This is a genomic window from Petrotoga sp. Shatin.DS.tank11.9.2.9.3, from assembly GCF_003665005.1.
Classification (GTDB): domain Bacteria; phylum Thermotogota; class Thermotogae; order Petrotogales; family Petrotogaceae; genus Petrotoga; species Petrotoga mobilis.
In genome coordinates, this window is sequence record NZ_JGVT01000003.1 from 187,981 (window position 1) to 413,118 (window position 225,138).

Consider the following 225,138-nt stretch of genomic DNA (forward strand, 5'->3'; position numbering starts at 1 on the left):
GTCAATGGATAGGGCACCCTCAAGATGATATAGATGTCGCCATTATGCCTTTTGCACCAGTCTTAAACGAATTATACAATAAAGGTGTTCAAATATTTTTTAAATCTATAACTTCAGATTTAATACCTTCCGATAAACTATTGAGAGAAGACATTGATGCTGTCGAAGATATTGTGTTCGTCGGTTATCCTAATGATATTTATGATAGAAGAAATTTATTGCCTGTTGTTAGGAGAGGGATAACTGCCACGCCTGTTTCTATAGATTTTGAAGGAAAACCCGCATTCCTAATTGATGCATCAATCTTTCCAGGGTCAAGCGGAAGCCCGGTTTTTCTTTGTAATATAGGGAGTTATTCTCCCAAAGGTAAAGGCTTGATAGCGGGTAGTCGTATTTTCTTTTTGGGGATTGTAGCGTCTGTTTTCACAAGAAAAGACTTGAATAATATTGAACTTATTGACATCCCCACAGGGAAAATACCGGTGGTAGCCACTACTCAAATGTTAGATTTAGGGATAGTTTATAAATCAATTGTGATTAAAGAGTTAATAGAAGAATTCCTAAAGACACGAGGTGAAATATGATTGCCAGCTTATCGTATAACAGAGCGTAACTATCTTTGGTACTCCGCCTGAATCCATCAGTTAGCAGACTTCAGCTACACTCGGAGCATTATACGCCGTTATGCCATTAGTATTAAAAAGAGCGTTGTCAATTTGAATTATAAACTTTAGAAACAGAAAAATTTTGAAAATGGTAGTAGGTTTTTATGTTAGTTAAAGAATACGTTAATATAACTCGCTTTTCAGAAAATTAATAAAAAAGAGTTTCAAATACTGAATAAGGTGCAGGAGTAGAAGGGTTATTTGAAAAATATCTTTTTTTAAAGCCATGATGTAATGGGTGTTTTAGAGCTTCTAAAGAAAGTAAAATTATAAAAGATAGGGGGGTACGGTATGAGGGCAATGTATGTAGCTGATGTTGGAGATGGTTTGTGCATGGCTTTTCGCACATCTTTTGGAGAAACAGTTCAAATTGATTGTGGTAGTCAACAAGGAAGTGATGTAGCACTAAATGGTCTTATGAAATTTTACAATCATTTTTCTAGCCCTGACATCTTTATGCTTTCTCACTTTCATTTGGACCATTACAATGGGCTTATGCTGGCTTCCTCCATGGGTTATTTTCCCATACCTTGGGAAATAAAGGAAGTGTATTATCCCAAAATCCCTAAGTTTCGGGAAAGAGATGAATTTATGCTTTGTCTATTAACAATGAATCTTAGAGTTTTTGGCAGTGAAACAGGTATTATGCAATATGATTTTTTGAAAACAATATTTAGAATAAACCGAAAGTCTTTTAGTTACAAATCTGTCTCTAAAGGTGATCTAATAAATATTGGTGGAACATCCTTTGAGGTTTTATGGCCACCAGCAGTAATTGATGAAGAAGGAACTTTGCGTGTAGTACGGCAAGCGATAATCGATTTTAATATAGCAATGGAAGCGGATGAAAAAATAAAAGAACTGTATCAACGTGTAGAAAAAGAAGGCTTATTTAGGGCATATTTTGAACAGGAGCAACGAAGTTACTCGGGAGAAAGAGAAAATCCTGGTAAGTTGGTGAACAGCGAATATAAAGAGAAAAAGCTTCCCGATGTTGTCAAGAAGGCAAATGATTCTCTTAGAAAAGCAGCAAATCATTTAAGCCTCGCTCTATTTGGGGACAATGGACTATTGTTTTTAGGGGATCTGGAGAAATCCGAAATAAAAAAAGTAGTAAGTTATTTGGAATCTGTCGGTAAAAAGAGGTTTTATGTGTTTGTAACACCACATCATGGCACACATTGGGACAACTGCTTAAAAAAGATTGATTGCATTTATTCCATCACTTCCAATGGCAGTAAATTACATTCTCACATAAAGCGAGGGTTTAAGGATATATCTAGAATGTCATTTGCAACTTATGTTAATGGCGATATAGTAGTTCCTCCATTCCTACCTACGAGATCCCACCGATTTTATCCGTGGTGGTTTTATGATGATAAATATTGATGTTGCGTTACCAAAAAATGAATCAAAAGCTCATTTCGTTCCCCCTCATATATACAACGCTGTACTTAAAAAAGAAAAGACTTAGCGTACGGAAAAGCTGGCCACAAAGTAAAGGAGGTTGGAAAACGCTACCTTAAGCAAGTACAACGCTTAGTCTGAATGTAATTTAATCTCCTTTTTGCTAAAACATGGAAAGTTATTCTAGGTACTCGTTTTGTAGTTCTTGCATTAGCATATTGAGATTGTCTTTGTCAATTTGATCCTCATGCCCTTGGATTATAGATGAAAAAAACTCATACACATCAGGATCTTTAATTATCCAGTAGATTTGATTGTTTGAAATAGCAGCTTCCACGATTTCATTAAGTTGTTCCGAAGTAAAATCGTTAAAGTTTGATAGCTTCTTGACCAACGCATGAGTTTGTGCAAATGACCAACTCGCAGCTCATTCCCTTATAAGTGATTCCTTTTCAAGCTCACTCGCAAGCTTGATATTTGGAAAGTGCTCTTGGAAGAATAAGGAGAGTTTCTCGTAGTACACTATCTGTGATCTCTTTTTTTCAGTCCATTCTTGACTAAGAAATTCCATAAAATTGTTTCGGTCTACGATTGAACGGTAATCCTTATCGTCGGTTATGAAATGAAGGTTTTCGCCAACCGGGACATTCTTTAGTAGCGCTTCCCAGTTAATCGCATCTCCTAGAGAGCCACCCTTCCCAGGGGGATTGCCTACCTGCATACGCACACGCGCCTTATCCACCAGATTATCATCGATAGAAATCCGTTTTGCTTTTTCAAATAAGTTCTTTATAGTCACATCTGCCTTCAGCGTCTGTTTCGCAACATCTTTCATGATCTTATCCACTAAGGTGGAACGTTGCTTCTCACATTCTTCCAGGAGTTGTTTCAGGGTTGGATATTGCTCATAGTCTTTACAAAGTTGTGGAAACTTGGGCTTTAGTTTAGGTTCCTGTAACTGCTCCAATGCGTCCATTATTCTGTTTTCTCTGTTGCGCCAAAACTCATCTACAACTTATTCTGGTAAGTATAGTATCACCTTCTTCTGTTCAAGCAGAACACTGAGTTTTTTTAGTTCCTCTAAGTCTTCGCTGGTGAAATGATAAAAAGACAGAAAAATATTTGTGTCTATAAAAAGATACATACAGCTCACTCTCCTAATTTGTTTTTCTTTGAATCTACCGTAGCATATCATATCATAAAACTTATGTAGCTCTCTTGGTGAGAATCTTAAATATTTTCCTGAGTTTGACAGTTACAAAAACGCAAGAATCCTAAAACAGGCATGAATAATTGAAAAAAAGCGTTTTTTGCTTTCTCTGTTTTTCAAAAGTGTCACTACATGCCTTTCTTTTCCTTTGTTTATCAGTGTTTTAGACTTACGCTTTCGCTTTGCCACTTTCTAATCCTCAAATTTCCTCGTTTTGGTCCTGTAGTTTTAGTTTCTCTATGAATTTCTCATACGGGTGTGCTTACTAAAACGAAAAAAGTTTACCACCCTATCGCACAAATCCTGTATAATGAATTTGGATAAAAAAAATGTACAGGAGGAAAAGAAAGGTGATAGAGATGGTACAATACAATTATATAAGATTTTTGTATTTTAACAAACACAAAAGTCAAAGAACGATAGCAAAAGAAATGGGGATACACAGAGCGACGGTTAAAAGAGCTATCATGCAAGGAGGATAGAAGAGAAACTTGGTATCAATAGCCATAGCAAATGCTGAAGAGAAAGTATTTATTAAGTAAGAAAATGATAAAATGCTAAAGGGGCAGACTGAAATTTCAAGCAGGTTCGGCAACTGTTAGAATTTCCTAAAGGGGGTCGGGAGAGATGGAGAAAATGGTTTTGAAAATATTTCAAATGGAAATTGAGCGACAATGTAAATTCGCCATTATTGCTATAGAGCAAATAAAAACAGGATTATCAAATAAAGATTCAGATCTAGTATGGTATGCAATACAAAATTTTTTGGTAGCTGTAGGTAATATCTCCAAAATTTTTTGGCCAATAAATCAAAAATATGGGATGAGAGGCGAAAAGTTACGAAAAAGCTTAGGTATTGAAGATAATTCCCCTATACAACCAAGGAACTTTAGAAATCATTTTGAACATTTTGATGAAAGATTAGAGAAGTGGGCAGAATCTTCTGAAAGGCATAATTTTGTTGATTCAAGTATATTACCCCCGAATATGATAGCTGGAATAGACCAAAAAGATTTCCTTCGTATTTTTAATCCTACAACATGGACACTTACTTTTAGAGGAGATAAATATGAGCTAAAGCCGATAATAAAGACTATTTACGAGCTTTATCCAAAAGTTTCAACCGAAGCGAGTAAACCCTGGTGGGAGTAATATTTTGCCATTGTCTAACAGCGGATAAAAGAAAAATTCGAGTTTTCCCAGATCCAATGGTTGTTGAACTTCTTTCATCTGCAGGACGTTATATGCAATATTGTTTAAAGAAGAAAAGGTTAATCTTGTGGAAAGGCTGACCATAAAGTAAAGGAGGTCGGGAAGAAAAAATGACTGATGAAGAATGGTTCAAAAAAGGTGTTGAACTTAGCGAGCTTGGGAGGTATGAAGAGGCGTTAAGGGCTTTTGAAAAAGCCATTGAGATAAATCCGCAAGATGACAAAGCCCGGTTTGGCAAAGGTGTTGCACTTGGCGAGCTTGGTAGATATGAAGAGGCACTAAAGGCATACGAGAAAGCCATCGAGATAAATCCACAGTTTGCCGATGGCTGGTTCTTCAAAGGTGTTGCTCTTGGTGAGCTTGGGAGACATGAAGATGCGCTAAAAGCATACGACGAAGCTATCGAGATAAATCCACAGTTTGCCGAAGCCTGGTACGCCAAAGGTTTTGAACTTAGCAAGCTTGGGAGGCATGAAGAGGCGATAGAGGCTTGCGAGAAAGCTATCGAAATAAATCCACAAGATGCAAAAGCCTGGTACGCCAAAGGTTTTGAACTTAGCAAGCTTGAGAGACATAAAGATGCGCTAGAGGCTTTCGAGAAAGTCATCGAGGTAAATCCACAGGATGCAAAAGCTTGGTTCGCCAAAGGTGTTGAACTTAGCGAGCTTGGGAGACATAAAGATGCGCTAGAGGCTTTCGAGAAAGCCCTCGAGATAAATCCACAGTATGCCGAAGCCTGGTTCAACAAAGGTTTTACACTTGGTAGGCTTGGGAGACATGAAGATGCGCTAGAGGCTTATGAGAAAGCCATCGAGATAAATTCACAGTATGCCGAATCCTGGTTCGCCAAAGGTTTTACACTTGGTAGGCTTGGGAGACATGAAGAGGCGATAGAGGCTTATGAGAAAGTCATCGAGATAAATCCGCAGTTTGCCGAATCCTGGTTCGCCAAAGGTGTTGAACTTATCAAGCTTGGCAGATATGAAGAGGCGCTGAAGGCTTACGAGAAAACCACCGAGATAAATCCGCAGTTTGCCGATGCTTGGTTTGCCAAAGGTTTTGCACTTGGTGAGCTCGAAAGGTATGAAGATGCGATAGAGGCTCACAAGAAAGCCATCGAGATAGATTCAAAAAATGCCTTGGCATGCACCAACTTAGGGGAGCTATTTTTTAAACTTGGAAATCTTAAAGGGGCTTCTGACAATGTTGAAAACGCGCTCAATATAGATGAGGAACTTGTTCCTGCATGGAGTTTACAAGGCAGAATCAAAATTGAAGAAAAAGACTATGATGTTGCAAGTGAATCCTTTAAACAGGCAATGTATTTGGAAATAGGTAATCCAATACATTTCCTCTGGGATATATACGCTTACTATCTTAAGGCAGAATTCACTTTGGATTCAAAAGATAAAAAATATCAAGAAGAAGTCTCCAGAATCATAAGAAACCTGGAAAAGATGAATGAAACGTTGTCGAAAAAACAAAAACAGGGAAAAGAGATAAGGGCGTATGTCCTGTATTTTTTAGGGCACTTCTACCTTAAAAGCAATGACATCTTTACAGCAAAAGAAAAACTTGAAGAATGTATCAAATTAAAATCAAAATCCTCAATAAATTCACCAGCTCGTAAATTGCTTGGTAATATCTGGAACTATCGAATTAGGCCCCCCTGGTGGGGCTGGTGGTTAAATTCTCCTTTACATCGCTGGCCTAAGAGGATCGGATTTTTCTTTCTTTTACTGCTTATTTCAGCTTTATTGCTGCTTCACCCATTTATTCCTGGCTGGTTTCCTTCTATTCAAATAAACTGGTCTCTTTATATATTTCTTATTGTATTTTTAATCATTATCCTTGCTTCACCAAGCATAGAACACATTCGGACAAGAGATATTGAAGTAGAACTTCGGTCCCCTCCTCCCATTCCTGTTCTATCTCCTGTGATAATGGAAGAAATAATGGAGGAAATAGAAGCAAAATACATGGAATCAGAAAAACTGAGCTAAAAAACAATTTTAACCATGTTTCCAACGTTTTTATAACTGGCTAACTCAGGAATAACATCTGTTGGACCAATTGTCGCGATACTTTCTAAAACGCTTAAAAGTATGGGAATTGCTATTACAAAGTGGGGTGATAAAAATGAGCGATAAGAAAAAGGAACTTAAGTCATTAAAACATTTTATCCTTCATTATCATAAAATTTTTCATGAGTATCTTTTTCCAAAAAATTATCAATTAGAATGTAGCGAATCTCCCGATTTCATAGTTAAATTTGATAATCAAAAAATTGGGATAGAGATAACAGAAACTATTCATGAAAGTAGGAAGGCAAGCGAAAAATTAGAATATAAGATTTATAAAAGCATAAAAAAATACTTAGAGGAAGAAGATATTAAAATAGATATTTGGCTTTTTTTCTCTGATAGCTTAGCTTCTGATATAAGCAAAAGAAATCAAAAAAACAGTAAAAACAAAATAAAAGATGGCCAATTTATTAAAGACTTTACTGAAGAATACATAAAATATATAATAACAAGAAGAAATAAGGAATATTCTTCGTTTGAAGAATTCTGTGAATCAAATAAAAATTCTTTAATATGTAAATATTTAGTAGGTGAACCAATAGAAGAACTTTATAGTGAGGAACTTAAAATACGTGAAGGAGGAGGGAATTATGTCTCGATTAATTATTATAAAGAGAAATTACCAGAAATAATAAATAAAAAGATTAACAAGTTGTCCCATTATAGGAAAAAAGTTGATAAAATATATTTATTAATAATCACATCAGTTGAGCTACCTAAAGATCTGCATTTTCTAGATTTTCACATCGATAATATTGAGAAAATACTTAATTCATATACTAAGGGAGAAAATAATTTCGATAAAATATTTTTATATAATGAGAACTACTATGAGCCACAAATAATAAAATCTGATTAATAATTAAGGCAGTTTTACTTGCCAAACGAAAAGTGTACCAAGTTTTTTCAATATTAGAACCGTAATTACATTCGGAGTTGATAAATAGTGAAGGTACTGTTCATAACGAATTTGTTGCCATTTTCTCATAATCCTGCACGTGGAATTTTCATAACAAATAGGCTTAAAACTATGCAAAGTTTTGATATAAACTTCGATGTTTATGGTATTATTTCTAAAGATTCTTTTGGAATAAAACTTTTGAAAAAGATTCTTTCTATACCAAGCGTAAATTCTACTGATTCATTTTATGAAGTCGATGGTGTAAAATACAAATATGCGTTTTTTAGTAGAAGTTTAGGTGATGTCTTTAATTCGAGAGTATTGAAGAAAAATAATCAAATTAAAGATTCAAAAGAAGTTGCAGAGGATCTGTTTGATAAAATTAGGGGTAATGAGTTTGATATAATCCACGCACATGGGATGTATGACGCACCTGCTGGATTAGTTGCGAAACTGTTATCGCAAAAGTTAAGTGTTCCGTATGTAGTTACTTGCCATGGTAGCGATATAAACTTAGCGATGCCTAAGGCAAAAGAATTGTACGTTGATGTTTTAGAAAATGCTGCAAGGGTCATCTTTGTAAGTAATGCCTTATTGAACAAAGCTAAATCATTTGGATATGCTGGTGAGAATTCTGTTGTTATTCCCAACGGAATCGAACCAGATATCTTTAAACCCTTGGATAAAGAAAAAACAAAAGAAGAACTGGGGCTGTCTAAAAAGGTTGTTGGGTTTGTAGGTGGTTTAAAGGAAGTAAAAAGGGCAGATAAATTGCCCGAAATTTTTTCTTACATTTCTTCAATCTACGATGCTGAGTTTTTAGTTGTTGGAGATGGTGAGTTAAGAAAAGATATTGAAAAAGAATGTAAGAAAAGAAAATTGAAGGTTAAATTTGTTGGTGGTGTTCCCCATGAAGATGTGCCTTATTATATGAATGCTATGGATGTTATGATTCTTCCAAGTAGGAATGAAGGATGGCCGTGTGTTGTATTGGAAGCACAGGGATGTGGGGTAGCTGTTGTTGGTAGCAGTAACGGAGGTATACCTGAGGCAATTGGAGATGGAGGAATAGTTGTAGAAGAAGGAGAAGATTTTGAAAAAAGGTTTGCTGAATCGGTTGTAAAGTTGTTAGAAAATCCAATTGATGAAGGTTATTTAAGAAATAGGGCTTTGGGGTTTTCGTGGGAGAGTATTGTAGAAAAGGAAATAGAGGTGTATAATGAAGTCTTAAATAGATTTGGAGGAAGCAATGCCTAAAGAGAGAGAATTTATTAAATCTTTTTTTCAGTTTTCAATGGGTCAATGGATAGCTGCTTTGATTTCTTTCATCACTACTCCTATTACCACTTGGCTTATAATCCCAGAGGAATTTGGTAGGGCGTCGATGTTCACCTTAGCTTTTAATTTACTTCTCAACGTTGCACTTCTTGGAGCGGATCAGAGCTTTGTTAGGATGTTTTATGAAAGGTCTGAGGATAAGAGAAGAGATTTACTTTGGGATTCTTTGTTGCCTAGTTTGAGTATAGGCGTTGTGGTTTTTGTGGTAATTGGTATTTTTTGGAAAGAGCTGTCTTTCGTTCTTTTTGGAGATTATACTCATTTTCTTCCGATTTTTTTGTTGGGAGTTACTATATTAATTGGTATTTTAGAGAGATTTTCCACATTGGCTGTTCGGATGAAAAAAAGAGGTATTGCTTTTTCTACGTTGAGGGTAGTAAACGGAGTAACAAATGCTGTTTTTACGATTTTATACGCCCTCTTTGTTTCAAGAAGCTTTTATGCTGTTATCGTTGGTTTGTTTTTTTCTCATATAGTTACCGCTTTATTAGCGATCTTTTTTGAAAGGGAATTGTGGTTTGGTAAGTTCAAAGTTGATTTTAAATCTATAAAAGCGATTGTTAGGTACGGTCTCCCTTTTGTTCCTACTTTTTTAATTACTTGGCTTTTTCAATCGATAGATAGGTTGGCTTTAAGAAATTATTCTGATTTTACGGAGATAGGTTTGTATTCTGCTGCTTTCAAAGTGGTTGCGGTGATGAATTTAATTCAAACGGGGTTTACTACGTTTTGGACTCCCGTTTCTTATGAGAGTTATGAAAAAGAGCCTGAGAGTAAGGGGATCTTTGAGAAGACTTCTGTGTTTATTGCTGCAGCTATGTTTGTATTTGGATTGCTGATCGTTGTGTTTAAAGATGTGATATTTTTGCTTTTAGAAAGTTCTTATAGGCAGGCTGCTGGGATTAGCTCTTTTTTGATTTTGATGCCTATTATGTATACTGTTTCTGAAACGACGGTTGTTGGTATCAATTTTAAGAAAAAAACATATTGGCATATGTTGATAGCAACTGTAGCAGCAGGGGTTAACGTGTTTGGGAATTTGATGCTTGTTCCTGTATATGGTGCAAAGGGTGCAGCATTTTCTACAGGGCTGTCATATATAGTTTTCTTTTGTATGAGAACGTTTATATCTAAGAAATTGTTCCCTGTGAATTATCATTTAGTTAAATTTTTTATTAGTACCTTTGTTTTTGTGGTCGTTGCTTTTATAAACACTTTTGTTCCTAATATGATTTTTCAAGTTGTGTCTGCTGTTTTGGGTTTGATCGTTGTAATGTTTGTTTATAGAGATCAGGTAAAATATGTGTTTGATTTGGGGATTGAATTAATGAGGGATATGAGGAGAAAGGTTGCAAGTAGAGGAAATTAGCACCCTTCCCCCGCACCCATAGAAGAAGGGGGAACTTGGCTTCGGAGTCGCAGCTATAAGCGAATACTAATTTTATAACGAATTCGAAATATAGGCTACCTATTTCTATTTGTAAAAAAAGTACTAAAAGATTCTATTTTTAGTAACAAATTTTATCTAAAGTCGTTCATATATGCTATTTCTGTAACTTCTATTTTCAATTCTGTATATTATAGTTCCTTATTAGGATAACATTAATTTAAATTTTAATTATTATTGCACATACTAAATGAAAAGTGTACCACCCTATCGCACAAATCCTGTATAATGAAATTTGGTAAAAAAAGCATTCTACAGGAGGAAAAGAAAGGTGATAGAGATGGTACAATACAATTATATAAGATTTTGTATTTTAACAAAGACAAAAGTCAAAGAGCGATATCAAAAGAAATGGGGATACACAGAGCGACAGTTAAAAGAGCCATCAAGAATCCAGAACAGAAGTATCGTATGAATGTTGACAGAGATAAACCGGTAAATGGTGATTTTAAAAAACGTATCAAACACTTGTTAGAATACAATTCAAAGCAACCCAAGAACCAAAAGTTAACCAAAAGGCGCATATACGAACTCATCTGTGAAGAAGGATACAAAGGAAGTTATTCTTCCTTTACCTATCAAAGAAAGAAATACTGGAACTCAGTCAATGTAAGTTCATCGAAGAAAAGACAAATCTTTTGTTCTTAGGATCACCAGGAGCAGGGAAAACACACATAAGTATAGCGATAGGGATACAAGCATGTAAGAAAGGGAAAACAGTAAGTTTTTTCACATCAGCCAATCTTGGGAACCTCTTAGTTGAAATGCAGGAAGAGAGACAACTAACAAAATTCCAAAAAAAGTTGAGCAAAGTAGACTTACTAATAATTGATGAACTAGGATACGTGGAGTTATCCAACCAAGTAACACAACTCATGTTTCAAATATTCTCCGAAAGGTATGAAAAAGGATCTATCTTGATAAACAGCAATCTTGAATTTGCAGAATGGGGTAAAGTATTTCACGATGAAAGAATGACAGCAGCGATTATAGACAGGTTAATCCACAACAGTAAGATAATACTATTCAACGGAGAAAGTTATCGTTACAGAAACCGAAGACAAGGAATTAAAGGAAACTAGTAAAGATTTGATTTTTCTCTTTTTGTATAAAAAGAGATAGGAAAGAACTTCTTCTTTCTATATGGTACATAATTAGGTTAGCAGGGTGGTACAGTATTCGATTAGCAATAGCAATTATTAATTATAATAAAATTAGGAGATGGTTAAATGTTAAAAAAAATAATTAATAGAATTCTAAATTTATATTATAATAAAACTATACCGCTTAAATATTACAATAAAAAATATAAAATAATGAAAAGGACTAGTATAGATAATTATTCAGATATAGGTTTTAATACATATATAGGATATAATTGTTTTATTACTAAATCTAAAATAGGTAATTATTGTTCTATTGGTAATAATGTACATATTGGACCTGGTGAGCATGATTTAAATAAAATTTCTACCAGTGCTATAATGTATAAAAACTCTTATGAAGAATTAACGAAAGAAGATTGTACATTAGGAAATGATGTGTGGGTAGGAGCAGATGCAATAGTATTAAGAGGAGTAAAAATAGGAGATGGTGCTGTTATTGGGGCTAATTCAGTAGTAACTCATGATATACCGGATTTTGCGGTTGCCGTTGGTTCTCCTGCAAAAGTAATAAAATATAGATTTTCACAAAAAGATATTAATAAGATTAAAAAGTCAAATTGGTGGCTATATGATAAAGAAAAAGCAAAAAATATAATAAATCAATTAGAAAATAAAGCATCCGAATAATTGACATAACATCTCTTAAGTAGGCACGTAATTAATAAAAATTACAAAACTTACTTTGGAGATATCATATTATTTAGGGTGGTTTTGTTATGGAATAAAACAGGTGATTTTATGAAAAGAAAAAGATATATAATAATAGCATTTGCTTTTTTAGTATTTTGGGTGGGAGTTATTTTGTTTTTTGGAACAAGGAATCCAGGGGAATCTTCAAATCAATCTTATTTTGTATATAATGCAATTAAATCAATAGATAATGTATTTGATTTTTCAGATACAAAATGGTTTAGAGAGATAGAAGTATTTTTAAAGAAGTTGTGGCTTAGAGATCAATATGCTGATTCTATAGCTCTTATTAGAAAAAGTGCCCATTTTGGAATATATTTTATACTTGGGGTGTTTTCTTGGCTGTTTGGTTATTTGTATTCAAAGAGATTTTTAATAGGGACTCTACTTGGAGTGTCTTTACCGGCACTTATAGCTTCAATAGATGAATATTCTCAAGAGTTTGTTGGAAGAGGGTCTGCGTTGAATGATGTTATTATAGATATTTCAGGGGCTGTTTTTGCCAATATAATAATTTTAATTGTTTATATTTTTTATAAAATTGGTAAGAAGGTTTATCTAAGGCATAAATAAAACGCTATTTAATAGCGCCCTTCCCCCGCACCCCACCCATTAAGGTTTATTGTAGCTTTTTTGTTTAATATTTTTTCTATTATATTTAATGCCAAAAGCTATTTTAGCGCCCTACCCCCGCACCCCACCCATTAAGGTTTGTTGTAGCTTTTTTGTTTAATAGTTTTTCTATTATATTTATTGATAAAAGTTCTTTTTAGCGCCCTTCCCCCGCTGCCCACCCTTCTAAGGAATGTCGGTTTCAGTTTGTCTTTTTTTTATTTTTTTGTAAAGTTACAGTGTTATACTGAGATTGTTAATAAATGAACAAATGAATAATTGAATATTTTTCCTGAGATGAAGGATTTGTTCTAACATCAAAGGAAGACGAAAATGAATGGGATCATCTGATTTTTTTAACACTGCGGATGAGATATAATTTCCTCTTCCTTTGAGAATTTTATCACAAGGAGGAGGATTTTTTTTATGGATATTAAAACGGCTATGATTTCTATTGCTATTACCGACAGAGAAGCGGCGTATAGCAAAGTCAATGAAATTCTTCATATGAATGCAGAGAATATTTATTTGAGAGTAGGTTATCCAATGAGAGAAGAGAATGTTGCTATTATTTTTCTTGTTTTTAAAGGGACAACAGATCAAATTGGATCACTTAACGGAAAACTTGGACAGATAAATGGTGTAAAGGTTCAATCACACACTTTAAAATATTAGAGAGGAGTGTTTATATGGTTTATATAAGGGATGATAACAGAAAGGCTTTTATCGATGAGGAGAAAATAAATACTCTGTTGCAAGAAACAAAGAATCCTGAAAAAGAAAGAGTAGAAGACATTATCGCTAAATCACTGAGTAAACAAAGATTAGAATTAGAGGAAATGGCTGTTTTATTGAACTGTGAAGATGAAAGCTTAGTGAATAGAATTTTTGAAGGAGCAAAAGCTTTAAAAAGAAATGTGTATGGAAATAGAATCGTTCTTTTTGCCCCTATGTATATTGGGAATGAATGTGTTAATAATTGTCAGTATTGTGGTTTTAGAGTGTCGAATAAGGAGATTGTTAGAAATTCTTTGAGTTTAGAACAAGTGAGAGAGGAAACAACTTATTTGGTGAATAAGGGTCATAAGAGGTTGATCCTTGTATATGGAGAACATCCTAAGTATGATGCTGATTTCATTGCAGAAACCGTTAGACAAGTATACTCTGTTAAAAGCGGTAAAGGTAACATTAGAAGGGTTAATATCAACGCTGCACCGCAAACGATTGATGATTACAAGAAGATAAAGGCAGCGGGTATAGGAACGTTCCAAATCTTTCAAGAGACTTATCATTATGAAACGTATAAGAAACTACATCCAACTGGGCCAAAATCAAGTTACATATGGAGGCTGTATGGATTAGACAGGGCCTTTCAAGGTGGGATAGATGATGTTGGAATAGGTGCATTGTTTGGTTTATATGACTGGAAATTTGAAATGATGGGATTGTTATCTCACGCAATTCATTTGGAAGAGAGATTTAATGTTGGCCCTCACACAATATCTTTTCCAAGAATAGAACCGGCTGTAAACACTCCAATTTCAGAGAGGCCGCCTCATTTGGTGGATGATTACACTTTCAAAAAACTGGTTGCTATTTTAAGATTGTCCGTTCCTTATACAGGATTAATTTTAACCGCAAGAGAGCCTGTTGAGATCAGGAATGAGTTGATGCAATTTGGAGTTTCTCAAATTGATGCGGGCTCAAATATAGGGGTGGGGGCTTATTCAACTAACGATGAAGAGGCTTACAAAAAATCACAGTTCTTACTTGGAGATCAGAGGTCTCTTGATGAAGTAATAAAACAATTGACCGATGAAGGGTTTCTTCCTTCTTTCTGTACCGCTTGTTATAGGCTTGGTAGAACGGGAGAGCATTTTATGGAGTTTGCTATTCCCGGTTTTGTAAAGAGATTTTGTACTCCAAACGCTATCAGCACTTTGATGGAGTATGTATTTGATTATGCCTCTGAAGAGACTAAAGAGTCTTGCTTAAGGGTTATTGATAAAGAGATTAATAACATAAAGAGTGAGAAAATAAGAAATACTCTACTTGAAAGAATAGAAAGAATCAAAGCTGGTGAGAGAGATTTATATTTTTAAAGGCGTTTAATGTTTGAAATGCTCGAGGTAAAAAACTTTATAATTTTAGAGAAAATTGCAGTGTTTATGATAATAAAACTGAAATTGATTTTTTTGAAAGAATAAATGAATTGGAAAATAGAAGTTTGAGAATTAGCCATCTAACTACTAAAGCTTTAGGAAGGTGAAGAAGTGTCAATAGGTGGGTATAGACTAAATATAATTATAACTGGGAAAAGAAATGTTGGAAAATCATCCTTGATAAACGCCCTTTTGAAACAGGATATAGCTCTTGTTTCCGATACTCCTGGGACAACTACCGATCCTGTTTATAAGAGTATGGAATTACAACCGATTGGCCCTGTAACTCTTATTGATACTCCTGGAATAGATGATGAGGGAGAAATAGGGGAAAAAAGAGTAAAAAGAGCAGAAAGAGCTTTTATGAGGGGAGACATTGGGCTTTTAGTTGTAGATAAAGATTTGGATGACTATGATTATAGGATTATTGATGAGTTTAATAAACATAATATACCATATTTGATAGTTTTGAATAAAATGGATTTGGATAGGGCAAAGAGTGTAAAGATAGATGGAGAGAATTTAGTTAGAGTTTCAACTAAGAGTGGAGAGGGAATAGAAGAGTTAAAACAGAAAATCACAGAGATTGCACCAAGTGAAAAAGAGGTTCCCTTGATTCCTGAATTTATTGAAGAAAATGATATTGTGGTTCTTGTTATTCCTGTGGATACAGGCGCTCCAAAGGGAAGATTGATAATGCCTCAAGTTACAGCTATTAGAGAAGTATTGGATAGAAAGGCTTTTCCAATTCAAACTTCTGTGGAAGGCATTCCGGAAGTTTTATCAAAGTTGAATGAGAAACCTAAACTTGTTATTACCGATTCTCAAGCGATAAAAGAAGTTGCTAAAAAAGTGCCGGATGATGTAAACCTTACTACTTTTTCTATTTTAGAAGCAAGGCATAAAGGGGATTTGAATCTTTTATCAAAAGATGTAGATATTATTGAAGAACTCGAAGATGGAGATAAAATTTTGATTATGGAAGGCTGTTCTCACAGGCCTTTGTCAGAAGATATTGGTAGGGTGAAGATACCTAACTGGCTAAGGAAATATACAAACAAAGATTTAAAGTTTGATTATATCGCAGGTAAAGAATTTCCGGATGAAAAAGACATGCAAGACACCAAGATAATAATACATTGTGGAGGTTGCACTCTGACTAGAACAATGATGATGCGTAGATTGGAGTACATAAAGGAGCAGGGTATTCCTGTTTTCAACTATGGGGTTGTGATATCTTATCTTCACGGAGTTTTAGATAGAGTTATTTTAGAAGAGTTTTAGTTTTTACTTTTTCAATGACTTTTGATAAACATGAAAAACAAACGAATTACAAATATACCAGGTACTCCTCTAAGACGTTTAGAGGAAATTAAAATAACTATTATTTTTTATAGAATATTAATCAAAGTAGTGTATAATTAATCCAGGAGGGATTAGTATGCCAGCAAAAACAGATAGATCATTTTTGAATAAAATTGAATATGTTAAAAATACTATGGAAATAGAAGGGTATAAAATAGATGAAGATGATATAAGGTTTTTACAAGAGATAGAAGATAACAAATATACCAAAAAGCAGATAATCCAAAAAGTCTTGAAGGCTTATAAAATGTAAATGAAAGATTATAGTCTAAAAGATAATTACTATTGTTATAAAGATTCTTTTGTTTTAAAAAATAAACTTGATATTAAAGATAAAAAAATATTAGATTTAGTGGAAAAAATTATCACTGAATCTAATATTTTATTATTACAGTCTAAAAATTTTGATAAAAAAGAACTAAATTATGATTTTTTTATGTGGTTACACAAATATATTTTTGGAGATATTTATAGCTGGGCTGGTAAATTAAGGGTTGTTGACCTTACAAAAGGTGAGTTTAAATTTGCTCATTATTCTTATTTAGATAATTTAATGAGTGATTATTTTGAAAGTTTAAAAGAAGAAAACTATTTGATTGATTATGAAAATGATGAATTAATAGAAAAATTAACGTATTATATTACAGAATTGAATATTATACATCCTTTTAGGGAAGGAAATGGTCGAGTTATTAGAGAATATTTTAGAATTCTTTTAAAGAGAAAAAATTTGTATATAGATTATAGTAATAAAGAAAAATACTTAGAAGGTATGATAGAATCTCCCTATAAAACAGATAAATTGAAAGAATTTTTGAATGACAATTTAAAAAATATTGAACAGTAGAAATCGAAGATTTCTGATAAATGTGCCTATGGAGCGAAGAATGTAACAGGGTTGTGAATTGGGAGCTTAGTAGTTTTGCAATTAGAAAAACCAAAAAACTAAACTATCAAAATGCCAATACGCTATTTTTTCTTTTTGAAAAAATAGTAAAAAATTATGTATAATTATACGAACATATGTATATATAATGATTTAATAAAAATTTGGTATAATAGAGGTGAGAGATGGGGGAAGATAACTTTTATAAAGTTAATAAAACACTTTCTAAATTAATTGAAGAAATTCAAAAAAATAATATATTTGATGAAAATTTTCCCTCTTTAAGAAAAACTATTGAAAATTTTGACATAAATGAAGTTTTTGATAATATGTTGAGTTTTTATGAGATAATTGAGGAATATGATATAAATGGGATAATTGATCATTTTGATAGCAGCGAAATGAATGTCAGCTATAGGTTAAAATCTTTAGAGTCACTTAAAATTAAATGGAATAAAAATATAGGAAAATCAAAACAATTGAGAGAAGTTTGCAATGACTCTTTAGCTTTTAGAATTATTGTAAATATTGAAAAAGAAAGAGTTTTAGAAATAATTGAGAAAGTTTATAAATATGATAAAGGTTTTGAAGTAGTTGATTTTTATAAAGATCATAAATCAAAAGATGATGGTTATAGAGGTATTCATTTATATTTTAGATTCAATCCAAAGTCATTTCCTGTTGAAATTCAAATTTGGAATAGAAAAGATGCTATTTTAAATTATTATACCCATGAAATTATATATAAAAGCGATAATAAAGAAAACTATGAGGAATATTCCTATAAACTGAGAAAATGGTTAGATAATTTGCCTGAAGCACCAAAAAATATTGATAAAGAATTTATTGATTTTTGGTATGAAATGTTTTTAGAAGTAGATAACAGAGGTGATTAGTATGAGTTATTTGTATGCAAGAAGAGTTGGGAAAAAAGGAACTTGGTTAATAAAAATGGATATGAAAAAAGCGTTGAAAATAATAAAAGAAAATGACGAAATGAGAGATTATTTAGGAGTTATTGGAGGGAAAAATATAAATAGTCTTAAAAGAACTTATGGGGAATATGCTCCGTTTAAAGAAGTGGATACTTTAGAGGAAATTAAAAAGGAAATGCATATATAGTAAAGATTTTTAATTTTTAACAGATTCAGAATGACAGGTGATTTCTGTTGGAAGATATTGAGAATTTGTTAAACAAATTCCCTGTTGTTGGTTGTTGGTAAGAACGAAGGTAAAATCTCTAATCTCTCATTTCAGAGGGGATTCAAACCTCTAAATAACAAAAAAGATATCAACTTAGGTTGGTATCTTTTTTGTTATTAATTTGTATTTTTGATATTTACTTCTTGGTGCACATACTAAATGAAAAGTGTACCAAAAATAAGAGTTCGCTAAACGAAAAGTGTACCACCCTATCACACAAATCCTGTATAATGAAATTTGGTAAAAAAGCATTCTACAGGAGGAAAAGAAAGGTGATAGAGATGGTACAATACAATTATATAAGAGTTTCGTATTTTAACAAACACAAAAGTCAAAGAGCGATAGCAAAAGAAATGGGGATATACAAAGAAAGTTACTTCTACAGTAAGATAATACTATTCAACGGAGAAAGCTACCGTTACAGAAACCAAAGGTAAGAAATTATGGTTCATAATTGGGTTAGCAGGGTGGTACAGTTTTCGGTTAGCAATAGCAAGAGGAGGTATTTTTATGATTAATAATATAGACGATTTTATTAAATATTTAGATACGTTATCCAACGAAGAGTTAAGAAAAGAAATGGAAAGTTTTGGAATTGAATTTAAAGAAAATGATGAATTATATGATAATTAATGGAATACAAATTATGAAATGTATAATTTGGAAGTATCATTTGATGAAAATGTAGAAAAATATTCTAAAAGTGAAGATTTGGGTAAGACAGCTTAGAATGAATAATACATCAATATTTCAATTTAAAAAATACTTACACTTATCTCATCCTTTTTTAATTTTGCCATGATATTCTTCAAAATTAAAGAAAATAATTCCATTATTAAAAATTTTTAGTATCAAAAATCATATATTCAAAGCTATTTCTTTTTCACTTCATTTGTTTAAAATAAAAAAAGCTTGGCGTTTTTTTATATGCAGTGGAAGAGGTGGAGGTTTTGGAAAAGGTTTTTAGAACATTAGAAGTACAAGTTGATTTGTTAAAAAGTAGAGGGTTAAGGGTAGAAGAAGTGGCTTGCAATAATTGAATATAGAACTAGGACATCATTCTATGGTGTGGTAACTAAAATAACGTACTCGGTTAGGACTTATGCTAGCCAACATGGGCTTTTACAAACCCCTTGCTTTAGCTGGGGGTTGTTGACAATGATTCTTCTTTTATAATATTCTTGTATAGTTGTCTATTTTGTATATGGCGTAAGGTGGTTTTGGGTTTAGAAATTTATTTATATGAAGTTTTTGTCTATTTCCGATTAATAAAATGGGGATTTTTAGTTCGGTTTTAATTTCGTATGGATAATAATTCTCTCCTTTTTGTTCTCCTAGCCTCTTTATAAGTCTTCTAGAATCAATAACTATGAATCTATGGATTATTTTTATGTTTGAAAATAATTCAAAATTAAAATTACTATTATTGCTTTTTTTTGCTAGATCATTTACCATTATGTCTGAAATCCATCTCAATGTTTTTCCAGAATTAATAAATTTATAAAGGTAACCTTCTGTATTGTATTTATTTGACTTTAGCTCCACGTGAAGGATGAATAAATTACTTTCATCATCAGGTTCCGGTATTATTATGTAATCTGGAAAAGATTTATCTTTTGAAAAAATGGGGAACATCTCTAGATCTTTTTTTTGTTTTTTGAAATTTGCTGGGTCAAATGCCAATATTATTTTTCCTTTATCTTTGAAATCAAGTTCAACTTCCTTATTTTTAGCTCCTTTATCCGGTTCTATTAGCATTTCATATCTTTCGTTTTTTTGAAATTGAAATTCCTGATTAATGTTATCCAAGATATGTTTGTAAAGGTCATATGATGTATATTCTTTGCTCTTCAAATATCTTCATCTTCGCTTTCCGTGATAGAAAAATATATGTCATCTGATATATCTTGTATTTTGTTTATTGAATCTTTGAAATTCTTTAGGTTTAATCCATTTAATTTGTCAAATGCTAATTTTTCTATTTTACCATTATTTATAAAATATGAAGTGACTTTTTTATAGTCTAGAATCATATCTTCCGAGTAATTATGTTCTTTTATTATTTCTCCTTTTCCTTTAAAATCTTGAGATAATAACATTAGATTGTTTATTTCTCTTACTATGAAATCACTATGCGTGCTTATTATTACTTTTAATCCTGAGTTGATCATTTTTGCAAAGAATTGAGCCAATCTTCTTTGATTATCTGGGTGTAAGTTCATTCCTGGTTCGTCTATTAATACAATGTCTCCTTTTTTTGCGTAATAAAGAAGATAATAATATAATCCAAATAATGATTTTACCATTGAAGATGAATTACTTAACGATAATTTTATATTTGCATTTTTTGGAATATAATAAAAACCGGTGTTATCTTTGGAAAAATTTCCTTCTAAAATATTGAGGAGTTCTTCTGCTAAATCTTTGAATAGGTCGTTAGGTTTTTGGTTATTAGTTAAACTTAGTAAAAAATTATAATAATCTTCTATCGGTTTTGGATAATTATACCTTAATGAAGGATCATATAATTTTGTATCTATATTTTGGTTTTTGTTTTCTCTATATAAGTCCCTAAATATATTAGAATTTATTGTTCTTAAGTAATTTAATTCGTTATAATATATGCTGATTCCTTCTCTTATTGAGGGAATTAAAAAGGCTGAAGAGTAAATATTTTCGTATATGTAATCGAATATAAAATTTTTCATAACAACTTTAAAAAGCTTATCCGGTATGCGGTCTAAATCTAAAGGGTTCATGGTAAGATGTGATTTGTATTTAGAAATTTGTTCTATTTTTATATCTAGGTCATTTATAAGTCCTAGTCTTCTATCTTCAGTATTTTTATTTTCAAATTTTTCTAAAAGTTCTTTTTTTGTGAGATCAACGTCTATGATAGCATCTGATAATAATTCTTTTTCCATGTTTAAAAAATTAGGTAACTCATCCTTTGCTTCTTGAATTAATTTTGGTAAAATATTTTCTTTATATTCATCTGCTATTGTTTTGATATCTAATTTTATTTCTGTTAGAGACTTATATGCGTCTTTATTTTTAATATCTAATATTGAAAGATTATGGCCTCTATGAATTCTTTGAGAATTAAACGAATAATTTTTTGATATTTTGGAGAAAATAGCATAAAATAAATAAGTTAGGTATGTTTTTCCTGAGTTGTTTGGACCACATATTATGGTAAGATCATTATTTTCAATTTTCCCTTCTTTTATAGGTCCAAAATTTTTTATGGTTATTTTCATTGTAAAAACTCCTTAATTTGTTTTTATTTTCATTATTTACATTAATTTTATCATAAAAAATATGATTATCATCGTTTCATTGAAATATGAGAAAGATAAGCTTTAGGCTTTGGCAAAAAAATCTAAAAGAATTTTAGATTATGAATAGTCTAATGTTGGAAACTGGATATTTGTTAGAGAGATGGAAGGATATTCAGATGATAAAGGCAATCTTCATCTTGTAGACCTTGAGAATGTTTTTATTAAGAAAAATAAGAGCGTTGGAATTGTTGGTGTGTATTATGTAGTTATTTATAGAAACGGAAAGTGAGATTTTGGTGGTAAAAGAAGATAGGGTTGATGGTATTAGAGACATTTAAAGAAAAATAGTTGCTGGTAAAAGAACATTGGGCTCTTTGGTCATGCTTAATGTGCCTTTATAGTGAATAGTTTATCTTAAATTAGCTTTGAAATACTTCTTTTGTAACTTTAGAGTTTTATAATTTTACTAGTAGTTAGTGCCAAGGTGTTCTTCGAGAGCCTTGGCCTTTTTTATATGCAGGGGAAAAGGTGGAGGTTTTGGAAAAGATTTTTAAAACATTAGAAGAACAAACTGGTAAAAAATTTCAGAGATTGAAAAGTACTATTAAGTAATAAATGAGTATAAAGATCTTTTTCTAAAGCATAAAAAGCCTGATTTTTATTATCTTTTTTTCAGTATTGGTTAATGTTATTTTTATATCTTGGGCTTGTTCTTGGGCCCCTTCTTGGGCTTCTTCTTTAAAAAGATCATTAATTTGAATTTCTGCAATGAAATAGGATCTTTCTTCGTCAGTTTGAAAGTTTGGGTTTGTTGAATTGTTATCTTTTAACGATTTTTTTATTTTTGGAATACCTGTTGAACGACCTTCAGTTAGTTTTAATTCTTTAAGAAATTCACCAATTCTTCTATTTCTATATCTTCTTGCTATTATTTTACTTCTCTTGTTTTCCATAATGCCATTGGGTGATTTCTAATTCGTTCTAGAATCTTCTTATCCTCAAATAAGAGCTCTGGAATGTATTCACCACATTATACTATTTTTATCTCTCGCTGATATGGCAGCATAGAATACAACACACTTCTTGAGCATCTTCTCTTGCGATTTATCAAAAAGACCATAGTGAATCAGATTTCTTACATCATATAAATATGTCGTAATTAGACAAGTATATGGCCTCCTTGATCCGTTATTTTAAATAAATCTTCCGGCACCATCAGTTTCCATTCACTATTATAGAAGCTATTGCCCTTTGTTTCACTCACAAGGTACCGTGTGCTTTTTCCTATTTTACTTTTACAATATTCTATGAACTCTTTTGATAACTGTATCTCTTTTCGATAATGATCAAGGAGATATCCTACCCGTTGATATAGTCCCTGGGTATTATATATATCAAGATATCGCTTTAGTTTATTCTCATCCAAATATTGGATTCCTTCCAGGCAGTTTAACAATTCTTCAAAACCACCTATTTTATTGAAATCCCTTATGCTGTCAACAACTGTCCGTTCCATATCTGTTATTCTAACCCCGGTTGTGTTCTTTGCTTCTAAAATACCCTCACTCATCCGAGATGCAACATATTTATAAGTTACATGATCATATTCAAAGTGATTGAATTTTGTTTCAGATGAAACATACACCTCATAAAACACTTGATTCGCCAGCCCATAATATTCAAAAGCACTGTGATGAGAGATATATGCAGTGTCGGTTATGGCGCAAGCGATTTGATAACGAGTTGCTACAATCTGCCCTGTTGTTGGATTTACAACAGAATAGATATTCTTTCTGATCTTCCTAACCCAGTCTCTTTTCATCAAACGATTTAGCTGAGTATACGCTGTCTTCTCATTACCTTTAAGCTTTTTCACATCATCGATTGTAAAAACCGGATACTTCGCCAGCTTAGTTAACACATCCACTTGACTCACCCTTTTTTAATTCTGCCATGATATTCTTCATATTCGAAGAATAACGTTCCGTTATTAAAAATATTATACCCTTTTTATATAAGCTTTTTTATCTTTTTTTAATTTTACCACGTTATTCTTCAGAAGTAAAGAAAATAATTCCATTATTAAAAATTTTTAGTATCAAAAATCATATATTCAAAGCTATTTCGCTTTCACTCCATTTGTTTAAAATAAAAACAGCTTGGAGTTTTTTTATATACTGTGGAAGAGGTGAATGTTGTGGAAAAGGTTTTTAAAACATTAGAAGAACAGGTAAATTTGTTAAAAAGTATAGGGGTAAGGGTAGAACAAACGGATGAAAAAATTTTAAAGATTGAGCATAATATAGCTTGATAAGTGAGTATAAAGATCTTTTTCTAAAAGAGAAAAATTTTTTTTCATAACCATACTCCTAGGTATTTGTCTATTTTATCTTGTATATTTAATTTTTTTGAATATAATTCTAAATTTTTTAGATTTTTGTTTTGGTCATTTATATATGATTTTATGGATTTTCTGAATATTTCAACATCTAATTTATTTCTATATCTTATTACATCACATATGGTTTTGTCTCTATCGAAGATTTTTATTTTTATTCCCATTTTTTCATAATAGTCAACACCTATTTGTAATATTTTTGGTTCTATATAGAAGACTTTTATCAGTGGATAATCTATTTTATATTTTGATTTTTCATTGTTTTTATTGACAGCAATTTGCGTTTTAGAAGGAACTCTGTCTATGTATTTATAATGAAATAATGCACTTTCTAAATATATTATTGCTTCTGGGAATAGTCTTGCAATTATAACATCTTCGGGATATGTGTTGTTATTTATTTCATAATATCCTCTTTTTATTTTATTTATTTTTCCTTGTATTAGTAATTTTTTTATTTCTCTATCTGAAAAGCCTGCTTTTTTTAATTGATTCGTTTTTAGAATCCCTTTGTTTTTATTGAATAGTTCATTTAATTTTTTATTTGAGATATCTTTGATTTTAATCACCCTCTTTTCTAATAGAAAAGCGTGTATTTTGATACAATTATGCCACATTTTTTTACTTTTTTTGTGTATAAAGTTATTGGAGTAGCATAGAAAGGGATTTTGGTGGAAAATAGGATAGTGTTATTGGTATTAGAGGAGTTTATAGGAATTTCTATGGAGATAAAAGATGAAAATTTTGGTTAGTTGGAGTCGGAGGAAACATTGGGCTCTTTGGTCCTGCTTAGAGTAGTGTTTGTTGTGGATAAAAATACAGTATCTTCAAGTTGACACAGTCGCTTAGGATGACATACGCTTAACTTTTAAAATAAGCTGCTTTTTCAGCAACTTATAATTTTGATGCCCCAAGGTTTATCCACTTTTTTTCATTATTTTCTTGAATAACTATGATTTTATAGTTATATTTGTTTTTTATTTTTTTAAAGAGTTCAGGAGATATTTTTATTGCTAGTAGCAAAGAGTTTTCATTATGATTTTGTCTTCTTGAAGTGATATACCTTATTTTTACGTTTTTGTTGTAGTAGGTTTCTTTATTTTTCAATAATTCTTGTATGTCTAAAAAATCTTTTAGTTCTTTTAATAGTTTTTGGTTTTCTACTGCTATCATTAAATCCATTGCTTCATCTAAACATATCCCAACGCCGTAATTAAAAGCATCGTTAATTTTTGCTGTATAACAAAATATTTCTTTTTGTATTTTTTCTTCCATAGCGCTTTTTGAATTGTTTAAGACGTTTATGTATTTCTTTGGTATAAGCCATTTACCCTGTTGCTTTTTTGCTATTAACCTTCCCATTCTTATGTCTTTTGATATTGTGTCTTGTTTTTTATTCAATATTTTTGCCAATTCTTCGGTTGTATAGTAATCTTGTTCTTCCATACATATATAGTTATCGAACGCTTCTATTAAATCTCTTTTTATGAGTTGTTCTAAGTATTCGAAGTTCCCTTTGTTTATAATTTTGTCTATTTCTTGTGGAGATTTGTTTGGAGTTGTTTTGAATACTTGATTTACTCCAATATCACCTTTTTCGAGAGCCTTATAATATTCTTTTCTATCGCTTTCTTTCAATCCTTTTATTACAATGTTTGGATATCCTTTCATCAACAATATATAGTTCATAACTATTCTGCCGGTTCTACCGTTACCATCGTTGAAAGGGTGAATACCTTCAAAATAATTATGTATTCTTGCCATCGCTTGATATATATTATATTTTTCTAATGAATAAGTTACGTAGTTTATCCAGTTTTCAACCCAGAATTCTATGTCATTTTCCGGAGGATTTATGTTTGGTGCATTGTAAATATCTACCTTATTATTTCTGAATCCTCCGCTTATTTTTTCATTTGATGATTCACTTAATAGTTGTTTATGTATTTGCCTTATTGTGGCTTTGCGTAGGTCAAATTCGTTGTCTTTGTATAATTCTATAGCATAACTGTACCAATGCTTAGCTGTGGAGAAATAGTTTATTATTTCGTCATCTTGGTCATAATTGCCTTTGATTATAGATTTTAAATCTTTTTCTGAAGCGACTATCCCTTCTATTTTTAGAGAGTGTCTAGTATCGTTTTTTATCAGGTAAAGCCATTCTTTGTTTGTGATATCTACTTTTTCGAGTTTTAATATGTTTTTTCTTGGTAGTATCAAGTCCATATTATCACCTCAGTTGTCCAGATAATCATTTACTTTTTATTTACATTAGCTATTTAGTCCTTATTTATTGATTATTACATAGATTGTAGGTTTAAATTATGATTTAATAGTTCGGACAATACTTAAATCCTTTATTTTATTATAAAACTGTTATTAAATATAACTTTAGATAGTTTTTGTATTTTTTTATTATAACACATTGCGTTTTAATTTTTACTTTCTATATTCCTTTAAAATAAGGCTTTTTATTTTATGTTTATATTATAGAAATTTTATAGAAATATATTGTGGAAATTATTAGGTTCTTAGACGATTTCAGAGTGCCTTTATTGTGAAAGGTTTATCTTAAATTAGCTTTTAAATACTTATTTTGTAACTTTAGAGTTTTATAATTTTATTAGTAGTTAGTGCCAAGGTGTTCTTCGAGAGCCTTGGCCTTTTTTATAGTTCTAAATATTTTTAGAAAGTTAATTTTAACATTAACTTATTGAAGTAATAAGGAACTTGGTATATAATAGTTCTAAAATAGTAGAGTAAGTTAATTAAATTATTAATTTATTCTTTAAAAAAGGAACTGATAAAATCATGAAGTATTATGAAGAATTTTCAGATTTGGAAGTTTTTAATTTAGAAGAAGCATCTGAAATAGTTGGAAATAAAAATAATGCAAAAGTTTTGTTGAATTCTTATTTGAAAAAAGGTTTTGTAAAGAGAATTAGAAGGAACCTTTATTGTTTCGTTGGGTTTAATAATAATTATAGTTGTAATCGATATTTGATTGGAAGTAAAATAAATAGTACTTCTTATTTAGGCTATCACAGCGCTATTGAGTTGCATGGGTTATCTCACCAAGTAAGCAATGTTGTTTATGTTTTGTCTGATGTATATTTTAAAGATTTTGAATTTGAAGGATTTTATTATAAATATTCTGGAAAAGGTATTAAAAATGGAGTTTCCACGTATAAGATGAATAAAGATATTAAATACACTGATTTGGAAAGATCTATTGTTGATTGTATTGATAGGCCTATTTTTTGTGGAGGAGAAAATGAGATAGATGAGATATTAAAGATTTCTCCTGTTTTGAATGAAGAATCTTTAATGAAATATTTAGAAGAGTACAATAAAAAGATTCTTTATCAGAAAGTGGGTTTTTTTATGGAAAAGTATCAAGAAAATCTAAATATTTCAAATTTGTTTTTAGAAAAGATAGAAGCAAGAATTGGTAAAACAAATAAATACTTAAATGAACAAGCGAAGAATGGGAAGGGCTTTTTAGTTAAGAGATGGAACTTAATTGTACCTTATTATCTTGATAAGAAGGGTGAGCTTTTTGTTTAATAATTATGATTATAAGTATTATTCCAAGTTGTCTAGCCAATCAGGGTTCCATAAAGACGTTATTGAAAAAGTTCATAGACTAATTAATATTTTGGCTTTTATTAATAATAATGCTTTTTTAAAAGAACGGCTGGTATTATCTCACTTTGGGCGGAAGTTATTTGGTATATAATGCAATTAAATCAATGGATAATGTGTTTGATTTTCTGGTACAAAATGGCTAAGAGAGATAGAAGTATTTTTAAAGAAGTTGTTCGCTTAGAGGTCAATTAACTGTTACTAAAAAACAAAACCAGTTTTTTTACTGTATTTTTTCCTTATTAGCCAATTTAAACTTCCTCTTTAATCTTATTCCAATTCATTATTTAATCTTTAATTACTATAACACTTTTATTTATGTGTTGACATTACACTCTAATTGGAGTATAATAATTCTGATTAGAGTGTTTTTAAGAAGGGGGAATAAAAATTGGATTCTATATGGTTTTTTATTGGTATCGGTTTTTTAGCTCAAATGATTGATGGGGCTTTGGGAATGGCATATGGAGTTACTTCTAATACTTTGCTATTGTCTGTAGGTATTCCGCCAGTTATTTCAAGCGCTTCTGTTCATTTTGCTGAGGTTTTCACTACATTGATTTCGGGATTTTCACACTTTAGATTAGGGAATGTAGATAAAAATTTGCTTAAAAAATTAGTAATTCCTGGGATAGTTGGTGGGGTTTTAGGTGCTTATATTTTAGTTAACATTAAAGGTAGTTTAATTAAACCATTTATTGGTATTTATTTGCTAATTATGGGTATTAGAATAATTTATAAAGTTTTTACTTTGTCTAGAAAGCGAAAAGAATTAATAGTTCGGAGAAGACACTTTTCCATTTTGGCTTTAGTTGGTGGTTTTTTTGATGCTATTGGTGGAGGCGGTTGGGGACCAATTGTTACTTCTACTTTAGTATCTGATGGAAAAAACCCTAGAAAAACAATAGGTTCTGTTAATGCAGCGGAGTTTTTTGTGACAGTATCAGAGGTTGTTGCATTTTTAGCAATGGCTTCACAATTTAATTGGACAGTGATCGCAGGATTAATAATTGGAGGTTGTATAGCCGCTCCTATGGCTGCACTTATGACTAAAAAAATACCACTTAAAGCACTAATGGGGACTTTGGGAGTAGTTATTTGCCTTTTGAGTATTAGAAATATTTATTCTATTTTTTGATGTAAAACTTTGAGTTGGCTTGTGTTTTTTAGGAATATTTTCTTTATGCTGTAATATTTTTGAAGTTAATTACTAAAGAGGATGTCTTATTATATTAGTTAATGGATCTGAAGAAAGATTTTGATCACTAAGTACTTTAGAAAAATCAAAACAGTTTTTAATGTTATAAATAAAAGAAGCAAGTCTTAAAAAGACTTGCTTCTTTTGATAAATGTTCATTATCTTGTTGAAGATTTCTTAAGAATACATTCACATCAACTATTTTCATATTTATCTTTCACGACTTTTTCCCAAATCCTGCTTTCTTCATTGAGCAATTCTTCATTTTTATACTTTTTTAATGCTCCACGGAGAGATTTATGTTTATTTTTTAGATCATCTGGTAAATCTGTTATCTTAGATAATTTATCATTGTTAGTAATCTTTCTAATATAGCTCATGTGTAGCACCTCTTCAGTGTTCTTTTATTAAATTATACTATAATTCTTTAACAGTTTTTCTGTTGGAAGATGGAAAAGTATTTGCTTCGTAAATGGGTAATAGAAATACGAATTCTTAGGTGATGCTGATAGTGAGAGAATGATTTCTATAATTGGTAAAAGGAAAAAGCTCAAGTCCCTTCCCAGCTATGCTAGGATTCTTCAAAAAAATTTAGCGGAGTTTAAAATAAGTATTATTTTTATAATATATTAATCAAAGTGTTGTAAAATGTTAGTTACGGTATATCCGGGCGAAAGGAGAAGATATGAATGAAAGTAAGATATGACAGAGAAGGAGACACATTGGCTATGCTCTTAGAAGACAAACAGATACATCATGCTGAAGAATATGGGCAAATAATAGTGAATTATGATGAGAATGGGAAAGCAGTTGAAATAGAGATACTAAACGCCAGTAAATTACTTGGGGAATTTGTAACTGAAATTCTTAAATCACCAAAAAGAGAAATAGTTGAAATTGAATGAATCCAAATTTCATTATACAGGATTTGTGTAATAGGGTGGTACACTTTTCGTTTAGTATGTGCAAGGGTAACGTATATTAGTGATATCAAGTTGGGAGGATGTATTTTTGATATTTACTTGCTTGCCAAGAAGTAATACAATTATGTATAATTTATGTAGAGGTGATTTATATGAAAAATTTTAAACCAATAGAAGTTCATAAAAAAGAAGATGCTGAGATGATTGAGAATATTTTTTCAAAAGCTTTTTCTGAGCAAGAAAAGAAAGAAGCAAAAAAGAATAAAAGGATTCGATCAAAAATATTAAAGAAAGTTATGAATTAATATATGATTGATTTGGAAAAATATGTTAAGTTATATAACATAAAAGTTGTTAATTTTGTTGATTTTACAAAAAAATACTTTGATTCAAATAAGAATGAGTTGAATATATCAGATAGTGGGACAATAACTATGTACTTAGATGTTGAAAAAATTGTTTAGTAGATAATGTTGTTGCTTTAGGGTTTTACAATTAATGCGGGGGGGTAGTATGCCAACAAAAAAAGATAGATCTTTTTTGAATAAAATTGAATATGTTAAAAATACTATGGAGATAGAAGGGTATAAAATAAATGAAGATGATTTGAGATTTTTAAAAGAGATAGTGGATAACAAATATACTAAAAAACAGATAATCCAAAAAGTCTTGAAGGCTCATAAAATTCAGATGAAAGATTACAGTCTAAAAGATAATATATAGTTTTTTATTAATTACGTGTCTACTCTGGAGGTATCATATCATTTAGGTTGGCCTTCATTTCATCCATCAATTGTCTATGGGAGATTTTGGTTTTGCTTGTTTCACTTTCAGCTTCAGCTTCACATAATTTTTGGTATATTTCTAGTAAGGCTTGTTGCTTTTCATATAAAGACTGGCGCATAACTACAATATCTCCTTTACCATTGCTTTATTTGATAAACATTCATTATCTTGTAGAGTATATCTTAAGACTACATTCGCATCAATTATTTTTATATTTATCTTTCACGACTTTTTCCCAAATGGTGTTTTCTTGATTTATCAATTCTTCATTTTTATACTTTTTTAATGCTCCTTGGAGGGATTTATTTTTATTTTTTAGATTATTTGGTAAACCTGTTTTTTTAGATAATTCATCACTGTTAGTAATCTTTCTAATATAGCTCATTAGTAGCACCTCTTCATTGTTTCTTTTTAAATTATACTATAATTCTTTAACAGTTTTTTTGTTGGAAGAGAAAATCAACTGACTAAGGACTATACGTGCAATATTTTGAGTTTTAGTCTAGTGGTATAATAAAGATATCATCTTATTGTTATTGTTGGTGCCTTTTTTATTTATTTTGGCAGAAAGTTATAAAAATATGTATAATTATGCCAAAGTATTTATAAGTACTTCAAAATACAACAAAAATGTTGTATAATATAAGAAGGAAAGAAATTATGAAGTTAGTTTACGCTAAAAAACTAAAAAAATATATAGATAAATTATCCAATAGTACTAAAAAAGAGGATAAAAGTACAGTTGCTGAAATATTTAGAATAAAACATTAATAGACGAAATGGAGGAATAAAAATGGAAAAATTATATGATTATGAAAAAGAAAAAGAAAAAATACTGAAAAAGAAACCAGAAATAAAAAAAATGTATGATGATTTACAATTAAAATATAAATTGATAGAAACTGTTATAGAATATAGAGCAAGAAATAATCTCACACAGAAAGATTTAGCTGCAAAAATAGGAGTACAACAACAAGTAATATCAAGATTTGAAAGAGGTTTAGTAAACCCAAGAATTGATTTTGTTCAAAAACTATTAAATGCTACAGGAAAAGATATTGAAGTTGTAGACAAAAGATAGAAACCAGAGAGTATTTGGTTGTACAGAGAATAAAAAGATGGAAATAATTATTATTTATTAACCAAAGTAATGTACGATTAATGTAGGAGAGGTTAGCATGCCAACAAAAAAAGATAGATCTTTTTTGAATAAAATTGAATACGTTAAAAATACTATGGAAATTGAAGGGTATAGAATAGATGAAGATGATTTGAGATTTTTAAAAGAAATAGAAGATAATAAATATACTAAAGAACAGATAGTCCAAAAGGTGTTGAAGGCTCATGAAATTTAGATGAAAGGTAGAGAAATAATCGCTTTTTATAGTCCTTGAACTATTTTTTCGTATATTGAATTGATATCTTTAAGGTTTTTCCAGTCAATTTGTTTAATTTTGTCTGTTATTTTATCTAAGGACCAGTCTGGTGAATATATAGATAAATAACATCCTAATTTAGCTTTTTTAGCACTTTCAAGATAAAAACCTATTAAATGACTGTCTGTTCTTCCTTCACAGAGTATAAATGTTTTCATTATCTTAACTCCATATTGTATTTTTCTATGTTTATTAAAGCCTCTTCCCCAGTTAATTTTAGTATCTTCAGTTCGTTATCTAATTCTTTTAATGTAAATATTGAAATATTTTTTTCTAGAAACTCTTTATTTTTGAAAGCTTTTAAAAATATGTGCAAAAATTCTTGATTATGAGAAGTCATAAAGATTTGATTCTCATAATTATTTGAATAATTAAATAATGTTTCTGCAAAATCGGGAATAGAGTTTGGATGGAATGTTGCGTCTACTTCTTCTATTAAGTGTATTGATTTTGGGTATAAAACCATGCTCCCTATAATATAGTACCATCTTCTGAAACCATCCCCAAGATCTGAAAAAGAAACCTTTTTATTTTTTAAAGTGATATATATTTTCATCGCTCCGTTTGGAAGCGGTATTCCTTCTATATCTTCTATTTCAGGATATATTTTTTGAATTTCCTCGATAAATTCATTCATTTTATTTTTTCTTTTAAGAGCACCATATATGTTTATAGTTCTTCCTGGTATTCTATGGTCAAGAATATCATGATAAACACAACTTCTTAAAGGCTCTTGTGATGGGATATTTAAGGGAAAATTGATTTTAAATTCTTTTTCTTTACCATTTATTTTTACTTTCAAGTTTCCTAAATACACAATCTGATTCTCTGTATTATTTTCTAATTTATTATTTATATTATAATCAATTTTATTAGCGTTGATATTTGTGTAATCATCGTTCAATGGTTCTAAAAAGTATGATGGTGTAAATTTATAATCTGTGATGGTTTTTTGACCATTTTGACTAGTTGTACTGATAGAAAATTCCATATTGTAGAAGCTGGTATTTTCTTTGTTGAATAAATTTATCAAGTTCTCCCCAAAATCATATATACCATTAAAATATCCCATTTGTCTTTTCGATAATAAATTATTCACGAGAGCATTAATATTGTACCCACAGCTGTGAGCAAAAACAGCTTCAATTATTGAAGTTTTCCCCATATTATTGTCACCAAAAAACAAATTTATATCAGTTAAGCCTTCTATTTCTAAGGTCTTAAATCTTTTAAAGTTTTTAATAGTTAAGTTTTTATAAATGTTTTTCATTTTTTACACATCCTTATTTTCTAAAAGAAAAATTGTAGTTAGATTTTGACCACAATTAGTACTTATTTTTTACTTATTATAACATATCTGGTAATATATTTTCTTTATTTGTCGCAATTAATATAAAATAGGACAGTACACATTGGTTTGCTTAACGGAGAAATAGCTGAAGTTGTATGACGTTAAACCTTGGTAAAAAATTGTAAAAAAAATAAGCCCTGAGAAGGACTTATAATAAAAAATCGTATTTACTTTTTTCTCGAATAATTCTTCGGATCTGAACTTCTAAAGTGTTTTCTTTTACTAAATAGAAGAATAGATAGTTTTTAATTTCTAGAATGTGATAGCCTATAGATTGGAGATGAGTTTCTTGAGGTGTAACCTCCAGATACGGAAAATCTTCTAACTTATAGACAGTATCTTCAATTTGGTCTAGGAATTTCACCGCCACATAAGGATTATCTTCCTGAATATACCCCATAATATCGATCAAATCTTTTCGAGCAATTGGAAAATAGTTAATATTATATTTTTTTCTCATTTATCTTGGCCTTCATTTCATCCATCAATTGTCTATGGGAGATTTTGGTTTTGCTTGATTCACTTTCAGCTTCAGCTTCAGATAATTTTTGGTATATTTCTAGTAAAGCTTGTTGCTTTTCATATAAAGTTTTCTTTTTTTCGTATAAAGTTAGACTCATTAATACCATATCGTTTTTACCGTTTTTGGTTATGAATACCGGTTCGTCTTCATCATGGCATAATTTTGATATTTGTTTATATTTATTTCTTAAATCAGAAACTGTTCTAATATAAGGCATAAAGATTCTCCTTTATCATTATCGATACTTATACTATATCATAATTAAAATAAGATATAACTAATAATGTGTGAATAAAGCTAAGAGATTGCTTGAAGTGATATTGTCAAAATCCACTTATTCAGAAAGAATTTTATTATTTTGTTTTTTGTCTAATAAGTAAACTTTTTCTAAAACATGTACTATTTCTGCTATAACTTCACTTGGAATAAAAAGGTTATTTTCCTCAAATGCTGTTTTCTTCATTGATTAATGCTTCATTTTTATACTTTTTTAACGCTTCTTGCAGGGATTTATGTTTATTTTTTAGATCATATGGTAAATCTGTTTTCTTAGATAATTCATCACTGTTAGTAATCTTTCTAATATAGCTCATTAGTAGCACCTCTTCAGTGTTCTTTTATTAAATTAAACTATAATTCTTTAACAGTTTTTCTGTTGGAAGAGAAAATCAACTGACTAAGGACTATACGTGCAATATTTTGAGTTTTAGTCTAGTGGTATACATAAGAGATATTGAAGTTGTAGACAAAAGATAGAGGTTAAAGGTTATTCGGTTATACTGAGAGCGGTAAAAATCAATATCACAATGTTTAAAATTTACTGTTTATATTGAAAATTTCACAAACATATTGCAAGGGCAGCAACTCTCCAAAGGCATTTCAGCGGAAAATTAATTTTTTAAGAAATTTGGCTGAAGCTCCTTTTCCTTGCACTTTGTTTAGTCGAGGCAATATATAAAAATCATAAAAAATGATGTCATAATTATAATTAAAAGTATCTCTAGTTCATTATTGTAAAAATATGTTTAATTTAAATTTTTTTAGTATAACTTAGGTATAATTTGTAGGTGGAGGTGGAGTTATGAAGAAAAACAAAACAAAATTATTTAATCTAATTCTGCTATATATTTCAAATTTTCAAAATTTTGATGGTATAAAAAAATAAATAAACTTTTATACTTTACTGATTTTAAATATTATGAGAAATTTTCAAAACCAATAACTGGTTATAATTATGTAAAATATCCAAGAGGTCCTGTTATAGAAGATTATCAAAAAATAATAGAAGAAATGGTTAATAATAAACTTTTAAAAAAAGAAAAAATACAAGTTCTAGGAGAAAATAAGATCTATACTATTCACAAATTAGAAAAAATTGTTGAACCTAATTTAGACCTTTTTGAAATAAATGAATTAAAAATTATTAGAGAGGTATGGCATGAAAATGAAATGAAAAACGGTAAGGAATTAGAAGAAGAAAGCCATCGTGATGCTCCTTGGATTTTATCTGAATTTAATCAGATTATTCCTTATTTTTTTGTTAAGTATAGAAATGAAAATTTAGATGATTATAAAATATCAGAAATTAAAGCAGAATATGCCTATAATAGGGCTAAATTATTAGCTAAAGAAGCTAATAAAGAATGTTATAAAAGTAATGACTATGATGATATAAGAATAAATGAGGATTTCAACAGTTTGACAGAAATATATTTTTAAAGTAGTGATTCAAAAAATAATCAATTGAAGTATTTTCATAATTATAAATTAGAAAAATCTAAATATAAAAATCTAAATAAAGATTCTATTGTTGACTGCGCACAAATATTTACTGTTGATAAAACATTTTTGAATAAAAAATGTTTTAGCTTAAATGAGGAAGATAAAATAGAGATAAAAAAAGATTAGCTTATGTTTTGGATATGTAATATTTATTTATAAATTCAAGGTGAAAGGAAACCATTGAGTCTTTAGCTCAATGGGAATTTACTCATATTTCACTTTTAAATATTGAATTGTATCTTCTCTTATAAGATTATCTAGTTGATGGTTTTTAAAAGCTTTATATCCTTGATAAACTATTATGGTAACAACAACAACTCCCACGGAAATTCCGGCAATTAAAGCTGTACCTGCAGCAATCCCGCCGCCACCTGCTGATAATGCTCCTCCACCAAGCCAAGCTAATGCAGCTTTTTTAGCAGCGGCACCAGATAATGATGAAATAGCTACACCAGTTGATGCTTCTCCAAAATTCGTGGCTATAAACATTAAAACACTTTTTACAACAGGTTCAACCATTAAAGTTGCTGCCAGTGTACCACCAAAAGAAATAGTGGTATTTAAAATTGTTTCTTTGGTTAGATCTCCAGAAATCCAGCTTAAAAGTAAATCAACTGCTGTAATCCCTGCTAGCATATATAAATTTGAGACTAAAGGACTTGGATTTTTTACAAATCTTGAATATAGTACTATGGGTGTTTCAACTGAACCTATAAGTGCGGACCTTAGAAAAGTTCTATTCCAATTTATTTTTTGACCCGTTATATTACTTAGAATAAATTCTTCCAGTAATGATATACCAATTGATGTAAATCCTATTTTTAAAGCATCTGTTAATAATGGATTTACCTTATAAATTTGTGAAGTGCTATATTTATGTAATTCATTATTTTTTAGCCTGGTTTCAAATTGTTTAGTAGCTTTATTATAGGCAGCTTTTTTATTATACCCTTGTTTAATTAATTCTGTCATGTCATTTTTAATTATTCCATTTTTAATTGCATTCCTATGCGATGGAGGAAGATTTTTAAAATTTTCAGTTTTTAAGAGAGTTACTTTCTGACTGTCCATATCAATTATTTTAATTGAGACATTATTATTGTTTTCAAAGTTGAAATTAAAAAGCCTTCTCCTATAATTTAGGTTGCCGTTTTCTATTCCTTCAAGATATTTTACGTGATTGTTTATAGATTTTTTAACTAATTCTATATTTTTAGTATCTTTTATGTAGAGCCTATTATTTATTCTATAAACCTTCACACTTTTATTTCCGGAGATAGGAAGGTCAAAACTATCACTAGCTTTTTTTATATCTATGTTTGGATCAAATTTTATTTCTAAAAAATCTTTTTTTAGATTGCTTATATTATTCTTTATCCAGGTTGGACTCATTTGTTTCCCATGAGATGTGTTCCCTAACTTTGAAGTACCATACTTTGATTCTGAAACTATCATGTCTACTGGACTATCATTTTTGTATTTTAAATATAATCCATCTATTCCATTGTTATTTAAAGATGGAATTACTCTATGCCAACCATCTTTTAGAAAAAATTGATCCATTATATTTTCGGATATATTACCTTTGTACTTGTTAAAGTTATTTATGTAAGGTTGAGTTATTAAATAATTTGGATATTGAGAAGTGTTGTAAATATATTCATTTTTAATGATTCTAGCTGAGTTTGATAGAATTCTCAGAGTGTTTTCTGTTGTTTCTATCTCCCCAAACATTACAGAAAAAGAGTAACTTGGTATTAATATTACTATTATTATTATCATTTTTAAATTTCGCATTTTTATACCCCTTAAAAGTCTTCTAATGCCTTTTTCTTAGAATCTAATAAGTATAAACTTGCGGATATTTTTTCTTCTGCGTTTAACTTACTATATATTTTTGAATAGATTTCATTATATATCATCATTACATCTTGATTCAGTAGAGTTGTATCTAAATCACCTAAGCATAATTCTAACAACTTTCTAGATTCTTCACTATTCAATGTTAAACTCTTAGAATAATTGAAATAATCTTCAAAATTTTGTAAGGCATATCTTTGGTAAGCATTGTAAAGAGTTTTTTGTAAACTTTGAATTTCATAGGTTATTTCTTTATTTAATTCTTCAAATTTTACTTTATATGTTTCAGAGTCCAGACTCGCATATTTATTATTTAAATCAATCTTTAAATTGTTTAGGTTATTTATTTTTGCATAGTATTTATCCTTACTTGCAATTATTTCATCATTTCTCGCTTTTAGAGCGTTATAAATTTGTTCTTCTTTTTTCAGTAGGAAATTATCATAGAAATTAATAAAATCATTTATTATTTTATTTGATTCTGATTCTCCAGCTTTCAAAAGCGGTAAATAAGATATTAATGTCATTTTTATTTCGTTTGCTTTTGCTAAATATATTTCATTATTGTCTTTTTTATTATCACAGGCATCTAAATACTTTTTACCTTGTTCTGTTAAATCTAAAATCAAAAAATAATTATCCCATTTTTCTTCCCAGGTGTTAACTTTGTCTAAAACTTCTTGATCGGAAAAGTCTTCGTATAAATAATTATAGATACTATTCTTATTTTCTTGATATTCTTGAAAATTATTAACCGGTTTTTTTAGAATATTCGTGATATAAGCGGTTATTTCATTATTAGAAATAGTTTCATTATCTTGAAACATGTCTTCTTCAACTTCATTGTAATATCCAATTAATGTATTTTCCAGTTCAGATATTAAATCTGTTAAATTATCTATATTTTCTGATTTTATTGTTAGATATTGATTATATAAAAAAGATATATAATCATTTAGATATGTTGTTTTTAACGAAACATCAGGTATATCTTTTAACGTTTGAACATATTCTTTGGAGTAACTATCCAAATATTGAAATTTGTTTTTTTCTTTATTAATGAAATTTATAAAATAATTATTTGCATTTAAAATGTCTCCATCTTTTAATAATTGTATAGACTTTTCAAATGTTTTAGAATCATTTTCACTTTCCTCATGAAATATAGTTGTATTGTTAGAAATCAGTTCATACATTTTGTAATTAAAAAATATACTTATCCCCAATAATATTATTACAACTAAAAAAAGCGAAATCTCTGTTCCCTTTTTCATAAAAACACCCCCACAATAATAGTTTAATATTATTTTATATTATCGGCTTATATTTTTCAAGATTTTTTTTACTCAACGCAGCAAAAGAAATATTAGCAATGCGCAAATTGTGAATAGAAAGACTTAGCAAATATTTGGAAGAAACAAATTCATTCCGGTTAAATAAACCCAGTCATTTTAAAAAATGATTGTTAGGAGAATAGGAACCGAGATTGAAAGAATTACTCCCTGACCAAAGGCGATTAAAGTAGTTTCTTTATCGGTGCTTTTTGAAATTACTCCAAGCATTGAATCCATAGAAGTTGCTCCCCCAATTGATACTGCTCCTAAAGGAGACCATTTTGCAACTATAGGAATTAAAATTATCGCCAAAACTTCTCTAATTACATTTGCAGTAAAAGAGATTGCTCCTAAAACAGGAGAATAGAGATTGGTTATCATAACCCCTGAAAGAGAATACCAACCGAATCCTGCGGAAGCTCCTAGGGATTCTTTTAAATTCAAGCCCGTAAAAAATATTGCCAGAGATCCAAAGGTAAGACTGCCTAATATAGTTAAAATTGATTGAAAGAGTATATTTTTCATGCTTGCTTTTAATTTTGAGAGGATCTTTTCTTCACTTCCTATATCAACCCCAACACTAAAAACTAAAAACATTAATAAGATAGTTGTTAAATTGCTCGGTATATGGAAGTTAAAGTAAATACCAGATACTATTCCGGCAGTAACTGCAGATAAAAGCAGTATCATTTAGATTTCTCCTTTTTAAAGAACTTTTCGTAAATAGAGGTAAAGATAATGCTCCCAATAATTGAAAAAACTGCAATGTATAAGGCGGTTAATCCTATTTCTGTTATTTGAGAAATCAAAGAATCATCATTGCCAATTTCATAACCCATAAAAAAAAGCAATAAAACTGTGGACCATAAAACGGGGTTAATTTTTTTCAGCCATTTTAGCCGACCTTTAAATCCGATAAGAAGGCCAATTAAAAAAGCTATAAGTATTCCAACCATCATGAAGAATCACCTTTTAATTAATCCTAAAGTTTTTTGGAAATCTTTACAGTGTTCTCTTCTTTTTCTCGTTACTTGATAGTTTTAAAAAACACCTCATTTGGCTTTATGCAACTACCAAATTAGGCGTTTTTTATTTTACATAATATTTTTTCTCACAACAGGAATCTTAAGATGCCTGTTGTTTTATTCTTCTAATTCTGTGAAGCCTATTCCTATTGCCCCTGGTCCAGAATGAGCTCCAATTACCGCTCCTAAAGTACCAGAATATATTTCATCTTCATAGTTTAACTTTTCTCTTAGCTTTCCTAACATGTATTCTTCGTCTTCTTCACACATAGCATTTCTTGTACAGAGGACTACCTTTTTGGGATCTTTTATCCTATCTGCGATTATATTGACCATTTCATCTAAAGATTTTCTTCTTGATCGAGCTGATTTTATTGGTTTTACCACTCCATCCACAAATTCCATTATCGGTTTTATATTTAATAGAGTGCCAACAAACTGTGTAGCACCGCCTATTCTTCCTCCAGCTCTCATGTATTTCAAGGTTTTAACTGTGAATACTGTAGTAGTTTTTTTGATAGATTCTTTTGCTATTTTGGAGATTTCTTCAAAAAGCTTTTTCCCACTGTTAATCAATTGTGCTATTTTTATTTCCAAAGCAGCCTGACCAGCTGTACAAATTCTTGTGTCGATTAAGGTGATCTTTGAGTCTTGGTATTGTTGGGTAAAATCATTTTTTGCTATAGAAGCATTTTGATAACATGCAGATAAATCACTTGATATTGTTGTAGCTATGATCTCTTTGAAACCTTTGTCATATCTTTCTTTAAAGGCGTTGAACCAATCTTCTGGACTTGGTGCTGCTGTTTTTGGGGCGTTGTTTGGATTTTCAGCCATTCTCTTATAAAATTCTTCGTCTGATATGTCTTTACCTTGAACAAGGTAATCTTTCCCATTAAACGTAATGTAAAAGGGAATTTTAAGGATATTATATTTCTCAACAATTTCTTTTGGTAAATTACTTGCTGCATCAACTATCTGTGCTATTTTAGACATAAAAAATCCTCCCTGTAAGTTTTTTTCTAATATAATTATATCAATTTATAAATAAAAATAAAATAATCAGTTCAATCGATTGACTTTTTATTTCAAATAATATGTTATAAAATTGACTGGTGATTTGTAGATAGGTAGCATTTTTATAATCTATCCAAAAAATCCATTTTCAAGGAGACACCTTATGAGAATACTGATCATAGGTTACATGCATCCAAAGTTTGATAAAAGAGTATACAGAACGGTGAGATCTCTTTCTAAATTTCATGAGATTATTTACCAGTATTGGACTGACAAAGATGAAAAAGAATATATAGATGGAAATATAAAATATATGCCTATAAAATACACCAAAGGAACAAAAGGCAATCCATTAAAGAAACTTATAAATAGAAGGCCACTAGACAAGAAAATATGTGATTTGGTGACTAACGAAAATTATGACATTTTATATATGCATCATTTTCTAGCAAGCAGGCCTTTGGAACCTTTTAAAATAGCTAAAAAAAGAAATAAAAAAATAGTTTATGATATTCACGAATATCATCCAGAAAATTTTTTAGAGGAGTTAGAAGGAATTATCGGAAATTTAAAAATAAGAACTGTTTGGAGGTTCTTTAAAAAACAGTTAGAACTCTCTGATATGGCAATATTCGTTTCCCAAGAAATGAGAGATGATGTTGTTAACAAAGCAAACATAGATAAAGGCAAAACCTATATCATTCCCAATTATGCAAATTTTATCATAAAACCAGATATCCAAAAAAAATCAAAAGAAATCGTCTTAGTTGGCAAAGTGACAAGAAAGATAGAAGATGAGAAAAAAATACTGAAGTCTTTAATCGAAAAAGATTTTAAATTCAAGATTATAGGAATGGATTCAAAAAATTTTAAAGATATAGACCATGAATCGACAGATTTTTTACCTTATGAAGAGATGATGAAAGAACTATCAAATGTAGCTTTTTCCTTAATTTCTTACAACGAAGGGAGAAAACAATACAATAATAACTTTAAATTTGCATTACCAAATAAGTTTTACGACTCTTTAGCTGCAGGCACCCCTGTTATTGTAAAAGCTTCTTTTGTTTCAATGGCTAAACAGGTAGAAGATTTAGGCTTAGGGGTAGTCATAGACCCAACTGAATTAAAAGAAAGTGTTGAAAAGATCACAAATGCATACAAAAATTACGAAGGTATCCTAGATAATATTGAAAAACACCAAAAAAGGTTTATATGGGATGAAAAAAAAGAAAGGAAATTTGTTGGCCTAATATCTAACTTACCAAAGTAACCCATACTTTTTGAAAAGATGGTCTTTTCTTGGTCAACATCTCATAACTTAGCATTTGATAAAAAGTAAAATAGTTGTTATAATCCTTTTGTGTTGTTCAAAAATGGAGTTGATATAATTGTGAAAGTACTGTACATATGTGATTTGTTCCCTTATCCTTATAATCCCTCACGTGGAGGGTTCATAACAAATAGGCTTAAGATTCTTCAAAGCCTTGATATTGATTTTGATGTTTATGGTATCAATCCAAAGGATTCTTTCGGAATAATATTTTTAAAAAGGTTTCTATCTAAAACTAGCCTTATTGATTCTTTTTTTGAAGTCAATGGTATAAAATACAAATATAAATATTATAGCAGAAATATAATAGACATCTTATATTCGGAAGTATTGAGGAAGAATTATCAAATTCAAAAGTCTAATGAAGTAACAAGCGAATTGCTCGATGGTGTTAAATACGGAGAATTCGACATCATTCACGCGCATGGAATGTATAATCCACCTGCCGGATTAGTTGCCAAACTTTTATCACAAAAACTAAATATTCCATATGTAATTACTTGCCATGGTAGTGATATAAACTTAGAAATGCCTAAGGCAAAAGAATTGTATATTGATGTTTTGGAAAATGCTGCAAAGGTTATTTTTGTAAGTAATGCCTTGTTGAATAAAGCTAAATCATTTGGATATGCTGGTGAGAATTCTGTTGTTATTCCCAACGGGATTGAACCAGATATCTTTAAACCTTTGGATAAAGAAAAAATAAAAAAAGAATTGGGGTTATCTAAAAAGGTTGTTGGGTTTGTGGGTGGATTGAAGAAAGTAAAAAGGGCAGATAAATTGCCCGATATTTTTTCTTATATAACTTCAATCTACGATATTGAGTTTTTAGTTGTTGGAGATGGTGAGTTGAGAGAAGATATTGTAAAAGAATGTAAGAAAAGAAATTTGCAGGTTAAATTTGTTGGAAATGTTTCTCATGAAGATGTACCTTATTATATGAATGCTTTGGATGTAATGATACTTCCAAGTAGGAATGAGGGATTTGGAGCTGTTGTTATAGAAGCACAGGGATGTGGGGTGGCTGTTGTTGGTAGCAGTAACGGAGGTATACCTGAGGCAATTGGGGATGGAGGAGTAGTCGTTGAGGAAGGAGAAGACTTTGAGAAAAGGTTCGCTCAATCGGTTATGAAGTTGTTAGAAAATCCAATTGATGGAAGTTATTTAAGAAAAAGGGCGTTGGGATTTTCGTGGAAGAATACTGTAGAAAAGGAAATAGAAGTTTATAATGAAGTCTTAAATAAATTTGGAGGAAGTAATGCCTAAAGAAAGAGAATTTATCAAATCTTTTTTTCAATTTTCAATGGGTCAGTGGATAGCTGCATTGATTTCTTTCATCACTACCCCTATCACCACTTGGCTTATTATCCCAGAAGAGTTTGGTAAGGCATCGATGTTCACTTTAGCTTTCAATTTACTTCTCAACATTGCACTTCTTGGAGCGGATCAGAGCTTTGTTAGAATGTTTTATGAAAGACCTGAGGATAAGAGAAGGGATTTGCTTTGGGATTCTTTGTTGCCGAGTTTGAGTATAGGCGTTGCGGTTTTTGTTGTCATTGGCATTTTTTGGGAAGAGCTGTCTTTCATTCTTTTTGGAGATTATAACCATTTTCTTCCGATTTTTCTGCTGGGGGTTACCATATTAATAGGAATTTTAGAGAGATTTTCCACATTGGCTGTTCGGATGAAAAAAAGAGGTATCGCTTTTTCTACGTTGAGGGTAGTGAACGGAGTAACAAATGCAGTTTTTACGATTTTATACGCCTTATTTGTTTCAAGAAGCTTTTATGCTGTTATCGTTGGTCTGTTTTTTTCTCATATAGTTACAGCTTTATTAGCAATCTTTTTTGAAAGAGAATTGTGGTTTGGTAAGTTCAAGGTTGATTTTAAATCGATAAAAGCGATTGTTAGATATGGGCTCCCTTTTGTTCCTACTTTTTTAATTACTTGGCTTTTTCAGTCGATAGATAGGTTGGCTTTAAGAAATTATTCTGATTTTACGGAGATAGGTTTGTATTCTGCTGCTTTCAAAGTGGTTGCGGTGATGAATTTAATTCAAACGGGGTTTACTATGTTTTGGACTCCCGTTTCTTATGAAAGTTATGAAAAAGAGCCTGAGAGCAAGGGGATTTTTGAGAAGGCTTCTTTGTTTATTGCTGCTGCGATGTTTGTATTTGGATTGCTGATCGTTGTGTTTAAAGACGTGATATTTTTGCTTTTAGAAAGTTCTTATAGGCAGGCTGCTGGGATTAGCTCTTTTTTGATTTTGATGCCTATTATGTACACTGTTTCTGAAACGACGGTTGTTGGTATCAATTTTAAGAAAAAAACATATTGGCATATGTTGATAGCAAGTGTGGCAGCAGGGGTTAACGTGTTTGGGAATTTGATGCTTGTTCCTGTATATGGTGCCAAAGGGGCAGCATTTTCTACAGGGGTGTCATATATAGTTTTCTTTTGTATGAGGACGTTTATATCTAGGAGTTTGTTCCCTGTGAATTACCATTTGGGTAAATTTTTTATTAGTACGTTTGTTTTTGTGATCGTTGCTTTTATAAACACTTTTGCTTCTAATATGGTTTTTCAAGTTGTGTCTGCTGTTTTGGGTTTGATCGTTGTGATGTTTGTGTATAGAGATCAGGTGAAATATGTGTTCGGTTTGGGGATTGATTTGATGAGGGAAGTGAAGGAGAGGGTAGTTAGTAGGTGAAATTAGCGCCCCTTCACCCCGCAGCCTGCCCTACATCTTTTTGTTTTATTCTTCTAATTCTGTGAAGCCTATTCCTATTGCCCCAGGCCCAGAATGAGCTCCAATTACTGCTCCCAACGTACCTGAGTATATTTTGCCTTCATAGTTTAGTTTTTCTTTGAGTTTTTCTATCATGTATTCTTCGTCTTCTTTACACATGGCGTTTCTTGTACAGATAATTGCTTTTTTAGGATCTTTTATTCTATCTGAAATTATATTAACCATTTCTTCCAATGATTTTCTTCTTGATCTAACTGCTTTTATCGGTTTTACTACTCCATTCACAAATTCCATTATCGGTTTTATATTTAATAGAGTACCGACGAACTGTGTGGCGCCACCTATTCTTCCACCGGCTTTCATGTATTTTAAGGTTTTTACAGTGAATATTGTACTAGTTTTTTTGATCGATTCTTTGGCTATTTTAGAGATTTCTTCAAAATATTTTTTCCCACTTTTAATTATTTGTGCGATTTTTATTTCCAAAGCAGCCTGACCACATGTACAGGTTCTTGTGTCTATTAAGGTTATTTTTGAGTCTTGGTATTTCTCGGTAAAATCATTTTTTGCTATATTGGCATTTTGATAGCTTGCAGATAAATCGCTTGATATTGTTGTGACTATTATCTCTTTGAAACCTTTATCATATGTTTCTTTAAAAGCGTTGAACCAATCTTCTGGATTTGGTGCTGCAGTTTTTGGAGCTTTGTCTGGATTTTCAGCCATTTTCTTATAAAATTCTTCCTCGGATATATCTTTGCCTTGAACAAGATACTCTTTCTCATCAAAGGTTATGTAAAAAGGGATTTTTACGATATTATATTTTTCAAGAATTTCTGATGGTAAATTGCTTGCAGCATCAACTATCTGTGCTATTTTATGCATGAAAAATCCTCCCTTAAATAGTTTTTTCAATTATAATTATATATCAATTTGCAAATAAAAATATACCACTTTATCACATAACTTTTGCAAACGAGCTTTATAGCGCCCCTTCGCCCCGCTCCCCACCCGTGTGGAAAGGTTCTTTGTTAGTGCCCTTCCCCCGCTCCCCACCCATAAGGAAGAGGGACCTGCGGTCCCTTAAACCCTGTTTTTCATCCATAAGGAAAAGGATTTTTATTTGCACCCTTTCCCAGCTTTTAAACCATAAGGAAAAGGATTTGTTCCTTTTTACCCCGCTCCCCGCCCATAAGGAAAAGGGCTCCATCTGATCAGTTATTTTCGATGAATTTTTCTATACTTTTAATGAATTGTCTAATGTCATCCAAATTTTCTGTTATTATGTCGTACAGCTCTTCTTCAGAGATCATGTGATACATATGGACCAATCTATTCCGATAACCCGCCATTTGAATTAATTTCTGGCTTAAATTCTTGTTTATAATATCTTTTTCTCCAAGCCCCAAAGCAATAGCCTTATATTCCGTGGACATATCTATGCTCCCTGTCTTAGCTAATATATGCCTTCCAATGTCAAAGATTGCTTCTAAAGACCTTCGGAGAAAGCTTTCAGCGGCTGCAGGGTTTCTTCTATCTCGTAGAAATTCTTCTTTTGATAAGTGAGATAGTATTTCTAATTGAATTAGATAGTCATTGATAAGAATCAATCTATCTCTAATAAGCTCTTTATTTATCATCTTTTATTTCTCCTCGTACTTTTCTAATACTTCCTTGGTGTATAAATCGAGTACATATTTAAAATCCGCAGCCCGCCTTAATATCATCATTTCGTATTCATCTTTGAAACTTTCTGATTCGCTATATACACATATGCCTTTTAAAGCTTCAGTCTGGAATACAGAATGAGTTTCTTGCAAAAATACCAGATCTAATTTGTAAGGTTTGAATAATTCTTCTAATTCATTGTATATACTGGCATAAAGCTTGTATCTTTGCTTTAGACTATCCAAATCAAACAAAAAAACTATTCCCACATCTATGTCTGTGAGAGGATCATCTATTTTTATATTGTTATCATCATTGTCTTTTAGTAACTGATAAGCCTTTTCTTTCTGCGAGCCAAACAAATAAACTAACCCTATTTTATATTTTTTACACAAATCTTTTATGAATTCTAATTTGTTCTGAACCATGTTGTTCACCTGCTTAATTCTTTTGTATTTAAATCGCCCTGTGACCCTTTTAAAATTAATTGTCTTTCCCCGCCCAGAGGGGTAGATTGTTTTCTTCGTTGATTTAATTATATCATATTTTGAAGGTGCGTTATCTTATCATATACTTCTGTATAATAAGTTTTATAGCGCCCTTTGCCCCGCTGCCCACCCATCTAAGGAAGGGACCTGTGGCCCCCTTAAACTCTGTTTTTTCCGATAAGAGTAAAGTTTTTTACCCTTTTACTCCTCAATTTACCCGTTTGAGGTAAGTGGAAAAAGTTTTGCTTCCCTGCCCACCATTCCAAGGAAGAGTAAGCCGAACAAAATTGACTTCTAAAAGGTTTGAAATTGAAGAAATTCTGATATAATATGATTAAGGAGGAGAAAAAACATGAAAACGATAGATAATAAAACAAAGTTGTTTAATTTGATCCTTTTGTATATTTCATATTTTAAGGATTTTGACGGAATAAAAAAATTAAATAAGTTGTTATACTTCACCGATTTTGAATATTATGAGAAATTTTCAAAATCAATTACGGGATATAACTATATAAAATATCAGAGAGGTCCTGTTATCGAAAACTATTCTGAAATTATCAAAGAAATGGAAAATAATAAATTGGTAAGAAGGGGAAAAAAGGAAGTTTTAGGATTAAATAAAATTTATACTGTTTCTAGGATAAAAAATATGGTGGAACCAGATTTAGATCTTTTTGAAAAAGAAGAGCTAGAAGTTATCAGATATGTATTGTCTAACAACTTAGTCAACTACCCACCTCTAAAGACGGTGGCTTGTAAAAGCCATAGTTGATTAGCCTCAGCCACTAGCTAACGCTAACGGGGCTACGTTATATCGGAATATATAGGCACTCTGGAATGCTCCACAAGTTCCAGACCCTGCGGTCAGTGATTAAACATCTCTGAGGGGTAGGAGAAGTGTTGCTGACAACAAACCCGATATAACATTGGCGATGTGGACCTACCGCTATATAGCGGATTTATTTCCGAAAGGAGATCTAAGAATGGTATATGTACTTTCTAAAGACGAAACACCTTTAATGCCTACTAAAAGGCACGGTAAAGTTAAACATTTACTTAGAGAAGGTAAAGCAAAAGTTGTTAGAAACAAACCGTTTACTATACAACTGACCTATGACACAACACATTACACTCAACCTATAACGCTTGGTATAGATAGCGGTCACAAGTACATAGGTTTTTCTGCTGTAACAGGAAAAGAAGAATTATTATCAGGCGAAGTTGAGCTTAGGGATGATATAAGTGAGCTTATCAAAGAAAAGGTTATGTATCGCAGAATCAGACGAAGTAGATTAAGGTATAGAGAACCAAAGTTTGACAACAGAGTATCTTCTAGAAAAGAAACGCCCCGAAAGGGGTTCAAGGAAGGATGGTTAGCGCCATCCATTAAACATAAGTTAGATACTCATATTAGATTTATAGAATTCATTAAGAAGATACTTCCTATAACAGATATAATAATCGAAGTAGCTAAATTCGATACTCAGAAGATTAAAAATCCAGAGATTAAAGGCAAAGAATATCAGCAAGGAGAACAACGAGATTTCTATAATCTTCGAGAATATATATTATACAGAGACAATTACACTTGTCAATTATGTGGTAAGAGTAACGTTCCACTTGAAGTACATCACATAGGCTTTTGGAAAGGCGATAGAACCAATAGACCAAGCAATTTAATCACACTTTGTACTAAATGCCATGATCCTAAAAACCACTTAAAAGGTGGTAAACTCTACGGTATGGAACCTGTACAAAAACCATTAAAAGAAGCGACCTTTATGACAACCGTTAGATGGAAACTAGTAGATATGCTTGGTTGTGGGTACACATACGGTTATATAACTAAAGTTAGAAGAATAGCCCTTAACCTTGACAAGACTCATTATAACGATGCATTTTGTATTGCAGGTGGAACTAATCAAAGAAGAATAGAACCTATATACTTTGAACAAATCAGAAGAAACAATCGTTCACTTGAATATTTCTACGATGCAAAGTATATAGATACAAGAGATGGTTCGACTAAGAAAGGGCAAGAGTTGTTTAATGGCAGAACTACGCGTAATAAGAACTACAATACAGAGAACCTTAAAAAGTATCGAGGCAAGAAAGTATCTAAAGGTAGAAGAAGCATTCGTAAAAAACGATATTTCTATCAGCCTAAAGATTTAGTTATATACGAAGGAAGAAAGTACACTGTCAAGGGTGTACATTGTCGTGGAGAGCGTATCATTCTTGCCGAACTTTCTAAATCAGTTAAAATCGAAACTGTTGAACCATACATGTTTCGAAAAGGGTTGTGTGTAGTATGAATGATGAAAACACCTTACATCTCTCCAATGAATTGGAGAGAATTTCCGTTGTATTTCTTAAAGCAGAAAATTCATATAAAAGAGCCAAAAAATACTCTCAAGAAGCTGAAAGAGAATTCTATGCTCCTGAAAATTATGATGATTTAGAAGTTTATGAAGTTTTCTATGATTTAAACAAAGATTTTTTTGATAGCAGTGAATTTTGATGTTTGGTGAAATTTATTCTCTAGACTTAACAAAGCATACTGAACCATCAAAATTTACAATAAAAGATATACATATGGTTTTGGTTATAACTAGAGATATGGGCCCAAAGTTTCCTATCGTGAATATTGTTCCAATTACTTCTTTTAAATTTCAAAAAAATTGGGATGAAAAAAAAATAGACTAAAGTATTTTCATCATTATAAGTTAGAGAAATCAAAATATAAAAAGTTAAAAAAAGATTCTATAATTGATTGTGCACAAGTATTCACTATTGACAAAATTTTTTTGGATAAATTCGATTTTGTTTTGAATCATGATGATAGTATACAAGTTAAAAAAAGATTAGCTTATATCCTGGATATGTGACGGGGAAAGGGCTTCGTCCAATCTACACAGATATCTAGAAATTTTTCAAGAATCTACAACTGATAAAATTTTAAGTTTACTAAATGAGCAAATACTTGTAGAAAGCGCAAATACTTTTCGAATCGGTAATTTCACCTTTTTTTATCATCTCTTTCATTTCTTCTGTAGTTACCTTTAAGACTTCAACAAACTCGCCATCATCTGGATTTACTCCTACTTCAGTTAATTCTTTTGCTAGATATAAATATACTTTTCCCGCTAAAAAACCCGGGGTTGTATATATGTATCCTAATTCAATCCATTTGTTTGCTTGCTTTCCTATTTCTTCCGCTAACTCCCTTTTACCACATTCCAAAGGATCTTCATTAGGTGAATCAAACTTTCCGGCAGGGATTTCCACTAATACTTTTCTTATTGGGAATCTGTATTGTTTAACAAGGTAGATATTTCCTTCATTATCTATTGGCAATATTGCAACTCCCCCAGTATGGTTGACAACCTCCCTGGTTGATATGTCTTTGTTTGGTAATTCAACATTGTATTTTTCTAAGCTTAAGATTTTCCCTCTAAAGATCACTTCTTTTGATAGTTCTTTTTCTATTAAATCCATAATAGTTAAGCTCCTATATTTTGATTTTGGTGTTTTTTAAAACGCTAAAACTTCATGTCTCGCGCCCTTTAGCCCCGTAGCCCGCCCTTTTTAGGAAGTAACCTGTGACCACTTTGATCCCTATTTCCCAACCATTAAGGAAAGAGGGATGGTTTCGCCCTTCTACCATTATTTCAATATTTCTTTCAGTTCGTCTAATGTAATACTTAGAATGTTTTTCTTTATTTGGTTTATAATTTCTTCGTTTGCTTTTCTGATCTTTTCTTCTAATTTTTTATCAAAAGCTTCTCCAAATCTTTGACTTAGAATTTTTATGATTAATTCTCTTTCTCCTTCAAGTTTTCCTTCCACTTTAGCTTTTTCTCTGTCTCTTTTTGCTATCTCTTCTAATGTGTTAAACATTTTTGGCACCTCAATTTTTGAGATATTCAGGGAAACTAGTTCTCGTATTTTAAAATTTCGTTTTCTAATTCCATAAAGCTCTTTTAGAATGATCAGCATATCAATGTTGTCTAAAACAATTAGACAACTTGTGTCAGATATGTAATTAGGCATTTTTTACATCATTTCGTAATTCTTCAGCGTTGTAATTAAATAGTGAGATATCAAAACGACCTAATATTTCAATAAAAGCTTTTTTAGAAAGTTCTGCTAGTTGTGCAGCTTCTCCTAAAGATAACTTACCTTCTTCATATAATTTTGAGGCTATCAACAATTTGATTTCTTTTTCATTTAAATCGATAAAATCTGGAAGATTTATAGATATGGTTTTCATAAAAACACTCCTCTTGCCTTTGGTTTGTTCGATTTAATTATACCATATGTTTTTGAAGGTGTGTTATCTTATCATATAGCTCACGTATAACAAGTTTTATAGCGCCCTTCCCCCGCTCCCCACCCGTGAGGAAAAGGATCTTTATTAGCGCCCTTTCACCCCGCTGCCCACCCGTAAGGAAAAGGTTCTTTATTAGCGCTCTTTCACCCCGCTCCCCACCCGTGAGGAAAGAGGAAAAAGTTTTGTCCGCAGCTCACCCTACACGCTTTAGATCATAATTCGATTCTTTGAGGGGGTACCCCCCTCAAACTCCCCAAATCAAAAATCTCTTTTTTTAAAGATCTTTGTTTGCACAATGCTGCAAACAAATGTTATCATATCTTTGATTCTTTTGGCTGAGCACTTCTTTTATTTCTATGAACATATATATGATATAATCTAATAGTAGAATGAGCGAAAATGAGGTGAAATTATGAAAATTCTAAGTTATAGAATTTTACTCAAAAAAGAAGCTGAAGGAGGTTATACCGTTATAGTCCCTCTTCTTCCAGGATGTGTTACATACGGAGATACAATAGAAGAAGCAATAAAAATGGCAAAAGAGGCTATTCAATTATATATAGAAAGCTTGCAAGAACACGGTGAAGAGATACCTACTGAAGAAGAAACTATGGAGTATACATTAACGGTGGAAATTTAGATGTCGAAACTACCAAACCTTTCCCCTCAACAAGTTATCAAAGTTTTTGAAAAGCAAGGTTTTGTGTTAAATAGGGTTAAATGCACTTACTAAACGACAAGTAGTTAGCAATAGCAAATGTTCATTAAAACTAGCAACAATTTTTAATTGAAAAACGCCCACGAAGGGCGCCTTTTCAAAAATTATTTCAATATTTCTTTTAGTTCTTCTAAAGTAATATTAAGAATGTTCTTCTTTATTTGGTTGATAGTTTCTTCGTTTGCTTTTCTGATATTTTCTTCTAATCTTTTATCAAAAGCTTCTCCAAACCTTTGGTTTAGAATTTCTATGATTACTTCTCTTTCACCTTTCCTTTCACCTTTTTCCACGCCTTCTTCAAATAGTGAGGCTCCTATCTTTGCCATTCGTATCACCTTATTTCTGGTACACTTTTCGTTTAGTAAGTGCATAGATTCTTAAAACTATTTGTGGATTAAGGTTTTTTTCTTTTGATAAATTTCTTATTAAGCTTTTTAATTGCATTAGATTTTTCATAAGATCATCTCCAAGTATTTTCTCAACACTTTTTCAATTTTTAGTTTTTTTGAGTATTCTATTAATTTGTTTAGGTTTTTATCTTTGTTAGATATATAAGCTTTTAATGAATTTTTGAATAAATCTTTATCCATATTGTTTCTGTTTTTGACAATATCACATATTGTTCTCTCTTTATCATATACTTTTATTTCTCTTCCAAAATTGGTTTTTGATTTTGTTAGTCCGAGATCATAGTTTTCTTTTTTTGTCCAATGTATGTTTACATTATATTTTTCTAGATTTTTAAGGTTATAACCCTGAGGGAGAGTTACTGAGTAATTTATTGGGTCTCTATCTGTTAAATTATGTAAATATAGTGCTGTTTCATGGGAAAAGACTATTTTTTGAAATTTTTTTTGTAATATATACATTTCATCTTCAAATGTTCCTGGAGTAATGTATGTACCCCTTTCTAATCTTTCGAGAATATTTTTTTCTATAAAAATATTTAGATATTGTCTTGGGATTCCTAATTCAACAACCTCTTTTGTAGTTATTATCCCATCTTTTTTATTTATTAATTTTTGTAATTTTTCAATATAATTCATATGATCACCTCTTTACAAGTACACTATAATTATACACTATTAATGTGTAAAAGTCGAGTTTTGGTGATCTATAAGATAATAATCAAAAATCATAATTATTTTAAAAGATAATTGTTATAAGAATAGGGACGGAAAGAGAAAGTATTACTCCTTGTCCAAAGGCTATTAGAGTAGTTTCTTTATCAGTGCTTTTTGATATTACTCCAAGCATGGTGTCCATTGAAGTGGCTCCTCCAATTGATGCTGCTCCTAAAGGTGACCATTTAGCAACTAAAGGAATTAAAACTATCGCTAAAATTTCTCTAATTACATTTGCAGTGAAAGAAATTGCTCCTAGAACAGGAGAGTAGAGATTGCTGATCATTACGCCTGAAAGTGAATACCAACCGAATCCTGCAGATGCGCCTAGTGATTCTTTTAAATTTAAATTCGTGAAAAATATTGCTAATGATCCAAAGATAAGACTTCCTAATATGGTTAAAATTGATTGAAAGAGTATATTTTTCATGTTGACTTTTAATTTTGAGAGAATCTTTTCTTCACTGCCAATATCAACCCCAACACTAAAAACTAAAAACATTAATAAAATAGTTGTTAAATTGCTAGGGATATTAAAGTTAAAATAGATACCAGATATTATTCCAGCAACGACTGCAGATAATAGCAATATCATTTAGTTTTCTCCTTTTTAAAGAACTTTTCGTAAATGGAAGTGAAAAGAACGCTTCCAATAATGGAAAAAACAGCTATGTATAAAGCTGTGATTCCAATTTCTTTAATTTGAAAAATCAAGACGTCATCGTTGCCAATTTCATAACCCATGAAAAAGAGTAACAAAACCGTTGACCATAGAACAGGTTTGATTTTTTTCAACCATTTAAGTTGGCCTTTTAATCCTAAGAAAAGGCCAATTGAAAAAGCTATAAGTATTCCCACCATCATAATGGATCCACCTCACACCCTGCCTTTATAATTTTTAAAATTTCCCCATTTTTTTCAGCTTTTCAGATATTTTTCTTACGTCTTGTGAGTTTTCTTCTTTTGTGATTAAGATACCGTTTTCTCCTTCAACCACTATAATATTTGATAATCCAACTATTCCTACAAATTTATCGGATTTAACGAACACATTTTTCCCATTTATGACTTCAACATTTTCGTCGTTGTCTGAGTATCCTTGCAGTTCCCTTACAGATACCCAGTGCCCTACATCAGACCATGTAAAATCGGCTTTTACTACATAGACTTTATCAGATCGCTCTAATAGGGCGTAATCGATGCTTATTTTTTCGATAGTGGGCATGATTTTTCTTAAGCTCTCTGTGTCCCATGGAGAGATGTTTATGAGTTTGTTATAAATGTCAGAAGAATGTTTTTTCATTTGTTCTAAGAATGTGCTTTTTTTCCATACAAAGATCCCGCTGTTCCAATAGAAGTTGCCTTTTGATAGAAAGGTTTTAGCTGTTTCAGGGTCTGGTTTTTCTTTGAATGAATTGACTTTGTAAGTAGAGTTGCTTATTGGTTTTCCTGCTTCTATATAACCGTAACCAGTTTCTGGCCTGGTTGGTGTTATTCCGAAAGTGAATAGTCCGTTGAATTCTTGGGCGCCTTGTATTGCCTTTGATAGAGTGTCCCAAAATTTTGATTTGTCAGGTATGTAATGGTCGGCAGGGAGTATTGTTACTATTTCGTCATCTTGGGCTGTTAGAGTTCCTATCATGCAGGCTGGTGCGGTGTTTCTTGGAATTGGTTCTAAGATGATGTTTTCTTTGGGTATTTCTGGGATTTCTTTCATCGTTAATTGTTGATATTTTTCTGATGTGATGATAAAGATGTCTTTGGGTTCCATTTTGTAGCTCATTCTTTCATAGGCTTCTCTTATGAGGGTTTTGTCTGAGAAAAGTTTTAGGAATTGTTTTGGTGTTTTTGAGTTTGATAGAGGCCAGAATCTTTCTCCTGAGCCTCCTGCAAGGATTATTGCCTTCATAACTAACCTCCCTTTGTGATAGCGCCCTTCCCCCGCTCCCCACCCTTTTTCGGAAAGGGACCTGCGGTCCCTTAAACCCGGGGGGGGGTGGAGGGCTTCGCCCTGTAACCCTTTTAAAGGTAGAGCGTTTTTTGTGAGCTGCGCTTAGTGGTTATTTGCGCCCCTTCGCCCCGCAGCCCACCCATGTGGAAGAGGGGCCTACGGCCCCTTAGACCCGGGGGGTGGAGGGCTTCGCCCTGTAACCTTTTTAAAAGTGGAGCGTTTTTTGTGAGCTGCGCTTAGTGGTTATTTGCGCCCCTTCGCCCCGCAGCCCACCCATAAGGAAAAGGTTCTTTTTTAGCCCCTATCCCGGCTCCCCGCCCGTTTTAGCAAGGAGGAAAGGAATATGAACCATTCCGTTCATAAGGAAGGGGCCTTTATTTTATTAGGAATTTGAAATATAGACCACCTAGAGGTGGTAGTGTGAGTATTATGGATTGTTCTCTTCCATGCATGGGTATGTCTTGAGAGTATACTTCTTTTGGATTGTCGACTCCACTTCCGTAGTATTGTGTCCAGTCTGTGTTGAGTATTTCTTGGTATACGCCTTTTTTTGGTACGCCTATTCTATAGTTATCCCTTGGCACTGGTGTGAAATTGAAGACGCAGACGATAATTTCATCTTCATTTTCTGATTTTCTTATAAAAGATATTACACTGTTGTCCGCATCGTTGAAGTCTATCCATTCGAAGCCTTCATAACGGTGATCAATTTCAAATAATGCGGGATGATTTTTGTACAGTATATTTAAGTCTTTTAAAAATAGTTGTGTTTTTTTGTGAGGTTCGTATTGTAATAGGTGCCAGTCTAAACTGTTAGAGCAGTCCCATTCTTTTCTTTGGGCTATTTCACTTCCCATAAAGAGTAAATTTTTGCCAGGATGGGCATACATGTAGGAGTAAAAGAGCCTTAAGTTGGCGAATTTTTGCCAATCATCACCTGGCATTTTTTCCAAAAGGGACCTTTTGCCATGTACGACTTCGTCATGAGAAATGGATAAGATAAAGTTTTCGGAAAAAGCGTATACTAGGGAAAATGTGAGGTCGTTTTGATGGTATCTTCTAAATATTGGGTCTTTGCTAAAGTATCTTAATGTGTCGTTCATCCAGCCCATGTTCCACTTGAATGCAAAGCCTAAACCTCCAGCATGAACCGGGGTGGTTACTCCGGGAAATGCTGTAGATTCTTCAGCAATGGTTACAATTCCTGGAAAGTATTGATAGGTAACCGTGTTAAGGTGCTTGATGAAATCAACGGCTTCAAGATTTTCTCTTCCGCCGTATTTGTTGGGAATCCATTCTCCATCTTGTCTGCTGTAGTCTAAGTATAACATTGAAGCTACGGCGTCTACCCTTAATCCGTCGATGTGGTATTTGTCCAACCAAAATAAAGCGTTTGCCAATAGGAAGTTTTTGACTTCGTTTCTTCCGTAATTGAATATGTAAGTTCCCCAGTCTTTATGTTCGCCTAATCTGCTGTCAAGGTGTTCATAAAGGGCTGTGCCATCGAACCTTCCTAGCGCATGTCCATCTTTTGGAAAGTGGCCAGGTACCCAATCAACGATAACGCCTATATCTTCTTGATGCATTTTATCAACAAAGTACATAAAATCTTCCGGTTTTCCAAACCTGCTTGTTGGAGCATAGTAACCTGTTACCTGGTAACCCCATGAGATGTCTAAGGGGTGTTCGCTTACAGGTAATAGTTCTATGTGGGTAAAATGGTTTTCTTTAAGGTATTCTGAAAGTTTTTCCGCTAGTTCCCTATAATTTAGAAATTGATTTTCTTCTTTTTTTGCCCAAGATCCCAAGTGGACTTCATAGATTGACATTGGTTCTTTTATCAAATTTTTAGTTTTTCTTTCTTCCATCCATTTGGAATCGTTCCATGTGTGCTTGTTATGTATATCGTATACAATGGCGGCTGTTTTGGGTCTTACTTCAAAGTAAGTTCCATAAGGGTCTGTTTTTAGCAAGATGTCTCCATTTTGAGTTTTGATTTCAAATTTGTATAAGTCTCCTTCAACAACATCGGGAATGAAGATTTCCCATATTCCAGATTGACCTAAAACTCTCATTTGATGAATTCTTCCATCCCAATTGTTAAAATTTCCAACCACACTGACTCTTTTGGCGTTTGGTGCCCACGTTGAGAATAAAACGCCTTCGATTCCGTTTATTTTCATGGGGTGTGCGCCTAATTTTTCGTATATCTTGTAATGGTTTCCTTCGTTGAAGAGATATCTGTCGTATTCAGAAATGACTGGCAAAAAAGAGTATGGATCTTTGTAAGTCCAAGTATGGCTGTTGTAATCTGTGCACTTTATTTCGTATTCAAATATTTGAGAGCCTGGAATCTTTTTTTCAAAGAGACCAGCTTCGTGGATTTTATCGAGTTTTACAGTGGTGTTTTTGGAAATTAAATATGCTTCTTTTGCAAAAGGTTGAAGCACCCTTATGACTAAGTTTTCTTTGTCTAGTTCTCTTAGGCCTAAATAGATGAATGGATCGTGACACTCGGCGTTAACAAGCATATTTATTTCCTTTTCTGTTAGTATAGGCATGTGTTGCCACCTCCTTTTTTATTAGCGCCCTTTCACCCCGCTCCCCACCCATAAGGAAAAGGTTCTTTGATAGCTCCTTTCTCCAGCAGTCCACCCATAGGGAAGGTTTTTATTAATTTATCGTAAAGTAGGTGCCGTTTTCTTGGGAGAGTTTCCCATCTATTTCTAGTTGCATTATAGTGGATAATATTGTAGAGACGTCTTCTTTTAAGGTTTCACATATTGAGTCTAAGTTATTTTTCCCTTCGTTTATTAGTTTTAGTATTTTTTCTTTTAACTCCATTTCTTCAGGATTTTCATTGTAGTTTTCTACTTCTAGGTTGGTTATTCCAAATAACTCTTTGAGATGTTGTATAGATATTATGGGGGTGGCGCCAGAGTAGATTAGATAATTAGTACCGTATGAATTTAACCTTGTTATATCCCCTGGTACGGCTAATACTTCTCTTCCATAATCGAGTGCGTATCTTGCGGTTATCAATGATCCACTTTTTTTAGCAGCTTCAACGACTATGGTTTTTTCTGATAGAGCTGCAATTATGCGGTTCCTGTACGGGAATGTGTACTTTGTTGCCCTGGTACCTGGAAAATATTCTGATATTATTAGCCCTTCTTCTTTTATTTTGTTGTAGAGTGATTCGTTAGATTTTGGATATATTATGTCTATCCCGTTCCCGAGAACGGCGATCGTTTTTTTAGCGTTTCTTTGGGCTATCGAGTCGATTCCATATGCCATTCCGCTTACTACTGTGTAGCTGCTCAGGGCTTTGGCGATTTCAATGCATATAGATTTTCCGTAGTCTGTGACTTTTCTTGTACCAACAATGGAGACGGTTTTGCTTTTTAAAAGCGATGGATCACCGAAATAGTAAAGAATTACTGGAGGGTCGTTGATGTTTTTTAATAGATCTGGATATTCTTCATCCCAGTAAGTGATTATGCCTAAATCTTTTATCTTATCCAAGCTTTGGACTATTTTTCTTTTGTTTTCTTCGAATTCTTCTTTGAATAGTGTGGGTGATGTGTCTGTTTCTGTGTATTCTAAGAGCTCTTTGTTGGATTTTTTATATACTTCTTTGAGGGTTATGATGTCTAGTATGTTCAATGATTGTGAAAGCCTCCTTCCTCCCTGGTTCCCTCTAGAATCAATTTCTTGTTTTTGTGGAATGATTTTTATTGTTTTTTTGTAAGCCGCACTTAGTCTTTATTTGCGCCCCTTCGCCCCGCAGCCCACCCATAAGGAAAAGAGGTCTTTTTCTCTTAGCCCCGCTCCGCGCCCCATTCTGAGAGGAAGATTGGAGGGTGAATGAGCAGATTTCTACCTCCGTTTTTTCTGAATGTCAACGAGATTAGTTGGGCATCTTTTTCTTTGTTCCCGTAGGCGATATATATGTGTTGAGGTTCTAAATTATTTTTTTCTAAGATTATTAATACGTCTGAAAGAACGTAAGGATGAATTATAAAACAGCCTAGTCCTTTGTTTTTTAAAAGATATTTTGAAGCATAGATGAAATCTTCTAATACTTTTAGGTCTTCCGCTGATCTGGCGATTTTTCTATCGCTGATTTGACTTTTTAATCCATCAAAGTAGTGTGGAGGATTTGAAATTATATAGTCTACAGATTCTGCGTCAAAATGGTTTTTGACGTTTTTTACTTCTGTATTGAGGAATTCTACGTTGTTTATTTCGTTTATTTCTTTGTTTTGTAAGGAGTATTCATATAGATCTTTTTGTATTTCTATCCCAATGATTTTGCTGTTTGTTAGCATTTTCCCAATTACGAGACTGACGTGCCCTATGCCACTTCCGAGTTCAACGATGGTCGAATTGTCTTTTGCTGGATGAGTGGCTAATAATAGTACGCTTGCATGTGTTGGGAGATGATGTTTGTTGGGTGTTTTTAGTTTTAGTGATCTGTAAATTTGGTCTATTTGATGAATTTTGTTGGTTGTGTCCATGTGTTAGCGCCCTTTCACAGTACGTTAAGGGGGTTCCCCTTAAAAACCCCAAATCAAGGTCAAAATCATTTAAAAACATCGTTTGCACCATGCAGCAAACTTAAAAGCTTTTTGCATAAAACGGCAAAAGGGCTTCGCCCTGTGACCCTCTCTTATTTTTGGGAGACGATCTTTTTTTGTAAGCTGCGCTTAGTCTTTATTTGCGCCCCTTCGCCCCGCAGCCCACCCATCTAAGGAAGGACCTCCGGTCCTTTACATCCATCTTCTCCATCATTAAGGAAAGGACCTGTGGTCTCTAGCCCTGCTGAGTCCGCCTTTTAATTTCGTTGTAGAAATATTGAATATTCTCCTATATTTAGTCTTTCTATTTTTGAATCAATGCTGTTCATGAATGAGAATGTTTCAATGTTCATTAATTTTATAGTAGAAGTTTCCATTATTGTTCTGCTGTTTATAGATGAGTTGAAAAGGTCTATTGTCGAGCTTTTGAATAATGATTCTGCCACGTTATTTAACGATATTTCTTTTAAATAGGTATTATCGATATAAACACCCGATGAGTTTGTTATTTTAACGTAGTCGGATATGGATGAGTCGTAAATGCAAATTCTTCTTATACTTTGTGTGTCAATTGAGCTGTAATTATCAAGGGTTGAGTTTTTAAGAAATAATAATTTTCCTTTACCTGTAAATTTTATGTTTTCAAAGTCTGTGTCATAAGCGACTATGGTTCCACCGTTGAGCGCTATTTCCCCTTCTCCAAATATATGAGTTTTATCAAATCCTGGCATTAAAAACATTAGCCCTTCAACAACCACGGTCGCTCCGTTATATAATCTGATTTGGTTTCCAGATTCTACCAAGAATGTTCTCCCTTCTGGTATTAGTATATCAGAAGCTATAACAAAGGGCGTGTTAATTTGTGGTAAGAAGAGGTTTTTTTCTACTTTGTTTATCGTACCTGAGGCATATGGAACAAGAGCCTCTGAGAGAGTGATTACCGGATCTGAAGGTAACCCGTATGTTCCATTGTTGGTAACTTTTCTTACAAAAATAATATCATAATTTGGGTTTTCAATGAACGTGTTTTTTAATTCAAAAGCTTTTTGCCATCCCAATATTTCATCATATCTTTCAACAACGTAATTTTGATAGTTGGGATCATATCGCCAGGATATGTAATCCATGTCTTCAGAGATTAGTCTTGCCGTAATTTCAGGTGGGGTAGGGATTTGATCGTCAACATTAAAATTCACAAATTTTTCGGTTTTATTTTTGTTTGAGTCAAAAACAATCATGGTTGCATTGGTTGTTGGGTGTAGTAACAAGTCTGATGGGTATTTAACCTCGTTTCCGTCGTCTATGAGAACCAAAAAATTATCATCCCAGTCGTCAGAAATCTCCATATCAAGTTCTGAAAAAAGGTCAACCTTTATAATATCTGAATTTATAACTGGGGGTTTGTCAATATCCGTATCTATTTCGATCTTGTGATCGTAAGTGTTTTCGACATCATCTTTGAACCGTAGAACGTAATTTGTAATTCCGGAATCTTTGGTAATTTTTATTGAGAAACTGTCTTGTGACGAAGTTGAAGAGGCTAATTCTGTTTCGTTGTAGTATAAGGAGACTGTAGAAAAGTCTTCTTCATCTACTTTGTATTCTAAATTTAAATTACCTGCCGATAGTTCTTGGTTGAGATATGATGGTTTTGGTGGAGTGGAATCAAAAGTTATGTTTGTGGCATATTCGGTGATAATTCTGTTTTTGTCATCTAAAAATTTGATGTTGATTTTGTGAGGGCCGTCGCTGATGTCGTATAGCGCCCCTTCGCCCCGCTCCCCACCCGTGAGGAAAAGGTTCTCTGTTAGCGCCCCTTCGCCCCGCTCCCCACCCATAAGGAAGGAAGAGGAAGGGGTTTCCCCTTCACCGATAAGGATAGAGGAAGGGTTTTCCCCTTCACCGATAAGGATAGAGGAGGGAGTGTCTTCTTCATCCGTAAGGATAGAGGAAGAAGTTTCCTCCTCACTTATAACATAGGAAGGAAGAATCTCCTCACCGTCTATAATTATTTCTACATCTTCATAGTTAAAATTTGTTTTTATTTTTAATGGGATATTGGGGGAAATTTTAGTTGGAATTTCGATTTCAAATTTAATGTTTGACTTACCATCATATTGGCAACCAAAGAGTAATATTATTAACATCGAGAATAACAACATCTTAGAAACTAGCTTCAAGACTATTCCACCTCATAGAAAAGTTCAAGTAAAGGTGAATCGTTCGGGATTACTAATACGCTGTTGTTGAAAGAGTCTTTGTAAATGTCTGTTATTTTTTGGAGTTCAAAGAAATCTTGATCCAAGGAATAGGCTTCTGAGTAAATGTTTATTGCACTTGCCTCACCTGTTCCTCTTATGATATCAGCTTCTCTTTGGGCATCTGACCTAATTCTACTTGCTTCTCTATCTGCTTCCGCTTTCATTCTTTGGGCTTCTTTTTCTCCTTCAGCTCTTAATTGAGCAGCCATAGCGTATCTTTCACTTTTCATTCTTTCGTATACAGCTTCGGTGTTCTCTTGAGGAAGATCGGTTCTTTTGAGCCTTACGTCTACTACATTTATTCCAAAATCTTCGAGCGATGCCTCACTGCGATTTTTAATTTCCTCCAAGATTGCCAGCCTTTCTATTGAAAGAACCTCAGGGAATGTGTAATTTCCTATAACATCTCTTGCATGTGAATAAACTATGTCGTCGATTCTTGTCTTCGCAACTTCTACGGTCCTCAGTGTTTCAATGAACTTTTGAGGATCTTCTATCCTCCAAATTGCATATGTATCGGCTAAAATAGTTCTTCTGTCGGAAGTTATTACTCTTTCCACAGGTATGTCATAGATCATGATTCTTTTCTCCAATTTTACTACGTTGTCTATAAAAGGAGTTTTTACATAAATCCCTGGTTCTGTTTTTATGCTTATAATATTCCCAAATCTAAGTACTATTGCCTGTTGAGTTTGATCAACGATGTAGAAAGCCGTAAAACTAAATAGAATTACAAAAAAAGCTACGATTATAACTACTGCCCATAGCGTTGTATTTTTCAAAGTGTATCACCACCAATAATTTCGCTTAAATCCAAGAAGTTCAAGGTGTTTCCTTCTTCAGATACTACTTGTATCTTTGAATTTTTAATCATTTGTTGTACAGAGTCTAATATTAACCTTTTTCTAGTAATGTCTTCTGAGTTTTGGTATTCTTCCAGTAAAGCTTTGAACCTTTCCGCTTCTCCTGTTGCCTTTGCAACTTGTTCATATGCGTAAGCTTGTGCATCGTTTAAGATTCTTTGGGCTTCTCCTTCGGCTCTTGGAATGATGTCATTGCCGTACCTTTGAGCTTCGTTTATTGCTGTTTGTTGGTCTTGACGTGCGTTGTTCACATCATCGAAAGCAGGAACCACAGGTTCTGGTGGGGTTACTGCTTGGAGATAAACGTTTTGTATGAGAATACCGGAGTTGTAACTGTCCAGTATGGACTGAACTCTTTCAGCTGTTTCCATGGCTATTTGATCTCTCTCTGTAGTCAAGACATTTTCTAAATCTGACAGAGCAACACGTTCTCTAAGTACGCTTTCAGAGGTAGATTTAACTAAGTCGTACCCCTGAATTACATTGAAGGCATATGCTACAGGATCGTTTACCCTATACTGAACCACCGCTTCTATGCTAATTATATTTTGATCTCCAGTGATCATCTCTGCTTCATCAGTGTATGTGCTGTATGTGGGGGTTCTTCCGGTGCTGGTAGTTCTAAAGCCTAGTTCAACTTTATTTATTGTTCTTACATCCACTATAACATGCGATTGAATAGGGTAGGGTAGATGAATGTGTAAGCCTGGTCCTGCGGTGGATTTGTATTCACCGAACGTTTTGACTAATGCTACTTCAGAAGGTCCTACCTGATAAACACCGGTTAAAAGGTAAATACCAATCGCTATGATAACGGCAATAATGATTATATTGCGCCATCTGTGACCTTCATGATTGTTACCTTCGTCGTTAAATTCTTCGTTGGGATTGAAGATTTCATATTCAGCCAAAATTACTCACCTCTTTTAAAAATTTAGGAAGGCTCAAAAGGCCTAAAATTAATTATAACATAAAAGTCGCATATGTTTGCAGATTTTTTACTATAATCTATTTAAATTTCAAAAATACATTTGAGGTTATAGAGTGTTATAATAAATATAACACAAGGTCACAGGGCAAAGCCACCAACTTCTTTCCTTATGGGCGGGCTGCGGGGCGGAGGGGCGCTAAATAAGACTTTGAGAGGGTTACAGGGCAAAGCCCTGTTTGCGTCACTGTGCAAACAATGTTTTTTGCAGCCTTGTGCAAAAAAATTTATTAAAACAAAATTAGGTTTTGGGGTTCTTAAGGGGCTTGCCCTTTTGCAGCCTTGTGCAAAAAAATTTATTAAAAAAAAAAATTAGGTTTTGGGGTTCTTAAGGGGCTTGCCCTTTTGCAGCCTTGTGCAAAAAATTTATTAAAACAAAATTAGGTTTTGGGGTTCTTAAGGGGTTTGCCCTTTTGCAGCCTTGTGCAAAAAAATTTATTAAAACAAAATTAGGTTTTGGGGTTCTTAAGGGGCTTGCCCCTTAATGTTAGGAGGTAAAAAATATGGTTGATAAAAACAAATATCGAATCCTCGTTACTGGAGGTGCAGGTTTCATAGGTTCAAACTTAGTTGATAGATTGATGAAAGAAGGCCATTCCGTAGTTGTTATCGATAATCTTTCCACAGGAAACGTAGAATTCTTGTCACCTTTGGCTCTTTTTTATCAACAAGATATTAGAGATTATAATGTTTTGGAGAAAATATTTGAAACCCACAATTTCGATTATGTTTTTCATTTGGCGGCGCAGATCTCTGTTCCCGATTCTGTTAAAGACCCAAACTGGGACGCAGAAATCAATGTGATGGGTACTTTGAATTTGTTAAAATTATCCGTTAAGTACGGCATAAAAAAGTTCATATTTTCTTCTACAGGCGGGGCTATTTACGGTGATAACGCTCCTATTCCCACTTCAGAAGATTATTGTCCACATCCTATTAGTCCGTATGCCATTTCAAAACTTGCTTGCGAAAAATACATCGAATTTTATTCACTCCAATATGATCTGAATTACACTATATTGAGATATGCGAACGTATATGGTCCCAAACAAACTCCAAAAGGAGAAGCCGGGGTAGTTGCAATCTTTACACAAAATATGGTTGAGAAAAAAGAAATAGTTATTTACGGTGATGGAGAACAGGTACGAGATTTTGTACATGTTTTTGATGTCGTTGAAGCCGACTTTTTATCAATAAATAAAGCTGATAAAGAGACGATAAATATCTCAACCAATAAGAAGACAACTGTAAACGAGCTTTTTGAAGTGATGAAAAGGAAAACAGGGTATGAGAATGCCCCAGTTTATAAGCCAGAAAGAGATGGGGATGTGAAGATAAGCTTACTTTCGAATGCGAAGGCAAAAAGTATTTTAGGATGGGAGCCTAATTACGATTTAGAAAAAGGGGTGGAAAACACTATTGAGTGGTACACAACCTCTTTATGAGATAATTAGACCAAAAAAGGTTGACGAGGTATTGGGTAACGAAAAGTTGAAAGAAATTCTTAAAACCTGGATAAAGAATAAAAGGGTTAGGTCATTCATTATATATGGGGAACCTGGAAGTGGTAAGTCTACGATTGTAAGGGCTTTAATAAACGAGATTAAAGATTATTACGATGTTTTTTCTATTTCAGGTGCAATAGAAGGAAAGAAAAAAATAAAGGATATAATAGAGCAAAAAAATAATCTTTTTACAAAACCTAAATTATTATTTGTCGACGAAATACATCGATTGAATAAAGCCGAGCAAGATACCTTACTTTTAAGTGTTGAAACGGGAGAATTAACTCTTATAGGGGCGACAACAGAAAATCCGGCTATTAGTGTCAACCCCGCTTTGTTATCGAGGGTATTAGTTTTTAAAACTAAAGAACTGATTACTGACGATTATGAAAAATTATTCCAACAAATAGAGGATTATTACAAAGATTTAAAAATTACAAAAGACGCACGTAAAGTACTCATAGAATATGCTGGAAATGATATCCGAAGGATAATGAATCTAATAGAGACTGCAAATGAAGCTGGGATAAATTCAATTGATTTAGAATTTCTGAAAGATTTTACCGGATATCGGCTAACTTACGATAAAAACGCAAAATACAGCTTCATTTCTGCATATATAAAAAGTATGAGGGGTAGCGATGTGGATGCGGCTTTGTTATACCTTGCTTATATGCTTGAAAGCGGTGAGGACCCGATGTATATAGCAAGAAGGATGGTTATTTTATCTGCCGAGGATGTTGGTTTGGCTGATCCTAACGCCTTAAATATAGCCGTATCAGCTATGATAGCTACTGAACATGTTGGTTACCCCGAATGTTACCTTCCGTTATCTGAAGCTACAATTTATCTGTGTTCATCGCCAAAATCCAATTCAGCATACCTAGCCTACGCTAAAGCCAAAGAGTTTATAAGCCAAAATAATTTCGAGATTCCCCCTAAATTGATAAATCCTTTGAATAAAAGAATGGAAAAACAAGGCTTTGGAGAAGGGTACAAGTATCCTCACGATTACGGAGGTTTCGTTAGAGAAAGTTACATGCCAGAAGGTTTTGAAAGTACCCAATTTTTCACGCCAAAGGAAATCGGTATTGAAAAACGCATAAAAGAACGATTAAAAGATCTCTGGAAAGATAAGAAGAATTATTGAACAACGAGTCATGAAACTTTTTGCACAAAAATTTAGATAAGTTAGCATTATTGAAATTTTTTTCATTATTCGGGAATAATCTGCAATAAATTCTGTAGACTATTGTTAATTAGTTTTTTTCTACTTGACAATCAAGGTTAATATTTATTATAATATGAAATAGAATTAAAGATTAATTATGCTATGAGGTGAATATATTGAATGATATCATCTTAGACGTTAGAAACATGAGTACCCACTTTCCCGTAGCTGAAGGAACGGTTAAAGCTGTTAATCAACTTTCTTTCACTTTGAGTAAAAATGAAACTTTAGGAATCGTTGGTGAAACAGGATCGGGAAAAAGTGTAGCCATGAAGTCTGTAATGGGGATGATTAAAAGCCCTGGTTACATTACCAAAGAGAGTCAGATATTATTTAAAACAAACGAATTCAGTAAAGACGGTAAGGAAGAGTTCGTTGATCTGGCAAAATTAAAACAGAAAGATTTTACAAGGATAAGAGGAAAACATATAGGAATGGTCTTTCAGGATCCAATGTCTTCTTTGAACCCAATGTTTACAATAGCTGATCAAATGATTGAAACTATTGTTTTTCACCAAAATGTGTCCATAGAAGAAGCAAGGGAAAGGGCTATAAAACTTTTAGATGATGTAGGGATTGCCAACCCAGCTGAAAGGATCGATGACTATCCCTTTCAGTTTTCAGGTGGTCAAAGGCAAAGGGTAGTAATAGCAATAGGGCTTTCTTGCAATCCAGAAATTTTAATCGCCGATGAACCTACCACCGCTTTGGATGTTACTATTCAAGCCCAAATTTTAGAGTTGATGAAAGATTTGCAAAAAGAGTATGATATGGGAATGATATACATAACTCATGACCTCTCTGTAATTGCTGAGGTTGCCGATAAGGTTATCGTAATGTATGGTGGAACACAGATGGAAATGACAGATATTTATACACTTTTTGAAAAACCTAGGCATCCATATACCCATGCTCTGCTTTCCTGTATACCAAGGCACGATATAAAGGTGGATCTATTGAACCCGATAAAAGGTCAACCTCCTGTTATGCTGGATCCTCCACCATTGTGTCCTTTTTTGCCAAGATGTCCATATGCCACTGATAAGTGTAGGAAAGAATGGCCCGAGTTAACAGAAGTTGAAGAAAATCATTACATAAGATGTTTTAATCCTATATCTGATACTACTCCTGTTCATTATGACGATGTGATTGATAAGAAGGAGGCTCTTTGATGCTTTTAAAAATCCGTAATCTGAAAAAGTATTTTCCAATTAAACAGGGGTTTTTGATAGATAGAACGGTCGGATACATTAAAGCAGTGGATGGGGTCAATTTGGACTTAGATATAAATGAAACTTATGGATTGGTTGGAGAGTCAGGTTGTGGAAAGACCACGATTGGTAAAACGATTTTGAGATTGGAAGATCCTACTTCGGGGAAGATTTTTTTAAACGGAGAAGAAACTTCTCATTATTTTATGAATAAAAGAGCTGGAGCAAAGTATTTGGAAAGGGAATACATCGAATACGCTCATGAACTAGAAAAAGAGTTAGGGAGCAAAGAGAAGGTTCTTGAAAATCTTGAAGAAGAAGAGAGAAAGTATATACAATATTACTACGATAATGGAAAAGAAAAATTTTTTGATTATATGTTTAAAGATATTGATAGAAAAAGAGCGGATTTTAGAAGAAATGTTCAAATAGTGTTTCAGGATCCTACATCTTCTTTGAATCCAAGAATGACTGTAGGACAGACGTTGATTGAACCACTGTTGTTTCACAAGATGGCAAAAAATAAAATAGAGGCAAAAAATATCGCCCTTGATATGTTGAAAAAAGTCGGTTTGAAACCTTACCATGCTGACAGATATCCTCATCAATTTTCTGGTGGGCAAAGACAGAGGATTGCCGTAGCACGTGCGATTATTTTAGACCCAAAGTTGATTATCTTGGATGAACCTACTTCTGCGTTAGATGTTTCAGTACAGGCACAGATAATCAATCTTTTAAAGACTTTACAGAGTGAGTTCAACGTTGGATATCTCTTTATTTCTCATGATTTAGGGGTTGTTAGGTTTATTTCAAACCATGTTGGTGTTATGTACCTTGGAAGATTAGTTGAGTTTGGAGACGGTTCAGAAATATTCGATAGAACGTTACATCCATATTCACAAGCTTTGCTAAATGCCGCTCCTCTTCCAGATCCAAGAAAACGAAGAGATAGAAAAAAGTTTTTGGTTAAAGGTCAAGTACCAAGTCCAGTTAATAGGCCTAAGGGATGCTTTTTCAACCCAAGATGTCCCTACGCTATGGATATATGTAAAAAAGATTACCCTGAATACTATAAAATAAACGAAAACCATTATGTTGCTTGTTTCTTATACAAAGAGGATAGAGATAGAGGTTTATCACAAGAAAAAGAGGGTAAGTTGGTAAAATAACTTAAAGGAGGGATTCACATGAGAAAGTTGTTGGTACTTTTAGTAGTGGCTTTAAGCGCTTTGACGATTTTTGCGCAAGAAGCTTACAACCCCGAGTGGCTTATCGCCGATGTAGAAGGTGGTCAAAAGGGTGGAACCTTATACCTTGCTACAACTTCTGGCCCAAAAACTCTAAATACTTACTGGGCTCAAGAGACATCATCTTCTATCATCATCAATCAAGGTGGTGTATCGTTACTCAGCAGCGATTTTTATGGCCAACCAACACAACCATCGCTTGCAAAGGATTGGGGTGTTGAGCGTACAGCAGATGGAGGCACACTTTACTGGTTTGAGATGAGAGAAGGGGTTAAATGGTCCGATGGTCACCCACTAACCGTCGACGATGTAGTTTTCACATGGGAGAAGATAATAGTCCCAGATTTAACCGCAGATGGTAACGATGTTTATATGGACGCTGAAGGTAATCTTCCAGAATTGACTGTCGAAGGTAATAGAATAATGTTCAAATATCCTACAGTATTCAGATTTGGACTTGAAACAGTCGGTGGATTCGCCATAATGCCTAAACACGCTTTAGAGGATAAAGTAACGGATGCAGAAACCTTCCAGTCCACTTGGACGGTAGAACAAGTTGATCAAATAGTAGTTGGCGGACCTTTTAAAGTTACAGAGTACACTGAAGGCGTCAGGGTAGTTTTGGAAAGAAACCCATACTACTTTGAAAAGTCAAAAGACGGGGTCCAACTTCCTTACTTAGATAGAATTGTCTTCGAAATAGTGACAGATACTAATGTTGAAAGATTAAGATTCGAGGCAGGAGAAATAGATATGCACGGTCCTCAAGCTAAGGATTTCCCAGCTTTGAGAGCTCAAGCCGAGGAAAAAGGTTGGAATGTAATAGTAGGTCCAGCTACTGCCGGGTCAAACTTTATAGCTTTCAATTTCAACGCAGCCGATCCTGTTCATAGGGCATGGTTCAGAAACGATAATTTCAGAAAAGCTGTAGCATATGCCTTTGATAAACAAACTCTTATAGAAACACTTTACAACGGTTTAGGGGTACCTTGCTATGGTCCAAGAACTAATTCTTCAGCTTTCTACAATCCTGAAATTGAGGAGTTAGGATTCAGATATTCACTTGTTACAGCCCAGAGACTTTTAAGAGAAGCAGGTTTTAGTTGGAATGAGAAAGGCGAGTTAGTCGATTGGGATGGAAACGTTGTTGAGTTTGAATTGAACACCAATGGTGAAAACGTGATGAGAAACGAAATTGCTGTTATTTTAGTTGATTCCTTAGGGAAACTTGGAATCAAAGTTAATTACAGGCCAATGCAATTCAACGCAGTGGTTCAAAAAATGTACTCAGCTAACTGGGATGCAATTATCATTGGATTAGTTGGAGGAGACGATCCTGGATGGGGTACAAACGTTTGGTTGTTAGATGGTGGGTTACACTTCTGGAACTGGTCTCCTGAAGTTATGGAATGGGTTGATCCAGATGAATATTGGGCACACCCTGCTGAGCAAAGAATTGATGAGATTATGAGAGTTCAGCGTTCGATTTTGGATAAAGATGAGCTCCAAGAGCTTTGGGACGAATGGCAAATGTTGGTTGCGGAAAATCAGATCTTAGTTTACACAATTTCACAGAATTACTTGAACATACATAAAAATACGTTGCATTTGTATCCTGTAGAAAAATATGGAACGATCAACCCTTACGGTTATTCCTACTCACCAGGTCTGTGGAAAATTGAGTACGCCTGGAAAGAACAGTAATTTTTAGGTTTATTAAAAAAGGGCGGAAGGGAAACCTTCTGCCTTTTTAAAATCATAGTAGGGAGGCTTCGTGATCTTGCTCAAATATATAATTAGAAGGCTTATTCTTGCTATACCTGTGTTGTTAGGAGTATCGGTTATCTCGTTTTTTGTAATGCAGTTGGCACCTGGTGATTTTTTGGATACATATAGAGTAAATCCCAATATCAGTCGCGAACAGATTCAAGAATTAGAGAGATTGTATGGATTGGATAAAAATCCTGTAACCCAGTATTTCTTGTGGTTAGGAAACATTATGAAGGGAGATTGGGGTTACTCTTTTGTTTATAAAATAGATGTTTGGCAAGTGATGTTGAGAAGACTTGAAGCCACACTTTTATTGGGAGTGACAACTTTTATATTTACCTGGGGGATTGGTATACCTTTAGGAATAACAGCAGCGCTTCACCAATACAAATTTACTGACCAAGCTCTTTCAACTCTTGGGTTGATAGGTCTTTCTATTCCAAACTTCTTTTTCGCGTTATTATGGTTAATGTGGGCTGCAAATACTGGAATATTTCCAATCGGGGGGATGTTATCACGAGAATTTGCTAATTTCCCCTGGTACAAACAGATAGGTGATTTCTTCTGGCATGTTGCTGGCCCTGTAGTTACATTGGGAACGGCATCTCTTGCTGGAACTATGCGCGTTATGAGAGGGCAGATCTTAGATGAGATGAACCAAGATTATGCAGAGTTTGCAAGAGCAAAGGGGATGCCTTCAGACGTTGTCATATACAAGCATACGTTGAGAAACGCTATCAATCCTGTAATTACCTCATTGGGATTCAGTTTATCTTCGATATTGGGTGGTGCGTTGATAACGGAATATGTGTTTTCATGGCCAGGTTTAGGAACTTTGATGAGAGATGCGATCTTCCAGCAAGATATTTACCTGGTAATGGCAAATTTGTTTTTGCAAGGTATTCTACTAATTACTGGTAATTTGATCGCTGATATCTTACTTGCTGCATCTGATCCTCGTGTCAGATTAAGAATGAGTGCTTAAATTGGAGGGATTTTTAAGTGAGAAAAAAGCAGAAGGATAATTTGAAGAACACACCCCAAAACACACAAAACGATGAAGAACTTTTTGAGCGAGAATTCATGTCAACGCCTGCACTTATTTGGAGGGCATTAAGAAGGCACAAATTGGGAATGATATCACTTGTTGTGTTGATCATTTTATATTTACTTGCTATATTTGCAGATTTTGTCTCTCCAATGAATCCATTTAATAACCATATTCAGTATAGATTTGCCCCTCCTTCTACGATTTATAGAAAGGATTTATTCACAGGTGAAAGAGTCGGACCTCACACTTACCTGTATATGAGTGAGAGAGATCCAATAACATACCAAAGTAATTACGTGGAAGCAACCCATTTGGATGTAATTAAGGCGAGGGATCCCGAAACGGGTGAGTTAATTACCTTTGAATTGGGTGAATACAATCCAACCTACAATGCAACAGTTTCAGATATTACTTATACATTTAAGAATACTATCATGGCGAAAACTGCAGATGGAGAATATATTGAATTATCAACCAATCGTAAATATGATCAGACTTTGATTCCTTTATCTTATTTTACAAAAGAAGAGAACTTAAATGGTCCAGTTTCATTTGAAGATGGCCTTTATGACGTTAATTTTTCAAAACTTCTGAGTGGAGAGACGATTGTTGTTAACGAAGATAACAGAAGTATGGCAATTAATACTTACAAAAGTGATTATAGATACGCTCCTAAAATAAGAAATCAAGAAATTATTAGCATAGATACTTTTGCGACTTTGGAAGAGATATATGTCTATTTTGATTTTTTACCTGTTGTATTGACCCCTTCAGATTTGCAAGCGGTTAATTTAAAAAATTATCCTATTGAATTTTTTATTCATTCTTGGGATTACAAGCTTTTAGGGCTTTTCCCAACCAATTTACATTTATTTGGAGTTGAAAAACCAAAATTACCTTCGTTATCAGATTATTTTTCAAACGATGGGATACTGTATGTATGGGGATCAGACCAATATGGAAGGGATATTTTCAGTAGGATATTCTTTGCTTCCCGTATCTCTCTTTCTATAGGGTTGATTGGAATATTATTAACATTTACAATAGGTATCTTTTTAGGCGGTTTGGCAGGATACTTTGGAGGATGGGTGGACGAAGTGACTATGAGGTTTACGGAAATATTGATGTCAATCCCTAGCCTTTATTTGATATTAACTTTAAGTGCTGTGTTGCCTACAGGTATCTCACCAGAGATTCGGTATCTTCTGATAGTTGTAATCTTGTCTTTTATTGGCTGGCCTGGTATGACAAGGGTTATAAGAGGAATGACTATGGGTTTGAAACAAACAGAGTTTGTTCAAGCGGCTATAGCTTTAGGATATCCTCCAAGAAAAGTGATATGGAACCATTTGTTACCAAATACCTATACCTACGTAATCGTTTCTGCGACGTTATCTATACCGGGATATATTTTAGGTGAGGCTAGTCTCAGTTTCTTAGGTGTGGGAGTAACCGAACCTGGAGCCTCGTGGGGCTTGATGCTTTCCCAGGCTCAGGATATCCAAGTTTTAACCAGTTACCCTTGGGTACTTTTACCAGGATTGTTTATCATTATAACGGTTCTAGCCTTCAATTTGTTTGGAGACGCCATAAGAGATGCGTTGGATCCACGAGCCTTAGGCTTGTAATTCTATAATTAATATAAACCCCACGTATTTTGTGGGGCTTTTTATTATGGTATTTGGTTTGTATTTTTCTGTAAAAGGTAAGAAATTTAGTGAAAATTTGAAAAAGTTAGCATTATTGAAATTTTTTTCATTATTCGGGAATAATTGGCAATAAATACCTTAGATTATTGTTAATTAGTTTTTTCTAACTTGACAAACTCTGTAAACTTGACTATAATTATATATGGTAAAGAAAATATTGTTAAGTAGTAATAATATAATTTTAAGTTTTGGTTTTGTTGTTGGTAAGTTGGTTTCAATTAGGATTTTATAAATCTTAAAGGAGGGGTAATATGAGAAAAGTAGCAACTTTTTTGTTGGTTACGTTTGTTTTGATTTCTGCTTTTGCATTAGCAGAACAGGGACCTATGCCGGATAAGGTGTATTTCGATGTGAGAATGCAACAAGACGTCGCAATACAAGATGTCGCAGCTGGAAACGTAGATGTCTTTTTATACGGTGTGGGGGCTCCAGTGATTAATTCTCTGCCCCAATCAGTGCTTGAAAACTTAGATATTTATAACATTCCATCGGGTTCATGGTCTTTATTGCTCAATCCTATACCAAACGAACCTCCGTATACGGTGAATGTCGATGGTGTTGAGTATTTTAACCCGTTGGCGATTCAAGAAGTAAGGTTTGCTTTGAATTTCCTAATTAATCGACAGTATTTAGTCGACGAGATTCTTCAAGGTGCAGGTGGAGTAATGTATACGATGGCAACCCCCGGACAACCTGGGACCCAACCTTACATTGATATAACTGCAAATATGGGTTTTACTCCAGAAGGTAACCAAGAGCTAGCCCTTGAAATGATAGAAAACGCTATGAATGAAGCTGCCAATTTGCCTGAAAATAAGGGAAGGTTGGTAAAAGACGGTCAATGGTGGACTTTTGATGGACAACCAGTGACATTGAAGTTCTTAATTCGTGTAGATGATCCTACAGGAAGGTTGCCCGCAGGTAGATACATAGCCGATCAAATTGAAAAAGCTGGTATAAAGGTTGAAAGGTTAGAAATAGACAGATATGCAGCAGTGGATATCGCTTATTACTCAAACCCTGCAGACTTACAATGGCATATGTACACAGAAGGCTGGGGTGCAGGTGCTACGAGAAAGTACTGGCACCACATTGTTGCCCAAATGTATGCACCTTGGTATGCTAATATGCCAGGAGGTCAAGAGCCAACATTTTGGAATTATGAACAAGATGAGATCGATGAGCTAACTCAAAAGGTTTATTCAGGGAATTTTGCAACAGAAGAAGAGTATTGGGATATGATTCTGAGGGCAACTGAACTAGGTATAAGAGATTCCGTTAGAATATATCTGACTTATCAAGAAGACTTCTATGTTGCCAACGAAGATCGATTCAACAGACGAATGGTATATGGGCTTGGAGATGGACTCAATCAGTGGTCGATTTTAACAGCGGATACGGTTGATAGAATTTTAAGAGTCACTCAATTCTCTGCCCAAGGATCTTTGTTCATGGGTGCCTGGGATCCAATAGGAACAGATGGATTCAACGATATGTATTCCATAAACGTTGCATCGAACATGTACGACTACGGGATGTTTGAAAGTCCAGCCTCAGCTGATCTTACACCTGCAAAAGTTGTTCCAAGGATGGATACGTTGGATACCAAATTTGAAATTGATTCAAACGGTGAGATGGTTGGTTTAATAGAGGTTCCCGAGGATGCTCTTAGAGTTGATCCTGACAGTAAAAAATGGGTACCTGTAGGACCAGGTGTTACATCTATCAGTGTTTGTACTTACGATATAATATACGGCGTTTGGAATCACGAAATATCTGAAAGCTTGGTAGATTATATGTATCAACCTTTATATATTTGGGACCTTTCAGTTGATTCTGGACAAGGTGATTCAAGGTACGATGCGACTTATTCAGCTTCGGCAATGCCCGGATTAGAAGTTGAGGTTGCAAGAAAAGTAAATGAAGATGGTTCAATAACGGTATGGTTTAATTACAACTTCCCAGTTGATGATATGTACTTAGCTTCTTGGGGAGCACCTGGCTGGTCAGTCTCAATGTCAGGACAACCAATAGGTGTTTCTTGGGAAATAGTTGAAGCTTTGACAAGATTGGTTGAACATGGAGGAGTATCAGGAAGAGAATACACATTCTCATCAACTGCAGCAGGTGGAAACATCTACGAAGTTGATGTACTTGAGCCTGTAACCGTTAACGATATTAAAGCAGAACTTCAAAAGATGATCGATGAAAGGTACGTACCAGTTTACATTGAAGATATGATTACACCTTACGAAGCTGTTGAAAGATATCAAACTGCACTTGATTTTGTTAATGAATACAACCATGCTTATATAGGGAACGGTCCTTTCAAGATGACCCAATATGATCCAAGTGCACGTTTTGTTGAATTAACTGCTGTTAGAGATGAGAGATACCCGTTCGAACGTGGATACTGGAACGAATACTTTGAAACCGTCAGACTTAACGTTGATAGTATAGAGCTTGCTTTTGCTGCTATAAGAGGGTTAGACCTACCGGTTACCATCTATGTATCTGAAGTTCTTTATCCATACGATACATATTCCCCAGCTCCTCAAGGGGACGTGGAAGTTTCATTGATCACACCGGAGGGTCCAAAAACTTTCAAGGCTGACGTAGAAACAGCTGGAACATTTGTTGCAACTATACCTGGAGACGTGCTCAATACATTAGAACCTGGTACTTATGCGGTTGTAGTAACTGCAAGGTCGGAAGGAGCAATTCCATCTACTTATTCAACAACTATCGTTGTGTATTAATCTTCCAAAAAGTCATTTTAGAGTTTAAGGGCTCCCTTATGGGAGCCTATTTTTAGAAAAGTTGAACTATATACAGAGGTGATTAACCGTATGTATTGGAGATATGCTGTTCGAAGAATATTGATGGGTGTTGTTATCTACGTTGTGGTCATTTTCATATATTCAGCCTTATTTAACACGGTCATGGATCAGACGTTAAATAGTCAAATAGTTGAGCAAGTAAACGGTGAAATGATGAAAATGTCACAGGTAGGAACAGATCCTGAATATTTGGTAGAATACAGGCAGAGAAGGATCAGCGAGCTTCGTCAATTGTACCACTTAGATGACCCTATACTTTCCAGAATTTTTTGGAGGGCTATAGATACGTTGACTTTCAATTATGGGAACTCAACTGTGATGAGGTCTTTTGAAGGTGAAACAGACGTTCTTAAAATAGTTTTAGAAAGAATTCCTAATACCTTGATGTTGTTTACTACCGCGATAATTATTGATATACTAATAGGGGTATGGTTAGGCATAAGAAAGGCTCAGAAAGCTGGAAAGATGATGGATAAGACTACTTCTATAATCACTATGGGGGTATATGGTCTACCATCTTGGTGGTTTGGAATGGTTATGATTATGTTATTCGCTTTTGCAATACCTATTTTCCCATCAGGAGGTATGAACAGTGTCCCTCCTCCAACGACCTTTTTTGGAAGATTACTTGATACTTTATACCATATGGCTTTACCTATAATTACCCTAGTTTTCATAGGTTTCTGGGGAAGGGCTTATTTAACAAGGAATATAGTTCTAGGAAATCTTCAAGAGGATTTTATTATGTCCGCAAGGGCAAGAGGGATTCCTGAAAGGTCTGTTTTATATGGTCATGCTCTAAGAACCTCTGCTCCTCCCATTTTAACTATGTCACTTTTATCGCTGTTAGCTTCTTTTTCTGGCGCTCTTGTGTTTGAAGGTATATTTAGTTGGCCTGGAATGGGTAACCTTTATTGGGCAGCGGTTCAAATGAACGATATCCCTGTTCTTTTGGGTAACCTTTCCATAACAACGCTTATATACATTTCTGGTATCGTGGTTTTGGATTTGATATACGGTTTCTTAGACCCTAGAATAAAAGTTGGTGGGAAAGCGTGAATAAAACAAAGAATAAAACAAATCGTGTTGCTAAGCAATTAAAAGATTTTTGGGATGAGTTTAAGCAAGTTAAATTTGGTATAGCTGGAATTATTCTTTTACTCCTTTTTGTATTTTTAGTCGTTTTTGAACAATTTTTAATCCCGTTTCCCGAAGCTTCTACAAGGTGGAGGGATATTACATATTGGGAAGATAACCCACGAAGCGTTCCTCCCGTTTGGATAAATTGGTTTTCTCAAAAAGATTATACACCGACTGAATATATTGAGGATTTAGAATATACAGAACAAAATATTTCTGGTCCAATAACTATGCAAAGTTCAGTTATAGAATATGAGTATGGTTATGATGTTCCCCCTGTTGATTTAATTTATAGAGGGACCTTTAAAGGCAACTTTAGTATGAATATTGTGTTGGAACGTCCAGATGGTAATAAAATCAATTTGGTAAACAAAAGTTTCAGTTCGAATACTGAAAAAGACTTTAGAATATCGATTATTAATGAAGCAAATAACAACGTTCAAAGTTTTGCTAGAAGATATGTACAAAATTTACCGCCAAGGGTTGACGTAAATACTGTACTTTTTTCACAAGCCAACGGTGAGCTTTTTTCAAATCCAACTCCATTAAATGGGACTTATAAGTTAAATATTAATTTAATAAAGATGACTGAGGATACTACTATACAAGATACAAGGTTAGTTGTTTCTGGAAGTGTTTCTGGTTTACTAGGTACAGATAACTCTAAAAGAGATGTTTGGAGTGGATTGGTAGCAGGCATTAAGTGGGCTTTGTTCATAGGGCTTATGACATCTGCTATTTCAGTGTCAGTAGGCGTAGTTTATGGAGTTGTTTCTGCATATTATGGTGGTATAGTTGATTCTATAATGCAAAGAATCTGGGAAATATTCATCAACATACCGCTTCTTCCTGTTTTAATTGTTTTATCGGCAATATTTAAGCCCTCTATTTGGAGCCTTATTCTTATGATGAGTTTGTTTTTTTGGGTAGGCCCTGTTAAAACAGTAAGAAGTATGGCTTTGCAAATAAAGGAAGAAACATATGTTGAAGCTGCAAAAGCTCTAGGCGCTTCACATAGAAGAATAATTTTCAGACATATGGTTCCGATCTTGATTCCATACGCCTTTGCAAGTATGGCACTCAATGTTCCAAGCGCTATTCTTTACGAGGCAACCGTTAGTTTGCTTGGTTTGGGAGATGCCACCATAGTTACTTGGGGGCAGATTCTCCACGATGCCATGAACGGTGGAGCCGTAACAAACGGTCTTTGGTGGTGGGTTGTACCTCCTGGAATTGCTATCGCTTTAGTAGGTATGACTTTTGCCTTTTTAGGTTTTGCAATGGACACCATCTTAAATCCAAAATTGAGAACGAGGTAGATATGAATGAATGAAATTCTAAATGTTAAAAATTTAAAAGTGTATTATTATACAAGAAAAGGTGTGGTAAAAGGATTGGACGATGTAAGTTTCTCTCTCAGAGAGGGGGAAACCTTAGGTCTTGTTGGAGAGTCTGGATGTGGTAAAACAACTTTGGGCATGGGTCTTTTGAGAATGCCCAGCCCTCCAGGCAAAATCGTAAGTGGAGAGATTAATATAGATGGTGAAAATATAGTCCCTTTAAAAGAATCTGTTTTACGTAAGAGAGTTAGATGGGAAAAGATTTCTATGGTTTTTCAAGGGGCTATGAATAGTTTGACACCGGTTTACACCATTAAAAAACAGATGATGGAAACCCTTCAAACTCACAGGGAAATGGAAGAAGAAAAGGCTCTGGCTATAATTAAAAAATATTTAAACCAGGTGGGTTTATCAGAGGATATTTTGAAGAGATATCCTCATGAATTATCTGGAGGTATGAAACAACGTGTTGTAATCGCAACGGCGTTGTTTTTAGAGCCTAAAGTAGTTATTGCCGATGAGCCTACTACGGCGTTAGATGTTATCGTTCAAGCTCAAATAATAAATCTTCTGAAAAGGCTAAAAAAGGATCTTAATTTGTCTTTTATCTTTATAACCCATGATTTAGCTACTGAAGCGGAAGTAGCGGACAGGATAATGGTGATGTATGCAGGTAAGATAGCTGAAATAGGAGAAAATCATCATATTTATGGTCCCCAGGGACCAGCACATCCGTATACAAAAGGTTTGCTGGGAGCTACACCTCGTTTACATAAAAAAGTTGAAGAATTAGCCTTTATACCTGGTGTACCACCTGATTTGCTCAATCCACCCAGTGGATGTCGATTCCATGAGCGTTGTCCGGTTGCTTTCGATAGATGTACAGTAGAAGAACCACCTTTAAAAGAAATTGAACCCGGACATTTTGCAGCTTGTTGGAGGTGTTTTGATGAACGATGAAATCATAATGACTGTAAAAAATTTAAAAAAGTGGTTTCCCTTGCGAAGAACCGTTTCAGAAGTGTTTCAAGGGAAACGAAGATGGGTTAGAGCGGTGGATAATGTAAGTTTTGATATAAGAAAGGGAGAAATATTTGGTTTAATTGGAGAATCTGGTTGCGGAAAATCAACTACGGGTAGATTATTAATGAAATTAGAAGAACCAACAGAGGGTCAAATAATATTTAAGGGTGGAGATGTTACTTCTTTGTCTTCCACTGACGAAATTAAGAAGTATAAAGAAGATGTGCAAATGATTTTTCAAGACCCTTACTCTTCGATGAATCCAAGGTTTAGAGTGAGAGATGTTTTGGCGGAACCTTTGATCATTCATAACAAAACCAAAGATCCTAATGAAATTGAAGAGATAGCAAAAAATGTTCTAAATGAAGTAAAATTAACTCCCCCTGAAGAGTTCATGGATAGATATCCTCACATGCTCAGTGGAGGGCAAAGGCAAAGAGTTGCAACGGCAAGAACCTTAGTTCTTTCTCCAGATTTCATAATAGCTGATGAACCAGTTTCTATGATCGATTTATCAACTAGGGCAGAAATTCTCCACATGATGAAAGATGTTCAGCAAGATTTAGGACTAACTTATCTATACATAACTCATGACTTATCAACCGCTAGATACTTTTGCGATAGAATTGCAGTTATGTACCTTGGAAGAATAGTTGAGTTAGGTGATGCTGACGAAATAATTGAAAGACCTTTACATCCATACACCAAAGCTTTGATAGAAGCAGTACCAGAACCTTTACCTGGAAAAGAAAACGTAATAAAAGAATTACCGATAAAAGGAGAGATCCCATCTGCTGCAAATATACCAAAGGGATGTAGATTCCATCCAAGGTGTATTTATGCACAGCCTAAATGTTTTGAGAACGTGGATGATCCAGAGTTGGTAGAAGATTCAAACGGTCACTACGTTGCCTGTTACAGGTACAAAGAGATAGATCAGGAAGTAGAAAAGGTTTGAAAAATCCCCACAAATGTGGGGTTTTTTAATTTTACTGAAAAGATATAAAGGTGGTTACATTTATGTATTGGAGATACGCTTTTAAAAGAATGCTAATGGGGGTTATGATTTATTTTGTTATTATTTTTGTGTATTCTGTACTTTTCAACGTCATGTTTAAACTCCACTATAGCTATTTTTTGGAAGGGCCAATATTACCTGAGATTTTTTCTGATTGGTTCGATACGATCACTTTTAATTACGGTCAATCTATGTCTATAAGATCTTTTAAAGGAGAAACTGACGTCATTAAAATTATCTTAGAAAGAGTACCTAATACCATGCTCCTTTTTACTATGGCTATTATCATAGATATTTTCTTGGGTGTATACTTGGGCATAAAAAAGGCTCAAAAAGCAGGAGGATTTATGGACAAAACAACGTCCATTCTTACAATGATTTTTTATGGTCTTCCCACATGGTGGGTTGGATTGGTAATGATTATGTTTTTTTCTTTCAAATTACCTATATTTCCTTCTGGCGGCATTTTCAGCATCCCACCTCCTGAGGGATTAATAAGAAGATTTGCAGATATTGTGTATCATTTAATTCTACCTTTAACTACGCTTGTTTTTTTTCGTTTTTGGGGTAGAGCATATTTATCAAGAAATATAGTTTTAGCAAATTTGCAGAATGATTTCATAATTTCCGCAAGGGCTAGGGGTATTCCTGAAAGAAAAGTTTTGTTTGGGCACGCTTTAAGAGCTTCTGCTCCACCCATCTTAACAATGTCGGTTTTATCTGTGCTTGATTCTTTTTCTGGGGCATTGATCCTCGAAGGTATATTTAATTGGCCTGGAATGGGGAACCTTTTTTGGGCTGCTATTCAGCAGGATGATATTCCTGTTCTTTTGGGGAATTTGTCTTTTACAACTCTTTTATACATCGGCGGTATAGTGATTTTAGATTTAATATACGGATTTCTTGACCCTAGAATAAAAGTTGGCGGGAAAGAGTGAATAAAATCCCGCCCAGAGTTTAGTTTTGTCTTCCCCTATCCCCATTAGTATACGAGATGAATATCTTTTCAAAATTCACCATTTGCTTTTCTATGCTCACTATTTCTACATTATGTGATTTGAAAAAATCAATAACATCATATAATTCCGAAGTGGAAATTATTGGCAATTTTTAATTGAAAAAACGCCCATTTAGGGCGTATTTTCGGAAATTATTTTATTACTTTCATCCATTCCACACCCCAACTTAGTTGGGGTGGAGAGGGTTTAGCTTTTGACAGAAGCTATATTTTTTTGTGATGTTTTTGGTTCTTTAATTGGTTTTTTTAAATCGATTCCCAAAAATTGACTCATATAGAGATTGTAGTAAAAGCCTTTATTTTTCATGAGTTCTTCGTGATTTCCAGTTTCGACAATGGAACCATGATCCATTACTAAGATCGTGTCGGCATTCCTGATTGTAGATAATCTATGAGCAATTACAAAGCTTGTTCGCCCTTCCATCAATTTTTCCATAGCTTGTTGTATTAATGTTTCTGTACGCGTGTCCACAGAGCTTGTTGCCTCATCCAAGATCAAAATTTTGGGGTCTGCAAGGAAAGCCCTTGCGATGGTTATCAATTGTCTTTGACCTTGTGATAGGTTCGAAGCTTCTTCATCTATTATTGTGTCGTAACCATGGGGTAATGTTCTCACGAAATGATCTACATACGCCGCTTTAGCAGCTTGTATGATCTCTTCATCAGAGGCATCTTCTTTACCGTATGCGATGTTTTCTTTTATCGTGCCTCCAAAAAGCCAGGTATCTTGAAGGACCATACCAAAGTTTTTTCTGAGATCTGATCTTCTCATTTGCCTAATGTCAACACCGTCTAAGGTGATTCTTCCATCTGTAACATCGTAGAATCTCATTAGAAGGTTTACAAGTGTTGTTTTTCCTGCACCTGTTGGTCCAACTATCGCTACATTTTCCCCAGGATGAACAACTAAGTTTAAGCCTTCTATCAAAGGTTTGTTAGGGTCATAACTGAAAGATACATTTTCAAACGCTATTCTTCCTTCTACTTCAGGTAATTCTACAGGATCGACTGGATCAGGAACTTCGTCCTCTTCATCTAAGAATTCAAATACTCTTTCGGCAGAAGCGATAGTTGATTGTAAAATATTTATAATATTAGCAGTTTGAACTATCGGTTGGGTAAACATTCTTGAATACTGGATGAACGCCTGTACATCTCCAAGTGTCATCAGACCGTTTGCTACTCTGAGTCCTCCGATAACACTGACAGCAACGTAGTTAAGATTGTTTAGAAAGGCTATTGCTGGTCTTATTATGCCTGATATGAATTGAGATTTGAAACTTGCTTGGTATAACCTGGTGTTTTCTTTGTCGAATGTTTCTTTAGCTTCTTTTTGTTTGTTGAAAACTTTTACAATGTTATGACCTGAATATGTTTCTTCTACATGACCGTTGAGTTTTCCCGTGCTGTCCCACTGCGTTTCAAATTGTTTCTGAGATTTTTTTACGATGAACATTGTTACAATTAGAGATAAAGGAATCAGCGTCAAGGCTATTAAGGTGAGCAAAGGACTTATCGTTAGCATCATAACGATGACACCGATTATAGTCACAGTAGCTGTTATGATCTGTATTAACGTTTGTTGAAGCGTTCTTCCTATGTTATCAATATCGTTGGTCACTCTACTGAGAATATCACCGTGGGAATGACTGTCAAAATATTTAAGTGGAAGTTTTGCTAGTTTGTTGTCAACTTCTTTTCTGAGCCGATAGATGGATTTTTGAGAGACACCAGCCATCATATATCGCTGTAGCCAATTAAAAAGGGCTGATAATCCATAAATTACCAAGAGGGTTAATAAGATTTGTACGAGTTTGTTATAATCCACTCCCTGGCCTGGAATTATGTTCATTGGCCCAATCATTTCAGCAATTTGATCATTGCCTGAGAGTTTAAGCATTTGTATAGCTTCTTCTTTTGTCATATTTTCAGGCATATTTTTACTTATTATACCTTCGAATAACACATTGGTGGCGTTCCCTATTATCTTAGGGGCTGTTATCATAAAGATTGTAGCAAGAACGGCAAAAGAAACAACGAACAAAATAGGTACTAATTGAGGTTTTAAATATCCAAGTAATCTTTTTAAGGAACCCCAAAAATTTTTTGGTTTTTCCCCAGGAGTTGCTCCTCCTGGCCTTCCCATTCCCATCCCCATAGGTCGATTGGTTGAACTTTTAGAAGTTTTTGTGTTATTGGGACTCATGCGGTTTCCTCCTCTGGTAACTGGGATTTTACAAGCTCTCTATAGACTTCACATGATTGCATAAGTTCTGAATGTTTTCCTTGTCCTTCTATCGTTCCATCGTCGTTTAGAACGATTATTAAGTCTGCATTAAGTATGGTACTTACCCTTTGAGCTACTATTATAACTGTGGAGTTTTTAGTCTCTTCCTTTAGGGCTTCTCGAAGGTTGGCATCGGTTCGATTATCCAAAGCTGAGAAACTATCGTCGAATATATAGATCTTTGGTTTTTTGACAATTGCCCGTGCAATCGATAAACGTTGCCTTTGACCACCGGAGAAGTTCGTTCCTCCTTGATCAACTGGAGCTTGTAGTTTGTCAGGTAATTCTTCTACAAAATCTTTCGCTTGGGCTATTTCTAAAGCATGCCACATTTCTTCTTCCGTTGCATCTTTCTTACCATATGCTAGATTGGAAGCTATCGTTCCACTGAATAGATAAGCTTTTTGAGGTACAAAACCTAGGGAGTCTCTAAGATTTTCCATCGACAGTTCTCTAATATCTACACCGTCGATTTCTATCTTCCCATCGGTAACTTCGTAAAAGCGTGGGATCAAGTTTATAAGAGTGCTTTTACCGCTTCCGGTACTACCTACAATTGCCGTAGTTTTGCCTGGTTTAGCCTCAAAAGAAATGTTTCTTAATACGGGTTTCTCAGCACCTTCGTATTTGAATGTCACATTTTTAAAAGATACAGTACCTTCTTTACTTTTTAAAAGAACAGGATTGTCTGGTTCATTAATTGTAGGTTCAGTTTCTAATACCTCTTTGATACGATCGGCAGATGCTTCTGCACGAGGCCACATGACAAACATCATCATCGCCATCATTATTGATATGAGTATTTCCATTATATAGGTTAAGAAGGCTGTCAAGTTGCCTATTGGCATTGCCCCACTGTCTATTCGCATTGAACCGAACCAGAGAATGCTAACGGTTGAAAGGTTCATGATGAGCATTAGAAGAGGCATACCTAATGCTAATAATCTATTTACTTTTATGGAGGTTTGCGTTAAGTCGTCATTAACTTTATCGAATCTTTTTTCTTCACTTTTTTCTTTCACGAAAGCTCTGATGACGCGTACGCCCATTAATTTTTCTCGCAGAACACGGTTGACGTTATCGAGCTTTACTTGCATGCTTCTAAAAAGTGGGATTGCCTTACGCATTAAGAAGAATACAACCATTCCCATCACTGGAATTATCACTAAAAGGGAAGTAGAAAGGACAACGTCTTGGCGAATAGCCATAATAGCGCCACCTATTGAAATTATAGGTGCAAGGATCATCACATTCAACATTATTAATACCAACATCTGAATTTGGTATACATCATTCGTGTTTCTTGTTATCAACGAGGCGGTTCCAAATTTGTCTATATCGTTTTGAGAGAAACTAAGCACCTTATAGTAAAGATCTCTGCGTAAGTCCTGCGCAAATTTTGCAGAGATTCTTGAGGCAAAAAATGTGGCCCCTACAGCTGCACCAACGAGTAATAGGGAAAATAACAACATCTTTCCTCCGGCTTGTATGATATAATTGAGGTCTCCTTTGGCAACACCGTTGTTGATAATGTCTGCATTTAAGTTTGGTAGGTATAAGTTTGAGACGGCTTGAACGGTGAGTAAAACCAATGTCAAAATTACTTCTTTATAATACTGTTTTAAATATTTGCTTAGTATGGTTCTCATCCTTGATCTTCTCCTTTTTGTAAATGTTTTGATAGGTTGTTGGATATTTTTTTTAGTAACTCGTTAAATGTGTTGAGTTCTTCATCTGATAACCCTTCAAAGCTGTATCTCACCATCTTTGAAAAGGATGTTTTTAAATTTTTTATTTCTTCTTCTCCGGCTTCAGTTAAGTAGATTTGAAGAGTACGCATGTCATTTGGATCGGATTGGCGGAGTATGAGCCCCATTTTTTCCAACCTTTTGAGAATCAACGAAACGGTTGGAGGAGCAACATTCATGAGCTTTGCAAGATGTATTTGACTTATTCCAGGATTTTTCGAAATATGCCATAAGCAAACTCCTTGCCCTGGATAGACATCTTTTTCTGCCATGATCTTAAAATTTAACTGTCTTTGCAGGTTCATTACTTGAAAGAATTGTTGGACAACGTTGATCGTTGATGGATTGAGTTCATCAAAAGGGAAATCTTCTGTGCAAAGTGTTTTGTCTTTCATTTCTTTTCTCCTCTTCTTTTCTCTTATAGTTAGATTGCAGCTTTTAGAAATTCTAAAACTTGGTGTTAGCGCCGGACGTTAAGGGGTAAACCCCTTAAGATCCCCAAATTCGCGTAACATCATTTGCATACGTCATTTGCGAAGCAAATGAGGGTATGGAAATTATTCTAAAACAATTACAAAAAGACGTTTTGCACGAAGCAGCAAAAAACTTTTTGCATAAGGCTGCAAAAATACATCGTTTGCACAATCCAGCAAACGCTCCCCACCCGTGAGGAAAAGAGTCTTTATTAGCGCCCTTTCACCCCGCTCCCCACCCATTTAAGGAAAAGATCTGTAGTTTCAAAGACTGCGTCAATCTTCTATTAGTATGCTAATAATTAACATACTAACTATTAGCGTACTAATAATTAGTATACTATCTTGTTTTGAAATATCAAGTTTTTATTTGAAATTTTGATTAATAGTTTATATCTTTTGAATACATCTCTTAATCTTTTGAGTGAGTTACCTGGCGAAAGGGCGCTAAAAATATTATGAGAAGTGTTGACGAGAAGATAAATTTATAATACTAAACAAATGTATCGTAAGATCAATTAATCCTTAAATAACTCAGATACCATTTTATCAGGAGTTACAAGAAACAAATCGTCAGTTTGAAATTTGATTAGTTCTTGTGTAAAACCAGATTTGGAAAAGAGGATGTATTTTGTTTGCTTGTTTCCAAAATTTACATAGTTACTTCTCAGTTTCAGTGTCTCCAAATCTTTTATTCCCATTTTTTTATTAGTCCACTTGCATTCACCGAAGAGGATGTTGTCGTCGTTATATGCTACTATGTCTATATCATACGATAAGTTTTTTGAATAAGGGACCTTTCCCCAGCTTTTTCCTATATTATTAATGAGAAAACCGGGATAATTGGGTTTTTCTTTTAAAAATTGTATGCAGATATTTTCAAACTGATGGCCAATATGAGTGGGCAGTTGTTGGTATATTTTTTCTAATGCGCTTTTAGGATTGAATTCTATTTCTGAAAGGTATCTACTTAAGAGGTTAAAGTAAAAGTCAAAAAATTCATCGTTTATAGAATATCTTGCGTTTCTACTTTTTCTATCTAATATACTGTTTTCTTTTTTTAAAATCTCATAATTATTGACTAGCTCGTTTAAATATTTTGAGAGAGAAGTAGAAGGGATTTTTGAAATGTCTTCTATCTCCTTGAGAGTTTTGTTGCCTCCCCCGATTGCTTCCAATATTGAAAAATAGGATCTATGTTCAGAACCAAATTCTAAAATTAAAATGTTTTTAGACTCTTCTTTGAAAGGTGAGAAATCGGCGATGAATAACTCGTATATCTTGTTTTTTAAATTATCTTTGTCTTTAAAGCCCCACAAATATTTGGGAACACCACCTACAAGGCTATAGATTTCTAAAGCTTCTTCAGTATCGTAACCAAAGTCGAATAACATCTCTAGTCCGCTTTTTAAATTGAACTTTTTTAGATTAATAAAGTTATTCACTCTTCCAAATAATGGCATTTTTTCTTCCATAAATATTTTTTTAATGAGTCCTGTGTATGAACCCAAAACCGTAAGCTTTGTGTTGTATTTTGTTTCATCCCAAGCATGTTGCAAAGAATAAAGTATATCGCTATTTACCAAAAAGAAATTTTGAAATTCATCAAAAATTATATGATCAAATCTTTCGAAAAGATCTGTAAAAAGGTCGTACCAATTTGTATAAATTGCCTTTGAAACAAGGAGACTCAGCTCTTTTAACAGTGCCTCTTCTCTTTTTACTTCAACAAAAAAATATAAAAAATTGTCACGATTTTCATAGGCTTTTTTAATGAGAAAAGTCTTGCCTATTCTTCTTCTTCCGTATAAAACGGTGAATCTTTTTTCTTCAGAGTTTAGGAATTTGGTAAGAGCTTCTAATTCATTTTTTCTGTCATAAAAGTTCATTTATAGCGCTCCTTTGCCCCGCTCCCCACCCGTGAGGAAAAGGGTCTTTGTTAGTGGCCTTTGGCCAGCTTTCAATTCATCTGATTTTTTTATCATAAAAGTTCATGACATACCACCTTTATATACTGATCCGTAATATACCGGTGAGTATATTACTGATCAGTATATTACTCGTCAGTATATTATATCACAATATAATGATCTATATTCAAATCTATTATATCGAATGCTTTTTTTATTTTGTTGGACCAGTTTAGGTTTATGGGGTGTTCTATTCTTGTGGAGATGACTGTCTCCAAGTTGAGGGTATTGGCTAAGTCATAGTGTTTTTTTAAGTTGGTTAATCCACCAACTTTGGTGATGTCTAAGACGACCCCTGAAGCAATATTTGATACTCTGATTATATCCTCAGGTTGTTCGATGGATTCATCCCAAAATATTGGGTAATTTATGTGGATGTTGCTTAAAGTATTTTCTTTATACTTCGGGGTTGGTTGTTCTAAAGCCATAATTTCAGAGGTTTTTAGAAGTTTTAGAATGAGTCTGATTTCGTGTTGGGAAAATAATCCTCTCAAGTCGATCCACAGTTTTTTATTTTTGATGAGTTTCAACATTTTTTCAAGCTCTGAGAGCAAAGGTTTTTCTAAGAACTCTATCTTTATAATTTCTTCATCTTTCTGCATTTCAGGAAGTAGATCAAAGATATTGGTGTCTTTTTTCCAAAAAATTCTAAAGAGTGATTCTTGTGAGATACTTTTTTTAGTGGGGAAGAGCAATTTTGCAGGATCGTAATTGTATTTGTTTGTTAGGTAGTCAAAAATCGCTAAAAAAACAGCAGCTTTTGAAGAGTTGTCTCTTTTTATTTTTTCATTGAATTTTTCTTCGATGTTAGGTATGTTTTCAATATCATCTTCCATTTCAAATAGATCTCTAATTAATTCCAATATCGCCATGGTAGTTTTAAATGTCTCACCAAAATAGTAATTGGGGGTGGCTGCTCCAACCCCCTGAATACCTTGTTTGTCTATGAATTTAAATATCGCATGCTCTTGCCATTCCGTATTTAGATTTTTTAAGATTGTTCTTTCTTGCCAGTAGTATACGTCTCTTTTTCTTTCTTTCATGAATTTTCAGCCTTCTTAGTATATATTTTGCATGAGTAAAAACCAAAGTAAAGAAACTAATATTGCATAGGTTGGTGATAAGATTAGCTCTTTTATATTCTTTTCTTTTACAAAGATAAGTTTGTATGCCAACCCAGCACCTAGTGCTATAATAGACCAAAGATAGTTTTGAGCCATTATAAAAATGAATATCGCTAACCTTTCCGATGCACCGATTGTGTCTTTTCTTTCTTTTTCGAATAAGTTGAAAGTTCTGAATAAGAAGCTTCCAAAACTTGTTGCTACGATCATTCCTACAATATAGAATTGAAAAATATTGGATAAGAAGGAATCTTGAAAAAAGTTTCTGAATAGGTATGACCAAAGAAAAAAAGCCCCTAAAAATATGATTTCGAAGTAAATGTTGGTGTTTTTGTTTTGTATTCTTAATAAGTCTATACCTATGTGAAGAAGGACAGAAAGTGAAACTATTAAAAGCATCCATCCTGTTAACATATCAAAATTGAAAGCCAAAAAGACCAATAAGACCCAGATTAGATGTTTATAATAACTGGATTTGTCCAAGAATTTATCAGAATAAACGTTGGTAAAGGCAAAATCAGATACAAAATGACTTAGAAAGAGTGTCATTGAAAACATAGTATACCTCCATTAGTATTCCCAATAATTTTTTTCGACGACTTTTAATCGTGAGAAGTCTCCTTTTTTTCTTCCTACTTTCGCACAAGGCCTACCATCGACTTCTACTATATCGGCTGTGAAGTCAACTTTTTGTTTCAGTAACGATGATCCAACACCGTAGAGATCTACGGGAACTTCAAGGGTTTCAAATAAATCAATTTTTTCTTGGTTGAATCCCCCTGAGACCATTATTTTTAAATTGTTCATTCCTAGTTCATCGAATTTTCTCCTCGCCCGCCAGACCATCTCCGGGTTAACTCCTAAAGATGATTTGTCTTTTGGAATAACGGATTTGTCCCTTAAGGATCCGGATGTGTCGAATCTAACTGCCCAAATTTTGTCTTTTCCTTCACCAATTATCTTAGACAAGTCTCCCCTGTCAATATTGGGTTTTTCACCGTATATGTGTTCGTAAAAGTCTTTTGCTACTTTGATGGTGGTTCCGATAACGTCGTTGTCCCAGTCTACTAACACCATTCTATTTACGTGACCATCTATGTATTTGTTGAAAGCTATAGCTGCGTCTGAGGTGTTACCATTGTAAGCGGCAATTAAGGCATGAGGTATTGTTCCTAGAGATTCAACCCCCCAATAATCAGCGTTTGCATCGGTAGATACCCCAAAGGCTCCAGCTTTCAAAGCTGCATAACCGTCGGTTGTTTGAACCCAAAAATGGTCGAATCTTGCACTGAAAAATAAAATCGGTTTTCCTTTGGCAGCATTGACAACTTTCTTTACAGCGGTAGCCGTACTAGAAGCCCTTGCCATTACCCCTAAAAGAAGCGTTTCCAAATACCCAAAATAAACAGGATTACCCTCGATTACGAAAACAGGTTCCATACTCTTCGCTTCGTCTCCATCGTTTAAAGCTAATACTTCTATTTCGTCCCATTTATCTACCCATAAACTGTTTAATAACATTCTTAGGTCCCATTTTTTATTTGTGCAATTTAGAAGTTCTTCTTTGTCCATTCGTGTAGAGGCGTCTTGTATTGCTCTTTCTATGGTTAAAATTTCATCAAAGATCTCTTTTGCCTTTTCTTCATCTTTGTAGTAACCTGTTCCGTAAGTTAAAAGAGCTAGCGCTTCGTCTAGTCCAACTACTACACAGTCTGCCCTTGGGAAGAATTGATAGGTTACATTTACTTTTCTTTTGTCTTTTTTTAGGACTTCTACATACCTTGTGAAATATTTGTCGGTGTAATAGCCCATTCTTATTTTGTCGATGGGTACTTTAAAGAGTTTTGGATGTAATCTTTTATTAGTATCGTTTAAATCCATTTTTTCCACCTTCTGATAAATTTTTTAGCCGTTTTTATATATTCTAAAACTTTGTGTTAGCGCCCCTTCGCCCCGCAGCCCGCCCATAAGGAAAAGGAGCTTTACCCTTCACCCATTTCTCATCTTTCTAAATCAAGTAGATATTTTTTCCACTTGATAGTTGGACTGAATTTTCCTATACTGCCATCACTTTTTATTACCCTGTGGCACGGGATAATTATGGGTAAAGGGTTTTTCTTCATCAAATTTCCTACAGTTCTGTACGCTTTTGGATTTCCTGCCTTTGATGCCAATTCTTTGTAGGTAATTACACTTCCCTTTTTTGTGTTATACAGAGTTTCATAAACCCTTTTTGCAAAAGCTGTTTCACCGGGGAAGTCGAATATTTCTTTTGGGATTTTTTGGAGATCTCCATATAGATATGCATATATTATATCAAAATGTTTCTTTGTTTTCGAGTTGTAATAATTCTCATTTTTATTAGCGCCCCTTCGCCCCGCAGCCCACCCGTCTAAGGAAGGAAAATCTTTATTCTTTTGTCTTGCAGCCGACCCGTTTAAGGAAGGAAAATCTTTATTCTTTTGTCTGGCGGACCACCCGTCTAAGGAAGGAAAATCTTTATTCTTTTGTCTTGCAGCCCACCCTTCTTTTTGAAAGGTTAGCCTTATCTTAGTTATTTTGTCATTTTTGACATAGATTATCACACTACCGATAGGAGTTCCTATTACGGCTTTCATCTTTCCAACTCCTTGAAATCAACGGGAACTATGTACGTAGTTCCTTCCCTCATGGTTATTCCGTAAAAAAGCTCGGCAATTTCCATCACTATTTTATTGTGGGTTATTATCAAAAATTGAGACTTTTTAGAGTTCTCTAATATTAAGTCTGATATTTTGGCAGCGTTTAGGTCATCCAAAGGGGCATCGATTTCATCTAGTATATAAAAAGGACTCGGGTTTAGATTCATGAGTGAGAAGAGAAAAGCTATAGCTATGAGAGCTTTTTCTCCTCCTGAAAAGAGAGAGAGCTTTTGAAAGTTCATCCCAGATTTTTTTACAGATATTTGGATCCCTTTTTCAAACTCTTTGCCCTCACCAATTAACCTGAGTTCACCGTATCCATTTGGAAAAAGTTTTGAGATGAAGAATGAGAATTCTTTGTTCAGATTGTTAAAAAATGTGTTGAATTGTCGTTGAGCTTCTTCGTCTAGATTTTTTATACTTTGTTTAAGAGAATTTATGGATTTCATTATGTCTTCTTTGTTTTTTAGATTTTCTTGGTATTCTTTTTCTACTTCTTCGTATTCGTCTAAAACAGTTAAATCAACCGAACCTAGCTTTTTTAATGAACTTTCCAATTCTTTTTGTTTGTTCCCAAGTGCCTGGATGTCTTTTTCGGGTAATTCTTTTAGCTCGAACTCTTCTTCGTTAATTTCTAAGTTTTGGGCTTTTTCGTTTAGGAATTGTATGTTGTGGTTGGCTTCTTTTATTTCAAATTCAATCTCTTGATTTTTTTGTTTTATTGTATTTATTTCAGTTTTTAACTTGTCTATACGATTTTCATAATTTTCCAAGTCTTTGGCCTTGTCGTATTTGCCTGTCCTACTTTGTTTCATCAGTTCAAATAATTTTGAAATTTCGTTGTTGAGAGAGTCTTTTTCTTTATTGAGTTCGTTTATGGCTTGGTTTATTTTATCGTTCTTTTCTTTTAAGCTATCAAAGGATTCTTTTGTTTTTTGCTGTTTAATTTTTATTTCTTTTAATTCATTTTCAATTGCTGACTTTTGATTTTTGTAGTATTCGTACTTTTCTTTTATGCTCTTTAACTCCATTTCTTGACCTATAAGCTCTTTTTCTACTTGATTGAGTAAGGTTCTTTTTTCTTTGATGGTTTCTTCGATTTGTTGCATTTTCTTAGTCGTTTGAGTAGTATTTTGATGGTTATTTTCGATTTCCATTTTTAATGATTGTATCTCTTGATCAAGGGTTTTGGTTTTTTCTTCATAGTTTGCTAATCTTTCGTTGTAGAAAGTTATACTTTCTTGCAGATTTTTAATTTCTTCCTTTATTTTTTTGTAGTCAAGGTCATGTGCGTTTTTTGTTACTGTTGCTTGCCTTAACTCGTCTTTTGTTGATTCTAATTCTTCTTTTTGAAGATTAAGTTTTTCTTTTACTTTGTTGTATAGGGTTTGTTTGTTTGCAAGGTCTTTTCTGATTTTGTTAAGATCTTCTTCTATTTCAGAGATCTCTCTTTTTCTTTTAAGAACCGTAGAAGAATGATCGTATTTAGATTTTCCTCCGGTTATGGCACCAGAAGAGTAGACTAACTCGCCGCTGAGAGTGACAATATTTCCAGGATACTTCATTTTCGATATTTTTATAGCTGTTTCGATATTATCGACTAACAGTGAGTTAGAGAAAACGTACTCCATAACCTTTCGATATTCTTGAGTGTAGTTTACTAAATTGATTACAAAATCTATGGTGCCGGGTTCTTTTAAGAAGTTTTTTGGTAATCGAACTTCAGTCCTTAATAGATCAAGTGGAAGAAGGGTAATTTTTCCATTATTGCCTTTTTTCACAAGATCCAAATACTCTTTTGCCTTTGACGAATTTTTTATTACTATGTTTTGTATTCTTGAACTGGCTATTGTCGAAACCGCTTCTTCATATTTTTCTTCTGTGTTAATTAAATTGGCAACGACATCCACGACATTATCGTCATCTTTGAAGACTTTGAAAAATTCTTTTATCGTTATTGAGAATCCTTCGTATTCGTTGATCTGCCTGGTTAAAGATTGATATGTGTAAAATAGATTCTTTTCATTTTGTTGAAGAGAGTCAATTTCTGATAAAAGGGTATTGTAAGAGTTTTCCGTGTGTTTTAACTCGTCGAATTTCTTTTTTAATCTTTGTTCTAATTGAATTTCAGTGCCTTTTGTATGAGAGAGTAGTTCTTCTATTTCTTTCATTTTTTGTAAATTGTTTTCTAATTTTGTTTTCAAGGTATTTATTTGATCTTTTAGTAAGTTAATTCTTTCTTGGTTACTGCTGTATGTTGTTTGGAGGTTTTTTAGTTCTGTTTCTTTCCTTTCTTTTTCTTGAGATGCCTTTGATAATACGGATTCTAAGGTTTTGAGCGATTCTTCTTGTTTTTCTATTTCCTGTATAATACTATTCTTTTTTTCGTTTATAAGGTTTGTTTTGTTTTGGGTTTTTTCTTCTATTTCTCTAAAATCTCTTTCGTTTTTAGAGAGTTCTTTTAACTGTTGTTCAAGCTTGTTCATTTTTTCTTCTAAAGAGTTTAATTCCCACTCTTTGCTTATTATTGAAGAGTTGTTCTCATTCAGTTCTTCTGTTAAATGGTTTTTTTCATTTTCTATCGTTTGAACCCTTTGCCTGTAGTTTTCTACCATGTCTCCGTTGATGGATAGTTGTTTGTCAGTATCTTCTATTTCGCTTTTTAAATTTCTATAGCTTCTTTCTACTTCAAAAAGCTCTGATAGCAGAGATTTCATTCTTTGAGAATTTTCTTGTATCTCCTTTTGATATGTTTCTATCTTTTTTAGGAAAGATATTTTAGAAGCACCAAAGTACATCTTTCCTATTCTTTTGATTTCATTACGATATTCAAGGTATTTTTTTGCCCTACCAGCCCTAATGGATAAAGATTTTAATCTTTTATCTACAACGAATAGTAAATCGTTGATTCTGTCTAAATTTTCAGTTGTCTTATTCAATAGATTGATCGATATTTCTTTTTTTTCTAAGTACGTGGCTATGTTTGAAGCATCCAACACGATATCTCTAATATTTTCAGGCGAGGAGTTAACTATTTCACCAATTTGGCCTTGTCCAATAATCGAGTAAAAGCTTTTCCCGGTTCCTTTGTTGAATACATTTTGCACTTCTTTAAGTGTGGCGACTTTGTTGTTTACATAGTACTTGTTGGATTCGTCTTTCTCCAATATTTTTGAGATTTTAATTTTTTCATTGTTGTCGTTTTGTACTACTAGCGAAACTTTTGCATAGTTGGAAGAGTCACTTCCATTGCTTCCTATGTGCAATACATCGTTTTTTTCTGATATTCTCATCTGTTTTTGAGATTGCTCTCCTAATAACCATCTAATCGCGTCTACAATGTTTGATTTCCCCGATCCGTTTGGACCGATTATCGCGATAATATTTTTATCCAAATTAAAATATGTTCTTCTGCCAAAACTTTTAAAACCCTCTATCTCTAGGGATAAGAGTTTCAAGTTTGACTCCCTCCAGCATTTTCAAGGCTTTTAATCTTTTCTTCAACTGTTTTAGTAACCTCTTCAACATCCTTACCTTGTTTTAATGCTCTGTACATGATCCCGATTATCCTCATATCCAGGTACGCGTACCATTTTGGAGATCCTTTAGTAGAACTTTGGTTTCTTAAGAGGTAACTTGGATGAAAAGTTGGGAAGATTTTAATGTCTCCATACCAGTTGAAGAAACGTCCACGCGATTGAGTTATCTTAGATTCACCCGTAAAATAATACAGCGGTGTATTGCCAAGGGTTACGATTATTTTTGGTTTGATAACAATTATTTGCCCATCAAGATAGGATTGACAACTTTTAACCTCTTCTTGTGTGGGAACCCTATTTTGAGGAGGACGACATTTAACTATGTTTGTGATGAAAACATCGTTTCTTTCCAATTTTGCATACTCTTTGAGCATCTTTTCTAAAAGTTGCCCCGCTCTTCCAACGAAAGGTTCTCCCAAAGCATCTTCGTCTGCACCAGGACCTTCACCTACAAACATTATTGGTGAATCAACGTTTCCGGAACCTGGCACAGTATTAGTTCTTGTAAGATTCAAGGGACACTTTTCACATACCTCTATCCTTTTGGCGATCATTTCGATATTCTTTTGTTTTTCCTCGTTGCCGTATAGGAACATTAATATTCCTCCTCACATTAATCCAAATTCAAACCCATCATCACCATATGAGATATTTTTATCGGGTATATAATTGATAAAAAAAGATATTCTGAACGAGGCTAAATCAAACTGGGGTAGTAAGGAAAATTTAGTCTGTACGTTCAACGTCCAGCACACAATTTTTTTCTGTATTTCAAACTCTGTGAAATCCCAGCTTTGATCCTCTATATTATAATCAAAGTTTATTTTTGCAAACTCGCTTTTATCCCTGTTGTTTATGTTGAAGCCTGTTTCAAGAGACTCTGAAATGCGGTAGGTTGTTTCGATTCCAAAAGAGTAATTTGAACTTTTTTCCAAGAAATTTAGGTCTAAGTCGTAGACAGTGTACTCTTCCTTCATGTCAAAATCCCCGTAAATTTTGTTACCTTCATAATAAAAAAGAAAATACGTTAAAACCTCTGGGATCTTTTTGGTGAATGTTTGTTCATGAATATAATACCTATAATCCAATTGTAGCCGATTTCTATTGTACCTCAAAATTTCTCTGTTTTCAATATAATCTACCTTAATCTCTTCTTGATGGCTATAATCAAACTCACTTCTATGTGTTAAAGGGCCAATGACGTTGGTTAGTTTGATGTTTGTTGTATCCGGCTGGATCGTATTGGGATCAGTAGTATCAAACTTGGTCTGTGTTTGTAAGGTATTTTTAGTGTTTAATAGATTTATGTTGGTTTGAGTTTGAAGTTCCATTTCTTGCAAATCTGGGGAATTTTCAGCGTTTCTTAGATCAAAACTTCTGTCTAACTTCGCAGAGTTCGTAAAATTTTTTTCAAAAAGAGAGAAAGAATACCCTACGTAATCGTTGTAATTCAATTCGTCTGTGGCAGAGGGAGTGAGAGAGTTTTCTAAGACCTTTACGTATTCTAATGAGTTACCAAATTCGAAAACACCTAAATCAATTTCTAACCCCGGTTCTAAAGAGTAATCAAAGAGCGATTTTCCAGAAGAGTAATCTTCACCCGGTATAAAATCGTTGTTATAGTTGAAGTGAATTGAATCCTCCATGTTGAATTTTAAATCAAAATTATTTCTATCAATCTCATAAAGGGTATCTTTGTAAGAGAAAGTATTTTTAGTTTCTAATCGATTTTTGGTGGTTTCTGTTGCGACGGTGGTGTAAGCGTAATCAAAATCGCCGTACATTCTGGCGAATGTTTCATAGAAGTTGTACTTTCCTTCAATATCTATTTCACTTTCTTTCGTATCCCATATCTGATCCATAGAAAGGTTGGATATGTCCCCATATGAATGAGAGTTGAGCTTGAGCTTTGATAAAGAGATCAAAGATCTCCCATATTTCTTTTGAAAGGCTTGAGATTCAACGTTTAAAAATAGAATATCATCAAATCCCTTAGAATCCCAATAAATGTGTGAATGTATGTTTTTAAGGTCTCCCAAATTCGTTTCCAATTTTGGGATATTTAACGACAGGGATTTTTCTTTTGTTGCTGGTTGAACTTTTAACTCCAATTTTGCAATTTCACTGACTTCGTTATCTTCGAAAAATTGGTAAGAAACTCCTAAGTTGTTATCGTTGGTATCTGGAGAATTCAGACCTGTAGATAGATACAAGCTTCCATATAGAAAAGGGACACCGTATTTTAGTGTCACTTCTTGATCTGTTTCTTGTGTGATTAGATCGTTGGCCGTGTTGTAAGATAAATGGACCTTCGATCCGTTTTCAAACTTATAATTAATTTCTGTTAGTAGGGAAAATTCGTTGTTATCGTATCCAAACGTGAGAGACATGGGTTCTTCTTCATCTTCTGATAAACTTTGAAAATAGAAAGGTAGGTATAGAACGGGGACCCCGAAAAAACTAAGTACCACATCTCTGGCTATTAAAAAATATCCTGGAAATATGTCGACTTTCCTGGCTGAGAAGTAATAAGTTATACAGTCCTCGCATGTTGTTAATTTCGTCTGGTTTGTTTCTATTATATTTTCTTGCATCGGCTTTTCCATGCTTTCAGACCATATGCGGACATCTATTTCTTTCTCTGCCTTATACTTTTGTATGGTATATGAATTTACAAAGACTGCGGAATCTTCCTCGAAGTTTACGGTTATCTCTGAGGCTTGTATAGAGATATCTTCATATAGATAAGTTATATCTCCAAAGAAAGTCGCTGCTTTAATCGTTCCATCTTGGTTTAATTCACCTTGAGCTGAATCGGCTTTTATCGTGGAACCTTCATACTCTACATAGACGTTACCTTCTAAAAATAACAGATCATCTTTTAAATAAAAATCTTCACTCGTTATATTTACAGGTGCAGAAAAAAAGGAAGAACCAACAAGAATAAACAATATTACAGAAAAGACCCTTTTCAAAGGTTCAAGAAGTTTGTAAGATAATCTTGTATCCAGCATTGAGAATAAAAAAATACCAATAATACCAAATATTATGTTGGGGATCCAAACGGATATCGTTGGATTTATTATATGCTCTTTTCCCAAAGCAGACAACCAAGCCCCAGAACCTTGATAAATTATGACCAGCACAAACGTCGTAATTACGCTCCAAGATTTACTTGTTAGGTTCAAAAACAGAGACAAGGCAATTCCTAGAATACAAATTACTAAGGGAGCCAACGAGTTAGCAAATTTTGACTGGTAAGATACTATTAGGCCGGAGACATCTAGCCCAAGTTTGGAAAAAGTAGTTATTTTTTCTTTTAGTTCTTTTGAGGTCATTTCGTTAGCACTTTTGGAGAAGTTCAGAAATTCTTCGACATCTTCTTGGATATCGAGTTGCAATTGATCAAAAGTAATGTCTAAGTCGAGAAAACCATCTTCGTTGGTTCTAAACATCCTTCCGTTTTTCATATACCAGCCGTCTGGACCTTTTTGAGCTTGCTGAGCGTTAAAAACAGCGGTGTAGTCATTTTTAACCTCGTATAAGAGCACGTCGTATAGAATTCCACTTTCTCTATCTATCTGTTTTACAAATAGGTATCTTCCATCGCCAACATCGACAAATTGGTTTTCTTCGATCTGTGCTTGAGGCCTTTGGTAAACGTACAATGCCATAGCTTCTTTTGCCTTGTAGTTTGATACGGGTACAATGGTGTTGAGGAGTGCAAATGTAAAAAAAGATAACAATAGAGATATAGTCATGAAGGGTATGATTAATTTTTTCATCGGTATTCCCAACGTTTGTAGAGCGATTATTTCGTTTGCAGAGGAGAGTTTTGAAATAACCCAAAATATACCAAACAACACTCCCACAGGAATACCCATGGAGATAAAATACGGTAGGTGATACCAAATCAATATCAGTAGTTTTGAAAATCCCACATTGTTTCTAACGATTATTTCCGAAAGTTGGTAAAGTAACTCCAAGCTCACAAAGACTATAAAAGCAACTAAGCCCATAAAAAATGGTGGTACGAATTCTTTAGAAACGTATTTGAAGAGCTTTTTCATTAGCTTTCTTCTCCCAAGAAATAGAAGAGTTCTAAATCGTTATTTCTACATTTGTACAGTTCTCCTGTCAACGCCCAAATAATATTTTCAGAGATGTTAGTGATAAAATCAGAAAAGTTTGCTAAATTGTTTAAGACTTCTATATGCAGAGAAGCCGATTTAATGGATTCTTTGGACTTGTACAAATACGATTTGTAAGCATCAATGAGCCCTTTCACTTCTTCGTTGAGAGTACAACTTTTCTTGGCTTTTTCAAAAAAACTTTCTTTTACCTGGTCTGTCATCAATTTGGCAGCTTTGATATTGATCAAATCTGATAGTGAGGATAAAACAAGTGAAAGGTTCTCTTTGGTTAATTCCAAACTGTCTTCAAAATTTGTAGCGTTTACAGTAGAAGGGGTTTTGAGTATTTCAATTATCAATTTGGCATTTTTTTCGCATATGTCTCCCATGTTTTCAAATATTTGGACTAATTTTGAGCTCATGAAACAAGCTTTTAAGTAAATGCCTGTGTAATTACCAGAGGACAATAAGATAACGCTTTCATAATTTAGGCTTGCTTCGATGAAATCTAATCTGTCGTCTTGATTTATTATTTCTTTTGCTAATTTATCGTTTCTTTCGAGATAAGCATCCCCAAATTTATAGTACATTTCTTGAACTATTCTACCCATTCTCAAAACATTATTTAAATATCGTGTTAATCGATTCAAACTGATGCTGTTGATTTGGCTAACATTCTCTTTTTTGAACAAATTATTTGCCTCCCAAAATCATTCAAACCTTCTGCCAAACCCTAATTTTTTATCTAACGCATTGAGATAATTGTTGCCATTTCTTTGAGCAAGTTTTATCGTCATCTCACTGGAAGTCACAAATATTGACATCCCTGGTTCCATCCTATGAATGATATCTCCATCCCCGGTTACATATACAAAGCCTTTGCTCATGTTTTTCAAAATGATCTCTATCTTTTGTATTGGAGGAGCTATGAAAGGCCTAATGTTGAGGGCATGGGCGGCTAATGGGATGAGCTGAACAACATTCAATTCGGGGTGAATTATGGGACCTCCAGCAGATAAGGCATACGCAGTGGATCCTGTCGGCGTTGATACAATTAATCCGTCTCCAGCGAATGAGAATAAAGTGTGTTCCTCAATTTTTACATCAACGTTCATAGTACCTAATGGTTGGCTTTTCAATAAGACGATATCGTTTAAAACAACGACTTTTTTGGTGCCTACATGACATTCTAAAAGGTGTCTAAACGAAAAAGAAATGTTATCTTTTTGTATATCCTCGATCAGCTCTTTTATCTCAGAACTGGAATAAGAACTCAAGAACCCCAAATTCCCAGTATTAACAGCTATTACCGGTTTTGAAAATATTGCGGCAATTTCTGCTATTTTCAATACCGTCCCATCGCCCCCAAAAATCACGAAAAAATCGGCTGCTTGGGCTTGTTTTTCCTCCACAGTAGAACCCGCCGCAGCGTAACCAATAACCTCTATATTGCTTTCATTAAAAGGTTTTAATATGTTTTCTTCAAGGTCATCGTTAGAAAGTTTAAGTGGATTGTAAAAGATAAAGATCTTCATAAAAATTACACTCCAATCCTATAACCTAACTCCAATAGAGATTGTACCAAAAATCTATCTAAAAACATCAATATCAAAAAGGCAATCATTGGAGATAGATCTATGTTGCCTATAACTGTGGGTATAAATCTTCTTATTGGATTCAAAATTATATTGGCAACTGAATCAATAAAACCTCGAAGTCTGTTGTATTGGAAGGGCATTATGAAACTTAATAAAGCGGATACAATTATACAAAATTCAAAAAATACTATTACTATTCTTAATATACTTGCTAATGCTATTAAAAGATTTGCTATTACAAACATTTTTTCCTCCTTGTGTTATCGTTAAAAACTCTAAAACTTTGTGTCAGCGCCCCTTCGCCCCGCTCCCCACCCTTCTAAGGAAGGTATATGAGTTTTGCTTATTAACCTTATACCCTATTCTGGAAGATAACGGTTGCCAAAGATTCTTGTCCCTATTCTTAAAAGAGTGGCACCTTCTTCTATGGCTATTTTGTAATCGTTAGTCATTCCCATAGATAGTTCCTTTATCGAAGGGTATTTTTTATTTAGGTTGTCTCTGAGTTCTCGTAAGCTTCGAAAGACGTTTCTTATAACGTCAACTTTCTCAGTGTAAGGAGCCATTGTCATTAAACCGATTATTTTTATATTTTTAAAAGATGTTGCATCTTGCAAAAATGCCTCTACTTCGTTTGGAATGAGTCCGGCTTTGGAGTTTTCACCAGATATATTGATTTCTAGAAGAACTTTTTGTGTTTTATTTATTTCTTCGGCTTTTTTGTCAATTTTCTTTCTAAATCATTCGTTATTGAGTTAATGGCTTTTTGAATGACATTACGTCCATGTATAAATTTATATTTATCCATAATATTAATAGCATCCTTCAGGTATTTCAGAGCATTCTCCAAATCACCTTTAGATTTTAAGATCAGGCCAATATTGTCCAAAACTTTTGCTTCCCCTTGCTTGTAACCTATCTCTTGGTCTATTTTTAGAGCTTCTTGAAGGTATTTTAATGGATTATCCAAGTCTCCTTTTGAATTATCAATCATAAGAATCAACCTTGTATAATTTGTATATGGTTTTTAGTATTTCTAAAACATTAGTTTTAGCTATCTCTTAATACCTTTTGCTCGGGAGACCAATTCGATATTGGCCAAAGCAGTTGTTTCGCCTTTTTTGTAACCGATCTCTTGAGCTATTTTTAAAGCTTCTTGACAGTAATTTAATGCATCGTCCAATTCACCTTTACCTAAGTAAATTTGTCCGATAGAAACTAAATTAGCCCATTCAAACTTCTTGTCACCAATCTCTCGCGATATTTTGAGAGAGTTCTCATAGTATTTTAGTGAATCGTCCCTTCGATCTCTATCTAAGTAAATTCGTCCGATAGAGCCTAAATTAGCCGCTTCGAACTTCTTGTCACCAATCTCTTGTGCTATTTTGAGAGAGTTCTCATAGTATTTTAGTGCGTTGTCCCATTCGCCTTTTGTTTGGTAAATCATCCCTATAATGCTAAATAGCTGGATTTCCAACTCCTTGTCGTCAATCTCTTGCGATATTTTGAGAGAATTCTCATAGTATTTTAATGCATTGTTTAATTCGCCTTTTGTTTGATAAATCTGTGCGATTGACCTTAAATTGGCTGCTTCCAACTCCTTGTTGTCAATCTCTTGCGCTATTTTGAGAGCGTTCTTATAGTATTTTAGTGCATTCTCCAAATCATCTCTCTTTTCTAAAATAACACCGATGCCACCCAAAATATGAGCTTCTCCTTCCTTGTTACCAATCTCTCGATCTATCTTTAAAGCTGCCTGATAATATTTTAGTGCATTGTTCAAATCACCTTTATCTAAGTAAATATGCCCGATATCGTCTAAATTAGATGCTTCCAACTCCTTGTTGTCAATCTCTTGTGCTATTTTGAGAGCGTTCTCATAGTATTTTAATGCATTGTCTAATTCGCCTTTTGCTTGATAAACCTCTGCGATTTCCCCTAAATTAGCTGCTTCAAATCCCTTGTTGCCAATCTCTTGCGAATATTTGAGAGAATTCTCATAGTATTTTAATACATTGTCCAAATCACCTTTTGTTTGATAAATTTGTTCGATACAGTATAGATTAGCTTCTTCCAACTCCTTGTCGCCAATCTCTTGTGCCATTTTGAGAGCGTTCTCATAGTATTTTAATGCATTGTTTAATTCACCTTTATCTGAGTAAATATGCCCAATAAGGCCTAAAATATTTGCTTCAAATCCCTTGTTGCCAATTTCTGGAGAATATTTCAGAGCGTTCTCATAGTATTTTAACGCATTGTCTAATTCACCTTTTAAATGATAAATCAATGCGATTTTTCCTAAATTAGATGCTTCCAACTCCTTGTTGTCAATCTCTTGTGCTATTTTGAGAGCGTTCTCATAGTATTTTAATGCAACCTCCAATTCACCTTTTGTTTGGTAAATCTGTCCGATAGACCTTAAATTGGCTACTTCCAATTCCTCGTTGCCAATTTCTTGCGATATTTTGAGAGCATTCTCATAGTATTTTAGTGCATTCTCCAAATCATCTTTCTCTTCTAAAATAACACCGATGCCACCCAAAATATAAGCTTCTCCTTCCTTGTTACCAATCTCTCGATCTATCTTTAAAGCTGCCTGATAATATTTTAGTGCATTGTTCAAATCACCTTTATCTAAGTAAATATGCCCAATAAAGTTTAAATACTTCGATTCCCCCTTTTTGTCCCCTTTCTCTTGTGATATTTTGAGAGCATCCAGGTCATATTTTAGTTTAATGTCCAAATTGTTATTATAAATTAACCCAACAATGTTTAATAGCAATTCTTCCTTCTCTTGATCGCCAGTTTCTTGCGATATTTTGAGAGCATTCTCATAGTAGCTTAATGCATTGTCCAATTCTTCTTTTGTTTGGTAAATCTGTTCGATACCGTTTAGATTAGCTTCTTCCAACTCTTTGTTGTCAATCTCTTGTGCTATCTTTAGGGCTTCTTGACGGTATTTTAATGCATTGTCCAACTCGCCTTTTGTTTGGTAAACCTCTGCGAATTCCCCTAAAATAATTGCTTCAAATTCCTTGTTGCCAATCTCTTGTACTATTTTAAGAGCGTTCTCATAGTATTTTAGTGCATTCTCCAATTCACCTTTCTTTTCTAAAATAATACCGATGCCACCCAAAATATGAGCTTCTCCTTCCTTATTACCAATCTCTCGATCTATCTTTAAAGCTGCCTGATAATATTTTAGTGCATTGTTCAAATCACCTTTATCTAAGTAAATATGCCCGATATTGTACAATTGATAAACTTTCCCCGGCTTATCGCTAATCTCTTGTGCTATTTTAAGAGCGTTCTCATAGTATTTTAGTGCATTCTCCAATTCACCTTTCTTTTCTAAAATAACACCCATGCCACCCAAAATATAAGCTTCTCCTTCCTTGTTACCAATCTCTCGATCTATCTTTAAAGCTGCCTGATAATATTTTAGTGCATTGTTCAAATCATCTCTACCTAAGTAAATTTGTTCGATAGAGACTAAAGTAGCCGCTTCGAACTTCTTGTCACCAATCTCTTGTGCTATGTTTAGAGAGTTTTTATAGTATTTTAATGCACTGTCCAAATCACCTTTTGATTGGTAAACCTGTCCGATAGAACCTAAATTAGATGCTTCCAACTCCTTGTTGCCAATCTCTTGTGCCATTTTGAGAGCGTTCTCATAGTATTTTAATGCATTGTCCAATTCACCTTTTGCTTTATAAATTAGCCCTATAATGCTAAATAGTTGGATTTCCAACTCCTTGTCGCCAATCTCTTGTGCCATTTTGAGAGCGTTCTTATAGTATTTTAATGCACTGTCCAAATCACCTTTTGCTTGATAAACCCCTGCGATTTCCCCTAAATTAGCCGCTTCAAACTCCTTGTCGCCAATCTCTTGTGCCATTTTGAGAGCGTTCTCATAGTATTTTAATGCAACCTCCAATTCACCTTTTGTTTGGTAAATCTGTCCGATAGACCTTAAATTGGCTGTTTCCAACTCCTTGTTGTCAATCTCTTGTGCTATTTTGAGAGAGTTCTCATAGTATTTTAATGCATACTCCAATTCAGCTTTTGTTTGGTAAATCTGTCCGATAGTGCCAAATAGCCGCACTTCCAACTCCTTGTTGCTAATCTCTTGCGATATTTTGAGAGCATTCTCATAGTATTTTAGTGCATTCTCCAAATCATCTTTCTCTTCTAAAATAACACCGATGCCACCCAAAATATAAGCTTCTCCTTCCTTGTTACCAATCTCTCGATCTATCTTTAAAGCTGCCTGATAATATTTTAGTGCATTGTTCAAATCACCTTTATCTAAGTAAATATGCCCGATATTGAACAATTGATCAACTTTCCCCTGTTTATCGTCAATCTCTTGCGCAATTTTTAAAGCGTCTTGATGGTGTTCTACTGTATTGTCCAAATCACCTTTTGTTTGGTAAATCTGCTTGATATAGCCCAATATAGCAACTTCCAACTCCTTGTCGTCAATCTCTTGCGATATTTTGAGAGCACTCTCAAGGGATTTCAGTGCGTTCTTCAAATCACCTTTTGTTTGGTAAATCTGTCCGATGTAGTACAAAGTAGCTGCTTCCATCCCCTTCTCGTCAATCTCTTGTGCTATCTTTAGACAGTTTTTAAAGTATTTTAGTGCACTGTCCAAATCACCTTTTGTTTGGTAAATTACTCCAATATTGCCCAAATCAGCTACTTCTACTTTCTTGTCACCTATCTCCTTATCTATTTTTAGAGCTTCCTGATAATATTTTAGTGCATTGTCCAAATCGCCTTTTGTTTGGTAGATCAACCCAATAATGCCCAAATCAGCTGCTTCTTCTTTCTTGTCACCTATCTCCTTATCTATTTTTAGAGCTTCCTGATAATATTTTAGTGCATTGTCCAAATCGCCTTTTGTTTGGTAAATCTGTCCGATAGAGCTTAAATTAGCTACTTCCAATTCCTTGTTGCCAATTTCTTGCGATATTTTGAGAGAGTTCTGATGGTATTTCAATGCATTGTCCACATCACCTTTTGTTTGGTAAATCACGCCAATATTGCCCAAGCGACTAGCTTCTACCTCCTGGTTACCTATTTTTCTGTGAATTTTTAGGGCTTCCTTCAGGTATTTCAGAGCATTCTCCAAATCACCTTTTATTTGGTAAATCCGTCCGATAAAATCTAAATTATCAACTTCCAACTCCTTGTTGCCAATCTCTCGTGCTATTTTTAGAGCTTCCTGATAATATTTTAGTGCATTATCCGGATCGCCTTTCAAGAAACAAGCAGCTCCTCTATTCATTAAATTAGCCACTTTTAAATCGTTTTTTTTATGACCAGACATAAGAATCCTCCTCGTAAAATATGTATAGTCTTTTTAGAAACTATAAAACATGCATTGTAACCAACTTTTAATACCTTCAATATTATACTTTTACCTCCTCACTATATAATTTATTTGATACCACATCTTTATTATCTCGTAAGGAGGTCATTCAATTGTCATTATTCGGTAACTCTTCTCAACTGTACTTCGATTTCGTCTACTCTGACTATATGAAAGAACATTCCGAATTTAAATATCTTCTCGATTTAATCGATATGATCGATTGGTCCGTTGTCCCAGATTTCAATAATAAGATGGGCAGAACAGGGTACTCCCGCCGGGCTTTACTTAAGGCTATCTTCGTTCAGAAAGTTAAGGGTTTTACAGTAAGGGAGTTGATTCACTTCCTTAAGAGTAACCCTTCTTTTGCTAAATGCATCGGTTTCGATCCTATTATCAATTACGTTCCTTCTGAAGCTACTTTCTCTTCATTTAAGAAGGAGTTTGGTCCTTCTTATTTGGATAAGGGTATCGTTTTTACCGTTCTTAAAGGTATCAAAGAGGGGAGCCTGCTTACTTCAAAGAGACTTACAAGAAACGTACTCTCCTTGAATCCATCTTTTCTAGGTTAGAAAGCAACAACAGTATCACTTCTTTGAAATATACAAAAGATGTGGAAATCGAATGCAACCTTTCTAATCTTTTCCTTAGATTTCGCAGTTTGGTAATTTTACCATTTAATGCTCCTTTTTATTTATCAACTTCAAAGAAAGGACAATCATTCCAATTACCTTTAGCCGCAATAGGGCATCGATCCGTAATGAAGCTTCCTTCTAATCCTTTCTCGAAAAGCTGTTGATAAATTTCAACTTGTTTTTGTTTGCTTCTCATTTTCAAAGTGCAATTATACAATTTCGAAATATAAGGTTCTTCTCCTATTAGTGGAGTACTTTCAGTTTTTATTTCTAGATATTTGCAACGCATAATTCACCCCCTTCCCTCCGCTCCCTCACACCTTACATCCTATTCTACAAGATAACGGTTGCCAAAGATTCTTGTTCCTATTCTTAAAAGAGTGGCACCTTCTTCTATGGCTATTTTGTAATCGTTAGTCATTCCCATAGATAGTTCCTTTATCGAAGGGTATTTTTTATTTAGGTTGTCTTTAAGTTCCTTTAAGCTTCGAAAGACGTTTCTTATAACGTCAACTTTGTCAGTGTAAGGAGCCATCGTCATTAGACCAATTATTTTTATATTTTTAAAAGATGTTGCATCTTGCAAAAATGCCTCTACTTCGTTTGGAATGAGTCCGGCTTTGGAGTTTTCACCAGATATATTGATTTCTAAAAGTACTTTTTGTGTTTTATTTATTTCTTCAGCTTTTTTTTGAATTTCCTCTATTTCTTTCATTCTCCAAACTGAATGTATGTATTCTGCGATAGGAACGATGTATTTTATTTTGTTGGTTTGTATCCTGCCTATGAAATGCCATACAATGTCAAGGTTTTTGAGATCTTCATATTTTTCTCTTAATTCCTGAGCCTTATTTTCTCCAAAATCTCTATGACCTTCTTCGTATAATGTTTTTATGTTATCACTTGGAAAATTCTTTGAAACAGCAACTAATTTTATAGAATTCAGATCTCTACCTGATTTTTCTGTAACTTGTTGGATCTCATTTAACAAGGTGTGATAATTTTCTATTAGAAAATTATTCATTAAGCTCCCCCCATAAACTGATATTGTGATTGGAAGTTTTATAGGTGTAATTTAGTTTTTGGTAGGCTTTTTCAGTTGCCACCCTACCTCGAGGGGTCCTGATAATGAAACCTGCTTGTAGTAGAAATGGTTCATAGACCTCACTGATTGAATCGGGTTCTATCCCAATCGATGAAGCTAAGGCATTTATACCCACCGGCCCACCTTCATAGTTTTCTATTATTGTTTTAAGAATTTTTCGATCCATTTTATCTAAGCCATCTTCATCCATTTCTAATAATTTCATTGTGTTGTCCACATCTTCAGCTTCTATGATGTTTTTTCCAGAAACTTGGACAAAATCCCTAACTCTTCTCAAGAGTCTGTTGGCGATCCTGGGGGTTCCCCGAGATCTTTGAGCTAGAATGAGAGATGCATCTTCTTTTATTTTTATATTGAGTATGTCTGCACTCCTTTTTATGATTAAGTTGAGGTCTTTTGGAGAGTAGAAATCGACTTCCAAAATTATGCCAAACCTACTTCTCAGTGGTGGGGCTATAAGGCCTAATCGGGTAGTGGCACCTACCAAGGTGAAAGGTTGTAAGTCAATCCTTATAGAACGAGCAGAAGGACCTTTCCCAATAACAATGTCAAGTTGAAAATCCTCCATAGCTGAGTATAAGATTTCTTCCACGGTTCTATTCAGCCTGTGGATCTCGTCTATGAATAGTACGTCGCCATTTTCTAAGTTGGTTAAAATGGCAGCGAGGTCTCCTGCTTTTTCGATTACAGGACCGCTTGTAATTTGCAAATTAGCACCTAGCTCATTTGAAATTACATAAGCTAGGGTTGTTTTACCTAAACCAGGAGGTCCTGCTAAAACTACATGATCCATCGCTTCTTTTCTTATTTTAGCAGCTTCTATCGCGACCTTTAACTTTTTTTTTATGTTGTCCTGGCCTATAAATTCATTCAAGTAATTTGGTCTTAATTTCTTTGATCCTGTATCCTCTCCAATAAAAGAGGGATCCAGTAACCTCTTTGGGTTTGTATTTTCTTTTTCGATCATTTTAAAAACTCCTCAAAATCTTATGGGTAAACTCTGTAAAGTGTTCTTGCAAAAGGGATAGCTTCCCTAATGTGTTCTAAACCGCATATCCAAGCAACCGTTCTTTCAACGCCTAAACCGAAACCACTGTGTGGAACGCTACCAAACTTTCTTAAATCTATGTACCATTGGTATTGATCTAAAGGAAGATTGAATTCTTTTAATCTGTCTATTAGGACTGATTCTTCCCATATTCTTTCGGAAGCCCCTATTATTTCGCCATAACCTTCGGGGGCAAGTAAGTCGTCACAGAGTACAACATCAGGGTTGTTTTCATCAGGTTGCATATAGAAAGCCTTAACTTTCCTAGGATACTTTTCCACAAAGAGCGGTTTTTCAAATTGAGAAGCCAGTACACTTTCTTCATCTGCTCCAAAATCTTCTCCCCATTCTACTTCAAACCCTTTTTTCTTTAAGAAATCAACTGCTTGCGTGTAAGTCATTCTTTCAAAAGGGGGCTGAATTTTTTGTAGTTTATTTGTTTCCCTACCAATTTCTTTTAGATCGTCAGAAGCATTTTCTAATACCCTTTGGATTACGAAAGAAACCAAGCTTTCTTGTAATTTGATATTGTTTTCATGTTTATAAAAAGCTACTTCGGCTTCATTCATCCAAAATTCGATTAGATGCCTTCTTGTTTTTGATTTTTCGGATCTGAATGTAGGGCCTAGATTGTACACCTTTCCAAAGGACATGGCCGCGGCTTCTAAGTAAAGTTGACCTGTTTGTGCTAGATATACCTCTCCGTAATCGAAATAGTCTAATTTGAATGTGTTACCAGCAGATTCCCCTATAGAACCAGTAAATATAGGGGTGTCTATCAAGGTAAAATCATTTTGATTATAAAAATCTCTAATTGCCTTTAAAATTTCGTTTCTAATTTTTAAGATATGAAACTGTCTTCTCGATCTGATCCATAGATGCCTATTTTCCATTAAAAAGTCTATGCCATGCTCTTTTTTAGAAATGGGATAGTCTTCAATGGGTTCTTGTATTTTTTTGAAAGAAGTTATATGTAATTCAACGTTTTCAGGAGATCTTTCGTCTTTTTTTATGATTCCTTGCAAAATTATGCTGCTTTCCATTTTTATTTTTCTTATGTTTTCAAAGGTTTCATCATCAAAATCCTTTTTTTCAGCTATTCCTTGAATGAAACCTGTTCCATCCCTTAACTGTAAGAAAGCAATTTTACCGCTGCTTCTTTTGTTCCATACCCATCCCCGAAATTCTACTGTTTCATTGATGTGTTTTTTGAAGTCTTTTATATATACCCAATTTGGAATCATGCTTCCACCTCCGTGCGTTAAGGGGTAAACCCCTTAAGATCCCCAAATTCAAAATCAAGAACATTTAAAAGCATCGTTTGCACACTACAGCAAACTTAATAAATCTTTTTGCACAAAACAGCAAAAGGGCTTTGCCCCTTAAAATCCCCAAAACCAAGTTCAAAGTCAAAATCATTTAAAAACATTGTTTGCACACTACAGCAAACTTAAAAAATTTTTTTGCACAAAGCAGCAAAAGGGTAAACCCCTTAATGTTCTGTCTTAGCGCCCTTTCACCCCACTCCCCACCCATAAGGATAAAGAGGGTAACCTCCACTACCCCCCGTTAGGATGAATGGGGCTTCGCCCTGATCAACCTTCTTTGAGTGTTGCGTATTCTTTGGCGACTTGCGTAAAAAAGGTGTCCAATTCTTCGTTGACAATGAGAGCTACCTTTTCTCTCGGGAGATACATTTCTGATACTTCACCTTTGGTTACAACAATTATTTTCCCTTTAGTTAAGGATGGCAACATTGCTGCCGGTATAACCGCAAGAGTAGATCCTAAAACCAAGACAAGATCCGAATTTTTCATCAATATTTCAGATTCTGTTAGGTATTTTACAGGTTCTCCAAAAAATACTATGTCTGGTTTTATTACACCACAACAGTTATCACACCTTGGTACTGTTTCGTTGTTGACCTTTTCTAATATTTCTTCTTGAGAATACTCTCTATTACATTTTGTACAGTAATTTTTCCAGCATCCTCCATGTATTTCATAGACTTTTTTTGAACCGGCTTTTTGGTGTAAAGAGTCTATGTTTTGAGTTACTATCCCTTTCAATTTTCCTTCCTTTTCAAGTTGAACTAAAAATTTGTGAGTAAGGGTTGGTTCTGCTTTTGTTATGTACTCCAAAAATTTTTTGTGAAACTTATAGAACAAAGAAGGATCCAGATAGAAATAATCTAAATCGAAAATTCTCTCAGGATTTTCTATATTTGCCTTTGTATATATCCCGTTAGGGCCTCTAAAATCGGGGATACCTGCGTTAGTAGACATCCCCGCACCACTTAAGACTGCAATGGAATTTGACTTATAGATTAATTCGGCAAATTTTTTTGCAACTTCAGACATCTTTTTCTCCTTTTAAAAACTTCAAAAGTTCTTGGGCGGCTATTAATGGACCTTGGTCTTCATAACCTTCTACACCAAGTTGTGTCCGAAGTGTCCCGACTTTGACGTTACTTTTCATTAGAGTTTCCATGTATTTTCTAGCAATTTTTTCGTGTTTTTCTCTTCTTTGGATTGCACCAAAGGGATTGGCAAAGTAACTATAGGTTAGACCTTTCTCTGAAGTAGTACCTTTTGCCATTCTTGCACCTTTAGAGAATATATCTAACGCCTTATCTACGTCATCAAAAAATTCGATTGGTGGTTTGTTGTCGTCTATTTTTTCATAGTTGTTGGCGTAAAAGAAATAATCAATTTTAGTAGGTCTTATGATATCTTCGTAATTGGAGTATGGTACTATAACTCTGGCGTTGGTTATGTTTGGATTCAAAAAGATACTTCTGTCCATAGCGGAGTAGGCATAACCTGGTTGTAAGTCATCTAGTCTAACAAAAGCACCAGTTTCTGTTCCATATGCAACTACTGTTCCGTCTTCTAAAATATCTAATGATCCCATATCATCTATCAATATATTTACTTCGGATACCTGTTTTCTTATTCTGTTTAAGGCATCCAATGTTTCAGATTTTCCCGCTCCACTATCTCCCATTATCATTACGTTGAAACTTTGACCATCTCTTAACTTTATTTCAGCTAGAGCCCCGTGAATTGGTAGTCTATCTTCGTCTATGACTATTAAGTTGTGAATCGTCAAAATCATTTTCTTCATATAACCGAAGTAGTCTATAGAAGGATCATCTCCAACAAGCCCTACGTAAGTTCCATCATCTTCTTTATAGATGATACCATTGTAATCGTCTTCATCCTCAAAAAAACTTTTATTCATACCGAAAATGTATATACCATCAGGTCTTCTGTTTTCTAAACTTTCAAAATCTGCAAACTCGTACAAATTTGCCAAACCTGCTGCCATCGCAAAGTATTCCTTATAAACAACAACGAATATCAATTTGTCGTTAACGTATATGGGAAAAACAAGCCAATCATGAGGATTATCTATATTAATTTTGTTTAATATAGGGCGATCGACAACTTTGAATACCCCTCTTCTTTTATTTGAGTATGTATAAAAGATAACGGGTGGTTCCAATACTACGCTCCACACATATTCCATGTTGTATAAAAAATCAGCGTCGGCTATTTGAGCTTCTGGTTTTGTTCTAGGTCGATCAACTATAAATCCGGCTTGAGCTCCACTGGGAAGTTGCCTGAGTACTTTTACCCTTCTGGCTGATATATTAACAAGGATTTGTCTATATACTCCCAAGACTAAGCTTTTTAGATCAGAGTTGTTTTTAACTAAGGATATTTGTTTGTGAATTCTCGTTCTTGAGTTGTGACTAAAGGGATCCGCTTTTTTCATGAATCTGTGTTTTGAACGCCATAGGTTAAAAGTATCTTCAACAAAGAGAGCCAACGTTTCTCTGTATCCAGATAATTTTGGGAAACTAAAGTAAGAGGATTCATCCAAATGGTCTAAGCTGTTTAAAGATAATGCTAAGAGTAGTTGTCTAATTTGCTCTAAATCGTACCTTTCATGAACTTTTTGTTTGGTTTCATCTACTAGAAATAATTGAAAAAAAGGATACAACGTATTGCGTGTTTCTTCGGCATCCTCGATTAATTCTGAGATTATTTCTAGTAGATAACTTGAGTTTAGTATTTGAGATATGTTACTATAAGATACCTCCCCGGGTATCAGCACCGTTCTTTCATAACTCATTTTTTAACCCTCCCTTTTAACGGTCTTTAGAAGTTTTATTTTAGCGCCCCTTCCCCCGCTCCCCACCCTTCTTAAGGAGGGACCTACGGTCCCTTAACCCCGGACGTTAAGGGGTAAACCCGGACATTGAGGGGTACTCCCCTCAAACTCCCCAAAAACAAAAATCTCTTTTTAAAAAGATCTTTTTTGCACAGCTCTGGAAACAAAAGCTTCTTTGCATAAATCAGCAAAAAATCATTTAAAAACATAGTTTGCATAGTACAGCAAACAAGGCTCCGCCCTGTGACCCTTTTAAAATCAAAATCTTAATTTTGAAGCGTTTATTATAAGAATAACTTCTAAATCTTACTTTTAGTACCCCTTTGCTCTGCACCCTGATTGAGACTAATCATTATCACCTAATATTTCGCCAATAGTTTTCAATACGTCTTTCATACCTTCCTTTGTTTTTGAGGAAAAAGGCATATATATATATTCACCATAAGTTGAAAAACTTCTTTTGATATCTTCAAAAAGTTTAGCTTTTTCAGATTTCGTTAATTTATCAGATTTTGTTAAGATAAACAAAAAAGGTGTTCCTAGATCTTTGAGCCATTCGACCATAGCATAATCCAATTTTTGAGGCATATGTCTATGATCGATAAGCAAAGAAACGGCACTCAAAGAAAATCTGGTTTTAAAGTACTCATTCATCAGTACATTCCATCTCTCTTTTTCCTGTTTTGAAACACTTGCAAAACCGTATCCCGGCAAATCAACAAAGTAATATTTATCATTCACCAAGTAGTAATTGATGGATCTGGTTTTCCCTGGGGTAGAACTCACTTTCGCTATTTTTATGCCTAAAATGGCATTCAAAAAGCTTGATTTTCCCACATTGGACCTTCCTGCAAAGGCGATTTCTTTTTTATCTGGTGGTGGGAGATCTTCAATTTTGTAGACGGTTTTTATTAATTGAGCTTTGTATACTTTCAAAATGTCGATGGTCCTCCTCTAAAGTTCTTTGATTTCAACTTTCGCTTCGTTAGGATCTATTATACCATAAGTTGCCTTCCCAGTTAGCCATCCAGAAAATTCTCCTGAGTTTAGTACAACGGTTTTACCGGTTTTCCTATTTACTATTTCATGGGTGTGACCAAAAAAGACGTAATCATAAATCCCTGAATTTTCAGCAGCTTCTAAGGAATAAGGTTCGTGCATGAGAAATATCTTTTTTCCGTTTTTTTCTACGGCGATTGGTCCGTTTTTTATCTTTTTATTTGATCTTTCATAAAGTAGTAATTTTTCTCCGTCGTTGTTACCAAAGACACCATAAAAGTCGATATCATCATAGAGTAGATACGGTAAAGTAAAGGGAGCTACAAAGTCTCCACAATGGAAAATGGTATCGATATTGTATCTTTGGATTATATCTGGGATCTTTTTGAGTTTATACATGTTGTCGTGAGAATCAGATAATACTAACCACATGAGATCACCCCTTGGTTACCATTTTTTGTTGATCCATCTGATATAAACAACCTTTCCGCTCTCAACGGATATTTCTATTTTATTTTCTTTTGCTTCGTTACTGATTCCTAGGGATTTGAAATCAAAGATATCTTTTTTGTTTAATGGATATTTAAACCCTTTGAGAGTAAGACCTATAACTGGTTCTCCTATTCTTAAAATAGACCAACTTTCACCGATCTGGGCTTCTTCTTGTATTCTTTTATTTACTATACCGATTTTAATGTCTTCTTCAAGGATAACAGGATTTAGATCTATGTATTCGGCTAGAAGGAATACACTTGCCATTTCTTGATCGATACGATTGCCTAAAACCCCTGATAAAATAATGTTTTTATAGTGATTTTCTTTAAGAAATATCAAAGCTAATTCCGTGTCGATCTCATCTTTTTCTTTTGGATATTTCAATATCTCCGTTTTGTTTTCCTCTGCCCACTGAAGATCTTCAATAGATGCAGAATCAAAATCTCCTATTAAATAGTTTGGTGGTAAGTTTAACTTTTTGAAGATTTTGATTCCAGCATCACAGGCGATTGTCAAGGATGCCTGTTGTATCATTTTCTTATAAAATTCCAATGAGCTTCTTTGTTCTGCTCCAGATATTATATAGATTATAATTTGTTCGCCTCCTAATTGGATTTTTGGCTCATGAGTTTAATAAATGGATAGTCTTATATAGGTTGTCAGCAATTATTTTCGGAGTTAAAGAGTAGTTTGTGTACTCTAAGGATAGATCTCTGGCAGTTTTATATACCACATAGCTTCCAATTAAGCAAGCTTGCATCGTTGTTAAACCTTGAGCAATAAACGATCCGATAACTCCTGATAGTAAATCTCCCGATCCTCCCTTGGCTAGACTTGAATTCCCTGTTATGTTGAAATATGTTTTTTCTCCGTTTGTTATCAAGGTAGTTGATGATTTGAATACGATGGTACAGTTCAATTTTTTTGCGTATTCTTCCAAAGTGACCACGTCGTTTTTTAAATTTTTATAAACCTTTGATAGTTCTCCTACATGAGGGGTTATAACAAAATTTCTGTTTAATTTTACATCTTTATCTTTTAAAATGGATAGAGCATCTGCATCTAAAACGAATAATTTGTTATCTTTGTAGGTTTCAACTAATTTTTTAACAAAGCCTTTTGCATTTTCAGTTATACCGGGACCTAAAACTATAACGTTGGATTTTTCGATTTCTTCCTTTAAATTTTCAACGTCTTTTTCTTCAAAGTGTTCTTTTTTTAAAGACTTATAGATTATGGATGGTTCAAGAGTTAAAACGTTTGATGAATCACCTGGTGTAATCAGTTTAACCATACCAGCTCCAGTTCTTTGAGCTCCAATAGCTGAAAGGATAGGGGCACCAGGGTATTTTTCACTACCTGCGAGTATCAAAACCGTTCCAAACTTGTACTTATAGGAATCTTCAGGTCTGTTTGGGAGTAAGTTCTTAACGGTATCTTCTAGTATGAGTTCTCGGTTGATTGAGTTTACCAGCGAGTTGTCGAAAGATAGAGGTGCGACCTTTATTTCTCCACAATACTCTCTTGCAGGATAGAGTAAATGACCAATTTTTAAAAATCCGAATGTCACCGCTTGATCGGCTTTAACTGCCGTTCCTAGAACTTCACCTGTGTCAGATGATATTCCCGATGGAATGTCGACTGATAATACCCTCGATCCTGAAGAGTTTATGTGTGTTATCGCTTCAGCGACCTCTCCTTTAACTTCTCCTGTTAAGCCTATACCTATTAACCCGTCTATTATGAGGTCGTATTGGGAATAATCAATTTCGTCAACGTTGAAGCGATAAATATTAATTTCGTATTTTTTGGCGATTTCAAGTTGCTTTTTAAAACCAAGACTTCCTTGAGTTGGATCGCCTACTATAAGGATTTCAACGTTGTAGCCTCTGTTTTTTAGAATCCTTCCTGCAGCAATACCATCACCTGCATTGTTACCTTTTCCTACGACACATAGAATGGAATTTGGTTCAAAGGTTTCTGCGATGTCAGCCACAGAAAAAGCCGCTTGCTCCATCAGCGTTTCTGGGGCTATTCCTTTTTCTATAGTCAATTTGTCTATTAATTTTGCTTGGGAAGAAGTGAGTATTTTCAATTTTTTCACCTCTAAACTTTTTATTTGTTTTCCATGTTCAAGATCAAATCATTTTTTGAACACATTTCTTCGGTTTTTGGTCCGTAAGAAATGTAGTCAATATCAACACCGATTTGTTCTTCAATATACGATAAATATTTTAAGAAATTAATATCGTTGGTATCTTTCCAACCGTTCAATTCAGTGTAAATAGGTTTGGCAACAAAAAAGTCGTACGAGGAGGATGGAGTATCTTTTGTTTTTCCGTTGACCTCATAATGTGTACAAACTTTTATCTTATCTAACCCGTTTAAAACGTCCGCCTTGGTGATTACAAGCCCTGTTAAACCAGACCTTATTTTTGCGTATCTCAAAGCAGGGAGATCTAACCAACCAACCCTTCTTGGCCTTCCTGTGGTCGCACCGTACTCTTTTCCCAATTCCCTAATTTTGTGAGCTTCTTCTCCAAAGATTTCTGCTGGGAAAGGTCCCGATCCTACCCGTGTTGTGTAGGCTTTGAGTACCCCATACACCTCATCTAATTCAAAGGTTGAAAATCCTACAGAAGAAACTCCATGAGCCATACACGAAGACGAGGTGACAAAAGGATAGGTGCCAAAATCTAAATCTAACAAAACACCTTGAGCTCCTTCAAACAGTACCGATGTACTTCTGAAAACATTCCCCATCTCTACCGCACTAGCGTAATTTATCTTCAATTTTTCCAATTCATTTTTGGTTTTCATCAAGTATTCAAACACATCATCTTTTGAAGTTTTTAATTTGTTCCCATACAGACTACTTTTTAGGTAATATATGTCTTCTAAACGTTCTTTAAGCATTTTTTCATCAAACAGGTAGTAGAGTTTTATACCCTCCCTTGATACCTTATCGGTATAGGCAGGTCCGATTCCTCTTTTTGTTGTTCCAATTGGCTTTTTTCTCATACTTTCTATAATTTCGTCTTCTTCTTTATGCCAGGGAAGGACCAAAAAGGCTTCTAAATCAATGTAAAATTTAGAGGACATTCCAGGAAAATCAGCTTCTAGTATATTTAGTTCCTCAACAAGTTTTTCTAAATCTAAAACCATTCCTGCACCTAAAAAACCTTTAGATTGAGAATTGGGCATAATAGAAGGAAGCATATGATTCACATATTTTTTGTCTTTGTAATAGATAGTGTGACCTGCGTTCGCCCCTCCAGAAAAACGTACGATCCATTCAAACTTTTCTGAAAAATAGTTGACAACCTTACCTTTACCTTCATCGCCCCATTGGGCACCTACAATCGACATTTTTTTCATGATTTTTGTACGATGATACCGTACCTTCCTCCCTTCCTGTGATAAAAAATATTGTAATTTTTTTAATAATGATAGATTTCATTGTGCAATATCTTGTTAACTCTAAACAATTGCTCTAAAAGAATCAAAACCGCAAATTCGTGGGTAAAAGTCATTTTAGATAACGATAAAATATAATCAGCTTTATTGTAAATTTTATCAGAATGTCCTAAAGGACCACCAACAATGAAGTTTATATGTTTCCCTTGCGAAGAGGTTTTTGTGCGGTCATAAAATTCAGAAAATTTTACAGAATCCATTTGTTCTCCTCTCTCATCCAATAAAACGTTGAAAGAATCCGGGAAATATTTTTCAAACTTTTTGAAATCTTTATCTTTGTAAATTGAAGGTGGTGTCTTGTTTAAATCTCCGGACAAAGGAAGTTGTATTAGTTCAATTCGTTCAAATTTCTTTATCCACTTTAAATATTGCTTGACTCCATCTATTATATAGGGACTTTTTAAAGGTCCTACGACTATGATTCTAGTCATTTTTCCTCGTTTGAAATATGTTTTGTTTTGGTGATCTGTGATTCGGTTAGCAATTTTTCTTCTATTGTAAATAATTCTCCATCCAAGTTACCGATTAAGTTTTTAAACGAATGTAAAAACAATTTTCCCGTTAAAGGAGATGGGAGAGTTACTTTTTCTATTTCGCTGCCAAAATGTTCTATTATCGTTTTAACTTTGCTGTAGAGCAAATAGAGTGATACATCCCCTTCTTTTGCATTTAGAGTGAGACTGAATTTACCGTTTTGTTTTCTTTCTAAAAATACACTGGCGGGTAAATTCAAACTTATTTCTTGTTTTATTTGTTCTGCTAGCCATCTGTCTGAGGTGTTAATATGGAATTCCAAAGATATTAGAAAATCTCTAACCCCCATAATAGTTGCTCCCGCAGTGGGATGAGGATGATTTGGACCAAAGTCCGGTTCCCATTCAGGGAAAGACATTTTTTTTGCTAAGAATTCAAATTCACCTTTTCTTAAGGTGTTAATATTTCTACGATAATCGTTTCTGGCTGATTTTTCGTATAGATATATAGGCAATTCAAAACTTTCAGAGATTTTTTTTGCTAATCTTTTTACAAGATTATCCGCCTCATCAAAGGTTGTAGATATTAGCGGTACAATCGGGATGACATCTACCGCACCTATTCTTGGATGATACCCACTATGATTTCTGAGATCTATATTTGCCACGCATATTTTCACCATTTCGAATAAGAAAGTCTCTATTTCGTTTAATTCACCTACAACACTGATGAAGCTTCTATTGAAGTACTCATCACTTTTACAAGAAATAAACCAAATCTTATCAAAATTCTCAGAAAGGTCTTTGATTCGGTTGATTAATTCTTTGTTTTTCCCTTCACTGATGTTTGGTAGAGTTTCTACGATTTTCATTTTTGAATCACCTCGTGATGTTTTTTTCTATCATTAAACCTTTTGTTGCAACCCCTAGTATTATAGAAAAAGTAACAAAAGAAGAGCCACCATTTGATAATAAAGGCAGAGGGATGCCTGTAACTGGCAACATGCCAAGATTCATTCCAATATTTTGAAAAATATGGAAAAAGATCAAAAATGCAGATCCAACATAAAAATACTTCCAAAATAGGTCATCGCTTTTTTTGTATCCTTCGTATAGTCTCCAAAGTATTGCCGAATAAAGTATTAGAATAAAACTTACCCCCAAAAATCCAAACTCTTCTCCAATAACGGAAAGTATAAAATCTGTATGACTTTCAGGTACGAATCCACTCAAATTCATGTATCCATTCATGTATCCTTCCCCTAGCAAACCTCCAGAACCTATAGCTTTTATCGCTTGAGCGGTGTTATAATAATAACTTAGAGAGTAGGTTTGAGGAAAGAGAAACCCTATTATCCTACCTTTTTGGTATTCTTGGAGGTTATAAAAAATTATAGGACTGCCAATCAAAGCTAATCCTAAGGAATACTGCCATAATTTTTCGAACCTTCCTGAAACAAAAACTAGTACAAACCAGGTGAATAGTACTATAATAGAAGTGCTAAAATCCGGTTCTTGGTATATCAACCCTGCAGATAAAAAAATCATTATTGATGCAAAATAAAACTTTTTATTATCATTTTGAGAAAGAACATAACTAAGATATAATAACAATGCCAGCTTAAATATTTCAGATGGTTGGAAACCCACAGGTCCCAGCCTTATCCATCTTTTAGCCCCACTAATTGGTGTGGTGAATAGTACTAAAACCAAGGCAAGAATTACTAAATAAAATAGAATAGGGGTATATTTCTTAATAAACCTTTCTGGAATAAAAATGCTAATGGCAAAAAAAGCGATCCCTAGAATGATCCACATTAATTGTTGATTTTCTATGCCTTCTAAAGGACTGTTGATTACAGCACTCTTAACAGATAAAAATCCAAAAATTGCCAATGAAACGTAAGCGATAACGAGGATAAATTCTATTTTTTTAATACGTTCTTTTCTTTCACCTATTAAATTTGTAATAAAAAAAGAATTCACTGAAAGTATCTCCCTTTACAAATTTTGATAAGAGTTTGCCTTTGATCAACCATATATTATATCATATTGATATATTAAAGTTTTTAAGAGGAGGAAAAGTCTGCTAAAATGATAGGTGATAATTTGATTCTTCTAGATAAAATTGATTCAACGAACAACTATATCAAAAAACACTGGCGTGAACTACCATCAGAAACTGTTGTTTGGGCTTTAGAACAAACAGAAGGTTACGGGAGGAATAACAAAAGGTGGTATTCTCCTTTGGGAGGTTTATGGTTTTCTGTGTTATTCAAGCCCCGTAAAAGGCCTTTGATTCCTTATTTTTATTTGAGAATGTATTCTTTGGTGATTTATAATGTCTTGAAAAAAAAATATAAGTTGGATCCCATCATTAAATGGCCTAACGATATTTTGCTTAATTCTAAAAAGGTGTGCGGAATTTTGGGAGAGAGCGTTTATGAGGATGGTACACCAAGTTGCGTTATAGTGGGAGTAGGAATAAACGTTAACAATGAATTACCTGAAAAAGTTTCCAACAACTCAATTGCTTTAAAAGATGTTATTGGGAAAGAAATTCCTTTGAGGAAACTTTTAAATGAACTAAACCATGTTGCTTATCATAGGTATTATCTAAAATATTTCAAACCTAAAGCAATTTCATCCATTACAAAAATGTGGTTGAATCATTTGAATGTGAAAGTAGGGGATAAGGTCCAAGTATCAGTTGAAAATAATGGAAATATTTACGGCACAGTAAACGAAATTCAGTCAGATTATTTGGAAATAATAGACAATAACGGTGAGATAAGAAAAATAAACTCTGGCGAATTAATTGTGTTATAATCTTTAAGTAAGGGAGCAAATGGTCTTTACTTATGATACAATATATTTGTTGGACTTAGATCCGCAAAATAACTCATAATAACTTATAATATTTCTTAGAATGAATTTTTTGGGGGAAGTTTTGGTTTTTAAAAGAATAAGATATAAAGAGAGTAATTTTTTATTTCTATGGGGAGGTATATAATGTCATTAAAAGTCCTTATTTCAGAGGAGGAAATTCAAAAAAAGGTCGAAGATTTGGCTAAGCAAATAGATGATTATTATAAAAATATAACGGATGAAATTGTCGCGGTATGTGTCTTAAAAGGATCCGTCAATTTCTTTAGTGATTTGGTAAAAAAGATACATTTGAACGTTAATTATAATTTTATACAGGTATCTAGTTATTCTGGGGATATAACCACGGGAAAAGTAAAGGTAAAAAGTTGGCTTGATGAGCCTCTTGAAAATAAACATGTTTTAATAGTCGAAGACATCGTGGATACTGGGAATACATTAAAATATATAGTAAAATATTTAGAGATGCAAAATCCTTCCTCTTTAGAAATTACATCTATTGTTTTAAAAACAATTCACGAGCATGGAATTCAAGTAAGATTTCCTGGTTTTGAAATTGGAGATAAATTTATAGTAGGGTACGGATTGGATTACAATGAAAAATATAGAAATTTACCTTACATTGGATATATAGAATAAGGAGGCTAATATTACATGGATATTGAACAGTACGTATCAAAAGTGAGAGAAGCAGCTAAGTATATTCAAGAAAAAACCACGAAAAAGCCCAGAATTGCGATCGTTTTAGGGTCTGGATTAGGGAAAATTTCACAAAATTTAGAAGATGCCCTAGCAATCCCTTATTCTGATATTCCTAACTTCCCCCGTTCTACCGCTCCAGGCCATAAAGGCGAATTAATGATAGGGAGTTTAAAGGGTAAAGATACGTTACTTATGAATGGAAGATTTCATTACTACGAAGGGTACACTATGAAAGAGGTTACCTTTCCAATACGTGTAATGCAAGAATTAGGTATTGAAACTCTTGTATTGACTAACGCAGCAGGAACATTAAATCCTGATTTTGAAGTGGGTGTACCGTGTATAATCACGGATCACATCAACTTTTTTGGTGACAACCCCTTGATTGGACCAAATTTCGATGATTGGGGTCCTAGATTTCCAGATATGACGGAAGTTTACTCGAAATCTTTGGTGCAAGAAGCCTTTAAATCTGCTAAAAAACTTAATATTAGAGTATATTCTGGTGTATATTTAGGTTTAAGCGGTCCTACATTTGAAACACCTGCTGAAATGGCTATGATGAGAAATTTTGGCGCCGATTTGGTCGGGATGTCGACTGTACCAGAGGCTATAGTTGCAAAACATGCTGGTATGGAGATTTTGGGTATCACCGCTATAACTGATAAAGCTGTTCCTGAGCAATTGAAAGAAGTTAGTGCAGAAGAAGTTTTGAAGATTGCAGAAAAAACAGGCGAAAATATAGCTGAGATCATCATGGACCTAGTAGATATCTTTTAGAAGGTGATCTTTTGAAGTCTTTTGTTTTGTTGGCAATTTTTATATTTTTGCCAATTTTGTTCTTTTCTTATTATGAAGTTTACGATTACTTTTTTATGAAACCGAATACCTATTTTGAATACAATTCTAATTCCAACGGAGAATTTGGGATTGAGTTTTATTCGATTAACAAATATCCGATAATGGATTCTAATAAATTGCTAGAAAGTGTGTGGTCTCAGCCGCGGACTTTGATAGGTGGCCAAATGGTTGTAGAATCATCTAATTATACCCATGCTATTTCATCTTCTAAAGCGATGGGGCTACTTCAATTGAAAAATCCAACTGGGGTAGATTTACACGTTTATAATTTATTTGATCCGTATGACAATTTAAAAGGCGCTTTAGAATACCATGGGTATCTTCGACGGCTTTTTGATGACGAAAGGTTGCAGATTATAGCATACCATGATGGACCTACCGCTGTTATGGCAGGGAAAGTGTCTCCTGGTGGTGAAGCATACTACGAGAAGGTAAAAAGAGCCCAACAAAATTATTCTAACTCAAAAATATATTCACCTTATTTTATAGGAGGTAGAGTATTTTATTTTCCAGAAGGTGAAGAAGACAGAATAAATACGGATTTTGAAGCCGGCCTTGCATATAGAAAATTTGAAATATACGGAAATGTTGGTTTAGAACTTCCACTAAAACAAATCCAAGAATCTGATTTTACAAATATAAAAACAGATTACGGATATACCTTTTTGTATGTGCCTAGAACGAATTTTGGCTTTGGCATAGAAGGTAAAACCGTTCCCGACGACGTTGTTTTCCGGATAGGTTTGCCGTGGCAAAACTTTATTCTTAAAGGGCCTGAAAATCCTGAGTTAATTTACAAACACGAATTAACTGATAATTGGACCACAAAAATATTAATTAATGCTGATACTTTATTGCTTTCCAGTTATTTTTCAATTTACAACTTAGACCTGTTTATGGGTTACGAAATTTACCAAACTTCTATAAATCTAGGTTTTAGATTAGCCTTTTAAAAAATGCCTCAGGAAGGGATGCCCCTATGGAAAAGTATTTGCAACAAATAAGAGACTGGTGGAAAAATCTAGAAGATAGAAAAAAACGAAACTATATAGTTTTGTTAATTACTGTCGTTGCGTTGATAGTATTCTTTTCAATATTGCTTTCAAGGAAAAATTATGAATTTTTTATTGGAGGTTTAGATCAAGCAAATGCGGGTAATATTGTAACAAAGTTGGAAGAAATGGGTGTAGAATACAAAGTAGATGATTTTGGGAATATTTACGTTGCGAATCAGAATGTGTCAGAGTTGAGAATGAGATTAGCCAGTGAGGGTTCGTTAGGTTATAATCTTCAAGGTTATGAACTTCTTCAAAATCAAGGTTTTGGAGCCACCAGTTACGATAAGCAGGTCAACTATCAGATCGCTTTGGAAGGTGAGCTGTCTAGGAGTATAGCTTCTATGGACTCGGTACAAAGTGCTCGTGTTCATTTGGTTATTCCTCCTAGAACTTACTATCAAGTTGGTGAAAGTCCAAAACCTTCTGCATCTGTTTTGTTAGTGTTGAATCCTGGGGCGAGTGTAACTTCAAGCCAAATTAAAGGGATAATTAATTTAGTTGCTGGAGCAGTTGCTGGGTTGCAACCTGAGAACATAAAAGTAGTGGACAATTTTTCGAACGATTTGAGCGCTCAGATTGCTTTGGGAGAAGATATTGGAAGTGCCGATACTAAATTTAAGTTAAAAGCTGAGATTGAGAGATATTATAAAGAAAAAGTAGAAAGCGGTTTACAATCAGTCTTTGGTTTGGGGAATGTTGTTGTGGTTCCCGAGATAGAGTTAAATTGGCAAAAAATAGAAGAAGAGCAAAGAATGGTCGAACCGGTTGTAGATGAAAATGGAATAATTTTAAGTCAACAGACTAAGACTGAACAGAGTAGTTCTTCTCCAACCTCTGGTGGTGTACCTGGTGTTGATTCCAACATCCCCCCGTATACTTATCAAACGCCTACGAGTACAGGAAATTATTACAGCAGCTCAGATGTGATAACCAACTACGATGTAAATGAGATTTATACAAGAACTATTGAAGATAAAAATGGAGAAATTTCTAATAAAAGCATAACACTTTTTATTGATTTCCAAAACAGTAAAGTAGGCGATAGTCAAGAGCTGAGGTCTCAAATTAAAACAGCTGTTGCTACGGCTATTGGCACACCTGAAGATAATATCTCTTTAGTTGATATACAGTTCAATAGAGATTTGGAAGCGATGAGAGCAGATATTGAATATCAATTACAACTCAGAAGACAAAGAATCACTAATATTGTAATTGCTATAATTGTGATCGCATTCGTTATGATGCTTGTCATCCTAATTGCGAGGGCTCGCAGAGTTAGAAAGGCTTCACAACTCGTTGAAGAAAGAAAGCGGCAATTAGAATCAAGAGTTGAAGAAGCGATGAAAGAAAGAGGTGTTGAGGTTGAAGAAGTTTCACCTGAACAAGAGAGATTTAGGGAGATTGCTGCTTTAGCGGAAAATAATCCAGATGAGGTCGCGGATATCATTAAATCTTGGCTTAAAACTCGTTAATTGTCAAAAGGGGTTGCTTTAAATGGCTGAAAAGGGTAAAGAATTAGATGGCTTAAAAAAATCCGCTATATTATTGGTACTCTTAGGTCCAGAAAGGGCAAGTAAAATATTAAAAAAGCTAGACGAAGAAGAAGTAGAACAGTTAACTTTAGAAATAGCAAATTTGGACAAGATTGATGAAAAAACAAAACAGGCAGTTATGGATGAATTTGGAGAATACATAAAAGCAAAAGATTACATCAACACTGGTGGCGTTGAATATGCAAGAAATCTTCTGGAAAAAACTTTTGGACCAGAAAAAGCCATAGATATAATAGACAGATTGGTTTCTAATTTGCAGGTTAAACCTTTTGAATTTTTAAGAAAAGTGGATGTTTCACAGATGGTTAATGTGTTACAAAATGAACATCCACAGACAGTAGCACTTATATTATGTTATCTTCCACCTCAAGCAGCTTCTCAAGTTATTTCTGAACTACCTGAATCTTTACAACTAGACGTGATAAAAAGAATTTCTACAATGGATTCTGCCAATCCGGATATCGTAAAAGAGATAGAAAGTAGGCTAAAGGATCGTCTTTCTGCCTTCACCGTTCAAACTTTTTCTCAGGTTGGCGGGATCGATATCACCGCGGAAATAATGAATAACATCGATAGAGCGGTCAGCAATAATATATTTGAAAAGCTTTCAGAAAGAGACCCCAAACTGTCGGATGAAATTAGAAGAAGAATGTTTGTTTTTGAAGATATTGTCAAGTTGGACGATAGATCAATACAAAGAATACTTCGTGAGGTAGATAGCAAGGATTTAACAATTGCATTAAAAGGTTCTAGCGAAGAAGTTAAAAATACCATCTTTAAAAACATGTCTAAAAGGGCTTCACAGATTATAAAAGAAGAATTGGATTTTATGGGACCTGTTAGAGTCAGGGATGTAGATGAGGCACAGCAGAGAATCATCAATGTAATCAGAAAACTTGAAGAGTCTGGTGAAATTATTATAGCTGGTGGCGGGGCAGGTGAAGAATTGATTGAATAAAAGAATCGTAAATAATAAATTCGTTGTTTTAGATAAAACCTTCGAATTATCCGTAGAAGAAATAGAACAAACACAATATGAAGAAAATAAAAGAGAAAAAGATAAATTAAAAGAGGCTATTGAGTCAGATGCCCAAAAAGAAGCTCAAAAGATAATTGAAAACGCAAAAATTACGAGTCAAAAAATCATTGAAAATGCAGAATTAGAAGCTAAAAGATTAAAGGAAGATCAAATTAAATACGTAGAAGAGAGGAAGAAGACGCTCGAAGAAGAACTGAAAAAGGTTAGAGCCCAAATTCAAAGGATTTCAAAAGAGTATGATATTTATATCAAAGAGTTGTCACAGCAGAGTTTAAATTTCTGTGAAAACACTATCAAGGCTGTCGTCGAAAGATATTTTAAAGAAAAGTTTGATTTTCCTCAGTGGGTAGAAATTATTTTTCAAAATTTTGAAAAGAAGCTTTCATCAATGAAAAATTCTAAAATTAAACTAAGTCCTTCTTTCAATAAAGAATACGCAAATTTAATAAGAGACAGGTTTTCTGATTTTTTTTATATAGTTGAAGACCCTTCTTTACAAGATAATCAAATAGTTTTGGAAACAGATCAAGGAATATTCGACCTAACTCCTCAAACATTTTTTGAAGATATTTTGAACATGGTGGAGGAAGCTATAAATGCAAATAAATGATTTTTCTTCATCTTTAGCTTATTTTACTGATAAATTAAAAAATAGACCTTTATTTGAACTAGAAGGTAAAATTAGTAGGATAGTAGGTGTTACTATTGAATCAATTGGTCCCAGTGTGGCTTTGGGGGATCTATGTAGGATAAAATTGAAAGATGGTTCAAAGATTTTTGCAGAAACCGTAGGTTTTTCCGATAACAAAGTGCTTTTAATGCCATTAGAGGATGTAAGTGGTATCTATGTGGGGGCGCCGGTAGAAAGAGTAGATAGTAAAATCAATGTGAAAATTAGCTCAGAACTCTTAGGACATGTGTTAGATGGTTTAGGAAGATCAATGGATGGTTCAAAAGTAAAGAGTTACGAAAGTAAAAGTATATATAGATCTGCCCCCAACCCTCTTTTAAGAAACAGAATTAAAGAACCTTTATCTGTAGGAGTAAGGGCAATCGATGCTTTTTTAACCCTTGGTAAAGGTCAAAGAATTGGAATAATGGCAGGAAGCGGTGTAGGAAAAAGTACCTTACTGGGAATGATAGCCAGGAATACCGAAGCAGATATTAACGTCATTGGGTTGATAGGAGAGAGGGGAAGAGAAGTTAAAGATTTTATTGAAAAAGATCTTGGGGAAGAAGGATTGAAAAAATCTGTTTTGATAGTTTCAACTTCAGACTCACCTGCTCTACTAAGAGTAAAAGCTCTTTACACAGCCACCACTATCGCAGAGTATTTTAGAGATTTAGGTTACAATGTTTTAATGATGGTCGATTCAATCACTAGATGGGCTATGGCTCAAAGAGAGATTGGACTTTCCATAGGTGAACCACCAACCACCAGAGGATACACACCCAGCGTCTTTGCAAATATGCCAAAGATTTTAGAAAGAGCTGGTAACTCACAAAAAGGAAGTATGACCGCTATCTACACCGTACTGGTTGAAGCCGATGATATGAACGATCCAATTGGTGACGCTGTAAGAAGTATAGTCGATGGTCATATTGTTCTTTCAAGAAGCCTCGCAGATTCTTCGCATTATCCCCCAATAGATATCCTTTCCAGTGTAAGTAGGTTGATGAAAGAAGTAGTAGATGAAAAACACCTTAAAGCAGCAATGTTTATTAGAGATATTTACGCAAGTTATATGAATTCCAAGGATTTAATCGAAGTTGGTGCGTATAAGAAGGGAAGCAATAAAAAAGTAGATATTGCTTTGGAAGAAATAGAAAATATAAATAATTTTTTAACACAGAGAATAGAAGAAAAAGCGCCTTTTGAACAAACGTTGAAAAAGTTAGTCGAAATATACCAAAGGTACAACTAGATTTAACTAAACAGCGGGAGGCAGAAAATATTGTTAAAAGCGGAATACGCCATCATTTTTTATGTTTTATTGATCGTCTTATCCTTGCTTGTAGTCAGAATGTTATCGAAAAGATATTTAAAACCTGTTAAGTACAGGAAAGTTAAAGAAAGCATTTCAGCTTATTTGTATCTATTACCTTCTTTTGTGATTCTAGGGATATTTGTTTTTTGGCCTATTTTTTATTCTTTCTATCTGAGTTTTTTTAAGTGGGATTTCCAAAATCAAGGTAATCCAATTTTCATTGGGTTTCAGAATTATATAGAATTATTTAAGTTAAATCAACCTGTGAATATAACATTCAACGAAGCATTTTTCAATACACTTCTAATCTTTATGACAGCTATTTTTATCATTCATTTGATCTTTGACCTAAAAAAGATAAAAACCCCTCGGCAAAAATATTTAATTGTTTGTATGAGTATATTGGGAATAATTTCTTTGTTAACTATTAATTCAATACAGTATCTTAATGTAGTGAGCGCCTTAGTTCTCGTTGTGGTATACACGATTTTATTATCTTTACACTTTGCCGATCAAATGTCCAATAAAATTTTTCTTCGAATAATCACGTTCATCGGATTATGGATAGCCTTTTACTCGTTGGGAGTCCCCGAAATTATAAGGTTTTTGAGCTTAGCAAAGGAACAGTCGTTGTTCATCAAAGCAATATGGAATACGACTTATTATGTCCTTCTTTCCACGCCGATTACTATTCTGTTTGCTTTGTTAATTGCCTTATTGTTGAATAGAAAATTATATGGCAAGACTTTTTTTAGAACGGTTTATTTTATTCCTTTTGTAACAAGTGTAGTGGCAATTTCTCTAGTTTGGCAATGGATTTTCAACGACAATGGTTTATTAAATTATATTTTAACTCAAATAGGTTTTTCAAAAACTCCATGGCTTAAAGATCAGAAGTTTACGATTCCTACTGTTGCTATAATTTCTATATGGAAAATGGTAGGCTATTACGCGATCATCTTTTTGGCAGGCCTGCAAAATATTGATAAAGCTTACTACGAAGCTGCTGAAGTTGATGGAGCCACGCCTTTTCAAAAATTTCAGTTTATTACCTTACCTTTATTATCTCCCACAACTTACTTTGTAATCATAGTTGCTATGATCGGGGCATTTAAAGTCTTCGATGAGATTTTCATACTCTATGTAGGTATGCCTGGACCTTACAACAACAGTGGGATGACAATGGTTTACTATGTGTATGATATGTTCTACGTTCAACAAAGGATGGGAAGAGCTAGTGCTGCTGCTTACGTACTTTTTGGGATTATTCTATTGTTTACAATCCTTCAGATGAGAAGTAGCAGAAGTAGAATACATTATGAATCCTAAAGGAGGAAATTATACTTGAATTATTCAAAGTTTATTAAAACACTTTGGACTTTGATAGTTTACTTATTGTTAGCAGGTGGCGCCATAGTTATGCTCTTGCCTTTTGCATGGATGATAATGACCTCTTTGAAAACAAGTAGTGAAATCAACATGTGGCCTCCAACATGGACAACAAAAAATTTTCAGAGTGAATGGGTTTTAAATTTAAAATTAGCTCCATCAAAGCCTTCTCCAAGGACAGGCTTAAGTTTAGCTGAATTTAGAACTTTATCAGCCCAAGAGAGTTACAACCCTTACAAAATGGTCTATGAAATAGACGGGGACTATGTAAGCAGGGGAAGGGTACAACTCTCTTTTAACGAGATAAATTATACAGATCAAGCAAGTGTCGATTATATGATGTCTGATATCTACGATTATATTTCAAATATTGAATTAAGAGAAGATTTATCAAGCTTATTTGCTGTAGAAGATTATTCTCTTGAAACGTTTGAAAGTATTTATTTTACTCTTTTTTCCCAAGAAGATGGTTATTTTAAACAGACCACTACTATAAGAAGGATACAACAAAGTATAAGCAAAGTTCAGAATTTTATAGATATAACGCTCGAAAGAACTATCGACATCTTGCCGTATTTTAGAACGAACCCAAATATGACAGAAAGTCAAATAGAAAGTATTACAAGAAGTAAAGAAATATTTTCAGATTATTTGGGAACGATAAAATTGAAAGCCGACGAATTGAATTCAAAATTGTCTTCTTATCCAGCAGAATTGAGAATAATTAGCCAAAGTGAGGTAGAACAATTAATCAATTTACTTGCCGATTTTTTATCGGAGATTCAAACTTTTGAAGATGAAATCCTATCTAACACCAATACTTTGATTCAAAGAAATATTTACGAACCCATTATGAAAGATATCAACACTTTAACTTTCTTTATGTATTTTAACGAAAAATATGGTGAGGAACAAAATATAACATTTGAAGATGTAAACATAATATTTGACGTTCCTACGAAAGAAACAAAGTATCAGAATATCATCGAAGGTATCCAGCAAACAGCATATCCAGAGTCATTTAAACAAATTGTGATTTCATTGGCTGACGAGAAAAATATTGAGAATTTGAATCAAGAAGTCGTTTCATATCTTGAGAACGATTTCGTAAATGATGTAAGTAATTCTTTAATAGATGACCCTAGAAACCTTTCAAAATACACAAACATTATTAGAACTTTATCGCAGAACCAGGCTAATCTTGAGCAAGCTAAGACGGTACTCTCAGAATCTGATTACAATTTTTTAATAGAACACATTCAAGGTAAGGAAGAAGAGTTTGGGAGGATATTGGAAAAAAGGGCAGAATATGATAAAATATTAAAGGATTTCGATAGGTTTTTCATTGATACGATCTCCAAAGCAACTATTGTAAGCGCACCGGCGTTTGTTGATAAAATTTTGTACAAAAACAATTCAAATATTGAATTGTATACAGTAAATGTACCGTCGATCTGGTTGCTTGATGATGTACCTTCTGGAAAGGTTGAATATTCTTTTAATCAGGTATTAGGTAATATTTTTCAAAATTATGTGGACGCATGGAACGGAGCTCCATTTTCTCGGTACTACATAAATACGGTTTTCGTTTCTCTGGTTACCACTGTTTTAGAAATAATATTCGCCTCGATGGCTGCTTTTGCATTTTCAAAACTTAATTTTTGGGGAAAGGATTTTATTTTTATAACTTTTTTAGCGACTATGATGATACCAGGAGAGGTTTTGTTAGTACCCAATTATATAACTATTAGTAAATTTTCTTGGATAGACAGTTACTATGCTCTGATCGTTCCGTGGGTGATTAGTGTTTTTGCTATATTTTTGATCAGGCAGCAGTTTATGACTGTACCCAACGAGTTATGGGACGCAGCTAAGATAGACGGATCTTCAAGTTGGCGTTTTTTATGGACCGTGATGGTCCCTCTTAGTAGACCTGCGATTTTAACTGGGGCGCTACTAAAATTTGTAGGGAGTTGGAACGCCTTTTTATGGGTTTTGATCGTCACTAAAAGTCCTGAAATGAGAACACTTTCAGTGGGATTACAAAATTTTAGAACCGACGCGGGAGAGATTTACAATCTTTTAATGGCGGCGTCAACTTTTACAATGATACCTATAGTGATATTGTTTATATTCTTGCAAAGATATTTCATAGAAGGTATCGCAAGAACCGGTTTGAAAGGATAACATAAGGTTCATTGGGGAAGTGAGAGCAATTCCATTTATCGAGTTAGATAGTAGTAAAAATAAGAAAAAACAGGTGCTCGATCGTAAAAAACCAAATATTTCTAACATTTTGCGACTGTTATTATTAAGCGCTTTGATATTTATATTGGGGTTCGTTTCCTTCCAAATATATAGACAAATAGATTTGTATTACAACTTAAAAGATCAATACAATGAAATCGAAAAAAGAAAAAAAGAACTGAATGATGAAATTTTGAAGAGAAACCAAATCCTTTTGGACTTAAAAAATAGATTAGCTGATAAAGGAGTTATAATTGATGGTGAAGAATTCCACCAAATGGATCTTTACAACTTCCCATAAGCCAAATAAAAAACAAGTAGAAAAAGCGTTGCAATTAGCTAACAAATACGGTGGTGTTTACTTAGAAAGAAATAAGCTCCGAATGAACGAAGGGGATTTTTATTTTGTAATAGATAAGAAGCTATCGCTGAACTTTCAATGGGAGGATGGAAAATTATTTTTCCATCCTTCTGTTTCCAAAATAAGGTTAAACAATTATTTAAAAAATGGAATCGATCATTTAATAAACGCAGTATCTCCGAAGAAAAACGATATTATACTTGATTTAACCCTTGGCCTTGGAAGTGATGCCTTACTACTGTCATATTTTTGTGAAAAAGTAGTGGGCTTAGAGGCTTCTTTTCCTATATATGCGGTTGTTGCAGAGAATATAACAAACTATGACTACAAAGAAAATTGGATGAAAGAAGCTTCAAAAAAAATCGAAGTGATCAATTCTGATTATAAAATTTTTTTAGACGAGCAAAAAGAAGGAAGTTACGATGTTGTTTATTGTGATCCTATGTTCGAGAATCCTCAATACAAATCAAGCTCTATCAATCCTTTAAGGAAGTTTGCCCGATACGATAAAATAACACGAGAAGATTTAGAAAAGATGATTAAAATTGCTAAGAAAAAAGTAGTAATCAAAGCACGTTCTAACGACAGTGTATGGGATTTATACAGTTTCGATAAAAAAATCGGAAGTAAAAAAAGTGGAGTATTTTTCGGAGTGATTGAAAAGTGAATAAAGTTTTAGTTATAGCAGGTCCTACGGCTGTTGGAAAAACAGAAATATCCATTGAGATAGCCAGAAGAATTAATGGTGAAATAATTTGTATGGATTCGAGACAAATTTATAGCCATCTTATAATTGGTACCGCTATGCCTGATGAAGAAACAAAAAAATTGGTGCCACATCACTTGTATGGTTCAGTAGATCCACGGACCCATTTTACAGCTTTTGATTATAAAAAATTGGCAGAGAAAAAAATCGGTGAAATACTAAATAGAGGAAATACACCAGTTTTAGTCGGCGGGACAGGCCTATACCTTGATGCTCTGAGGAAAGGTTTTTTGAATGTAAAATCCGACTATGGTTTAAGGACTTATTTAAGAAAATTAGAAACAAATAATCCTGGTGTTTTAAGAAAGATTTTGGTAGATTTGGATCCACAAAGAGCTCAAAAGATTCATCCAAACGACTTGAAAAGGATCATTAGGGCCATAGAGATTTATGTTATAACAGGTATAAAAATGGGTGAAATTGTAAAAGAAAATAGGCAAGACGAAAATTCTTTTGATTACCATATAATAGTACTAGATAGAGAAAGGCAAGAATTGCACGAAAGGATTAACAAAAGAGTTCATCAAATGATCGATGAAGGTTTGATAGAAGAGGTGCGAAATCTCTTGTCTTTAGGGTATTCTACAACTCTTAACGCTTTAAACACCATAGGTTATAAAGAAGTGGTACAATATTTATATGGGAAAATCGATTTTAATGAAATGGTTCACCAAATAAAAGTAAACACTCGTAACTATGCCAGAAGACAGATAATATACTTTCGTAAGATAGAAGGTGCAAAGTGGATCAATTTGAGTAAAACAAGTCAAGAAGAGGTAGTAGATCAAATATTAAGTGAATTTATTTAATTTCTTGTGCGAGGGGTGATAACATGGCAGAAAAGTTCAATTTACAAGACCGATTTTTGAATATTTTGAGGATTAACAAGATAGAAGTAAAAATCTATTTAGAAGGGGGATTTCAAACAAGTGGAGTGGTGAGATCTTTTGATGATTATACTGTTTTGTTGGAAAAAAACGGTGAACAATCACTGGTTTATAAACATGCCGTAAAAATGATGGTACCTTCGAAATATATTAAACTTTTTCAAGAACCACCGTCTAAAGATGAGTAGAAAGAAAAACTACCCCCATTTAAGAAGGGGTAGTTTTCTAGTATTTTTACAAAATAATGTTATGAAAATGTTGGAGGGAATTAATTTGAAAAAAACTTTTTTGATATTTTTGTATATACTAATATTTTCTGTTTTTTCCATTTCTCAACTATTTCAGCCACCTATAAAAAACTCATACATAACAGCTTCCTTTGGTGAATACAGAGATACTGGCGTGGATCCGCATTTTCATTTAGGAGTAGATTTTTCTACTTTTAACAGAAAGGGAGAGACTGTTTATGCGGCAGCTGAAGGTTCTCTATATAAGATATGGCTAAATGATCCTCTCTACGGTAATGCAATATTTTTATACCATGAAGACTCCGATTTAATTAGTGGTTATGCCCACTTAAGTGTTTTCTCTGATAAAATATCTAAATATACCCAATTAGTTCAAAACGAGTTTGGAAATCAAAAGATAGAAATTATATTTCCTAAAGATGAAATTCCAATAAACTTAAATGAGATTATAGCCTATTCAGGAGATACAGGGGAAGCTATTGCTCCACACCTACATTTTGAGGTTTTAAAACAAACCGGAGATGAATTCGTCAATTACGATCCCCTTGAGTTTTTAGAATATCATGAACAAAGGGATAAATCTTTGGAATTAATGAACATTAGATCCAATAATAAGTATTTTGAGGTTACAGAAAATGGAGAAACCGTTGTAGAGTACACAGGTAACTACCCCCGGATAGACATTAGAGTAAGAGAAAAATTAGGAAATAACTCCACTATTCTTCCTAAAAAAGTATCGATGTATATCAATGGGATTTTAACTTATAAGTTGGATTTTAGTCAGATCAAAGAATCCGAAATATATAAAGCCGATGCTGTATTTGGATATGGTTCTACATCTTCCATATATTGGTTGAAAATGTACTCTGATGAATATTTATCTCCAATAGTTATCAATGACTTTTCTGCATTTTCATATGGAACATCTACGACATTAAATGGAGAAATCGTTTTAGAAGACATATGGGGTAACGAAAAAGTTTATAAATTGAAATTCATAAAACCATAGGAAATGTTAATTCTATTTTTAAAATTTAACAATGTAAGAGTTTTATTCACTTGAGAAATTTGATTTTTTTGATATAATATAGCTCGTGGAATTCTAAAGATAATCTGTAATCCGTCGAAAAACTCGAAGAAATTAAGGAGGCTAAAAAGTGAAAAAAATGCTCTTTACCAGTGAAAGTGTAACTGAAGGTCACCCAGATAAAATCTGTGATCAAATTTCTGATACTATACTTGATGCTATACTGGAAAAAGAACCTGAAGAAAATAAGATGAATGCCCGATGTGCTGTGGAAACTTTGGTGACAAGGGGGCTAGTTGTAGTTACAGGTGAAGTTAGAACCTCAGCATATATAGATGTTCCAACGCTTGTCAGGAATACTATTTTAGATATAGGTTATAACAGAGCTAAATTTGGATTTGATGGCGAAACATGCGCTGTAATTACTTCTATTGAAGAGCAATCACCTGATATAGCCCTGGGGGTTGACAGATCCTTCGAAGTTAAATCAAAAGAAAAGGAAGATCCTTTTGAGAAGATTGGAGCAGGAGACCAGGGCATTATGTTCGGATATGCCACAAACGAAACGGATGCTTATATGCCTTTACCCATTCTCTTAGCTCACAGACTTGCAAAAAGATTGGCTGATGTTCGAAAATCGAACACCTTGGATTTTTTAAGGCCCGATGGTAAAACCCAAGTAACGGTAGAATACGATGAAAATAATAACCCGGTGGGCGTTGAAACTGTACTTATTTCTGCTCAGCATTCTCCTGATATAAGTAGACAAGAGCTAGAAGAGGCAATAAAAGAACATGTAATAACCCCGGTGATACCCGAAAATCTTGTTACAAAAGACACAAAAATTCTTGTCAATCCTACAGGAAGATTTGTGATTGGAGGTCCTCAAGCTGATACAGGTCTCACAGGAAGGAAGATAATCGTTGATACATATGGTGGCTGGGCACCACACGGTGGAGGAGCCTTTTCAGGAAAAGATCCTACCAAAGTAGATAGATCCGCTACTTATATGGCAAGATATGTAGCCAAAAATTTGGTTGCAAGTGGTGCTGCAGATGAAGTTTTAATTCAACTGTCTTACGCCATTGGTGTTGCTCAACCTGTTTCAATAAATATTGACACAAAAGGTACTGCAAAAGTGGACGAAGAAAAGATATATAAAGTTGTAAAAGAGATTTTTGATTTTAGGCCTGCCGCTATAATTAGTAACTTGAATCTTTTACAACCTATTTACCAAAAGACTGCTGCTTACGGACATTTCGGGAGAAAAGATGTAGAATTTCCCTGGGAGAGATTGGATAAAGTTAAGGAATTGAAAGCAGCATTAGGTTTGTAACTTACTAAAAGGCAAAAGATTTTGATTTTAAAAGGGTTACAGGACGAAAAATAAAAGTTGAGGAGGTATTTAAAAAATTGCCAAATAAAAAATCAGCAGAAAAAAGGGTTAGACAATCAGAACAAAGAAGACAAAAAAATCGTGGATATCAAAAGAGGATCAAGGAAATTTCTAAGGAAATAGACAAGAAAATACATGAAAATGCCGAAAGAGAAGAATTGATGCAGTTATTAAGCAAGTCTTTTAAAATTATTGACACTGCGAAATCACATGGTGCTGTACATAAAAACTACGCAGCAAGGAAAAAATCGAAATTACATTTAAAGGTTAAAAAATATTTAGGCGAAATGGCACCAGAAAGTTCACCAGTAAACGAGTGATCCATAAATTTTATAATCAAAAAGATTATAACCCCCTTTTTTGGGAGGTATTGAAATTTTGAATTCGTATTCTTTTTTACAAAAGTCTCAAATAAATACAAAAGATGTAAAAAGTTATCCTATCGAATGGAATAAGGTTTTTGGAAACAGTAATAAGTTAATAGTTGAAATTGGATTCGGTGGTGGAGAGTTTTTAGTAAATTTAGCTAAAGAGAACAACAAGTATAATTATATAGGAATAGAAACATCCCTAACTTCTTGTAGCAAAATAAAAAGCAAAATCTTTCAAAATAATTTAAACAACATACAAATAATTCTTGAAGATGCAAAATTCGCTCTTAGGGAATTTTTTTGTGATAACTCTGTTAATAAAGTAATAGTTAATTTCCCATGCCCATGGCCAAAAAGCAAACATTCAAAAAACCGTCTTTTTGACGAAAAATTCATAGACACATTATCGTCGGTATTAGAAGTAGATGGTGAATTAACTTTAACAACCGACGATTTTGTCTATGCTTCTGACGTTGAAGAAAAATTCACAAGCAACGGATGCTTTGAAGTAAAAAATATTGCCGAAGTTCAGCAATTGCCTTTCAAAACTAGATATGAAAAAAAATGGGAAAGTGAAGGTAGAAAAAAGTATTTATTAATAGCACGAAAAAGGTTCAAAAAAAACATAAAAAGATTGCTAGAAGGGGAATTAGATTTGCCTCATGAGAAAATTAAGAAAGTAGATTTTGATAAATTACAATCTCTGGTTGGACTAAAAAAATCCATTAGTAACATGGTTATAGTTATAAAAGATGTATACACTAAAATAGATGGTTTGGAATATTTAGTGAAGGTTTATTCTGAAGACGAGGGGTATATTCAAAGTTACTTTGTGAATGTCATCAGAATGAGAGAAGGATGGTTAGTAAAACTAGACGATATAGCAAAAGCTTACAGAACCCCTTCTGTTAAAGAAGCTGTGAATACAATCGCCAAGGAGCTGGAAAATTAATGCCTCATATAACGGTTTTGGGTGCGGGTAGTTGGGGAACCGCTATATCGAAGCATTTAGTCGATAATGATCAAAAAGTAACAATTTGGGATAGGAACAAAAAACTCCTACAAGAAATAAAAGAAGGACGCAATTCCCGATATTTGCCTACCCTAAAACTTCCATCAAATGATATTAATGTTGAAGGGGATATAAATGAAAGCTTAACTAATGCACAAATTGTTATTTTAGCCGTCCCTGTTCAACATATATCAGAGGTATTAAGCAAAATTCACAAGAGCTCTCTTACAAATAAAGAGGTTATTTTTGTCAATCTATCAAAAGGTATAGAAATTAACAACCGAAAAATACCAAGTAAAATTTTTGAGGAATACCTATCAGGATTTAATTATTGTACTCTTAGCGGTCCAAGTCATGCGGAAGAAGTAGCAGAAAATGTACCTACATCAGTTGTAATTGGTGGTATAGATGATCAGGTCAACAAATATATACAGGAAATTTTTAGCAGTGAAACTTTTAGGGTGTATACTAACAATGATTTGATAGGAGTAGAAATCAGTGGTGCTATAAAAAATATATATGCAATAGGTGCGGGTATAATAGATGGATTTGGGAAATGGGATAACACAAAAGCTGCCCTAATTACCCGATCTTTGGTTGAAATTATTAGGTATGGAACGTATTATGGAGGAAAGAAAGAAACGTTCATGGGGTTAGCGGGAATTGGAGATCTTGTTGTAACATGCACTAGCTCACATAGCAGGAATCGGTACGTTGGAGAAATGCTTTCAAAAGGTATGAGTCTAAAAACAATATTGGAACAGATGGTTATGGTAGCGGAAGGCGTTTACACGGCTAAAGCTGTGTATAACGACGCAAAGGAAAAAGAAATTGAAATGCCCATAGCTTCGAAAATATATCAAGTATTATATGAAGGTGTAGATCCTAAAACGGCTATTTACGAATTAATGACGAGGGATTTGAAATCTGAATTTTTTAATTGAAAGATATTATGGTATAATTAAATGTGAAAGTTAAATTTTAAGTTTAAGGAGGCATTCGAATGCAAGTTTCTTTGGATCAGCTTTTACAAGCATTAATGATACGTTTGGAAAGTTTAGAGATATCTTTAGAAGATTTAAAATTTAGAACAAATGTGGCTTTGAGGTTAATTAAGAAAAATGACCTGTTGGATGAAGACAAGGTGAAAGAATCTGTGAAAGAAGAATTAAGTGCTTTAAATGAACTAAGTGAAGATAAGATGGATTTGAGCGATGAAAGAATTGAAGAGATCTCAAAAGGAATAGTACAATGGATCGATAATGACTTAGATAGTTTAAGGGAAAGAATGGCAGATTACCAGGAAAAAATGAAACAGCTACTTGAGCAAGAGGAAGCTGAAGGTAATATAAGTATAGCACCCCCAGAACTTTTGAACCAACTAGAAAGAGCAGGCATTGCAAAGAATCAAAAAGAAAAAGGTAAGAATAGAGGAAATATAATCATGCCCTAAGGTTTGATTTTAAAAAATAAGAGCCGGTATCAGTTTACCGGCTTTTGTTTTTATATATTTGTTTTGCAGGGCAGACTTCATTCAAAAAACATTCGTCGCACTTTGGAGAAATTGGCTTACAAATCTTTTGACCAAAATTCACCATTGAACCATTCAGAGGTCCCCACAATTCAGACGGGATAATTTTTTTCAATTGTTCTTCAGTTTCTTCAGGTGTCTTTGTTTTCACCCAACCGAGTCTATTAGATATTCTATGTACGTGCGTGTCAACTGCAAGTGCTTCTTTACCAAAAGACACGTACAAAACTATATTAGCGGTTTTTCTTCCCACTCCAGGAAGCTCAATCAACTCTTCTAATTCATCAGGTACTTTCCCATTATACTTTTCAATTAAAATTTTAGAAATATTAATAATTCTTTCTGATTTTTGTTTGTACATACCTGCTGGCTTGATTAGATCGTATAGGTCCTGCGGATTCAATTTAGAAATCTCAAAAACATTTGTGTAGCAAGAAAAAAGTGATTTAGAAGCTTTTTCAGTATTTTCATCTTTTGTTCTTTGAGAAAGCACCGTTTCAATTAAAACCTTAAAAGGATCCGTTTCAGAGTTACTACGTGGAAACATATTTATGATCTTTTCTGCTTCTTTTTTTATATCTCTCTGCATGTCTACTCCTTTTATCATAAAGTTTTTGGGAACTTTTTAAAAAGCCTGACAGCTTGGATCTTGTTTGTTTTAGCGCCCCTTCGCCCCGCTCCCCACCCGTTTTGCAGCCTTGTGCAAAAATCTTTATTAAAATGAACATTGGTTTTGGGGGTTTGGGTTTGGTGGTCTCCCAAACCATGCTTTTTAATTACTTCTTTACATTTAAAAGGGTTCGGGGGTTTGGGGGCTTGCCCCCAATGTGTAATGATAGCACCAAAATATTAAAATTAGCAAATTGTGAAAATAAGAAAAAAATTGTGGTAAAATATATTGATTTAGTTTAGATAAAACATATTGGAGTGACAAAATTGAAGTCTTGTATAATTGCGACGGGTAATGAATTAACAGAAGGTATAATATTAGACAAAAACTCAAAATACCTTGCCGAAAGGCTCAAATCTGTTGGATATGATACTTTAAAAATAACGAATGTAAAAGATGATTTATCTTTGATAAAGTTATCCATAGAAGAATCGTTAGAGATGTGTGATATAATACTTCTAACAGGTGGTTTGGGACCAACACAGGACGATTTGACAGTTCAAGCTGTTTCTGAAAGTTGTAATATAGATATTGTATTTAATGAAGAATTATTTGAGAAAATAAAAAAGTATTATTACAACAAAACCGGGAAATACCTAAGTATCCTAAAAAAACAAAGCTACGTTTTAAAAAATGCTGAGATACTACAAAATCCTGTAGGAAGTGCACCAGGACAAAAAGTTCATTTTAACGGTCACACTATTTATTTACTGCCAGGACCTTATAATGAGATGAAAGCAATCTTTGATACGCATATATATGATGAATTAAAAAGTAATATGAAAAACGATCATGTAGAATATTCACTTTACTTTTATGGCTTAACAGAAGCTGAGTTAATGCAAGAAGTTTCAGTCATCTTGAAAAATTTTGATTACTCTACAAAAATAGAAGAATACATAGGTCCCAGTTTAAGAATTAGAATGCAAAAAAATGACGATTTTGAACCCATATTAGAAAAGATATTGTCTCAATTTAGTAGGTATTTTATTGGTTTTAAAAGTTTAGAAATTACTTTATTTGATGTATTAATGAAGTCTTCAAAAACACTTTCTTTTGCGGAGTCATGTACTGGAGGGATGCTTTCAGATACATTGGTATCCATTCCAGGTGCTTCTAATGTGTTTAAAGGTTCATTGGTGACGTATTCTAATGAATCAAAAGTAAGATTATTGGACGTCAAAAAAGAAACCATAGAAAAATTTGGAGCTGTTAGCGAAGAAACCGTCAAAGAAATGGCATATGGTTTGAAGAAAATCATGGAAAGCGATATCTGTGTGTCTGTTAGTGGCATAGCAGGGCCAGGCTCAGGGAGTGAGCAAAAACCAGTTGGGACAGTTTGGTATGGTTTTCTCATTAATGAAGATTTTGTTGCCCTAAAAAATGTTTTTACAGGGGATAGGGATGAAATTCGAAAAAGAGCCACGTATTTTGCTTTTTGGAATATTTTAGATTTGGTTCGAAAACGATATCTTTAGAAAATAGTGTAGAATAGCTTGAAATAGGAGGGGATAGAATTGTCGAATTACGATGTATATTTAAATGTTTTTTTAGAGGAATCTAAAGAAAATATTCAAGAACTTAACGACCTTCTACTTGAACTTGAAAAAGATAAAAGTAACTTAGAAATAATAAATAATATTTTCAGAGTAATCCATACCTTAAAGGGTATGGCAGGGACAATGGAGTTTGACACGTTGGCTAAATTTTCCCACAAATTGGAAAATGTGTTAGATTCATTAAGAAATAAAAATATTGATTTAACTGATGATCTGATGGATTTTTTATTTAAAGCTTCGGATGCATTAGAAGAAAGTATTTCAGATATAGAACAAGGTGGAAATGGCGGTATAGAAAAGTTGGAAAAACTTTTGGATAAAATTAACTCTTATGTGGAGTCAACAGGTTCGTCTACATCGGCCAAGTATAAAGCAACCGGAAAAGAAGAAAATCTAGTCAAACAAAATAATGAAATATATTCTAAAATGGGCGAAGAAACCAAAGAGCTTTTAGAGAATGTTTTCAAAAAAGCAAAAGAAAGAAATCTTAACTTTTTAATTTTGAAAGTTATTTTAGAGGATAATGTACAGTTAAAACAGGCAAGAGCTTACGCAATACACCACAAATTAGAAGATAATGGCTGTGAGATAGTTTATACTTACCCCAGTGTCGAAGAGATAGAAAAAGAAAATTTTGATAAAGAGTTAATTTTTGGGATCGTTACCTCCAAAAGTATTGGAGAAATAGCAGAACTCGTTAATAAAGTTGCCGAAGTAGAATCGGTTTATGTGGATGAATTTTCAGCGAATAACCTTTTTGGATCAAAAGAAGAGAATAAAGATGAGGAAGAAGGGTTAAAAGAAGAGGGCATAGAGAATAACAAAAAAGAAGTTAAGCTTTCAAGGAGTATAAGAGTAGATATAAATAAATTGGATGATTTGATGAATTTAATGGCAGAACTCGTTATAGCCCGAAGTAGAATAATTGAAACTTTAAGTAAGTACGATGTAAAAGAAGTAGATGAAAGTTTAACTCAGCTTTCAAGGATAACCTTAGACCTTCAAAATGTTGTCATGAAAATTAGAATGGTTCCTGTCGCATTCGTCTTCAATCGGTTTCCAAGGCTTGTACGGGATCTTGCAAAAGAATTGGGTAAAAAAGTGAACTTTGTAATTCAAGGAGAAGAGACAGAATTAGATAGAACAGTTGTTGATGAAATAGGAGAACCCTTAGTTCATTTATTAAGAAATTCTTTGGATCATGGTATTGAAGGTCCTCACGAACGATTAGCCAAAGGTAAACCTGAAACTGGGACTTTGAAGTTATCAGCCAGACATGAAGGAAATGGAGTTATCATAGAAGTCGAAGATGATGGGAAAGGGTTTGATGTAAATGAAATACTCCGAACAGCTATAAATAAGGGATTGATTAGCTCATCAGAAGCATCAAAATTAAGCGAAGAGGAGATATACAATTTTGTCTTTTTACCAGGTTTTTCTACTAAAACAGTTTCTACGGAATTATCAGGTAGAGGGGTTGGAATGGATGTAGTTAAAAGTACAATAGAAAGTTTAAAGGGTAATATTTCTTTGGAAACAAAAAAAGGAAAAGGTACAAAGATAAGTATAAGGTTACCTCTTACCTTAGCAATTATCGAAGCCCTTCTAATAACTGTAAATGAGCAAGTATATGCCATACCTATTGCTAACATTGATACAACTCAAAGACTGAGTGATGGCGAGCTAAAAATTGTTCAAGGTCAAGAAGTTTTCCTTTTGCGAGGGGAAGTAATGCCTGTAGTACGTTTAAGAAAGTTATTTGGTTATGAAAAGAAAAAAGATTCTTCAAGTGAGTATATTATTATTGTCAAATTAGGGAACAAAAAATATGGTGTTGTTGTAGATAGATTATTAGGCCAAGACGATATAGTTATCAAATCCTTGGGATCTTTGCTGAAAGATGTTAAAGAATTTAGCGGTGGAGCAATTTTAGGAGATGGAAGAATTGCTCTAATATTAGATGTGGCTTCTCTAATATAACAAATTTAATAGACATTATTGTGAGGTGGGCTGCGGGGCGAAGGGGTGCAAAAGCAAGTTTTATATTTTCGAAAGTGTTTTCAATAGTTGTAAAAGAGGGGGAAATAAATATATGATGGAAGACGTTCTTTCTTTCAAAATTGTGGATCAAGAATATGCTTTACCAATAGAGAATATAGAAAGTGTTGTTGATAAGACTGATGTAACACCCGTTCCAAATTCAAAATACTTCGTAGTTGGTTTAATCAATTTACGAGGAAGAATAGTTCCTGTTATCGAATTAACTAAGATTTTAGGGATTGAAGTTCCAGAAGACCACATTTATCAAAATATCCTTGTTTTAAAAATAAACGAAGAGGAAATAGGAATGTATGTAGATGAAGTTGAAAACGTTCTTTCCATAGATCCTGAAAAGTTGGAAAAATTTCAATCAAAAGAGTCAGTTTATTCGGATAAAGTTAAAGGTGTCATAAAGATAGAAAATAGGTTAATAGTATATTTAGATTTAGAAAGTATCTTAGAGGCCGAGTTAGAAAAGTAAAAATTTTAAAGTCTTCGGAGGTGTTTTAATGGCTAAAACTGTCTTAATAGTGGATGATGCTGCTTTTATGAGAATGATGTTAAAAGACATATTAACAAAAGCAAATTATGAAGTAGTAGGGGAAGCTAGCAACGGTCAAGAAGCGATTGAGAAGTATCAAGAGCTGAAACCAAATTTTGTGACTATGGATATAACTATGCCCATTAAAGATGGTATTCAAGCTATAAAAGAGATTAAGAAAATAGACTCTAACGCAAAGATTATAGTTTGCAGTGCTATGGGGCAGCAAGCTATGGTTATAGAATCGATTCAGGCTGGTGCCAAGGATTTTATTGTAAAACCATTTCAACCTAATAGGGTTATAGAAGCTTTACAAAAATTGGAGTAGTTTAAATGCCCACTAACTATGCAACGCCGACCAATAATTTGGTTAATGTATCATTTTGGTTTGTAGCCATAATTTTACTCATCATACTTCTTGTGGTATTTTATTATATACTGGCTAAAACATTAAAAAAGGGCCCTAAAAGCAAAGAAGTTAAGATGGTAAAAAAATACTATCTAGATAGGAATTTATACGTTGGAGTATTGAAAGTTTTTAAAGAATATTACCTTATTTTGGCTACTTCCAATTCCAGTGAAATAGTACGAAAATTAGAAGAAGAAGAGGTTCAAGAAATTATGAATGAACATCCTAAATTTCTTGAAACCTTTTCAAATATATTGAAAAAAGATAAAATTCCAAGGGGAAGGGAAGAGAAAAAATTAGAAAAGTAAAGACGATAATAACCCTTATTCTTTTTATCCTAGCTTTTAGCTTAGTTTTTTCTCAAAATACCGTTCAACTCCCAGGGGTAGATATACAAATAAACCCAAATGAAGAAGTTAATACTTTAACGCCGACGTTGACAATACTTTTAATAGTAACTGTTTTGTCCTTAGCCCCAGGGTTTTTAATGTTATTTACTTCATTTACAAGAATAGTTGTGGTGTTAAGTTTTTTGAGACAGGCAATGGGCACTAGGCAAGCACCTCCAAATCAAGTAATGTTGGCTTTAGCCCTCTTTTTAACGATAATGATAATGTTTCCCGTTTTTAATGGGGTGTATCAAGAAGCAATTGTTCCGTACAATCAAAATGAAATTAGCTACGAAGAAGCTATACAAATTAGTTGGCTACAATTCAAAGATTTCATGATTTCAGAGATTGTAGCCCATAAAAATGAAGACGATATCTATATGCTTTCATCTTCAATGAATGTAGAGATAGATAATATCGAAGAAACTCCTTTTCAAATTCTGGTACCTGCCTTTGCAATAAGTGAGTTAGAAATTGCCTTTAAAATGAGTATATTGCTCTATTTACCTTTTATAATAGTAGATATGGTGGTAGCGAGTATTCTGTTATCTATGGGGATGATCATGATACCTCCGATTCTGATTTCTTTACCTTTTAAAATAATGATTTTTGTAATGGTAAATGGATGGGACCTCATAATTGGTGGATTAGTGAGGAGTTTTGTGGGAGGATGATCTCATGAGCGAAGAGGTACTAATAGAGATTTTTGAAAACGGTATAATGCTTTTTCTAAAAGTGGTCTCTCCAATTTTAATAATAAGTGTGGCGGTAGGGTTGATTATTAGTATATTTCAAGCCGTTACACAGCTTCACGAGCAGACGTTGACATTTGCTCCTAAAATTATAATAACTTTTTTAGCGTTGGTTTTGATGTTCTCTTGGATAATGCAAAATTTATCAGATTTTTCATTCGAGTTATTCACTTATTATTTAGGGATGATTTAGTTGGAGTTGGAAAATTTAACATACCAACTATGGGTTTATTTTTTCATTTTTGCTAGAGTGGCTGGAATCACCTTTTTCATTCCTTTTTTTAGCACTACTTTTGTTCCCGTTCATATAAAAGTTTTTATAACGCTCTTTATTTCTTATTTGGTGCTATTTGAGGTTAACGGTACTTTCCCTATAAATTCATCGCCTTTAGTAATAATATTTTATTTGTTGATGAATTTTGTTTTTGGAAGTAGCGTAGGATTAATAGCTAATATTTTGTTTTATGCCTTTCAATTTGCAGGGGAAACGATAGGTATACAAATGGGATTTGCGATGGCGAATGTTTTTGATCCAGTAACTAGCGATGAAGTTTCTTTGGTTTCTGAGCTTTCATTTTTATTCAGTATGTTGCTTTTTTTTATCTTTAAAGGACCTTTAATTTTATACTCAATAATTATAGATTCTTTCAACAAGGTTCCCGTGGTTTTTACTCTAGCGCCTGATGGATTTATGGTTTTTTCCCAAAAATTATTTGATGTATTCACTATAGGACTTCAACTTTCGATGCCGTTTATTGCATTTATGATCCTTTTGAAAGTTGCTTTGGGAATAGTTTCTAGATTGATCCCACAGGTTAATGTTTTTATGGTGGGTATCCCACTAGAAATACTGGTAGGATTTTTACTTTTCTTAGGAGTGATATTGATTTGGGAAGATCAGTTTACTACTCTATTCTTTCAACTAATGGAATGGATAAAAAATTCAATGATCCTTCTATTTCAATAAACCTTCAACTTTTTGCGGATCCAGATAAAACTGAGGATCCAACACCTAGACGCTTAGAAAAAGCTCGAGAAGAGGGAAACATTCCTCAATCGAATGAATTTAACATGGCGGTTAGTTTTTTATCAATTTCACTTTTTTTGTGGATAATATTTGAGCCACTCCTTAACGATATTTTTAAGGTATTTTATGATTATTTATCTTTAGATTTAGACTATTCACCAACAGATTTGCTTGGATATGAGATTACAGCACACATGAACTTATACATAAAATTGATACTGTTTTTTGTCGTTGCCGTTGTAGTTTCTACCCTTTTGGGAATGATCCAAACCAAATTTTTGTTTACTTTTAAATCTTTAAAATTGGATCTGAGCAAGATAAACCCCATTAAAGGATTCAAAAGGTTATTTTCTTTAAGATCTGTTGTAGAGCTTATAAAGGCCCTTTTAAAATTAACCATATTAGGATTGTTAATCTATAATATAATAAAAGCCAATTGGTTTAAGATACTCTCTCTGGCACAGGAAGAAACGGCTTTTTCTTTTAATGTGATTTTTGATTTGGTGATTAACGTACTGTTTCAATTAGGAATAGCCTTACTTCTTCTCAGTTTGTTTGATTTTTGGTACCAGAGATATGAATATAAAAAAGAGTTAAAAATGAGCAAGTATGAGGTCAAACAAGAACGAAAGGAAATAGAAGGGAACCCTGAAATTAAACAAAGGCAAAGAGAATTGATGAGAAATTTAGCAAGAAGTAGAATGATGCAAAAAGTCCCTGAAGCGGATGTTGTCATCACCAATCCTACTCATTATGCCGTTGCGATAGAGTACAAAGCTGAGGAAATGCAGGCGCCCATAGTTGTAGCAAAAGGAAAAGATGAAGTAGCTTTTAAGATAAGAGAAATTGCCTTTAAACACGGAATTCCTATCTTAGAAAGACCTGCTTTGGCAAGGGAAATTTATGAGAAAGTTGAATTAAACGAAGAAATACCAGAAGATCTGTACACCTTGGTTGCAGAAGTACTAGCTTACATCTACAAACTCAGTTCTTAATTGATTGGGGGGTTAGCGATGAATTTTACTAGAATAAAAGGGTTAGATGTAATAATTTCCATACTTATTGTTGGAATAGTTGTGTTGATGGTAATACCTATTCCTACCTTTTTGCTAGACTTTTTGCAACTTTTAAACATAATCATTTCAATAATAATCTTGTTAGCAACCTTATATTTGAAAAGGGCATTGGATATTTCTATTTTTCCGTCTTTGTTACTGGTCATGACCATCTTTAGGTTGGCATTGAACGTGTCGTCTACTCGTTTGATACTATTAAACGGTAAAAATTTTGAAGGAAAAGTAATAAGGGCCTTCGGCGACTTTGTTGTTGGTGGTAATTATATTGTTGGAATCATTATCTTTTTGATCCTTGTTATAATACAATTTCTTGTAATTACTAAAGGAACAGAAAGAATATCCGAAGTAGCCGCAAGGTTCACTTTGGATGCCATGCCTGGCAAACAGATGAGTATAGATGCTGACATGTCTTCAGGGTTGATTAATGAAGAAGAAGCTAGGCAAAGAAGAGAAGACATACGAAGAGAAGCCGACTTTTATGGAGCGATGGATGGAGCTAGTAAATTTGTGAGAGGGGACGCAATAGCCGGTTTAATAATAACTCTAATAAATTTAGTTGGAGGTTTAATAATTGGGATGTTACAGCAGGGACTGACTATCGCAGAGGCAGCGGAAGTATTTGCCTTACTCACGGTAGGGGATGGACTCGTTGCTCAAATTCCTGCGTTGTTAATTTCAACCTCTGCAGGTATGATAGTATCAAGAGCCGCTTCAAAAGATAATTTTGGGGTAGATTTAATAAGACAACTTACTTCTGACACGAGAGTTTTAAATATAGCAGGCGGAATAATAATAGTTTTAGGCCTATTAACACCAATCCCAGTTTTTCCATCGTTGATTTTAGGAGCAGGTTTACTCTTCGTAGCATACGCGAATAGAGCTAACGAAGGCCAGCTAGCTTACGAAACAACAGGTTCTGCTGGTGTAGGTATGGGGACTTCGGCTGCACCAAAAGCTGAAAAAAGAGGGGTTTCTGGCGGATTTGCACCACCTCTTACAACTCCAGAAGAAGTTTCAGAAGTTTTACAAGGTGACACAATTGAGGTAGATATTGGCTATGGATTGATACCTTTAGCTGATCCTGATCAAGGTGGAGACCTATTAGATAGGATAACCGTTGTTCGAAAACAATTGGCATATGAATTGGGTATAGTCATCTCTCCCATTCGAATAAGAGACAGCGTTCTATTAAGTTCGAACGAATACGTTATTAAATTAAGAGGTGTTGAAGTTGGTAGATTTGAATTGATCCCCGATAGACTTCTTGCTATAAACTCAGGCATGGCGACTGAAGAATTGCCCGGTATAAAGACAAAAGAGCCTGCCTTCGGGTTGGTAGCCTTCTGGATAGACGAAAGTTTAAAAGAGGAGGCTATAGAAAAAGGTTACACTACTGTTGATGCCCCAAGTGTTTTCGCCACACACCTTTCTGAAACCATCAAAAAATATGCTCATGAAATTATTGGAACCAAAGAAATAGAAATATTGATAGACGGATTGAGAGTTAATTATGCTAATCTAGTAGATACATTAATTCCAACCATGCTAAAAATGCATGAACTAAAAAAAGTTTTGAGTGAACTATTGTATGAAAGAGTTTCAATAAGAAATCTCCCTTTAATTTTTGAAAGTTTGATAGAGGGAGCTGATAAATATGGGAACAATATAGAGAATTTAGTAGAGTATGTTAGAAGGTCACTGGGAAGGCAAATAGTTGAAAATTTAAAATCTGATGATGGAGAATTACACGTCTCGGCTTTGGATCCAACTATAGAGAAAAAATTATCTGAATCGATAAGGGATTCCGATTCGGGAAGGGTTATAATACTCGAGCCAGAATATTCAAATATTTTAGTACAAAGAATATCAAAGTCTCTGGAAAATATGATGATGAAAGGATTTAACCCTATATTGATTTGTTCTAAAAACATACGATACCCGTTTGCCAGATTTACACTAAAATTTGTTCAAAACATCAGTATTGTAGCATACGAAGAGATACCTTCAGATACCTCTCTCAACGTAAATGAAATAGTGAAAATAGAAGGTGTGGGATCCAATGCAAATTAAAAAACTTACAGTAAAAACAATTTCTGAAGCAATGGAAAAGATAAGAAGAGAATTTGGAGAAGACGCATATATTTTAGACACAAAAAAAGTAAAAAAGGGGGGCTTCTTTGGAATCGGTGGAGAAAAATACCTTGAAGTAACTGTTTTGAGTGAGGAAAATAAAAATTCTCAATACAAGCCTCAAAAAACAAAAAAATACCCGCAAGAATCTGAAAATACCTATACGCTAAACGATCTAATAAAAAGGAATACACCCGAATTTTATAGAAAAAAAGAAAGAGAAGAAAAAATATCAACACCTTCGTATTTAAAAAGTGATAAAGAACCTAATTATAAGGATTCGAAAGACGATTTAACAGAGTTTATAAAAACGAGTAGAGAAATATCCTCTAAGATAGACAAAAGTGTAGAATCATTTTATCATCAACACATCCAAAAGGAACCTACTGAAAGTGACATCAAAGATAGTTTGAAATTACAAGATCTGATGAATATGGTTGAAAAGTTGAACAAAAAAATGGAAGCGAACGATCTCTATCTTCAAGATATAAAGGATAAATTGTACGAAAAATCGTATTCAAGGATTTTTATCGAATCCTTTTTAAACCAATTGAACGATTTAAAAGTTGAAGAAAATTGGCAAAACCAAGAAATTATAAGAACCAGATTTGAAAAAAAACTTTATCAAAGCTTCGAAATTTTAAATTTTGGTGATATAAAGAATAAAGTTATGTTTATAGGTCCTACAGGAGTTGGAAAAACGACAACGTTGGCAAAAATAGCCGCTAACTTAAAAAAATTGAATAAAAAAATTGCACTAATTACAATCGACACGTACAGAATAGCTGCAACAGATCAGTTAAAAACTTATGCAGATATACTAGGTGTTTCGCTTCACATTTGTTATACCCCGTCTGACCTTAAAATTGCTTTGGAATCACTTTTGAATTTTGATGTGATTCTAATAGACACAGCTGGAAGAAGCCATAAGAACAATTTACAGATGGGGGAACTAAAAGTGTTCAAAGACGTAGTTGAGCCTGATTACAATATAATGCTGGTATCCTCCAACACAAATTGTGAAGATATGATGCATATTTACGATAATTTTTCTTATCTAAAACCCAACGCATTAATTTTTACAAAGATGGATGAAACGTCATCATATGGGCAATTATTTTCTTTTCTGGAATATTCTAAATTACCTTTGTTGGGGATAACAGATGGTCAAAGAGTTCCTGAAGATTTGAAGTTTCCTTCTAAAGAATGGCTGACTCATGCAGCAGTGGAGGAGGTATTTAAATGAACCGGATATATCGTGATCAAGCAACTGGTTTAAGAGAAGAGTTTTCTAATACACAAACAAAAATTATAACAATCGTAAGCGGAAAGGGAGGAGTCGGCAAGTCGGTATTATCAGTGAATATAGCTACTGAGTTAGCCACACATGGGAAACGAATACTTTTGTTTGATTCGGATGCCGGTTTCGCGAACGCTTCTATTTTGATGGGAAAAACTGTGAAGGTTACGTTGAGTGAATATATGAGGGGAAATGTAACCTTCAACGAGTGTGTTCAAGATACAGAGTACGGTGTTAAGATAATTAGTAGCGGTTTTGATTTCACAGATTGGAAGATCTTTCAAAATAATTTTACCGATTCGATCATGGATGAATTTTTAAATTTGTTGAAAGATATCGATTTTTTTATAATAGACGTAGGTGCAGGTTACTCTGAAAAACTCAATAATTTTTATTTAAATTCTGATACTATCTTTCTAATAACTGTTCCCGAACCGACGGCGGTAGTTAACGCCTACACCTTGCTGAAAGCTTTATCTGTTTTGAATGTAAATGGGGAAATAGAGATAATTCTTAACATGATCAAAAATAAAAATGAAGTGGAGATGGTTAAATCCGTCTTAAGTAGAACTGCAAAAAGGTTTTTAAATAGAGAAATAAATAACTTTCATGAAATTTCTTACGATGAAAATGTTCATACGAGTGTCAAGAGACAGATACCACTAGTTTCATTAAAAGAAAGCAGTAAGTTTTCAAAAGATATAAAAAAGATTACCTCCAATATACTGAATATCGAAACCTCTTCCCATATTAATTTTACGCAGAGATTAAGAGAGATGTTTGGAAAAGATCATTGATATTCGGTGTGAAGGAACGTTATACTATAGATAGAAAAGGGGTTTAAGATGTCTGATTTTGTCGAAAAAGTAAGCTCAAAGAATGTTTTATACACTAATATGCCCTTGGATTTAGAGATTCAAGAAAAAGGAATTCAAGGAGTTTATAAAAGTATCCTATACGAACATGACCTCAGCAGTAATCTAGCTAAAATTGGAATGCCGATTTTTAAGGGAGCCTATCTGCAAATTTTTCGAGGTACTAATCTAAAAGTAAGAGCATACTCTTCAAGGGCTGTTTATTTATTTAAAAGCAAAGTTTATAGCAGTGGAAAAGAAGAAAATATAAGATACCTTATAATAAACATTCCTGAAACCATTGTTAGAGTGCAAAGAAGGCAACATGCCAGGATTCCTGTTTCTGAAGAAGGTACCTTTTGTTTCAAAGAAGACCTAGAAAATAGTGAAAGTGAGGAGAACATTCAGCCAACCAAATATCGGTTTATGACTAAAGATTTCAGTGCAGGAGGATTGGCTATCGTTACCTCTAAAGAGATGAAAGTCGGACAAAAGATAATAATAAATTTAGCATTAAAAAATGAGATCAGACTTGAAGACATGGAATCCGAGGTTGTTAGGTCTATTGGAAAAACTACAAGCGGTGAATACATTTATGGAATTAAGTTTTTAAACTTAACAAGAGAAAAAGAAGAAGAGCTGGTGAGGTTCGTTTTCAAATTAGAGCGGGAGTCATTTAAAAAGATTTGATACAGTACCTTTTTCATAACAAAAAGGGGGAAGTTTAATGTCAATCTATGATGAGATTAACGAACAGAAATTGGATGCATTAAAAGAATTGGGAAACATAGGTGCAGGTAATGCGGCGACAGCTATTTCAACCATGTTGAACAAAAAAATAGATATCACAGTTCCCTCTGCTGAAATTTTGCCGATTTCAGAGTTATGGGAGGAGTTTAGTGATCCTGAGGATATAACAGCCGGGTCCATGGTAGAAATTGGTGGAGAGCTTCATGGGGCGATTTTGTTTCTGCTAGGAACTGAAGAGATGAAAAATATTTTAGAGTTGTTAATGCTCCCCCGACCACAAGACTTAACCCAAACTGATGAAATGACCTCTTCAGCCATAGGTGAAATTGGTAATATTATGTGTAGCTCTTATATATCTGCGCTTTCGAATTTCACAGGTTTGAACATACATTCCTTGCCTCCAAAAATTACCGTAGATATGTTAACAGCTATAGTTTCTGAGTCTTCCCTCATGGTTACTGAAGGGAGCGATTTTGTAATTTTAATTAGAACAGAAATAAACATGGAAGAGTATGAAGGGAACGTAAAAGGCTTCTTGATATATTTATCAGACGAACAAAATATTTTAAAATTATTAAAATCCTTAGGAATGGGGACGAATAATGACTGAGAGCAAGAAAAAAATAATAGGAATTGGTGAATACATCGTAGATAAAAATCCAGCTATTTTGGTAACATTAGGGTTAGGCTCGTGTGTAGCCGTTTGTTTGCGAGATAAGAAAAACCTCATTGGAGGGTTAGTCCACATCATGCTTCCTGAAAGTAGAGATAATAAAAAAGATCAAAAGATCGGTAAATACGCAGATACGGGGATAAAAGCAATAATAGATGGAATTATAGATTTGGGTGGAAACGTTAAATATCTGGAAGCTAAGATAGCAGGGGGGGCAGCTATGTTCCAAAATTCGAATAATTCTTTGAATGTTGGAGCCAAAAACGTTGAAGCCGTAAAACAAATTTTGAAAGAAAACGACATAAAAATAATCTCTGAAGATACAGGAGGAAATAGAGCTAGAAGTGTTGAATTTAACATCGCTAATGGAGAATTAAAAGTTAAGAAGGTCGGCGGTGGAGAAAAAGTTGAAATCGCAGTAATTTAAGGTGGCAAATATATGAAATACAAAATTAATGAAGAACAACTGGTAATGGAGTTTTTGCCAAAAATAAAGATTATAGCTTTGAATTTGAAAACCACTTTACCAAAAAATATAGAATTAGAGGATTTGATTCAGGAGGGGATTATTGGATTACTTCAATCATATAAAAGATACAACCCGGAAAAAGGTACTTCCTTTTACACCTACGCTCTAAAAAGGATAAAAGGTTCAATGTATGATTATCTGAGGAGAATAGATTGGCTTCCAAAGGACGTTCGAAGTTTAGTAAAAAAGTACGAAGATTTGATTTACGAATGTAAAGATAATGAGTACATAGACGATAATTCAGTGGCAGAAAAACTTCATATTGAAAAAAATGATGTAGATAAAATAAAGTTCTCCTTGAGCAAAAGGCAGATTCTTCAATTGGATGAGTACTTTTTAAACAATGAAGAAGATACCTGGCTTGAAGATATACAAGAAGAAAACGACCCTGAAATACTGGCTTATAAAGATATGTTACATGATAAATTAACAGAAAGTATCGAGAAATTGGAAGAAAGAGAAAAATTGATACTTTCTCTATACTATAACGAAGGCTTAACCTTTAAAGAAATAGGAAGTGTTTTAGAAATAAGTGAATCACGGGTTTCCCAGTTACACTCAGTAATATTGGTGAAATTAAAAAAGATGATTCAGGGAAGTGAATAAATATGGCTTCACTTCACGAGTTACAAATATTGGTAACCAAATCTATAGATGTAGCCAACAATGTGCAGGCAATATCTCATTCTTATGATGCAGCTAAAAATATGTTGCTGGTTAAACAAGCGAGTGAATATTCTCAAAACCTACAAAAAAGGATAAAAAATAAAGACCAAGTTGAAGAGAAAAATGTTGATAACAAATCATCCAGCGGGGGTTTTTCTCAGAGATCCCAGAGTACTGAAAACAAAAATAGTGTAAAGAGGCTTGTAGTGGATGAGTACAGAGGTAAACTTTTGGATTTAAGGTTATAAGTATCTATCCTTATGGGTGGGGAAGGAGAAATAAAAATTATGTTAGGATATTTTTCAATATATAAATCAGAAGATGAAACGTTTTCAGGTGGATTATTGGTTCTCAATGAAAACGGTATCCCTGTTTCCTTTAAATACACAGAACCGATAAAACCTTCCAAAATCCAAAAAATAATTTATGGATCGAACCTAAAAAATTATTTAGCCTTTCAGATACTAAGTAGCGAAGAATTATACTCACCTCACGATGTGGACTTAATACTAACGGACGACAGCGATCTAATAAATTATATTGATATAGACAAAGTTATAATGTATATAATGGAAGTAAGTAGTGATAAAGGCTTTGAAGTTAAAGAAAAAGAAGGTATAATTCCCATAAATCAAAATTCTAGCTTAAGATTTTATTCTTCGAAAGTTCTAGATTCTCTTACGTTGAAGAAGCTTAAATCCTACATAGAGATTTTTGATATCTTTGAACCATTTACTCGATTAAAAGAGGCTTTGGTGTATATATGTTCCTCAAAAGAAAAATAACTATCAATCAAGTTAATCTTTCATTGTATACCCCTATAAATTCCGTGCCTTTCCAGAACGTAAGTTTTCAACTTCTATCTTCAAAAACCCAAAACCTAAAAATAAAAACCATTGGTATTAACGAGTTGGTAAATATAACAGAACCCCCATGGGGCGAAAGGGGAATTAACTTTATTGAAGAAATAGATCACTTTTTACCAAAAAAAATAAATAATTTTGATTTTATTAAGATTAGTATAATTAAAAATTCTTCTTTATCTGGTATAAATATAAAAGAGAGTGAAATTAAGATGGGAGTCAGCTTAATAAATGTTCCAATGCCAACAGGTGCAATCCCAAATACGACAAAAATGATAGAATTTAAGATTAAAGAAAGTGTCCCTCAAAAAATAGTAGTTAAACCAATTAGAAAGGCTTTAAAAAGACCTGTTTCAAAGGAATACATCTTACAGTTAGCCCAAGAAATTGTATCATCAAAAAAAATGCAAAAGATAAAGCTTTCGTTCTTAGGCTTTTGTATTAAAGTTCCCATAGCAGAAGAGATAAATTACTATTGGAAAGGTGAAAAATTAATATGTTTTCTCAAAAATAATAAAGCAGACATTACTGACTACCTTGATTGTGCCGTTTTTCTCGATTCTGAAACCAATAAGAAGTATTTGAAGTTTATCAGGAGGTAACTTTGATTTGATTAGAAAAGAACTTATAAATTTTCTAGATTCGCTAAAAAAAGTTAACAAACAAAAAATTTTAGTTTTACCTGATGGATATCTCCAAGATTTTGACGATGAGGAAGAGGTTTTCATTTATCCAGATTTTGACATATTTCCATTTGAAAATCTGGATATCTCTCCAAATATCAAAGCAAAGAGAATGAAAACGTTACATGCCTTATTAACGAAAGAGAACGTGACCGTTTTAACTACCTTTTCATCCTTAATAAGGTACACCTTGCCTAAAAACGAATTTGTAAGCAAAAAGATCAAAGTTGGAGATACGTTCGATCTTGATCATAACGTTCCTTACCATTTAGGATACAATCTTTCAGAAGAAGTAACTAGTCCCGGAGAATATTCTAAAAGAGGTTTTGTCAGAGACTTTTTCATTCCAATTTACGAACAACCGGTTAGAATAGAGTTATGGGATGAAGTAATAGATAGAATATCCTTTTTTGATTCTTATTCCCAAAGGTCTATTGAAAATTTAAAAGAAGTTGAGATAATTCCAGGATCTGAAATTATGAAATTTGATCACAACTTAGAATTTTATGAGGAGAGATTAAAAAAATATCTTAATGGGACAAATGAAGAAGAGTTTCTGACTCTCGACCAATTCAATACCCTTCCGGGAATCTTTTACAAAGATAAAAACACAATATTTAGTTATCTTAATGAAGATGGAGATATTTATTTAATCAACAAAGAAGAAATCATAAACTCTTACTCTGAAAAAGAAAAAGAAAATTATGAAATGTGTGACACTGAACTAAAACGAAAAATATATAAAATGTTTTCTGGACATAACCTTGAAATTTTAAACAAAATAAAATACGAAGAAGTTAAGCTTACCTTAGAAAAGATTTATTTTATCAAACCCAAAAAGGAAGATAAAAGGTTAGAGTATATACCTCTTCTTGATTGGGAAGATCTAAACGATGGGGACTTGGTAGTACACGAAGATTATGGGATAGGAATATACCATGGTGTTAACAAAGTTGAGACTCTTTTGGGTTTGAGAGAGTTTGTAACATTAGAATACTCCGATAATTCAAGGGTATATGTCCCAGTAGGTAGGTTAGACAAACTATCTAAATACATCGGAGACCCAGAATCCGTTAAAATATCTTCTTTGAACAGTAAAAGCTGGAAAAATACAAAGCAAAAGGTAAAAGAAGAGATTAAACAAAAGATAGAAGAGCTTCAAAAGATCTATGCCTTAAGGGAAAATCAAAGAGGAATACAACTATTTGGAGATCCTGAATTAGAAGAAAAATTCAAAGAAACCTTTCCTTACGTCGAAACACCTGACCAAGAAAAAAGTATCAAAGAGGTTATGAGAGATCTAGAAAGTGAAAGACCGATGGATAGATTGTTGTCAGGTGATTCAGGATTTGGTAAAACTGAAGTTGCAATGAGAGCAGCTTTCAGAACGGTTGTTTCAAATTACCAAGTGCTATTATTAGCTCCTACAACGATACTTGCCAAGCAGCATTACGAAAATTTCAAACAAAGAATGGACTCTTTTGGAATTAAGATAGCTTTAGTTACCCGTCATAAAACTCAAAAAGAAAAGAAAGACCTCTTTGAAAGTATAGGAAAAGGTCAAGTAGATATAGTAATAGGGACGCACGCCTTATTATCAGATTTATTGCAGGCAAAAAACCTGGGATTAGTTATAGTAGACGAAGAACAAAGATTTGGCGTACTTCAGAAAGAGAAATTCAAAAAGTTAAGTGATGGAGTAAACTTCCTTATGATGAGCGCCACTCCTATACCTAGAACCTTATACATGTCTATCAGCGGCTTAAGAGACATCTCCACGATATCGACGCCGCCTGTGGGTAGGTTACCCATTCAAACATTTATTGGGAAATACTCAGATAAGTTAGTACGCACGGCTATTTTGAGAGAAAAATCTAGGGGTGGACAAGTAATCTATATTCACAACAGAGTTCAGGAATTGAATGAACTGCATAAAAAATTGCGAATCCTTGTCCCAGAGATAAAGATAGCAATGGTTCATGGCGGGACACCAAAAAAGGAGTTTATAAAATCTATAAACGATTTGTACGATGGAAATATTGATCTCCTTCTTTCGACAACAATAATAGAAAATGGAATAGATATACCCAATGTCAATACCCTTATCCTAGATGACCCAGAAAGGTATGGGATCTCTCAGTTGTATCAAATTAAAGGAAGAGTTGGAAGATCTAACAGAAGAGCTTTTGTCTACTTTCTATTTAAAAAAGAAGTTACCCCTCAAACCAAAAAAAGGCTGGAAGCAATCAAACAGTACAATGAACCAGGAAGTGGATTAAAGCTTGCTTTGAGAGATTTAGAAATTCGTGGATACGGGGATATATTGGGGATAGAGCAAAAAGGTCATATTAACGCGATAGGGTACCATCTGTACCATGAAATGTTGAATAAAATTTTATTTGAATATGGGATTAAAAAGGAAGAAGAAATTCAAAAACCTCAAACTTACACAGAGATAAAAGGTATAAAAGGTTCCCTAGTTATTCCAGAATCATATATTTCTAATTCTATTGAAAGAATGAGAATATATAGAAGAATATCGGTGGCTAAAACAGTTGATGATGTTGAGGATATAAGGTCTGAAATACGCGATAAATACGGTAAATTTCCAGAAGAAGTTGAGAGATTGTTTCAGTACGCTTTGATAAAAGTTAAAGCCAATATGGAAGGCATTAAAGAGATAGAAATAGGAGATACTTACATATCTTTTAAATTCGAAAATGATGTAAATCCTGTCATTGAAAAGTACAACAAATATTCAAGAAAGATTACCTTTTATCCAGAAACGAAAGAACTCATTAGTTATGGGCCAAAAGATCATATGAAATATATGGAAAAGGTTTTTTCTTAAGAGGTGAAAAATGTGTTGAATGATACAATAGTAGCCATTTCATCTCCGATTGGTACGGGAGCCATAGGGGTAGTAAGAATTTCTGGCGATCACGTTAAAAACATAATAGACCAAGCATTAAAAAGAAAAAAATATACACCTAAGAAGATGTACTATGGTTGGCTTTACGATAAAGAAGGAGAAAAAGTCGACGAGATTACCTGGGTTTACCATTCACAGCCTCACTCTTATACAGGGGAGGATATGCTTGAAATATTTTGCCATGGTGGTAAACTTATCACTTATGCTGTACTCAATACGATTATAAAATATGGGGCAAGACAAGCTTTACCTGGGGAGTTTACAAAACGTGCTGTCTTAAACGGTAAGATGGATCTCATAAAAGCAGAAGCTGTAAACAATGTGATTACTTCAGAGACGGAAATCTCTTTAAAAGCGTCTTTTAATCAACTTAAAAATGCCGTTTCGGAAAAAATTAAAGACATAAAAAACAGTTTGCTAAATATCTCAGCCCAGATCGAGGTAGAAATGGATTATCCTGATGACATAGAATTTGAAGATCACGATTTAAAAAACAAATTAGTCCATATCGTAAATAGTATGAATCAACTACTAAAAGAAGCTGAGAACGGTATTATAGCCGTTGAAGGTGTAAGAACAGTTATAGTAGGAAAGCCGAACTCTGGGAAAAGTACCTTGTTAAACGCCCTTTTGAGAAAAGATAGAGCGATTGTAACCGATATTCCTGGGACAACTAGGGACACAATAGAAGAAAACTTGAACATAAACGGTATATACATAAGGCTCATAGATACAGCCGGAATACGATATACAGAAGATACCTTGGAAAGGGTTGGAATAGAAAGGACCATAAATTCCATAAAGAATTCTCATCTAATCTTGTTTGTCTTGGATGGTTCAACGCCTTTCACCCAGGAAGACGAACTAATTTATAATAAATTAAATGAATTGGGAGATAAAACTGTTATAATTATATTAAATAAATCCGACTCTCCTAATTTTACAGAGAATAATTATCTCTCTTTGAAACAAAAAAATCCAAATGATTTTGTTATAATTTCTGCAAAGAACGGAGCAATTAAAAATTTGGAAAATAAGATTTATGAAAAGTTTTTTGAGAAGGTCAACATAGAAGAACCAACTCTAACTAACCAAAGGCAAAAGATAACTTTAGAATCATCTAAAGAGTTTGTTTTAAACGCCATTAATTCGCTTGAGAAAGGTTTTTCTAACGATATAATTATGTATGACGTAAGAAAAGCACTTGAAAAGATCTACGAACTCTCTGGGGAAAATTATACTGAAGAATTACTGGATAAAATCTTCTCCACATTCTGTGTTGGAAAGTAGGAGGTAAAATATATGTATCTGTTAGTTTCAATTTTTTTTGGACTAATCCCCTTGATACAATTTTTCATAAAAGGTTGGTACTTTTTTGGACTATCTTCTATAGGCTTAATTGTTTCGTATTTTATTCTTAAAAAGAGGGGAGCCAAACCATTCATCACAGAAGGTGCGCTCTTATTAATCTCGCAGCTTTTTATGAATATAATTGGGCTATCAAATATACCGATATTTTTATATATCTCTTTGGCAGCGGTTTTGATTTTTGTTGCCTCGAGAGATGAAAAAATAGTTGACGATTTGAAAGATTATATAAAAGAGACAGGCCATTCTAAAGAAAATTGGGATTTTGAAGTATGTTTTTTTGGAATGGGGCAGATTAAAAATATCGATCAATTAACAAATTTATCCACTGCTGCATTTGGTTTTTCAGACAAAGGTATAGCTTTCAACACCAAGTTAAGAAGCGGGTATTACACGAGGTTCATTGATTATAATGAAATAGATGATTTCGGAATGTTCAAACTGCAAAAGAAACAAGAGTTGTACTACCCCAAAATAAGAGATATGTTCATCTGGCCAAGTAATATGAGCACGATGCATAAACCGTATATAAACACCTACGGTTTATATCTTTTAGTGGGGGATGAATCTTTGACTTTTTATGAATCGCCAAGTATCATACTTAAAATATCTGAACATTTAGAAGAAGCGAGGAGATAGACAATGAAAATTTTGAAGATGTCGTGGTATGAGATAAAAAAAGTACTGAGAAATAGAGGAGTATTAATACTAAGTATTATAATACCCGTTATTTTAGCATATTTTGGCTCTTCATTCTATCCTGCTGATATGGCACAAGATTTCCAGTTGGCCTTATATAACGAAGATAACAGTCTTTTAGGTAATTTCAGTTTCATTTTGATAAAACAATTTTTGAATTTTGAGAACACTATAGAAATTAAAAATGATGAACAATTGAATCAAATAATTAGAGAAGGAAGTTATGATTCCATACTGATCATTCCAAAAGGTTTTACGCAAGATTTGGTTGATCACAAGCAGACGGTCTTGTACATTATACCAAACCCTCACAAAATTCAGAACAGTATGATGGTCTATACCGGTTTTAAAGCTGTTTTTGATGAGCTAGCTGGGATACCAGAAATAAAAGTTGGCTCCACAACTGAGTTCTTACTTCAAGGAGGTATAGGGATCGACGAAACGAGGCCCAAACCAGAGATAAAAATGCTTATACCAAGTGCCTCTGATGGTTCTTTAGTTGTTTCTCCCACTACAAATTTGGGGATTAATGATATGTTTGCTCCTATCGTTGCGGTGGTTGTAATCCTTTTGTTATCTATGATAGGAATAGCCTCTTCCATCGGTCAAGCCAGAGAAGTTGGATTACTAGATTTATACATATCAAATGGATTAAAAACGTGGCAATTCATTTTATCAAAAATAATATCGTACATCATAATAGGTTTCGTTGCAGGAATGTTCTCGTGGTATATGTTTAGAATGTTTGGTGTTCAATCACAAGCTAACCCATGGAATTTGATCTTACTTGTTTTAGTATCCGTATTTTCTTTCACCTCTTTTGGCTTGTTTTTATCTTCTTTTTTAAAAACAGCTCGAGCTGCTTCTTTCCTTGTAACAGCAATGATTGGAGGGATGTTGGTATTTGGCGGTACTTTAATTCCAATTCCTACAGGAAGCATTCTTGAAAAGATTGCGAACCTATTTCCCGTTAAATACTCTTTAGATGGCTGGAGAAAAATAACGGTATTAGGTTATGGCTTAAGTGATATAAGCTTTGAAATTCTAATTTTATTAGGTTTTGGACTTTTTTTCTGTTTGGCATCATTACTTTTGTTACAAGCTACGCAAGAAACATAGGGAAGGAATAAGGGAGGTCTAATTCGGTGAATCATATAGCCTTTTTAACGGATTGGGGGCTATCTTCATATTATGTCTCTGTTTGTAAATCTGTTATAAAAAGAATAAATCAAAATGCTGATATAATTGATATCACCCACAGTGCTGGACATTTTAATATAAAGAAGTATGCAGCTATAATTTTTAGAGCCTGTCAAGATTTTGAAGAAGGGACCGTCTTTTTGTGTGTTGTTGATCCAACCGTAGGTAGCCCAAGGAAACCGATCGCATTGAAAACGTCAAAGTACAACTATTATTTTGTTGGACCAGATAATGGTTTATTTACTTTTGTGATGCAAGAGTTCGGAGTTGAAAAATCTGTTGAGCTATCCGACAAGAGATTTTTCTATAAAACCGATTATTCATCAACATTTCATGGGCGTGATATATTTGCACCAGTGGCTGCATACATTTCTAAAGGTATCAATATCGATCATTTTGGACCCAAAACTGAAAAATTAGCAAATTTAGATGTGCAAAGACCTATTATTGAAGATAACAAAATAATATGTGATTATTTATATTCAGATGATTTTGGAAATATCGAAACTAACTTATCTTCCAACTATATAGAACATTTAGATCTAAGCAAAAAGGTAACAGTTGAAATAAACGGTACAAAAGAAGTTGTTAGGGTCGTGAAGAACTACTCTGAAGTTAAAAAGGGCGAATTATTGTTACATGTTGACAGCTCAGGATTCTATGAGATTTCTGCCAATCAATCCAGTGCGGCTAATAAATTTAACCTAACCGATGATTTTGAAGGGAAGATAAAGATATATCTTGAATTATAAATCAATAAAAGATCCGATCGAAATTACATACACTGTAGAAAGGTCAAAATTCATTGGTAATATCGCAAAGACCAATTCGGTTGATGAAGCACAAAAATTTATAAAACAGATTTCCCAAATGTACAATAACGCCACACACAACTGTTGGGCTTATAAGGTGCATGAGGGAGGAAGAGAAATCGCTAATTATTCCGATAACAATGAACCATCAGGCACCGCTGGCAAACCTATATACGGTGTAATTGAAAAATTTGGTCTCTTTAACGTGACCATTGTTGTTACGAGGTATTTTGGAGGAGTGAAATTAGGGATTCGAGGTTTAATAGATGCCTATTCTAAAACAGCTGAAGAGGTTGTTAAAGCTTCTAAAGTGGTTACCTATGAAAAGGTATTTATTTACGAGGCAAAATGTGACTACAGTAATTTTTCCTTCATACAAAACCTCATGCAAAAACAGAATAACTTCAAAATAATAAAGCAAAACTTTTCAGACGAAGTTTATTTCATATTTGAGGTATTAGAGGATAACAAAGAAGATGTGTTATCACTAATAAAAAACAAGGTGTACAAATTAAATCTTGTCGGCAATTCGGAGGGAACTTTGTGAACAATAATTTATATAGAAAATACAGACCAAAAGATTTTGATGAAATTTTAGGACAACCTCATGTAGTAAAATACTTTAAAAACGCTTTGAACAAGCAAGAAGTCTCTCATGCTTATATTTTTTCGGGTCCGCGGGGCACCGGGAAAACCACTACCGCCAGAATACTTGCCAAGGTATTAAATTGTAAGGATCCTCAAGGGTACAATCCTTGCAACAAATGCGAGAACTGTGTTTCTATAAACAATAACAGTTTTTTGGATGTAATTGAAATGGATGCGGCTTCGAATAGAGGAATAGACGAAATTAGAAACATCAGGGACTCCTCCAATTACAGGCCAGTCTATGGGAAATACAAAGTATATATAATCGATGAATTTCATATGTTGACAAGAGAAGCATTCAACGCGTTATTAAAAACGTTAGAAGAACCACCTTCACATGTTATTTTTATTTTAGCAACCACCAATTTGGAAAAAGTCCCTGATACCATTATTTCTAGGGCTCAAATTATAAACTTCAAAAATTTAGGTCAGAATGAAATAGTAGAAGGATTGAAAAATATAGCAAGCTCTGAAGGAATAGAATATGAGTTAGACGCCCTAGAAATCATTGCTAAAAGGGCAAAAGGTGGGATGAGAGATGCCATATCGATGTTGGAACAAGTAGAAAAATTTGGAGAGAAGAAGATCACTCACCAAGACACCCTCGACATACTAGGTTTGTTCGATGAAAATTTTATTGTTCAATTCATAGAAAATGTCTACAATTCAAAAATCGATGAATTTTTGGCACAATCTGAAGATCTGTTCAATTTAGGGAAAGATCCAGAAATTCTTTTAGAGCAATCCATAGAATATATTTTTGATTCACTAATTAACGAGAAAAGAAGTAACTTAATTCACTTAATGGGGACATTCAACGATATACTTAAAGATTTAAAATACAGTGAAAATAAAAGGTTGATTTTCGATGTGGAGATCTTAGATTTCATGCATAAAAATTCAACTACGTCCTCAACTATATCTTATGATAAAGAAACAACTCCAAAAAGAAAACAAGTAGCCACAGAATCCGTTCCCAACGAAACTCAACACCCAATTATGAAGAAGATTCTTGATTACTTCAGCGATCCACACGAGAAGAAGTCCAACATGGCTATATACTTCGCTTTGCTATTTTCGAATCCGGAAATTGAAAACAATAAAATACACTTCAAATTCTCCTCAAACCAAAAGTTAGAATATGAAATCCTAAAAAAGTATGTAGATGAATTAAAGGTGAATATATTTTTGCTGATCGATGGATCATACGAAATCACTTTTTCTCTCGAAGGTGGCGAGGTGGAAAGTTTGACCCAACAAAAAGAAAAAGCCAATTTGAGAGAAAAGAAACTGTTCTGAGGGAATTACATGCTTAATATAATCTCTGCAATGGGTGTTGAAGCACGAGCGATAATAAAATATTTAAATTTAAAAAAAACAACAGATAGACCTTTTGAGAGTTATCACGACGACGAAGTCAACCTTGTAGTATCAGGCGTAGGAAAAATCAACGTAGCCGGAGCTACATCTTATCTATTGAAAGATACCTTAAAAGGTTATCCCCATAATGATTATGCAATAAACATAGGAATATGTGGTAGCTTAAATAACAAATTTGAAGTTGGAGATCTAATTTTAGTTAATAAAGTAGTAGATTATGAAAGAAAAAGGAAGTACTATACGGATATCTTAGTCGAACACAACCTAAAAGAAGGTTCCATTCAAAGTATAGATATTCTCAACAGCAATTATGAATTTGAAGAAGACTTAGTCGATATGGAATCATCGGCTTTTTTTGAGATTGCTTCAAAATTTTTGAACGTTCATCAGATATATGTAGTAAAAATAGTCTCCGATAAAGTGAGTAAAAATCAGCCATTAGAAAGATTGACTAAAAAGTATATAGATGAGTTGATTTACGATAAATTAGAAGAAATTTTTTCTTTCACAAAATTGGTGAGTTCTCTACTAAAGTTATTTCAACCTATTCTTCAACAACAAGACGAAGAAATCATAGAGAAGGTATCTAAAGGTTTGAAGCTAACGTTCTCACAGACCAAACAACTTGAAAATGCATATGCCTATTTCAAATCTAATAAGAAAGTAAGCCCTTTATTCTTAGAAGAATATTTTAATTACATTCCAAAAAGCCAAAAAGAAAGGGATGCGATTTTTGAAAATCTCAAATCAAAACTATACAAGTGAAACCTTCTCACACATCTACATCGAAAAAGATGCCTTAAATTATCCACTAACCAATGAAATTACAAGCAAACTCAACAAAAGTAAGATAGTCTATATTGATAATTACAATGAAATATTCTCCAGAAAGAACCAAAACCCTTTTCTACAAAAACTCTCACCGTCTTTGATTCTGGCAGTTAACAAGGGTGATTTTATCTATAAAGGGTCTCCTTTGTGCCATGACTTTGAACAACAAAATTTCTACTACACAAATTTCATAGTTAATTGTCTGTTCGATTGCGATTACTGTTATTTGAAAGGTATGAACTTCTCTTCCCACATTTTATTCTTTGTTAATCTCTCAGATTACTTTCATGAATTAAACAGATTATTAAGTGAAAAAGGGAAGCTTTATCTAAGCATATCGTATGATTCAGACATCCTTCTTTTTGAAGGAATTTACCCTTTTTTAAAAGAATGGATAGAGTTTGCTAAGGCAAACCCTCTGATAACTATAGAAATCCGGACTAAATCAACCAATTACAAAAAAATTTTGAACTACTCTCCATTAGAAAATTTGATCATCACTTGGAGCATATCCCCCCAAGAAGTAATAGTAAAATATGAAAAAAACACCCCATCTTTAGAAAGAAGGCTAATGGCTATATCTCAGTTACTACAAAAAGGTTGGAAAGTCAATTTAGCGTTGGATCCTATACTTTATATAGGAGAAGATTGGGGAGAGAAATATAAGGCGTTCATTAACCTGATATCACAGAACATTAACTTAAAGAAGATCAATGCGATTACACTGGGAGTATTCAGAATGCCGTCTGACTACTTAAAAAGATTTAAAAAGTTTTTTAAATCCCCGATTGCATTTTTCCCTTATCAAACCGCAAATGGTGTATCCACTTACCCTGAGGAATTAAAAAGTAAAATGATTGAATTCGTCTCTTCAGAGTTGGAAAAAGTATATGATAAAAGAAACATATACATAGTTTGATTGTTTTAGAAAAAAAGACGGACCAATGTCCGCCATTATTTAATGAATCAACTGATTAATTTTTTTACAAAAACAGGTAGAGAAAAGGATGCAACGTGAACTTCTTCATCGTAATATTTAAGTTCTTTATTAAACTCCCTAACCTTTTCAGGATCAAAATCTTTTATTGGATCCAAATTTTTTGAAGCAAATGTCCATGTCCATGTACCCGGCATATATTGAGGTACATAACCCATGTACAATCGAGCTACATTGAAGGTATTGCTGATTCTTTTATACGCCCTTATCATCCATTCTTTTCTTAAAAAAGGCTCCTCTGTTTGTGCAGAGAAAACTCCGTTTTCCTTCAAGGCTTCAAAACATTTATGATAAAACTCTTCGGTGAAAAGTAGTCCACCTTCACCTTCTGTGGGATCAGTGGAATCAATCAATATAGCGTCGAACTCATCTTTAAATTGAGAAACAAATTTACTTCCATCCTCATAGACTATTTCTACTTTTGGATTTTTTAACTCATAAGAAATGTTGGGTAAATACGTTAAAGCAGCTTCTACAACCTTTTTATCCAATTCGCAAAGGATCACTTTCTCTACAGAATCATGTTTCAATACTTCTCTGACAGTTCCTCCATCGCCTCCACCGATTACCAAAACCTTTTTGGGATCAGGATGTATGAACAAAGGAACGTGTGAGATCATTTCATGATAAACAAATTCATCTGAATCTCTCGTCATGATGAACCCATCTAATGAGAATAACTTTCCAAATGTTGGAGTTTCATATATATCTATTCTTTGATATTCAGTTTGTTCGGTATAAATGTGATTAGTTACTTCTGTGAAAACTCCTACATTATGTACTTTATCGTACTCGGTAAAAATAGTATGTGGAAAGTTAAAATTATTTTCAGCCATCAACTCACCTCTATTTTATGAGCGGAATTTTCAGGAATTCCTATTGAAGAAAAGACTCCTCGTTTGAATTCTTGACTTTCCTGTCTTTTTGAATTTAAAGCATCTTTTAGATAATAGAAAGCTTTCCATGGATCTACAGAATCTCCACAAGTATATATATCTAAAGAGGCGTAACTGTATTCAGGCCAAGTATGAATTGCCAAATGAGATTCAGAAACAATTATTGCTCCACTTACCCCATGAGGTAAGAATCTATGAAATGTTGAAGTAACTATTGTTGCCCCTGATTCAATGGCTGCCTTTTTCATTAAGTATTCTATTTGTTCAACATCGTTTAGTATCTCTTCATCACAGTCGTATAATTCGGCTATCAAATGCCTTCCTAGGGATTTAGCCATCTCTCAATCCTCCTTTAAAATATTTCTATCCATATTAGAGTTGCTGAATTTGTACTACTTTTATTTTTTATGAAATGCTTCTTATTTGCTGAATAAAAAAAAGTTTCCTCTTTGCGTACCAAATAAACTTCTTTGTTTAGGTATAACTCTATCTCTCCTTCGATCACATATCCCAATTCCACACCTTCATGAGGTTTCTCAATATCCGTTGAACAATCTGGTTCCAAAACTACCAAAGAAGGTTCTATATTTTTTGGTTCTGACGTCGTTAAAAGGAGCTCTTCTTTAACACCTGTTGGTGAATCATATATAGGTATTCGATCTTCTTTTGTGAAAACGATCTTTTCCTTGTTTTCAAGATTTGAAAAAAAGTCTTTCAGATCAGTTCCTAAGGCTCTTAGAATCATTTCCAAATTTTCAACGGTAGGAGAAGCTAAATCCCGTTCAACTTGGGAAATAAAACCTCTAGTTAAATCAGATCTCGTCGCGAGCTCCTCTTGGGTCATGTTTCTCATTATTCTAAGGCTTTTTATCTTTTCACCTATTTGCATTCAAGGTTCCTCCAATAAACTATCAAAAATGCACAGTTAATTAAACAAGTCGGTTAATATTATAAATTTTTATTTTATATTTGTCAATTACAACAATTTACATTTATGTTTCTACAACATCAATTTTGAGTTGTTTGTGTTATACTAATAACTAGTGGGGTGGGGAGCATAATATACTTTTAAGGAGGACTTTTAAGCAATGCGATCGTATTTGAGGCCTTATCTAGGTATAGATTTAGGAACAGCAAACACGTTAGTTTATATGAAAGGTAAAGGGATAATTTTAAACGAACCCTCTGTTATAGCTATCAACAAAGATACTTCAGAATTGCTAAAAGTAGGAAAAGAAGCTAAAAAAATGATTGGGAAAACTCCTGCTAATATAATCGCCATCAGGCCTCTTAAAGAGGGGGTGATAGCAGATTACAATGTGGCTATGACGATGCTTAAGTATTTTATAAACACTGCATTGAATGGTTTTAGCTTTTTTAAACCAATGGTAGTTGTTGGAATACCTACAGATGCAACCCAGGTGGAAAGGAATGCTTTGAGAGAAGCAGCCTTGGATGCGGGATCTAGTAAGGCTTTTTTGATTGAAGAAGCCATGGCAACTGCTATTGGAGCTGGATTGGATGTAGAAGAACCCTCGGGAAATATGATCGTAGACATTGGTGGAGGTACCACAGAAATAGCTGTAATTTCACTTGGAAATATTGTATTATCCAAATCTATAAGGGTAGCGGGAGATTTAATCGATCAAGAAATTATCAATCACATAAAATCAAAATACAATATGGTAATAGGAGAAAAAACTGCTGAGAGGATAAAAATTGAAATTGGAAATGTTTTTGATAGTCCTCAGTACAATGATTTAAGCATGGAAGTGATAGGCTTAGATGTTCTAAGCGGCCTTCCAAAAAGTGTTACGATCACAGGCTCAGAGATAAGAAATGCGATGCGGATACCGGTTAACAAGATAGTTGAAAATATTAAATTGGCTATCGAAGAAACTCCACCTGAACTTTTGTATGATATAGTAAATAGAGGTATATTTTTGGCTGGTGGAGGGGCTTTGATAAAGGGGATAAAAGAGCTATTAGAAAGGGAAACTTTGATAAGAGTTGTAATAGCGGATGATCCAATAACTTGTGTGGCAAGAGGGGCAGGGATGGTTATTGATAAGATAAACCTTATAAAAAGTATATCTCAAAAAGCTTAATATGAGATATTTTGGGATTTTATTTTTAGTAATTTTGATCTTTATTTCGATTTTATTTAATACTTTTGAAAGCTTGGGAGGTATTTTAAAACCTCTAACCTACCCGGTTGATATGCTTTTTTCAACGCTTCATTTCAAGATTTCAGAAAGAAATGCAAGTGGTGAAAAAATTTCTAATATCTTAGATGAAATTAAAAAACAACCTATTTATTTAATTGAAAGTAAAGAGATCGAAAATGTAGATTTAACGATCCCGCGAGGTATAATTTTGAGTGAAACAGAGCGCTCTTTTAACGTTTTGACGACTAATGAAGGAAATTTAGAAAAAGGTTATTTAGCCGTTTCTACAGATGGAAATCTTTTAGGCTTTGTTGAAAATACATTTTCAGATAGAGTAGTGGTTAGAAAATTGGGTTGGGGAAACCAAGATTTTTTTGGAAAAATAGGTGTCGTAGATGTGTTGATAAAAGAAGATAAAGGTAATTTGTTGGTGGAAATACCTGATAATTATAATGTAATAATGGACGAACACCTAAACATGGATCTTCCCGATTATGTAAAAAGCGGAGAAAAAGAAGGTATATTTTTATCAGGTGAAATTGTTTCTAAATATGGAGATCTTTATCTTTTCAACCCTGTGATGATCGATGATTTTTTAGTTTACTTTTTTCCTTACTAAAGTAAAGAAGTGAGAATATATGATGTATCTAATTTATTTTTTATTAGCCCTCATTACCGCTTCGTTTGATAGATGGCTTGGAGAAATACTTTTTTTTGTTTTTCCTATAATTGCGTTATATGTGGCAAACTTTGAAGAAGATGATACTAGACTTCTTTTCCTCGTATTGATATATACTATTTTCTATTTCAATTCTAGGTTTGAATTGGGATTTCTTGCAATAATTTTTTTTGCCATCTTTCTTCTCATCAACTTTTTCTTACATCAATTGGAAATGACTTTAATTAAAGCATTGATATACGTGGGTGTTTTGTCGCTGTATATGAGTGTCATTACTTCTTCTCTTTATCCTTTTTTATGGGATATGATTATCGTCTTTGTATTATATTTTATGAACATGAGGCTGGTTTTCAATGAAAGAAAAAAGAGCTAAAATACTGTTTTCTTTATTTTTTTTGGGTATTGCTTTACTTTTTGCGAGATCATTTCAATTACAGATTTTAAACTGGGATAAATATTCAATGGAAGTTCAAGAGTTATCAACAAGAATTGTAAAAGATTCTCCTAAAAGAGGAAATATATACGATAGAAATGGAAATTTGTTAGCATGGAACCAAAGGATATATAACTTAACAAATTTAGGAGGAACGTTGAGTGAAGGTACAGAAGCTGAATTGTATCAAGTTCTGAAAGATGTAGTGGATAATCCGTATACTATAATAGATAAATTAAATTTTCAAAAAAGAGTGAATTTAGAAATAAATTCTGTAACAGCTCAAAAGATAGGAAGCATTGACAAAAATCTACAAGTTGAAGAAAGATATATAAGAAAGTATGCCCACGAATCTTTGTACCATGTCTTGGGTTATGTGGACAATGAAGGTACTCCAAGATCAGGATTAGAATTGGTGTTTGATGAAGAATTACAGGGGCAGCCAGGGTACAAAATGGTCAATATTGCTACAAATGAATCAGTTTCACCTATAATTGCTCAAGCCCATTCTATTGACGGGAATAATATTTATTTAACGTTGGACTTAGATTTACAGATCAAAGCCTACAATTATTTAAAAGAAAATAACTACAATGGCTCGGTGATAATCTCCGAACCAAAAACTGGAGAAATATTGGTCTTTGTTAGTCATCCTTCGGTTGATCCGAATTTGTTTGCCCAAGGAATGAGTAATTTAGAGTTTCAAAGAATTTTGAATGACAATAATATGCCATTGTTAAATAGAGCTGCATCCGCATTGTATCCTCCAGGGTCTATTATAAAACCGTTTGTTGCATATGCTGCCCTTGAAGGGGGAATCTCTCCACAAGCAACTATAAATTCCACTGGAAGATACGATTTAAAGAACTCTCAAGGTAACGTTATCGCATCTTATTACGATTGGTATACTTTAGGACATGGTGAAACCGATTTGGTGAAATCCTTGAGGGCATCGGTTAACTCTTATTATTACTGGCTTGGTGAAAAGTTGGGAATAGACTATTTGAAAAATGTCGCGGATAGATTTGATATTACTTCTAAAACAGGTATAGAAATACCAAATGAAAAAAATGGGATTTTTCCAGACCCTGAATGGAAGTATGAGAAATTTGATACTATATGGTATCCAGGAGAAACATTATTAACGTATATAGGTCAAGGATACATCACTATGACTCCACTTCAAATTCTAAGAATATATAATATTCTTGCTACAGAAGGAGAATATTATCAATTCAGCTTATTTAAAAGGGAAGAAGATATTTTCGGAAAGATTATAAATAAAAACGTGCCTTTACTGAGAGATTCATACGAAATGAACGAAGAATATCTAAAATACATCTATCAGGGTATGGTAGAAGTGACCTCTTTCAGTGGATCAGCTGGTGAAGAAGGTACTGCTTATCAGTCGTTTAAGGATTTTCCAATAACGGTAGCAGGAAAGACAGGTACCGCAGAAGTAGGAGGTGGAAAACCTGCTCACTCATGGTTCGCTGGATTTTTACCAGCAAATGATCCACAGTACTCGATTGTGGTTGTAATAGAAAATGGAGGGATGGGGTCCACCGGTGCAGCACCTATTGCGAGAGAGATACTCGATGATCTACTTGAAAAATATCATATTCAATAAAAAAGGGTGGGGAGCGGGGGAAGGGCGCTATAGATATAGATACTGTTATAAAGAAAATTCTGCTTTTAAAAAAGGATCACAGGGCTGAGCTCTCCCATACATGACTGGGACCCCAGGTCCTTTCAAAAATTCACAAGGAGATGATGTTAATGAAGAAAATGTTTATATTTTTGATGCTCATCGTTTTTTTAAGTATGACGGCTTTGTCTGAGAATTATACCTTCATCTTTAAAGACGTTCAACTGTTCTATAACGTTTCTAACGAAACCTCCTTCCTTGTTCCTGATGGTTTTGATGTACTTTGGATCAGTGGAGTGGATTCTTGGGAACTTAAAAAGGTGTATCAACACTTTCCTTTTAAGATAGCTTCATTGGAAGATTACACTCAAAAATCTATTGAAGCCATAGATGAAAATGTTTACAAGATCATTGGAACAAATGAAATTCTATTTTATAACCCTCAATTAAATCATTGGTGCGTTACCGATGAAAAGAATAAAGATAAGATCCAACCCACTACTCAAATTCTATTGAAAAACCCTAAAAGTGCTGTAATTGCTTTAAGAGGAGAAGGTTCGTGGGAAGTTATCTATGAAATGAAAAGTGATGGAACTTTCAACAAAAACGTTCAATTCAACGGCGTTCCTGTTGGGCAAACCAACCTATACTTAGTTAATGAATATCTTAACTTGTCTTCTCGTGATTACATAGAGAGTACAAAGTTATTGAGTAGCACACGTATGGTAAATGAAGATGATTTTGGAATGGTTGCAAAAGAGGCAATTCTAAGTCAAACTTATACAATGAATTTGGGAAAAGTCAATTTTCAAAATACTTTAATGAATGTTAGGATATCTCAAAACGATATATTATCATACCAAGACAGAAACGTAGTTAATTTTTCTTTGTACTCTAATATACCAAATTATACAAAAACTCAGATAATAAGACACATAGAAAACACAAAATACAATGGTTTAGGGATAGAATTACCTTCGGGAGAAGTCTGGATACACGAAGAATTCGATAATGAAAGTTTTCCGATAAAGTTAGCGTACATTAATGATACTCCCGTTGGAGACACGCTCAAGATAAACTTAGGGGAGAGTTGGGATGTACAATATAAGATAGAAAAATTGTCGGATGTTGAAGTTAAATCGGCAAACTCCCGAATAGTAGACTTTTTGATCACAGTCAAGAATTTCAGCTATGATCGACAAATCGTTAACTTGAGTATGTTTGAACCCAATATCGAAATAGAAGAAATGCAAGTAGAAGGAAATTATCAAAATTTAAAAAACAACTCAGAAAAAGGTAAAATTGATATTGTCTTCGATATAATAGATGAGGTAAAAATAAGGATGACAATTAAAACTGTACTTAAAGAATAAAACTCTTAATAATTTCAAAAAAATAGTCGATATTATCTACGAGGTAAAGATTTGATTTTACAGTTAAATCAGATGCACCAAAACCTTCAATAAACTGAAATTTCTCAGCAAATTCTTTGGAGATATCTTCTTCAAGGCGTTTATCTGAAGGGAGCATCGCGACAAATATTATTTTGTTTTCATTGTTTTCTAAAATGCCGTCTATATGCCAGTGTTTTTGATATGCCTTCTCCTTGAAAGTCATATGTCTGCCAACTCTTTGGTAAAGGTTTTTCATAGCAGAACCTATATAGGCGTACAATCCTTTGTTGATCTTTATCTCTTTGTGATGTAAGTTTACTGTAAAGTCTTTTTTTATATCAATCAGTAAAATGTAAGATCCTTTATTCGTCTTTATCCCTCCCAAGAGAAAGGTGATTTTTATGATTGACTCCATCAAGCCAGAGCATTTTAACCCATACTTGGGCTACAAGTTAGACCCGGGCGAGCTTGGATTGGCTAACAGTTCCCCTGCTTCTTTGAGTATACTTAGGGTGGCAGCCCATGAGTTGGGGAATATAAACCAATTTAAATCTCAGGCTCTGAAAAAAGGTGGAATTGTTATATATACAGACATCGACCTTAATCTTAAAAGAAGGGGAGGATTTTTAGCTGCCGTTGGAGGAAAATCTAAAGCTGTTATTCTGTATAGAAAAGAAACAGATAAAAGTTCTCCACAAAATCCCGTTTATGAACTGCAAAATACAGAGAAAAACACCAAGGAAACAAAAGATATAAAGCAAAAGATCGAAAAAGAAATTCAAAAAATAACGAATGAATTAAGAACAGAAACGGATCCAGAAAAAATTAAAAAGTTAATCAGCACCCTTCAATCTTTAGAAATTTATAAAAGTAACAGCTCTTCTTTAGATTTGGAGTTTATTTTAGGATTAACTTTGGATCTAACGGTTTGATTCTAAAACTTCTTCTCTTTTATTACTTTTCTCCGATATCTCCTTGGGGCTGGTCTTTTTCTATAAAATTAATCACCCAACGCCCCACAATTCTTTTGAATATATAACTTGATTTATGTCCCGCCAACAGACCTTTGACTTTTTTATTTGGTAATAAGTTTTGAAGGTCATTTGTGGCTTTATGTGGCATGATTTTATCGAAAAGAGCTTTTATAAAAAGAACAGGTTGATTAACGAACTTAGCATAACTCAGCGAGTCGTAATGATAACAAGTAATAGGTGTTTTTTGGAATATATCATCTATAGAATTGATATTATTTTTTACAAAGTTAGCCGCATCACTTCTAAATTTTTTACAAAACTCTTCGGAATCGCAACCAAATGAATTTTTTTCTTTTGCGTATCTTACCCTAACTTTTTCCGTATATGGTGAGTAAAAGTTTATCCATCTCCAATTCCCACCAGTGATCATCAAGATACCTTTTTTAATCCTATTATCGAGAGCTAAACTCATAGTACCAATGATTCCTCCAAAAGATACCCCCATTAAGTACAAATGATTTTCCGAAAAATCATCGAAGGTTTCAAGCAAATCGATTGCTCTTCGAACATCTTTTACAGAATTATGAAAAAGTACTGTGCACTCATTTGGTTCAGGTGAATAATAAGGGTCACCATCTTCTACATCGTTTGGTTTTCTACTCAGATGGTAAGGAAGGATCACAACACTCGTTCTGTAGCCAAATTTTTTGAAATACCTCCCGTACCATTCAAGGTATGGAACGTTGTTTGGTCCAATACCATGTAGAAAGATTATATCTCCTTTAACTTTTTGTTCAGGTTTAAACATATGAATTACCTGAGTTTCGTTTTCTTTGTAAATGGGATCAGTGTACACAGTGTGGAAAGTGTAAACAGAATAATCGTTTTCTTCTCTTACTTTGTAATTTATCGGAAGTTTAGGATATTCAAATATGTAGTCCGTTGTTTATCACCTCGTATTTTATACATGTAATTGACATTTATGCATCTCTATTTTACAAAGTTATATTTACTTTTTCTTAAAATAAACATTATAAAATTCTGTTATTATAATAAAAAATACCTATATAGGGTATGGGAGGTTGAAAGATAACATGCAACATGTAAAAGTAAAGGTTTATACAACTCCAAACTGTCCTTGGTGCAGAAAAGCCAAATCGTATTTTAGAGAGCTAGGAATAAAATTTAGTGAAGTAGATGTTTCAAGAGATCCAAAAGCAGCAGAAGAACTAGTTCGAAGGACTCATCAAATGGGGACTCCAGTGATTCAAATAGGGAGTCAGTATATAATCGGTTTTGATAAAAACAAAATCGATAGTATGCTGGGGATAAACTAAAAAAACAATTTCAATTATAAAAACATAGGGTCTTTAAAAGCAGACCCTATGTTTTTTTCTCAATCAATCTTTATCAAAACATCGTCCATTATCTTTGGATCGGTTGGGTTACCTCCCCCAAACGACCAAGGTCCTCCATTTGGTGATAATGGTCTCAAGACCCCTTCGATTCCATCGTAATCGTATGTTGTTATATAAATTGTCCATCCTGAAAGGTCGCTTGTGTCAAGTGTTGAAAGTGGAATCATAAAGGTTATTTTATTTTCTTGTTTATTAACCTGCGTAGTAGGGGCAGGAGTTATTGGATCACCATATTTATTAGCTGATGAGTTCTCTGAACTGAAAAGGCTAATACCCCAGCCAGTTGCGTAAACTTCGTAATCCCAATCTAAGCTATTAGGCGTAGTTGCATTTTGAAATGGTAATTCTACTGCTCCTTTTTTGTCAGGGTCGTCGAAGAAGATTTGAAATGTCACATGATCGAATCCGTTTGCAGGGTTCCAGATATCAGTCACATTCTCCATAGTTACAACCATCCTAAGCATAGTTCCAATTTGTATCAATTCAACCTCTTTGATATCCATCTGTTTGTTGAAAGTTGGGTCTTTTGGGTAAGAATAAGTTCCATTAGGTCCTTTATCGTCTCCCAGAGAGTCTTCAACTATTTTAAGAGTCACCATTGGAATTTCGAAATTAATATTATAACTTTCTGAATAATCAACTATTAATGGAGTTCTTCCGTAGGCTTTAACGAATATGTTGTGTTGCCCAGGTGTGAAATCCGAGATGCTTATTGGGATTTCCCAAGGTTCATTTTGTTTTTGTGTGAGATTGATTTTAGCATATTCCTTTTCCTCACGATCAACGATTACCTGAATAGATTTTGCGTTTGATGCTGTTCCTTTTAATACGAAGTTTTCAGAGAAGGTTTGACCTTCTTCTAAATTTGTAATTTCTACAGATACTTCTTCTTCCTTGACAGGGTTAATTTCATTCGTTACCTCGAATATACCGATTGCCTTAGCGTTTAACAAGATATTCAAAGGCGAAGAGTATACGATTTCTTTGTTAATCATATTGTTTACTAAAATGGGTTTAAGAACGGTTCCTTCATCAATCCCTAAATCAACATCTGTAGCATGTTTTTTATTGGAAGATGTATTCATCAAAATAATATAAGATTTTGATTCATCTTTTACTTTATAAATGAAAGGTCCTGGACCTAATTCATCTGCGAAAAGAATTTCTACTTTTCCATATCTGAAGGTTGGTATATTTTTCCTTAATTCAGTTAATTCTTTGATGTACTGAAAGGTAGGTGTTGTTGTATCAAAGTGGTCAACTCCTCCAGAAGCAAATCCCTGGTCAAACATTGCTGCCCTTGTTTCAACAAAGTTTTGTTCGGTACCGTAATAAATAGTTGGTATTCCAGGAATAGTAAATATAAAAGTTAAGGCCTGCTTGAGACTGTTTATATCAGAACCTTTTAGGAATCTATCCATATCGTGATTATCAATAAAGGTTATCATTCTTGAAGGATCTTTGTACATAGTTTCTCTTTGATTTAATCTATACTCCAAGTAAGATGTTGGTTTTCCTTCTTTAAACACACGCTTGATATCCGTTTGAAGAGGAAAATCTAACATTGAATTAAATCCAATTTCCATATATTCATTTAAAGATTTCTCCGCTACGTTCGTGAACGGTTGAGGTGTTATCCATGCCTCACCATAAGTTAAGAAATCATTTTTTTCAACTTTTTGCGCTATTTCATATATTCCATTTTCTCCATTTAAAAATTCTTCCCAAAATTCATTTGGAACATATATAGCGGTATCTATCCTAAAACCATCTATATCCGCTTCTTCTATCCAAAAAGTGTAAGAATCTTTCAAAGCTTCAATCACTAAAGGATTCTCAGTGTTCAAATCATCTAACTGAGAAAATTCGGTATTATATTGGTTTGGATTTTTAATTTCAGAGGGCCAATGATAAACATTCAATTTTCTTTGTTCTGGATCGTTATAATCATTCATATTGAAAGGATACTGGTCGGGTTTGTTTGTTGGAACACTTTGATTGTTTAAAAAATATCGTCCGTTTTTGTAAATCAAAAAATTACCCGTATGATTCGCTACGATATCTTGAATTACATACATACCTCTTTTGTGAGCTTCTTCTACAAATTTTTTGTAAAGTTCTACATCTCCAAAATGTTCTTCTACCTTTTTAAAATCTCTTGCCCAGTAACCGTGATAACCTCCATAATTCACACTTCCATCCCACCATTGGTTAGCGACAGGCGGTGTAACCCAGATTGCAGTTGCCCCTAATTCTTTTATATAATCTAACTGGTCGATCAAACCCTGGATGTCTCCACCGTTGTACTTTGAGTTCACCATTCCACTTTCTATTCCTGAATCTGTTAGTACATCGTTGGAAGTATCTCCATTTGCAAACCTGTCTATCATAACAAAATAGATAATCTGATCTTCCCAATTTGGAGAAGGTGTTCCAGAAAAAACAAAGGAAGCTAAAAAAAGAAGCAATGTTACTAAACCTAAGTATCTTTTCATTTCTCCATCCTCCTTTTAACTTTTGTAATAATGGAAACGTTTTACTAAAAAATTATAACATAAATTTGAGCGACGTGCAAATCCAAGTAATACGCATAACAAAAAGGGATGCATTGTGCATCCCTTTAAGTGCTTAAAGATTATTCATTGAATTCTATGAGGCCTAAGTCTCCATCTTTTCTTTCATAAAGAACGCTTATGGCATCATTGTCTGGATTTCTGAAAACGAAAAATGAATGGCCTAAAAGTTGCATTTGTAACATTGCTTCTTCAACGCTCATAAGAGTTAGATCAAAATTTTTTGTTCTCACAATCTTTGGAGCATCAGGTTTTTCTTCAATTTCTGATTCATTTTCTTCAGCTAAATCAAGATTTTTAATGTCAGGATTTTGAAGATTTTGTTCTATTTCCATACGCGCCTTTTTATCTGTTCTACTTTGTTCTTGTAAACGATTCTTTAGTTTTCTGATTTTTCTTTCCAAAGAGTCTGTTACCTCATCAATAGCTTCATAAAGATCGTTACTTCTTTCTTCTACTTTTATGATTTTACTTAGAGGTTTAACATGGGTAGTTATTTCAACTTTGTATATGCCCCTCTCTTTTGTTATTCTGACATCAGAAGGAGAGACAATATCAGGATGTTTTTTGAGCAGATGGTCTGGTTTACTCATTCTTTTTTCGATATAATTCTCTAAAGCTTCGGTAAGTTCTACTTCCTTTGTATAAATTTTATACTCCATCTAAATCACCTCCAGATTTGAATAGTTGCTATACTTATATCTATATTTTAGCATTAAATATGAATATTGTTTTCAGAGTAACATTTATACTAACGTAGTGGGGGGATTAACATAAATTTTGATGTCTCTAAAATGTTTTTTAAGCGTTGAGTATAAAAAGTCATGATTTTTCTGTTTACTTTTTATAATGATTTGATACCTGTAATTCCCTCTTAATTTGGAAATGATTGGCACAACGGGTCCCAATATTTCAATATCAACTTGATTTTCAATTTTACTCAACTCTTCGACGATTTCATTTGCTTTAGCCTTTGCTTTGTCAGCGGAAGGGTTGTTCACTAAAATCATAAATAATGTGACGAACGGAGGATATCCGTATATTTTCCTTTGTTCAAGATCATTCTCTGCAATTAGGTCAAAATTATGATCAATTAAAGATTTATAAATATGATTCTCTGGTTGAAAACTCTGAATGATAACTTTGCCTTTCTCTTTCCTGCCAGATCTTCCTGCAACCTGCATCAGCAAAGAGGCTGTGCTTTCTTGAGCGTTGTAGTCAGGAAAGTTGAAATATCTGTCAGCGTCAAGAATGACTACTAAATCTAAATCTTGAATATCCAAACCTTTAGTGATCATCTTAGTTCCAACAACGATCTTTTTCCCTGGTTCTTTCATGAAATTAAAAGTGTTTCGTAAATCTTTGAATGTTTTTATAACCGTCCTATCAACCCTTACTAGAGGTTGTGAAGGGAACAATTTAGCCAATTCAGCCATAACCCGTTCCGTACCGAAACCTCTTGTTTGAAGTTTAAAGCCTCCACACTTTGGACAAAAATTTGGTAATTCACTTTCCTTTCCACAGTAATGGCATCTTAATTTTCTTTCATTTTTATGAAAGGTTAATGAAACATCACACTCATCACATTTGAATATATATCCGCAGTCGCTGCAAATTACATAATTGGCATATCCTCTTGTTGGCGTGAAAACAATTACTTTTTTGTTTTTTTTCAAAGAAATTTCTATATTTTCTACTACCTTTTTGCTGAATATCCAGTTATATTTTTCATCTTTTTTCATATCAACTATTTGGACTTCAGGCATTTCGGTAAAGTACCTTGTATGTATTTTTTCAAGATAAAAAAAGTTCGCTTTTGCCTTGTACAGATCAATCACTCGTGGTGTTGCTGATGAAAGTATCAGTTGAATGTCTTCTAAATCTTTTCTAAAACAAGCCGTATCTATCGCATCGTAACTAACGTTTTCTATCTGATAGTAAGATTGATCATGTTCTTCATCGATTATAATCATTTTTAAATCTTTCATGGGTATGAAAATGGCGCTTCTTGTTCCTATGACTAAGTCCAATTCACCATTCACGGCTTTGTACCAAGTTTGTACTCTTTCGCTACTTGTAAGTCCGGAATGGTAAAACGCTGCATTGTAGTTAGCAAATCGTTTTTTTAACCTGATCATTAGCTCCGAGGTTAAAGAGATTTCTGGCACTAAAAGAAGGACTTTCCCGCCATTTTCCAAGATAGGCCTTGCAACTTCAAAAAATACTTCTGTTTTACCGCTCCCCGTAACCCCATACAATAAATGTGGTTTATCAGAATTTGCTTTTATTGCTTCAACTGCTTGCCTCTGTTCATCATTTAAAGAAATTTCTGTATTTTCTTCGTAAATTGGGAAACCTTCAGATAATTCAATTATACCTTTTTTCCATAAAGTGTTCAAAACGGTGGAACCTTTTTTCAAAATACCTTGTGAGTACAGATCGCTTTCTAAGGTTTCACCGTTTATGGATAGATAATTTATTACCTCTCTGGCAGATTTTGACACATTGAACTTCCACATCTCTTTTAAGTCCATTTTTAGGCTAACAAACTTATCTATTTTCTTTGTAATTTCTTTTCTGTATAGTTCTATCTCAATTAAATTTGAATCTAAATATTCTCTTAACTGCTTGTTGGCTTTTGAAGCATTATCAAAAGATTTTAAAAATTGCTTGTAAAAAATAGGCTTTTGAATAGGAGAAAAAGAACTTTTTGGTGTAATTCTCAGTTTATAAATATCCGAAGAAAGAGGAGGAAAAAACAATCTTGCAACCTCCCCAATAGGAGCCATAAATTTTGAGCTTACCTTTTCCATAAGTTTGATGTGCTTTTCATTTAAAAAACTCTTATTATCCAATGGAAATGCGATTTCTTTTATTTTGTCGAATTCTGTAGTTTCAGACTCTTTGTAAACTAAACCAGGAAGGAACTTACCTCTTAAATCAATGATAACTCTTTGACCTATCTCTAATTTTTTATCGCTTTTATAGGTAAACCCATTAAAAACCATTTGTCCTATGGGGATTACTTCATAATAATACATCTAAATCCTCCAATTTCACTCGCTAACAAGTACAAGAAAACTTTTACCTGGCATTTTTTCTATGGTATTAAAGCTTTCTCCAGTTAAGATATCTCTGTAACTTCCGTTCAAATCGTACTCAATTTCAATTTGTGAATCTTTAGAATTTAGTGCAATTATGACATTCTCTGATTGATAGCGTCTTTCATAAATTAGAACACTTTCATCTGCATACAGTACTGTATAATCACCTTTTCTCAAGGCATCACTTTCTTTTCTTAATTCCGCCAACTGAGAGTACAAGTCTAAAATTTCCATATTCCACTTACTATCATCCCAGTAAAATGGAACTCTGCAAAATGGATCTGTGGTCCCCGTCATGCCTATCTCATCACCATAATATATTAGAGGTGACCCTATAAACGTCATTTGAAGTACGACAGCTAATTTCATTCGTTGTGTATCTTCACCGAGAGCAGTTAGAATTCTTTCAGTATCGTGTGAACCCAAAAGGTTCCATAACCCATGCAACACTTGTGGTGGATATTTGTCTATATATGCGTTAGTGGTATTAACAAAGTTAATAGCCCTTCCACCTTTGGCATATGCGATAGCCGCATCTCTGAAGATGTAATTCATTACAGAGTCGAAACTTGGATCTTCAAAATAAGAAGTGGCATCTCTCCAAAATTCTCCGACAACTAGGGCTTCTTGGTTTATGTTTTTAATGTTTTCGTAAAGAGCTGACCAATAAGTTTCAGGGAGTTGATCAACCGCATCCATTCTCCAACCATCTATACCAAAACTCATCCATTTACCAATTACCTGATTTATGTATGCCTTCACCTCAGGATTTTCATTGTTTAATTGCGGGAGATCAGCGTACCCATGCCAACCTTCGTAACTTTCTGTAGATTTTTTGATGGGGAATGATTTAATATAGTACCAGTCCAAATAATCAGATTCTTCTTGTTTGAGAAAGTTTTCTTTCATCGCGAAGAATTCTGTTCCTGTATGATTAAATACGCCATCTAAGATTACTTTGATATCTGACTCATGTAACGCCTCTAGCATATTAGAAAAGACTTCTTCGTCTCCAAAAGAATCATCAATTTTTAAATAATTTGTTGTATCGTATTTATGGGGAGTCTGAGCTTCAAAAATGGGGTTGAAGTAGATGGCTTCCACACCAATGTATTCTAAATGATCAATTGAGTCAATGACCCCTTGCAGATCTCCACCATAAAAACCAAAAGAAAGAGAATTTCTATTATGTGGACCGTTCCAACTGTAGGTTCCTTGTGGATCATTGGAAGTATCACCATTTCTGAATCTATCAGGAAATATTTGATAATAGATCCTTCCTTTCGACCATTCTGGTATATCAAAATATGAAATTATAGGATGATTAAAGTCGAATTCAAAAAACTCTTCTGTTCCGTTGAAACCGTATATTATTTCTTCGCTATCGTGGATCAAAAATCTATACTTTAAAACTTCAGCTTCGGTAAATACGTGGAACCTATAAATGATGGTGTTGCTTGATTCTATTACAGATTTTCGTATGGAGGATGCGTTGGCTTGTAGTTCAACGTCTTCAACATCATTTTTTTCGAATTCTATTGAAAGATATATTTCGCCCTTTTGAACCGGATTTATATATCTTCTTTCGTTATCGAAATAAACCTTTTTAACTGAGCCATCGCCAACTTTTGGAAAAACAAATGATTCCTGAACGGTGCGTACATTGAAGATTTCACCGTTATAGGTTTCTATATCCTCGTTTGAAAAATCTATCGTTCTTTTTCCATCTACGATGAATTTATACAGGTATTCACCAGGTTCTAAATCAACATTGTAACGCCACAGTCCGGTGAAGCTTTTTTCCATGGCAATAGGCTCAAAGTTGTTAAAACTGGCAACTAAATAAACAGAAGTTGCTTCTTTCGAGTATAAAAACGTAGTGCTAACAGAAAAAGAAACAACAGCAAAAGTAAGTATCATGACAACGAATAATGCTTTCTTCATGAAAGTAACCCCCCTATCAATGAAAAAAGTTTTCTGACTTCAGATAGTAATCCTATACCTTATTAACTAATTGTTTCTACTTTTTCTATTACCCTTTTTGCCAAGTTAACGTAGACATTTGTTACTTCTGGAGTTCCGAAATAAGCAACGGGTTTACCTGCATCCATGTTTTCTCTGACGGTTGAATCCAAAGGAATTTGTGCAAGTAATTCTAAATTGTATTTTTCTGCTAAAGATTTTCCGCCGTTTTCACCAAAAATGTAGTGTTTAGTTTTACAATTTGGGCAGATAAAATAAGACATATTTTCAACTATACCGATAATTTGCTTATCCATTTTTTTCACAAAATTAATAGCTCTTTCTACGTCGTCTTGCGAAACGACAGAAGGTGAAGTAACGATCAAAGAACCCTTTATCTTTTCCACGTTTTGGAAAACTGTTAAAGGTTCATCTCCCGTACCTGGAGGTGCATCGATAATTAGATAGTCTAATTTACCCCAAGCAACATCACCAATAAATTGCATTATAGCACCTGTTTTTAAAGGACCTCTCCAGATAATAGCCTCATTGTCGCTATCTAAAAATTGGGAAATAGAAATAACTTTTATTCCGTGTACTTCAGGGGGTAGTATTTCTCCTCCAACAGCAGAAACTTTGGCTTCTCTCCCCCCCAACATTCTTACTACATCAGGACCATGTAAATCAATATCCAAAAGCCCTACTTTTCGACCCTCTAGAGCCAGAGCAACCGCTAAATTCACCGCAACAGTGGTTTTTCCAACTCCTCCTTTACCGCTCATAACCATAATAACGTTATCAATATTTTCGAGTTTTTTAGAAGCCTTATCTTTCCTTTCCTTTAGGTCAGCCATTTTACTCCTCCTATCGATTATTGTTCTTATATTTACTCAATAATCTTTACTTCATAGGTCATCTCTGTGGAACCTCTAAATGTGGCGGTTGCTCCACAATATTTCTCTTGTGAAAGTTGAGCAGCTCTTTGTAATCTATCCATGGGTAGATCTTTTCCCTTGAATTCGTAAATTATATGAATCTTCGTGTATTTTTTGGGATGCTCCTCACTTCTTTCTGCTAATATTCTCAAGTTCAAGGCATCGTACTTTACTTTCATTTTGTCCAAAATCGTTACTACATCTATTCCCGTACATCCGCCTAAACCAGCGATTAAGTACTCCATGGGCCTTGCAGCCGAGTCATAACCAAGGTTCTCTGGATCTGCGTCTACATGAATATCATGACCAGAAGGTGTTTTCATGTAAAAGTGACTACCGTGTGTGTTTTGCAATAAAAATTCTGTCATCGTTAAAACCTCCATTATAGTTTTATAACTCTCCTTCGCCCCGCTGCCCACCTAAATACTAAATTTAAATCTTTCTTGTATCAAATTATATCATGAAAAAGTGATTAATAAGTTGAAATTAAGTTTCTATAGGTTTTAATTTTGAGATGTAATGTCTTAAAATTTTTAGATTTTTTCAGCTACCTATTTATTTTAGCTAATTTGATAGTAAAGCATATTGACTTGACGAAAGAATATAAATATAGTATAATTTATCTTGACAATGCAGGTGTAGCTTCAGTCGGTAGAGCGCCGCCTTGGTAAGGCGGAGGTCATGGGTTCGAGCCCCATCACCTGCTCCAGCAAATCAGTGCGGATATAGCTCAGCGGTAGAGCACTTGCTTGCCAAGCAAGGGGTCGTGGGTTCGAATCCCATTATCCGCTCCAAAACCCGGGTTAAACCCGGGTTTCATTTTCTGAAAGGAGAAAGTTAAAATGAGTTTTCAACTGACAGATGTTGAATCTGGACAAGTATACTACGCAGATGAAAACACCAAATTCATTGATATAGCTAAAAAATTCGAGAAATCTTCTGGAAAAATGGTTTTATACGTAAAATTCAACAACGACATTAAGGAATTGTTCAGCAAAGTTCCTAAAAGTGGAAGTATACAATTTTGCGACATTACAACACCCGATGGAGTGCGTATTTATAGGCGAGGGCTTTTCTTTGTTTTGTATATTGCCCTAAAAGAAATCAATCCAGAAGATAAGTTCTATGTAAATAACACTCTCAACGATGCCATGTATTGCGAATTTAAATCTGGAGAACCTTCGGAAGATTATTTATTGCTACTAGAAAACAAGATGAGAGAAATCATTGAAAAAGACATAGTATTTGAAAAGAAAACCATTGATAAATTCGATGCTATAAAAATGTTTACGGATATAGGAGAAGAAGATAAAGCCTTACTTTTCAAATACCGAAAGAAAAGTACCGTTAATATATATTATGCTGATAAATATTTTAACTATTTTTACGGATATCTTCCTTATTCAACTGGATATGTCAATAAGTTCAAATTGAAAAAGGTAGAAAAGGGTTTCGTTATAATTCACCCCACAAATAGTTTTCACAACTTTGTTCCAGATTATAGTTATTCACCAAAATTATTTGCAACTTTCGAAGAATACAAAAACTGGTTGGACATTATGGAAATAACAACTGTAGGAGAATTAAACTCCATAATCTCTCAAGGTGCCGAAAAAGTAAGAGATATAATTAGAGTAGCAGAAGTTTTACACGAAAAAAAATATGCACAGATAGCTGATGAAATAGTGAATAGAAAAAGTGTAAGACTGATAACGATAGCTGGACCTTCTTCTTCAGGGAAAACTACAAGTGCCAAAAGAATTGCTTTACATCTTAAAGTGCATGGATTAAGGCCTATTTCAATATCGTTGGATGACTTTTTCTTGGAAAGAGAGAAGACCCCGCGGGATGAAAATGGTAATTACGACTTTGAAAGCATAAATGCGTTAGATTTAGAATTGTTTAATGACACAATGGTTGATCTGATAAACGGGAAAGAAGTTACCCTCCCAAAATTCGACTTCAAAACTGGTAAAAGATTTTGGCGAGATGAACCCTTGAAAATAAAAGAAAATCAACCTATTATTATAGAAGGAATACATGGTTTGAACGAGCTTTTAACCGCTTCTATTTCAAAAGACCAAAAATTCAAAATCTATGTGAGTTCTTTAACTCAAATGAACTTAGACAGTATGGATAGAATTCCTACAACGGATACTAGACTTATAAGAAGGTTAGTGAGGGATTATTACTTTAGAGGTTATTCCGCCGAAGATACATTAAAAATTTGGCCTTCGGTTGTGAAAGGCGAACATAAAAACATATTTCCTTTTCAGGACGAAGCAGACATTATGTTCAATTCTCACCTAGTTTACGAGCTGTCTGTTTTGAAATTATTTGCAGAACCTTTATTGCTAAGCATTGATAACTTTCATCCTGAATATACAGAAGCTAAAAGGTTACTGAGATTTTTGGATTACTTTCTTCCAATCACAGAACTCGAAGAAATACCCAAAACTTCAATAATAAGAGAATTCATAGGCAAAAGTGCTTTTAGATATTGATTTAAAAAAGGTGGGCGGGCAGCCCCAGTAATTTGTTAAAAAAAAGGAGACATGTGATTTGCATGTCTCCTTTTTCTTTTCTTATAAATATTAACCCTTTACAGAACCTTGTGTTAATCCTCCTATTATCCATTTTTGGAGAGACAAAAATAAAATAATCATCGGAACTGCACCCAATAGCGAGGCTGCGGTGAACAATCCCCACTCTGTTTCATAAGGTCCTGTGGAGAAGGTTTGTAATCCAACGGCATAGGTATAATTTGCTTCGCTTTGTAATATTATTCTTGCCATGACAAACTCGTTGAATATGTTCATGAAGGTAAGTATCATAACAACCGCTATTATTGGTAAAGATAGAGGCAAAACAATCCTCCAAAAGGTTTGGAACCTTGTAGCACCATCGATCATTGCAGATTCTTCCAAAGAGTCTGGAATAGTGTCGTAGTAACCTTTGAACAACCACATGTTGTATGCAATTCCTCCCATGTATGCAAAGATCAATCCATCCAAGGAATCCAAACCAAATACTCCAAAGTTATCACCCATAAATTTCAATATGCCATAAATCGCAATCATAAACATTACTCCTGGGAACATCTGAATTATCATCAAGAAGAATAATCCCTGCTTTCTTCCTACAAATCTCATCCTTGAGAATGGATAAGCCGCAACCGATGTTATTAAAACTGTTAATACTGAGGTTATACCGGCTACTATTATGGAATTTAGAAGCCAGCGCATGAATGGTTTCCTTACTTTTGCTGACCAATCTTCTTGCAACAAGTAAAGATCTTTATCAATATTCCTAAGTTTGGACTTTAACTCGGAGTATTCTGTATAATTGGATAGATCACTAACTATCCTTGAAGCACGAGCTATATCAGCCGAAGCCTTACCGTATTGTGTGTTGTAAAGTGTTTGAATCTCTGAAAGCGGTACTATAGTAGTTACGTTACCACCTTGATTCAAAGTAAGGTATTCATTGAGATTGGTCTTGAATATATTAAGGTTTTCTTCCATTTGATTTTGGATAACCGTCAGCGTTTCTCTTCCAGTGTCAAATCTTTGCTTAGATTCCAATAGGTTGCTGTACCAATTCATTAATACGTATCTGTTACGATCCGGCTTGAAATATGGATAATAATTCGAGCTCATGAAAGATGCGTAATTCACCGATTCAAAGTTGTTACTTATTTCTTGGTCGGAACTTTCCATATAAACCAACAAAAAAGGAAGATTTTGTACTTTTTCTAAGTTAGTTAAAATCTCTTCATTTTCTTGTTGAATCTGACTAAGCGTGGTCTGAATTTCGTTTTTTTGCTCTCTTAAAGTATTTAATTGAGCACTGTATTGTGCTAACTGTTGAGTGTTTGCATTGTATTGTGATGTTAATGGGAGCAATTCGTCTATGTTTTCAGAGAGTTTTAGAGTTGAGCTTTTTGCAGCTTGATAGCTCGGTGAAATTGATGTTGAATCTCTTATAGCGTATATTTTTGTGAAATTATCGCTTAGAAATAGATAAACTTCGGTGAAAAGCTCGAGCGTTTCTACAAATCCATTTTCTATGAACATTTCTATAGAATTTAAATCTTTGTAAGCTGAAGGAATTGCCTGCGAAAATTTTTGAACGTTATCGTAAAAAGATCTATCTTCCCCAAATAACGGTGTCTTTCCTTCTACATTCGTTAAGTCTTGTCTACTTAATATGTTATAGGCAGCATCTAATCTTTCTTTTTCTACTATGAATATATCAAAAAGAGCAGATAGACTGTTGTATATTTCACTATTTTGCCTTTCTAAAAGTGCCTGTTGTGAATTGATTTGGGATATTTGTGAGTTTATATCGTTTAATTCTGCTTCTAATTGAGATACTTGATTTATAGACTCCCCGTATAATTCGTTGGCTTGAATTTGAATACTATTTTGGATATTTTCTATTTCTGTTTCAATTGAACTCCATCTTTCAGACAATGATAAAATGCTTTCCTCAAACCTTTCAGCTTCGGGCTCTTCTTGCACCCATCTCCTATATGTTCTTACCCTCCAAGCAGAAGTTTTAAGAGGTATTTGTAGTATCGTATTTACTGTTTCTATATAGTATTCGCTGTCTTTATTCAAAGAACTGTTTTCCAAGTTAGTTATTATTTCTTTTCTTTGAGTAAAATACTCACTTAACAACGTTTGTAATTGCGTAGTGTCAACGTCTATCTTCATGCTTTGGGATAGACTTAATACTGTGTTTAACTCTTCTTGGAAGGTTTGATAATCTTCTTTTCTTATGTTGTTTATCTCGTTATAAAACTGGTCTTTATACTGAGTTTCGTAAATTGTAAATATTTCATCATACGAGCTTTCTAAATCATCAAAGTTCTTTTGGGTTTCGGCAAAGTATTCTTCCAAGCTGGTTATGTACTTCGTTGCTTTGTTTTGTGCTTCTGCAGTAGATAGTCCACTATACTCTCCAATGTACGAACTTAGAGCATTGAGTTCATTTATTAATTCTGGGACATTTGGAGTTTGAAGGATTAAATCCTTATAATTATTTACAGTCAATCTGTTCGAAAACAGTTTTGGTGAAAAAGCAGCATTATCTCTTCTTATCGATGTAGAAATCAACCATACAAGGGGAAAGAGTATGATTACAATACAGATTATTAGTATGATATGCCTTAAAGTGTAATTTTTCTTTTCGATCATTGCCATTATCTACTCACCTCTTCAAAGGAACCCGAGAATCTAAAGTTAAAGTAGCTAAACACGGCTATTATTGCGAATATGATCATAGAAATAGCAGAGGCAAAACCAAAATCTTGACCCTGTGATCCTTCAAAGGCTAATTTATACACGTATGAGATCAAAATGTCAGTCGAACCTGCAGGGGTATTAGTTCCTGCCATTGCTGGTCCACCACCTGTAAGTAGATATATTAATGTAAAATTGTTAAAATTGAAGGCAAAACTCATAACGAGCAACGGTGCAACAGCAACCATCAAAAGTGGTAACGTGATCTGCCTGAATTGTTTCCATCTGGTTGCGCCATCTATAACTGCTGCTTCGTATAGCTCCCCTGGAATACTTTGTAAGGAACCGAGGTTTATAGTCATCATGTAAGGAAATCCCAGCCAAGTGTTGGTTATCAAAATCGCAACTTTTGCCCAAAATGGATCGTTCAGCCATTTTACAGGTTCTATCCCTAAGTTTCCAAGGATGAATCTGTTGATAATCCCGTAAGTTTCGTTGAAGAATCCATTTCTCCAAACCAAAACAGAAATAAAGGCAGGTATCGCCCAAGGGATTATCAATAAAGTACGGTAAACTATTTTTCCTTTTAGGTTTACATCATTTAGCACTAAGGCAAATGCGAGTCCTACTACGAAAGTAAACAAAACACTTAAACCTGCGTAGGCAAAAGTCCAACCAAAAATTTTAAAAAATGGTCCAGAGATTCTAGGATCAGTTATTATTTTTGCAAAGTTTTCCCCACCTATATAGTCTTTGTATCCCATCAATCTGTACAATTCCCCATTCTCATTGTAATCCCAAAAGGCTGAGTCTCTTTCAACTAATTCTTTGTTGGTTAGGGTGTTTACTACAACCGTTTTGTATATCTCTCTTTCTCCGTCAACTATAACTTTAACCGATGTATCGTAAACTCTATAGGCTTCCGAGAACTTTCTGAATACTGTTGAACTGGAGAGACGTAGATTTTGATCTTGCAATACCAAATTTAAAGATTTTAAATAATTCTGTCTCAGCACAGAATTGTAAAATGCTGAATTTGTAGAGGTAAGTGGATCAACAGGAGAGTAAAAATAAGAGTATCTGATTCCACTATCTTTTTCAATGGCTATTATTGAATCACTACCATTGGTTCCTAAACTCTCAGTAGGGCGTATCAGTGTGTAAGTTGTATCGTTTACGTTTACCTCGTCATTTTCGACTGGGAACAATTCAGATTCTGCGTATATTAGGTTACCTCTTGAATCGTATTCTAAAGTTACAGGTTTTTCAGATAAATACATATTGTTTTCGTCATATAAAAGTAATAAAAAGTCTTCGGTTGGTTTGTATTGCTCATCGTATCTTACAAATACTTTGAAATCATAGGTTTTAGGATTTTCTGGTTCAAAGTAGTACGTCGGATCTGTGAGAAGAGTATCTATAGCGTTAGTTCTAGTGAATAAATGTCCCGTACCGTAATTTGTAAATGAGGTATCTATCGTATAATAAATTGGATATATAGTTAAAATGAAGAGAAAAAACAAAGCAGGTAAAGTATATCTGTATGGGTATGCTTTTTTAGAAAAAATTGCCCAATCCGTAAAAACAAGAAAAATACTTATAACTATGCCTAATCCATAGTTGGCAAGTATGAATAGAAGAAGTATCGCCCATACAAGAAGTGCATTCATCACGGCAATGAATATCCATATTAAAAACGTAGTGAATTTATTCATGAGTGCCCCTCCCATAAATTTGTGCTTTAAAAAAAAGGAGAGGAGATAACCTCCCCTTTTTGTTGGTTAAATTTGTTATATTTTAATCTTAAAAGATCATTTAAAGTACAATAAATTACAAGGCAGCTTTTATCTTTGATACAGCATCATTGAGTGCTTCTTCAGGTGTTTGTGTCCCGTTTATAATATTGTTTAGAGCATCGTTCATAGGTTGCCATACAGATTGCATTGCTGGTATATTTGGCATTGGTTCTCCACCTGCAGCACTTTCAGTGAAGGCAGCAACTATGTCAGCAGGAACTGGTCCACCTTGTTCTTCAATTATCGAAGAAACATCATTTCGTGCCGGCAATCTTGGATCAGCGATATAGAATTCATATATTCCTTCAGCTGTTGCTAAGTAATTAATAATGAATTCCATAGCAAACGCTTTGTTTTGAGACCTAGAATTGATCATCAATCCTTGTACACCAACAAATGGTTTCATCGTTTTACCTGGCTCAAGTTCGATACTTGTTAGTGGAACAACTCCAAAATCTATACCTGCATCCAAATATGCCTTTACAGCCCATGGACCGTTTATAATCATAGCTGCCAAACCATCCATGAACATGGAATCCATAATATTGTAGTTCATACCTTGTGGCATTATACCTTCCTCGAAGAAACTCCTCAAGAGATGTCCAGCGTTTATGGCTCCTTCATTGTTCAACCCAAGATCGGTTATATCGTAACCTGTTCTAGGATCATAATCAAAAACATATGCACCGTATCCACTAAAGAAACCGTAAACATGGTAAAAATCGTTTGCAGTAACAGCAAATCCAATTGTTTCATCAGTGGTAAACTCTTTAGCTAATGCCTTTAGCTCTTCTATATTTGTTGGAACTTCTTCATCGCTTACATAATCACGATTATAGAATAAACCAACTGCTTCTATAGCGTAGGGTAATCCATACAACTTACCTTCATAGGTGAATGCTTGAATTCCTGATGGAGCAAATTTGTCAAGTTCAATAGCAGATTGTGGAATAGGTTCAAGTAAACCATTTAGTGCCAATTCACCAACCCAGTCGTGAGCTCCAACTATTATATCAGGACCTTCCCCTGCCTGTGCTGCGGTTAGGAATTTTGACTTGATATCACCGAAAGTAACCATTTGGACGTCAACATTTATTCCAGTATCCCTGGTAAACTCTTGACCGATCCTTTTTACGAAATCTACCTGTTTTTCAGAAGACCACACGGTTAACGTTTGTGAAAATAGTGAGAGGACTCCTACCAACATTACCAAAGTTAAAATTAAGCCTTTTTTCATCTTGATACCCCCTTTTGAGTGTTTTTTTCCTTATGGAAACGTTTTTACTAAACTAATTATAACAAAAAAGGATACAATTTCAAATCGGGATTATTGGCGATTAAATCCGGTTAAAGGTGATTATCAAGAATTATTTCCGATTAAGAGCAAAAATCTCAGTTTTTCGATATTTTTCTCAAAAATTTAAACAGGATAAATTGCTGTATCTTCATTCTGAAAGCTTTCTGCCAGGTTTAGGTCAATGTTAAGTGAACGAACGTAATTATTTTTCAAGAATTTTTTACCAACTTCTTTGAATAAAACGTAGGTCAATAAGTCTTCATCATTCTGAGCCAATATGCCTATTTCCTTTTTCGCTTTTTCTAGCTCAGGTTCTAAATCATCTGCTGGTCTATAGTCTATGGGTTTCTCATTGCCTAATGCTAATTTGTATAATCCTTCGTCTACTGGGGCAGGTGGTTTTCCATAGAGGCCTTTCAAGTAATTTTTTACTTCGTTAGTTATCATTGAATATCTTTTACCAGTTAATACGTTTAAAACAGCTTGAACTCCTACGATCTGACTAGTGGGGGTTACCAAAGGGGGATATCCTAAATCTTTTCGAACCTTAGGTACTTCTTGTAGAACATCGCTTAATTTATCTTCAGCCTTTTGTGACTTTAGTTGAGAAACTAAATTAGAAAGCATACCTCCAGGGATTTGAGCATTTAATATTCTGGCATCTATTGATTCCATCTTGACATCGTACTCACTGTATTTCGACCTTACCTTCCAAAAATATTCAACCAATTTCATTATTGTTTTTGTATCTAGATCTAAGTCGTAGGTGTAGACAAAAGGTTCGACCGCTGGTTCTGAGGTACCGTTAGCAAAAGGGCTCAACGCTAAATCCAGAATGTCTGCTCCAGCTTCTACTCCAGCGAAATAAGCCATAGAAGCAAGACCAGTGGTTGCGTGAGAATGAATATCAACAAGGATGTTGAATTTCTTCTTGATTTCTTTTACCAAATCATAGGCATCTTTTGGTTTTAACAATCCCGCCATATCTTTTATAACAATTGAATCGACGCCTCTTTCCACTAATTCTTTTGTATAATTTAAATAGTACTGCAAATTGTGAACTGGACTAACGGTATAACATATAGCTGCTTGAACATGAATATTTCTTTTTTTTGCAACCTCTATAGACTTTTCCAAGTTACGAATATCGTTTAAAGCATCGAAAACCCTTATGATATCCATGCTGTAGTCAGCTACTTTGTTAACGAATAATTCTACCACGTCATCGGCATAATTTCTGTATCCAACTAAATTTTGCCCTCTTAGAAGCATTTGGATTTTGGTATTTTTTAATTTCGCTCTTATGGTTTTTAGCCTTTGCCATGGATCTTCGTTGAGGTATCTTATGCATGAATCGTAAGTAGCCCCACCCCATACTTCCATAGAATAATAGCCAACTTGATCGAAGTCTGTCAATTGATCTTCAAAATCATCCATTTTTAATCTCGTTGCTATTAAAGATTGTTGCCCGTCTCTTAAAGTTGTATCAACTATATATGGTTTTTTATTCATCTTATTCAACTCCTTTTGTAAAAATTTCTTTTAAAAATCTTTAAAATTGGAAGCCCTATAATATACGTTGCAACAGCTTCTCCGACTCCTATCCAAAGTACAGAAAAGAAATACGGTACTCCATACAATGGGGCGACATAAGCAGACACCCCAAAGGCGTTAATTAATATGGGAGGAAGAGGAGCTAAATACTCATTTGGCATCTTCCAAGTTATAATTCCTGCTATCAAGGTCAATAAACTTCCAAACCAGATATCCCAAGCACCCAAACCACCTATTATATTTGCTAACAGTGCACCTACGTAGATTCCTGGAATAAATGCAGGATCAAGATAAGTCAGAACCACAAAAGCTTCAGCAATTCTAACCTGTATAGGGCCGAAACTGATAGGTTGAAATATAATACAAAGAACAACATATAATGCCGCTATTAAAGAGGCTCTAACGATCCTTATTGAACTCATATCTCCTCCAAAATGAAAAATCTGGTAAAGTATTTCAACTCTACCAGATTATTTTTAAATTAAAGTTTTTATTGATTTAAAAGTAGATCTATATTCTCGAGTATTTGCTGCCTTTGATTAGATCTTTCTTCATCAAGGCTTTCTGTATTTAATGAATCTAAGGTACCTTTTATTGTTTCCAAATCTTGTCTTACAGATTCAATGTCACCTGTTGAATTATAATACTCTAAAATGTAGGAGTAAACAGTTGCATAATAGTCAAAAGCTACATTAGGATCGTCAGGTTTTACTTGATATAATCTTCCTATAATCTCTATGGAATCTGGATTCACTTCTCTTAATGCCACAAGAGAATTTTCCAAGGCTACATTCATTTGTTCTACATCGTTTGTTAATTCATTGTATTTGCTCTGAATTTCTGGCTCTGTGAAGACTCCATAGGTACCTTGTAAATATGCAATTTCCCTTAAAGCAAATTCTTTTTGGGAGGCTTCGTTACGGAGATCTGTCGACTCGGTGGTGTCTTTGATTTGGGTATAATATTCTATTTGATTATTTATTTCATCGTTGCTATATCCTAGAAATTCTGGATAGGATTGAGCTATATTCAAATAACTTTCAAAATCATTTTTTTGAGAAATTTTCATAGGAAGTAGATTTTCCACAGTGAAAATATAAGAGACATACCATTCTTCAGGTAACTCATTATCGTTTAATATAGCTTCACGGTACTTCTTTTCAACATTTGCTAAGTCTTCAAAAGATTGCGCATAATAAATATCGTATGCTATATCCAAGGGTTCGTATGAAATTACAAAATCGTAGTTAGATATGTATGGCCCGTACCAATTGTTGATCTGATAATCCACATAACTAGCAGTCAATTGACTTTTTATATCTTCGTCTGCTAATAACTCATCCGCTGTTTCATATATCTTTTTGTCTTCAACTCTCACTATTTCATATCCCAACGGAGAACTTAATGGACCGATTATTTCTCCAGGAGTTGAAGAGAGTGAAGCTTCAAATATATTTTCAGAAATATCTCCACGTTTTACCCATCCAACCAATCCACCAACTGATGCTGTTTGAGCGTCTACAGAGTTTTTTGAAGCTGCGTCAGTGAAAGAGATATTATTTTGCAATATCTCAGATTTAAGGTTATTGGCTGTACTTTCATCTACTGTTACAATTCTACTGATTTTAACTGTATCAAATTCGTTTTTGAAATTTTCTAGGTTATCCGAAACATAGGTTGATAGTTCTACTTCTGAGAAATTGGAAAAATAATTTCTTAATTCGTTAATTACCTCATTTCTATACACTAGGCTGCTAACGAAACCACGAAAATATTCTTCTTTTTCAAAAAACATTAAGAAAATTTGCTTTGTGCTTTCATTTCCCATGTATTGACTGTACATCTGATCTGTTTCTTGGGAAATTTTCGTTGCATCCAACGTTATCCCATTATCGTTTAAAAACTTTTCCATGGCTTTGTATTCCATTAAAACATCAGTTATACTTATTAGATCTAATGGTTTGTTAAAATACTGATCGTATTGGGGGTTTTGACTCAACATATTCAATAATGTATTGTGATACTCCCCCATCAATTGATCCAATTCCAAAAAATAAGATTCGTGAATTTGTTCCCCATCCTGTGAAGTTAAATATGCCACTGATTCTGAGAATATTGATACAGAGAGAATTACTAGAATACCAAATACTACTAAAAGTTTTTTCATCTTGGACCTCCTCTGATTTGATAATTTTATACGATATACTGACTTCAAAAACTCTAAAACCTGTTTTAGCGCCCCTTCGCCCCGCAGCCCGCCCATAAGGAAAAGGATTTTTTTGCCCTTCCACCGATCCCCACCAATAAGGAAAGGAATAGCAATACTTTCATGATAACTGTTAATAATTAAAAGAAGCTTAAAAATTATGCTAGAAAATTTGGCTGATTCTTTTATATGTGGTATAATAGAATGAAAATTATATAACTTTCTAGTTAAGAGTAGATTAACCTACCTAAAGGAGGGAGGGATTGTATTGATTCCATTAAAAGAGAAACTGATAATGAAAACTTTATACCACAAATTCAATGATCAACTGCCTCAATTAGAAACTGAAATTAGCTACAAAAGAGGAAACAAACATCTATTTTTTGTCTTATACGCTCTAAAATCTACTAGTGAAAAGTTATTATCTCACGATCTAATAAAAAATGGAAATGAGCTTATTTTTACACTTGAGGCTGGAAAAGAAAAACATAACGTGAAATTAGAGACAAAAGAAAGTTATAAATCTTATTATTTCGTATCTATAAACGACAATTTGAATATCGATGAATTTGTTCAAATAGAGCCTAAATTAATCAATGAATGATTCTTTCCATTTCTATTTGTTTTATAAATATAGAATAATTATTGTCAATTAAAGCTTTGTACAACGGATCATCTTCTGGAACTGAGACTAAAACAATTCTATCTTTTATTTCAAAAAGTTTAGATGAGATATCTTCAATTATTGCGTCGAAGGTGTAACCCTCTTCAACAGGGGAGGCATCGACTATGTAACAATTATCTTTGTTGAATCCCCACACAACATAGCCGCATTTCTTATTGTTGTCGGAGATGATTTCATAGTTGTATCTGTTTTCACTAAGTTTTATGGTTATAGGTTCTCTTTGCCAATTTGGTTTTCTCTTAAATCTAAATTTTGCTTCTATTGCCATTTCATGGATTACATCTGAAGTAGTTTGTTCGTATTTGAAATGAGCATTTGATGAGTTATCTTTTTCTTTAAAAAAAGAAGCCAGCTCCCTTGTTGCCCTAAAACCATGCTTATTATAAAATCTTATAGACCTTAAATCACTTTGGGCAACTTCTAAGATTATTTTCTTTATCTCTTTCCATTTTAATGTTTCAATTGTTCGAAAGATGATTTCAGAAGCCAACCCTTTTCCTCTAAATTCTTCTTTTACTCCAAATGAGTCGATTCTTCCAACATCTTTTCGTATGGATATAATACTAAAACCTACAGGTATGCCGTCAGAAAGAGCTATAAAAGAATCTTCTATGGAAATAGAGTTTTCTTTCACATCTTTTTCAAAACTTTCCAAATTCCAATTCACTGGAAAAACATAGTCTTTAAATACTTCATTTACGAGCTCGATAACAACGCTCGTTGAAACATTTTTTAGTGATTCGTAAGTAATCATCGTTCCCCCCTCCTTCCTTTTCACAGATCAAACCATACTATCCAATTTTACGAAATCTCTACTATGTACAATTCTAACATAAAAAAAGAAAAATATGAAAAAAAGCCACCCTGTAAGGTGGCTTATTCGATGATTGATTTCATAATATTGGCAAGCTCTACAAATTCTTGTGTTAATGAGGCACCTCCAACTAAACCGCCGTCTATATCTGGTTTACCAAAAAGGCCCAAATAATTGTTTGGTTTTATGCTTCCACCATAAAGTATTGTAGTTTTTTTAGCGAATTCTTCATTGAAGATATCTTTCAAAAGGTCTCTGATAAACTTATGAACTTCTTGAGCTTGGTTGGGTGTTGCTACTTTGCCTGTTCCGATTGCCCATACGGGTTCGTAGGCGATTATGATCTTTTTTGATTCTTCTTCTGTTAAACCATAAAGAGCTTCTTTAATCTGTCTTTCTACAACGTTGAACGTTAAACCCTTTTCACGCTCTTCCAGCTGTTCACCTACACACAGTATGGGTTTTAAACCTGATGCTAATACCTTTTTGAGCTTCTTGTTTATGAGTTCATCGCTTTCTTGAAAGATGTGCCTTCTCTCGGAATGGCCAAGAATTACATATTCTACTCCTATATCTTTCAACATATTAACTGAGATCTCGCCTGTGTAAGCACCTTTATCCTCGTAATAAACATTTTGGGCACCTACTTTTATACTAGAAGTACTTGTGATATCCCTTACCTTTTCAAGAGCTGTGAAAGGCGGGCAAACAATAACTTCAAACTTATCTTGAGTTTTTATCTGTCCTATTAGTTTTGAGACAAATTCAGCTGCTTCCGCGTTTGTCTTGTTCATCTTCCAATTTCCAGCAAGAATGAATATTCTTTCATTCAGATTTTTTTTTTCGGATATTGAAGAGATACCTGGCAATTCTATACCTTCTAAAAACTCTAAAGAGGCTCCTCCACCAGTTGAAACGTGTGAAAATTCGCTAGCCAAACCGAATTTTTCTGCCGCAGCCGCAGAATCTCCTCCACCTATAATACTTATGCAACCTTTTTTAGTTACTTCTGCAATTGCCTTTGCTACTTCTTCGGTACCAAAAGCAAAATCATCTATTTCAAAAACTCCCATAGGACCGTTCCAAACGATCGTTTTGGAATCAGAAATTTTCTCTTTAAATAAAGATACGGTTTCAAGTCCTATATCTAAGCCCATCCAACCTTCGGGAATTCCATCATCTATTTTTACGGTTTTCTTTTCAACACCTGCTTCTATTTTTTGAGCGATAACGGCATCAATAGGTAAAACAATCTCAACGCCTTTTGCTTTAGCATTTTCTAGAATTTCTTTTGCAACATCGAGTTTATCTTCCTCTACTAATGAAGAACCAACCTTTTTATCTAAAGCTTTTAAAAAAGTAAACATCATTGCTCCGCCGATTAAAATCTTATCGGCTTTATTTAACAAATTATTTATTACCCCTATTTTGTCGGATACTTTAGCACCACCCAGGATTACTACATACGGTTTTTCAGGGTTTTCAACGGCCTTTTGTAAAAATTCGATCTCTTTTTCCATCAAAAATCCTGCAACACTTGGTATATAGTCCGCGATTCCAACATTTGAAGCGTGTGCTCTATGAGCCGTTCCAAAAGCATCATTAACATGAAGATCAGCTAAAGAAGCCCAATATTTTGCCAGTTCAGGATCGTTTTTTGTTTCACCTTTTTCAAATCTTGTATTTTCAAGAACTAATACTTCACCTTCTTTTAACTCTGAAACAGCTTCTTCAACTTTTGGTCCTCTGGTTTCATCTACAAAATAAACTTTATTATTTAATAGCTCACCTAATCTATCGGCTACGGGTTTTAGAGAAAATTGAGGGTCCTTTTCACCTTTGGGACGGCCTAAGTGAGATAGTAATATTACTTTTGCTCCTTTGTCTAAGGCGTATTGAATTGTGTCAAGAGCGGCTACGATTCTTGTTTCATCGGTTATTTTTCCATCTTTTATAGGAACGTTGAAATCAACTCTCATTATGACTTTTTTGCCTTTAAGATCTACGTCTTTTATAGTTAATTTTTCCATATTGACACCCCCTATATTCACATTTCTTTTAAAGAAAAAGGGGATTAAATCCCCTCTTTTTGATTGCAATTACAGCATCTTAGCTAATTTTTCAGTCAATTTGACAACGGTTGATGAGTATCCATTTTCGTTGTCGTACCAGGCACACACTTTAACAAAAGTTCCATCAATTACATTAGTTAATGTAGCATCGAATATTCCTGCAACAGTTGAACCAACAATATCAGAAGAAACAATTGGTTCTTCACTATATTCAAAGAGACCTTTTAATTCATTTTCTACGGCATCTTTCATCATTTTGTTTATTTCTTCAACGGTTGTTGGTTTTTCCACTTCTACAGTTAAATCACTAATAGATCCATCTGGAGTGGGAACTCTCAAAGCCATTCCATCTAACTTACCCTTTAGTTCTGGAATTACTAATCCAACAGCTTTAGCAGCCCCGGTTGTCGTTGGGATAATATTTAGAGACGCTGCTCTTGCTCTTCTCAAATCTTTATGAGGTAAGTCTAAAACCCTTTGATCGTTTGTAAATGAATGAACGGTGGTTAACAAACCTCTTTTAATTTTTAATTTGTCGTTTAGTACCTTAATAACTGGTGCAATTGAGTTGGTTGTACAAGATGCGTTTGAAATAACTTCCATCTGAGGAGTGATTACATCGTCATTAACTCCCATAACTACCGTTGCATCTACTTCACCTTTTGCTGGAGCGGTGATTATAACTTTCTTAGCACCAGCTTTTAGGTGTGCAGAAGCCTTTTCTTTACTTACAAATACACCTGTAGATTCGATAACTATTGAAACACCTAATTCACCCCATGGGAGGTTGGCGGGATCTTTTTCTGCCAAAACCTTGATCTCTTTCCCGTTGACCTTTAAACCGCTATCAATTACCTCCACCGTTCCTTTGAATTTTCCATGAACGGAATCGTATTTTAAAAGTGTCCCTAAAGTTTTTGAATCTGTAAGATCGTTTATCGCCACTACTTCAAAGTTTGGGTTTTCAACTAACTGCCTAAAAACTAATCTACCTATTCTCCCAAAACCGTTTATCCCTATTTTAACTGCCACTTATAAAACACCTCCTGTTAAATTGTTTGTTATTTTTTTCTCTTACTTTTATTGTACACATGAAATTATGCTTTTTTGAAAAGAAAAAGTTAATTTTTTTAAGCCCCAAAGTTAGGCAGAGTTCCTAAGAATTTTTGTGAAATCTCGTTAGTTTTTTCCTCTTTAAGTTTGCTAGCCTTTTCTATCGCCTCATTTGAAGCAGCTATTATAAGATCTTTTAAGGTGTCTATATCTTCATCTTCAACTTCTTCAGATATAACTATATCTTTTATTCTCATATCGCATGTTGCCACAACCTTTACTACACCCCCGCCTGCGGTGGCTTCTACTTCAACGTTGGATAACTCTTCATCCAGCTTATCTAGTTCTTCTTGCATTTCAACTTGTGCCCTTTGCGCTTCTTGAAGCATTTTGTTCATATCGGTTTTGCTGCCGGTCTTTTTAGAAAGAGATCTTCCACCTAAACTTTTCATTTTTTTGGCCATAAATATTCCTCCTAACGGTTAGCTGATAATTGCAATACTGTTCTTTCCATAATATTCTATCACATTATTTATAAAATCGGGGTTGTGTTTTTTTGACAAGATAAAGAGGATCCTCCTTTGTACATTTGGTACTTCAACCCAACCGTCTGTGAATATGATTATGCCTTCTGGTCTTAAATTTTCCTCAACGTAATCAACTGCGGGTTGCATGTCAGTTGACCCTTTACCTTTTAAAACTAGTTCCTTCCAGCTCCCTTTGTGATAGGTCATAATATTTTGGATATGACTGTCTGCTTGAATTAGGGTTACTTTTCCACCGAGAGATTTTGCAATATTTTCTATTTCACTGAAAAAAGCATTGTATTCTTCTTCTATAATTGAACCACTTGTATCGATGATTATTGCAATATTTGGTCCCATTTTTGATCTCCAACCTGGTTGATCCTCATATCTTCTATTTGGTCTCATTAGGGTCCTATATTTTTCAACGATAATAGAACTACCAAAAAATCTTCTTAACATTGTTTCCCAGTTAAAGAAAGGTTTTGTTACCATAAGAGAAACTGCTAATTCTATACCATCGGGAAGATTGTCTTTGCTTTTGTCGTAAGCTTTTGTAACAAACTCACTTACGATATCAAAAGCCATTTCTTCTGGAATATCTGATGAAAAGTCGTGTGAGTCAAGATTGTTCTCTCTTTTTTCTAATATCTCTTCTATATCGATCATCTTGTTTTTTTCCAACAAATCCATTGCGTATCTATAGTATTCTTCTGCCGTTTTATTTAAGAGGTTCATGGGAGCGGTAACAAAAAAGAATTCGTTGTCTGGGGCATGTCCTTCGGCTACCATTACATCTAAAGGTTCTGCAAATACATCTAATTCTCTGATATACTGGTTTACCGCTGCGTCCATTGCTAAATCCCAAATACCTCTTTCCCTTTTGTTTTTAGGTTTTATGAATATATGTCCAAAAATTATATGGTAAATTTCGTGTTTTAAAATTCCTTTGGTTAATATTAAACCAATATTTTTTAAACGGTTTGGATTATACAACAATCTAAATTTCCCTTGAGCTGTTATTGAAACCTTTATAGTTCTTACTGAAGTGGTTGGCATTGAATCAAAATTCATCCTCAAGTAAGAAAAAAATAAGCTTTCTTTTTCCAGTTCAATCCAAGCCTTTTGAAGTATATCATCCATTCTAAATTCCTTCCATCCAAGTGGAATCTCCTAGTTTAATGGCAATTTCTTCCAAAAGTTTGTCGTAAAAGGCTTTTTTTAATCCTTTATTTTTTTCTACCATTTCGTTTAGAAATCTTAATACGGAGAACATAGCATCCTTAGGTATGACCTCACTTATGATCTTTACATTTTCTGCGATTGTTTTTTGATCGCCATCAGATAATAATTGTTCCATTTCTTCTTCATTTAATGATTCAAAATAATTATTTATTCTCAAAATAAGACTTACTTTTTCTTCATTGGTCAATTTCTCGATTCTTTCAAGATTTTTGCCCTCGATTAGTAAATCTTTTGGGTTTGGTAGTTCAACTTTATTTTCCAAATGAGATAAAAACGATCTAGCTGCTTCGGATCCAACTATTGAAGCAGCAATGACGTAACCATATTTTTTCATATCATCTTCAGATAAATTAGATAAAACGTTGGATAATTTATACCAACTTCTGGGACTGGGTCTTAAATTGAGTCTCATCGATACAATATTATCGGAAGAAAGATATTCAGGATATTCTTTGATAAAAGAAATAACTTCACCTTTTACTTGCTCTTGATTAGACCAGTTTACCCAATCGTCAACATCAGGAGACAATTCTAAATGAAAAAATCTCGACATGAAGGCAGGATCGGTTATCAAATCTACTTGATCGTACTCTTCATCGGGAGGATTGGCGGCTCCCATGATCCATGCTCCAGCGGGTAATATATGATTATGTATTCTTCTGTCTATCAATAATTGCATGATAGCATTTCTTATCGATCTGTGTGCCCTGTTTATTTCATCGATCATTATTATTACTTCATCTTTATTAGGCCACCAGTCAGGTTTTAAAAAGACCGTTTTTTCTGCGTCCCTAGAAGGGAGTCCAATTAGATCACCGGGTTCCATCTGAGAGATGACCAATATGATCAATTCTCTTCCAGTCTCTTGAGCTATTTCTTTAGCTATATCCGTTTTACCGACACCAAAATGCCCCCATAAGAGAGGTATTTCTCCAGAAGCCATTATTTTTTTTGATAGGTATTTTACCGTTGATGGTTTCAATTGTTGTATTCTCCTTTCGTTGATAATGATTTAGATTTAGGGCTTTTCTTTTTGAGGTATTGAGTATGATGAATCAGTTTTTATAATTAATGGATAAATTTGAGTATTTGAATCTTTTACCTGCCCCGTACCTAAAATTTCTCCTGCAGGTAATATTTCAAAAGAATAGATTATTTCTTGATCGTTAGTACCATAAATTTTTTGTTCAATTAATACCCCGTTAGGATTTATAATCCTTAAAAATGGGTCATAATCTGGCCAATTGTCAACACATACTCCCAACATATAAATCTGATTGTTATAAACTTTTACTTCTTCAACACGAGAAAGTGATTTTATAGATAAAGTTTCAAAGTATTCAACTTCAATAGTGTCTTTTTGTTCAAGGTCTTTCGATATCTTCATTATAAAGCCTTTCCACTCTTGTTCGTTGAGTGTAGTAATGTATCCCCCTATATATATGTTTCCTTCATTATCTTGGGTTATACTATTTGGATTTTCGTGAAAAGTTGTATAACCATATTCATCTGAAAATATTAATATTCCCTCTCTACTATATTCTAATATTAATAAGTCGTTTTGTTTTTCTGGATTAGAATTAGACGTACCTGAGGCTATGATTCTGTTATTATCAATTACTAAATCAACGATTTTTTCCTCTCTATCCCTTCCATACATGTTTTCCCAAATTTTCTTTCCGGTAAGGTTTATTTCAGAGATGTACGCTTGACTGTTACCATTTGCTATTACCCATCCTCCAACGATGTAACTCCCAGAGGTGTTTTTTATTGAGTTTAATGCTCCTTGAAAATTGATGACAAGAGACCAGTTCATTTCCCCCATATCAGATATATTTAAAATGTAAGGTTTCCCATTTTTTTGTCCCACTAGAGTGAAGGTATTATTGAAAAAAACAAAATCATTTATACTTACCTGACCGCTTTCTATGAACATTTCTTTTCTTATATTGCCTTCTTCGTCTATGAAATACAAATAGTACTGGTTCCCCTTAATAGCCAGTGAAACATATTCATTGTTGTTTGTTTGAATTGTTTTAGTTAGATACGTCCCATTTTCATCAATCTTTTTGAAAAAAGATTGACTGTTGGTTGAGTTGACTTCTTGCGTATTTGAAAGATACTGTATTAAAGGCTCCTTTTGGCTATCATAAGTGCTACTCAGAAAATCAACAGTATCATTGGTTTTTGAATTAGAGAGATATATTCCAGAAACGAAAAAAAAGATAGAAAGAGTAATTATCGCAAAAAAAAATATTTTCTTTAAAATGATATTTCACCGCTTTCATGCTAATAAGTTATTTTTTGTATTTAATATTGTAAGAATTGGGATTTAGCCAGTTAAAAGAAACTTCTAATTTTACGTTTAACTGTTTTTCCAGTTCTTCAGTCAAAGCTGGGGTTAAATATCCCGAAAGGTTGTGAAATGCGTTGATTTCAATTACTTTTATTTTTTCTTTTTTTATTTCCTTTGCGGAGGACAATAATTCTTTTATCAATCTTCCATGCACAAGAGAAGGGGCTATGATTTTTCCCGTTCCATGACACAATGGGCATTGTGAATACACATTGGTATCCAGAGGTTGTGTGGTTCTTTTCCTAATAATTTCTAACAACCCCATGTTTGTGAATCCCAATATGGTAACCTTTGATTTATCTTTTTTTGATTCTTCTTTTAGAATATTGATAATCGTTTTTTTGTGCGAAGAGTCCTTCATATCAATAAAATCAACTACGATCATACCGCCAATATTCCTTAATTTCAATTGCCTAGCTATTTCTTTGGCTGCTTCCATATTTGTAATAAAAGAAGTTTCTTCAATATTCTTCCCCTCTAAATTTCCAGCAGAATCTACATCGATGGCTGTTAAAGCTTCCGTTCTATCTACCGTAATTGTTCCTCCACCAGATAATTCTATCTTCTTTGTAAAGATCTCTTCCATTTGATGGTATATATTATGGATCTGAAAAACATCTCCTCTTACAAACTCAACTTTGGGTTTTAGTTCGAAACCTTTCAAACTTTTTTTTAGTTTTCTAAAAATTTGTCTGTCATCTGTGATTATTTTTTTTGTTTTAGAATCCAATCTTTCCCTTAATATATACTCAAGAAAATCACTTTCTTCGTATAAAACTCCAGGATTTTTTTGAGAATGAAATCTTTGTAAAATACTGTTATACATTTTGCGCATTTCGCTTAATTCTACTTCTACTTCTTTTTCATCGATTCCTTCAGAATTAGTTCTAAATATTATAGATTCGTTATCAATTAGAATTTTTTTTGCAACTTGCCTCAATCTTATTCTTTCTTTTTCTTGAAGAATTTTTCTAGATATCCCAATACTTTCATTAGAATTTGGAATGTATACTAAATATTTCCCAGGCAAACTTATTTGCATAGAAAGTTGAGGGCCTTTTCTCGTTCCACCGTCTTTCCTTACCTGAACTAGAATCTTATCTCCAACTTTATATTGATTGGGATCATCAAGAACGTCTCTGTATCTGAGAAAACCGTTCTTTCCTAATCCAATATTAACAAAAAAAGCCTCCAAACTCGGAACCCTATTTTCAATCACACCTAAGAAGATTTTCCCAATATTTCTATCGGTTTCAAAATCCTCGAAAAAAATTTCACTTAATTTATCTTCTTCCAATATTGCTATTCTGATCTCTTCTAGAGCTTTACTAACTAGCATTGTCTTTTCTTCGTCCATTGCTCAATTTCCTTCCTCCAACTTTGTTCTAAATTATCTTTTTGTTAAATTTATTCATCGCTTCGTTTATTCTGCCTTCTAAAATCAAGTCTATTGTAATAGTAACATAATCGAGTACTTTGTTCAATACAGTCCATTCTTCTTGCGTAAAAGGACTTAAAACGTAGTTTGCCAAATTTCCAGATCCATGTTCATATCCATTGTTTATACCTATTCTTATTCGAGGGAAATCGGTACTTTTTAAAATGGCTATTATTGATTTTAATCCGTTGTGACCCCCATCAGAGCCGCTTTTTCTTATACGAATTTCACCTAAGTCCAACCAAATATCATCGTAAATTATTACTAAACTTTCATCTATTTTACCAAATTTTTTAAAAACATATGGTAACACTTCTCCACTTGCATTCATATAAGTTAACGGTTTAATGAAAATATCGTTTTCTATAGAAAAGCCTTCAAAGTTCTTACCGGATATTTTTTTTATATTCGATATATTTTTTTTGGCTTCTTCATATTTATCTAAAGCTAAAAAACCCACGTTATGTTTTGTAAAAACATAACGCGGGCCAGGATTTCCTAAACCTATTACCAAATTTCTCACTTTTTATTCTTCCTTCATGTCTTGAGTTGATTTTTCTTGTATTACTTCAGGTTCGGTTATTTCTTCTTCTTGCGTCTCTTCAGTCACTTCTGCTGACTTCGGTTCAATTACACTAATGACAAGTTCTTCGTCTTCAAGAAGTGATTCTGCACTTTTTGGAAGAAGACTTTTAATATCTGAAACGGATAAAGATTCACCTAGTTTTAACGCAGAGATATCCACTTTTATTGAATCAACGATATCCGAAGGTAGAATCGCAACGGGTATTTCATGAACGTAGGTATTTAAATAACCCCCTTGTGTAACTCCAATGGGTTCACCTTCAAATTCTAAAGGTATCCTCAAATTCATTTTTCTTCCTTCTTCTGGAACATAAAAATCTACATGAATTGGCTGATCAGATACTTTATGCCTTTGAACTGACTTTACGAAGCAAGTGAATTTTTCTTCGCTATCTTCTCCCTTTACATTGAGTTCAATCAAAGTAGTCTCAGAAACTTTTTCTAACATACTCTCCAGTTCTTTATATGGAATATTTATATGTTTGTTTTCCTTTAAAGCTGGCCCGTATACTTCTGCTGGAATTAATTTTTCATTTCTGAATTTCTTTGCCTTGACCTTTGAATCTCTTCTATTAACATTCATTTTGAAAACTGTTGCCATACAATAACCTCCTAACCATTTGTCTTTATTAATATCTCCAAAAACGTTATATATAGCGCCCCTTCGCCAAACGTTAAGGGGTAAACCCCTTAAGATCCCCGTACATCATTTGCGTGGTACATCGTGGTACATCGTTTGCGTAGCAAACGAGATTTTGGGAAACATTTCTAAAACACTGCAAAACAAATCATTTTGCATAAATCAGCAAAAGGGCTTCGCCCTGTGACCCTTTTAAGATCAAAATCTTACTTATAAAAACTTGGTTTAAAACCCTTTCACCCCGCTCCCCAACCGTTAATTATCTGAAAAGTATACTAACAGATAAATTTTTTCTTATTCTGACTATCGCTTCTCCCAAAAGTTCAGAGGATTTAAGTTCCACAAATTTGTCAGGCAATTCTTTATGATATATTGTATCTGTAACAATTATTTTATCAATACTTGAATTTTGCAATTTTTCAACAGCATTGAGTGAGAATATACCATGTGTGGCTGCGGCAATAATCTTTTTTGCACCTTTATTATGTAGAGTTTCAGCAGCAGCTACAAGGGATCCACCGGTATCTATTATATCATCAAATATTATACAATTGGACCCTTCTACTTCTCCTATTACGTTGATTACTTCTGCAACGTTATCTTTCGGCCTCCTTTTGTCTAGAATGGCTAGAGAACAACCTAGTTTTTGGGCAAACTTTCTAGCTCTTTTTACCCCACCAACATCTGGGGAAACTACCACGGTTTCGTTTTGTGTCAATTTCATTTCTTCTAAAAAATATCTTGAGAAAATAGGAAAGCTCCAAAGGTTATCAACTGGTATATCAAAGAACCCTTGGATTTGCTCGGCATGAAGATCTATTGTCACTACCCTTGTCGCTCCCGCGGTTGTAATTAAGTTAGCGACAAGCTTTGCAGTGATTGGATCCCTACCCCTTGCTTTTCTATCTTGACGAGCATACCCAAAGTATGGAATTATAGCAGATATAGATGCAGCTGAAGCCCTTCTTAAGGCATCTATCATTATCAATAACTCCATGATATTATTATTGACGGGAGGGGCTATGGATTGAATTATGTATACGTCGAATCCTCTGACTGTTTCGTTAATTTTTACGTTTACTTCACCATCTGCAAAAGTTGATACCTCACAGTCCCCCAATCTTGTACCCATGTATTCTACGATTTTTTTTGCCAAAGGAGGGTTAGAATTTCCTGCAAATACCTTGAATTGATTCTCGTTAGTTGGCATCTTTATACTCCCTTCTCAACATTTTCTGAATTCCTTTTTAACACCCAATTTTCTTTGTTTATTTGATGTGATCTTGCTAAAGCTAAAGCATTATCTGGCACATCTTTTGTTATTACAGAACCCGCTCCAATAAGAGAATTTTTACCAACATTAACAGGTGCAACTAAAGAGGTGTTACTTCCAATGAAGGCTCCATCATCTATAAAGGTCTTGTTCTTTTTCTTACCATCATAGTTACATGTTATAGTCCCTGCACCAACATTTACATCTTTTCCAACATAAGTGTCGCCCAAATAAGTTAAATGTTGTGCTTTGCTGTTGCAGGATATCTTCGTTTTCTTAGTTTCAACAAAATTGCCTATTTTAACGTTTTCTTGTAATTCTGTTCCTTCTCTCAGCCTTGAAAAAGGACCTATTGAAACATTTTTTTGTATTCTACTTAATTCGCATTCTGATCGAATTATTTTCACCTTATCTTCTATGATACAATCTTTGATCCTCGTTAGTGGACCTATTTCACAATCTTCGCCAATGGTCGTTTTTCCATATATAAATGTTTGAGGATAAATTATTGTATCAGGGCCAATACTTACATCGGCGGAGATGTATGTGGAATCTGGATCCTGTATTGTAACTCCATTTAACATGTGTTTCTTTAAAATTTCTTTTCTTATCTTTTTTTCAGCCTCTGCTAACTGTATCCTATCGTTTATGCCCATAACTTCTATTTCATTTTCTAATTCTACCACACCAACTTTTTCCATATGCTCAAAAACATCGGTCAAATAATATTCTCCTTGGGCATTTTGTGGGGTGATATGGTGTAAGGCTTTTTTTAATTGTTCTCCTTTGTAAACAGCAATACCTGTATAAACTTCTTTTATTTGCTTTTCAAAAGTATCGGCATCTTTTTCTTCGACTATTTTAACAAATTTATCTTCGTTTTTTATTATGCGTCCATAACCAGTTGGATCCTCTAGTCTTACTGATAGAATAGTCGAACTGTTATCATCTTTTAGATGTTTTTCAACGAGAGTATTCAGGGTATGGTAAGAAATAAAAGGCACGTCGCCGTAAAGTATCAAGATATCGTTATCATCGAGAAATTGTTCAGCACAGAGAACAGCGTGACCCGTTCCCAATCTTTCTTTTTGCTCAAAAATTTTAACATTTTCATCCAACAATTCTTTTACTAGATCTTTACCATTTCCTAGAACTATCCCGATTTCGTCGGTTATCTCTTTTGCAACATCGATAACCCAATTTATCATTGGTTTATCGAGAATTTTATGTGCAACTTTTGGGATCTTTGATTTCATTCGTTTTCCTTGCCCAGCGGCAAGTATTAATACTTTTATATCTACCTCCTCCTTTCTAGCTCACCTACAAGGAAATAGCTACAGCCTTGTAAGGCATTCTTTAATTATCTCTTCTGTTTTCAGTTCTTCTAAGTCAAGTTGGCCTATGACCTTCATAATTTCATATCTTTGAAATCCAAGAGTTTCTAAAGCTTCTATAGCTTCTTTTACGTTATTATTTCCATACGATTGAGTGCCAGCCCCAGCTGAAAAGACCCTGAAAGAATCGGAAAGTTCAGATATTAGTCTTTCTGCTGTTTTCTTACCTATGCCAGGTAAGCTTGAAAGAAGAGCAGTGTCCTGTGAGTTTATCATCTGTATAAATTCTTCTGCATCCGTTTTTCTAAGGATTTTTGATGCAATTCTTGGTCCGATTTTTGAAACTTTCTTTAAACTTTCAAAAACATCTCTTTCTATTTTATCTTTAAAAATATAAAGTGATGTGTTCCATTCACTTATTTCTAGGGAAGCGAAGAATTCGTATTGGTCACCTTTTTTAAAGTATCTTATAACGTTCAACGAAGGATAAGCTTCCAAAGTTAAAGCTCCAATTTTAATTAGAACTTTTTCGTCCTCAAAATCTTCAATTGTTGCGTTAATTTTTCTTATCATATTATATACCTCAATAAAAGATATCTACAATGCCACTAGATTAGTGGACATTAATTCTTTCATTTTTCCAAGTAGATACAAAGAACCCGTGACAAAATAAATATCGCTTTTTTCTGATAAAAGTTTATTGAAGCCTTCTGAAGGGTCTTTTATAAACTCAACATTTTTAGTATGCTTTTTAAATTCTTTATATATTAATTCAGGATGTCTTCCCCTTTCAGAAGGAACCGATGTTACAATAATTTTATCAAATACCGAAGCAAAAATTTGAGACATTTTTTCGTAGTCTTTATCGTCCAATATCCCAATCAGGGCAATTTTCTTCTGAGTAGGAAAGTAAAGATTGACACTTTTTTCTAATTGCTGGGCAGCGGCAAAATTGTGTGCACCGTCGAAAACTATCTTTTTACCGTTTATTTCTGTGTACTCAAACCTTCCTTCCCAAAAGAATTTTTCCATGGCTTCTCGGACTTTTTCGATAGACAAAGTTTTCCCGAATTTTTGCATGAACGCCTCTGTTGCTGCCAAAGATGTTGTAACATTTTCCATCTGAAATGACCCGTTTGCACCAAAAATCAGATTTTTAATTTCATAATTGAGTCCATGATAATCTAACATATTATTGTTAATAAAATATCTATGGTTGATAGAATAAAAATCTTTCCCATGTTCATAAATCTTTTCTGCATTGACTTCTTTAGCTTTATTTAGGATAACTTTTTTAGGGCTTTCGTCTATATTTCCCAATACCAAAAAATTGTTTTTCTTTATGATACCGGCTTTTTCGTAAGCTATAGCTTCAATAGTATCGCCTAAAGTTTTGGTATGGTCTTTAGATATAGAGGTTATGACTGAAACGTCGGAATTAATAATATTAGTAGCATCCAATCTTCCACCTAACCCTACTTCAAAAACGCCTACATCAACTTTTTGCTTTTCAAAATACTTAAAAGCCATAGCTGTTGTGATTTCAAAGAATGACGGGGCATATTCTTCACCTTTCAGATCCATTGTTTTTACTTCTTCTTCAATTTCATTATATATCTCCACAAATTCTCTTTCAGAAATGTTTTCTCCATTCACTTTTATTCTCTCTGTTAATGAAACCAAATGTGGGGATATAAAGGTCCCAACTTTCATTCCATTTAACCTTAAAATCCGTGAAATCGCACTGGTAACACTTCCTTTTCCATTGGTACCTGTAATGTGTATACTTTTGAACGTGTTCTGTGGACTTCCAATGCGTTTACTTAATTCATCTATCCTTTCTAGACCCAACTTTACTTTGAAATTTGCTGCTCCTCTTTGATAAAGATAGTCAACTAAATTGGTAAATTCCATCTAACTAAGCTCCTTTAAGAGTGCTTGTAATTTTTGATATTTTTTCTCACTTTCCTTCAAATCTTCTTTAGTTTTTTCTACTACATCTGGATCGGCCTTTTCAACAAAATTTTTATTCGATAATTTTTTATTATACAGTTCTATATCTTTTGATAGCTTTTCCAATTTTTTTGTTAATCTTTGTTTTTCTGTATCAACGTCTATATATTCGCCTAAAGGTATGTAAACTTCTACACTTTCATCTACATAAGCAGTGGCAGATTTTGCCGGTTTCACTTCGGTTTGAGTTATACCTTTCAAAAAAGCTAAATGTTCAATTAGTTTTATGTTTTTTTCTATAAAATCGTCGTTTTTTGCTACAATTTTGTATTTTACTTCAACCTCTTGTGTTTGGGGTATGTCCATTTCGGCTTTAACGTTCCTTATACCACTTACTAACTCCATAACCTTTGAAAATACTTTTTCAGCTTCAGGATAAATATTATTCTCGTTATACTCTGGCCATTTGGCGCTTATCAGTAACTCAGAATCTTTTTCAATAGGCAATTTTTGCCATAGTTCTTCTGATATATAAGGCATAAAAGGATGTAATAAGCGTAATGAAGAATCAAAGACTTGCAAGATAACGTTTTGTACTATCAATTTATCGTTACCACTCGAATTTAACCTATTTTTTGAGGCTTCTATATACCAATCACATAATTCATTCCAGAAAAAATCGTACAGTTTTCTTGCAGCTTGATCGTAGTTGTAATCTTCTAAATCTTTCGAGATTTCTAGTATTGTAGAATTCAATCTACTTAAAATCCATTTGTCCTCGATTTTCAAATCTTCTTCTTTAAGTTCGATTTTCTCGTGGTCTTCCATGTTTAAAAGTACAAATCTAGTAGCGTTCCATATTTTATTTGCAAACCTTCTGTAGGCATCAAATGAACCAACATCCAATTTAATATCTCTTCCTTGAGCAGCTAAAACCGCTAAAGTAAATCTAACCGGATCTGTCCCGTATTCGTTAATTACTTCTAAGGGATCTAAACCGTTGCCTAACGATTTAGACATCTTTCTTCCATATTTGTCCCTTACTAGTTGGTGCAGGTACACATCATGAAAGGGCTTCTCGCCCATGAACTTTTCTCCCATCATTATCATTCTTGCAACCCAAAAAAAGATTATGTCAAATCCAGTAACTAACAAATCGGTTGGATAATATTTTTTCAGATCTTCCGTTTCTTCAGGCCATCCCATGGTAGAAAAGGGCCAAAGAGCAGAAGAAAACCAGGTATCAAGTACATCCTCATCTTGTTTTAAATCCGTGGATCCGCATTTTTCACACTTTTTAACGTCTTCCACGGATACGTTGACATGTCCACAATTTTGGCAATACCAAACGGGGATTCTATGACCCCACCATAGTTGTCTTGATATACACCAATCCCTTATTTCATACATCCAGTTGAGATACACTTTCTTCCATCTTTCAGGGTAAAATTTTATTTCATCATTTTCAACCACTTGTATAGCTTTTTCTGCTAAGGGTTTCATTTTAACAAACCATTGATCTAAAAGGAGAGGTTCTATAACGGTATCACATCTGTAACAATGACCTACAGAATGAGTATAATCTTCCTCTTTTTCTAATAATCCCTCTTTCTTCAAGTCCTCGACTATTCTTTCTCTGGCTATATACCTGTCTAATCCTGCGTACTTTCCACCATTTTCGTTTATTTTTGCATTTTCATCTATAATTTGTATTCTTTCCAAGTCATGCCTTAAACCAATTTGGTAATCATTTGGATCATGGGCGGGGGTAACCTTGACGACACCTGTACCAAAGTTTGTATCTACGTAAGGATCGGCTATAATTTTCAATTTCCTACCAACAATTGGTAAAATAGCCGTTTCACCGATTAAATCTTTATACCTTTCATCTGAAGGATTAACAGCCAGTGCTGTATCTCCTAACATAGTTTCAGGTCTGGTAGTTGCGACAGTTACATAGTTTTGAGTATTTTCCAAAGGATATTTTATATACCAAAGCTTGCCTTTTTCTTCACTGTGCTCAACTTCGTCGTCTGCCAAAACGGTTCCGCAGGAAGGACACCAATTTACTATATACTTTCCTTTGTATATTAAACCATCGTTGTACAAGGACACAAAGACCTTTCTTACCGCTTGGTTGAGTCCTTCATCTAAAGTGAATCTTTCTCTGCTCCAGTCGACAGAAGCTGCCAATGCTTTTATCTGTTCACGTATGTGATTACGATATTTGTTTGCCCAATCCCAAGTAATTTTTAAAAATTCTTCTCTAGTATAATCTTCTCTTCTTTTACCTTCTTCTTTTAAAAGATATTTTTCAACAACATGTTGTGTGGCTATACCCGCATGATCTTCTCCGGGTATCCAAACTGTTTCTTTACCTTTCATTCTATTATATCTCACGGAAATATCTTGAAGAACGATATTCAAAGCATGACCAATGTGTATTCTTCCTGTAATATTTGGAGGAGGAATGACTATACTAAACTTACCATTCCCTGGCTTTGGTTCAAAGGAATGGTTTTCTTCCCAAAGCTTATACCATTTATTTTCAAGTTCGTGCGGCATATATCTTTTTCCAATATCCATTAAGGCAACCTCCTAAATTTTTTATGAAATAGTAACTCTCCCCATTTAAGGAAAAGACCTAAGGTTCATTTTATTCTTTATTGTTATTTGGAACTACTTGACTCTTTCCCTCTTCTGGAACTTCTGGAACCACTTGACTCTTTTCTTCCTTTTCTAAATCAGCTGAAAGGGGAAGTTCATTTTTTTTGACTTTCTTACCGTTCCTTCGGAAAAAATCAAAGGGAAAATTGATTTCTCTTCTTTTAAACAATGCTGCCTCGGGGGAGAATATTCCTTTATATCTGATGGGCTTTTCCATTGCCTCAACTTCAGTTAATAGAATAACAGATATGATTCTTAATACGAACCCTATAATAAAAATTAATTGAATCCCATGATAGGGGTCCCCCATAAAATTGATTTCTATATTTTCGAGATGGTTTGCTAAAAAACCCCCACTCAACGAGCCGAAAATAGCGGCAATACCTGCAACGAAAGAGTTGGCAGCGATATAATTTTCGGATGGTTCTTTGGATATTTCTAAGAGTAAGTTGAAAATGGCTAAATTTATCGCCGACCAAGCGAACGCCGCAAAAATTGCATTTAATAATAAAATACTCCTATAATTACTTTCATTCATTAAAAAGTACATCATTGGGCTAAAAGTTGACAACAAAATTCCCAAGCTTAGAACGTTTTTGCTGCCAAACCTGTCTGCCACTATACCATAAAACAAATACAAAAAAACAGAAATAACGCTTGTTATTATTCCCATATTCCCAAGGAATTGATAATTTATATTCAAAATTGCCACTTCATAATAAGCAAAATAAGGCCTTACAAATTCTATGGCAAAACTCCAAACAAACATAAATAAGAGAAAATTTTTAAAGTTTCTATCTTTAAAGGGAGTAAAAATGTTTAAGTTAACGGAAGAAATTTTTTCGCTTTCTTCAGGAAATTCATGTTTCACTAACAAAAAAGCTGAAAGAACAGAGAAAATTGCCATAAAACTTGTAACCAGCAACAACCCTGTTTTAAAGTTTGGAAATTCTAAAAACATTGAATAAAGATACAACATAATTATACCAGTTATGGAAGCGAATATATTACGAAGTCCGAAATATTTACCTCTTTGTTCAAAAGGAACTACGCTTCTAATTAAAACCGTCCAAGTGTTGCCCACGAATGTTCCAAAAAAAGAAAATAAAAGAATAATAATTAACATAATATACTCAGATCTCACATCAAAAAATATGAAAATGGGCAATAAAACGAATAAAGTCCTCGATATAAAGGCGTTTATTACAAGGCTTTTCTTCTTAGAACCAATGAATTGGTTGATTCGTGAAGAGAAAATCTGAAACATCTGTGCTATAATAGGAAAAGAGGTCATAATTGATATAAAAAGAGGAGATGCGTTAAAGTATAGAGCAATAGATGTAAAAATAAACCCTTGTGTACCGATAAAGAACGCGTTGTATGAACCAGCCTCTAAAATTGAGAGAAACCTTGTTTTTGCATATTTTGTCATATTTATTTTTCTCCTTGCTACTCTATAATTATTTTTTTTTTAATGTGTTCGCTTGAAAATATATTATAATGCACCAATGAAAAATAAAGTTTACTTTATAATTTAATAAATGTTATGAATGAAATTCGCCTTGAATGTTTTGAAATTTAAAGAGGTGATAATATTGAATGAACATCATCCTTATGTAGTTTGGGCAAGAAAAGTGATTGAAGCGTATGTAAAAGAAAAGAGAAAAATAGATTTTGATGAAACTCTTCCAAAAGATTTGTTTAACAAAAAAAGAGGTTGCTTTGTGAGCCTTCACAAAAGCTCTGGAGAATTGAGAGGTTGTATTGGTACCATTATGCCCGTTTACGATAATTTAATCATGGAAATAAGAGAAAATGCGATCTCTGCTGCCACAAGTGATCCGCGGTTCCCTCCTCTTTCGCCAAAAGAATTAGACGATCTAGTTATTTCTGTTGATGTTCTATCCGATTTAGAAAAAGTTAACGATATTATTGAGCTAGATCCCAAAATCTTCGGAATAGTTGTTAAAAGTGGTTACAAAAGAGGTGTTCTTCTACCTGACTTGGAAGGAGTTGATACCGTAGAAGAACAATTGAGAATAGTAAAATTAAAAGCGGGTATTTATAAAAATGAACCAATAGAAATATATAAATTCACTGTGGAAAGGTTTTTTTAAATATTAATAGAAGGTGAAGTAAATGAAAATCAATTCCTTGTTTTATGAGGAATTTAAAGATGATATTTTGAAATGTACCTTATGTCCGCACCAATGTATATTATATCCTGGCAAAACAGGGATATGTAGGGTTAGGCAAAATGTAAAAGGTGAGATGTATTCATTGAATTATGGGGACGTTACCAGTATGGCTCTTGATCCGATGGAGAAAAAACCACTTTTTCATTTTCATCCGGGTGAAAAAATCCTTTCTCTGGGGACCTGGGGCTGTAATTTAAAATGCCCTTTTTGTCAAAATTACGAAATTGCACATATGAAACCTGAATATCAAAAGAAAATATATCCCAGCGCTATTCCATCTTTGATTGATAATTATGGCGTTCGGGGTGTTGCGTATACATATTCCGAACCGATAGTTTGGTATGAATTCGTTTTAGATTCATCAAGGCAGGTGAAGTACGCTAATCCGGACAACTACAATGTTTTAGTAACAAACGGATTCATAAATGAAAAACCCTTGAGACTTATGCTACAATATATAGACGCGATGAATATAGACCTAAAAGTATACAATGATAAGAATTATATGAAACTATTAAAAGGGGGATTAGAACCTGTTAAAAAAACGATAAAAATAGCCTATGAAGAAGGCATTCACGTTGAAGTTACAACACTGGTGGTTCCAAAAGTAAACGATAATTTAGATGAACTAGAAGAAGAGTTTTCATGGTTGGCAAACATTTCTAAAGATATTCCTCTTCATTTATCTAGATATTTTCCTGCATATAAATATAACGAATCACCGACAGATATTACCTTTTTAGAAAAAACCTATGAGCTTGCAAAAAAATATCTCAATTTTGTATATCTTGGAAACATTTTGTCTTCAACATACGAAAATACTTATTGTCCAGATTGTGGAGCACTCCTTATTCAAAGAAAAGGATACGACATAAAAATTGAAAATCTGAATGAAAACGGAGAGTGTAAAAATTGCGGCAGAAAAATATGCATAGTTTAAGAGTATATCTTTATATAGCTGCACTTGGTGTAGGAGTACTTTTGTTATCTTTGTTGTTATTTTCTAAGCCGACCCCAGTTTACGAAGAAAAAGAGTTCCCAGTACTTGGCACTATTGTAAGGGTAAAAGTAGCAGGGGATAAAGTATCTTCAAATGTTTTGTTGAATACAGCAGAACAAGAGTTGTACAGATTACACAACAAATTTAGTCCCAACGTCGAAGGTAGTATAATCCAAAAATTAAATACTGACAGAAAGGTTGAAGTCGACGAAGAGGGATTATTTTTATTTCAAGCTACCTACAATTATGCAGTAATAACTGGTGGGGCTTTCGACCCTACAGTGAGACCTTTACTTAAATTGTGGGGATTTGATGACATAAATTCTCCAAAAAAAGTTCCAATCCAAGAAGAAATCAATAGAACATTAGAAAACGTTGATTATAGATTCATAAAAATTGATGAAGAAAAGAGAGAAATTTCTTTACTAAAAGATGGTGTCGAAGTAGACTTAGGAGGAATAGCTAAAGGATACGCAATTGATTTAGTTATACAAAAAATTAAGGAAATAGATCCTGGAGCTACAGGTTTTGTCGATGCGGGGGGAGATATTGGAATAATAGGTCCAAAGTTTGGAGAACTTGCCTGGGTTATAGGGATAAGGGACCCTTTTTCACAAGATGCCTTAAAATCGATAGATACAATTTATTTAACAAGCGGTGCTGTTGCAACATCTGGAGATTACGAAAGATTTTTTATCGAAGAAGGTAAAAAATATCATCATATATTAGATCCAGAAGATGGTTATCCTGCAGGAAACGCATCCAGTGTAACTGTTATTGCAGAAAAAGCGATGATAGCGGACGTCTTTTCTACGGCTCTTTTCGTTTTAGGATACGATAACCCTGCCTTAGATTATTTCACAGATTTTGGCATTCAAGCTTTGATTATATCTCCAACAGGGGAAAGTACTGAGACAAGTGGTTTTGACTATTTTCGGGAGAAAATGTGAGAGTTTATGAAATTCACTAAGAAAAATGATCTGTACCTACTTTTAGTTGTAATATTGTTAGTTTTAGTAATGATTTTTATGAACGCTTATCCAAAAAAGGGCATAAACGGTGCAGAAGTTTACTTAAAAGGGGAGCAAATTTTACAAATAACAAAAGACGGAACTTACAGCATAACAAATGATGAAGGTGAGTTATTGATGAATGTAGAATACATAGATCAAAGAATTAGAGTTACCGATTCATCATGTCCTTTGAAAGTCTGTGAAAATACAGGATGGGTAGAAAACCCTAATCAACCCATTATTTGTATTCCAAATGAAATAGTTGTAAAACCATTAGGTAACGCAGATGACACGGGGATTGATATCTATACATGGTAAAAAGAACAAAAACAATATCATATATATCTATTTTAACCGCATTAGCCTCCGCAATTTACTATGTTGAATCCTTTTTACCCATGCCTGTTTCAGTGCCTGGTGCGAGATGGGGGTTTTCTAACTTCCCTTTGTTGTTGTCTGTAGTGAGTGGAATTAGCATTACTAATACCTTGTACATAGCTTTGTTAAAAACTTTGCTTGGTTCAATAATAAGTGGAAGGTTTTTATCTCCCGTCTTTTGGATGGGATTGGGAGGATCACTCGCCAGTGCTTTATTTATGTCCTTATCTTTCAAAATTACCAACAAATTTGGTATTTTAGGAATTAGTGAAATTGGAGCCTTTTTCAGCAACACTGTACAATTAATTATAGCCAGTCTTTTTATTGTTAAATCACCTAATATTTTTTGGTATTACCCTTACATGCTTTTTTTCGGTATAATAACGGCATTCATAAACGGAGCAATTGTGAGTTATATTTTAAGGAGTGTGAACCTTGATAGATTCAAAAGTTGAATTGGTTTTAGGATCCTCATCCCCACGAAGACAAGAACTTTTAAAATTAATAACAAAAAATTTTACGATCAGAACAGCTAATACTGATGAAACTTATAACTCTACGACACCTTCTGAAATTGTACAAGAAATTTCATATAAAAAAAGTAAAAATATAGAAATTTCAGATAGAGAACTTCTCATAACGGCTGATACTATAGTAACTTTGGATGGAAAAATATTTGGAAAGCCTCACAATTACGATGAAGCTTTCGAAATGCTTCAAACATTATCGAATAAAACTCATTGTGTTTACACAGGAGTAACTTTAAGATCAATGGAAAAATTCTCTTCCTTTTATGAAGTTTCGAAAGTAACTTTTTACAAATTGGATGAAGAAGTGATAGACTTTTATATAAAAAATAACAACGTATATGACAAAGCGGGAGCCTATGCTATTCAAGATTTTGCCGCTGTTTTTGTCAAAAAAATTGAAGGTGATTACTACAACATAATGGGTCTACCTATTGCAAAATTATACTGGCAATTGAGACATATGTTAGCAACCTCATAAAAACATTTCAAATATTCCAAAATTCCTATCAAAAGCCGAAAAGGAGAGAGTAATGGAAGATCAACTAAAACCAAGAGAGAAACTAGAAAAATATGGGCCCCAATCTCTCACAGACCAGGAACTTATAGCCATCATTTTAAGACATGGAGTTAGAAATTATAACGTATTTGATGTTTCCGAACAAATATTAAAAAAGTATAAAACATTGAGTGAATTGGTCGATATATCACTTGAAGAAATATCAAAAGAAAAAGGAGTAGGAAAAGTTGGAGCAATAAATCTAAAAGCTGCGTTAGAAATAGGCAAAAGATATCACCTTCAAAAATTGCGTCAAAAGTATCAAAAGGTAACCTCTCCAGAAGAAGCATACCATGTTTGTGAGGACATGATATATCTCAGCACAGAAACTGTAAGAGCTATTTTTTTAGATTCTAAACTCCACATCATTACTATCAAAGATATTTCCAACGGAACGGTAAATATGTCAATTGCTCACCCGCGAGATATTTTTAGAGAAGCTATAATGTACAATGCAGTATCTTTTATTTTAGTACACAATCACCCATCAGGGGATCCCACACCGAGCATGCACGATAGGGACATTACCAAAAAAATTATGGATTCTGGTGAGATCTTAGGTATCAACATGAACGATCATATAATTATTGGAAAGGATTCTTATTTCAGTTTTACTTTGGATAGGAGTGAAAAAATTGACTAATGAAAATAATAATGCAGAAGATAAATTGCGAAATTTATACAAAATAAAAGAAGAAATCGAAAAAGAATTAGAAAAAAAAGGCATAAGAAAACCTGACACACAGCAAAAAAAGAAAACAACTAAAACCATATATGAGGCTGATTACGAAATAGAAAAATTAAGTGTCTCAATAAACAATATAAATAATTGGTTAGATTTGATAATTTACGATATAGATCTATCGAACGAGAAATTGTCGAATTTTTTTGAAATCAGGTTAAGTCACAAATCTCTTCAAGAATATTCAAATCAATTTGGCATGATGCACCTATTCAGAAATGATTTTCAAAAGGCCGAAAAATTTTTTGAAAGAAAAAGTGACTTAGACTCTAAGATAAACATGGGTTTTTTGAAAATCATACGTGATGACGAGGACTCAAATAAATATTTTACTGAACTAATCAATACACACCCAAAAAATGGTTTAGTATATTTAACTCTCAGCCTATTCTTTCTAAAAAGAAAAGATTTTTTTAACGCCTACAAAATGATCAAAGTGGCTAATTCCTTATTAGATTATTCGTTTATAAACATGGGTTTGAGTGCTTACGAGAAAGACTTTCAAAAATCTTTATCCTTTTTATCAAAAGCTTACCTTGAAGGGAAAGCAAAAAGGGTTGTAAATTTGATCAACTATTATGTAAGTCTATTTATTTCAGATTCGGAAAAAGCCTTCTCTACATTTGCTCTATTGAAAGAAGATAAAACTCCATGTATAAACTGCATCAAAACTTTATCGAGCTCTGAAAAAGTAGAACCGCCTAGTTATTGTCCTTTTTATGAAAGAATACTATTTCAAACTGGTAATCCTAAACCTTACAAAGCTGAAGATTCCGAACTTTATGAAATATTATTATACAAATACTTCCAAGAAAAAGATATACAGCAATTCAACTCGTATGCTAAAAAAATCGAACAGTTTTTCAACAATGTTCCACTAATATTTTTATCATCAACAGAAACCACTTCTAAAAAAGTAATAGGAGATTTATTTACACAACACAAAACAGGAATTAAAATCAATTTAAAAGGCCCCAACTATTATGACAACCTAAACAAAGCGATAATAGATCTTAAAACTAAGTACCAAAAGAACTTTACATTCTTTTTAGATTTACCATTTTATGAAGCATTGAGATTATTATTTGGCTGGAGGATCTGCCAATATCTATACAAGTAACGGCATGGCGAAGTCCTCCCCCCCAGAGTCTAAGGGACCGCAGGTCCCTTCCATAGAAGGGTGGGGAGCGGAGCGAAGAGGCTCAAATAAAGAATAAGCGCACCTTACATAAAAAATTCTAAAAATCATTTTCAAAAATTAAGAATTTGATTTTAAAAGGGTCACAGGG

221 protein-coding genes, 2 tRNA genes and 2 pseudogenes (1 of these 225 only partly in view) are annotated in these 225,138 nt (G+C 33.8%); 120 read left to right on the plus strand and 105 right to left on the minus strand.

Annotated elements, in window-relative coordinates:
* Positions 1 to 584, plus strand: partial view of a serine protease gene (locus tag BZ25_RS02730; RefSeq protein ID WP_121567308.1) — the 3' portion only. 259 nt of this gene lie to the left of the window's left edge; only the last 584 of its 843 coding nucleotides appear in the window; its start codon lies beyond the left edge, outside the window; it ends in the stop codon at positions 582 to 584.
* A gap of 372 nt (positions 585 to 956) precedes the next feature.
* Positions 957 to 2,054, plus strand: coding sequence for a hypothetical protein (locus BZ25_RS02735; protein ID WP_121567309.1), 1,098 nt, complete (start codon positions 957 to 959; stop codon positions 2,052 to 2,054).
* 196 nt (positions 2,055 to 2,250) lie between these two features.
* On the opposite strand, the gene BZ25_RS02740 is transcribed toward BZ25_RS02735, so the two are convergent.
* The 3 genes and pseudogenes from BZ25_RS02740 to BZ25_RS10245 all read right to left on the minus strand — a co-directional run bounded on the left by BZ25_RS02740 (position 2,251) and on the right by BZ25_RS10245 (position 3,216).
* Positions 2,251 to 2,466 carry a hypothetical protein gene (locus BZ25_RS02740; RefSeq protein WP_121567310.1) on the minus strand — a complete coding sequence of 72 codons (216 nt, stop codon included), beginning with the start codon at positions 2,464 to 2,466 and terminating at the stop codon, positions 2,251 to 2,253.
* Between the two features lie 33 nt (positions 2,467 to 2,499).
* Positions 2,500 to 3,075 (minus strand): annotated as a pseudogene (locus tag BZ25_RS02745) (PIN domain-containing protein); the annotation flags it as partial.
* A gap of 12 nt (positions 3,076 to 3,087) precedes the next feature.
* Positions 3,088 to 3,216 (minus strand): PIN domain-containing protein, encoded by a 129-nt coding sequence (locus BZ25_RS10245; protein ID WP_158584834.1) that lies wholly within the window; start codon positions 3,214 to 3,216, stop codon positions 3,088 to 3,090.
* A 416-nt stretch (positions 3,217 to 3,632) separates the two neighbouring features.
* On the opposite strand from BZ25_RS10245, the gene BZ25_RS10550 reads away from it, so the two are divergent.
* From BZ25_RS10550 to BZ25_RS10555, 19 genes are all read left to right on the plus strand, one after another.
* Positions 3,633 to 3,764, plus strand: a complete 132-nt coding sequence (locus tag BZ25_RS10550; protein WP_255415874.1) for a hypothetical protein — start codon at positions 3,633 to 3,635, stop codon at positions 3,762 to 3,764.
* Between the two features lie 145 nt (positions 3,765 to 3,909).
* On the plus strand, positions 3,910 to 4,434 hold the full coding sequence (locus BZ25_RS02750) for a hypothetical protein (RefSeq protein ID WP_121567312.1): 525 nt from the start codon (positions 3,910 to 3,912) through the stop codon (positions 4,432 to 4,434).
* Between the two features lie 170 nt (positions 4,435 to 4,604).
* The gene (locus BZ25_RS02755) at positions 4,605 to 6,497 is read left to right on the plus strand and encodes a tetratricopeptide repeat protein (protein ID WP_121567313.1); all 1,893 of its coding nucleotides are present in this window, start codon (positions 4,605 to 4,607) and stop codon (positions 6,495 to 6,497) included.
* 136 nt (positions 6,498 to 6,633) lie between these two features.
* Entirely contained in the window at positions 6,634 to 7,437 is an 804-nt protein-coding gene (locus tag BZ25_RS02760) for a hypothetical protein (protein WP_121567314.1), read from the plus strand.
* A gap of 87 nt (positions 7,438 to 7,524) precedes the next feature.
* On the plus strand, positions 7,525 to 8,736 hold the full coding sequence (locus BZ25_RS02765; RefSeq protein WP_121567315.1) for a glycosyltransferase family 4 protein: 1,212 nt from the start codon (positions 7,525 to 7,527) through the stop codon (positions 8,734 to 8,736).
* Positions 8,729 to 10,186 (plus strand): lipopolysaccharide biosynthesis protein, encoded by a 1,458-nt coding sequence (locus BZ25_RS02770; RefSeq protein WP_121567316.1) that lies wholly within the window; start codon positions 8,729 to 8,731, stop codon positions 10,184 to 10,186. The genes BZ25_RS02765 and BZ25_RS02770 overlap by 8 nt, the downstream gene beginning before the upstream one ends.
* A gap of 306 nt (positions 10,187 to 10,492) precedes the next feature.
* The gene (locus BZ25_RS02775) at positions 10,493 to 10,912 is read left to right on the plus strand and encodes a hypothetical protein (RefSeq protein ID WP_121567317.1); all 420 of its coding nucleotides are present in this window, start codon (positions 10,493 to 10,495) and stop codon (positions 10,910 to 10,912) included.
* The gene (locus BZ25_RS02780; protein ID WP_233552357.1) at positions 10,882 to 11,346 is read left to right on the plus strand and encodes an ATP-binding protein; all 465 of its coding nucleotides are present in this window, start codon (positions 10,882 to 10,884) and stop codon (positions 11,344 to 11,346) included. The genes BZ25_RS02775 and BZ25_RS02780 overlap by 31 nt, the downstream gene beginning before the upstream one ends.
* A 147-nt stretch (positions 11,347 to 11,493) precedes the next feature.
* Positions 11,494 to 12,057 carry a CatB-related O-acetyltransferase gene (locus BZ25_RS02785; RefSeq protein WP_121567318.1) on the plus strand — a complete coding sequence of 188 codons (564 nt, stop codon included), beginning with the start codon at positions 11,494 to 11,496 and terminating at the stop codon, positions 12,055 to 12,057.
* A gap of 111 nt (positions 12,058 to 12,168) precedes the next feature.
* Complete coding sequence (locus BZ25_RS02790; RefSeq protein ID WP_121567411.1) at positions 12,169 to 12,693, plus strand: VanZ family protein; 525 nt, start codon at positions 12,169 to 12,171, stop codon at positions 12,691 to 12,693.
* A gap of 465 nt (positions 12,694 to 13,158) precedes the next feature.
* Positions 13,159 to 13,407 (plus strand): TM1266 family iron-only hydrogenase system putative regulator, encoded by a 249-nt coding sequence (locus BZ25_RS02795; protein WP_121567319.1) that lies wholly within the window; start codon positions 13,159 to 13,161, stop codon positions 13,405 to 13,407.
* Positions 13,408 to 13,421: 14 nt separating this feature from the next.
* On the plus strand, positions 13,422 to 14,834 hold the full coding sequence (gene hydG / locus BZ25_RS02800; protein WP_121567320.1) for a [FeFe] hydrogenase H-cluster radical SAM maturase HydG: 1,413 nt from the start codon (positions 13,422 to 13,424) through the stop codon (positions 14,832 to 14,834).
* A gap of 171 nt (positions 14,835 to 15,005) precedes the next feature.
* Positions 15,006 to 16,178 carry a [FeFe] hydrogenase H-cluster maturation GTPase HydF gene (hydF, locus tag BZ25_RS02805; protein ID WP_121567321.1) on the plus strand — a complete coding sequence of 391 codons (1,173 nt, stop codon included), beginning with the start codon at positions 15,006 to 15,008 and terminating at the stop codon, positions 16,176 to 16,178.
* Between the two features lie 157 nt (positions 16,179 to 16,335).
* Entirely contained in the window at positions 16,336 to 16,512 is a 177-nt protein-coding gene (locus tag BZ25_RS10250) for a hypothetical protein (RefSeq protein ID WP_158584835.1), read from the plus strand.
* Complete coding sequence (locus BZ25_RS02810) at positions 16,513 to 17,106, plus strand: Fic family protein (protein ID WP_121567322.1); 594 nt, start codon at positions 16,513 to 16,515, stop codon at positions 17,104 to 17,106. It abuts the gene before it with no gap.
* A 224-nt stretch (positions 17,107 to 17,330) separates the two neighbouring features.
* Complete coding sequence (locus tag BZ25_RS02815; protein WP_121567323.1) at positions 17,331 to 18,041, plus strand: hypothetical protein; 711 nt, start codon at positions 17,331 to 17,333, stop codon at positions 18,039 to 18,041.
* Position 18,042: 1 nt separating this feature from the next.
* Positions 18,043 to 18,267, plus strand: coding sequence for a hypothetical protein (locus tag BZ25_RS02820; RefSeq protein WP_121567324.1), 225 nt, complete (start codon positions 18,043 to 18,045; stop codon positions 18,265 to 18,267).
* A 353-nt stretch (positions 18,268 to 18,620) separates the two neighbouring features.
* Positions 18,621 to 18,785, plus strand: a complete 165-nt coding sequence (locus BZ25_RS10255; RefSeq protein WP_158584836.1) for a hypothetical protein — start codon at positions 18,621 to 18,623, stop codon at positions 18,783 to 18,785.
* A gap of 73 nt (positions 18,786 to 18,858) precedes the next feature.
* Positions 18,859 to 18,981, plus strand: a complete 123-nt coding sequence (locus BZ25_RS10555; protein WP_255415875.1) for a hypothetical protein — start codon at positions 18,859 to 18,861, stop codon at positions 18,979 to 18,981.
* Between the two features lie 537 nt (positions 18,982 to 19,518).
* Here BZ25_RS10555 and BZ25_RS02825 read toward each other — a convergent pair.
* The 6 genes from BZ25_RS02825 to BZ25_RS02850 form a co-directional block, all read right to left on the minus strand.
* Positions 19,519 to 20,202, minus strand: coding sequence for a hypothetical protein (locus tag BZ25_RS02825; protein ID WP_121567325.1), 684 nt, complete (start codon positions 20,200 to 20,202; stop codon positions 19,519 to 19,521).
* Positions 20,199 to 21,608, minus strand: a complete 1,410-nt coding sequence (locus BZ25_RS02830) for an AAA family ATPase (protein WP_121567326.1) — start codon at positions 21,606 to 21,608, stop codon at positions 20,199 to 20,201. Before BZ25_RS02830 ends, BZ25_RS02825 begins: the two co-directional genes overlap by 4 nt.
* 656 nt (positions 21,609 to 22,264) lie before the next feature.
* The gene (locus BZ25_RS02835; protein WP_121567327.1) at positions 22,265 to 22,582 is read right to left on the minus strand and encodes an ATP-binding protein; all 318 of its coding nucleotides are present in this window, start codon (positions 22,580 to 22,582) and stop codon (positions 22,265 to 22,267) included.
* A 206-nt stretch (positions 22,583 to 22,788) separates the two neighbouring features.
* Positions 22,789 to 23,556, minus strand: coding sequence for a type IV toxin-antitoxin system AbiEi family antitoxin (locus tag BZ25_RS02840; RefSeq protein WP_121567328.1), 768 nt, complete (start codon positions 23,554 to 23,556; stop codon positions 22,789 to 22,791).
* A gap of 428 nt (positions 23,557 to 23,984) precedes the next feature.
* Positions 23,985 to 24,596 (minus strand): type IV toxin-antitoxin system AbiEi family antitoxin domain-containing protein, encoded by a 612-nt coding sequence (locus BZ25_RS02845; RefSeq protein ID WP_199676834.1) that lies wholly within the window; start codon positions 24,594 to 24,596, stop codon positions 23,985 to 23,987.
* Between the two features lie 325 nt (positions 24,597 to 24,921).
* Positions 24,922 to 26,253 (minus strand): Fic family protein, encoded by a 1,332-nt coding sequence (locus BZ25_RS02850; RefSeq protein ID WP_121567329.1) that lies wholly within the window; start codon positions 26,251 to 26,253, stop codon positions 24,922 to 24,924.
* 585 nt (positions 26,254 to 26,838) lie between these two features.
* On the opposite strand from BZ25_RS02850, the gene BZ25_RS02855 reads away from it, so the two are divergent.
* Complete coding sequence (locus BZ25_RS02855) at positions 26,839 to 27,594, plus strand: hypothetical protein (protein ID WP_121567330.1); 756 nt, start codon at positions 26,839 to 26,841, stop codon at positions 27,592 to 27,594.
* Positions 27,595 to 28,063: 469 nt separating this feature from the next.
* The gene (locus tag BZ25_RS02865) at positions 28,064 to 28,810 is read left to right on the plus strand and encodes a sulfite exporter TauE/SafE family protein (protein WP_121567331.1); all 747 of its coding nucleotides are present in this window, start codon (positions 28,064 to 28,066) and stop codon (positions 28,808 to 28,810) included.
* A gap of 254 nt (positions 28,811 to 29,064) precedes the next feature.
* On the opposite strand, the gene BZ25_RS02870 is transcribed toward BZ25_RS02865, so the two are convergent.
* Positions 29,065 to 29,250, minus strand: coding sequence for a hypothetical protein (locus BZ25_RS02870; protein WP_121567332.1), 186 nt, complete (start codon positions 29,248 to 29,250; stop codon positions 29,065 to 29,067).
* A gap of 309 nt (positions 29,251 to 29,559) precedes the next feature.
* Here BZ25_RS02870 and BZ25_RS02875 point away from each other — a divergent pair, with 309 nt between their 5' ends.
* The 3 genes from BZ25_RS02875 to BZ25_RS02880 all read left to right on the plus strand — a co-directional run bounded on the left by BZ25_RS02875 (position 29,560) and on the right by BZ25_RS02880 (position 30,516).
* Positions 29,560 to 29,775, plus strand: coding sequence for a DUF2283 domain-containing protein (locus tag BZ25_RS02875; RefSeq protein ID WP_121567333.1), 216 nt, complete (start codon positions 29,560 to 29,562; stop codon positions 29,773 to 29,775).
* 170 nt (positions 29,776 to 29,945) lie between these two features.
* Positions 29,946 to 30,098 (plus strand): hypothetical protein, encoded by a 153-nt coding sequence (locus BZ25_RS10260; protein WP_158584837.1) that lies wholly within the window; start codon positions 29,946 to 29,948, stop codon positions 30,096 to 30,098.
* 208 nt (positions 30,099 to 30,306) lie between these two features.
* Complete coding sequence (locus tag BZ25_RS02880; protein WP_121567334.1) at positions 30,307 to 30,516, plus strand: hypothetical protein; 210 nt, start codon at positions 30,307 to 30,309, stop codon at positions 30,514 to 30,516.
* Between the two features lie 19 nt (positions 30,517 to 30,535).
* Here BZ25_RS02880 and BZ25_RS10265 read toward each other — a convergent pair whose 3' ends face one another.
* Together BZ25_RS10265 and BZ25_RS02885 are read right to left on the minus strand one after the other, a co-directional pair.
* Positions 30,536 to 30,697 (minus strand): hypothetical protein, encoded by a 162-nt coding sequence (locus BZ25_RS10265; RefSeq protein ID WP_158584838.1) that lies wholly within the window; start codon positions 30,695 to 30,697, stop codon positions 30,536 to 30,538.
* A gap of 81 nt (positions 30,698 to 30,778) precedes the next feature.
* Entirely contained in the window at positions 30,779 to 30,964 is a 186-nt protein-coding gene (locus BZ25_RS02885) for a hypothetical protein (protein ID WP_121567335.1), read from the minus strand.
* 408 nt (positions 30,965 to 31,372) lie between these two features.
* Here BZ25_RS02885 and BZ25_RS02890 point away from each other — a divergent pair, with 408 nt between their 5' ends.
* Both BZ25_RS02890 and BZ25_RS10270 read left to right on the plus strand, forming a co-directional pair.
* Positions 31,373 to 31,660 (plus strand): helix-turn-helix transcriptional regulator, encoded by a 288-nt coding sequence (locus tag BZ25_RS02890; RefSeq protein ID WP_121567336.1) that lies wholly within the window; start codon positions 31,373 to 31,375, stop codon positions 31,658 to 31,660.
* 97 nt (positions 31,661 to 31,757) lie between these two features.
* A complete protein-coding gene (locus tag BZ25_RS10270) occupies positions 31,758 to 31,934 on the plus strand; it encodes a hypothetical protein (RefSeq protein WP_158584839.1) in 177 nt (58 codons plus the stop codon).
* 26 nt (positions 31,935 to 31,960) lie between these two features.
* On the opposite strand, the gene BZ25_RS02895 is transcribed toward BZ25_RS10270, so the two are convergent.
* The 6 genes from BZ25_RS02895 to BZ25_RS10275 form a co-directional block, all read right to left on the minus strand.
* Positions 31,961 to 32,173: a hypothetical protein gene (locus tag BZ25_RS02895; RefSeq protein WP_121567337.1), complete on the minus strand. Its 213-nt coding sequence runs from the start codon at positions 32,171 to 32,173 to the stop codon at positions 31,961 to 31,963.
* Positions 32,173 to 33,285, minus strand: a complete 1,113-nt coding sequence (locus BZ25_RS02900; RefSeq protein WP_121567338.1) for an ATP/GTP-binding protein — start codon at positions 33,283 to 33,285, stop codon at positions 32,173 to 32,175. Before BZ25_RS02900 ends, BZ25_RS02895 begins: the two co-directional genes overlap by 1 nt.
* Before the next feature lie 229 nt (positions 33,286 to 33,514).
* A complete protein-coding gene (locus BZ25_RS02905) occupies positions 33,515 to 33,826 on the minus strand; it encodes a type II toxin-antitoxin system RelE/ParE family toxin (protein ID WP_121567339.1) in 312 nt (103 codons plus the stop codon).
* The gene (locus tag BZ25_RS02910) at positions 33,810 to 34,106 is read right to left on the minus strand and encodes a type II toxin-antitoxin system Phd/YefM family antitoxin (protein WP_121567340.1); all 297 of its coding nucleotides are present in this window, start codon (positions 34,104 to 34,106) and stop codon (positions 33,810 to 33,812) included. The genes BZ25_RS02905 and BZ25_RS02910 overlap by 17 nt, the downstream gene beginning before the upstream one ends.
* Before the next feature lie 117 nt (positions 34,107 to 34,223).
* The gene (locus BZ25_RS10560; protein ID WP_147429929.1) at positions 34,224 to 34,352 is read right to left on the minus strand and encodes a type II toxin-antitoxin system VapC family toxin; all 129 of its coding nucleotides are present in this window, start codon (positions 34,350 to 34,352) and stop codon (positions 34,224 to 34,226) included.
* Positions 34,333 to 34,482 (minus strand): hypothetical protein, encoded by a 150-nt coding sequence (locus BZ25_RS10275; protein ID WP_158584840.1) that lies wholly within the window; start codon positions 34,480 to 34,482, stop codon positions 34,333 to 34,335. The genes BZ25_RS10560 and BZ25_RS10275 overlap by 20 nt, the downstream gene beginning before the upstream one ends.
* Before the next feature lie 568 nt (positions 34,483 to 35,050).
* Here BZ25_RS10275 and BZ25_RS02915 point away from each other — a divergent pair.
* Positions 35,051 to 35,608 carry a Panacea domain-containing protein gene (locus BZ25_RS02915; protein WP_121567341.1) on the plus strand — a complete coding sequence of 186 codons (558 nt, stop codon included), beginning with the start codon at positions 35,051 to 35,053 and terminating at the stop codon, positions 35,606 to 35,608.
* A 24-nt stretch (positions 35,609 to 35,632) separates the two neighbouring features.
* Positions 35,633 to 35,797, plus strand: a complete 165-nt coding sequence (locus BZ25_RS10645; RefSeq protein WP_121567342.1) for a type II toxin-antitoxin system PemK/MazF family toxin — start codon at positions 35,633 to 35,635, stop codon at positions 35,795 to 35,797.
* A gap of 78 nt (positions 35,798 to 35,875) precedes the next feature.
* On the opposite strand, the gene BZ25_RS02925 is transcribed toward BZ25_RS10645, so the two are convergent.
* The 5 genes from BZ25_RS02925 to BZ25_RS02945 form a co-directional block, all read right to left on the minus strand.
* Positions 35,876 to 37,468 carry a hypothetical protein gene (locus tag BZ25_RS02925; RefSeq protein WP_121567343.1) on the minus strand — a complete coding sequence of 531 codons (1,593 nt, stop codon included), beginning with the start codon at positions 37,466 to 37,468 and terminating at the stop codon, positions 35,876 to 35,878.
* Positions 37,469 to 37,479: 11 nt separating this feature from the next.
* Positions 37,480 to 38,805 carry a hypothetical protein gene (locus BZ25_RS02930; protein WP_121567344.1) on the minus strand — a complete coding sequence of 442 codons (1,326 nt, stop codon included), beginning with the start codon at positions 38,803 to 38,805 and terminating at the stop codon, positions 37,480 to 37,482.
* Positions 38,806 to 38,982: 177 nt separating this feature from the next.
* Positions 38,983 to 39,555 (minus strand): lysine exporter LysO family protein, encoded by a 573-nt coding sequence (locus BZ25_RS02935; protein WP_121567345.1) that lies wholly within the window; start codon positions 39,553 to 39,555, stop codon positions 38,983 to 38,985.
* Entirely contained in the window at positions 39,552 to 39,824 is a 273-nt protein-coding gene (locus BZ25_RS02940) for a LysO family transporter (protein WP_121567346.1), read from the minus strand. The genes BZ25_RS02935 and BZ25_RS02940 overlap by 4 nt, the downstream gene beginning before the upstream one ends.
* 183 nt (positions 39,825 to 40,007) lie before the next feature.
* The gene (locus BZ25_RS02945) at positions 40,008 to 40,886 is read right to left on the minus strand and encodes a DegV family protein (protein ID WP_121567347.1); all 879 of its coding nucleotides are present in this window, start codon (positions 40,884 to 40,886) and stop codon (positions 40,008 to 40,010) included.
* 184 nt (positions 40,887 to 41,070) lie between these two features.
* Here BZ25_RS02945 and BZ25_RS02950 point away from each other — a divergent pair, with 184 nt between their 5' ends.
* The 3 genes from BZ25_RS02950 (at position 41,071) to BZ25_RS02960 (ending at position 44,950) form a co-directional block, all read left to right on the plus strand.
* Positions 41,071 to 42,180, plus strand: a complete 1,110-nt coding sequence (locus BZ25_RS02950) for a glycosyltransferase (protein ID WP_121567348.1) — start codon at positions 41,071 to 41,073, stop codon at positions 42,178 to 42,180.
* A gap of 120 nt (positions 42,181 to 42,300) precedes the next feature.
* The gene (locus tag BZ25_RS02955; protein ID WP_233552352.1) at positions 42,301 to 43,506 is read left to right on the plus strand and encodes a glycosyltransferase; all 1,206 of its coding nucleotides are present in this window, start codon (positions 42,301 to 42,303) and stop codon (positions 43,504 to 43,506) included.
* Positions 43,499 to 44,950: a lipopolysaccharide biosynthesis protein gene (locus tag BZ25_RS02960; RefSeq protein WP_121567350.1), complete on the plus strand. Its 1,452-nt coding sequence runs from the start codon at positions 43,499 to 43,501 to the stop codon at positions 44,948 to 44,950. The genes BZ25_RS02955 and BZ25_RS02960 overlap by 8 nt, the downstream gene beginning before the upstream one ends.
* A 45-nt stretch (positions 44,951 to 44,995) precedes the next feature.
* Here BZ25_RS02960 and BZ25_RS02965 read toward each other — a convergent pair whose 3' ends face one another.
* The 3 genes from BZ25_RS02965 to BZ25_RS02975 form a co-directional block, all read right to left on the minus strand.
* Positions 44,996 to 45,874, minus strand: a complete 879-nt coding sequence (locus tag BZ25_RS02965; protein WP_121567351.1) for a DegV family protein — start codon at positions 45,872 to 45,874, stop codon at positions 44,996 to 44,998.
* 329 nt (positions 45,875 to 46,203) lie between these two features.
* Positions 46,204 to 46,629, minus strand: coding sequence for a DUF86 domain-containing protein (locus tag BZ25_RS02970; RefSeq protein WP_121567352.1), 426 nt, complete (start codon positions 46,627 to 46,629; stop codon positions 46,204 to 46,206).
* Positions 46,630 to 46,632: 3 nt separating this feature from the next.
* Positions 46,633 to 47,085: a nucleotidyltransferase domain-containing protein gene (locus tag BZ25_RS02975; RefSeq protein WP_121567353.1), complete on the minus strand. Its 453-nt coding sequence runs from the start codon at positions 47,083 to 47,085 to the stop codon at positions 46,633 to 46,635.
* Positions 47,086 to 47,497: 412 nt separating this feature from the next.
* On the opposite strand from BZ25_RS02975, the gene BZ25_RS02980 reads away from it, so the two are divergent.
* From BZ25_RS02980 to BZ25_RS10650, 5 genes and pseudogenes are all read left to right on the plus strand, one after another.
* Positions 47,498 to 47,920 carry a Panacea domain-containing protein gene (locus BZ25_RS02980; RefSeq protein ID WP_121567354.1) on the plus strand — a complete coding sequence of 141 codons (423 nt, stop codon included), beginning with the start codon at positions 47,498 to 47,500 and terminating at the stop codon, positions 47,918 to 47,920.
* A 211-nt stretch (positions 47,921 to 48,131) separates the two neighbouring features.
* Positions 48,132 to 49,463, plus strand: a complete 1,332-nt coding sequence (gene iscB, locus BZ25_RS02985; RefSeq protein WP_121567355.1) for an RNA-guided endonuclease IscB — start codon at positions 48,132 to 48,134, stop codon at positions 49,461 to 49,463.
* Entirely contained in the window at positions 49,460 to 49,669 is a 210-nt protein-coding gene (locus tag BZ25_RS02990; protein ID WP_121567356.1) for a hypothetical protein, read from the plus strand. The genes iscB and BZ25_RS02990 overlap by 4 nt, the downstream gene beginning before the upstream one ends.
* Positions 49,669 to 49,854: a hypothetical protein gene (locus BZ25_RS02995; protein ID WP_121567357.1), complete on the plus strand. Its 186-nt coding sequence runs from the start codon at positions 49,669 to 49,671 to the stop codon at positions 49,852 to 49,854. The genes BZ25_RS02990 and BZ25_RS02995 overlap by 1 nt, the downstream gene beginning before the upstream one ends.
* Positions 49,855 to 49,904: 50 nt before the next feature.
* Positions 49,905 to 50,036: pseudogene (locus BZ25_RS10650) on the plus strand (hypothetical protein); the annotation flags it as partial.
* Between the two features lie 79 nt (positions 50,037 to 50,115).
* On the opposite strand, the gene BZ25_RS03005 reads toward BZ25_RS10650, so the two are convergent.
* From BZ25_RS03005 to BZ25_RS03015, 3 genes are all read right to left on the minus strand, one after another.
* Complete coding sequence (locus BZ25_RS03005) at positions 50,116 to 50,646, minus strand: NUDIX domain-containing protein (RefSeq protein ID WP_121567359.1); 531 nt, start codon at positions 50,644 to 50,646, stop codon at positions 50,116 to 50,118.
* A gap of 168 nt (positions 50,647 to 50,814) precedes the next feature.
* Positions 50,815 to 51,201: a hypothetical protein gene (locus BZ25_RS03010; RefSeq protein ID WP_199676835.1), complete on the minus strand. Its 387-nt coding sequence runs from the start codon at positions 51,199 to 51,201 to the stop codon at positions 50,815 to 50,817.
* The gene (locus tag BZ25_RS03015; protein WP_121567360.1) at positions 51,194 to 51,421 is read right to left on the minus strand and encodes a UPF0175 family protein; all 228 of its coding nucleotides are present in this window, start codon (positions 51,419 to 51,421) and stop codon (positions 51,194 to 51,196) included. The genes BZ25_RS03010 and BZ25_RS03015 overlap by 8 nt, the downstream gene beginning before the upstream one ends.
* 472 nt (positions 51,422 to 51,893) lie before the next feature.
* On the opposite strand from BZ25_RS03015, the gene BZ25_RS03020 reads away from it, so the two are divergent.
* Entirely contained in the window at positions 51,894 to 52,121 is a 228-nt protein-coding gene (locus tag BZ25_RS03020; protein WP_199676836.1) for a type II toxin-antitoxin system HicB family antitoxin, read from the plus strand.
* Between the two features lie 182 nt (positions 52,122 to 52,303).
* Here the strand turns inward: BZ25_RS03020 and BZ25_RS03025 are convergent, their stop codons facing one another.
* From BZ25_RS03025 to hflK, 11 genes are all read right to left on the minus strand, one after another.
* Positions 52,304 to 52,525, minus strand: a complete 222-nt coding sequence (locus BZ25_RS03025; RefSeq protein ID WP_199676837.1) for a hypothetical protein — start codon at positions 52,523 to 52,525, stop codon at positions 52,304 to 52,306.
* A gap of 126 nt (positions 52,526 to 52,651) precedes the next feature.
* Entirely contained in the window at positions 52,652 to 53,245 is a 594-nt protein-coding gene (locus BZ25_RS03030; protein WP_121567362.1) for a type IV toxin-antitoxin system AbiEi family antitoxin domain-containing protein, read from the minus strand.
* Positions 53,246 to 53,345: 100 nt separating this feature from the next.
* Positions 53,346 to 53,918 carry a lysine exporter LysO family protein gene (locus BZ25_RS03035; RefSeq protein ID WP_121567363.1) on the minus strand — a complete coding sequence of 191 codons (573 nt, stop codon included), beginning with the start codon at positions 53,916 to 53,918 and terminating at the stop codon, positions 53,346 to 53,348.
* Positions 53,915 to 54,187: a LysO family transporter gene (locus BZ25_RS03040; RefSeq protein ID WP_121567364.1), complete on the minus strand. Its 273-nt coding sequence runs from the start codon at positions 54,185 to 54,187 to the stop codon at positions 53,915 to 53,917. The genes BZ25_RS03035 and BZ25_RS03040 overlap by 4 nt, the downstream gene beginning before the upstream one ends.
* A 34-nt stretch (positions 54,188 to 54,221) precedes the next feature.
* Positions 54,222 to 55,232: a mannose-1-phosphate guanylyltransferase gene (locus tag BZ25_RS03045; RefSeq protein WP_121567365.1), complete on the minus strand. Its 1,011-nt coding sequence runs from the start codon at positions 55,230 to 55,232 to the stop codon at positions 54,222 to 54,224.
* 416 nt (positions 55,233 to 55,648) lie between these two features.
* The gene (glgB, locus tag BZ25_RS03050; protein ID WP_121567366.1) at positions 55,649 to 57,835 is read right to left on the minus strand and encodes a 1,4-alpha-glucan branching protein GlgB; all 2,187 of its coding nucleotides are present in this window, start codon (positions 57,833 to 57,835) and stop codon (positions 55,649 to 55,651) included.
* Between the two features lie 112 nt (positions 57,836 to 57,947).
* A complete protein-coding gene (gene dprA / locus BZ25_RS03055; RefSeq protein WP_158245245.1) occupies positions 57,948 to 58,940 on the minus strand; it encodes a DNA-processing protein DprA in 993 nt (330 codons plus the stop codon).
* 155 nt (positions 58,941 to 59,095) lie between these two features.
* Positions 59,096 to 59,794, minus strand: coding sequence for a tRNA1(Val) (adenine(37)-N6)-methyltransferase (locus tag BZ25_RS03060; protein ID WP_121567368.1), 699 nt, complete (start codon positions 59,792 to 59,794; stop codon positions 59,096 to 59,098).
* A gap of 317 nt (positions 59,795 to 60,111) precedes the next feature.
* Entirely contained in the window at positions 60,112 to 62,034 is a 1,923-nt protein-coding gene (locus BZ25_RS03065; protein WP_121567369.1) for a hypothetical protein, read from the minus strand.
* A 2-nt stretch (positions 62,035 to 62,036) separates the two neighbouring features.
* Positions 62,037 to 62,897 carry a protease modulator HflC gene (gene hflC, locus BZ25_RS03070; protein ID WP_012209124.1) on the minus strand — a complete coding sequence of 287 codons (861 nt, stop codon included), beginning with the start codon at positions 62,895 to 62,897 and terminating at the stop codon, positions 62,037 to 62,039.
* Positions 62,894 to 63,889 (minus strand): FtsH protease activity modulator HflK, encoded by a 996-nt coding sequence (gene hflK, locus BZ25_RS03075; RefSeq protein WP_012209125.1) that lies wholly within the window; start codon positions 63,887 to 63,889, stop codon positions 62,894 to 62,896. The genes hflC and hflK overlap by 4 nt, the downstream gene beginning before the upstream one ends.
* A gap of 580 nt (positions 63,890 to 64,469) precedes the next feature.
* On the opposite strand from hflK, the gene BZ25_RS03080 reads away from it, so the two are divergent.
* The 13 genes from BZ25_RS03080 to BZ25_RS03140 all read left to right on the plus strand — a co-directional run bounded on the left by BZ25_RS03080 (position 64,470) and on the right by BZ25_RS03140 (position 81,989).
* Positions 64,470 to 65,411: an NAD-dependent epimerase/dehydratase family protein gene (locus tag BZ25_RS03080; protein ID WP_121567370.1), complete on the plus strand. Its 942-nt coding sequence runs from the start codon at positions 64,470 to 64,472 to the stop codon at positions 65,409 to 65,411.
* Complete coding sequence (locus BZ25_RS03085; protein WP_121567371.1) at positions 65,386 to 66,621, plus strand: replication-associated recombination protein A; 1,236 nt, start codon at positions 65,386 to 65,388, stop codon at positions 66,619 to 66,621. Before BZ25_RS03080 ends, BZ25_RS03085 begins: the two co-directional genes overlap by 26 nt.
* A 227-nt stretch (positions 66,622 to 66,848) precedes the next feature.
* Positions 66,849 to 67,874 (plus strand): ABC transporter ATP-binding protein, encoded by a 1,026-nt coding sequence (locus BZ25_RS03090; protein ID WP_370038177.1) that lies wholly within the window; start codon positions 66,849 to 66,851, stop codon positions 67,872 to 67,874.
* Positions 67,874 to 69,082, plus strand: coding sequence for an ABC transporter ATP-binding protein (locus BZ25_RS03095; protein ID WP_121567373.1), 1,209 nt, complete (start codon positions 67,874 to 67,876; stop codon positions 69,080 to 69,082). The genes BZ25_RS03090 and BZ25_RS03095 overlap by 1 nt, the downstream gene beginning before the upstream one ends.
* Positions 69,083 to 69,100: 18 nt before the next feature.
* A complete protein-coding gene (locus BZ25_RS03100; RefSeq protein ID WP_121567374.1) occupies positions 69,101 to 70,864 on the plus strand; it encodes an ABC transporter substrate-binding protein in 1,764 nt (587 codons plus the stop codon).
* 76 nt (positions 70,865 to 70,940) lie between these two features.
* Entirely contained in the window at positions 70,941 to 71,915 is a 975-nt protein-coding gene (locus tag BZ25_RS03105; protein ID WP_237729766.1) for an ABC transporter permease, read from the plus strand.
* A gap of 17 nt (positions 71,916 to 71,932) precedes the next feature.
* Positions 71,933 to 73,609, plus strand: coding sequence for an ABC transporter permease (locus tag BZ25_RS03110; protein ID WP_121567375.1), 1,677 nt, complete (start codon positions 71,933 to 71,935; stop codon positions 73,607 to 73,609).
* A 332-nt stretch (positions 73,610 to 73,941) separates the two neighbouring features.
* Complete coding sequence (locus tag BZ25_RS03115; protein ID WP_121567376.1) at positions 73,942 to 76,449, plus strand: ABC transporter substrate-binding protein; 2,508 nt, start codon at positions 73,942 to 73,944, stop codon at positions 76,447 to 76,449.
* Between the two features lie 90 nt (positions 76,450 to 76,539).
* Positions 76,540 to 77,589, plus strand: a complete 1,050-nt coding sequence (locus tag BZ25_RS03120) for an ABC transporter permease (protein ID WP_121515164.1) — start codon at positions 76,540 to 76,542, stop codon at positions 77,587 to 77,589.
* The gene (locus tag BZ25_RS03125) at positions 77,586 to 78,989 is read left to right on the plus strand and encodes an ABC transporter permease (protein WP_121567377.1); all 1,404 of its coding nucleotides are present in this window, start codon (positions 77,586 to 77,588) and stop codon (positions 78,987 to 78,989) included. The genes BZ25_RS03120 and BZ25_RS03125 overlap by 4 nt, the downstream gene beginning before the upstream one ends.
* Before the next feature lie 6 nt (positions 78,990 to 78,995).
* The gene (locus BZ25_RS03130) at positions 78,996 to 79,970 is read left to right on the plus strand and encodes an ABC transporter ATP-binding protein (RefSeq protein ID WP_121567378.1); all 975 of its coding nucleotides are present in this window, start codon (positions 78,996 to 78,998) and stop codon (positions 79,968 to 79,970) included.
* The gene (locus BZ25_RS03135) at positions 79,960 to 80,991 is read left to right on the plus strand and encodes an ABC transporter ATP-binding protein (RefSeq protein WP_121567379.1); all 1,032 of its coding nucleotides are present in this window, start codon (positions 79,960 to 79,962) and stop codon (positions 80,989 to 80,991) included. The genes BZ25_RS03130 and BZ25_RS03135 overlap by 11 nt, the downstream gene beginning before the upstream one ends.
* Positions 80,992 to 81,053: 62 nt before the next feature.
* Positions 81,054 to 81,989 (plus strand): ABC transporter permease, encoded by a 936-nt coding sequence (locus BZ25_RS03140; protein ID WP_121567380.1) that lies wholly within the window; start codon positions 81,054 to 81,056, stop codon positions 81,987 to 81,989.
* 267 nt (positions 81,990 to 82,256) lie between these two features.
* Here the strand turns inward: BZ25_RS03140 and BZ25_RS03150 are convergent, their stop codons facing one another.
* The 17 genes from BZ25_RS03150 to BZ25_RS03230 form a co-directional block, all read right to left on the minus strand.
* Entirely contained in the window at positions 82,257 to 84,275 is a 2,019-nt protein-coding gene (locus BZ25_RS03150; RefSeq protein ID WP_121567381.1) for an ABC transporter ATP-binding protein, read from the minus strand.
* Entirely contained in the window at positions 84,272 to 86,005 is a 1,734-nt protein-coding gene (locus BZ25_RS03155; RefSeq protein ID WP_121567382.1) for an ABC transporter ATP-binding protein, read from the minus strand. The genes BZ25_RS03150 and BZ25_RS03155 overlap by 4 nt, the downstream gene beginning before the upstream one ends.
* The gene (locus tag BZ25_RS03160) at positions 86,002 to 86,499 is read right to left on the minus strand and encodes a MarR family winged helix-turn-helix transcriptional regulator (RefSeq protein WP_103065689.1); all 498 of its coding nucleotides are present in this window, start codon (positions 86,497 to 86,499) and stop codon (positions 86,002 to 86,004) included. Before BZ25_RS03160 ends, BZ25_RS03155 begins: the two co-directional genes overlap by 4 nt.
* A gap of 596 nt (positions 86,500 to 87,095) precedes the next feature.
* The gene (locus BZ25_RS03165) at positions 87,096 to 88,466 is read right to left on the minus strand and encodes an ATP-binding protein (RefSeq protein ID WP_121567383.1); all 1,371 of its coding nucleotides are present in this window, start codon (positions 88,464 to 88,466) and stop codon (positions 87,096 to 87,098) included.
* 182 nt (positions 88,467 to 88,648) lie between these two features.
* A complete protein-coding gene (locus tag BZ25_RS03170; RefSeq protein WP_121515172.1) occupies positions 88,649 to 89,590 on the minus strand; it encodes an enolase C-terminal domain-like protein in 942 nt (313 codons plus the stop codon).
* A gap of 15 nt (positions 89,591 to 89,605) precedes the next feature.
* Positions 89,606 to 90,229 carry a hypothetical protein gene (locus BZ25_RS03175; protein WP_121567384.1) on the minus strand — a complete coding sequence of 208 codons (624 nt, stop codon included), beginning with the start codon at positions 90,227 to 90,229 and terminating at the stop codon, positions 89,606 to 89,608.
* A 12-nt stretch (positions 90,230 to 90,241) separates the two neighbouring features.
* On the minus strand, positions 90,242 to 91,552 hold the full coding sequence (locus BZ25_RS03180) for a nicotinate phosphoribosyltransferase (protein WP_103065900.1): 1,311 nt from the start codon (positions 91,550 to 91,552) through the stop codon (positions 90,242 to 90,244).
* 119 nt (positions 91,553 to 91,671) lie between these two features.
* Positions 91,672 to 92,289, minus strand: a complete 618-nt coding sequence (locus tag BZ25_RS03185) for a methylated-DNA--[protein]-cysteine S-methyltransferase (protein ID WP_121567385.1) — start codon at positions 92,287 to 92,289, stop codon at positions 91,672 to 91,674.
* Positions 92,286 to 95,810 (minus strand): chromosome segregation protein SMC, encoded by a 3,525-nt coding sequence (gene smc / locus BZ25_RS03190; protein ID WP_121567386.1) that lies wholly within the window; start codon positions 95,808 to 95,810, stop codon positions 92,286 to 92,288. Before smc ends, BZ25_RS03185 begins: the two co-directional genes overlap by 4 nt.
* On the minus strand, positions 95,807 to 96,487 hold the full coding sequence (locus BZ25_RS03195; RefSeq protein WP_012209154.1) for a uracil-DNA glycosylase: 681 nt from the start codon (positions 96,485 to 96,487) through the stop codon (positions 95,807 to 95,809). Before BZ25_RS03195 ends, smc begins: the two co-directional genes overlap by 4 nt.
* A 12-nt stretch (positions 96,488 to 96,499) precedes the next feature.
* Entirely contained in the window at positions 96,500 to 99,961 is a 3,462-nt protein-coding gene (locus BZ25_RS03200) for an LptF/LptG family permease (RefSeq protein WP_121567387.1), read from the minus strand.
* Positions 99,961 to 100,716, minus strand: coding sequence for a PhoU domain-containing protein (locus BZ25_RS03205; RefSeq protein WP_121567388.1), 756 nt, complete (start codon positions 100,714 to 100,716; stop codon positions 99,961 to 99,963). The genes BZ25_RS03200 and BZ25_RS03205 overlap by 1 nt, the downstream gene beginning before the upstream one ends.
* Before the next feature lie 18 nt (positions 100,717 to 100,734).
* Positions 100,735 to 101,559: an NAD(+)/NADH kinase gene (locus BZ25_RS03210; protein ID WP_121515180.1), complete on the minus strand. Its 825-nt coding sequence runs from the start codon at positions 101,557 to 101,559 to the stop codon at positions 100,735 to 100,737.
* A gap of 5 nt (positions 101,560 to 101,564) precedes the next feature.
* On the minus strand, positions 101,565 to 101,867 hold the full coding sequence (locus tag BZ25_RS03215) for a YggT family protein (RefSeq protein ID WP_121515181.1): 303 nt from the start codon (positions 101,865 to 101,867) through the stop codon (positions 101,565 to 101,567).
* A 114-nt stretch (positions 101,868 to 101,981) separates the two neighbouring features.
* A complete protein-coding gene (locus tag BZ25_RS03220) occupies positions 101,982 to 102,350 on the minus strand; it encodes a YggS family pyridoxal phosphate-dependent enzyme (RefSeq protein WP_370035181.1) in 369 nt (122 codons plus the stop codon).
* On the minus strand, positions 102,326 to 102,616 hold the full coding sequence (locus tag BZ25_RS03225) for a tetratricopeptide repeat protein (RefSeq protein WP_121515182.1): 291 nt from the start codon (positions 102,614 to 102,616) through the stop codon (positions 102,326 to 102,328). Before BZ25_RS03225 ends, BZ25_RS03220 begins: the two co-directional genes overlap by 25 nt.
* 60 nt (positions 102,617 to 102,676) lie before the next feature.
* The gene (locus tag BZ25_RS03230; RefSeq protein WP_121515183.1) at positions 102,677 to 106,957 is read right to left on the minus strand and encodes a tetratricopeptide repeat protein; all 4,281 of its coding nucleotides are present in this window, start codon (positions 106,955 to 106,957) and stop codon (positions 102,677 to 102,679) included.
* Between the two features lie 155 nt (positions 106,958 to 107,112).
* Here BZ25_RS03230 and BZ25_RS03235 point away from each other — a divergent pair, with 155 nt between their 5' ends.
* On the plus strand, positions 107,113 to 107,571 hold the full coding sequence (locus tag BZ25_RS03235) for a transposase (protein ID WP_121515184.1): 459 nt from the start codon (positions 107,113 to 107,115) through the stop codon (positions 107,569 to 107,571).
* A gap of 118 nt (positions 107,572 to 107,689) precedes the next feature.
* Here the strand turns inward: BZ25_RS03235 and BZ25_RS03240 are convergent, their stop codons facing one another.
* From BZ25_RS03240 to BZ25_RS03305, 14 genes are all read right to left on the minus strand, one after another.
* Positions 107,690 to 107,923 carry a hypothetical protein gene (locus BZ25_RS03240; protein WP_121515185.1) on the minus strand — a complete coding sequence of 78 codons (234 nt, stop codon included), beginning with the start codon at positions 107,921 to 107,923 and terminating at the stop codon, positions 107,690 to 107,692.
* Positions 107,924 to 107,962: 39 nt separating this feature from the next.
* Positions 107,963 to 108,658: a YggS family pyridoxal phosphate-dependent enzyme gene (locus BZ25_RS03245; RefSeq protein WP_121515186.1), complete on the minus strand. Its 696-nt coding sequence runs from the start codon at positions 108,656 to 108,658 to the stop codon at positions 107,963 to 107,965.
* Positions 108,651 to 109,706, minus strand: coding sequence for a Holliday junction branch migration DNA helicase RuvB (gene ruvB, locus BZ25_RS03250; RefSeq protein ID WP_012209160.1), 1,056 nt, complete (start codon positions 109,704 to 109,706; stop codon positions 108,651 to 108,653). Before ruvB ends, BZ25_RS03245 begins: the two co-directional genes overlap by 8 nt.
* Positions 109,707 to 109,726: 20 nt before the next feature.
* The gene (gene asnS / locus BZ25_RS03255; protein ID WP_121567389.1) at positions 109,727 to 111,031 is read right to left on the minus strand and encodes an asparagine--tRNA ligase; all 1,305 of its coding nucleotides are present in this window, start codon (positions 111,029 to 111,031) and stop codon (positions 109,727 to 109,729) included.
* A gap of 351 nt (positions 111,032 to 111,382) precedes the next feature.
* Positions 111,383 to 112,147, minus strand: coding sequence for a Sir2 family NAD-dependent protein deacetylase (locus tag BZ25_RS03260; protein WP_121567390.1), 765 nt, complete (start codon positions 112,145 to 112,147; stop codon positions 111,383 to 111,385).
* Positions 112,140 to 113,927 (minus strand): ATPase, encoded by a 1,788-nt coding sequence (locus BZ25_RS03265; protein WP_121567391.1) that lies wholly within the window; start codon positions 113,925 to 113,927, stop codon positions 112,140 to 112,142. The genes BZ25_RS03260 and BZ25_RS03265 overlap by 8 nt, the downstream gene beginning before the upstream one ends.
* A gap of 384 nt (positions 113,928 to 114,311) precedes the next feature.
* A complete protein-coding gene (gene yihA / locus BZ25_RS03270; RefSeq protein WP_121515191.1) occupies positions 114,312 to 114,902 on the minus strand; it encodes a ribosome biogenesis GTP-binding protein YihA/YsxC in 591 nt (196 codons plus the stop codon).
* A gap of 18 nt (positions 114,903 to 114,920) precedes the next feature.
* The gene (locus BZ25_RS03275) at positions 114,921 to 115,397 is read right to left on the minus strand and encodes a metallophosphoesterase (RefSeq protein WP_121515192.1); all 477 of its coding nucleotides are present in this window, start codon (positions 115,395 to 115,397) and stop codon (positions 114,921 to 114,923) included.
* A gap of 15 nt (positions 115,398 to 115,412) precedes the next feature.
* A complete protein-coding gene (locus BZ25_RS03280) occupies positions 115,413 to 116,012 on the minus strand; it encodes a thiamine diphosphokinase (protein ID WP_147429930.1) in 600 nt (199 codons plus the stop codon).
* A 70-nt stretch (positions 116,013 to 116,082) separates the two neighbouring features.
* The gene (locus tag BZ25_RS03285; protein ID WP_147429931.1) at positions 116,083 to 117,555 is read right to left on the minus strand and encodes an NAD(P)H-hydrate dehydratase; all 1,473 of its coding nucleotides are present in this window, start codon (positions 117,553 to 117,555) and stop codon (positions 116,083 to 116,085) included.
* Between the two features lie 20 nt (positions 117,556 to 117,575).
* The gene (locus BZ25_RS03290) at positions 117,576 to 118,838 is read right to left on the minus strand and encodes an adenylosuccinate synthase (RefSeq protein WP_103065914.1); all 1,263 of its coding nucleotides are present in this window, start codon (positions 118,836 to 118,838) and stop codon (positions 117,576 to 117,578) included.
* Positions 118,839 to 118,900: 62 nt separating this feature from the next.
* Positions 118,901 to 119,368: a 23S rRNA (pseudouridine(1915)-N(3))-methyltransferase RlmH gene (locus tag BZ25_RS03295; protein ID WP_121515195.1), complete on the minus strand. Its 468-nt coding sequence runs from the start codon at positions 119,366 to 119,368 to the stop codon at positions 118,901 to 118,903.
* Positions 119,365 to 120,282: a glutamate formimidoyltransferase gene (locus BZ25_RS03300; RefSeq protein ID WP_012209170.1), complete on the minus strand. Its 918-nt coding sequence runs from the start codon at positions 120,280 to 120,282 to the stop codon at positions 119,365 to 119,367. The genes BZ25_RS03295 and BZ25_RS03300 overlap by 4 nt, the downstream gene beginning before the upstream one ends.
* A 7-nt stretch (positions 120,283 to 120,289) precedes the next feature.
* Complete coding sequence (locus BZ25_RS03305) at positions 120,290 to 121,396, minus strand: FtsW/RodA/SpoVE family cell cycle protein (protein ID WP_012209171.1); 1,107 nt, start codon at positions 121,394 to 121,396, stop codon at positions 120,290 to 120,292.
* 108 nt (positions 121,397 to 121,504) lie between these two features.
* Between BZ25_RS03305 and BZ25_RS03310 the strand changes: the two genes are divergently transcribed.
* The 20 genes from BZ25_RS03310 to BZ25_RS03405 all read left to right on the plus strand — a co-directional run bounded on the left by BZ25_RS03310 (position 121,505) and on the right by BZ25_RS03405 (position 140,654).
* Positions 121,505 to 122,239, plus strand: a complete 735-nt coding sequence (locus BZ25_RS03310) for a biotin--[acetyl-CoA-carboxylase] ligase (RefSeq protein WP_041534111.1) — start codon at positions 121,505 to 121,507, stop codon at positions 122,237 to 122,239.
* Between the two features lie 183 nt (positions 122,240 to 122,422).
* Positions 122,423 to 122,935 (plus strand): hypoxanthine phosphoribosyltransferase, encoded by a 513-nt coding sequence (hpt, locus tag BZ25_RS03315; RefSeq protein WP_012209173.1) that lies wholly within the window; start codon positions 122,423 to 122,425, stop codon positions 122,933 to 122,935.
* A 15-nt stretch (positions 122,936 to 122,950) separates the two neighbouring features.
* Positions 122,951 to 123,778 (plus strand): purine-nucleoside phosphorylase, encoded by an 828-nt coding sequence (locus tag BZ25_RS03320; protein ID WP_012209174.1) that lies wholly within the window; start codon positions 122,951 to 122,953, stop codon positions 123,776 to 123,778.
* A gap of 11 nt (positions 123,779 to 123,789) precedes the next feature.
* A complete protein-coding gene (locus BZ25_RS03325; protein WP_012209175.1) occupies positions 123,790 to 124,812 on the plus strand; it encodes a lytic transglycosylase domain-containing protein in 1,023 nt (340 codons plus the stop codon).
* 26 nt (positions 124,813 to 124,838) lie between these two features.
* Complete coding sequence (gene fliF, locus BZ25_RS03330; RefSeq protein ID WP_121515196.1) at positions 124,839 to 126,389, plus strand: flagellar basal-body MS-ring/collar protein FliF; 1,551 nt, start codon at positions 124,839 to 124,841, stop codon at positions 126,387 to 126,389.
* Positions 126,390 to 126,411: 22 nt separating this feature from the next.
* Positions 126,412 to 127,428, plus strand: a complete 1,017-nt coding sequence (gene fliG, locus BZ25_RS03335; protein WP_121515197.1) for a flagellar motor switch protein FliG — start codon at positions 126,412 to 126,414, stop codon at positions 127,426 to 127,428.
* The gene (locus tag BZ25_RS03340) at positions 127,421 to 128,119 is read left to right on the plus strand and encodes a hypothetical protein (RefSeq protein ID WP_012209178.1); all 699 of its coding nucleotides are present in this window, start codon (positions 127,421 to 127,423) and stop codon (positions 128,117 to 128,119) included. Before fliG ends, BZ25_RS03340 begins: the two co-directional genes overlap by 8 nt.
* Entirely contained in the window at positions 128,106 to 129,434 is a 1,329-nt protein-coding gene (locus BZ25_RS03345) for a FliI/YscN family ATPase (RefSeq protein ID WP_121515198.1), read from the plus strand. The genes BZ25_RS03340 and BZ25_RS03345 overlap by 14 nt, the downstream gene beginning before the upstream one ends.
* Positions 129,435 to 129,464: 30 nt before the next feature.
* Positions 129,465 to 130,826 (plus strand): carbohydrate ABC transporter permease, encoded by a 1,362-nt coding sequence (locus BZ25_RS03350; RefSeq protein ID WP_121515199.1) that lies wholly within the window; start codon positions 129,465 to 129,467, stop codon positions 130,824 to 130,826.
* Positions 130,827 to 130,841: 15 nt separating this feature from the next.
* On the plus strand, positions 130,842 to 133,073 hold the full coding sequence (locus tag BZ25_RS10365) for a carbohydrate ABC transporter permease (protein WP_199676838.1): 2,232 nt from the start codon (positions 130,842 to 130,844) through the stop codon (positions 133,071 to 133,073).
* A 19-nt stretch (positions 133,074 to 133,092) separates the two neighbouring features.
* Positions 133,093 to 133,434 carry a hypothetical protein gene (locus BZ25_RS03360; protein WP_041534112.1) on the plus strand — a complete coding sequence of 114 codons (342 nt, stop codon included), beginning with the start codon at positions 133,093 to 133,095 and terminating at the stop codon, positions 133,432 to 133,434.
* Entirely contained in the window at positions 133,391 to 134,161 is a 771-nt protein-coding gene (locus BZ25_RS03365) for a class I SAM-dependent methyltransferase (RefSeq protein ID WP_012209182.1), read from the plus strand. Before BZ25_RS03360 ends, BZ25_RS03365 begins: the two co-directional genes overlap by 44 nt.
* Positions 134,158 to 135,069 carry a tRNA (adenosine(37)-N6)-dimethylallyltransferase MiaA gene (gene miaA, locus BZ25_RS03370; RefSeq protein WP_121515200.1) on the plus strand — a complete coding sequence of 304 codons (912 nt, stop codon included), beginning with the start codon at positions 134,158 to 134,160 and terminating at the stop codon, positions 135,067 to 135,069. Before BZ25_RS03365 ends, miaA begins: the two co-directional genes overlap by 4 nt.
* Before the next feature lie 23 nt (positions 135,070 to 135,092).
* The gene (gene hfq / locus BZ25_RS03375; RefSeq protein WP_121515201.1) at positions 135,093 to 135,335 is read left to right on the plus strand and encodes an RNA chaperone Hfq; all 243 of its coding nucleotides are present in this window, start codon (positions 135,093 to 135,095) and stop codon (positions 135,333 to 135,335) included.
* Between the two features lie 85 nt (positions 135,336 to 135,420).
* The gene (locus tag BZ25_RS03380; RefSeq protein WP_012209185.1) at positions 135,421 to 136,404 is read left to right on the plus strand and encodes a M23 family metallopeptidase; all 984 of its coding nucleotides are present in this window, start codon (positions 135,421 to 135,423) and stop codon (positions 136,402 to 136,404) included.
* Positions 136,405 to 136,561: 157 nt separating this feature from the next.
* Positions 136,562 to 137,758 (plus strand): methionine adenosyltransferase, encoded by a 1,197-nt coding sequence (metK, locus tag BZ25_RS03385; protein ID WP_041534384.1) that lies wholly within the window; start codon positions 136,562 to 136,564, stop codon positions 137,756 to 137,758.
* Between the two features lie 77 nt (positions 137,759 to 137,835).
* A complete protein-coding gene (gene rpsT, locus BZ25_RS03390; RefSeq protein WP_012209187.1) occupies positions 137,836 to 138,138 on the plus strand; it encodes a 30S ribosomal protein S20 in 303 nt (100 codons plus the stop codon).
* A gap of 58 nt (positions 138,139 to 138,196) precedes the next feature.
* The gene (trmB, locus tag BZ25_RS03395; RefSeq protein ID WP_012209188.1) at positions 138,197 to 139,141 is read left to right on the plus strand and encodes a tRNA (guanosine(46)-N7)-methyltransferase TrmB; all 945 of its coding nucleotides are present in this window, start codon (positions 138,197 to 138,199) and stop codon (positions 139,139 to 139,141) included.
* Positions 139,141 to 140,145, plus strand: a complete 1,005-nt coding sequence (locus BZ25_RS03400) for an NAD(P)H-dependent glycerol-3-phosphate dehydrogenase (RefSeq protein ID WP_012209189.1) — start codon at positions 139,141 to 139,143, stop codon at positions 140,143 to 140,145. The genes trmB and BZ25_RS03400 overlap by 1 nt, the downstream gene beginning before the upstream one ends.
* A 59-nt stretch (positions 140,146 to 140,204) precedes the next feature.
* Positions 140,205 to 140,654 carry a hypothetical protein gene (locus tag BZ25_RS03405; RefSeq protein ID WP_012209190.1) on the plus strand — a complete coding sequence of 150 codons (450 nt, stop codon included), beginning with the start codon at positions 140,205 to 140,207 and terminating at the stop codon, positions 140,652 to 140,654.
* A 34-nt stretch (positions 140,655 to 140,688) separates the two neighbouring features.
* On the opposite strand, the gene nth is transcribed toward BZ25_RS03405, so the two are convergent.
* Entirely contained in the window at positions 140,689 to 141,321 is a 633-nt protein-coding gene (gene nth, locus BZ25_RS03410) for an endonuclease III (protein WP_012209191.1), read from the minus strand.
* A 347-nt stretch (positions 141,322 to 141,668) separates the two neighbouring features.
* Between nth and BZ25_RS03415 the strand changes: the two genes are divergently transcribed.
* The 28 genes from BZ25_RS03415 (at position 141,669) to BZ25_RS03550 (ending at position 168,432) form a co-directional block, all read left to right on the plus strand.
* Positions 141,669 to 142,880 (plus strand): CinA family nicotinamide mononucleotide deamidase-related protein, encoded by a 1,212-nt coding sequence (locus BZ25_RS03415; RefSeq protein WP_158584842.1) that lies wholly within the window; start codon positions 141,669 to 141,671, stop codon positions 142,878 to 142,880.
* 39 nt (positions 142,881 to 142,919) lie between these two features.
* A complete protein-coding gene (locus BZ25_RS03420; RefSeq protein ID WP_121515203.1) occupies positions 142,920 to 144,941 on the plus strand; it encodes a chemotaxis protein CheA in 2,022 nt (673 codons plus the stop codon).
* A 112-nt stretch (positions 144,942 to 145,053) separates the two neighbouring features.
* Complete coding sequence (locus tag BZ25_RS03425) at positions 145,054 to 145,482, plus strand: chemotaxis protein CheW (RefSeq protein ID WP_233186695.1); 429 nt, start codon at positions 145,054 to 145,056, stop codon at positions 145,480 to 145,482.
* A gap of 28 nt (positions 145,483 to 145,510) precedes the next feature.
* Positions 145,511 to 145,870 (plus strand): chemotaxis protein CheY, encoded by a 360-nt coding sequence (gene cheY / locus BZ25_RS03430; RefSeq protein WP_121515204.1) that lies wholly within the window; start codon positions 145,511 to 145,513, stop codon positions 145,868 to 145,870.
* Between the two features lie 5 nt (positions 145,871 to 145,875).
* Positions 145,876 to 146,259 (plus strand): hypothetical protein, encoded by a 384-nt coding sequence (locus BZ25_RS03435; RefSeq protein WP_012209196.1) that lies wholly within the window; start codon positions 145,876 to 145,878, stop codon positions 146,257 to 146,259.
* Positions 146,247 to 147,014: a flagellar type III secretion system pore protein FliP gene (gene fliP / locus BZ25_RS03440; RefSeq protein WP_370035183.1), complete on the plus strand. Its 768-nt coding sequence runs from the start codon at positions 146,247 to 146,249 to the stop codon at positions 147,012 to 147,014. Before BZ25_RS03435 ends, fliP begins: the two co-directional genes overlap by 13 nt.
* A gap of 4 nt (positions 147,015 to 147,018) precedes the next feature.
* Positions 147,019 to 147,285, plus strand: a complete 267-nt coding sequence (gene fliQ, locus BZ25_RS03445; RefSeq protein WP_012209198.1) for a flagellar biosynthesis protein FliQ — start codon at positions 147,019 to 147,021, stop codon at positions 147,283 to 147,285.
* A 6-nt stretch (positions 147,286 to 147,291) separates the two neighbouring features.
* Positions 147,292 to 148,059 (plus strand): flagellar biosynthetic protein FliR, encoded by a 768-nt coding sequence (fliR, locus tag BZ25_RS03450; RefSeq protein ID WP_158245378.1) that lies wholly within the window; start codon positions 147,292 to 147,294, stop codon positions 148,057 to 148,059.
* Positions 147,981 to 149,114, plus strand: coding sequence for a flagellar biosynthesis protein FlhB (gene flhB, locus BZ25_RS03455; protein WP_233546380.1), 1,134 nt, complete (start codon positions 147,981 to 147,983; stop codon positions 149,112 to 149,114). The genes fliR and flhB overlap by 79 nt, the downstream gene beginning before the upstream one ends.
* Positions 149,115 to 149,132: 18 nt before the next feature.
* Positions 149,133 to 151,265 carry a flagellar biosynthesis protein FlhA gene (flhA, locus tag BZ25_RS03460; protein WP_012209201.1) on the plus strand — a complete coding sequence of 711 codons (2,133 nt, stop codon included), beginning with the start codon at positions 149,133 to 149,135 and terminating at the stop codon, positions 151,263 to 151,265.
* The gene (flhF, locus tag BZ25_RS03465; protein WP_121515206.1) at positions 151,255 to 152,571 is read left to right on the plus strand and encodes a flagellar biosynthesis protein FlhF; all 1,317 of its coding nucleotides are present in this window, start codon (positions 151,255 to 151,257) and stop codon (positions 152,569 to 152,571) included. The genes flhA and flhF overlap by 11 nt, the downstream gene beginning before the upstream one ends.
* On the plus strand, positions 152,568 to 153,422 hold the full coding sequence (locus tag BZ25_RS03470; RefSeq protein WP_121515207.1) for a P-loop NTPase: 855 nt from the start codon (positions 152,568 to 152,570) through the stop codon (positions 153,420 to 153,422). The genes flhF and BZ25_RS03470 overlap by 4 nt, the downstream gene beginning before the upstream one ends.
* Before the next feature lie 48 nt (positions 153,423 to 153,470).
* Entirely contained in the window at positions 153,471 to 154,169 is a 699-nt protein-coding gene (locus BZ25_RS03475) for a flagellar brake protein (RefSeq protein ID WP_121515208.1), read from the plus strand.
* A gap of 37 nt (positions 154,170 to 154,206) precedes the next feature.
* Positions 154,207 to 154,839: a CheY-P phosphatase CheC gene (cheC, locus tag BZ25_RS03480; protein ID WP_121515209.1), complete on the plus strand. Its 633-nt coding sequence runs from the start codon at positions 154,207 to 154,209 to the stop codon at positions 154,837 to 154,839.
* Positions 154,832 to 155,329: a chemoreceptor glutamine deamidase/glutamate methylesterase CheD gene (gene cheD, locus BZ25_RS03485; protein WP_121515210.1), complete on the plus strand. Its 498-nt coding sequence runs from the start codon at positions 154,832 to 154,834 to the stop codon at positions 155,327 to 155,329. The genes cheC and cheD overlap by 8 nt, the downstream gene beginning before the upstream one ends.
* Positions 155,330 to 155,341: 12 nt before the next feature.
* Positions 155,342 to 156,037: a sigma-70 family RNA polymerase sigma factor gene (locus BZ25_RS03490; RefSeq protein ID WP_012209206.1), complete on the plus strand. Its 696-nt coding sequence runs from the start codon at positions 155,342 to 155,344 to the stop codon at positions 156,035 to 156,037.
* 2 nt (positions 156,038 to 156,039) lie between these two features.
* On the plus strand, positions 156,040 to 156,345 hold the full coding sequence (locus tag BZ25_RS03495; protein WP_121515211.1) for a hypothetical protein: 306 nt from the start codon (positions 156,040 to 156,042) through the stop codon (positions 156,343 to 156,345).
* A gap of 39 nt (positions 156,346 to 156,384) precedes the next feature.
* Positions 156,385 to 156,882, plus strand: a complete 498-nt coding sequence (locus BZ25_RS03500) for a hypothetical protein (RefSeq protein WP_012209208.1) — start codon at positions 156,385 to 156,387, stop codon at positions 156,880 to 156,882.
* Entirely contained in the window at positions 156,861 to 157,562 is a 702-nt protein-coding gene (locus BZ25_RS03505; RefSeq protein ID WP_121515212.1) for a hypothetical protein, read from the plus strand. The genes BZ25_RS03500 and BZ25_RS03505 overlap by 22 nt, the downstream gene beginning before the upstream one ends.
* Before the next feature lie 7 nt (positions 157,563 to 157,569).
* Positions 157,570 to 160,494: a DEAD/DEAH box helicase gene (locus tag BZ25_RS03510; RefSeq protein WP_121515213.1), complete on the plus strand. Its 2,925-nt coding sequence runs from the start codon at positions 157,570 to 157,572 to the stop codon at positions 160,492 to 160,494.
* Between the two features lie 12 nt (positions 160,495 to 160,506).
* The gene (gene mnmE / locus BZ25_RS03515; RefSeq protein ID WP_121515214.1) at positions 160,507 to 161,865 is read left to right on the plus strand and encodes a tRNA uridine-5-carboxymethylaminomethyl(34) synthesis GTPase MnmE; all 1,359 of its coding nucleotides are present in this window, start codon (positions 160,507 to 160,509) and stop codon (positions 161,863 to 161,865) included.
* Between the two features lie 12 nt (positions 161,866 to 161,877).
* Positions 161,878 to 162,582 (plus strand): hypothetical protein, encoded by a 705-nt coding sequence (locus tag BZ25_RS03520; RefSeq protein ID WP_121515215.1) that lies wholly within the window; start codon positions 161,878 to 161,880, stop codon positions 162,580 to 162,582.
* 3 nt (positions 162,583 to 162,585) lie between these two features.
* Positions 162,586 to 163,761: an ABC transporter permease gene (locus tag BZ25_RS03525; protein WP_012209213.1), complete on the plus strand. Its 1,176-nt coding sequence runs from the start codon at positions 162,586 to 162,588 to the stop codon at positions 163,759 to 163,761.
* Positions 163,762 to 163,787: 26 nt separating this feature from the next.
* Entirely contained in the window at positions 163,788 to 164,594 is an 807-nt protein-coding gene (locus BZ25_RS03530) for an S-adenosyl-l-methionine hydroxide adenosyltransferase family protein (protein ID WP_121515216.1), read from the plus strand.
* On the plus strand, positions 164,584 to 165,201 hold the full coding sequence (locus BZ25_RS03535; protein WP_121515217.1) for a YigZ family protein: 618 nt from the start codon (positions 164,584 to 164,586) through the stop codon (positions 165,199 to 165,201). The genes BZ25_RS03530 and BZ25_RS03535 overlap by 11 nt, the downstream gene beginning before the upstream one ends.
* Complete coding sequence (gene dnaX, locus BZ25_RS03540) at positions 165,198 to 166,601, plus strand: DNA polymerase III subunit gamma/tau (protein ID WP_121515218.1); 1,404 nt, start codon at positions 165,198 to 165,200, stop codon at positions 166,599 to 166,601. Before BZ25_RS03535 ends, dnaX begins: the two co-directional genes overlap by 4 nt.
* Before the next feature lie 9 nt (positions 166,602 to 166,610).
* A complete protein-coding gene (locus BZ25_RS03545; RefSeq protein ID WP_121515219.1) occupies positions 166,611 to 167,447 on the plus strand; it encodes a hypothetical protein in 837 nt (278 codons plus the stop codon).
* Positions 167,416 to 168,432: a spore photoproduct lyase family protein gene (locus tag BZ25_RS03550; protein ID WP_121515220.1), complete on the plus strand. Its 1,017-nt coding sequence runs from the start codon at positions 167,416 to 167,418 to the stop codon at positions 168,430 to 168,432. Before BZ25_RS03545 ends, BZ25_RS03550 begins: the two co-directional genes overlap by 32 nt.
* A gap of 47 nt (positions 168,433 to 168,479) precedes the next feature.
* Here BZ25_RS03550 and speE read toward each other — a convergent pair whose 3' ends face one another.
* The 3 genes from speE to BZ25_RS03565 are packed head-to-tail and all read right to left on the minus strand — an operon-like array spanning position 168,480 to position 170,295.
* Positions 168,480 to 169,346 (minus strand): polyamine aminopropyltransferase, encoded by an 867-nt coding sequence (gene speE, locus BZ25_RS03555; protein WP_121515221.1) that lies wholly within the window; start codon positions 169,344 to 169,346, stop codon positions 168,480 to 168,482.
* The gene (gene speD, locus BZ25_RS03560; protein WP_121515222.1) at positions 169,346 to 169,744 is read right to left on the minus strand and encodes an adenosylmethionine decarboxylase; all 399 of its coding nucleotides are present in this window, start codon (positions 169,742 to 169,744) and stop codon (positions 169,346 to 169,348) included. Before speD ends, speE begins: the two co-directional genes overlap by 1 nt.
* Before the next feature lie 14 nt (positions 169,745 to 169,758).
* On the minus strand, positions 169,759 to 170,295 hold the full coding sequence (locus BZ25_RS03565; protein WP_121515223.1) for a helix-turn-helix domain-containing protein: 537 nt from the start codon (positions 170,293 to 170,295) through the stop codon (positions 169,759 to 169,761).
* Between the two features lie 199 nt (positions 170,296 to 170,494).
* Between BZ25_RS03565 and BZ25_RS03570 the strand changes: the two genes are divergently transcribed.
* The 5 genes from BZ25_RS03570 (at position 170,495) to BZ25_RS03590 (ending at position 175,707) form a co-directional block, all read left to right on the plus strand.
* Complete coding sequence (locus BZ25_RS03570; RefSeq protein WP_012209222.1) at positions 170,495 to 171,514, plus strand: rod shape-determining protein; 1,020 nt, start codon at positions 170,495 to 170,497, stop codon at positions 171,512 to 171,514.
* A gap of 1 nt (position 171,515) precedes the next feature.
* Entirely contained in the window at positions 171,516 to 172,193 is a 678-nt protein-coding gene (locus BZ25_RS03575; RefSeq protein WP_121515224.1) for a hypothetical protein, read from the plus strand.
* A gap of 19 nt (positions 172,194 to 172,212) precedes the next feature.
* Positions 172,213 to 172,626, plus strand: a complete 414-nt coding sequence (locus BZ25_RS03580) for a hypothetical protein (protein WP_103065419.1) — start codon at positions 172,213 to 172,215, stop codon at positions 172,624 to 172,626.
* Positions 172,607 to 174,316, plus strand: coding sequence for a penicillin-binding transpeptidase domain-containing protein (locus tag BZ25_RS03585; RefSeq protein WP_121515226.1), 1,710 nt, complete (start codon positions 172,607 to 172,609; stop codon positions 174,314 to 174,316). The genes BZ25_RS03580 and BZ25_RS03585 overlap by 20 nt, the downstream gene beginning before the upstream one ends.
* Positions 174,317 to 174,465: 149 nt before the next feature.
* Positions 174,466 to 175,707, plus strand: coding sequence for a hypothetical protein (locus BZ25_RS03590; protein WP_121515227.1), 1,242 nt, complete (start codon positions 174,466 to 174,468; stop codon positions 175,705 to 175,707).
* Here the strand turns inward: BZ25_RS03590 and BZ25_RS03595 are convergent.
* Positions 175,697 to 176,143, minus strand: a complete 447-nt coding sequence (locus tag BZ25_RS03595; RefSeq protein ID WP_121515228.1) for a DUF123 domain-containing protein — start codon at positions 176,141 to 176,143, stop codon at positions 175,697 to 175,699. The two genes, BZ25_RS03590 and BZ25_RS03595, sit on opposite strands and share 11 nt — an antisense overlap.
* On the opposite strand from BZ25_RS03595, the gene BZ25_RS03600 reads away from it, so the two are divergent.
* Positions 176,130 to 176,660 (plus strand): hypothetical protein, encoded by a 531-nt coding sequence (locus BZ25_RS03600; RefSeq protein ID WP_121515229.1) that lies wholly within the window; start codon positions 176,130 to 176,132, stop codon positions 176,658 to 176,660. The two genes, BZ25_RS03595 and BZ25_RS03600, sit on opposite strands and share 14 nt — an antisense overlap.
* A gap of 22 nt (positions 176,661 to 176,682) precedes the next feature.
* Here the strand turns inward: BZ25_RS03600 and BZ25_RS03605 are convergent, their stop codons facing one another.
* Entirely contained in the window at positions 176,683 to 177,510 is an 828-nt protein-coding gene (locus tag BZ25_RS03605; protein WP_147429932.1) for an alpha/beta fold hydrolase, read from the minus strand.
* Between the two features lie 286 nt (positions 177,511 to 177,796).
* On the opposite strand from BZ25_RS03605, the gene BZ25_RS03610 reads away from it, so the two are divergent.
* Positions 177,797 to 178,039, plus strand: coding sequence for a glutaredoxin domain-containing protein (locus tag BZ25_RS03610; RefSeq protein WP_012209229.1), 243 nt, complete (start codon positions 177,797 to 177,799; stop codon positions 178,037 to 178,039).
* A gap of 59 nt (positions 178,040 to 178,098) precedes the next feature.
* On the opposite strand, the gene BZ25_RS03615 is transcribed toward BZ25_RS03610, so the two are convergent.
* The 6 genes from BZ25_RS03615 to BZ25_RS03640 all read right to left on the minus strand — a co-directional run bounded on the left by BZ25_RS03615 (position 178,099) and on the right by BZ25_RS03640 (position 187,062).
* Positions 178,099 to 180,615 carry an alpha-amylase family glycosyl hydrolase gene (locus BZ25_RS03615; protein WP_121515231.1) on the minus strand — a complete coding sequence of 839 codons (2,517 nt, stop codon included), beginning with the start codon at positions 180,613 to 180,615 and terminating at the stop codon, positions 178,099 to 178,101.
* A 140-nt stretch (positions 180,616 to 180,755) separates the two neighbouring features.
* A complete protein-coding gene (gene hpf, locus BZ25_RS03620; protein ID WP_121515232.1) occupies positions 180,756 to 181,355 on the minus strand; it encodes a ribosome hibernation-promoting factor, HPF/YfiA family in 600 nt (199 codons plus the stop codon).
* 84 nt (positions 181,356 to 181,439) lie between these two features.
* Entirely contained in the window at positions 181,440 to 183,734 is a 2,295-nt protein-coding gene (gene priA, locus BZ25_RS03625; RefSeq protein ID WP_012209232.1) for a primosomal protein N', read from the minus strand.
* A 15-nt stretch (positions 183,735 to 183,749) separates the two neighbouring features.
* The gene (locus BZ25_RS03630) at positions 183,750 to 185,741 is read right to left on the minus strand and encodes an alpha-amylase family glycosyl hydrolase (RefSeq protein WP_121515233.1); all 1,992 of its coding nucleotides are present in this window, start codon (positions 185,739 to 185,741) and stop codon (positions 183,750 to 183,752) included.
* Positions 185,742 to 185,803: 62 nt separating this feature from the next.
* Positions 185,804 to 186,613 (minus strand): Mrp/NBP35 family ATP-binding protein, encoded by an 810-nt coding sequence (locus tag BZ25_RS03635; RefSeq protein ID WP_012209234.1) that lies wholly within the window; start codon positions 186,611 to 186,613, stop codon positions 185,804 to 185,806.
* Between the two features lie 32 nt (positions 186,614 to 186,645).
* On the minus strand, positions 186,646 to 187,062 hold the full coding sequence (locus BZ25_RS03640) for an OsmC family protein (protein WP_012209236.1): 417 nt from the start codon (positions 187,060 to 187,062) through the stop codon (positions 186,646 to 186,648).
* Between the two features lie 264 nt (positions 187,063 to 187,326).
* Between BZ25_RS03640 and BZ25_RS03645 the strand changes: the two genes are divergently transcribed.
* The 3 genes from BZ25_RS03645 (at position 187,327) to BZ25_RS03655 (ending at position 189,198) form a co-directional block, all read left to right on the plus strand.
* Positions 187,327 to 187,403 (plus strand) — tRNA-Thr (locus tag BZ25_RS03645).
* Positions 187,404 to 187,413: 10 nt separating this feature from the next.
* Positions 187,414 to 187,488: transfer RNA gene (locus BZ25_RS03650), tRNA-Gly, on the plus strand.
* Positions 187,489 to 187,536: 48 nt separating this feature from the next.
* The gene (locus tag BZ25_RS03655; RefSeq protein WP_103065427.1) at positions 187,537 to 189,198 is read left to right on the plus strand and encodes a nucleoside kinase; all 1,662 of its coding nucleotides are present in this window, start codon (positions 187,537 to 187,539) and stop codon (positions 189,196 to 189,198) included.
* A gap of 90 nt (positions 189,199 to 189,288) precedes the next feature.
* Here BZ25_RS03655 and BZ25_RS03660 read toward each other — a convergent pair whose 3' ends face one another.
* The 6 genes from BZ25_RS03660 to BZ25_RS03685 form a co-directional block, all read right to left on the minus strand.
* Complete coding sequence (locus BZ25_RS03660; protein WP_121515234.1) at positions 189,289 to 191,901, minus strand: ABC transporter permease subunit; 2,613 nt, start codon at positions 191,899 to 191,901, stop codon at positions 189,289 to 189,291.
* The gene (locus tag BZ25_RS03665) at positions 191,901 to 193,655 is read right to left on the minus strand and encodes an ABC transporter permease subunit (RefSeq protein ID WP_121515235.1); all 1,755 of its coding nucleotides are present in this window, start codon (positions 193,653 to 193,655) and stop codon (positions 191,901 to 191,903) included. Before BZ25_RS03665 ends, BZ25_RS03660 begins: the two co-directional genes overlap by 1 nt.
* Positions 193,656 to 193,770: 115 nt before the next feature.
* Positions 193,771 to 194,973, minus strand: coding sequence for a maltose ABC transporter substrate-binding protein (locus tag BZ25_RS03670; protein WP_121515236.1), 1,203 nt, complete (start codon positions 194,971 to 194,973; stop codon positions 193,771 to 193,773).
* A 183-nt stretch (positions 194,974 to 195,156) separates the two neighbouring features.
* Entirely contained in the window at positions 195,157 to 196,545 is a 1,389-nt protein-coding gene (locus tag BZ25_RS03675) for a pyruvate carboxylase subunit B (protein WP_121515237.1), read from the minus strand.
* Between the two features lie 5 nt (positions 196,546 to 196,550).
* Complete coding sequence (locus BZ25_RS03680) at positions 196,551 to 197,009, minus strand: QueT transporter family protein (protein ID WP_012209242.1); 459 nt, start codon at positions 197,007 to 197,009, stop codon at positions 196,551 to 196,553.
* 68 nt (positions 197,010 to 197,077) lie between these two features.
* Positions 197,078 to 198,754, minus strand: coding sequence for a peptidylprolyl isomerase (locus tag BZ25_RS03685; protein ID WP_158584844.1), 1,677 nt, complete (start codon positions 198,752 to 198,754; stop codon positions 197,078 to 197,080).
* Positions 198,755 to 199,061: 307 nt separating this feature from the next.
* Here BZ25_RS03685 and BZ25_RS03690 point away from each other — a divergent pair, with 307 nt between their 5' ends.
* The gene (locus tag BZ25_RS03690; protein WP_012209244.1) at positions 199,062 to 199,397 is read left to right on the plus strand and encodes a hypothetical protein; all 336 of its coding nucleotides are present in this window, start codon (positions 199,062 to 199,064) and stop codon (positions 199,395 to 199,397) included.
* On the opposite strand, the gene BZ25_RS03695 is transcribed toward BZ25_RS03690, so the two are convergent.
* The 16 genes from BZ25_RS03695 to BZ25_RS03770 form a co-directional block, all read right to left on the minus strand.
* A complete protein-coding gene (locus tag BZ25_RS03695) occupies positions 199,387 to 200,232 on the minus strand; it encodes a GNAT family N-acetyltransferase (protein ID WP_012209245.1) in 846 nt (281 codons plus the stop codon). The two genes, BZ25_RS03690 and BZ25_RS03695, sit on opposite strands and share 11 nt — an antisense overlap.
* A gap of 122 nt (positions 200,233 to 200,354) precedes the next feature.
* The gene (tpiA, locus tag BZ25_RS03700) at positions 200,355 to 202,322 is read right to left on the minus strand and encodes a triose-phosphate isomerase (RefSeq protein ID WP_012209246.1); all 1,968 of its coding nucleotides are present in this window, start codon (positions 202,320 to 202,322) and stop codon (positions 200,355 to 200,357) included.
* Between the two features lie 69 nt (positions 202,323 to 202,391).
* On the minus strand, positions 202,392 to 203,396 hold the full coding sequence (gene gap, locus BZ25_RS03705; protein WP_012209247.1) for a type I glyceraldehyde-3-phosphate dehydrogenase: 1,005 nt from the start codon (positions 203,394 to 203,396) through the stop codon (positions 202,392 to 202,394).
* A 98-nt stretch (positions 203,397 to 203,494) separates the two neighbouring features.
* Complete coding sequence (locus BZ25_RS03710; protein WP_012209248.1) at positions 203,495 to 203,881, minus strand: YbaB/EbfC family nucleoid-associated protein; 387 nt, start codon at positions 203,879 to 203,881, stop codon at positions 203,495 to 203,497.
* Positions 203,882 to 203,899: 18 nt separating this feature from the next.
* Positions 203,900 to 205,084 carry a VWA-like domain-containing protein gene (locus BZ25_RS03715; protein ID WP_012209249.1) on the minus strand — a complete coding sequence of 395 codons (1,185 nt, stop codon included), beginning with the start codon at positions 205,082 to 205,084 and terminating at the stop codon, positions 203,900 to 203,902.
* A gap of 1 nt (position 205,085) precedes the next feature.
* On the minus strand, positions 205,086 to 206,168 hold the full coding sequence (locus BZ25_RS03720; RefSeq protein ID WP_103065437.1) for an AAA family ATPase: 1,083 nt from the start codon (positions 206,166 to 206,168) through the stop codon (positions 205,086 to 205,088).
* Positions 206,169 to 206,204: 36 nt separating this feature from the next.
* Positions 206,205 to 207,161, minus strand: a complete 957-nt coding sequence (locus BZ25_RS03725) for an SBBP repeat-containing protein (RefSeq protein ID WP_121515239.1) — start codon at positions 207,159 to 207,161, stop codon at positions 206,205 to 206,207.
* A 322-nt stretch (positions 207,162 to 207,483) separates the two neighbouring features.
* Entirely contained in the window at positions 207,484 to 208,899 is a 1,416-nt protein-coding gene (locus BZ25_RS03730) for an Rne/Rng family ribonuclease (protein ID WP_103065439.1), read from the minus strand.
* Between the two features lie 28 nt (positions 208,900 to 208,927).
* Positions 208,928 to 209,503 carry an aminoacyl-tRNA hydrolase gene (gene pth, locus BZ25_RS03735; RefSeq protein ID WP_121515240.1) on the minus strand — a complete coding sequence of 192 codons (576 nt, stop codon included), beginning with the start codon at positions 209,501 to 209,503 and terminating at the stop codon, positions 208,928 to 208,930.
* A 3-nt stretch (positions 209,504 to 209,506) separates the two neighbouring features.
* Positions 209,507 to 210,166: a 50S ribosomal protein L25 gene (locus BZ25_RS03740; protein ID WP_012209254.1), complete on the minus strand. Its 660-nt coding sequence runs from the start codon at positions 210,164 to 210,166 to the stop codon at positions 209,507 to 209,509.
* 298 nt (positions 210,167 to 210,464) lie between these two features.
* A complete protein-coding gene (locus BZ25_RS03745; protein WP_121515241.1) occupies positions 210,465 to 211,415 on the minus strand; it encodes a ribose-phosphate pyrophosphokinase in 951 nt (316 codons plus the stop codon).
* Positions 211,416 to 211,417: 2 nt separating this feature from the next.
* Positions 211,418 to 212,773: a bifunctional UDP-N-acetylglucosamine diphosphorylase/glucosamine-1-phosphate N-acetyltransferase GlmU gene (gene glmU / locus BZ25_RS03750; protein ID WP_121515242.1), complete on the minus strand. Its 1,356-nt coding sequence runs from the start codon at positions 212,771 to 212,773 to the stop codon at positions 211,418 to 211,420.
* A gap of 39 nt (positions 212,774 to 212,812) precedes the next feature.
* Positions 212,813 to 213,385, minus strand: a complete 573-nt coding sequence (ruvA, locus tag BZ25_RS03755; RefSeq protein WP_121515243.1) for a Holliday junction branch migration protein RuvA — start codon at positions 213,383 to 213,385, stop codon at positions 212,813 to 212,815.
* Positions 213,386 to 213,409: 24 nt separating this feature from the next.
* The gene (locus BZ25_RS03760) at positions 213,410 to 214,726 is read right to left on the minus strand and encodes a folylpolyglutamate synthase/dihydrofolate synthase family protein (RefSeq protein WP_121515244.1); all 1,317 of its coding nucleotides are present in this window, start codon (positions 214,724 to 214,726) and stop codon (positions 213,410 to 213,412) included.
* Complete coding sequence (locus BZ25_RS03765) at positions 214,727 to 217,351, minus strand: valine--tRNA ligase (RefSeq protein ID WP_121515245.1); 2,625 nt, start codon at positions 217,349 to 217,351, stop codon at positions 214,727 to 214,729.
* A gap of 70 nt (positions 217,352 to 217,421) precedes the next feature.
* Complete coding sequence (locus tag BZ25_RS03770) at positions 217,422 to 218,864, minus strand: MFS transporter (RefSeq protein WP_121515246.1); 1,443 nt, start codon at positions 218,862 to 218,864, stop codon at positions 217,422 to 217,424.
* Between the two features lie 118 nt (positions 218,865 to 218,982).
* Between BZ25_RS03770 and amrA the strand changes: the two genes are divergently transcribed.
* The 8 genes from amrA to BZ25_RS03810 are packed head-to-tail and all read left to right on the plus strand — an operon-like array spanning position 218,983 to position 224,969.
* A complete protein-coding gene (gene amrA / locus BZ25_RS03775) occupies positions 218,983 to 219,549 on the plus strand; it encodes an AmmeMemoRadiSam system protein A (protein ID WP_370035177.1) in 567 nt (188 codons plus the stop codon).
* Between the two features lie 22 nt (positions 219,550 to 219,571).
* The gene (gene amrS, locus BZ25_RS03780; RefSeq protein ID WP_121515248.1) at positions 219,572 to 220,570 is read left to right on the plus strand and encodes an AmmeMemoRadiSam system radical SAM enzyme; all 999 of its coding nucleotides are present in this window, start codon (positions 219,572 to 219,574) and stop codon (positions 220,568 to 220,570) included.
* On the plus strand, positions 220,543 to 221,580 hold the full coding sequence (locus BZ25_RS03785; protein ID WP_121515249.1) for an FAD:protein FMN transferase: 1,038 nt from the start codon (positions 220,543 to 220,545) through the stop codon (positions 221,578 to 221,580). Before amrS ends, BZ25_RS03785 begins: the two co-directional genes overlap by 28 nt.
* A gap of 6 nt (positions 221,581 to 221,586) precedes the next feature.
* Positions 221,587 to 221,961 carry a NusG domain II-containing protein gene (locus tag BZ25_RS03790; protein ID WP_121515250.1) on the plus strand — a complete coding sequence of 125 codons (375 nt, stop codon included), beginning with the start codon at positions 221,587 to 221,589 and terminating at the stop codon, positions 221,959 to 221,961.
* Positions 221,955 to 222,476: a Gx transporter family protein gene (locus BZ25_RS03795; protein WP_121515251.1), complete on the plus strand. Its 522-nt coding sequence runs from the start codon at positions 221,955 to 221,957 to the stop codon at positions 222,474 to 222,476. The genes BZ25_RS03790 and BZ25_RS03795 overlap by 7 nt, the downstream gene beginning before the upstream one ends.
* Positions 222,457 to 223,029: a nucleoside triphosphate pyrophosphatase gene (locus tag BZ25_RS03800; protein WP_121515252.1), complete on the plus strand. Its 573-nt coding sequence runs from the start codon at positions 222,457 to 222,459 to the stop codon at positions 223,027 to 223,029. The genes BZ25_RS03795 and BZ25_RS03800 overlap by 20 nt, the downstream gene beginning before the upstream one ends.
* 52 nt (positions 223,030 to 223,081) lie before the next feature.
* The gene (gene radC / locus BZ25_RS03805) at positions 223,082 to 223,750 is read left to right on the plus strand and encodes a DNA repair protein RadC (protein ID WP_012209267.1); all 669 of its coding nucleotides are present in this window, start codon (positions 223,082 to 223,084) and stop codon (positions 223,748 to 223,750) included.
* On the plus strand, positions 223,743 to 224,969 hold the full coding sequence (locus BZ25_RS03810) for a type IV pilus biogenesis/stability protein PilW (RefSeq protein WP_121515253.1): 1,227 nt from the start codon (positions 223,743 to 223,745) through the stop codon (positions 224,967 to 224,969). The genes radC and BZ25_RS03810 overlap by 8 nt, the downstream gene beginning before the upstream one ends.
* Positions 224,970 to 225,138: the final 169 nt, after the last annotated feature.

Coding starts and splice junctions, on each gene's coding strand:
- ruvB (WP_012209160.1), bottom strand. CDS start 109,706: ATGATCGAAAAAGAAAATACAAACCCAAAGAGGTTACTGGATCCCTCT.
- BZ25_RS02815 (WP_121567323.1), top strand. CDS start 17,331: ATGGGGGAAGATAACTTTTATAAAGTTAATAAAACACTTTCTAAATTA.
- BZ25_RS02880 (WP_121567334.1), top strand. CDS start 30,307: ATGCCAACAAAAAAAGATAGATCTTTTTTGAATAAAATTGAATATGTT.
- BZ25_RS02930 (WP_121567344.1), bottom strand. CDS start 38,805: ATGAAAAAGGGAACAGAGATTTCGCTTTTTTTAGTTGTAATAATATTA.
- BZ25_RS03670 (WP_121515236.1), bottom strand. CDS start 194,973: ATGAAAAAAGGCTTAATTTTAACTTTGGTAATGTTGGTAGGAGTCCTC.
- BZ25_RS02885 (WP_121567335.1), bottom strand. CDS start 30,964: ATGAGCTATATTAGAAAGATTACTAACAGTGATGAATTATCTAAAAAA.
- BZ25_RS02990 (WP_121567356.1), top strand. CDS start 49,460: ATGAATGATGAAAACACCTTACATCTCTCCAATGAATTGGAGAGAATT.
- BZ25_RS03290 (WP_103065914.1), bottom strand. CDS start 118,838: ATGAAAAAAATGTCGATTGTAGGTGCCCAATGGGGCGATGAAGGTAAA.
- BZ25_RS03605 (WP_147429932.1), bottom strand. CDS start 177,510: ATGTTTAAACCTGAACAAAAAGTTAAAGGAGATATAATCTTTCTACAT.
- BZ25_RS02975 (WP_121567353.1), bottom strand. CDS start 47,085: ATGGTTCAGAACAAATTAGAATTCATAAAAGATTTGTGTAAAAAATAT.
- BZ25_RS10245 (WP_158584834.1), bottom strand. CDS start 3,216: ATGTATCTTTTTATAGACACAAATATTTTTCTGTCTTTTTATCATTTC.
- BZ25_RS03345 (WP_121515198.1), top strand. CDS start 128,106: ATGCAAATAAATGATTTTTCTTCATCTTTAGCTTATTTTACTGATAAA.
- BZ25_RS03365 (WP_012209182.1), top strand. CDS start 133,391: ATGGTGAAGAATTCCACCAAATGGATCTTTACAACTTCCCATAAGCCA.
- BZ25_RS03425 (WP_233186695.1), top strand. CDS start 145,054: ATGATGGAAGACGTTCTTTCTTTCAAAATTGTGGATCAAGAATATGCT.
- hfq (WP_121515201.1), top strand. CDS start 135,093: ATGGCAGAAAAGTTCAATTTACAAGACCGATTTTTGAATATTTTGAGG.
- BZ25_RS03695 (WP_012209245.1), bottom strand. CDS start 200,232: ATGATTACTTACGAATCACTAAAAAATGTTTCAACGAGCGTTGTTATC.
- BZ25_RS03320 (WP_012209174.1), top strand. CDS start 122,951: ATGGATATTGAACAGTACGTATCAAAAGTGAGAGAAGCAGCTAAGTAT.
- BZ25_RS10555 (WP_255415875.1), top strand. CDS start 18,859: ATGATTAATAATATAGACGATTTTATTAAATATTTAGATACGTTATCC.
- BZ25_RS03710 (WP_012209248.1), bottom strand. CDS start 203,881: ATGGCCAAAAAAATGAAAAGTTTAGGTGGAAGATCTCTTTCTAAAAAG.
- BZ25_RS02935 (WP_121567345.1), bottom strand. CDS start 39,555: ATGATACTGCTTTTATCTGCAGTTACTGCCGGAATAGTATCTGGTATT.
- BZ25_RS02785 (WP_121567318.1), top strand. CDS start 11,494: ATGTTAAAAAAAATAATTAATAGAATTCTAAATTTATATTATAATAAA.
- BZ25_RS03245 (WP_121515186.1), bottom strand. CDS start 108,658: ATGAATAATTTTCTAATAGAAAATTATCACACCTTGTTAAATGAGATC.
- BZ25_RS03580 (WP_103065419.1), top strand. CDS start 172,213: ATGATGTATCTAATTTATTTTTTATTAGCCCTCATTACCGCTTCGTTT.
- BZ25_RS03585 (WP_121515226.1), top strand. CDS start 172,607: ATGAAAGAAAAAAGAGCTAAAATACTGTTTTCTTTATTTTTTTTGGGT.
- BZ25_RS02830 (WP_121567326.1), bottom strand. CDS start 21,608: ATGAAAATAACCATAAAAAATTTTGGACCTATAAAAGAAGGGAAAATT.
- BZ25_RS03215 (WP_121515181.1), bottom strand. CDS start 101,867: ATGTTTGTAATAGCAAATCTTTTAATAGCATTAGCAAGTATATTAAGA.
- BZ25_RS03740 (WP_012209254.1), bottom strand. CDS start 210,166: ATGGCAACAGTTTTCAAAATGAATGTTAATAGAAGAGATTCAAAGGTC.
- fliF (WP_121515196.1), top strand. CDS start 124,839: ATGGAAAAGTATTTGCAACAAATAAGAGACTGGTGGAAAAATCTAGAA.
- BZ25_RS03300 (WP_012209170.1), bottom strand. CDS start 120,282: ATGAAAATCGTAGAAACTCTACCAAACATCAGTGAAGGGAAAAACAAA.
- BZ25_RS10270 (WP_158584839.1), top strand. CDS start 31,758: ATGCCAACAAAAAAAGATAGATCTTTTTTGAATAAAATTGAATACGTT.
- BZ25_RS03570 (WP_012209222.1), top strand. CDS start 170,495: ATGCGATCGTATTTGAGGCCTTATCTAGGTATAGATTTAGGAACAGCA.
- BZ25_RS03005 (WP_121567359.1), bottom strand. CDS start 50,646: ATGGATTTAATAGAAAAAGAACTATCAAAAGAAGTGATCTTTAGAGGG.
- BZ25_RS02970 (WP_121567352.1), bottom strand. CDS start 46,629: ATGATAAATAAAGAGCTTATTAGAGATAGATTGATTCTTATCAATGAC.
- BZ25_RS02950 (WP_121567348.1), top strand. CDS start 41,071: ATGAGAATACTGATCATAGGTTACATGCATCCAAAGTTTGATAAAAGA.
- BZ25_RS02960 (WP_121567350.1), top strand. CDS start 43,499: ATGCCTAAAGAAAGAGAATTTATCAAATCTTTTTTTCAATTTTCAATG.
- BZ25_RS03185 (WP_121567385.1), bottom strand. CDS start 92,289: ATGAAAGCCGTAATAGGAACTCCTATCGGTAGTGTGATAATCTATGTC.
- BZ25_RS02770 (WP_121567316.1), top strand. CDS start 8,729: ATGCCTAAAGAGAGAGAATTTATTAAATCTTTTTTTCAGTTTTCAATG.
- BZ25_RS03745 (WP_121515241.1), bottom strand. CDS start 211,415: ATGCCAACTAACGAGAATCAATTCAAGGTATTTGCAGGAAATTCTAAC.
- BZ25_RS03275 (WP_121515192.1), bottom strand. CDS start 115,397: ATGTGGTTAGTATTATCTGATTCTCACGACAACATGTATAAACTCAAA.
- asnS (WP_121567389.1), bottom strand. CDS start 111,031: ATGATTCCAAATTGGGTATATATAAAAGACTTCAAAAAACACATCAAT.
- BZ25_RS03060 (WP_121567368.1), bottom strand. CDS start 59,794: ATGGACACAACCAACAAAATTCATCAAATAGACCAAATTTACAGATCA.
- BZ25_RS03175 (WP_121567384.1), bottom strand. CDS start 90,229: ATGTTTTCAATGACACTCTTTCTAAGTCATTTTGTATCTGATTTTGCC.
- ruvA (WP_121515243.1), bottom strand. CDS start 213,385: ATGATAAGAAAAATTAACGCAACAATTGAAGATTTTGAGGACGAAAAA.
- BZ25_RS03025 (WP_199676837.1), bottom strand. CDS start 52,525: ATGGCAAAGATAGGAGCCTCACTATTTGAAGAAGGCGTGGAAAAAGGT.
- BZ25_RS03020 (WP_199676836.1), top strand. CDS start 51,894: ATGAAAATTCTAAGTTATAGAATTTTACTCAAAAAAGAAGCTGAAGGA.
- BZ25_RS10275 (WP_158584840.1), bottom strand. CDS start 34,482: ATGAGCTATATTAGAAAGATTACTAACAGTGATGAATTATCTAAGAAA.
- BZ25_RS02795 (WP_121567319.1), top strand. CDS start 13,159: ATGGATATTAAAACGGCTATGATTTCTATTGCTATTACCGACAGAGAA.
- BZ25_RS03225 (WP_121515182.1), bottom strand. CDS start 102,616: ATGATTGATAATTCAAAAGGAGACTTGGATAATCCATTAAAATACCTT.
- BZ25_RS03525 (WP_012209213.1), top strand. CDS start 162,586: ATGAAAATTTTGAAGATGTCGTGGTATGAGATAAAAAAAGTACTGAGA.
- amrA (WP_370035177.1), top strand. CDS start 218,983: ATGAAATTCGCCTTGAATGTTTTGAAATTTAAAGAGGTGATAATATTG.
- BZ25_RS03730 (WP_103065439.1), bottom strand. CDS start 208,899: ATGGACGAAGAAAAGACAATGCTAGTTAGTAAAGCTCTAGAAGAGATC.
- BZ25_RS03630 (WP_121515233.1), bottom strand. CDS start 185,741: ATGAAGAAAGCATTATTCGTTGTCATGATACTTACTTTTGCTGTTGTT.
- fliQ (WP_012209198.1), top strand. CDS start 147,019: ATGAGCGAAGAGGTACTAATAGAGATTTTTGAAAACGGTATAATGCTT.
- BZ25_RS03135 (WP_121567379.1), top strand. CDS start 79,960: ATGAACGATGAAATCATAATGACTGTAAAAAATTTAAAAAAGTGGTTT.
- BZ25_RS03030 (WP_121567362.1), bottom strand. CDS start 53,245: ATGAATTATATTGAAAAATTACAAAAATTAATAAATAAAAAAGATGGG.
- BZ25_RS03475 (WP_121515208.1), top strand. CDS start 153,471: ATGTCTGATTTTGTCGAAAAAGTAAGCTCAAAGAATGTTTTATACACT.
- BZ25_RS03715 (WP_012209249.1), bottom strand. CDS start 205,084: ATGGATGATATACTTCAAAAGGCTTGGATTGAACTGGAAAAAGAAAGC.
- BZ25_RS03090 (WP_370038177.1), top strand. CDS start 66,849: ATGAGTACCCACTTTCCCGTAGCTGAAGGAACGGTTAAAGCTGTTAAT.
- hpf (WP_121515232.1), bottom strand. CDS start 181,355: ATGGAGTATAAAATTTATACAAAGGAAGTAGAACTTACCGAAGCTTTA.
- cheD (WP_121515210.1), top strand. CDS start 154,832: ATGACTGAGAGCAAGAAAAAAATAATAGGAATTGGTGAATACATCGTA.
- BZ25_RS03230 (WP_121515183.1), bottom strand. CDS start 106,957: ATGTCTGGTCATAAAAAAAACGATTTAAAAGTGGCTAATTTAATGAAT.
- BZ25_RS02855 (WP_121567330.1), top strand. CDS start 26,839: ATGAAGTATTATGAAGAATTTTCAGATTTGGAAGTTTTTAATTTAGAA.
- BZ25_RS02875 (WP_121567333.1), top strand. CDS start 29,560: ATGAAAGTAAGATATGACAGAGAAGGAGACACATTGGCTATGCTCTTA.
- BZ25_RS03165 (WP_121567383.1), bottom strand. CDS start 88,466: ATGAACTTTTATGACAGAAAAAATGAATTAGAAGCTCTTACCAAATTC.
- BZ25_RS03140 (WP_121567380.1), top strand. CDS start 81,054: ATGTATTGGAGATACGCTTTTAAAAGAATGCTAATGGGGGTTATGATT.
- BZ25_RS02835 (WP_121567327.1), bottom strand. CDS start 22,582: ATGGAAAACAAGAGAAGTAAAATAATAGCAAGAAGATATAGAAATAGA.
- BZ25_RS03495 (WP_121515211.1), top strand. CDS start 156,040: ATGGCTTCACTTCACGAGTTACAAATATTGGTAACCAAATCTATAGAT.
- BZ25_RS03765 (WP_121515245.1), bottom strand. CDS start 217,351: ATGGATATTGGAAAAAGATATATGCCGCACGAACTTGAAAATAAATGG.
- BZ25_RS03610 (WP_012209229.1), top strand. CDS start 177,797: ATGCAACATGTAAAAGTAAAGGTTTATACAACTCCAAACTGTCCTTGG.
- iscB (WP_121567355.1), top strand. CDS start 48,132: ATGGTATATGTACTTTCTAAAGACGAAACACCTTTAATGCCTACTAAA.
- BZ25_RS03150 (WP_121567381.1), bottom strand. CDS start 84,275: ATGAGTCCCAATAACACAAAAACTTCTAAAAGTTCAACCAATCGACCT.
- BZ25_RS03265 (WP_121567391.1), bottom strand. CDS start 113,927: ATGAGTTATGAAAGAACGGTGCTGATACCCGGGGAGGTATCTTATAGT.
- BZ25_RS03310 (WP_041534111.1), top strand. CDS start 121,505: ATGATAGGTGATAATTTGATTCTTCTAGATAAAATTGATTCAACGAAC.
- BZ25_RS03660 (WP_121515234.1), bottom strand. CDS start 191,901: ATGGCAATGATCGAAAAGAAAAATTACACTTTAAGGCATATCATACTA.
- BZ25_RS02775 (WP_121567317.1), top strand. CDS start 10,493: ATGAAATTTGGTAAAAAAAGCATTCTACAGGAGGAAAAGAAAGGTGAT.
- speD (WP_121515222.1), bottom strand. CDS start 169,744: ATGGCTAAATCCCTAGGAAGGCATTTGATAGCCGAATTATACGACTGT.
- BZ25_RS03635 (WP_012209234.1), bottom strand. CDS start 186,613: ATGGCTGACCTAAAGGAAAGGAAAGATAAGGCTTCTAAAAAACTCGAA.
- metK (WP_041534384.1), top strand. CDS start 136,562: ATGCTCTTTACCAGTGAAAGTGTAACTGAAGGTCACCCAGATAAAATC.
- flhA (WP_012209201.1), top strand. CDS start 149,133: ATGAATTTTACTAGAATAAAAGGGTTAGATGTAATAATTTCCATACTT.
- hydG (WP_121567320.1), top strand. CDS start 13,422: ATGGTTTATATAAGGGATGATAACAGAAAGGCTTTTATCGATGAGGAG.
- fliG (WP_121515197.1), top strand. CDS start 126,412: ATGGCTGAAAAGGGTAAAGAATTAGATGGCTTAAAAAAATCCGCTATA.
- BZ25_RS03500 (WP_012209208.1), top strand. CDS start 156,385: ATGTTAGGATATTTTTCAATATATAAATCAGAAGATGAAACGTTTTCA.
- BZ25_RS02810 (WP_121567322.1), top strand. CDS start 16,513: ATGAAAGATTATAGTCTAAAAGATAATTACTATTGTTATAAAGATTCT.
- BZ25_RS02945 (WP_121567347.1), bottom strand. CDS start 40,886: ATGTCTAAAATAGCACAGATAGTTGATGCAGCAAGTAATTTACCAAAA.
- BZ25_RS02965 (WP_121567351.1), bottom strand. CDS start 45,874: ATGCATAAAATAGCACAGATAGTTGATGCTGCAAGCAATTTACCATCA.
- BZ25_RS03640 (WP_012209236.1), bottom strand. CDS start 187,062: ATGACAGAATTTTTATTGCAAAACACACACGGTAGTCACTTTTACATG.
- BZ25_RS02905 (WP_121567339.1), bottom strand. CDS start 33,826: ATGAGAAAAAAATATAATATTAACTATTTTCCAATTGCTCGAAAAGAT.
- glgB (WP_121567366.1), bottom strand. CDS start 57,835: ATGCCTATACTAACAGAAAAGGAAATAAATATGCTTGTTAACGCCGAG.
- BZ25_RS02790 (WP_121567411.1), top strand. CDS start 12,169: ATGAAAAGAAAAAGATATATAATAATAGCATTTGCTTTTTTAGTATTT.
- BZ25_RS03120 (WP_121515164.1), top strand. CDS start 76,540: ATGTATTGGAGATATGCTGTTCGAAGAATATTGATGGGTGTTGTTATC.
- BZ25_RS03200 (WP_121567387.1), bottom strand. CDS start 99,961: ATGAAAAAGCTCTTCAAATACGTTTCTAAAGAATTCGTACCACCATTT.
- priA (WP_012209232.1), bottom strand. CDS start 183,734: ATGTATTATTATGAAGTAATCCCCATAGGACAAATGGTTTTTAATGGG.
- tpiA (WP_012209246.1), bottom strand. CDS start 202,322: ATGGAAAAATTAACTATAAAAGACGTAGATCTTAAAGGCAAAAAAGTC.
- BZ25_RS03470 (WP_121515207.1), top strand. CDS start 152,568: ATGAACCGGATATATCGTGATCAAGCAACTGGTTTAAGAGAAGAGTTT.
- BZ25_RS03590 (WP_121515227.1), top strand. CDS start 174,466: ATGAAGAAAATGTTTATATTTTTGATGCTCATCGTTTTTTTAAGTATG.
- cheY (WP_121515204.1), top strand. CDS start 145,511: ATGGCTAAAACTGTCTTAATAGTGGATGATGCTGCTTTTATGAGAATG.
- BZ25_RS03010 (WP_199676835.1), bottom strand. CDS start 51,201: ATGCCTAATTACATATCTGACACAAGTTGTCTAATTGTTTTAGACAAC.
- BZ25_RS03080 (WP_121567370.1), top strand. CDS start 64,470: ATGGTTGATAAAAACAAATATCGAATCCTCGTTACTGGAGGTGCAGGT.
- BZ25_RS03180 (WP_103065900.1), bottom strand. CDS start 91,552: ATGGATTTAAACGATACTAATAAAAGATTACATCCAAAACTCTTTAAA.
- BZ25_RS02820 (WP_121567324.1), top strand. CDS start 18,043: ATGAGTTATTTGTATGCAAGAAGAGTTGGGAAAAAAGGAACTTGGTTA.
- BZ25_RS03400 (WP_012209189.1), top strand. CDS start 139,141: ATGCCTCATATAACGGTTTTGGGTGCGGGTAGTTGGGGAACCGCTATA.
- BZ25_RS03260 (WP_121567390.1), bottom strand. CDS start 112,147: ATGTCTGAAGTTGCAAAAAAATTTGCCGAATTAATCTATAAGTCAAAT.
- BZ25_RS03155 (WP_121567382.1), bottom strand. CDS start 86,005: ATGAGAACCATACTAAGCAAATATTTAAAACAGTATTATAAAGAAGTA.
- BZ25_RS10560 (WP_147429929.1), bottom strand. CDS start 34,352: ATGAAGAAAACAGCATTTGAGGAAAATAACCTTTTTATTCCAAGTGAA.
- BZ25_RS02850 (WP_121567329.1), bottom strand. CDS start 26,253: ATGGACTTGATACTACCAAGAAAAAACATATTAAAACTCGAAAAAGTA.
- BZ25_RS03615 (WP_121515231.1), bottom strand. CDS start 180,615: ATGAAAAGATACTTAGGTTTAGTAACATTGCTTCTTTTTTTAGCTTCC.
- BZ25_RS03505 (WP_121515212.1), top strand. CDS start 156,861: ATGTTCCTCAAAAGAAAAATAACTATCAATCAAGTTAATCTTTCATTG.
- BZ25_RS03040 (WP_121567364.1), bottom strand. CDS start 54,187: ATGATGGTGGGAATACTTATAGCTTTTTCAATTGGCCTTTTCTTAGGA.
- BZ25_RS03240 (WP_121515185.1), bottom strand. CDS start 107,923: ATGCGTTGCAAATATCTAGAAATAAAAACTGAAAGTACTCCACTAATA.
- BZ25_RS02910 (WP_121567340.1), bottom strand. CDS start 34,106: ATGCCTTATATTAGAACAGTTTCTGATTTAAGAAATAAATATAAACAA.
- BZ25_RS02760 (WP_121567314.1), top strand. CDS start 6,634: ATGAGCGATAAGAAAAAGGAACTTAAGTCATTAAAACATTTTATCCTT.
- hpt (WP_012209173.1), top strand. CDS start 122,423: ATGTCATTAAAAGTCCTTATTTCAGAGGAGGAAATTCAAAAAAAGGTC.
- BZ25_RS03600 (WP_121515229.1), top strand. CDS start 176,130: ATGATTGACTCCATCAAGCCAGAGCATTTTAACCCATACTTGGGCTAC.
- BZ25_RS03015 (WP_121567360.1), bottom strand. CDS start 51,421: ATGAAAACCATATCTATAAATCTTCCAGATTTTATCGATTTAAATGAA.
- cheC (WP_121515209.1), top strand. CDS start 154,207: ATGTCAATCTATGATGAGATTAACGAACAGAAATTGGATGCATTAAAA.
- BZ25_RS03795 (WP_121515251.1), top strand. CDS start 221,955: ATGGTAAAAAGAACAAAAACAATATCATATATATCTATTTTAACCGCA.
- radC (WP_012209267.1), top strand. CDS start 223,082: ATGGAAGATCAACTAAAACCAAGAGAGAAACTAGAAAAATATGGGCCC.
- BZ25_RS03295 (WP_121515195.1), bottom strand. CDS start 119,368: ATGACTAGAATCATAGTCGTAGGACCTTTAAAAAGTCCCTATATAATA.
- BZ25_RS03405 (WP_012209190.1), top strand. CDS start 140,205: ATGCAAGTTTCTTTGGATCAGCTTTTACAAGCATTAATGATACGTTTG.
- BZ25_RS02895 (WP_121567337.1), bottom strand. CDS start 32,173: ATGAAAACATTTATACTCTGTGAAGGAAGAACAGACAGTCATTTAATA.
- BZ25_RS03565 (WP_121515223.1), bottom strand. CDS start 170,295: ATGCAAATAGGTGAAAAGATAAAAAGCCTTAGAATAATGAGAAACATG.
- BZ25_RS03195 (WP_012209154.1), bottom strand. CDS start 96,487: ATGTTCCTATACGGCAACGAGGAAAAACAAAAGAATATCGAAATGATC.
- BZ25_RS10265 (WP_158584838.1), bottom strand. CDS start 30,697: ATGCGCCAGTCTTTATATGAAAAGCAACAAGCCTTACTAGAAATATAC.
- BZ25_RS03595 (WP_121515228.1), bottom strand. CDS start 176,143: ATGGAGTCAATCATAAAAATCACCTTTCTCTTGGGAGGGATAAAGACG.
- BZ25_RS02995 (WP_121567357.1), top strand. CDS start 49,669: ATGTTTGGTGAAATTTATTCTCTAGACTTAACAAAGCATACTGAACCA.
- BZ25_RS03760 (WP_121515244.1), bottom strand. CDS start 214,726: ATGGAATTTACCAATTTAGTTGACTATCTTTATCAAAGAGGAGCAGCA.
- BZ25_RS10250 (WP_158584835.1), top strand. CDS start 16,336: ATGCCAGCAAAAACAGATAGATCATTTTTGAATAAAATTGAATATGTT.
- BZ25_RS02755 (WP_121567313.1), top strand. CDS start 4,605: ATGACTGATGAAGAATGGTTCAAAAAAGGTGTTGAACTTAGCGAGCTT.
- BZ25_RS03675 (WP_121515237.1), bottom strand. CDS start 196,545: ATGAATAAAAAACCATATATAGTTGATACAACTTTAAGAGACGGGCAA.
- BZ25_RS02735 (WP_121567309.1), top strand. CDS start 957: ATGAGGGCAATGTATGTAGCTGATGTTGGAGATGGTTTGTGCATGGCT.
- BZ25_RS03790 (WP_121515250.1), top strand. CDS start 221,587: ATGAAATTCACTAAGAAAAATGATCTGTACCTACTTTTAGTTGTAATA.
- BZ25_RS03130 (WP_121567378.1), top strand. CDS start 78,996: ATGAATGAAATTCTAAATGTTAAAAATTTAAAAGTGTATTATTATACA.
- BZ25_RS03490 (WP_012209206.1), top strand. CDS start 155,342: ATGAAATACAAAATTAATGAAGAACAACTGGTAATGGAGTTTTTGCCA.
- BZ25_RS02750 (WP_121567312.1), top strand. CDS start 3,910: ATGGAGAAAATGGTTTTGAAAATATTTCAAATGGAAATTGAGCGACAA.
- flhF (WP_121515206.1), top strand. CDS start 151,255: ATGCAAATTAAAAAACTTACAGTAAAAACAATTTCTGAAGCAATGGAA.
- BZ25_RS03770 (WP_121515246.1), bottom strand. CDS start 218,864: ATGACAAAATATGCAAAAACAAGGTTTCTCTCAATTTTAGAGGCTGGT.
- BZ25_RS02900 (WP_121567338.1), bottom strand. CDS start 33,285: ATGAAAAACATTTATAAAAACTTAACTATTAAAAACTTTAAAAGATTT.
- BZ25_RS03435 (WP_012209196.1), top strand. CDS start 145,876: ATGCCCACTAACTATGCAACGCCGACCAATAATTTGGTTAATGTATCA.
- BZ25_RS03575 (WP_121515224.1), top strand. CDS start 171,516: ATGAGATATTTTGGGATTTTATTTTTAGTAATTTTGATCTTTATTTCG.
- BZ25_RS03095 (WP_121567373.1), top strand. CDS start 67,874: ATGCTTTTAAAAATCCGTAATCTGAAAAAGTATTTTCCAATTAAACAG.
- BZ25_RS03685 (WP_158584844.1), bottom strand. CDS start 198,754: ATGAAAAAACTTTTAGTAGTATTTGGTATTCTAGTAATTCTCTCTGTA.
- nth (WP_012209191.1), bottom strand. CDS start 141,321: ATGCAGAGAGATATAAAAAAAGAAGCAGAAAAGATCATAAATATGTTT.
- BZ25_RS03045 (WP_121567365.1), bottom strand. CDS start 55,232: ATGAAGGCAATAATCCTTGCAGGAGGCTCAGGAGAAAGATTCTGGCCT.
- BZ25_RS10260 (WP_158584837.1), top strand. CDS start 29,946: ATGAAAAATTTTAAACCAATAGAAGTTCATAAAAAAGAAGATGCTGAG.
- BZ25_RS03545 (WP_121515219.1), top strand. CDS start 166,611: ATGCTTAATATAATCTCTGCAATGGGTGTTGAAGCACGAGCGATAATA.
- BZ25_RS03160 (WP_103065689.1), bottom strand. CDS start 86,499: ATGAAAGACAAAACACTTTGCACAGAAGATTTCCCTTTTGATGAACTC.
- amrS (WP_121515248.1), top strand. CDS start 219,572: ATGAAAATCAATTCCTTGTTTTATGAGGAATTTAAAGATGATATTTTG.
- BZ25_RS03035 (WP_121567363.1), bottom strand. CDS start 53,918: ATGATATTGCTATTATCTGCAGTCGTTGCTGGAATAATATCTGGTATC.
- BZ25_RS02980 (WP_121567354.1), top strand. CDS start 47,498: ATGAAAACGATAGATAATAAAACAAAGTTGTTTAATTTGATCCTTTTG.
- BZ25_RS02890 (WP_121567336.1), top strand. CDS start 31,373: ATGGAAAAATTATATGATTATGAAAAAGAAAAAGAAAAAATACTGAAA.
- speE (WP_121515221.1), bottom strand. CDS start 169,346: ATGGCTGAAAATAATTTTAACTTTCCACATACTATTTTTACCGAGTAC.
- BZ25_RS03665 (WP_121515235.1), bottom strand. CDS start 193,655: ATGAATAAATTCACTACGTTTTTAATATGGATATTCATTGCCGTGATG.
- BZ25_RS03680 (WP_012209242.1), bottom strand. CDS start 197,009: ATGAGTTCAATAAGGATCGTTAGAGCCTCTTTAATAGCGGCATTATAT.
- BZ25_RS03655 (WP_103065427.1), top strand. CDS start 187,537: ATGAGTTTTCAACTGACAGATGTTGAATCTGGACAAGTATACTACGCA.
- BZ25_RS03520 (WP_121515215.1), top strand. CDS start 161,878: ATGTATCTGTTAGTTTCAATTTTTTTTGGACTAATCCCCTTGATACAA.
- BZ25_RS02925 (WP_121567343.1), bottom strand. CDS start 37,468: ATGCGAAATTTAAAAATGATAATAATAATAGTAATATTAATACCAAGT.
- BZ25_RS03210 (WP_121515180.1), bottom strand. CDS start 101,559: ATGAAGATCTTTATCTTTTACAATCCACTTAAACTTTCTAACGATGAC.
- BZ25_RS02940 (WP_121567346.1), bottom strand. CDS start 39,824: ATGATGGTTGGAATACTTATAGCTTTTTTAATTGGCCTTCTTATCGGA.
- BZ25_RS03115 (WP_121567376.1), top strand. CDS start 73,942: ATGAGAAAAGTAGCAACTTTTTTGTTGGTTACGTTTGTTTTGATTTCT.
- BZ25_RS03100 (WP_121567374.1), top strand. CDS start 69,101: ATGAGAAAGTTGTTGGTACTTTTAGTAGTGGCTTTAAGCGCTTTGACG.
- BZ25_RS02870 (WP_121567332.1), bottom strand. CDS start 29,250: ATGAGCTATATTAGAAAGATTACTAACAATGATAAATTATCTAAGATA.
- BZ25_RS03170 (WP_121515172.1), bottom strand. CDS start 89,590: ATGAAAGAAAGAAAAAGAGACGTATACTACTGGCAAGAAAGAACAATC.